We start from the raw sequence: 224,564 nt of genomic DNA, 5'->3' as shown, positions 1-224,564 counted from the left end.
CCCAGAAGAGCAACGGCCTGATCATCGTGGTGCCGGACCCGGCGGTCGGGCCGCAGGTCGTCCGGACCGCCCGGGACGCCAAGGCTGCGCTGCTCACCTCCGACGACCAGGTCTGCGCGACCGGACCCTCCCCGACCGAGTGCGCCGCCGGCGACCTGGTGCCCCGGATCGGCTTCTCCGGCCAGCAGATGGGCCAGCAGGTCGGTCAGCGCGCCGCGGAGGAGTTCAAGAAGGCCGGCTGGAACGCGGCCGACACCCGGATCATCTCCGCCTGGAAGCAGGACGTGACCGTCTGCGGCGACCGGGTCAAGGCTGCCAGGGCCGCCTTCGACCAGGCCGCGCCGGGCGTGCAGGACATCGACGTGGCCACCGACAACACGCCGACCGGCGCACAGGACAAGGTCGCCGCCACCATCACCGCCAACGCCGGCGTCAAGCACTGGGTGGTGTGGGGCTGCAACGACGAGAACGTCCAGGGCGCCGTCACCGCCCTGCAGAACGCCGGGGTCAGCCCCGACGACATCGACGGCGTCGGCCTCGGCGCCTACCTGGCGTGCAAGGACTGGACCTCCGGCAAGCCCTCCGGCATGAAGGCCGCCCTGTTCATCAACGGCAAGGACGTCGGCGCCCTGTCGGTGCAGACGATGTACGACAAGCTCAAGAACGGCAAGGACTTCCCCAAGGAGGCCTTCGCCCCGACCAAGATGGTCGACGCCGCGACCTGGCAGTCCGCGGGCGTGTCCTGCAGCTGACGCCACATCGACGTCGTGCCGAGTCGGCGGTGCGGCAGGCCGACCCGGCCCCCGCCGCATCCCCGCCGCGACCTCGGCGCTCCTCCAGACCGTCCGCACCGCACCGCCAACGAGGCCCCGATGACCCCACCCGAATCCCCGCCCCTCCCGCCACCGGACGGCTCGGCCGGCCTGAGCGCCGAGGGCGTGTCCAAGCGCTTCGGTGCCGTCCAGGCGCTCACGGACGTCACCCTCACCTTCCCGCCCGGCCAGGTCACCGCCCTGATGGGTGAGAACGGCGCCGGCAAGTCGACCCTGCTGCGCGTCCTCACCGGCGACCACCGCCCCACCGGGGGGCGCGTCCTGCTGGACGGCCGGCCCCTGGACCTGAACTCCCCGCAGGACGCCCGCCGGGCCGGGATCCGGATCATTCCGCAGGAACCCGAGATCATCCCGCACGTCCCGGTCGCCGAGAACGTCTACGCCGGCGCACTGCCCCGTACCCGCCTGCGCCGACTGGACCGCGCCGGGCTGCACCGGCGGATCGTCGCCGACCTGCGCCGCCTCGGCTTCGACAAGGTCCTCGACCCCACCCTGCTCGGCTCCCAACTCACGGCCGCGCAGCGTCAGCTGGTCGAGATCATGCGCGCGCTGACCGGTGCCGTCCCGCCGCGCGCGATCGCCTTCGACGAGCCCACCTCCTCACTCTCGGAGCACGAGGTCGAGGCCCTGTTCGCACTGATCGCACGCCTGCGCGACGAGGGCATCGCAGTCATCTACGTCTCCCACCGGATGAAGGAGATCTTCCGGCTCGCCGACCGCATCGCCGTGCTGCGCGACGGACGGGTGGCCGGCGTGGTCCGGGCCGACGCCACCGGCGAGGGCGAACTCGTACGGCTCATGGTCGGCCGGGACCTCTCCTCGCTGTTCGTCCGCCAGCAGGTCGCCACCGACCGGGTCGTCCTGGACGTCCAGGGTCTCGACACCGACGACGTGCACGGCATCGACCTGCGGGTCCGGGCCGGCGAGGTCGTCGCGCTGGCCGGCCTGATCGGCGCCGGACGGTCCGAACTCGCCCTCGCGCTGGCGGGCGACGCCCCGATCCGCTCCGGCACGGTGACCCTCAACGGTGAGGTCCTGCGGCTGAGGAACCCCGGCGACGCCATCGCCGCGGGCATCGGTCTGGCCCCCGAGGAGCGCAAGGCCCAGGCACTGTTCCTGCACCGCACCATCCGGGACAACACCTCGCTGGTCAGCCTGGGCCGGCTGAGCCGCTGGCGGTTCGTCAGACGCCGCCAGGAGAAGGACCTCGCCCAGGAGTACGCCGATCGGCTGCGGGTCCGCGCCCCCTCCGTCGAGGCGGAGGTCCGCACCCTGTCCGGCGGCAACCAGCAGAAGGTCGTCCTGGCCCGCTGGCTCGCCCGCAGGCCCGACCTGCTGATCCTCGACGAACCCACCCGCGGCGTCGACATCGGCGCCAAGGCCGAGATCTACCAGATCATCGCCGACCTCGCCCGCGCGGGCACCGCCGTCCTGGTCATCTCCTCCGAACTGCCCGAAGTGCTCGGCCTCGCCGACCGGGTCGTGGTGATGCAGAACGGCCGCACCACCGGCGAGCTCACCCGCGAGCAGGCCACCGAGGAGGCCGTCCTCGCCCTCGCCATGGCCGACGACCTGGCCACCACCGCCCCCGCCCAGACCGGAGAGACCCAGTGAACGAGCGCAGCGAGCGAACCGTCGAAAGGCGCGCGTGGGCAAGTGCCCCTGCCGAGCGCAGCGAGGTGGGCGCATGACCACCGCCACTCCCCCGACCGCCCCGGCGCCGGACGCCGGAGCCGTGAACCCCCGGTCCGGTGGCCCGCGCGCCCTGCTCGCCGCGATCGGTGGCCAGAACCTCAGCCTGATCGGCGCCCTCGTCGCCGTGGTCGCCCTGTTCGGCTGGCTCAACCCCAACTTCGCCGGCTGGGACAACATCCAGGTCATCGCCGAGGCCGTGACCATCTCCGGACTGCTGGCCGTCGTCCAGACCGTGGTGATCATCTGCGGCGGCCTGGACATCTCGGTCGGCTCCCAGGCCGGCCTGGCCTCCGTCACCAGCGCGATGGTCTTCACCTCCACCGGCGCCAACCCGTACCTCGGCATCGGCGCCGCCCTCGCCATCGGCGCCGGCATCGGCCTGTTCAACGGCGTCGTCATCGTCTACGGCCGGGTCAACCCGACCATCGCCACCCTCGCCGGACTGGCCGCCTACAAGGGCGTCGCCCAGCTCGTCTCGGACGGCCGGGCCCAGGGCTACGTGCTCGACGACCCGGTCTTCGTCTTCCTCAGCCGGGGCAGGATCGCCGGCCTGCCGACCATGGTCTGGCTGCTGGTCCTCACCGCCCTCGCCGTGCACGCCCTGCTCACGTACACCGACATCGGCCGCAACATCTACGCCATCGGCGGCAACGACACCGCCGCCCGGCTGGCCGGCATCAACCTCAACAAGTACCTGATCGCCGCCTACGCCCTCTCCGGCACCGTCGCCGCCCTCGCCGGCGTGCTGCTCACCGCCCGCACCGGCAGCGGCCAGCCCGTCTCCGGCAGCGAAGGCCTGGAGCTGCAGTCGATCACCGCAGCCGCCCTCGGCGGCTGCGCCCTCAAGGGCGGCAAGGGCGGCATCGGCGGCACCCTGCTCGCCGTCGCACTGCTCGGCGCACTGCAGAACGGCCTCACCGTGGAGAACATCAACTCCTTCTGGCAGAACGTCGCCCAGGGCGCGCTGCTGGTCGTCGCCGTCGTCATCCAGCAGCGCCGCAACCGCGACCGCGCAATCGGCCTGCCGGCATAGGGCCCGTCCCTCGGGCCGGGAGGCCGACCGACCGGAGACCCGACCAGCCGGAGACCAGCCGGAGGCCGACCGACCCTGGACCGCCGGTACCGCGACCGAACGCGGCGCCGGCGGTCCGCCTCCCGGCCCGGTACCGGGGGCACACCCGGCCTGCGGTGCTGGGATAATGACTCCCGCAGGACCAGGCCGCGTTCCCGGTCGCCGACGAGAACGCCCAAGCCGCACGTGCTCGTTCGATCGAAAGGTCCTCCGTGGCTGACCAGATGTTGCTCGCCGCCCAGCGCCAGGCACTGATCCTGGAGGCGATCCGCCGGGCCGGCGCGGTCCGGGTCGCCGAACTGGTCGAGCAGTTCGGCGTGTCCGACATGACCATCCGCCGGGACCTCGACGCGCTGGTCCGTCAGGGCACCGTGGAGAAGGTCCACGGCGGCGCGGTGGCGACCGGGACGGCGAGCACCTTCGAGCCCGGCTTCGACGCCAAGTCCGGTCTGGAGGAGGGCACCAAGGCCGCACTCGCGGACGCCGCGGTCAAGCTGGTGGAGCCGGGCAGCGTGGTGGCCCTCTCCGCCGGGACCACGACCTACGCGGTCGCCGCCCGGCTTCTGGAGGTCCCGGGGCTGACGGTGGTGACCAACTCGCTGCGGATCGCGGACCTGCTCTGGGCAGCGGGAAGCGACGGGAGGGAGACCGTCCCGTCGCTGCTGCTGACCGGTGGGTCGCCCACCCGCTCGGCGGCCCTGGTCGGGGCACTGGCCGACCAGACGATCCGCTCGCTGCACGTGGACCTGCTGATCCTCGGCGTGCACGGGGTGAGCGAGCAGGCCGGCCTCACCACGCCCAACCTCGCCGAGGCGCAGACCAATCGGGCCCTGATCGCCTCGGCGCGCCGTACGGTCGTGGTCGCGGACCACACCAAGTGGGGTGTGGTCGGGCTGAGCAGCTTCGCGACCCTCGCCGAGGTCGACTGCTTCGTCACCGACGACGCCCTCCCGGCGACCGCCCGCGAGCTGGTCGCCGAGGCGGTCGGCGAGCTGGTCGTCGTCCCGGCCGGCGGCTGATCGTCGTCCCGGCGGGCGGCCGGCCGGCCGGTCCCCGAAGGACCGGCCGCGCCGGCGTCCGGCGGTGCCGGTGTCCGGCCGGGTCAGCCCACCCGCCGGGCGCCCGCCGAGGGCACCGCGGTGAAGGTGACGGGTGCGGTGAAGCCCGCCGAGCGGAAGGCCGACCGCACCGCTTCGGAGACCACCGCCGGGTGCCCGGCCTCGACCAGCGCGATGACGGACCCGCCGAAGCCGCCCCCGGTCATCCGGGCGCCCAGTGCCCCGGCGGCGACGGCGGCCTCCACCGCGAGGTCCGTCTCCGGGCAGGAGACCCGGAAGTCGTCGCGCAGCGAGGCGTGTCCGGCCGTCAGGACGGGCCCCAGCGCCGCGAGGTCGCCGCGGCCCAGGTGGTCGATCGTCTCCAGCACGCGCCCGTTCTCGGTCACCACGTGCCGTACCAGCGGCCGGAGTTCACCGGGCAGTCGGTCCAGGGCCGGGGCCAGGTCGGCGGGCGGGAGGTCGCGCAGCGCGGGCAGCTCCAGCAGGCCCGCGGCGCGCTCGCAGCCGGCCCGCAGGGCCGCGTAGGCGCCGTCGCCGAGGTCGTGCTTGACCCGGGTGTCGATCACCAGCAGCCGCAGCCCCGCCGCCGTCAGGTCGAGCGGCACGTGCCGCTGTTCCAGCGTCCGGGTGTCGAGGAACAGCGCGGTGCCGTCCGTGCAGCAGGCGGAAGCCATCTGGTCCATCACCCCGCAGGGCACCCCGACGAAGGCGTTCTCCGCCCGTTGGGCGATCAGGGCGAGTTCGGGCGCGCTCAGGCCCAGTTCGTACAGGTCGTTCACGGCGGCGGCCGTCGCGCACTCCAGGGCGGCCGAGGAGGAGAGCCCGGCCCCGGTCGGCACGTCGCTGTCGACGAACAGGTCGGCCCCGCCGACGGGGTGGCCCGCCTCGGCGAGCGCCCAGAAGACCCCGGCCGGGTAGCTCGCCCAGCTCGCCACGGCGCCGGGCGCCAGTCCCTCCAGCGCCACGTCGGTGGTCGTGCCGTCGCCCTGGGCGCTGTACAGCCGCAGCCGTCCGTCCGTCCGGCGGCGCGCGCTGACCCGGGTGGTGTGCGGAAGGGCGATCGGCAGGACGAAGCCGTCGTTGTAGTCGGTGTGTTCGCCGATCAGGTTCACCCGGCCGGGAGCGGCCCAGACGCCGCTCGGCCGTGCCGCGTGGACGGCCTCGAAGTCGGTGGCTGCCTCGTCGATCATCGGTTCAGCTCCATGCCTGGTGTGCTGGGTCGGTTCCCACCGGCGGCGATGTCCGCGCGCGGGAGCAAATTCCGACACAATCAAACATGCCTGGCCTCCGAGGTCAACAACCGCGACGGACATGCATGGACATGTTCAGGCCGGTCGGCGGGGACTGCCGGGAATCACCACCGGCAGGCGGCCCCGCTTGTTGACAAGCGATCGTGTTTGTTTGAATCTGTTGAAGCTTGAAAACTGCCGGGGCGACGTCCAACGCGTAAGGAGTACAGCGGTGCACAGAACCGCCACCAAGTTGGCCGACGGCCGCGAACTCGTCTACTTCGACCGGGCGCCGGGAGCCGTTCGCGACGTCCGGGACGAACGCCCCCTGGAGCCCGCGGCGAGCCTCTCCGAGATCCGGCTCGACCCGGTGCTCGGAGAGTGGGTCACGGTGGCCGCCCACCGCCAGCAGCGCACCTACCGCCCGCCGGCCGGCGAGTGCCCGCTGTGCCCCTCCCGGGACGGGCGGCACAGCGAGATCCCGGCGGCCGACTACGAGGTGGCCGTGTTCGAGAACCGCTTCCCCTCGCTCGCCCCGGCGGCAGCCGAGCACGTCGCGTCCCGTGATGAGCCCCTGCACACCCTGCGGCCCGGCGACGGCCGCTGCGAGGTGGTCTGCTTCACCTCCGACCACGACGCCTCCTTCGCGGACCTGGACGAGACCCGGGCGCGCCTGGTGCTGGACGCCTGGACCGACCGCACGGCGGAACTGTCCGCACTGCCCGGCGTGCGGCAGGTGTACTGCTTCGAGAACCGCGGCGAGGAGATCGGCGTCACGCTCGCCCACCCGCACGGCCAGATCTACGCCTTCCCCTTCGTCCCCTCCCGCACCGCCCGGATGATCGCCCGGGCCGAGGCGCACCGCGCCCGCACCGGCCGGAACCTGTTCGAGGACCTGCTCGCCGCCGAGCAGGCCACCCCGGAGCGGCTGGTCCTGCAGGGCGAGCACTGGCTCGCCTTCGTGCCGTTCGCCGCGCGCTGGCCGTACGAGGTCCACCTCTACCCCAGGCGCCGGGTGGCCGACCTCACCGCGCTGACCGAACCCGAACGCGCCGAGTTCCCCGGCCTCTACCTGGACCTGCTGCGCCGCTTCGACGCCCTGTTCCCCGCACCGCCCGGCGCGGGGCCCAACCGGACCCCGTACATCTCCGCCTGGCACCAGGCTCCCCGCACCGACGGCGGGCAACTCGCCCTGCACCTCGAACTGTTCACCGTCCGTCGAGCGCCGGGCAAGCTCAAGTACCTGGCCGGCGTGGAATCGGGGATGGACGCGTTCGTCACCGACGTGAGCCCGGAGCAGGCCGCCGCCCGGCTGCGGGAGGCCGCACTCGGCTGACCCGCGATACGCCCGCGACCCGCCCGCGGCGCCGAAGGAGCCCACCACGCCGTGCTGACCGGCGGCGCCGTGGGCTCCTTCGGCATGCCCTCCCGAGGAGCCCGTGGAGATCCACTCCTCGTTGATATCCGTCTGTTTGCGTTGACTATTGACTCTCTCTGTTGGATTTGGTTCGCTTTCCCCCGCCCTGCGCAGGGTGCCCGTTCCTGCACGACCGTCCGCACCACCCGACCGGACCCAGGAGACACGATGCGCAAGACGTGGGCCGCGTTACTCGCGGCCTCGCTGGCGGCGGCGCCGCTCGCCACCGTCCCCCTCGCCAGCACCCCCGCCGCGGCCGCCGAGTCGGCCGGCGGCGCCACGCTGGTCCCGACCCCGCCGATGGGTTGGAACGACTGGAACGCCTTCGGCTGTGACGTCGACGAGCAGCTCGTCGAGCAGACCGCCGACAGACTGGTCTCGGCCGGCCTGCGGGACGCCGGCTACCAGTACGTCAACATCGACGACTGCTGGATGACCAAGAACCGCGACGCCGAGGGCCGGCTCGTCCCCGACCCGGTCAAGTTCCCGCACGGGATCACCGGCGTGGCCGCCTACGTCCACGCCAAGGGCCTCAAGCTCGGCATCTACGAGAGCGCCGGCACGATGACCTGCGCGGGCTTCCCCGGCAGCCTCGGCCACGAGCAGCAGGACGCGAACGCCTTCGCCTCCTGGGGCGTCGACTACCTCAAGTACGACAACTGCTACAACCAGGGCGTGCCCTCGCAGCAGCGCTACCGCGCCATGGGCGACGCGCTGGCGAAGACCGGCCGCCCGATCGTCTACAGCCTCTGCAACTGGGGCCTGGACAGCGTCTGGACCTGGGGCCGTACGGTCGGCCAACTCTGGCGCACCACCGGGGACATCGACGCCTCGTTCGGCCGGATGCTGGACATCTTCCACGCCAACGCCAAGCTCGCCGACGCCGCGGGGCCGGGTGGCTGGAACGACCCGGACATGCTGGAGGTCGGCAACGGCATGACGGCGACCGAGGACCGCGCCCACTTCTCGCTCTGGGCGGAGATGGCGGCCCCGCTGATCGCCGGCACCGACCTGCGCAAGGCGAGCGCCGACACCCTCGCGATCTACGGCAACACCGAGGTCGTCTCCGTCGACCAGGACCGGCTCGGCAAGCAGGGGCGGCCGGTGAGCATGACCGCCGGCCTGGACGTCCTGGCCAAGCCGCTCGCCGACGGCGGGGTCGCGGTCACCCTGTTCAACGAGAACCCGCAGCCCGCGGTGATCTCGACCACGGCGGCCGCGGCCGGCCTGCCGACGGCCAAGGGTTACCTCCTGCGGGACCTCTGGGCTCACACCACCGGCGAGACCGCCGGCGCGATCAGCGCCACCGTGCCCGGCCACGGAGCCGTGATGTACAAGGTCACCCCGACCGACCACCCGGGCGGGCAGCACCCGGACCTCGTCCTCGACACCGAGGTCCCCGACCTCACCCCCGGCGGCTCGGCCACCGTCACCACGGCCTTCACCGACAACGGCGCGCAGTCCGCGAACGACGTGGTGCTCGGACTGGACGTTCCGGCCGGCTGGGCGGTGGCGCCGCTGTCGGAGACCCGGTTCGGGCACGTGCCGCCCGGCGGCGGCGCGCGTGCCGCGTTCCGCGTGACCGCCCCGGCGCACCTGCCGGCGCCGATCACCCGGGCCACCCTCACCGGCACCGCCACCGCGCACGGGCCGGGCGGCCCGCAGAGCGTCACGGCGCCCGCACCGGTCGTCCTGACCGCACCCGTCCAGGCGCCGTTCCGGACCTTCACCGACACCACCGCCGTCTTCGGCGCACAGGACGGGACGTTCGCCATCGACGGCGCGGGCGCCGACCTCTACTACGACGTCGACGAGTACAGCACCGTCTACCGCCCGGGTGCCGAACACGACGGCTCCACCACGGTCGTCAAGCTCACCGCGCAGGCACCCACCAGCGACTGGGCCAAGGCCGGGATCATGGTCCGCAACGACATCACCCAGCCGGGCCGTTCGGCCGGGTACCTCGTCCTGGCCGAGGCTCCCGGCAAGGGCTACGTGCTGCAGTGGGACAGCGACGGCGACGGCAAGCTGGACTCCAACAGCGCTCCGGCGAACCAGGGTTCGGGCTCGGCGGCCTACCCGAGCTGGCTGAAGCTGGTCCGCGACGGCTCGACGTACACCGGCTACTGCTCCACCAACGGGACCACCTGGACGAAGGTCGGCCAGGCCACCGTCCCGGGAGCGACCGCACGCCAGGACGTCGGCCTGTTCACCACCTCGCACAGCGCGGGCACCAACGGCGAGGCCGACTTCACGGGTTTCACCCAGAGCTAGGACCTGATCCTTGCGGGGTGTGCGGCGTCAGGTGCGGGTACCCTGACGCCGCACCACGGTCCGACGAGACCCGAGCGTCAGGACAGCACGGTCCAACTCTGCCCGGCCGAAGCCGGGTTGGCCGGTTCGGTCATGCCCGTGGAGCCGGCCGCGGTTCCGGCGACGTCCAGCGTCAGCCCGTTGCCGACGTTGGTGACGGTGAGGGCGCCGCTGCCGTTCTGGGTGACCTTCCACTTCTGCCAGGGATTGCCGGGCGTGGCGTTCAGCAGGTAGGCGCTGCCCACACCGTTGCCGCCGGCGAGCACGGTGTGCGACTGGGCCGCGGAGGCGCAGTTGTCACTGATCGTCACGGTGCCGTCGGCATTGGGCGTGAACATCCACTGCTGGGCGGCGCCACTCCGGTAGGCGTTGATGTCGGAGTTGCCGCCGACGGGTGCGGAGCAGCCGCCCTGGACTTCGAGCGCCTGGCCCCCGGTGCCGCCGGCGCTCAGCGCGTGGTACCTGCCGTCGCCGACGACGGCCGGGCCGCCGCCTCCGGTGCCACCGCCCGTGCCGGCGCCCGCGCCGGCGATGCGGTAGAGCGCGACGCCGTGCGCCGGGATCCAGTTGCCGCCGATGGAGCCGGTCGCGGTGCCGGTGGCGCCCGACCACAGCTCCCGGTAGCCGTAGCCCGAACCGGTCAGGCCGAGGTCGGCGAAGCCGGCACTGATCATGGCCCAGTTGTTCGGGTCCTGGTTGATCAGCGCCACGGCCAGGTCCCCGTTGGCGAGTCGGCGCTTGAGGACCACCGGGGCGACCGGGGAGGAGGGCGGGTTGCCGACCAGGGTGGCGGGCTGGGCGAGGCTGTCCTGATCGATGGAGATCATGTCGCGGTTCTTGAGGAGCGCGAGTGCGGAGGAACTGATCCCGGTCGACCAGGTGTAGCCGTTCGCGGTGTGCTGCGAGTCGGCGGCGGTGCGCAGGTCGGCGCCGGAGACGAGCGGGGCCGCCATCATCGAGAGCACGGACAGTTCGGTGCGCGACTCGTCGTCCGTGAAGGGCTTGTGGCCCCGGGAGGTGTCGGTGACTCCCCAGACGCCGTAGGTGTCCTGCCAGCCGGCGAACATCATGTCCAGGTCGTTCCAGCTGCCGGGGTGGACGTTGCCCGGGTACTTCAGCGCGGTCTGGAGCTGGCCGTTGTAGAGCACGCCGTCCAGTTCGCTGTCGCGGTCGCCGCCGATACGGCACATGTTGGCGACCTGGCCGCACCAGATCCCGGTGGGCGAGTAGCCGGGCGCCTGGTGCGGCGGGGTTCCGGCGGCCGTGATCAGGGGATCGGTCCGGGCCGGGTCGTCGGCGCTCAGCAGGGAGGGGATGCCGGTGTGCGCGGGCTGCGCGGACAGGCTCAGCGTGACCTTGGGCCTGCCCGCGGCGGCGGTCGCCGCGTCCAGGGCACGCTGGAAGGTCTGGGTCCGGGCGTAGATGGACCGGGTGAGTTCCTTGCCCTCGCCCTGCGGGTAGTAGGCGTAGCCGTCGGGGCCGTAGACGGTGGGTCCGTACGGGCAGTCGTCGTACTTCACGAAGTCGACGCCCCAGGACACGAAGTCGGTGGCATCGGTGGTCTCGTGGCCGAGGCTGCCGGGGTGGCCCTGGCAGGTGGTGTAGGTGTCGGTGGCGTAGAGGCCGAACTTCATGCCCTTGCCGTGGGCGTACCAGGCGAGGTACTGGATGCCGTTGACGGTCCTGCCGTCAACGGTCTGCGCGGGGAACTGGTCCGGCTCGGGGAGCAGGTGACCGCTGGTGGTGTCGTTCCCGCCTCCGTCGGTTCCGCTGACCGGGCTGCCGTTGGCGTCGTAGAGCTGCATGGCACCGTCGGCGGTCTTGGCGAAGTCCGTGCTCTGGCCGTCGCGGTGGCGCGTCGACCAGCCGTCGTCGACGGTCACGGTGTCGTACCCCGCCTGCACCAGGCCGTTGGCCGCCATGAAGTCGATGGTCTGCTTGACCTGGTTCTCGGTGACGTAGGCACCGATGCTGTTCCACGAGTTCCAACCCATGGGCGGGGTCAGGGAGTTGCCGTTGCCGAGGGCAGCGGCCGGAGTGGCGGTGCCCACTGCCGCGGCGCTGAGGCCGGAGGCCGCGAGGGCGGTGACGGCGAGTATGCCGACGAGCCGGTGTGGCGTTCTGCGCATGTGGGGGCTTCCCGGGTGGGTGAGTGCGCCGGGCCCGGGCCGCCGAGGGGCGCCGGCCGCGGCGCGGGTGGATGGGACCGGTGCCGACGATCTGTACCGGGGCGTGCGGACGCGGCGACGTCGCTCGAACTGCGATGGGGGCGCGACGATCGGGTACGCGGAGCAGCCGGCGAAGCGGCGGCGGTGCCATACGATATTGCACCTACCAGAACCCGACAAGACTCAACACAATGCGACTTCGTTGGCGCCTGCCCCAGGCCGGACGGCGCTCAGCACCCCGCCGCCGAGCGGGTGAACCGGGCGCCGCGCCGCCCACCGCCACGGCCGCCCATCGAGCATGGCGGTGCACAGTGGGACGGCCTCCGGGCACCCGCCCGGCTCCCGGCCCGAACCGATCCCACCCGCCCCTGATCCCGGCCCAACGGAGGTGCCGATGCACATCCTGCTCGTCGCGAGCGCGTTCCACCGCCTGACCCAGCCCGTCCGGGCCGAGCTCCGGGACCGCGGCGCCCGCCGCCACTCACCGCGCCCGCGCCCGACGTCCCTGCGCGTGCGGCCCGCGCCCGCGGGAGCCGCGGCGTGAGCCGGGTGCTGGTGGCCGGCATCGGAAACGTCTTCCTGGCCGACGACGCCTTCGGCCCGGAGGTGGTCGCCGCACTGCGCGAGGACCCGCTGCCACCCGGGGTCGAGCTGTGGGACGCGGGCATCCGCGGCATGGAACTGGCCTACCGCCTGCTGGACGGCTACGACGCGGTCGTCCTGGTGGACGCGGCGCCGCGCGGGGGCGCCCCCGGCACGCTGTACCTGATCGAACCGGACGGGGCGAGCTGGCCGGCCGTCCCGGAAGCGCACGGCATGGATCCGGTGACGGTGCTGGCGCTGGCCCGCGACCTGGCCGTGGACGGCGCCGAGCGGCTGCCCAGGGTGGTCGTCCTCGGCTGCGAGCCGGAGCTGTGCCCGGCCCAGGACGACCCGGACGTCATGGTCGGCCTGAGCGAGGCCGTCCGGCAGGCCGTCCCCGCCGCCGCCGGCCTGGTGCGGCGCGTGGCCGCCCAGCTGCTGCGCGAACCCGGTGCGGAGCTGACGGCCCGCACGGCGTGAAAGGGCGCCCGGCGGTCGAGCACGACCGCCGGGCGCCGCGGGCCGGTCAGTGGCGCCGCAGGCCCACCATCCGCCACATCCTCAGCTCCCGCCGCATGCCGGGGATCTCCCGGACGAGCATCGCCAGGGTGATCGTCCCGACGATCAGGACCTCCGCGATCAGCACCCGTCTGGCCATCGGTTCCTCCTTCGTTCCACGTCCGCCGGGCCCGGCTCAGCCGGGCGGGATGTTCGGCATGATCGGCAGGATCGCGTTGTGCTTCTTCCAGTGGATGCCCGTCGACCGCCGGGCGTCCGCGGTGCCGTCCTTGTGGTGGCCCGGCTGCCGCTTGTAGGGGCCCTCGTTGCCCCGGTGGATGCCGAAGACGGTCGACGCCGTGTAAGGGCGCGCCTGCGGCTTGCCCACGCGGATGTTGCCCATGGCTTCCTCCTCACCGCTGTTCGGTCAGTTCTCCGAAGAACTGCTCGAGCGCCGGCCAGATCCGGCTGCCGCCGGACAGGCCGCGCCACTCCTGCCGCACCACCGCGACCATCCGCAGGCAGTCGGCGAGCGGGACGATCCAGTGCTGCGACTGCCCGCGAACGGTGTTCACCAACAAGGCTTCCACCCCGGCGCGCATCGTGCGCAACTCGGGCCGCAGCTCGCACGCCGTCCGCCACGCCTGGGGATCCACTTCCCAGCGGGCCGCGCCGGCCGGGCTCGGGTAGTGGGCCAGGACGCTGCCGTCCGGCTGCGGCACGAAGAACGCCAGGCCCACCGGGACGCCGAGGCGGTCGGTCGGCACCGGCTCCAGCCGCACCCGCCGCCCCGGCACCAGCCGGTAGCGCCCCTCCTCGGCCTCCGTCTCCCGGCCGAACAGCAAGGTGCACGGGCGGCAGACGCACAGCACGGTCTGCGCTTCGGTGTCCAGCAGGTGCCGGTGGTCCTCCGGCACCTGCTCGCCGCACAGCTCGCACCGTTCGGGAGGCTCGGCGGGCCCGGCCGGCTCGGCGCGGGCCTCGCGGATCAGGCGGTGCAGCGCACCGGCGGTCATGCCGCCCCCCGCGGGAGCAGCAGGCTGTCCACCGGGACGAACGCCCGCTCCGGGGCCCGCCGCACCTCGCTCAGCTCGGGCGCGGCCGCCAGCACCGCCTCCCGGACCGCCGCCTCCACCGCTCCGGCCGAGGAGCCGCAGCCCTTGACGGTCAGCCGCACCTCGGCGACCCCGCCGTCGACCCCGGCCAGCTCGGCCTGCACGCCCCGCTCGCGCAGCGCCTGCAGGGCCCGTGCCGCCCGGCGTTCCGGCGGCTCCGGGTGCAGGTCGTGCAGCACCAGCAGGTGGCCGAGCAGCTCGTCGTCGAGCAGCGGCTCCGGTGGTACCAGGTCCAGCACCCGGGCCAGCGCCTCGCCGTAGACCTCGGTGAGGGTCCGGACCGCCGCGAGCGCCGCCTCGCCGCCCGGTCCGGGCACCGCCTCGACCCGCTCCAGCAGCTCGTCCAGCCGGGCCAGCCGCTGCTCCACCGCCTGGGCGTCCAGCCGTCCCTCAGCCATGGGACGCCCCGTAGGTGGGGGTGTGCATCCGGGTGAGCTCCTTGCCCTTGCCGAGGTACATGTGCACCCCGCACGGCAGACAGGGGTCGAAGCTGCGCACGGTGCGCATGATGTCGATGCCCTTGAAGTCGTCCGGCCCGTTCTCCTCGAAGATCGGCTGCCCCTGCACGGCGTCCTCGTACGGGCCGGGGGTGCCGAAGCTGTCCCGGGGGCTGGCGTTCCACGGGGTCGGCGGGTAGGGGTGGTAGTTGGCGATCTTCTTGTCGCGGATCACCAGGTGGTGCGAGAGCACGCCGCGCACGGCCTCGTGGAAGCCGCAGCCGATCGCCTCGTCCGGCACCTCGAAGTCGGTGAAGACCCTGGTGTCACCGGCCCTGACCATGCCCATCGCCCGCTCCACGAAGAACAGCGCCATCGCCGCCGAGTACGCCACGAAGTACGGCCGGGCCCGGTCGCGCTCGATGGTGTTGCTCCACTGCGGGATCTTCCACTCGAAGGTCATCTCGGGCAGTTCCTCGCCCTTCGGCAGCGAGATCCGCACGCCCTGCCCGGTCGCCTTGACGTACGGGGTGTCCACCAGCCCGCTGAGCGCCGTCGACCAGAGCCGGGCCAGCGGGCCGCCGCCGGTGTCCAGGGCCAGGTGCTCGCCGGTCTGCTGGTGGTACCAGCGCGGGCTCATCACCCAGCTGTACTTGCCGCCGTTCAGGTCGCGCTTCTGCGGCACCGGCACGGTGGTCTGGTTCCAGGGGTGGCGCATGTCGACCGGGTTGCCGAGCGGGTCGTGGGTGACGAACGGGTCCTCGTTGACCCAGTCCTCGTAGTAGGAGCTGCCGAGCAGGATCCGCAGCCCCAGGTTGATGTCGACCAGGTTGTTGGTGACCAGTTTGCCGTCCACCACGATGCCGGGGGTGACGTACATCGCCTTCCCCCACTCGTTCATGTTCGCGTACTTGTAGTCGCAGACCTCGTAGTCCTGCCAGGCGCCCCAGCAGCCGAGCAGGATGCGCCGGCGCCCGACCTCCTCGTAGCCCGGCAGTGCCTCGTAGAAGAAGTCGAAGACGTCGTCGTTCATCGCGACCGACTTCTTGACGAAGTCGATCACCCGGATCAGCCGGGACAGGTAGTCGGTGAACAGGGTGGGCGTCGGCATCGTGCCCACGCCGCCCGGGTAGAGCGTGGAGGGGTGCACGTGCCGGCCCTCCATCAGGCAGAACATCTCGCGGGTGATCCGGCTGATCCGCAGCGCCTGCTTGTAGACCTCGCCCTCGAACGGGTTGAAGGACCGCATCAGGTCGGCGATCGTCCGGTAGCCGTGGATGCCCGCGTTGGGCGCCTCGGTGCGCTCCGCCCGGGCCAGCAGACCGGGGTTGGTCTCCTTGACCATGGCCTCGCAGAAGTCCACGAACACCAGGTTGTCCTGGAAGATCGTGTGGTCGAACAGGTACTCGGCGGCCTCACCGAGGTTGACGATCGACTCGCCGAGCGGCGGGGGTTTCACCCCGTACGCCATCTGCTGGGCGTAGTTGGAGCAGGTGGTGTGGTTGTCACCGCAGATGCCGCAGATGCGGCTGGTGATGAAGCCGGCGTCCCGGGGGTCCTTGCCCTTCATGAACACCGAGTAGCCGCGGAACAGGGAGGAGGTGCTGTGGCACTCCGTCACCTCCCTGTTGGCGAAGTCCACCTTGGTGTAGATGCCGAGGTTGCCGATGATCCGGGTGATCGGGTCCCACGACATCTCCACGATCTGCGGCGGCTTGCGCTGCCCGGTCGCGCGCGGGGGCTCGGTCGTCGTCATGTGCCTTCCTTCGGGGCCGGGGTCGCTCAGGGACGCCAGTGCGGGTCGTAACCGCTGGTCAGCTCGGAACCGCGGTGCCGCCAGCGCGGCTCCCGGTTCACGGCCATGTTGGTGATGCCGCGCAGCCGCCGGATGACCGCTCCGTACGGCTTGATGAGCATCGGGGACAGGCTGCCGCCGGACGGCTCGTCCATGAACGGCATGAAGGTGTCGGGGAAGCCCGGCATGGTGCAGCCGATGCAGATGCCGCCCACGTTCGGGCAGCCGCCGATCCCGGCCATCCAGCCGCGCTTCGGCACGTTGCAGTTGACGACCGGCCCCCAGCAGCCCACCTTCACCTGGCACTTGGGCGAGTTGTACTCGCGGGCGAAGTTGCCCTGCTCGTAGTAGCCGGCCCGGTCGCAGCCCTCGTGGACGGTCCTGCCGAAAAGCCACTGCGGGCGCAGGTTGGCGTCGAGCGGGGGCGGCGGGGCGGCGCCGGCCGCGTGGTAGAGCACCCAGGTGAGGGTCTCCATGAAGTTCTCCGGCTGGATCGGGCAGCCCGGCACGTTGACGATCGGCAGCCCGCCGGTGGACTTGAAGTCCCACCCGAGGTAGTCCGCCAGGCCCATCGCGCCGGTCGGGTTGCCGGCCATCGCGTGGATGCCGCCGTATGTCGCGCAGGTGCCGGCCGCGACCACCGCCCACGCCTTGGGCGCGAGGTGGTCCAGCCACCAGTTGAGGGTGAGCGGCTCGCCGGTCTCCAGGTCATTGCCGAAGGAGGTCCAGTAGCCGTCGCCCTCGATGATGTCCTGGTTGGGGATCGAGCCCTCGATGACCAGGATGAACGGGTTCGGCGACTCGCCCCGGGCGGCGGCCCGGTAGGGGGCGAGGAACTCCTCGCCGCCCAGCGTGGGCGAGAGCACCTTGTTGTACAGGTTGACCTTGGGCAGGCCGGGGATCAGGCCGAGCACCACGTCCTCGATGGCGGGCTGGTCGGCGGCGGTCAGCGACACGGTGTCGCCGTCGCAGCTCAGGCCCTCGGAGATCCACAGGATGTCGATCTCCGGGAAGCCCTGCCGCTGGTCCGCGCGGCTCGGTGTCCCGCTGGTGCTGGTGGTACCGCTTTCGATCGTCATGTCCTCGGCCTTCCTTGCAGCCGGTCACGCAGTCGGTCGTAGGCCGCGGCCACCGGGCCGGCCGGCATCAGGGCGGGCGCGGCCGGGTAGTCGCGGAACAGCTGCTCCACCATGCGGTGGTCATGTTCCAGGAGTTCGATGGTGTCCATCGGACCTCGTCTCGTCGGGGGTGGTGCCGAGCGGTCGCACCTCGTCCGGCCGGAAGTAGCGGTACCGGCCGTACCAGCCGTGCAACTCGGCGCCGGGATCGTCGTCGACCGTGACGGCGAGGTGGACGCTGCCGTCCACGTCGTGGAAGACCGCCGCCACCTCGGCCGTGCGCCCGGCCAGGAACATGTCCTGCGCGTCGCTGCCCCGGCCGTGCGGCCGCAGCTCGACCCGGCTGCCGCGGGCGAGGGAGACGCCGTCGACCAGCACCCGGTCGGTGGCCGGTGCGAGGCCGTCGTCCCCGCCCTCCTCCCACCAGGGCGCCCGGGCGGCGGGCTCGGGGCGCGCGCCGGGCTCCGGGCGCCCGGCGGGCCGAAGGGAGCGGATCGCGCCGTGCAGGCGGGTGAAGACCTCCGGCGGCATGGTGTCCACCCGGTCGAGGATCTCGGCGGCCCGCCGGTCGGTGGCCCGGGCCTCGCGCTTCTCCTCGTCGGTGAGCAGCATGGTGCGCAGCGAGAGGATCTCGTCGATCTCCCCGGCGTCGTGGAGGTCGCCGGGGCTCTCCGGGGCGATCCGCGGCTGGTCGGGCAGGATGATCGGCGAGGAGAGCACCGCCCGGTCGGCGTCGGCCGGCACCGGATAGGTGTGCAGGTTCCGGCAGGCCCGGGCGTGCTCGGCTGCCCGCTCCGGCGGGTCGGTCAGCGAGAGGAAGGACAGGCCGCTGCCGCCGAGGAAGGTGTGGGTGGCGACCAGGGTGTGCCGCAGCGCCTCCTCGCGGGTGGCGCCGGGCCCGACCTGGCGGCCGGTGTTCTCGGTGCGCACCCGCAGCCGGTACAGCCGCCCGTCCAGCGGCTCGGCGTGCACGGTGGTCCGCGCCTCGACCGGGTGGCACCGGCGCACCGCCCGGCCGTCCGCGTCCGGGAGCTCCTCGGTCTGCTCGCCGCCGGGCGCGCCGACCTCGAACGTCCGGTCCCCGGCCAGCAGTTCGGCCAGCGGCAGCACGAGGTCGGTCTCCCGGGGCACGGCCTCCTCGAAGCTGAGGTGGACCGCGTCGGGCGCCTGGAGCGACTCCACCGGTTCGTACCGGCCGTCCGCGGTGCGGCGCTGCACGCTCTTGTGCTGCACCTGGAGGTAGCGGACCCGGACGTGCAGCACCGCACCGGGCGCCGCCTCGGCCAGGCACTCGGTCTGCTGGTACCAGGACTCGGCGGAGCCGGCGACGGTCTCCGCCACCGGCCCGCCCGCCTCGACCCAGGGGCGCGGCGCGAGCACGCCGAACTGCCAGCGCACCCGGTTCTTGGCCGAGGAGCGGCGGTAGGGGTAGAGCAGGTAGCCCTCGTAGAGCACGGCGTCGGCCACCGGCCGCAACCGTTCGAAGACGTTCGGGTCGGCGGGCCGCGCCGGGGCGGCGGCGCCGGGCGCCGGTGTGGTGGTCATCTCGCCTCCGATCGGCCGCAGTGGCCCTGGTCCCCGGGCGTGGGGCGGGGGCCGGCCTCCGGTCGGCCCTCGCACCACGGTCACATCTCGCGGTCGCCCGCGCGCGTTCGGTTCGCCATCGGAGTGGCGTTCAGCAGATCCGGGGCAGCTGCTCGCCGAGCGGGAGGTCGACGATCCGGGTGCCGCCGAGGCCCGTACGGGCGACCACCACGCCGGGGTGGTCGGCGACGCACTCGCCGACGATCACCGTTCCGCGCCCGTCCGGATGGGCGCGCATCGCCGCGAGCACCGCCTCGGCGTGCTCGCGCGGCACGAAGGCGACCAGCCGGCCCTCGTTGGCGACGTACAGCGGGTCGAGGCCGAGGAAGGCGCAGGCGTTGGCGACCGCCTCCGGGACCGGCACCGCCCGGTCCTCCAGGACCACGCCGGTGCCGGAGGCGGCGGCAATCTCGTTGAGCGAGGCGGCCAGGCCGCCGCGGGTGGGGTCGCGCAGCACGTGCAGCTCGGGGGTGACGGCCAGCATGGCCTGGACCAGCGAGCCGAGGGCCGCGGTGTCGCTGGTCACCTCGGCGCCGAACTCCAGCCCCTCGCGCACGCTCATGATGGCGATGCCGTGCTGCCCGATCGGCCCGCTGACCATGATCACGTCGCCGGGGCGGGCCCGCTGCGGGCGGATGTCCACGCCGTCCGGGATCAGGCCGATGCCCGCGGTGGTGAGGTAGACGCCGTCGCCGTGCCCGGCGTCGACCACCTTGGTGTCCCCGGTCGCGACGGTGACGCCGGCCGCCCGGGCGGCCGCGCCGACCGCCTGCGCGACGGCGCCGACGGTGGCCAGCTCGGTGCCCTCCTCCAGCACGAACGCGCAGGACAGGTACGCCGGAACCGCGCCGCTCATCGCCAGGTCGTTGACCGTCCCGTTGACCGCGAGGTCGCCGATGCTGCCGCCGGGGAAGAACAGCGGCCGCACCACGTACGAGTCCGTGGAGAAGGCCAACCGGGCACCGCCGAGCGTCAGTTGCGCCGAGTCGCCGAGCCCCTCGAGCTGTTCGCCGCCGTACGCGGGCAGGAACAGGTGGCGGACCAGCTCGGCCGAGAGCGCGCCGCCCCCGCCGTGCCCCATCACCACCACGGGGTGGTCGCGCAGCGGGAGCGGGCAGGACCAGCCGGAGAAGTCCGGTGCGGTCTGCAGCGTGTCAGCCAACGGGCTCGGCCTCCTCGGCGCGTCGGACGGCCGGGTCGAGCCGCCGGTAGAGGTAGTACGCGGCGCAGGCGCCCTCGCTGGAGACCATGGTGGCGCCGAGCGGGGTGCGCGGGGTGCAGGCGGTGCCGAACGCCTCGCACTCGTGCGGCTTGATCAGGCCCTGGAGCACCTCGCCACTGCGGCACCGGGCGGACTCGCGGGTGGTGACCCCGGTGACGTCGAAGCGGTGCTCGGCGTCGAAGTCGCGGTACGCGTCGGAGAGCCGCCAGCCGCTGCCCGGGATGGTGCCGATGCCGCGCCAGGCGCGGTCGGTGACGGTGAAGACCTCCTGGAGCATGCGGAGCGCGGCCGGGTTGCCGGTGTCCTGGACGGCGCGCGGGTAGGCGTTCTCCACCCGGTGCTCGCCGCGCTCCAGCTGGCGGACGGCCCGGCGGATGCCCTCCAGCAGGTCCAGCGGCTCGAAGCCGGTGACCACGATCGGTACCCGGTGGCGCTCGGCGAGCTCCGGGTACTCGGTGGTGCCCATCACGCTGCACACGTGGCCGGCGGCGAGGAAGCCCTGCACCCGGCAGTCCGCGGAGCTCATGATGGCCTCGATCGCCGGTGGCACCCGCACGTGCGAGACCAGCAGGCTGAAGTTGCGCACGCCGAGGCGGCGGGCCTGGTGGACGGCCATCGCGTTGGCGGGCGCGGTGGTCTCGAAGCCGATGCCGAAGAACACCACCTCGCGCTGCGGGTTCTCCTGGGCGATCCGCAGCGCGTCGAGCGGCGAGTACACCACCCGGACGTCCCCGCCGGCGCCCTTGACCCGGTACAGGTCCCGGTCGGTGCCGGGCACCCGCAGCATGTCGCCGAAGGAGCAGAAGGTGACCTCCGGCCGGGCGGCGATGGCCAGCGCCCGGTCGATCGCCTCCAGCGGCGTGACGCACACCGGGCAGCCCGGGCCGTGGATCAGTTCGACGTCTTCCGGCAGGAGCTGGTCGATGCCGTGCCGGATGATGGAGTGCGTCTGTCCGCCGCAGACCTCCATCAGCGCCCACGGGCGGGTCACGGTGGCCCGGATGTCCTCCAGCAGCCGGCGCGCCAGGCCGGGATCGTTGAACTCCTCGATGTACTTCACGAAGCCTCCTCGGGCTGAGCCTCCGCCCGGGCCCGGGCCCAGGCGTCGCCGAACTCCTCTTCCAGCGCGCCGATCTCCTCGAACAGCCGCAGGGTCGCCAGCGCCGACTCCTCGTCCAGCCGCTGGAGGGCGAAGCCGACGTGGACGATGGCGTAGTCACCGACGGCGATCTCCGGCAGGTACTCCAGGCAGACCTCCTTCAGCACTCCGCCGAAGTCCACCCGGGCCATCCGGGTGCCGTCGCGTTCGTAGACTTCGGCCACCCGGCCGGGTACTGCCAGACACATCGGCGCACTCCTCATTTCCTCGGGGTGGTTCAGGCGCGTACGGGTTGTTCAGGCGGTCCGGGCCGCCACCAGGGCCTGCCCGAGGGCCAGCCCTCCGTCGCCGGGCGGGACGGCCCGGTGGCGCAGCACGGTGAAGCCGTCGCCGGCCAGCAGTTCGGCGGTCCAGTGGTCCAGCAGGGCATTGGTGAACACGCCGCCGGTGAGCGCCACGGTGCCGGTCCGGGTGCGTCGGCGCGCCTCCCGGCAGACCGTCAGGACCACCGCCGCGACGGCCCGGTGGAACCGGGCGGCGACCACCGGGGCGCCCGCGCCGGCCCGGACGTCCTCGGCGCAGGCGCGCAGCACGGGCGCGGGGTCGAGCAGCAGGCCGTCCGGCCCCGGCCGCAGTGCGAAGGCGTACCCGCCGGCGTCCACGGCCCGTACGGCCGCCGCCTCCAGCTCGATCGCGGCCTGCGCCTCGAACCCCGCGTCGTGGCAGACGCCGGCCAGCGAGGAGACCGCGTCGAACAGGCGGCCCATGCTGGAGGTAGGCGGGCAGTTGAGGCCTCGTTCCAGCTGACGGGCCAGCAGCCGGCGCAGCTCGGGCGGGCGGGCGGCGGTGCACGGAAGGTGCTCGGCCCAGGGCAGGCCGGCCGCGCGCAGGTGGGCGAGCGCCATCCGCCAGGGCTCGCGGACCGCGGTGTCGCCGCCGGGCAGCGGGACGTACGCCAGGTGGGCGAAGCGCCGGTGGCCGGCGTAGTCGGCGAGCAGCACCTCACCGCCCCACACCGCGCCGTCCTCGCCGTATCCGGTCCCGTCGAAGGCGACGCCGATCACCGGCGCGCTGCCGTCCAGGCCGTGCTCGGCCATCGCGGCGGCGACGTGCGCGTGGTGGTGCTGAACCCGGGCGACGGGGCGCTCGCCGGCGTTGCGCCGCGCCCAGCGCGCGGAGGCGTAGCCGGGGTGCCGGTCGGCGGCCAGCAGCTGGGGTTCGACGCCGGTCAGCGTGCGCAGGTGCCGTTCCGCGCGTTCGAAGGAGCGCTGGGTGGAGAGCTCGCCGAGGTCGCCGATGTGGCCGGACAGCCAGGCGGAGCGGCCCTCGGCCAGGCAGAGGGCGTTCTTGAGGTCGCCGCCGACCGCCAGCACCGGGCGCAGGTCGAGCGGCAACTCGATCCGGGCGGGTGCGAAACCCCTCGAGCGCCGTAGGATCATCGGCTCGCCGTCCGGGCGGGCCCGGACCACCGAGTCGTCGCACGGAACGGCGATCGGCCGGTCGTGCCACAGCCAGGCGTCGGCCAGGCCGGCCAGCCTCTCGAACGCCTCGCCGTCATCGGTGACCAGCGGCTCGCCGGAGCGGTTCGCGCTGGTCACCACCAGCACACCCGGGCCGGGCGGGTCTCCGGGCAGGCCGAACAGCAGCCGGTGCACCGGCGTGTACGGCAGCAGCACGCCCACGTCCGGGCTGCCCGGGCAGACCTCCGGCGCCAGCGCGCCGCCCGGGTCCGTGCGGCGCAGCAGCACGATCGGCCGGGCCCGGCCGGTCAGCAGCGCCTCCTCCGCCGGGCCGACCCGGCCCAGCCGGGCGGCCGTCGCCACGTCCGGCGCCATCACGGCGAACGGCTTGTCGCCCCGGGCCTTGCGGCGGCGCAGTTCCCGGACGGCCTCCCGGTGCGCGGCCGCGCACACCAGGTGGTAGCCGCCGACGCCCTTGACGGCGACGATCGCCCCGGCGGCGAGCATCCGCCGGGCCGTGGCCAGGGCGGGCGAGCCCTCGGTCGAGGTGCCGTCACCGGTCAGTCGCAGCACCGGCCCGCAGGCCCAGCAGGCCACCGGCTGGGCGTGGAACCGACGGTCCGCCGGGTCGCGGTACTCGCGCTCGCACTCGCGGCACAGCGGGAAGCCCGCCATCGTGGTGGCGGGCCGGTCGTACGGCAGGGCCGTGGTGACGGTGAACCGCGGGCCGCAGTGGGTGCAGCTGATGAACGGGTGCCGGTGGCGGCGGTCGGTGGGGTCGGCGAGTTCGGCCAGGCAGGCGGCGCAGGTCGCGGCGTCGGGCGGGACCATGGTGCGGCCCGCACCGGGCTGGGACGGGCGGATGGTGAACCCGCGGGTGCCGGCCGGCGGGGCGCTCGCGCACCGGACGGTGGCGATCTCGGCGAGCGGCGGGGCCTCGGAGCGCAGCAGGCGGACGAACTCCGCCACCGTGCGGTCCGGCCCCTCGACGTCGATCACCACTCCGGCCGAGGTGTTGGCCACCTCTCCCGCCAGGCCCAGCCGGCTCGCCAGCGCGTGCACGAACGGCCGGAAGCCGACGCCCTGGACCACGCCGGTGACGGTGAGCACGCGGCGGACCGGGCCCTGGGGCGGGGCCGCCGGGTCCGTGCCGACGGGGCGGCCGGTGGCGTCAGTGGTGTGCGGCGGCATGGTGGTGCTGCCCGTCTGCCGCGGCGCGGGCCAGAACAGGCTGGTGGACGGCCGCTCCCCCGTTCACCGTCTCCCACAGCCGACCGATGCCCTGCTCCGTGCGCGCCGAGGTCTCCAGCAGGGGCACGCCGGGATTCACCCGGTCGACGTGCCCGCGGAAGGCCGGCTCGTCGAAGCCCGCGGCCTGCGCCAGGTCGGACTTGGTGAGCACGACCAGGTTCGCCGAACCGAAGGCGTTCGGGTACTTGACGGGCTTGTCCTCGCCCTCGGTCACCGACATCAGGACGACCCGCAGCTCCTCCCCGAGGTCGTACGAGGACGGGCACACCAGGTTGCCGATGTTCTCCACGAACAGCAGCCGGGTGCCGTCCGGCAGCCAGCCGTCCAGGTGGCCGCGCAACTGGGCCGCCTCCAGGTGGCACAGGCCGCCGGTGAGGACCTGCTTGACCGGGGCGCCGGAGCGGGCCAGGCGGCGGGCGTCGTTCTCGGTGGCGAGGTCGGCGGTGATCGCGGCGACCGGTACGCCGTCCTCGACGGCCCGCGTCAGGAGCCGTTCCAGCAGGGCGGTCTTGCCGCTGCCCGGACTGGACAGCAGGTTCACCAGGACGACGTCCCGTTCCCGGAGGTCCGCGCGCAGCGCCGCCGCCAGGGCGTCGTTCTTCGCGAGGACCGCGTGCTGCACCTCATGGACTCGGCACATCGCCGGCCACCTCCCGCTCGTCGGCGCCCTCCGCCGTCCCCAGGACGACGGCGGCGATCTCCAGTTCCCGTCCGGACGCGCACTCCACGGACCCGCCGCCGCACGCCGGGCACCGCAGGTCGAGCGGCGGCCGGACGGCGAACTCCCGCTCGCACGGCCGGCACCGCACCACCGCGGGCACGTGCTCGATCGCCAGGCGGGCACCCGCGAGGGCCGTCCCCTCGCAGACCACCGCGAACGAGAAGTCCAGTGCCTCGGCCTCCACTCCGGCCAGCGCACCGACCCGCAGCCGGACCTCCTCGACCCGCTCGCCGGGGTACCCGGCCGCGAACTCCTCCACCGCCTCCACCACGGACAGCGCGATCGACAGCTCGTGCACCTGCGCTCCGGGGACTCGTACGGCCGACAGTGGAAACCATGCCCGCCCACGCTAGGAACCCGTCCGGGTCCGCCCCCGGCGCTGCGGCGGCGGACCGGCACCGAGTCCACCCGCATGGCCCCATTTCGGACCGGCCGCCCTGATCCCCGTCGGTGGACCGGCCGTGCGCACGCCGTCGATCCCGGCCGCGCCTCGGGCGCCGGGCGGGTTGCCTTGGGACGCGCTCGTTCAGGGACCGTGCACGCGGTAGCGCTCCGCGTCCGCCCACCTGACGTCCAGCCCGAAGCCCGGGCGGTCCCGGTCGGGGCGCAGCGCGCCGCCCTCCGGCCGGAGCGTGCCGTCGAGCAGCATGCCCTCCAGCCGGACGTGGTCGTGGAAGTACTCCAGGTGGCGCAGCCGGTCGACCGCGCAGAAGCCGTGGGCGGAGAGCGCGGGCGCGCAGTGCCCGGACAGGTCGATGTCGTGGGCGGCGGCGAGTCCGGCGACCTGGAGCAGGCCGGTGATGCCGCCGCAGCGGGTGATGTCGGCCTGGAGGCAGTCGACGGCGTCGGCTTCCAGGAGGGTGGCGAAGTCGGTGAGGAGGTAGCCGTACTCGCCGGCGGTGATCTCGGGGCGGCCGGCCGTGTGTTCCCGCACGGTCCGCAGGCCGCGCGGGTTCAGGGAGCTGACGGGCTCCTCGAACCAGCGGACGTCCCACTCCTCGGCGAAGCGCCGCGCCCAGTGCACGGCCTCGGTGCGGTTCAGGGCGCCGTTGGCGTCGGCGAACAGCTCGGTGTCGTCCCCGACGGCCCGGCGGACGGCGCGCAGTCGTTCGGGGTCCTGGTCGGGGTGGCGGGAGGTCTTGAGTTTGACCCGGGGGATGCCCTGGGCGGCCCATCCGGACAGCTGGTCCGCGAGCCGGTCCAGGGGGTAGTTGGTGAAGCCACCGCTGCCGTAGACGGGCACCCGGTCGTGGAAGGAGGGCAGCAGGTCCACGACCGGGAGCTCCAGCAGGCGCGCCTTGAGGTCCCACAGCGCGTGGTCGACGGCCGAGACGGCCATCGCACCGGCGCCCGGTTGCCCGGCGTTGCGGGTGGCACGCCGCATCCGCTGCCAGACGGCGGGCGGGGCGAGCGCGTCGGCACCGACGGCGAGGGGCACCAGCTTGGACTCGGCGAAGACCGCGGTGGAGACGTCGGCGTAGGTGTAGCCGATGCCGGTGCGGCCTCCGCCACGGGCCTCGACCAGGACCATGGTGGTCGAGTCCCACTCCAGGGTGCCGTCCTGTTCGGTGCCGTCCGGTCCGTCGGTGGGGACGGTGAAGGCGTGCACGGCGAGGTGGTCCACCTGGACGGGATCGGTCATCGCAGGACTCCTGGGACGGCGGCCGTCAGTGGGCGCTGCAGCACGAAATCCGCGACCTGTGGCATCGTCCCGTCCCTCTCTTCCGTCCGTGTCCCCGCTCCCGTTCGCGCCTGCCCGGAGCGCCCTCGGCGAAACGGCCGGCCTCGGGCTCGGCCTCGGCGGAGGGTGGCGTCGAAGGCCCGAACCACCCGCCCATGCCTGCTCTTCTGGACGAACGCGCCTGGAACCGCGTTCCGGCTGGACGATCGTCAGGTCTGGCGGGGCGAGCGGGTGGGCATACAAGGGGCAACCGGCGACGGGCCCGACCGCGACTCCCCCACGAGTGCGATCGGGCCCCTGCCGGCAACCGGGCCTGGGCGTGACTCCCCCCACGGAGTGGCGGCCAGGCCCGCTGATTTCTCAACCAGCGACACGCAGCGTACATGCCATCTCTACTCAACGCTACCTGGCGGTCGAGGATGGCCGACCGGCACTCCGTCCGCTGCCCTGGAGCGCGGGCGGGCCCGCTTGCTCGGTGGCCGCGATGGCCCGCCGCAGGGTGTCCCGGGCCTGGTCCAACTCCTCGGCGCGCCGGTCGAGTTCGGCGAGCTGGGTGCGCAGTTTGGTGAGCACGCCCGGGCAGGCGAGCAGCGGGCCGTCCGGCTGGCCGCAGGGCAGGACCTGGCCGATCAGCCGGGTGGGCAGGCCCGCGGCGAGCAGGGCGCGGATCTGGCGGACGGTCTGCTCGGCCGAGGGCTCGTAGTCGCGGTAGCCGTTGGGCAGTCGGGCCGAGCTGAGCAGCCCGGCCGACTCGTAGTACCGGATCAGGCGCTCGCTGGTGCCGGTGCGCTGGGACAGCTGCCCGATCCGCATGGTCGTTCGCTCCTCGTTCGGCTTGACCTTGTCACGGTGTCAGGGTTGAAGACTAGGCCACGGCGACGGGAGGTCGCCCCCGAGGGACGGCACTTGACCAGGAGAAACCGTTGATCATCGACGCGCACAGCCACGTTCACGACCCGCTGGACAGCCACCTCGCGCTGCTCGACGAGGCGGGGGTCGACCGCGCGGTGCTCTTCGGTACCCGGCCGCATCCGGAGCGGGCCGTCGATCTGGCCTCGTTCAAGCGGGAGATGGACGTGCTGCACGCGACGGTCAGCGGGCGGTCCGCCGGTGCCGAGGCGCACGAGGCGGCGGTGCGGGAGCTGGCGGCGGCCTGCGCGGCGCACCCGGACCGGTTCATCGGCTTCGGCAAGGTGCGGCTGGACGTACCGGCCGAACGGATCGCCGCGGAGGTGGAGCGGGACGTGGTCGCCCGGGGCTTCCGGGGCATCGGCGAGCTGACCCCACCGCCGGACGGCGCGGGCCTGATCGAGCCGGTCCTGCGCGCATCGGCCGACCACGGCGGACTGCCGGTCGTGGTGCACGGGTTCGCGCCGACCACCGCCGGCGACCTGGCGACGCTGGCCGGCCTCGCCCGCCGCCACCCGAGCGTGCCGGTGGTGATCAGCCAGCTCGGCGGCCTCAACTGGCTGACGGCCATCGAGCTGGCCCGGGAGACCCCGAACCTCTACCTGGAACTGTCCACCACCAACGTCGTGTTCGCACTCCGGCTGGCCCTCCGGGAGGTGCCCGACCGGACGGTCTTCGGCTCGGACGCCCCGTACGGGGACCCGGTCCTGACCCGCGCCCTCGTCGAGCGCGTCACCTCGCCCGGCGAACTGCGCGACCGCGTCCTCGGCGGCACCTTCGCCGAACTCATCGGCCTCTGAGCCGGGTTGGGTCACCCCGCAGGATTTCCGCTCGCCCCTCACGGGGGTGGGGGCGAGCGGTTCTGCCCCGTTCAGAGGCACCGGCCCGGGCGGGCGACGACGGCCGTGCGTCAGACTGTTCGCCGTTGGGAGTGCGCGGCGCGGGAGGGGCAACGGTGGACGGGGACCTCGTCGGACGGTTGGGGGCGGCACTGGGCTGCGGTGAGACGGCGGCCCTGCCCCTCGGGCCCGGTCACCACCGCCTGGTCGTGCCGGACGGGTCGGCGGGGCGGTTCGCCGTCGACGTCCTCGGCGACGGCGGGACGGCCCACCGGGTGGTCCACCTGCTGCCGGGCGGCGGCCTCAACGTCGCCGCCAACTACGGGACCGCGCAGGGCAGGAGCCTCGCCCGCTTCCTCGCCGACCACGGGTACCTGGTCATCGGCACCACCCCGCGCGAGGACGCGCTGGCGGCCGACCGGATCGGCCCGCAGTGCGCCGGCTGGGGCCTGGACGGGCACCGGCGGACCTCGAACGGGTCGTCGCCGCCGTCCGAGCCGTCACCGGCCTGCCGTACGAGCTGCTCGGCCACTCGGCCGGGGCCGCGCTCGCCCTCGCCACCGCCGCCGCCCGGAACAGCGACCGCGCCCTGCGGCGGGTGCTCGTCCTCGACACCACCGGCCCGTACGACCCGGGGACGGAACCGGAGCTGGTCGCGCGGGCCGGGGCACTGACCGACCTGTTCCAGCGGCAGCTGGCGGCGGGCGTCCTGACCGTCGACCCCGGCCTGAAGGGCCTGTTCGCCCGCGCGGCCGCCGCCCCCGACGCCCCGAGCGGACTGCCGCGACCGCAATCGGCGCCCGGGGCGGGGCAGTTCAGCAACCTCGGGCTGCTGCACTACGCCCTGACCCACACCCGGGAGCTGCCCGGCCCCGCGAACTGGATCCACCACCGGGGGCACAGCGGCGGCAGCTACGCCTTCGGCGCCACCCCCGAGGAGGACCGCTTCGCCCTCACCCACACCCCGCTCGCGGTCTGGCAGGAGGCGGTCGCCCGCCTCGGCAGCGGCCTCCAGCCGACCGCGCTGCTGCGCGACCTGGCGGCGGTCTGGGCCGGCCGCACGGACGTCCACCGGATCGACTGGGCGGCGATCCGGGCGGACGTGGTCTGGGTGAACGCCGAGTTCGGTCGCGGCGACCACGACCTCGGCGCCCGCCTCGTCCGCCGGGGCGGCGCCCGGGTCGACTACCGGGTGGTGCCGGGCTACGGCCACGGCGACGTGGCCTGGTCGGCCACGGCTGAGCGGGACGTGTGGGAGCCGCTGCTGCCCCGCCCTTGAGGGCCGCTACCCGGTCAGGTCCCCGGTCGGCGCCGCGTCCGCCGGGTCGTCCCGCACCGGCTGCCAGTACGAGTGCTCCCGCTCGGCCCAACTCCGTTCGACCAGGCCGGTCCGCATCCCGAGCCGCGACTCCCGGTCCCGCCAGGCCATCCGGACGTGCCCGGCGACCACGACGGCGATGGCGGCGGCCAGCCAGTCGTGCACGAAGGTCGCGCCGGTGCGCCAGGAGGGCGGGGCGAGGTGGGTGAGCCACATCAGCAGCCCGGTGCCGAGGATCACCAGCATCGAGCCGAGCGTCCACTGCGCGTACAGCTTCTGTCCGGCGTTGAACTTGCCCGCCGGCCGGTGCGCGGCCATGGGGCGTGTCTGGCACGCCCGGGTGCGGACGGCCCGCAGCCACTGCCAGTCCGCCGGGGTGAACCGGCTCAGCCGGGCGGCGTCCGTGCGCACCGCCCGGGAGCCGAGGCCGAGCAGCAGCGGCACGGGCAGGGCCAGGCCGCACCACACGTGCAGGGTGACCACCAGCGGGCGGTTGCCGACCAGTTCGGCGAGCGGCGCGAGGTAGAGGCAGCCGGCCGTGGCCAGGCAGACGCCCATCACGTGCGCGGTGGCGCGGTGCACCCAGCGCTCGGCGCGGGTGAAGCGCAGGACCAGCTCAGCTCGTCGGCGCATCGACCCGCCCGTTCGACCGGCCGACCCAGGCGTCGACGTCGTAACCGTTGCCCTCCCAGTAACCGGGCTGAACCTCGTCCGTCACGGTGATGCCCGAGAGCCACTTCGCGGACTTGTAGAAGTACATCGGCGCGACGTAGAGCCGCACCGGCCCGCCGTGGTCGTGGGTGATCGGTTTGTCCTGGAGGCTCAGCGCGACCAGCACGTCGTCCCGCCGGGCCTGGTCGAGGGTGAGGCTCTCGGTGTACGCGCCGTCGAAGCAGCTGAAGCGCACGGCCTTGGCGCCCGGCTGCACCCCGGCGGTGTCGAGCAGATGGGCCAGCGGCACTCCCTCGAAGGGGGTGTCCGGCACTCGCCAGCCGGTGACGCACTGGACGTCCTTGACCAGCCGGCGCTGCGGCATGGCCTGGAGGTCGGCCAGCCGGTGGGTGGCGGGGCGCTCCACCAGGCCGTCCACGGTGAGGGTGTAGTTCGTCGCGTCCCGCTCGGGGACGGAGGTCACCACCGAGTAGTACCGGAAGCCGTTGTTGCCGGGCAGCAGCCCGGTCAGGCCGCTCGGGTCCCGTTCCGCCAGCCCGGATTCCAGCCGTTGCAGGAACGGTCCGGCGGCCACGCCGGCCGCCCCGAGTCCGAGCAGCCCGAGCACCACCCGGCGGCCGACCGGGGTGCCCCGGTCCTCTTCGTGCGTTGTGTCCACGGGACGATTCGACCAGTTCGACCCGGTCCGGGGCTAGTGGCGGTGGTGTCGGCCGCTGTCGGAGCGGCGGGGAGCGGCGGCCCGCGGTCGGATCGCGGGCCGCGTCGGGGCTAGATCGCCGCAGTTCGAATACGGGTAGGGGTATATTTGGCGGGTCAACCCATTCACCGGGGGGCCTTGAGAAGGGAGCGCGGCATGTGCCGCCGAATCGCCTGCCGTACCTGCGGGAAGCCGACCTACTCCGGGTGCGGGATGCACGTCGAACAGGTGCTGGCCGGGATCCCCCGGTCCCAGCGGTGCTCCTGCCCGCCGAAGGAGCAGGCGTCCGGGAGCTGGCTCGGACGACTGTTCGGGCGCCGCTGACGCCCGCGGCCCCTCCGACGTGAAGAACGCCACGGTCGACCCGGCTCCCGCCGGGTCGACCGGCATGTCATCATCTGAAGACATCACTCGATGACATCGCTTGATGACATCCCTCGGCCACTGCGCCCCGGGGTGGCCGGGCTGGGCGTTCCCTCCCCGGTTCGGACTCTCGAACTGTGACCACAAAGGGGGGCGCGTCCATGGAGACCCCAACGGGCCTGTCGACGCGGCGTGAGCGGGCGCTGGTGCCCGTACTGGTCTTCCTCAGCGCCGTGGTGGCGGTGATCAGCAGCCTCGGCGCACCGATGATCCCGACCATCGCCACCGTCGACCACGTCTCGCTCGCCGAGGCCCAGTGGTCGCTGACCATCACGATGCTGGTCGGTGCGGTCGCCACCCCGGTGCTGGGCCGCCTCGGCGACGGGCCCGACCGCCGTAGGGTCACCCTGGCCGCCGCCGCCCTGGTGGTGCTCGGCAGTGTGCTGGCCGCACTGCCGCTCGGCTTCTGGTGGCTGATCGCCGGCCGGGCGCTCCAGGGCGTCGGGGTGGGCCTGACCCCGCTGGCCATCGCCACCGCGCGGGAGGCGCTTCCGGCCGCGGCCTCCCGCTCGGCGGTCGCGCTGCTCTCCATCACCACCGTGGCCGGCGTCGGCCTCGGCTACCCGATCACCGGGCTGATCTCCCAGTCCTTCGGCCTCCACGCGGGCTTCTGGTTCGGCGCCGTGATCAGCGGCCTGGCGCTGCTACTGGCCGCGCTCGTACTGCCCGAGGCCGAGGACCGCGAGCGGCGGCCGCTGGACGTTCCCGGCACCGCGCTGCTGAGCCTCGCCCTGATCGGACTGCTGCTGGCGCTCAGCGAGGGCGAGAGCTGGGGCTGGGGCAGCGGGCGGCTGTGGGCCGTGGCGGCCGTCTCGCTGCTGCTGCTCGCCGGCTGGGTGCGGCACGAACTGCGCACCGCCCACCCGCTGATCGACCTGCGCAGCCTCAGGAACCCCGTGGTGCTGACCGCCGACGTGGCCGGCCTGGTCGCGGGCGTCGGGATGTACCTGCTGATCTCACTGGTCATCCGCTACGTCCAGACCCCGACCAGCACCGGCTACGGCCTGGGCGCCTCCGTCGTGGTCGCCGGGCTGGTACTGCTGCCCTTCTCGGGAGCCAGCCTGCTGTCCAGCAAGCTCGTCCCGGTCCTCACCCGGCGCACCTCCTCCGCCCTGGTCCTGCCGATCGGCTGCGCCGTCTCGCTCGGCTCGGTGCTGTTCTTCCTCCTCTCCCGTGACCACCTGTGGGGGCACCTGGTGGTGATGGGCATCGCCGGACTCGGCGTCGGCTGCACCTTCGCCGTGATGCCCGGACTGATCGTCGCCGCGGTGCCCGCGAACGAGGTCGGCAGCGCCGTCAGCTTCAACCAACTGCTGCGCACCATCGGCTACTCCACCGGCAGCGCGCTGTGCGGTGCCGTCCTCCAGGCGCACACCGCCCCGGGGCGGCTGCTGCCCACCGACAGCGGCTACCGGGACGCGGCGCTGATCTCCTGCGCGGTGTGGGTGGCGGTCGGCCTGATTACGATCGTCCTGCCGCGGTTCAGTGCCGCGGCCGCCGCCCGGGAGGGTGCGCGGGTCGACGAGGAGCTGATGGTGGAAGAGAGCATCGCCGACGGCGTGGCCGGCGAGAGCGAGGTCCCCGTGGTGCGGGCGGGGACGGACCGGTGACCGCCGCGACCGCCGGGGCCGACGGGTCCCCCGCCGGAACCGACGACTGCGCGGATCCCGCGGCGCCCCGGCGCCGGGACGCCGCCCGCAGCCGGGAACTGCTGATCCGGGCGGCGGTGGAACTCTTCGCCGAGCGCGGCTTCGCCCGCACCACCACCCGCGAGATCGGCGAACGCGCCGGCGTGGACGCATCGTTGATCGCCCGCTACTTCGGCGGCAAGACCCAGCTCTACCTGGCCACCCTCCAGGTCGAGCTGGGCGACGAGGTGCCGGCCGACCTGCTGGAGGAGGAGCGGCTTCGCAGCCTGCTGGTACGGCTCGCCCGGCGCGGCCCCGGCCCGTCCTTCCAGGCCGCGGTGCTGCCCGAGGACAACACCGAGGTGCAGCAGGCCGGCCGCGCCTACCTTCACGAGCGGATGGTGCGACCGCTGCACGACCGCTTCGTGGCCGAGCAGGTGGACCGGCCCGGGCTACGGGCCGAGCTGGCGGTGGCCGCCTTCACCGGGATCGTCCTGGCCCGCTCCAGCGGGGCGTTCGAGGACCTGGCGGCGGCCGACCCCGAGGAACTGCTGCCGCTGCTGCGGTCCCTGCTGGCCGCCACCCGCCCGGCCTGACCCGCTCCAACCGGTGAACCCCGCGCGCCGGACGGCCGGTGCGCGGGCGCGTTCAGCAAGTCGGCGGTCGCGGTGACCGCGGCGAGCAGGACGGCGGTCACCGAGGAACGCCAAACCTCGTTTTCCCCTGGAAGTTGAGCCGACGCTCTTGCGCTGCTCGGGCTACGACCGGTCCGGCACCGGGCCGGGACCGGGCCCCCGGCGGCTACTTGCCGGCCTGCCCGGCGATTGCGGCCAGTTCCCGGTGCCGGTACTCACGGGGCGGGAGCCCGTACGCGGCCCGGAAGGAGCGGCTGAAGTCGTCGGCCCGCGGGATGCCCCAGCGGGCGGCGACCGCGTGGATCGGGGTGGCGCGCTGCGCCGGGTCGGCGAGGTCGCGGCGCGCGCGTTCCAGCCGCTGGCCGCGGATCCAGGCGGCGACCGTCTCCCCCGCCGACTGCCGGGTGAACACCCGGTGCAGATGACTGACGGAGACGTGGTGCGCGGCCGCGATCGTGGCGGGCGACAGCTCGGGGTCGTGCAGGTTGCGCCGGACGAAGGCCCGTACGCCCTCCACCAGGGCCCGCTGCCGGGTGTCGTCCGGCACCGCCCCCTCGGCGTCCAGCTCCCGGGCCAGCCAGGCGGCGACCAGGTCCAGCACGACCGTCCCCAACCGGGCCGCCTCGGCCGGCCCCAGGGCGGCGGCCTGCCGGTCCAGCCCGAGCAGGAACTCCGACAGCAGCGCCGCCGAGCCCGCCCGCGCGGAGAACGCGCGGCCGAGCAGGCCGCGCAGCCGGTGCGGGGGCAGCGGCAGCAGGGCGGCGGGGAAGTCGATGCCCACCCCGGAGACCCGGGGCTCCGCCCGACCGGCGGTGGGGCCGCCAAAGGTCCGCAGGTCGTACGGGGTCGAGCTGTCCACCAGGTGCAGGTCGCCCGGTCGAAGCGTCTCCGTCCGACCGGCGCCGCGGGTCAGCGTCATGGTGCCCTCCTGGAGGAACGACAGGTGGAGGACGCCCTCGTCCGATCGCCGCACCATGCGCTCGGTGCGCCGGAACCGCACCGAGGGGAAGGACGTCCCGAGGAGCACCACCTCCCCCAGCTCGGATCGCCTCAGCTCCGCCCGGAAGTCACCGGCGTGCGCGCTGGTCGCGTCGCAGGCCCGCGTCCGCTCCAGCAACTCCCGCCAGCAGTCGAAGCGTTCCTCCGCGGGCAGTTCCTCGCCGCGGAACACCGTCGCCAATCCTGCAGCCACTTCTGCCCCTTCAGGCCCTTCGGACCTCGTGGTCGACCGGACCGCGGTCGAGCGGCGCCTTGGCGAGCGAGAGCTGCGGCGGTGCGGCCGACGTCCCCGCCTCGTCCGCCGTCTCCGCCTCCTCCGCCTCGTCCGCCGTCTCTGCCGCGTCCGGGTCGCTCCGCTCGATCCGGCTCAGCAGCCGGGCGACGGCGTCGGTGCGCTCGCGCAGCACCGCGACGTGCTCCGCCCGGTCGTCCTCCGCCGCGGCCGCGGCCGGCCGGACCGGGATGCCGCGCTGCCGGGCCGTCGCGATCAGGCTCTCCCGGGCCTGGCCCACGATCACCAGCGTGGCCGCGGCGAAGCAGCCCGCGTCCAGGGTGCGCGGCCGACCGAGCAGACCGCGGTGGACGATCTGGGCCGGTACGGTCAGCTCGTCCAGCCGCTGGTCGACCGAGCCGCGTTCGAGCGCCGCGAGGACCACGGTGGCCAGCGCCTCACCGGCCCTGGTGACGGCCCACTTGCGGCCGGGCAGCGGCGGGAGGAACTCGCGGATCCGGTCCACGTCCTGCTCCAGGGCGCTGGTGGTCAGCACCTCGAAGGCGTTGCGGGTACGGACCTCGACGACCTTGTCCCACTCCACCTCCTCACCGTCGAAACCGACCTTCGACGGCCCCAGGTGCACCGCCCCGTAGCCGTCGAGCAGCCCCAGCAGCTTGTGCACCACCCCCGGCGTCCTGGGGTGACGGCCGATCAGCATGCCCAGCGACAGCTTCCACGGCTCACTGACGGGCACCTGCGGCGGCGCGACGGAGCCGAGCGCCGCGAGCGCCCACCGCCCACCTGCGGCCGACCGCCCGCCCCGCAGCACGGCCTGCCGCCCGGCCTCCCCCAGTTCGGCCGCCGCCCCCACCAGCCGCCCGAGCCCGGCCGCCCACTCGCTCCTGACCACCCCGCCCGCCCTCTCCTCGCCTCGCCTCGGCAAACCCACAGGTCGGCAATGGTACGACTGGTCGATTCGGACTCTCCTCGGAGGTCCCGGGAGCGCGGGTCAGTGCATGCCGCCGTCCGGCGCAGAACTGACGAAGGCCCGGGTCCGTTCGGCCGCCTGCTCCAGCGGCAGGTGCTCGCCGTTCGGTGGGGAGAAGTCGTCGAGGGCATGTTCGACGAGCCCCGCCGCCGGCCCGGAGTCCGCCACCTGTAGCATGTAATGTATGCAAAGCGTCACTGACCCTTACGAACTGCGCCCGGGCGTCCCCGCCGTCGACGTCTTCCGCCGCCTGCGCACCGATGCCGGCCTCTCCGACCGGACGCCCGAGGCGGTCGCCCTCGGCCTCCCCAACACCTGGCACGGAGTGGTACTGCACCACGAGGGCGAGCCGATCGGCATGGGGCGGATCATCGGCGACGGCGGCACCGCGTTCCAGATCGTCGACATCTGCGTGCACCCGGCGCACCAGGGCAAGGGCCTCGGCAAGCGCATCATGGCCGCACTCACCGAGGAACTCGACCGCCGGGCACCCGCGACCGCCTACGTCTCGCTGATCGCGGACGGGCCCGCGCGCGTCCTCTACGAGCGGTTCGGCTTCAGGGACACCGCCCACCACGATTCGATCGGCATGTTCCGCCCGACGGGCGGCAACTGACCGCCCGACCGCGGACGGCGGTGCGGTTGGGTACGGGCCGAACGCCGTGACCCCCCAGTATGGGAGCGGCAATCCGACCGCACCTTCCGAGGAAGGGCACACGCCGTAGTGAGCCACCCACCCAAGGCCCCCGCGTCCGACCGCCCGCACCGGTGGCAGTTGGCGGCCGGCCTCGCACTCGTCCTGTTCGCGGCCCTGGCCGCGCTACTGGCCGAGCAGAGCTGGGCACCGTTCGGCTTCGAGCGGGACGCCGACGACTGGTCCGCCGCCCACCGGCCGTCCGCCGCCCGGACGGTGGCCGTGGTGATCACCTCGCTCGGCTCCGGCACGGTGCCCTACCTGCTGGCCCTGGCCGCGGGCGCCGTCGCGCTCCTGGCCCTGGCCGAACCCCGCCCGCCACGCCGGGCGGTGGTGCTGCTCCTCGCCCCGGTGCTGTGGCTGCTCCTGGGTCAACTCCTGCGTGCAGGGCTGATGCAGCTCTTCGCCCGCCCCCGCCCGCCGCGCCTGGACTGGGCGACCGACGCTTCCGGCTTCTCCTTCCCCTCCGGGCACTCCTTCACCTCGGCGGTCTGCGCCGGCCTGCTCGCCCTGTCCGTCGCCCGGGCCCGTCCGGCAGCGGCCCGGGCCGCCACCGTGATCGCCGTCGTCTTCGCGGCCGCGGTCGGCCTCAGCCGCATCTACCTCGGGGTGCACTGGCCGCTGGACGTCCTCGGCGGCTGGCTGCTCGCCACCGCCTGGCTCGCCCTGGGTACGGCGGCAGCCCGCGGGGTGGCCCGGGCGAGCCGTTCCGCACAATGATCGGCGCCCGGACTGTCACACCACCCCGACCCCACCGCGTTACCTAGGTATGGATCAAGAATCGGCCGAACCGCCCTGGCCGGAGTTCCCGGACTTCGTCGCCTCCCGGGCCCGGCACCTGCTGCGCACCGCCTTCCTGCTCACCGGCGGTGACTCCCACCTCGCCGAGGACCTCGTGCAGGAGGCACTCGGCCGGGTCTATCTCAAGTGGCGGAAGATTTCCCGGCTGGACAACCCCAGCGGCTACGCACAGACCGTGCTGGTCAACACCTTCCTGTCGTACCGGCGCAAGCGCAGTGCCTCCGAGCGCGTCACCGACGAGTTCCCCGAGGTCGGCGTGCACGACCCGGACCCGGCCCTGCGGCTGACGCTGCTGCGCGCCCTCGCCGAACTCCCGGCGCCGGACCGCGCCGTGCTGGTGCTCCGCTTCTGGGAGGACCGCAGCGTCGAGGAGACGGCCGCCGCCCTGCGGCTGAGCGGCACCGCCGTCCGCACCCGCTGCCGCCGGGCCCTCGCCCGGCTGCGCGCGGTGCTGGGCGACGACATCGAAACGGCCTTCGGCGGCTCCCCGGGAACGACCGGGGAAGACGCCACCAGCGGGCCCAACCCCTCCTCCGAGAAGGCGGTGCTGCGCCATGCCCACTGACGACGAGTTCGCCGACGCGTTCACCGACGGCTTCGCCCGCGCCCTGCGCGGCGCCGCCGAGCTGGCCCCCGAACCGGTCCGGCACACCCTCGCCGCCCAGGCCGAGCAGCGCGGCCGCCGGCGACGCCGCCGGCGACGCGCCGTCGTTGCGAGCGCGCTCGCCGTACTGGTGCTGGCCGGGGCCGGCGGCTTCACCGCGCTCGGCGGGCGCCCGCTCGGGCCCACCGGGCCTGCCGCCCAGCCGGATCCGGACCGACCAGAGATGTCGACGCGGGACTTCGTCACCCTGATCACCGGCCTGCTGCCGAAGGGCACGGTGCAGGAGCTCAACACCGACGGCCCGGAGAAGCTCAGCGGGCACACGACCGGCGCCACCCTGCTGTTCGACGACGGGGCCGGGGCGAGCATCGTCGAGTTCTCGGTGGAGCGGACCAACCTGCGGCCCGACGCGGGCGCGGTCTGCACGGACGGGTTCCAGACGCCGCAGGACGCCTGCGACCGGACGGTCCGGCCGGACGGCTCCGTGCTGGTGATCGACAAGCTGCGCAACCAGAACGCCAAGGACGGCCGCGAGTGGCGGGTCACCTGGGCGGCCCCGGACGGCCGCCGGGTCTCGTTCACCGAGTACAACGGGCAACCGGCCACGGCCAACCGGCCGGAGCCGCCGGTGGCCGACTCCACCCGACTGACGGAGCTGGTGACCGACCCCGCCTGGGACCGGGTCTTCGCCGCGCTCGCCCCGGTCAAGGACGCGCCGAGGCCCGGCGACTCCCCGCCCCCCGCGCCCGCGGCCGGCGGCCCGTCCAATGCCGAGCTGCTCGCGAAGCTCGTCCCGCTGCTGCCCGCCGGGGCCGAGGTGGAGAAGCAGGACCCCGGGCACGCCGCGCTCACCGTCACCTACCAGGGCCGCACCAGCATGCTGCAGGTCGGCGCGGACCCGGCGTCCGAGCGGGGCCGGGACGAACTCGCGACCATGGACCGGAACCCCCCGACCCCGCTGGAGGTCCGGCAGAAGGGGGCGGACGGGACGCTCGTCGTCACCAACCGCTTCGGCAACGGGAAGTCCGCGACGAATCCGGTCCTGCACTGGACGGCCGCCGTGCACTACCCGGACGGCAGCCAGCTGTGGCTCTCGGAGTGGAACGGCGAGAACCAGTACACGGCCAGGCCCGGCGATCCGGCCCTCGACGTGGACCAGTTGAAGGCGATCGCGACCGCCCCGGCCTGGCGTTCCTGACCCTCCTTCCCACACCGAAACGGCGCCCCGGCAGGGGGAGTTGGCGCTCCCGTCTGCCGGGCCGCCGTGCACGTGCCCGTATCGACACCCTGCATGCCCGCGCCGGAGGTAAGTTGACGTAACGTCAGACGGGACGCACAACCCCTGACGACGTACGAGGAGAGGTAACGACGATGCCCGGCCCAGCACACATCGCCATGGTGAACATCCCGGCGCACGGCCACGTGAACCCCAGCCTGGAGGTGATCCGGGAGCTGGTCTCCCGCGGCCACCGGGTCAGTTACGTGAACGACCCGTCGTTCGCCGAGCAGATCGAGGCCACCGGCGCCCGGTTCGTGCCCCATGAGACGGGCCTGTCGGTCCTCAAGGGGGCCGTCGAGCCCGGGACCAACGTGCACAGCATGATCTTCGACGAGGCGCAGGCGATGCTGCCGCTGATGCGGGAGGTGTTCGAGGACGACCGCCCGGACCTCGTCCTCTACGACTTCATGGCGTACGCGGGGCGGGTCCTGGCCGACAGCTGGGGCGTGCCGTCCATGCTGATCTCGCCGTCCCGGGTCGCCACCGCCGACCCCGAGGTGGAGCCCTTCCGGACGGTCATGAAGGCGCTGGAGGCGGAGAACGTCCCTGAGCGGTTCACGCAGTGGCTGGCCGACAACGGGGTGCCGCCCCGCGACATCTTCACCTACATGCTGAGGCCGGACCGCGGGATAGCACTCATTCCGCAGGCCCTCCAGACCGGGCTGGCGGAGATCGACCCCGAGGTCTTCTCCTTCGCCGGGCCCTGCCTCGACAACCGCGGGCGCGACGGGAGTTGGACCCGGCCGCAGGACGCGCAGAAGGTGCTGCTGGTCTCGCTCGGCTCCACCTTCACCCACCAGCCCGCCTTCTACCGGGCATGCCTGGAGGCCTTCGGCGACCTGCCCGGCTGGCACGTCGTGCTCCAGATCGGCAGGTCGACCGACCCGGCCGAGCTGGGCCCGATCCCGGCCAACGTCGAAGTGCACCCGTGGGTGCCCCAGTTCGCGGTGCTCCAGCAGGCCGACGCGTTCATCACCCACGCCGGGATGGGCGGGTGCAGCGAGGGCCTGTACTGCGGGCTGCCGATGGTCGCGGTGCCGCAGGCCGCCGACCAGTTCGAGAACGCGGACCGGCTGGTCGAACTCGGCGTCGCCCGACGCCTGGACACCGACCTGGCCACCGCCGACGCGCTTCGCTCGGCCGTACTGGAGCTGACCGAGGACCCGAAGGTGGCGGACCGGCTGGCGGAGCTCAGCGCGGAGGTCCGGGCGGGCGCCAGCGTGGCCAGGGCCGCCGACCTGGTCGAGGCCGCGCTGGCCTGACGGGCCCACCGTCTCGCCGGTCTCCCGTCCGCCACCGCCCGGGAGGGCGGGCGGTGGCGGACGTCGTCCTCTTCTGAGCGGTCGCGCTCAGGACTGCGCGGTGGGGCGCACCACGATCTCGCCGACGTCGACGCCCTCGGGCTGTTCGACGGCGTAGGCGATGGCGGACGCGACCGCGCCGGGCGGCATGGCGATCTCGTCGCGCTGCGCGATCATCGCGGCCGCCAGCTCGGGGCCGGCCCCCTTGCCCACGCCTTCGGTGTCGGTGAAGCCCGGCGAGACGAGCGTGACGCGCAGATCGGGTCCCGCTTCCTGGCGCAGGCCCTCGGTGAGCACCTTCACCGCCGTCTTGGTGGCCGCGTAGACCGCCTGCGGGCTCTTGACCACGTGGGCGGCGGTCGAACCGACGTTGACGAAGTGTCCGGAGCGCTGGCGGCGGAACACCGGCAGCGCCGCACCGATGCCGTTCAGCAGTCCGGTGACGTGGGTGGCGACCATGGCGTCCCAGTCGTCCTGGCGCAGGTCGTCGAACGGTGAGACGGCCATCGTGCCCGCGTTGGACACGAGGACGTCGAGCCGTCCGTAGCGGTCCACGGCCGTGTCCACCAGGCGCCGGAGGTCCTCGCGGCGCGTGACGTCGACCAGGACGCCCGTGGCGGCGCCCCCGTTCGCCGTGATGGCGTCGACGACGGCCCCGAGCCGGTCCTCGCGCCGCGCCCCGAGCACCAGCAGGGCGCCCCGCTCGGCGAGATGGATCGCGGTCGCCGCCCCGATGCCGCTGCTGGCGCCCGTGATCGCGATGACCTTGCCCCGGATACCGGTCATGATCGGCTTCCCTTCACGGAGGTGTCCGCAGGCTGGGGTGGCCTACAGTGAAAGCGGAGGCCCCTCCGCTTATCTAAAGCTAAATGGAGGCGCCTCCACTTAGCAAGTCGGCACAACTCCGGAACGGGACGACGCACACCGATGACCGACGGAACCCCTCGACCGCTGCGGGCCGACGCCCGGCGCAACCGGGAGAAGATCCTCACCGCCGCCGCCCGCGCCTTCACCGCGCACGGACTGGACGCGCACCTGGAGCACATCGCCAAGGACGCGGGCGTGGGCAGCGCGACCCTCTACCGCAACTTCCCCACCCGGGAAGCCCTGATCGAGGCGGTCTACCGCAACGAGGTGGCCCAACTCTGCGACGCCGCCCCCGCGCTGCTGGCCCGCAAGGCCCCCGACCAGGCCCTGCGCGCCTGGGCGCACCTCTTCCTCGACTACGCCGCCGCCAAGTACGGCATGATCGAGGCCCTGCGCACCATCGCCGCGACGGGGAGCAACCCCTACGGCCACAGCCGGGAGAGGATCCAGGCCGCCGTCACCGCCCTCATGGACGCCTGTGCGGCCGCCGGCCTGATCCGCACCGACGTCCGCCCCGACGACATCGCCGCCGCCCTGGAGGGCATCGCCCTCACCTCGGCCGGCCCCGAACACCGACAGCGCGCGGAGCGCCTCCTCGACCTCACCCTGGACGGCCTCGTCATCCGCCACCGAGACCACGGCCGGGACGCCGCCTCCTCGAACCCGGGGCGTACGCCTTCGTCGCCACGATCCTCGCGGGATCGGTGACGTCTCCGCCAAACGGCCGGTTCCCACCTCCACCTCGCGGTGCGCCACTCCCTGGGGTCCTCGGCGGCCGACGGGGGCACAGGGCACCTCAGGACGCTGGTGCGTCCGGGAGGATTCGCCGGACGCTCGCGGCGATCCGGTCGAGGTCGACGTCGGCGGCGAGGGTGGCCTCGTCGGGGCGTTCCGCGATCGGCTCCCGCACGCCGAGCAGTCCCTGCAGCAGGTCGGGGTAGACCGTCCGTCCGACCAGGATTTCGGCCACCTCCCGCGCCTCCTGCTGCGTCAGGTTCCAGGCCCGGCAGGCGTACGCGCCGATCCGCGCCATCGGGGCCTCGAAGACCGCCTCGTAGTAGCCGGACGAGATCTCGGGCACCCTCTCGGCCTCCGCGATCCCCATCCGCAGCGTGCGCAGGGACGAGGACCACAGCAGCAGTTGCAGCAGCCGCCCGCAGTAGCGCACGAGGGCGTCGGCCGGGTCGGCCCGCTCCGCGGTGACGTAGTCCTCCGGAGAGCCCAGGCGGTCGAGGTAGAGCTCGCGCACCAGGGAGACCACCCCGGAGAAGAGGGCGTCCTTGCTGGGGAAGTGGGCGTAGAGCGAGCGCTTGGAGGTCTCGGCCCGCTGGGCGACGACGTCCATCGAGGTGCGCTCGAAGCCGGCCTCGAGGAACACGTCCTTCGCTGTCCACAGGATGTGCTCGCGGAGCTTCTCGCCTCGTCGCGCCGGCATGGTGGCCTCCTCCAGAAGTAAACGGTACGGTTGAGTTGACATATTATCGGCTCACACGGAGGACGCCGTGATCGTCGTCACCGCACCCACCGCCAAGATCGGCCGCCGTGTCGTCGAGCAGTTACTCGACGCCGGCGAGCCCGTCCGGGTCATCGTCCGCGACCCGCAGCGACTCTCTCCCACCGTCCGCGACCGTGTCGAGATCGTGGAGGGCTCCCACCGCCACGCCGCAGCCGTGGACAAGGCCTTCGCCGGCGCCGACGCGGTGTTCTGGCTGATGCCCAGCGACCTCAGCGCCCCTGACGTGATGACCTCCTACGTCGAGAACAGTCGGCCGGGCGTCGAAGCCGTCGCCGCGCACGGCGTCCGCCACGTCGTCGGGGTCTCGGCCCTGGGCCGGGGAACCGCCGTCGCCGACCGGGCCGGTCACGTCACCGCCTCCCTGGCCATGGACGACCTGTTCGCCACGGTCACGAACTACCGCGCACTCGCCAACCCGACCTTCATGGACAACACGCTGCGCGACATCCGCACGATCCTGGGCGCCGGTTTGATCTCCGGGCCCCTCGCGCCCGACCGCAAGCTGCCCCTGGTGGCCACCCGCGACATCGGTGGCGCCGCCGCCCGCCTGCTGCTCGACCGCGACTGGACCGGGTTCGCCGAGGTCCCGGTGCTCGGCCCGGAGGACCTGTCGGGCAACGACATGGCCGCCGTCATCACCGATGTGCTCGGCATCCCGGTGCGCTACGCACAGGTCGAGGCCGCGTCGCTGGAGGCTGCCATGCTCTCCTTCGGCGCGTCCCCCGGCATGGCCCGGGCGATGGCCGACATGGCGACGGCCAAGATCGAGGGCCTCGACGAGGGCGTCGTCCGCACCACCGGGAACAGCACGCCGACCACCTTCCGCCAGTGGTGCACGGAGGTCCTGCGACCCGCCGTCGACGCCGTCCGCCCTTGACCGCGCCGCACGAGAACTTCGGAAGCTGATCGGGCTCGGTGAGCGGTGGGACCAGCCCGTCGGCCTGTGACAGTCGCACGGGCCGGTTGGGGCCGCGATGATGGACCCCGGCCCCAACTGGCAGAACGCGCCAGGGCCGTGGAGCGGTGACCGCGACTTCCTGGGGGCCCGGCGGAGGACTTCTCGAGCCGCCTTCGCCGGGCATTCGGTCCAGGTGCATCCGAGCAGAGCCGCTGGAGCCGCATCGGGCGACGTTCGCCGGGCGGTGATGCGCCGCCCACGCGGCCCGCGCGACCTCAGCCCACGACTCCGGCCGCGCCGCGCACTTCGGCGAGTGCCTGCCGCGCCAGCGGGCCGAAGCCCTCGCTGTTGTCGGTGTCGATCCACCGGTCGTAGGCGATCTCCCAGACGAGGGTGCCCAGTTCGGCGGCCACGCGCGCGGTCAGGCTCGGGACTCCGCGGCGACCGAGGGCCTCGATCATCGAGGCGGTGAGGTCGAGCCTTTTCAGGGCCTCGCGTTCGCGCAGTTCGCTGTTGGCGTTCAGCACGGCCTGGCGTCGGCCGCTGAACTCGCGGCGGTCGGCAGTGAAGAACGTCCGGCCGAGCTCGTCCAGGGCGTCCGCCACCGCGTCGAGCGGCCCGGCAGCCGGTGGTGCCGAGGTGATCCCTTCGACGAGCACGCCGGTCAGCGTCCCCTTGTCGAAGAGCACCTCGCGCTTGTCCGGGAAGTACCGGAAGAACGTGCTCTTGGTGAGCCCCGCGCGTTCCGCGATCTCGATCACGGTCGTGTTCTCGTAGCCGTGCTCCTCGAAGAGGTCGAGGGCAGCGGCGGCGAGACGTCCTGGTGCGTCGGGTTGCCAGCGAGCCATGGGAGCAGTGTACGGGACCTCGTCCCATCACTGGTGTAGGGTCGATGAGACCAAGTCCCATCACTGGCCAGGAGAGGTCACCGATGAGCAAAGCTGTCCGTTATCAGCGATTCGGCGGTCCCGAAGTACTCGAACTGCAGGAGATACCCGAGCCGCACGCCGCACCGGACCAGGTTCGCGTCCGGGTCACGGCCGCCGGCCTGAATCCGATGGACTGGCAGATCACCACCAAGCCCGACATGGCGGCGCGGTTCGGCATCACCCTGCCGGCCGGGTTCGGCAGCGACTTCGCCGGAGTGGTGGACGAGGTGGGTGCCGGAGCCACCGGATTCGCGGTCGGCGACCGGGTGTATGGGGCTGCGATCGGCCGGTCCGTCGCCGATTTCGTGCTGGTCGAGACGCCTGCGGCAACGCTGTGGCACACCCCGGCGGGCGTCGGCGACGAGGTGGCGAGCGTGCTTCCGGTGTCCGGCCTGACGGCCTCCGCCGCGCTCGCCGCGATCGGGCTCCGCGCCGGGGACACCGTCCTGATCGGTGGCGCCGCGGGTGGCGTGGGCGTCTTCGCCGTGCAGCTGGCCAAGCTTGCGGGTGCCCGGGTGCTCGGCACCGCCTCCGAGGGCACGTTCGGATTCCTGCGCGGGCTCGGCGCCGAACCCGTAACGTACGGCCCCGGCCTGGCGGACCGGGTGCGGGCCCTGGCGCCCGAGGGGATCACCGCCGCGACCGACCTGTTCGGCAGGGAGGCGGCCGAGACCGCGCTCGAGCTCGGCGTGGCACCCGAGCGGATCTCCGTCGTGGCCGACGGCCCCGCCCCGCCGCCCGGCGTACGCAAGGTGGGCGCCCTCGATGCGACCCCTGGCGGCCTGGAACGGATCGCCGCCGCGATCCATTCCGGCGAGATCACCGTCCCGATCGCGGCGACCTTCCCGGTCGAGCGGATTCGCGAAGCCGTGACGACGCAGGCCGGCAGTCACGTTCACGGCAAGATCGTGATCGCACTGTGAAAGGGCACGGGGCGGACTGGAGCTGACAGTCACGCGCCGCAGCTCGCGCGGGCGGCGTCCGGTGCCCGGTCGGGGCGGCGGGTGTCGTAGTCGGCGAGCCGGCGGAGGGTGTCGTCCTCCGAGGCGTCCCAGCTCGTGGCCAGACCGAGGGCGTCCGCCAGGGCGTGCTGGAGGCCCGAGGCCTCCAGCGGGCGGGGCGGCTCGGCGCCCTCGGCCACCAGGGCGACCCGGCCGCGTGCCCGGCGGCGCGCGCCGGCCGTCCGGCCGGGGAGCGTCCAGGCCCGCCAGTGGCTGCCCGTGGTCAGCACGTTGCGGGCGGCGTAGCCGATCTCCGGGAAGGCCGCGAGGACGTTTTCCAGGTCGACCCGGGCGCCGTCGAGCTCGGCCCCGGTGTGGCGGCGGCGGGTGACGGAGAGGCTCAGGTACCGGGAGTCGGGCAACGGGTAGTGCGACAGGTGCCATCCGGGGCCCACCCAGCTGGTGGCCGGACCGTCCTGCCAGTGGTCCGCCATCAGCTCCATCGGGATGACGGTGTGGTAGACGGCGAGCAGCTCCGGTGGCGCGTCGTCGGCCCACCGGGCGTCGCCACGGACGACCGAGCGGGCCGCGCCGGTCAGGACCAGGGCGTCGCCGGTGACGCTGCGCCCGTCGGCGAGTGCGGCCACCACCGATTCGCCGTGCTCCGCGTAGCCGACCACCCGGCTGTCGGGGCAGAGCCGGACGGCGTCCAGCTCCCAGCAGGCTTCGAGCAGCGGCTCGTGGACGTCCAGCCGGTGAGCCGTGGCGTGCGCCGCCCGACCGTCGCCGTGCCGGACGGGCAGGGCGACCGTGCCGACCGGCTCCTCGGTGGTGCCGTCCATGGTGCGGAACTCGTCGATGGTCAGCGACCGTTCGCGGACGGCGTCGCCGACGCCGAGCCGGTCCAGGAGCCGGAAGTCCTCCGGCGCCAGCCGGATGCCCGCGCCGCCCTCGGTGAGCACCGGCCGCTGCTCCAGGACGAGCACGTGATGACCTCTCGCCCCCAGCGCGACCGCCGTGGCCAGACCGCTGACACCACCGCCGGCAACCAGAATTCGCATGCTTCCGATGATGGCGGCCGGGGGACGGAACGGGCGATGCGGTCGTGTTGCCTGTGTCAGAACCTCCCGCCGAGGTGACACAGAACGAAGTTGGATGCTTGAACGGCGCCGTGTCCGTTTCGCGGCATTCGGAATTCAGTAGTCATCGGTGTTCAGCACTCATCGGCGTTCAGCGCTCAGAGGGAACGGCCCGTCTGCTCCATGGACGCCATGCAGTGGATCCACGGGCGCACCCGGGCCCGGGCGGCGGCGATCACCGGGGCCGGTACGACGTCGTCGTCGTGGCCCCCACCGTCGCCACCACCGAACTCCTGGAAGCCGGCGCCGATCTGGCCGCCGACGGCGCCGTGCTGCTCGTCTACGGCGGCACCCGCAAGGGCTACACCTTCCCGCTGGAGAAGCTGACCTCCTGGCGGATCGGGCTGGACGACTTCCCCCGCCAGGTCATGGACCTCGCGGCGGAACTGGTGGACTTCCCCGGCAAGGTGGTCATCGACCTGGCGCCGGCGGCCCCGCGTCGTCCCTGACCCAGGCACCGACCCCGAGGCGCCCGGTGGTCCCCAGGTCGAGCTCCGGCGTCACCGTCACCGGAGCCGCGCCCGGCGTGGCACGCACCCGCACGTACGGGGCGTTCACCGGAGCGCCGCCCTCGGTGGTGTTGCGCCACACCAACGTGGAGCCGGCGGCCTCCCCCGGCTTCAGCGTGAACGCCCTCGGCGGGTCGTCCGCGCCGGTGCCGCTCGCGATCCGCGCGCCCCCGTGCACGACCTGGACACCGTCGACCGGCCTTCGCTCCACGTCGAGCACCTGGAGTTCCGGATAGCCGTTCAGGGCCACCTCGGCCGTCCCGCAGTTCCGCAGGCGGAGCCCGACCACCCGCAGCCCCATCGCCGCGTCCCCCTCGTCCGCACTCACCAGCACCCCGGACGCCGGGCACGGGCCGTTCGGCCGCGACGCCTCGGCACTCGGGACACTCCGCACCCGGAGGACCTTCACCCCCGAGGCCGTCCCGCCCAGCTCGACCCGCCCCTTCTCGACGGCCCCCGGCGCAAGCCCCTCGACGGTCTTCGTCACGTTGTCCACCGCACCCCCGGACGCTCCCGTCCTGCTGAACAGCACCGTCACATCGGCCGCTTCGCCCGTCCCGTTGGTCACCTCGTAGTCCGCGCAGACCGCGCTCACCGCCGTGATCCGCACCCCGTCCTTCGCCCGCGCCGACGGCGAAGCCGACGCCACACCGCACGCCCCGGCACCACTCGTCGGCCGCCGGGCCCCCGCCGTACCGCCCGCCTGCGACCCACACCCCGCCAGCAGAACGACCGCAACCCCTACGGCCACCACCGGGCCGGCCTTCTCGAACTGATGCATCCGACCATGCGATCACGAACCACTCCCGGCGAACCGTGATCCGCATCACTCCCCGTGCAACAGCCCTGCAACGTCCGATCGCGAACGACCGGCCACCGATCACTCCGGCGAGGCCGACTCGACGACGGCCCGTTGGGCGCGGAGGACCTCGTCAGACGAGCTGCTCGGCCCAGATGATCTTGCCGCCGGGGGTGTAGCGGACGCCCCAGCGCTCGGTGAGCTGGGCGACGAGGAACAGGCCCCGGCCGCCCTCGTCCTCCGCCACCGCGTAGCGCAGGTGCGGAGCGGTGCTGCTGCCGTCGGAGACCTCGCAGATCAGCGTCCGGTCGTACAGGAGGCGCACCCTGATCGGTGCGGCCGCGTAGCGGACGGCATTGGTGACCAGCTCGCTGAGCACCAGTTCGGTGACGAAGGCCGCCTCGTCGAGGCCCCATTCGGCGAGCTGTCGGGTGGCCGCGGCGCGGACCCTGGCCACCTCCTCCGGAGCCCGGGCCACCTCCCACTCCGCGGTCCGGTCGGGCTCCAGCACCCGGGTACGGGCGACCAGGAGGGCGATGTCATCACTCTGGCGGGCGGGCAGCAGGGCGTCGAGCACGGCCTCGCAGATCTCCTGGGGCGACCGGCCGGGGCGGCTCAGGACGCTCGTCAGGACGTCCAGTCCGGCACCGATGTCGCGGGTGCGGTCCTCGACCAGGCCGTCGGTGTAGAGGACCAGGTCGCTCCCCGGTGGCAGGCGCACCTCCGCGGCTTCGAAGGGCATCCCGCCCAGGCCGAGCGGCGGACCGCTGGGCAGGTCGAGGAGCTCGGCCGTGCCGTCCGGGTGGACGACGGCGGGCGGGGGGTGGCCCGCCCGGGCCAGCGCACAGGTGGCGGTGCTGGGGTCGTAGATCGCGTAGAGGCAGGTGGCGCCGGTGATCGCGAGCCCGCCTGCGGCCGCGGCCGTCTCCTGGTCCAGGTGGGCGACCAGTTCGTCCAGGTGCCCGAGCAGTTCGTCCGGCGGCAGGTCGAGGGTGGAGAAGTTCTGGACGGCGGTGCGCAGCCGGCCCATGGTGGCGGCAGCGTGCACACCGTGGCCGACCACGTCACCGACGACGAGCGCGACCCGGAGGCCCGGCAAGGGGATGACGTCGAACCAGTCGCCGCCGACCCCGGCCTGGGCGGGCAGGTAGCGGTGGGCGACGTCGAGGGCGCTCTGCTCGGGCAACTCGCGCGGCAACAGGCTGTGCTGGAGGGTGACGGCCATCGTGTGCTCGCGGGTGAAGCGGCGGGCGTTGTCGATGGAGACGGCGGCCCGGGCGGCCAGTTCCTCGGCCAGGGACAGTTCGTCGTCCTCGAACGGACCCCGGTCCCGTCCGCGCCAGAAACAGGCGACGCCCATCAGCACACCCCGCGCCGTCAGCGGAACGGCGATCAGCGACGCCAGGCCGAAGTCCAGCACCGCCTGCGTCCGCTCGACGTCCTGCCCGCGCCACCCGGCGTCGGTCGACACCTCGGAGATCAGCGCCGACCGCCCGCTCACGAATCCCGCCGCCTGCGGGGTGCTCCCCGCCCAGCGGACCAGCGTGTCCTGGGGGTACAGCGGCGAATCGTCCCGGACGCCCGCGAGGGCCACCCGCAGCAGCCTCACCTCGGCACCGGCCGTCAGGGTCGGCGGCTCCTCGCCGCGCAGGACATCCTCGGCGAGGTCGACGGTGGCGTAGTCGCAGAACTCCCCGCAGGCCGTCCGGGCGAGTTCCTCCGCGGTGCGCCGGACGTCCAGGGTGCTGCCGATGGCCAGGCTCGCGTCGTACAGCAACCTGAGCCGGCCGCGGGCGACCTCGGCCTTCCCCGCCAGGGCGCGCAGCTCGGTGGAGTCGCGCAGGGTGGCGACGCTGCCGGAAGGGCCTCCCCCGCTGGCGGTCGGACGGTTGTTGACGGCCAGCAGGCGGTCGCCCACCGGGAGCACCTCGTCGGTGATCGCGCGGGAGGACAGCAACAGCTCGGTCGCGCGGGGCGCGAGGCCGAGGTCGGCGACGGCGCGTCCCTCCGGTTCGGGGGGCAGGTCCAGGAGCCGGCGCGCCTCGTCGTTGGCGAGCAGGACCCGGCCGTCGCCGCCGACGATGACCACGCCCTCGCGCACCGCGTGCAGCACCGCGTCGTGGTGCTCGTACATCCTGGTCATCTCCTCCGGGCCCAGGCCACGGGTCTGCCGCAGCAGACGCCTGCCCACCAGCGCCGTCCCGGCCGTGGCCAGACCCAGCCCGACGGCGCCGGCGCCCAGGACGACCGGCAGCTGGCGGTCGATCGCGCTGCTCACGTTGGCGACCTTCATCCCGGCGGACACGATCCCCACGACTCCGCCCCGGTTGTCCTCCACCGGGACCACCACCTGGTACTCCAGGCCGAGCGGACCGTGCACCTGCTCGACGGTGATCTTGCCCTCCAGCGACGGCCCGATGGTGCCGACGAACTTCTTGCCGATCTGCGCCGGCTCGGGATGGGTGTAGCGGATGCCGTTGCGGTCCGTCACCACGATGAAGTCGACCTGGGCGCCCTTGCGGGCCGCTTCGGTCAGCGGCTGCAGCACCGCGCTGGGGTGGGGGCCCTGCATCGTCGCCACCAGGCCGGGGCCGTGGGCGAACGCCTCGGCGGCGGCGAGCGAACGGTCGCGCGCCGCCGCGTAGCGGTCGCTGCGGGACTGGATCAGGAGCGCGACGACCGCCGCGACCACGAGCAGCAGCACGATCGACACCTGCAGGAGGAACATCTGCCCCGCGACGCTGCGGATGCTCAGCACCGACCGCAGCCCGCGCGCCGGAGGATGCCCCGGAACGGGCTGCGGACGCAGCCGGGCACGACGCCCGCCCGCTCGGCCGGGAGCCCGGGGATCCGGGCCCGTCTCTCTCGCCATACACCTATGGTCTCGCCCCGGCGCGAACGGGCCACGTTCAGCGTGGGACGGATCCGGCCGGGCTTCGCCGACATTCCGCCGCCGTCCGCCGTAGTGGGCCGCCCTCCCGCCGCCCTCCCGCCGCCGTCCCGCCGCCGTTCGCCGTCGTACAAACGTGAGCCCCGTTACGTCACTCGGAGTAGCCACTACGTCCGGCCGTAGCCTGGAGCCCGGTGCCGACCCGCGCGGAGACGCCCCGGCCCGGGCGCTCCTACTGCCCGGCGTCGTAAACGGGGACCTTCGTCCCGCGTCCGACGCCGCTAAGAATGGGGCGGTCCAACCGTGCCACCGGCCTCGCGGCCGGGGTGCGCCCTCCGATGTGGCTTCGAGGTGGTCCAGCCGAGCGGTACCGCTGTCGCCCCACGCCCCGCCGGTCGGCCAGAACCCACGGAAGCAGGTTCCCAGATGCCCGCGTCGGTCCTTCTCGCAGGTGCCGCGGTCCACGGCGCGTCGGCCGTGGGCCGCGACGTCGTCGCCTTCCTGGACTACTTCGCCGGGGTCTTCACCCTGCTCTCGCTGACCGCCGCCGTGGTGTCCGGGCTGGCCGCCACCGACCGCCTCTTCCTGACGCCGCGGCTGCGGGTTGCCGTCCAGTCCGTGCACCGGGCGACCGCCGTCGCGGCGCTCGGGTTCCTGGCCGTCCACATCGCGGTCAAGGTCGCCGAGCGCCACTGCGACCCGCTGAGCACGGTCCTGCCCTTCACCGGCGGCACCGCCCTCGCGGTGAGCCTGGGCACCGTCTCGGCCGACCTGCTCGTCCTGGTCGCGGCCACGGGCGCGTTCCGCGGACGTTTCGCGGGCAGCCGGCACGCCTGGCTCTGGCGGGTGCTGCACGCCGGCGCGTACGCCTGCTGGCCGATCGCGCTGGTCCACGGCCTGGCCGCCGGGCGCGCGGCGCACGCCTGGGTCCTGTGGGGCTACGGCCTCTGCGCGGCCGTGGTCGCGCTCGCCCTGCTGGTGCGGACCCTCTCCTGGGTGGGCCACCGCCGTACCGTCACCCGGCACCGGCGCCGCTCGAAGGCGCAGCCGGCCGGCGCACCGCTCCCGGCGACGGCACACGGGGCGACGGTGCTCCCGACGACGGCACACGCGGTGACGACGCCCGTGCTCCCGACGACGGCGCAGGCAGCGACGGCGCACGCGACAGCCCGCACCGGCGCGGTGCGGCGGCGACCACTGCACCCCGTACCGGTCCCGCCCTCCCGCCCGGGCCTGATCCAGCCCGGCGGTGGCCTGTGAGCGCCCGGCCCGGGTCGCCGCAGGTGCGCCACCTGGGGCCGGCCCGGCTGACCGCCGGACTGGACCGCTTCCAGCGCCTCGACCTCGCCGCCCACCTGCGTGTCCACCCTCCGCTGCCCCGGCTCACCCGTGACGACCTGCTGGAGCTGGCCGAGCGCATCGACCTGCGCGGCCGTGGGGGCGCCGGATTCCCCTTCGCCCGCAAGGCCAGGGCCGCGGTGGCCGCCGCCACCCGCACCGGGGCGGCCCCGGTCATCGTGGTCAACGGGTCGGAGGGCGAGCCCCCGAGCGCCAAGGACAGGATGCTGCTCGCCCGCGCGCCGCACCTCGTGCTCGACGGCGCCCTCCTCGCGGCGGCCGCCTTCGGGGCCGAGGAGATCGTCGTCGGCGTCGCCGCCGGCAGCCCCGGCGAGGCCTCGGTCCCGGCCGCCCTCGACGAGCGCGAGCTGCCGTGCCCGGCCCGGACCGTGTGCGTTCCCGAGCGCTTCGTCTCCGGTGAGTCCAGCGCCCTGATCCGCGGGGCCAACGGGCTCCCGGTGCAGCCGGCCGCGGTGAAGGCCCGCGCGGCCGAGGGCGGAGCGGGCGGCGTCCGGCGGCGTCCGACCCTGCTGTCCAACGCCGAGACCTGGGCGCAGCTCGCCGTGGCCGCCAGGCTCGGCCCCGGACCGTACGCCGCCGTCGGCACCGACGCGGAACCGGGCACGGTCCTGCTGACGGTCAACCGTCCCGGGGCGGATCCGCTGGTGGTCGAGACACCCTTCGGCACGCCGCTGGGAGACGTCCTGGACGCGTGCCGGCTGCGGCCGGGCGACGGCGTGCTGGTGGGCGGCTACCACGGTGCCTGGCTGGACCCGGCGAGCGCCGTCGGCGCGCCGCTCTCGCGTACCGGGCTCGCCGAGCTCGGCGGCACCCTCGGCGCCGGTGCGATCGTCGCGCTGCCCGCCGGCACCTGCCCGCTGGGCGAGGTCGCCCGGGTCGCGACCTGGCTGGCCGGCGAGTCGGCCGGGCAGTGCGGGCCGTGCCGGCGCGGCCTGCCCGACGCGGCCGAGGCGCTCGGTGCGCTGGCGGCGGGCACGGGCGGGCAGACCGCCCTGGAGGACGCCCGACGGGCGCTCGGCGGCGCGCAGGGCGGTGGTGCATGTTCACACCCGGACGGCACGGCCCGCTTCGTGCTGAGCGCCCTCGACGTGTTCGCCCGGGACGTCGAGGCCCACCTCTTCGGCCCGGGGTGCGGCCGGCCGGTCCTCGACGTCCTGCCGCTGCCTCCTGCCCAGGGCGCCCACCTGGAGGTGGACTGGTCCCGGTGCACCGGGCACGGACTGTGCGCTGTCCTGGCTCCCGGCCTCGTCCGGCTCGGCCCGCACGGCTATCCCGCGTCGACCACGATCCCGGTGGCCCCCTGGCAGGAGCACGGCGCCCGCCGGGCCGTGAACCAGTGCCCGGCACTGGCTCTGCGCATGCGCCACCCCGAGCGGTCCACGGATCGCCGACGGCGGCGGAGCAACGGCTGAGCAGGAAGCCGTGGAAGGCATTCGGCAACCGGCCCCGGCGTGGCCGGTCACCGATCGGGCGGCGAACCCGCCCTCACCGGAGCGGTGCCGCGCGGTCGGGCAGGGGCACGGCGTACAGGCACGGGTGCCGCCGTGAGCCGATGGGCGCGGTCAGGACGGTGGCCACCTCGCCGGTGATCTCCACCCTGAAGTCCCCGTCCGTGTTCTCCCAGACGGGCCCGCCGCCGGGCCCCAGGATCTCGGTGGCGTGCACCACGATGACGGCCGGCGGCGCGTGCCCGCCGATCGGTCCGGGCAGGGTCACCGCGTAGCGGCGTTCAAGGCTCCTCATGGCCGGCCTCCTCGTCGAACTCCCGCCCCGCCCCGTAAATTCTCCTCCGCCCTCGGGAACATGTATACGAATGGTTTCACCCTGGGACCGGCCGGTCGGCTCAGGCGTTCCAGCGCAGTACGGCGCCGAGCCCGCCGGGCGGTCCGGGTACGGCCTCCGGCACCAGCAGGGCCTCGGCCCCGACCGCGGCGGCGCTGCGCAGAAGGGCGTCGGCGGCCGGGGCCTGCTGCGGTCGGGCCACGCCCATGGACCGCAGGTCGGCACGCTGGACGCCGATGTGCTCCGGCTCCGGGCCGGTCCACACCGGCCGCTCCGCATCGTGCCCGCCCGGCTGGATGAGCAGCGCGGCGAGCTGGTGCTGCCGGGCGGCGGTCACCACGGCGGGCACACCCTGGGCGGCCGCGCCGGGTGCGGTCTCCGTCCCGGCGGCGTCGGTGGCGTGTTCGCCGGGGCGGCCGACTCCGGTGCGGAAGGCGTCCAGCACGGTGGTCAGGTGCCGGCTCCGGTGCTCCTCCCAGGCCTCGGCGACCCGGCGCTCGAAGCTGTCCCGGGCGATGCCGTCGGCCCGGCCGCCACCGTCGACCTCGACGGTGTCCGACTGCAGCTGCGGGGGCAGCTTCGCGCGGACGGCCCGGCGCTCGCGGACGTCGCCGGTGAGCACCAGCAGGCCGGCGCCGCTGCCGGGCCACATCCTGGTCAGCTGGTCGGCGACGATCGTGGCGGTGCGCTCCCAGGCGTCCTCGACGCGGTGCCGGTAGTGCCACTCGTAGCGGTCCGCGGGCGGGGCGCGGTGGCCGCGGCCCTGCCACTGCCGGCCCTCGACGGTGCCGATCGGCGCGGAGCGGCCGAGTTCGTGCTGTTCCAGCGCGGCCCCGGTGCGGTCCACGGCCACCACCAGGCAGCGCGGCGCGGCGTCGTCCAGCAGGCCGAGCAGCGGGGCGGTGTGCGGCAGCGGCGCCCAGGTCGCGGCGACGTCGGGCGGCGAGTCCGTCAGCGGTACGTCCAGCGCGACCTCGCCGTCGGCGGCGAACAGCGCCCGCCCCGGTGGGGAGGCGGCCGTCGGTTCCCCGGCCAGGTGGTCGCGGACGGCGGCGCAGGTGGCGTCGTCGGCGCCGAGCCCGGCGAGCCGGTGGACGGCGGCCCGGTCGATCAGGGCCCGGCGCGGGGCGGCGTCCTCGGTGGCGCGTGAGGTGTCCAGGTACAGCGAGGCCCAGGGTCCGGGCCGGTCGAGCAACGGAGTGAGGAAGGCGAGGTCCATGGTGGCCTCCCGGTGTCGGTGGCTACGCGAACGCCTACCCGGCTCCGCCCGTCGGACACCCTGCCCGGCTCCGCCCGTCGGAGGCCTCCCGAACTCCGGACACCGGTGCCCCCGACCTGCCCCGCGACCAGAGCGGCAAACTGATCAAGCGGGACCTCCGGGCCCGCCTCTCCGCCTAGGAGTTGCTCGCCAGCAGGGCGGTCTGGAAGGCGAACCGGTTCCACGGGGTGCGCGGGTCGCGGCCGGTGGCGGCAGCGAGGCGGCGCAGCCGGTAGCGGACGGTCTGGGGGTGGACGTGGAGGCGGGCGGCCGCGGCGGGGGCACCGTCGGAGTAGATGGCGGCGTCGAGCGTCCTCCGGGTGTCGGCGTCGCGGGCGAGGGGGCCGAGTACGGCTTCGGCGACCCGTCCGGGGTCCGCGTCCGGGTGCCCGGTGACCAGGGCGACCACCTCCAGGTCGCCGCGGTCGAGCACCCGGCGCTCGGTCCACACCAGCGGCGAGGCGTGCCGCAGGCCGTGGACGGCGATCCGGTGGTCGCGGGGCGCGGTGGCGGCGGTGACGCCGGTGAGCAGGGCGCCGGTGAGGTCGTGTCCGGTCACCAGGCGGTCCAGCAGGGTCACGTCGACCGCCTTGACCAGGGCGACTCCGACGCCGTCCATGACGGTGTGCAGGGAGGTGAGTTCGAGCTCCGCCGCCTCGCCCGCGGCCCTGGCGTCCAGGGCCGCGGTGACCAGCGCCGCCGCCCGCTCGGCCTGGTCGGGCCCGGTGGCCGCCGGGGACGCGGGAGCCACCGGGGACGCCGGGGACGCCGGGGAGACCACCATCAGGTCGAAGGAGGACGGCAGTTCCGCGTCGAGTTCGCGCAGCCGGGCCCGGAGGGTGCCGGCGTGGCTCTGCCGGCCGAGCAGCAGGTCGGTGAGGAGTCCGCGCAGGGAGCGCTCGCGGTCCTCGCTGAGGACGCGCCCGGTGGATTCGTAGCCGTCGAAGATCGCCTCGGAGGACTGGTCGAGCACGGTCAGCCACACCCGGGCGAGCGCGCTGAGGTCGCGCACCGAGACGGCGTCGGCGAAACGTTCACCGATCCGGTCGAAGAAGGCCAGCGCGGCGACCCGGTAGGCGCGCAGCACGGCGGCCAGCGGACGGGCGTCGCGCGCCCTGACCGCGCCGACACCGCGGAACATCCGGATGTCCTCGGGGCCCAACGCGCCGTCCACCGACCAGAGTTCGAGGACCCTGCGGAGCGTCCAGACGATGATGGAGCGGACCTCCTCCAGCTGGCGGGCGTCGAGATTGGCGTAGGCGGGGATCTCCCGGGCGATGGCGGCCATGAAGGCGTCGACCATCCCGGTCTCGTCCGCCAGGATCCGCGCCACGGCGCCGCGCCGGTCGGCGGCCGGAGGGGACGCGCCTTGCGCCGGTGGCACAGTCTTGTTTGTCACCACCTGACAAGCCTAGTGCCGACCGGCCCGGCCCGGCCGGACCATGGGAGCGCGCAGCCGTCGCGACGGGGCGACGGTGATTCCCCGAGGGAGAGCTGAATGCCGTTCCAGCCTGAGGTGATCGTGGTCGGGGCCGGCCTGGCCGGACTGGTGGCGACGCACGAGCTGGCGAAGGCCGGCCTGCGGGTGCTGGTCGTCGAGCAGGAGAACCGGCGGAACCTGGGCGGCCAGGCGTTCTGGTCGCTCGGCGGCCTCTTCTTCGTGGACAGCCCGGAGCAGCGTCGGGCCGGGATCAAGGACTCGCTGGAGCTGGCCCGGCAGGACTGGTTCGGCTCGGCGGGCTTCGACCGGCCCGATGACGAGGACCTCTGGGGGCGGCGCTGGGCCGAGGCGTACCTGGCGTGGGCGGCCGGCGGCAAGCGCCGCTACCTGCGCGAGCTGGGGCACCGGGTGGTGCCGCTGGTGGGGTGGGCGGAGCGGGGCGCCGGTTCGGCCACCGGGCACGGCAACTCGGTGCCGCGCTTCCACATCACCTGGGGCACCGGGCCCGGCGTGGTGGACGCGTTCCTGCGCCCGGTGCTGCGGGCGGAGCGCGCCGGGCTGGTGCGCTTCGCGTTCCGGCAGCGGGTGGACGAGCTGTTGACCGGGAACGGCGCCGTGGTCGGCGTCCGGGGCGCGGTGCTGGCGCCGGACGACTCCGACCGCGGCGTCAAGTCCTCGCGCGAGGTGGCCGGTTCGTTCGAGGAGCGGGCGGCGGCGGTCGTGGTGACCTCCGGCGGCATCGGACACAACCACGCGCTGATGCGGGCGAACTGGCCGGTGGAACGGATCGGTCCGGCCCCCGAGCACCTGATCTCCGGCGTCCCCGCCCACGTCGACGGCCGGATGCTGGCGATCACCGAGCGGGCCGGCGGCCGGGTGGTCAACCGCGACCGGATGTGGGCGTACACGGAGGGCGTCCACAACTGGGATCCGGTCTGGCCGGACCACGCCATCCGGATCCTGCCCGGCCCGTCCTCCATGTGGTTCGACGCCGACGGGCGCCGACTGACCGGGATGTCCGGCGTGCCGGGCGCCGACTCGATCGGCGCGATGAAGCAGATCCTGGCCACCGGACACGACTACTCGTGGTTCGTGCTGACCCAGTCGATCATCGAGAAGGAGTTCGCCCTCTCCGGTTCGGAGCAGAACCCCGATCTGACCGGCCGGGACCTGAAGTTCGCGGTGAGGAGCAGGCTGGCCAAGGGCGCCCCCGGCCCGGTCGAGCGGTTCAAGCGGCACGGCGAGGACTTCGTCGTCGCCCGGACCCTGCCCGAGCTGGTCGCCGCCATGAACGGGATCGCCCGCGGCCCGAAGCTCGACGCCGCCGACATCGAGCGGCAGATCGTCGCCCGCGACCGCGAACTGGCCAACCCGTTCAGCAAGGACGCCCAGGTGATGGCGATCCACAACGCCCGCCGCTCGCTGACCGACCGGATCGCCCGGGTCGCCAGGCCGCACCGGATCCTCGACCCGGCGCACGGACCGCTGATCGGCGTACGGCTCAACATCCTCTCCCGGAAGACCCTCGGCGGCCTGCAGACCGACCTGGACTCCCGGGTGATCGGCGGTGACGGCGCCCCGGTGCCCGGCCTCTACGCGGCCGGGGAGGTGGCCGGCTTCGGCGGCGGGGGCGTGCACGGGTACAACGCGCTGGAGGGCACCTTCCTGGGCGGCTGCATCTTCTCGGGGCGGGCGGCCGGTCTGGCGATCGCCCGCGGCCGCTGAGCCGACCTCACCCCGCGTCGGCCGCTGCGCCCGGATGACCGGCCGTCAGCCGGTGAGCGCCGTCGCCGGTGAGCGCCGTCAGCCGGTGAGCCAGGGTGCTTCGGGGAGCTTGGCGTCGGCGTTGCGGCCGGAGAAGTCCACGATGGTCGGCGTGCCCAGGCCCGCGATCCGCATGGTGACCCGGCGCAGGTTGGCGTCGCCGTCCACCCAGTACGTCAGCGGCGAGGTCTTTCCGTCCGGTGCGGCGCCCTGGGCGCGCGGGCCGGCGAAGCGGTCGTAGCCGCGGCCGTCGATCCGGTCCCGGCCGAGCCAGCGGGCGCCGGACTGGGCGAGCAGCAGCGGGTTGTCGGGGCGGTCCGCGCCGACCTGGGTGAGCAGTTGGAGGCCCGCGTCCAGCGGGTCGGCGGTGTACGAGCGCGGCGACCAGCCGGAGCGGGGGATGTGTTCGGCCTGCTGCCAGGGCGGCCCCTGGTCGCCCGCGGGTTCGGGGGCCAGACCCAGGCCGTCGGTGTCCCAGACCACCAGGCCGTGGTCGAGCGGGCCGCTCGCGCCGGTGCTCCGGTAGCGGCCCACACCGCGGTGGGTGCGGTAGTCCACGACGCCCTCGACCCGGATCCGCACTCCCCCGCCCTCGTCGGCGGTGAGCACCACCCCCACCGGGCTGGCCTGGTAGAGGTTGAGCCGGGACAGCGCCAGCCGGCCCGCCTCCTCGGTGGTGACCGGCCGTTCGGAGGCGTCGTCGGAGACGCTCCGGTACGCGGCGACGCCGCCCGCCACGGCGGCGCACACCGCGGTCGCGATCAGCGCCGTGAGCCAGCGGGTCCGCCGGCGCCTGGGCGGCCGGGGGCTGGTCCTCGTCTTCCGGGCCATCCGGTTGTCCACTCCGATCTCTTCTTCACGTCGTACACAGGAGTCGGGCGGGTTCGCGGACCACGAAGGACCGCGAACCCGCCCGATCCGGGTGTCACCCCGCCGGAGCGGGGGGACCGACTACCGGTGCTGGGCCCGGCGTCGGCGCACCAGCACGAACAGTGCCACGCCGAGGGCGATCAGCGCCGCGGCGCCGGTCGCGATCAGCGGCAGCCCGCTGCTCGCACCGGTGTGCGGCAGTTCGCCGCCGGGAGCGGGCGCCGGTGGGGCCGGCGTGCTCGGCGGTGACGTCGGCGGAGTCGTCGGCGTCGGGGTGGGCGTCGACGACGCGGTCGGCGTCGGGGTGGGGATCAGCTTGTTGACGGCCGTGACGCTGACCCCGTCCTCCAGGTTGTCGGCGGTGAGCACCAGCGGTCCGAAGACCGTGGTGTCCGGCGCCGAGTAGCCGTCGGGCGGGCTCAACTCCTGCCAGTAGTACGTGCCGGGCACGCCGTTGCCCCGGCAGATGCCGTCGTCGCCGGTCGTGCAGGGGTCACCGACGGGCGTGTCCGGCTTCGTCCCCGTGGTCTGCAGACCGTCGGTGCCGTTGGTCTCGTGCCACAGCTGGAACTTGGCACCGGCCAGCGGCTTGCCGTCCTGGTCGTGCTTGACCAGCTTCAGCGCGCCCTCCTGCTGGCGGTAGCCGAAGTCGAAGGTGTGGTCGTTCTCGCCCGGTCCGCCGGTGGTCAGCGCCCGTTCGGGGAACTTGGTGCCGGCCGGGACGATGCCCTTGGAGTCGATGAAGCGGTTGTCGCCGACGTCGTGGTCCGTGGGCACCCAGTGGTACAGCGGGCCGCCCTTGGCGTAGTCGGCGGGGTTGTCGATGCGGATGGTGTACTTGGTGTGCGGCTTGAGGCCGCCGGTGACGTTGCTGTCGTCGAAGTAGTACTCGCCGCGCGCCGTCGTCTTCGTGGTGCCGACCACCTTGCCCGACTCGTCGTACAGGTTGACGGTGGCGCCCTTCACCGGGAGCTGGCCCGGGTTCTGGATGCCCTTGCGCTCGGGGTCGTACCAGACCCGGTTGCCGATCTGCAGCGGTGCCTGGTCGCAGAGCACTTCCAGGTCACCCATCGCGGCGCCCTTGCCGAACGGCGAGCCGGTGTTGGCCGGGGTGAGCCGCAGGCCGAACTTCGGGTCGTGCGCGCCGTCCTTGCGCTCCATGAACGACGTGCCGTAGCCGACCGCGGTGTGGTCCGGGTCGAAGGCGGAGGCCGCGACGGTGCTCTCGACCTTGGAGAGCGCGATGCCCGCGAACACCGTGTTGTGGTGGCCGACCTCGTCCCAGCCGGTGGAGAAGAACCGGGCGCCGCGGACGGTCTTGCCGCAGCCGAGGTTGACGTCCATCACGTACATGCCGTTCGACGGGCAGGCCTTGTTCAGGTCGCCGCCGGACATCACCGTGGCCGAGTTGGGCGCCGGGGCGCCCGGTCCGCGGTCCGCGAAGCGGTCCTTGAAGGCCAGCAGCATCGAGCCGTCGGTCTCGAACAGGATCTCGCCGAGCTCCGGTTCGGGGAACGCGATGGTGGAGTTGCCGCACGGCCGGCCGTTCTGCGAGCCCGGGAAGGTGCTGGTCCAGGGGAACCAGCCCGCCCCGTCGCACGGGCCGCCGCCGACGGTGGACTGCCGCGGGTAGTCCAGCGGCTGGTCCAGCACCGGCTTGCCGAACGCCCCGGTACCGAGGTCGAACGGCATGACCACGGCGCGCACGTCCGTGAGCTTGCCGGTGGACTCGCCGGAGCAGACCCCGCCGAGGAAGCCGGAGCCGTCCTGCATGCCGAGCCCGTACGGCCGCCAGTCCGCGGTCGACGGGCAGCCCGGGTCCGGGATCGGGTAGGACGCCTTGGCCGCCGAGGCCGTCGGCTGGGTGGCGTCGTAGCGGTAGAGCTTGCGGTCGTTCAGGTTGACGACGAACAGGTCCTTGCCGTCGTCGGTGACCTTGATGCCGCCGAGGCTCTGCTTCCCGGGCACGTCGAGGAAGGCGTCGTCCGTCCCCGGCCCGTGCGCGGTGCTGCCCGCGTCCGGGACGGTGGTGAAGACGGTCGTCTTCCTCTTCGCCGGGTCGCTCAGGTCGGTGACGTAGATCCCGCCGGAGCCGCCGGGGCCGTAGTCGGTGGTGCGCTTGGCCGTCGCCGCGGAGAACAGCCGCTTGTCCGCCTTGTTCCAGGCGAGGCCGAAGATCGTGCCGGTCTCGGCGTCGGTGGCGATGTTCGTCGCCGCGTTGCCGGGGCCCTCCTGGCCGCGCTTGTCGTACGGGAAGGTGACCAGCGTGCGCTGGTTCCCGCCCTGGTAGGTGGGCGTCTGACAGGCGGTCGCCAGCGGCGCGTTCTTCTGGCAGTAGTCCGCCGGGTTCCACAGCCCGGTGGTGTAGGAGACGTTCTTGCCTCCGCCGAGGTCGACGAACTCCTCGTTGGAGCTGAGCTGGTTGGGCGCGCCGTCCAGGCCCTGGCGGGAGGCGAAGGCCGGGAAGAGCACGCCCGGCTTCGGGTTCACCACCTGGACCCGGTACTTGCCGCCGCTCGTCTTCCCGGTCGCGGGCGACAGCGTCACCGTGCCGTCCGCCGCCGTGGTCCCGTCGATCGAGACACCGGCGTCGTCGGTGAGCGTCACCTTGACGCCCGCCATGCCCGGTTCCAGCGCCGGCGTGTACGTGCCGGTGTTGTCCACGGCCCGGATCACCTTGACGGTGACCGTCCCGTCGCCGGTCTGCGAGACCGCCGTCGGGACAGCCGCCAGCGAACTGCCGCCGACGGCGATGGCGAGCGCGGCGACGCGGGCGACGGCCCGGCGGCCGGGCCGGCCCGGCCGTGACCGGGACGGCCCGCGCGCGGCGCCGTTCATCAGTTCATTCGTTGTCTTCATCCCTGCTCTCATCGTCTGAATGGCCTCATGGCCCGACTATCCGAAGAGTCCTCAGCGTGGCCTGAAACCGCCATGATTAACGTGAGCTTAAAGGGAATTCATCCAACCGAGTGGCAAAACATGGAACTTTGATGATCCGTCAGACGTCTCCATGACGCCGCCCCTCCACGACGGCTCACGGCGCGACCGGCCCCACCAGCGCGGATCCGGCCCTTGGCGCCTTTCCCGAGACGGAACAAGCACCTTGTCGACAAGGACACCCGACCGCGGAGAGTGACGCGACCTCGAACACCACTACGAAGGTCCCAGATTTTCGACACGGCTCGCACAGAACCGTCCACGATTCATTCCAACCTCCGGCCCCGGCGGCACCCTTCGTCCGGGGGCGGAGGACGCCCCGGCCCGCCGCTCCCGAGAATCCGCCGGCCGACCCCTGTCATCCGTCAACGCCGTTGACATAGCCTGCCGGCCATGAGCGAACGCGTAGTCCCCGAGCCCCGGCGCCGCCGCCGTAGACCCACCAAGCAGGGCGTGGTGCTCTCCCAGGAGCTGATCATCGACACCGCGCTGCGGCTGATCGAACAGCACGGCGCCGAGGCCCTCACCGTCCGCCGGCTCGGCGCCGCGCTCGGGGCCGACCCCAGCGCCGTCTACCGCTACTTCCACAGCACGGACGACCTGCTGCTGGCCATCGCCGACGAGCTCATCGGCCTCGCCCAGGCCGACTGGCGGGCCACCGGCGACTGGCGCGCCGACCTGCGCGCCATCGGCCTGAGGATCCACTCCGCCTACCTGGCCCACCCCCAGGCCGCCGTGCTCGCGGCCCACCGCACCACCGGCCGCACCCACGAGACCGCCGCCGTCGAGGCGATCCTCTCGGTGCTGCGCACGGCCGGCTTCCCGGACCAGGAGGCGGTGCGGATCTACCACGCCTTCGTCGACCAGAGCCTCGGCTTCGCGGCCCTCGACGCCGCGGCCCTCGCCCTCCCGGCCGCCGCCGCCACCGCCGACCTGCGGGTCTGGCAGTCCTCCTACGCCCGGCTCGACGCCACCACCCACCCCCACATCGCCGCCACCGCGCACCTGCTCACCGCCGACATGCGGAGCAGCGGGTACCCGTACGCGCTCGACCTGCTGATCGACGCCGCCGGGGCCCGGCTCGCGGCACTGCGCTGAGCCGGGCCGTGCGGGATCACTCCGCCACGTACACCAGTTCACCCCCGACGTAGGTCCGCTCCACCCGGGCGTCGGCGATCTCCGTCGGGGGGCCGGTGAGAATGTCCCGGTCGAGCACCACCAGGTCGGCGAGCTGTCCGACCGCCAGGGTGCCGGCGTCGTCGTGGCCGTTCACATGGGCCGAGCCGGCCGTGTAGGCGGCGAGGGCGGAGGCCAGGTCGAGGCGCTGCTCGGGCAGGAAGACCCGGCCGTCGACGGCTCCCGGCTCCATCCGGTTGACCGCCACGTGCAGACCGGCCAGTGGGTCCGGGCTGCTCACCGGCCAGTCGCTGCCGGCCGCCAGGGTGGCGCCCGCCCGCTGGAGCGCGCCGAACGGGTACTGCCGGGCGGCGCGCTCGGGGCCGAGGAAGGGGATGGTCAGCTCGTCCATCTGCGGCTCGTGCGCGGCCCACAGCGGCTGGATGTTGGCGACCGCGCCGAGCCGGGCGAAGCGGTGGAGGTCGTCGGGGTGGACCACCTGGAGGTGGGCGAGGTGGTGCCGCGTGGCGCGCCGGCCGTTCTTCGCCCGGGCGGCCTCGACGGCGTCCAGTGCCTCGCGGACGGCCCGGTCGCCGAGGGCGTGGAAGTGCACCTGGAAGTCGAGCGCGTCGAGTTCGGTGACGTAGCCGCACAGTGCGGCCGGATCCACGAAGCTGAGGCCGGAGTTGGCCGTCAGGCAGCCGCAGCCGTCCAGGTACGGGCTGGTCATCGCGGCGGTGAAGTTCTCCGCGATGCCGTCCTGCATGATCTTCACCGAGCCGGCCCGGAACCGTCCGTGGCTCAACTCCGCCCTCCGCTCGACGAGTTCGGGGATCTGTTCGGCGCCCCGGTCGCGGTCCCACCAGAGCGCGCCGGTCACCCGGGCGGTCAGCGCCCCGGATCGGGCGGCGGCCAGGTAGGCGTCGGACGGGTCCGGCTGGCCGTTGAACTCCCCGAGCAGCGCGTCCTGCCAGCCGGTGATGCCGAGCGAGTGGAGCAGCCGCTGGGCGCGCAGCAGGCCCGTCAGCCGCTCGGCGGCGGTGGCCGGCGGCACCAGCCGGGCGACCAGCGCGGTGGCTCCCTCCTGGAGCATGCCGGCCGGGGTGCCGTCGGCCTCGCGTTCGATCCTGCCGTCGGCCGGGTCCGGGGTGTCGCGGGTGAGGCCGGCCAGTTCCAGGGCCCGGGTGTTGGCCCAGGCGCCGTGGTGGTCGCGGTTGGTCAGGTGGACCGGGCGGTCCGGGACGACGGAGTCGAGCAACTGCCGGGTCGGCAGGCCGCCTTCGAAGCTCTCCAGGGACCAGCCGCTGCCGGTGATCCACTCCCGGTCCGGGTGGGCCTCGGCGTAGGCGCGGATCCGCTCCAGGTACTCCGCGACCCCGACGGTGCCGGTGAGGTCACAGGCGGCGGACTCGACGCCGCCGAAGACCGCGTGGATGTGGGCGTCCTGGAAGCCCGGCAGCAGCAGCTTGCCGGCGAGGTCCACGACCTCGGTGCTCGGCCCGATCAGCTCCCGGACCTCGTCGTGCCCGACGGCGGTGATCCGCCCGCCGGTCACGGCCAGGCTGCTCGCCCGGGTGCGGGCGGCGTCGCCGGTGTGGACGGGGCCGCGGGTGAGGACCAGATCGGCCTTGGCCATGGGTGGTGCTCCGTTCTCGGTGGTACTCGTGGCGGGTGGTGGGCCAGGGCCTGTCCGGCGGATCCTGTCGGATCAGCGCGCGGCAAGATCCGCCGGACAGGCCCTAGGAGGTCGGGTCGAGGAAGTACGGCGAGCGGCGCCGCCAGCGGGCCCAGGCCGCCGAGGGGAGGCCGGTGACGATCATCAGCACCACCACGGTCAGCTCGAACCAGCCGTTGTCGGCTGACAGTTCGAAGTGGTCGGTGGAGTCGTAGAAGGTCCAGGCCAGGTAGCCGCCGACGGCGAGCAGCACCGCCGCGCCGAGCAGCGGGCCGAGCACGGCGCGCAGGCCCTCCAGCGGCGCGGTGCGCAGCAGGTGGCGGAAGCGGACGGCGGACGCGACGGCGGTGAGGGCGTAGTAGAGGGCGACGATGACGCCGATCGCGTTGACGGCGGCCGAGATCAGGTCGTTGACGGTGGGGATGACCACGGAGACCAGCGCGAGGGCGACGGCGATGCCGGTGATCAGCAGGGTGCCGACGGCGGGGGTGGCGTGCCGGGGGTGCAGCCTGGTCCAGACGCCGCCGAGCACCCCGTCGCGGCCCATCGCGTACATCCCGCGCGCCGTCGGTATCACCGAGGACTGCAGCGAGGCCACGGCGGAGAAGGTCAGCGCGATCAGCGGCAGTGCGGCCAGCGGCTGGTGGGCCAGCTTCTCGCCGAAGTAGGTCAGGCCGTGGGCGCCGTTGTCGGCCAGCTCGTCGAGTGGCAGCACCCGTTGGAAGGCGGTGCCGGCCAGCAGGAAGAGCAGCATCATCACCACCAGGGCGAGGAAGCCGGCCCGGGAGGCGTCGCGCGGTTCGCGCACCTCCTCGCCGACGCTGAAGACCGATTCGAAGCCCCAGTAGCAGAACACCGCCAGCACCATGCCCTGGGCGACGGCGTCGAAGGAGGGGAGGTCGAACGGGTTGAACCACTGGAGCGAGAACTGCTGGTCGCCCGCGAACAGGCCGTAGCCGCAGAAGCCCAGCAGCACGGCGTACTCGAAGACCAGCAGCGCCTTCTGCAGCCGGGCGGCGAGGTCGAGTCCGCGGACGGCGACCAGGGCGGCGGCGATCAGGACGACGAGGCCGAGCAGGGTGCACTGGACGGTCGAGTCAGGGTCGAGCCGCAGGCCGGCGACGCTGCGCAGGTGCGCCTGGTCGAGGAGTTGGATGACCGCCGAGCCGGTGACGGTGGTGGTGTAGGCCATGAAGACCACCGTGCCGACGGTGTTCACCCAGCCGGTGAGGAAGCCCAGCCAGGGACTGAGCGTACGGCCGACCCAGCGGTAGCTGCTGCCGGCGTCCGGTTCGACGGCGTTCAGCCGCCCGTAGCCGCCGGCGATGGCGAGCACGGGGAGGAAGGCCAGCAGCATGATCGCGGGCAGGTGGAGGCCGACGACGCCGGCCATCAGGCCCAGGCCGATGCCGATGCTGCTGGTGGCGGCCGTGCTGGAGGCGGCGATCGCCGCGCCGTCCAGCAGGCCGATGGACTTGTGCATGGCGTCGTGGCCGGCGCCCGTTCTCGGACCGCTGCCCGTGTCGTCCTTGACCGTCGGTGCCAACGGATCACCGCCTTGCTCGTGGGGGTGTGGGGGTGGGGTGGGGAAGTGCGAGCCATGAAACCGGCGGCGCCGTTGCACGTCAATGCTGTTGTCATAAGGGGTTCGGACGGTGGAAGGTCTCGTCCTGAACAGTGTCTTTGACGTACCGTCGACAACCCCTGCCCCGTGACTCCCGTCCTGGAGAGATCCGTGATATCCATCCGCCCGGCTCGCCGAGCCGTGCTCGCGGTGGCGGCCCTGCTGGCCGCCCTCATCAGCACCGCCCCGCCCGCACAGGCCGCACAGGCCGCACCGAGCGCCGCACCCGCCGCGCCTGCCTCGCCCGTGCAGAGCGGCGACCGGCTCGCCGCCTCCTGGACCGGTCCGCTGAGCACCCGGGGGCGGTACGTGGTCGACGCCAACGGCGACCGGTTCAAGCTCAGGGCCGGCAACTGGGCAGGCGCCCAGGGCACTTGGGAGGGCAGCGGCTCGACCACCGACCCGGCGCACAACCAGGCCGGCCAGGTCTCCTACGACATCCCGCTCGGCCTGGACCGGGCGCCGATCGACCAGATCCTGGCGGGCTTCCACGGCCTGGGCCTGAACGCCGTCCGGCTGCCGTTCGCCAACGCGCTGATCCACGACACCGCCGCCGTCCCGGACGCCGCCGTCGCCGCCAATCCGCAGCTCAGGGGCAAGACCCCGCTGCAGGTCTACGACGCCGTCGTGGCCGCGCTCACCGCCGACGGGTTCGCGGTCGTCCTCAACAACCACACCACCAGCTACCGCTTCTGCTGCGGCCTCGACGGCAACGAGCGCTGGAACAGCGGCCAGAGCACCCAACAGTGGGAGGACGACTGGGTGTTCATGGTGAACCGCTACAAGGCCGACAAGCGGGTCGTCGGCGCGGACCTGCGCAACGAGGTGCGCCGGGACACCTGGGACGACCCCAACTGGGGCCTGGGCGACGGCCACGACGAGTACGCGGCCTTCGAGGAGGCCGGAAACCGGATCCTCCAGGCCGACCCCGACCTGCTGGTCATCATGGAGGGCATCAACTGGTACGGCATCCCCGCCGCCGGGTTCTCCCACGGCCGTCCGATGCTCACCCCGGTGGCCACCCTGTCCAACACCCTGATCCGGTCCGACAAACTGGTCTACGCCGCCCACTTCTACGCCTACACCGGCCCGGCCAACACCGGCGCGGGCAGCGGCCCCGGCTCCACCAGCGACCCGCGCTACGAGGACTTCACCCCCGAGCAGCTCGCCCAGGTGGTGAACCAGGAGGCCCTGTTCGTCACCCGGTCCGGGCAGCACTTCACCGCCCCGGTCTGGGTCAGTGAGTTCGGCGCCGCCGGCCGCGGCTCGACCGACGCCAAGGAGCAGGCCTGGTTCGACCGCTTCACCGACATCCTGGCCGCCAACGACACCGACTTCGCCGTCTGGCCGCTGGTCGGCTGGCAGAACAACGGTGTCCCCAACGACAACTGGGCGCTGCTCTCCTACGACACCGCCGGCCGCCGGCTCGGCCTGAACGACCCCGGCGACTGGCGCGCCGCCGACTGGAACAAGCTGGTCAACGCCCCCTCGTACACCGGACAGGTCGCACCGGTCGCCCGCTGGAACATGCTCGACCTCGACCACGCGGACCAGAACGTCTCCAGCCGCATGCTGGCCCGGCCCGACTGGAGCCCCGGCAACCGCAAGGGCGACTGCCCGGACGGCCAGCGCCTGGCCGGCCTCGGCCGCAGCAGCAGCCGCGGCCTGTGCACCGACACCGCCGGGCCCGCCGTGGGCGCCGGCGACTGGGTGACCGTCACCGACCAGCGCTACGTCACCGGCGGCGACTGGGCGTCCGGCTACGACAAGCTCCAGTGCCCCGACAACACCTTCGCCGTGGGCTACAGCGTGCACAACAACGCGATGTCCGCGCTGCTCTGCGCCCCGGCCGCCACCGCCCTGCCCGCCGGCGGCCGCACGGTCTGGTTCGACCACGGCGACAACCGGCCCGCCGCCGGCGGCTCCGTCGCGAGCGACTGGGCGCCCGGTACCTACAAGGGCCAGTGCGCGGACGACGAGTACGTGGCCGGGGTGGCCGACACCTGGCGCTGGCTGGAGTACGGCGTGCCCGACGCGCTGCTCTGCCGTCCGCTGCGCTGACGCACGGGTTCGGTCACCCGGTGTGACCGTCGCCCGGGGCGACGCGCCCGGCGGATGCGCCATCCGCCGGGCGCGTGCAGGGTGGAGGGGTACGAACCGCCCGGCCGGCGACCGTCCTGACCCGGCGGGCACCGTCCGGCAGGCGGCCGCTCCTCGGAGCTGCCGCCCCTCGACCCAAGGAGGCGCCATGCCGCTCAGGACGATCCCCCGTCGGGCTCTGGTGCTGACCGTCGCCGTCCTCACCGCCCTGCCGATCGCGGTGCTGACGGCGCCCGCGCAGGCGGCCTCCGCGCCCCCGACCGCTTCGGCGGCCGCCGCGGCGCCGGTGCGCTTCGTGGACCTGCCCGACACCGCGCTGCCAACCGACCGAGCACCGCACCGGATCACCTTCATGTACCGCAACGACACACCGGCGGACCAGACGATCGCCCCGCAGATCCTGGTCGAGTCGCCACAGCAGGGCCCGTTCCTCAGCCCCTCGGACGTCCGGCTCGAACAGCTGGGGCGCGACGGCCGCTGGCACACCCTGCCGCTCGGCAGCCAGACCGGCACGCTCTACACCCAGCTGATCCCGGCGAAGATCGTCCTGCACAGCCACCACACGCTCACCGAGAACTACCGGCTGACCGTGCTCCACGCGCCCGCCCGGGGCACGATCGAGCCCCGGATCGCGATCTACGCCTGAGCCGCGAGCCGCCGGGGCCGCTACGCTGTTGCGCCGTCGCGCCGGTTACGCCTGGGCGGCCACGGCTCGCAGGCGGGCCGCCGCCTCGACGAGTTCGGCGGGTTCGGCCGCGGCGGCGAAGCCGAGCCGCAGGTGGGCGGCCGGCGGCTCAGCCGGGAAGTGGTGGTGGCCGAGGTTGACGGCCACCCGGTGCGCCCGGGCCGCCTCCGCGACGGCCTCCTCGGTGCACCCGGCCGGCAGCCTGACCCACAGGTGCAGGCCGCCCGCCGGCACCCGGTGCAGCGTCCAGTCCGGCACCTCCCGCGCCAGGGCGTCGGCCAGCACGGCGCAGCGCTGATGCAGGGCGGCGGACAGGGCGCGCAGGTGCCGGTCCCAGGCCGGGGTGCTGAGCAGTTCGACCGCGGCCTCCTGGAGCGGGCGGGCGATGAAGAAGTCGTCCACCCGCCGCATCCCGAGCAGCCGCCGCATCACCGGGCCGCGGGCGATCAGCGCGCCGATCCGCAGGCTGGGCGAGGCGGGCTTGGTCAGCGAGGTGAGGTGGACGACGGTGCCGTCCCGGTCGTCGGCGACCAGCGGCCGGGGCACCGGCCGGCCGTGGCCGAGGTGGCGGGCGAAGTCGTCCTCGATCAGGAACGCCCCCGCGGCGCGGGCCACGTCGACGATCTGGCGGCGCCGTTCGCCGGAGAGGACCGTCCCGGTCGGGTTGTGGAAGGTGGGCTGGCAGTAGAGCAGGCGCGCGCCGGTCATGGCGAAGGCCTCGGCGAGCAGGTCGGGGCGCAGACCCTGGTCGTCCATCGGCACGGGCACCGGGTGCAGTCCGGCGGAGCGCGCGGCGGCGAGCGCGCCGCCGTAGGTGGGTGACTCGACCAGGATCGGGCTGCCGGGCGCCGCGACGGCGCGGAACAGCAGTGACAGCGCGCCCTGCCCTCCCCCGGTGACCAGCACGTCGTCGGGACCGACCTCACCGCCCGCCTGCCGGGCGAAGATCGTCCGCAGCGTGGTCAGACCTGCCGCCGGGGCGCGGTGCCAGGCGTCCGGGCGGCGGGCGGCCCTGGCCAGGGCGCCGCCGAGCAGCCGGGTGGGCTGGAGGCTCTCGTGCGGGTAGCCCCCGGACAGCGGGATGGTGCCGACCGGCACCGTGCCGGACTGCTCGTCGGGCGCCTCGGGGGCGAACGGGCGCCCGGCCAGCGCCACCGCCTGCCAGGAGGTGTCCGGTTCGCCGCCGCCGGCGGGCGGGCGGCGGGCCGCGACGTAGGTGCCGCTCCCGGGCCGGGTCACCACCGCGCCCTCGGCGGCGAGCAGGGCGATCGCCCGGGAGACGGTGACCGGCCCGACGCCGTGACGGGTGATCAGGTCCCGACTGCTGGGCAGGCGGTCGCCCGGGGAGAGGCGGGCGATCTCCGTCCGGAGGATCGCCACCAGGGTCTCGATACTGCTACCGTCAGACATGAAGAACAAGAATAGCGCTTTCGTCTCCAGTCCGGAACCGCTCCTGAACGCCGGCCAGGAACGGGTTCTGGATCTCAGCCGGGAACCGCTCCTGGACCTCGCCGCCCTCCGGGCCGACACCCCCGGCTGCGAGGCGGTGATCCACTTCAACAACGCCGGCGCCGGACTGATGGCCCGCCCGGTCCTGGAGACGGTGCTCGACCACCTGCGCCTGGAGGCGGGCATCGGCGGCTACGAGGCCGCCGCCGCCCGCGCCGCCGAGGTCGCCGACTTCTACGCCGCGCTCGCCGAGCTCCTCGGTACCCGCCCCGGCAACCTCGCCTTCGCCGCGAGCGCGACCCACGCCTACGCCAAGGCCCTGTCCGCGATCGACTTCCGGCCCGGGGACGTCGTCCTGACCACCCGCAACGACTTCGTGTCCAACCAGATCGCCTTCCTGTCCCTGCGCCGGCGCCACGGCGTCCGGATCGTGCACGCCCCCGACCACCCCGACGGCAGCGGCGTCGACGTCGAGGCCATGGCCGCGCTGATGCGCGCCCACCGGCCGCGCCTGGTGGCCGTGACCCACGTGCCCACCAACTCCGGGCTGGTCCAGCCGGTCGCCGAGATCGGCCGGCACTGCCGGGAACTCGACCTGCTGTACCTGGTCGACGCCTGCCAGTCGGTCGGCCAGTACCCGATCGACGTCGAGACGATCGGCTGCGACCTGCTCACCGCGACCTGCCGCAAGTTCCTCCGCGGCCCGCGCGGTTCGGGCTTCCTCTACGTCTCCGACCGGGTGCTGGCGGCCGGGTACGAGCCGCTCCACATCGACATGCACGGCGCGCGCTGGGTCGCCCCCGGCTACTACCGGCCGGTCGGCACGGCGGCCCGGTTCGAGGAGTGGGAGTTCCCCTACGCCACCGTCCTCGGCTGCGCCGCCGCCGTCCGCTACGCGCTGCGGGTCGGCCTGGAACCGGTGGCTCGGCGCACCCCCGCGCTGGCCGGCCGGCTGCGCGAGCGGCTGGCCGCCGTCCCCCGCGTCCGCACGCTCGACGGCGGGCCCGCGCCGGCCGCCCTGGTCACCTTCACCATCGAGGGCTGGCAGGCCGCGCCGTTCAAGGCGGCGATGGACGCGCGCGGCATCAACTCCGCCCTCAGTTACCGGGAGTTCGCGCAGTTCGACTTCGCCGACAAGGAGGTGGAGTGGTGCCTGCGGCTGTCGCCGCACTACTACAACACCGAGGACGAGGTCGACGCGGCGGCCGGCACGGTGGCCGAGCTGGCGAGGAGCGCCCGATGACCGGGACGACCCAGGTCTCCGCCCCGCCGAACACCGAACCCGCGCGGCAGAGCCTGTGGCACAACCACGACTTCCTCCGGTTCTGGGTCGGCGAGACGGTCTCGCTGCTCGGCACCCAGGTCACCAACCTCGCCCTTCCGCTCACCGCCATCGGCGCCTTCGGCGCGACCGACGAACAGGTCGGGCTGCTGCGCTTCCTCCAGCTCGTCCCCTACCTCGGGCTCGCCCTGGTCATCGGCGTGTGGGCGGACCGGCACCGGCGGCGGCCGGTCATGCTCGGCGCCAACCTGGTCCGGCTGATCCTGCTGGCCATGGTGCCGCTGCTCTACTGGTGGCACGCGCTCGACCTGCCCGTGCTGATGGTGATCGCCTGCACGGTCGGCATCGCCTCGGTGGTGTTCGACGTCAGCTGGATGTCCTACGTGCCGGTGCTGGTGAAGAGCCCCGAGCACTACGTCGAGGCCAGTGCCAGGATGGGCACCAGTTCCTCCGCCGCCGACGTCGCCGGGCCCGGGTTGGGCGGCGTCCTGGTGTCGGCGGTCGGCGCGCCGGTGGCCGTGCTCGTCGACGCCTGCTCCTACGCGGTGTCCTTGCTCTCGCTGCTGTCGATCCGCACCACGGAGCCCGCCCCGGCACCGGCCGCCGAGCGGCGCCTGTGGCGCGAACTCAAGGACGGCATGGGCTGGGTGATGCGGGACCGGGTGTTGCGCTCGCTCGCGCTGATCGGCTTCTGCTGCAACTTCTCGATGATCACCGTGTGGACGATGTTCCTGCTCTACGGCCACCACGACCTCCGCCTCGGCGACGGGACGATCGGCGCGGTCTTCTCGACGGCCTCCGTCGGCGGACTGATCGGCGCGCTGATCGCACGGCGGGTGATCGCCCGCTTCCCGCTCGGCCGGGTCTACCTGGTCGGCCAGTCGGCGCTGCTGCTCGGCCCGGGCCTGATCCCCGCCGCCGCGGGGCCGCGGCCGGTGATGATCGGGATGTTCGTGCTGTCCTTCTTCACCACCTACCTCGGCCTCGGCGTGGCGGGGGTGATCATCGTCAGCCTGCGCCAGGCCGTGACGCCCCAGTCGATGATGGGGCGGATGACGGCGGCCTTCCGGACCCTGCTGTTCGGCGGCGGATCGCTGGGCGGCCTCGCCGCCGGGCTGCTCACCGGTCGACTCGGCGGCCGGGGTGCGCTGGTCGTCGCGGCGGTCGGCTCCGCCGCCGTGGTGGTCGGGCTGCTCGTCTCCCCGGTCAGCCGGCTGCGGGCGCTGCCCGCCGCGCCGTCGCGGTGACCGGGCCCCGACGCCCCCGCGTGCCCGTCCACGACGGGCACACGGGGGCGTCGGGCGTGCGCCCCAACTCGCCCCCCGTGCTCCCAAGTCCGGTTTTGCGAACCATCGCCGACGCTTATGCCAAAGCCACCCGATCGAGGGAGTTTGGCAACCTCGCACCCCGAATTCGCGCAGGGTCTGTCCGCTGTCCGGCGACCTGAAACCTGGTCACACCGGCCGCCGTCCACCGGCAACATTCTCCGGGTCGATCTGACGACACGTCGGTTGTCAGTACCGGAGAGGGGACCAGTCGTGACCACCGAGACCGTTCCGCAGAACCAGCAGGGCCGGCAGAGCCTCAGCACCTCCGCCGCCCGGAACCTCGCCACCACCACCAAGACCGTCCCGCAGATGCTCGGGATCACCCCCCGGTACCTGCTGCGGGCGCTGCCCTGGGTGGACCTGGAGGCGGGCGTCTACCGGGTCAACCGCCGCCGGGGCTTCATCCTCGGCGACGGGCTGGTCAGCACGTACGTCGACGGCGGCGGCGCCACCCGGGTCATCGCCGAGGACCTGCGCGAACTGGCCTTCCTCAGCCAGGTCGACGGCCCGGTGCTCTCCGCGCTCGCGGCCGGGTTCACCGAGCGCGAGGTCGCGCCCGGCGAGCTGATCGTCGACGCCGACGCCCCGGCCGACCAGCTGCACATCATCGCCTTCGGCCGGGCCGAGAAGCGTGCCACCGGCACCTACGGCGACGACGCCCTGCTGGCCGTGCTCGGCGAGGGCGACTTCTTCGACGCCCCCGCCTGGGCCTCCGGCACCGCCATGCCGTACCGGGTGAAGGCCGTCTCCGCCTGCACCGTGCTCTCGCTGGACCGCGGGATGCTGGCCGAACTCGCCGACCGGGAGCCCTCGTTGCGCGCCCGGCTGGACGAGTTCACGGCCGGGCCGGCCCCGACCGACCCCGAGCACCCGATCGATCTCCAATCGGGCCACACCGGCGAGCCGTACCTGCCGGAGACCTTCGTCGACTACGACGAGCGCCCGCGCGAGTACGAGCTGAGCATCGCCCAGACCGTCCTCAAGGTGCACACCCGCGTCGCGGACATCTACAACTCCGACATCGACCAGGTCGACGCCCAACTCCAGCTGACCGTCGAGGCGTTGCGCGAGCGCCAGGAGTGGGAGATGCTCAACCACGCCGAGTACGGCCTGCTCAACAACGTCGTGCCGACCCAGCGGGTGCGCACCCGCGGCGGCGCGCCCACCCCGGACGACCTGGACGAACTGCTCACCCGGGTCTGGAAGCAGCCCGCCTTCTTCCTGGCCCACCCCCGGGCGATCGCCGCGTTCGGCCGCGAGTGCACCCGGCGCGGGGTACCGCCGCAGGTCGTCGAGCTGTTCGGCAGCCCGTTCATCACCTGGCGCGGCGTGCCGCTGCTGCCCTCCGACAAGCTGGACCTCAACGGCTCGGCGAATTCGGCGCCCGGCACCACCAACATCCTGCTGATGCGCGTCGGCGAGGAGCGGCAGGGCGTCGTCGGCCTGCGGCCGTCCAAGGTCCCGGACGAGGTCGAGCCCGGCCTGGCGGTGCGCGCGATGGGCGTCGACCGGCAGGCCATCACCTCCTACCTGGTGACCAGCTACTTCTCGACCGCCGCCCTCGTGGACGACGCCATCGCGGTGCTCCAGAACGTCGAGGTGTCCAACTACCATGACTACTCCTGACGGATTCGGGCGCGGCACCGGGATCAGCGGCGCCCCGGGCGGCCTCTCGACCGCGACCACCCTCCCGGGCCGCGGCGCCGCCACTCCCCCGAACCCCCTGCCCGAGGCCCTCGCCCACGCCGCCGGCGGCGGCCGCTACTGGCTGCCGGCCCAGGCCGACCGCAGGCCCACGCCCACCGCCGCACCCACCGCCGCACCCACCGGCTGCTTCGACGTCGAGGCCGTCCGCCGCGACTTCCCCCAGCTGCACCGCGAGGTCAACGGCCGCCCGCTGGTCTGGCTGGACAACGGCGCCACCACCCTCAAGCCCCGCCAGGTGGTCGAGGCGGTCGGCGAGCACTACGCCTCGGGCACCTCCAACGTCCACCGCGGCGCGCACGCCCTCGCCAAGCAGGCCACCCAGATCTACGAGGAGGGCCGCGCCGAGGCCGCCAAGGTGCTCGGCGCCCCGGACCCGGACGAGATCGTCTTCGTCCGGGGCACCACCGAGGCCGTCAACCTGGTCGCCCAGACCTGGGGGCGGGCCAACCTCGGCGTCGGCGACGAGATCCTGGTCTCCGCCGCCGAACACCACTCCAACCTGGTGCCCTGGCAGCTGATCGCCAAGGAGCGCCGGGCCCGGATCGTCCCCGTCCCGCTGCTCCCGGACGGGCAGTTGGACCAGGACGCCTACCGGGACCTGCTCGGCTTCCGGACCAAGCTGGTGGCGCTCACCCATGCGTCCAACGTGCTGGGAACCGTCCCGCCGGTGGCCGAGATGACCGCGCTCGCCCACCGCTACGGCGCCAAAGTGCTGGTCGACGGCGCCCAGGCGGTCGCCCACTTCCCGGTGGACGTCACCGCCCTGGACGCCGACTTCTACGCCTTCTCCGGGCACAAGGTCTTCGGCCCGACCGGAATCGGCGCGCTGTACGGCAAGCGGGAACTGCTGGAGGCCATGCCCCCGTGGCAGGGCGGCGGCAACATGATCGACTCGGTGAGCTTCGACGAGACCAGCTACGCCCCCGTCCCGCACCGCCTGGAGGCCGGTACCGGCCACATCGGCGGGGTGGCCGGGCTGCGGGCGGCCCTGCGGTACCTGTCCGGGCTGGACCGCCGGGCCGCCACCGCGCACGAGGAGCAGCTCACCGCGTACGCCACCGCCGCGCTGCGGACCGTACCCGGGCTCCGGCTGATCGGCGAGGCGCCGGGCAAGATCGGGGTGCTCACCTTCCTGCTCGCCGGGACGGACCCGATCGCCCTGGCCGGGGCGCTCGACCAGCAGGGCATCGCCATCCGGGCCGGCCACCACTGCGCCCAACCCGCCCTCGCCGCCTACGGGTTGCAGGCGGCGGCCCGGGCCTCGCTGGCCCTGTACAACACCGTGCAGGACGTCGACTCCCTGGTGGCCGCCCTCCAGGGCATCCAGGCGGAGGCCGCCGCGTCCTGACCGGCCCCGGCGCCGGGGGCGGGGGCGGGCACCGAACGGGGTGCCCGCCCCCGGCTGTTCGCGGCCGGCCAGGTGAGATGTTCCGTGACTTCGACCACGGTTTCGAGCGGGGCCGATGGCGGTCCCGGCCGGGATGTAAGCGACATTCCTGGCCGGAAAGCGCCGAAACCTGTCCCGTATTCATCGGATTCGAGAGACATTCATCAGACTTGTCTGCCGAGTGGAAGCCCTGACGCAGGGTTCCGCACTTCGTCGATTTACCTCGCGTTCACATGGACCCGTCAACCGTGTTCACCGCTACGCTCTAGCGTCTAGCCGCCGCGCCGCGAAAGCTACGCGCGTCACGGCCCCCACTTCTGACACACCTGATGATGACGTCCGAGGAACCGACCATGCACGCAGTCCCCACCCGTAACAGGTGGCTCCGCTACGGTGCCGGCCTGATCGGCGCGGCCTCGCTGACCGCCTTCGGCGGCGCTCCCGCAGCCTTCGCGGCCGACGGTCCGCAGACCGCCACCCCGATCAAGCACCTGGTGGTGATATTCCAGGAGAACGTCTCCTTCGACCACTACTTCGGCACCTACCCGAACGCGGCCAACACCGCCGACGACAAGGTGAAGTTCACCGCCAAGCCGGGCACCCCGAAGGTGGACGGCCTCAGCGACGACCTGCTGCACAAGAACCCGAACCGCAACAACCCGCAGCGTCTGGGCCCGGCGCAGGCCGTCACCTGCGACCAGGACCACACCTACAAGGACGAGCAGCTCGCCTTCGACGGCGGCAAGATGGACAAGTTCGTCGAGCACACCGACATCGAGAGCTGCAAGGCCCCGATGTACACCGCGCCCGGCCTGGTGATGGACTACTACGACGGCAACACCGTCACCGGCTACTGGAACTACGCCCAGCGCTTCGCGATGAGCGACAACTCCTTCGGCACCAACTACGGTCCCTCCACCCCCGGCGCGATCAACCTGGTCTCCGGCCAGCTGCACGGCGGCTACCCGATCGACCCGAAGACCGGTCAGCAGACCACCGACGCCTACGTGGTCGCCTCCCCGGACGCCAAGGGCATCGGCACCGTCATCAACGACCCCGACCCGGGCTACGACGACTGCTCCGACCCCAAGCACAACCACCTGGTCATGACCGGCAAGAACGTCGGCGACCTGCTCAACGACAAGGGCGTCAGCTGGGGCTGGTTCCAGGGCGGCTTCAAGCCGACCGGTACCAAGGACGGCAAGGCGGTCTGCGAGTCCGCCCACAAGAACATCGTCGGCGCCACCCAGACCGACTACAACCCGCACCACGAGCCGTTCCAGTACTACAAGTCCACGGCGAACCCGCAGCACCTCGCGCCCAAGACCGTGGACGAGATCGGCCACGACGGCCAGGCCAACCACCAGTACGACCTGACCGACTTCGACGCCGCCCTCCAGCACGGCAACCTGCCGGCCGTCAGCTACCTCAAGGCCGCCAACTACCAGGACGGCCACGCCGGTTACTCCGACCCGCTGGACGAGCAGCACTTCGTCGTCGACACCCTGAACAAGCTGCAGAAGTCCAAGGACTGGGCCTCCACCGCCGTCGTCATCGCCTACGACGACTCGGACGGCTGGTACGACCACAAGTTCGCCGAGCCGGTCAACGGCTCCAAGGACGCGGCCAACGACAGCCTGAGCGGCCCCGGCCAGTGCGGCAAGGACGCCGGCTCGGGCGGCTACGCCGACCGCTGCGGCTTCGGCCCGCGCCTGCCGCTGCTGGTCGCCTCGCCGTACGCCAAGGCCAACTTCGTCGACCACACCCAGACCGACCAGACCTCGATCCTGCGCTTCGTCGAGGACAACTGGAAGACCGGCCGGATCGGCGACTACTCCTTCGACGAGCACGCCGGCTCCATCGAGGGCATGTTCGACTTCAAGAACCCGCAGTCGGCCACGCTGATCCTCGACCCGACCACCGGCCAGCCGGTCGGCGGTGACACCCCGAGCGGCCAGCCCACCGGCCAGCCCACCGGCGGCTCCTCCACCACCCCGGCCGGCTCGGCGACCTCTACCGACGGAAGCACCACCGTCGCCGGGGCCACCAGCAGCGTCTCCGGCCCGCCGCTGGCCGAGACCGGCGCCAACTCCAACACCGGGCCGATCGCGGCCGCGGCCGTCGCGCTGCTGGCGCTCGGCGGCGGTGCGGTCCTCCTCGCCCGCCGCAAGCGCGGCCGCCGCGCCTGACGCGCTGGCGGTCAGCTCACCGACACCGCCGGGTCCTCCCTCCGAGAACCCGGCGGTGTCCGCGTTCAACCGAGGCCCCGGGGCGGGCTACCCTCCCACCATGCCCGCCACCACCGCCCCGCGCCGCCGTACCGTGCTGGCCGCGGCCCTGGCGGCCGCCGTCACCGCCGGGTGCTCGGCCGGCTGCTCGGCCGGTGAAGGGCCCGCCCGCGCGCTGCGGCTGGCGACCGGGCCCGAGGGCGGTCCGTACAACGCCTTCGGGCGCTCCTTCACCGAGACCGTGACGGCGAGCGGGCGGCTGACCCTCACCCCGGTGAGCAGCGCGGCCAGCGTGGACAACCTCCAGCAACTCGCCGACGGCTCGGTGGACCTCGCCCTCACCACGGCGGACGTCGCCGAGGACGCGGTGCTGGGCCACGACACCTTCGACCACTCGCTCGGCGTGACGGCGCTGGCCCGGGTGTACGTCAACTACCTGCACCTGCTGGCCCCGGCCGACGGCCCGGTGCGCGAACTCGCCGACCTGGCGGGCCGTCGGGTGGCGACCGGCGCGGTGGGCTCCGGGCTCCAGGTGACCGCCGCACGGCTGCTGCGACAGGCGGGGATCGGCGTGCGGCAGCATTCGCTCGGACTGGCCGACTCGCTGGCCGCGCTGCGGTCCGGTGCGCTGGACGCGGTGTTCTGGTCCGGTGGGGTGCCGACGTCAGCCGTGTCCGCGCTCGCCCGGGAACTGCCACTGCGGTTCGTACCGCTGGACGCCGTCGCCGCGCAGCTGCGCGAGCGCTACGGGCCGGTCTACACCGGGGTCACCCTGCCCGCCGGCGCGTACGGCCTCGCCGGCCCGGTCGCCACCCTCGGCGTCGGCAACTACCTGACCGCCCGGCCGGGCGTGCCCGAGGACGCCGTCCGGCAGCTGCTCGGCATCCTCTTCGACCGGTGGGCCACCCTGCTGCGGTCCGTGACGGCGGGCGCCCGGCTGGAGCCCCGGTTCGCCGTCTCCACCGGAGCCGTGCCGCTCCACCCGGGGGCGGCGGCCTACTACCGCTCGGTCTACGGGTGAATCGGTGTGCACACCGCGCCGGCGCGCACCGGCAAGGGGTCCAGGAGCCAGGCCCTCGCGGACGGCAGCAAGGTCGAGATCCAGCAGCTCGGTGACCAGCACCACGTCGCCAAGCTCGTCCACGACGGCCAGATCCTCGGCACGGTCGAGGCGAACGGCCAGAACGACGGCCTCGACGCCAACGGCGTCCACATCGTGTTCGGCGCCGGCGGCGAGATCAGCGCCCACGAGTAGGACGTCAGGGCAGCCGGAACTCCACGGTCAGTCCGTGCGGGCTGGTCGCGCCCACGGTCAGCGATCCACCGCAGGCGCGGGCCAGTTCGTCCGCGATGGCCAGACCGAGGCCGGTGCCGGGGACGTTCTGGTGCTCCGGCGCCCGGGCGAACCGGCCCACCAGCAGGGGCAGTCGGCTCGCCGGGACGCCGGGTCCGGTGTCGGTGACCCGGACCACTGCACCGCCCTCGGGCGCGGCCGTGGCCGCCACCCGAACGCGCTCCCCCTCCGGGACGAACTTGCTCGCGTTGTCCAGCAGCGCGTCCAGGATCCGCCCGGTGGCGTCCGGGAGTCCGAGAGCCCGCAGTCCGGGCGCGACGTCGGCCGTCAGCTCCAGGCCGCCCGCCTCGAACACCGGCTCCCAGGCGGCCACCCGCCCGGCCACGGCCGCCGAGACGTCCTGCTCCTCGATCGGCGCGGTGGCCGCCTCGAGCCGGGCCAACGCCAGCAGGCCGTCGAGCAGTTCACCCAACCGGTCCGCCTCGTCCAGGGCCAGCGCGTGCGCCTGCCGCCCGGGGCCCGGCCCGATGTGCGGCTCGGCGTTCTCCAGTTGCAGCACCAGGGTGGCCAGCGGGTTGCGCAGCTGGTGGGAGGCGTCCGCGACGAAGTCCCGCCGGCGGCGCAGCGATTCGGCGACGGCCTGCGCCATACCGTCGAAGTTCCTTCGCAGCCGCCGCAGTTCGGGCGGTCCGGTGTCGGAGGCGACGCGCAGTTCGAAGCGCCCCCCGGCCACCGTGGCGACGGCGCGGTCGAGTTCGTGGACGGGCCGCAGCAGCCAGCGGGCGATCCCGGCCGCGACCAGCGCCGCCGCGCCGAAGGAGGTGACGGCCCCGGCGGCGATCAGCGCCCAGCGGACCAGCACGTCGTGGCGCGCGGCACCGGTGGGGACGGTCAACAGGACCGCACCGCCCACCCGTTCGTCCTGGCCGACGGGTTCGGCCAGCACCACGGTGTCCGGCCCCCAGGGGCGGACGGTGGGCAGTTCCTCGGTGGAGCGACCGGTGAGAGCGCGGTCCCGGGCCCGTTGGGCGGCCGTCCCGCTCGGGGCCGGGCCGGCCAGGCCGACGGTGCGGCCGGCGGTGTCGACCACGGTCACGGCGGCGCCGTAGAGCTCGGCGTAGCGGGAGAGTTCGGCGTCGAGCTCACGGCGGTCGGCGTCGGTGCGGATCCGGTCGGCGAGTTCGGCGAACCGGACGCCGTCGGCCCGGCGCTGCAGCAGCAGGTGTTCGGTGCGGCCGCGGGCGTAGGAGTCGGCCAGCGGCAGGGCGAGCAGCAGCACGGCGGCGCCGATGAGCGCGGTGAGCACGGCCAGCAGGCGGCGCCTCACGGGCCGTCCAGGGCGCCGAGCTGGTAGCCGTACCCGCGGATGGTGCGGACCAGGGCGGGCCGGCCGGTCTTCGCACGGATGCCGGCCACGTGCACGTCCAGCGAGCGCGAGGAGGCGAGGAAGGCGTCGCCCCAGATCCGGTCGAGGATCTCCTCGCGGGAGCGGACGTCGCCGGGCTGCTCGGCGAGCAGCGCGAGGACGTCGAACTCCCGGCGGGTGAGCCGGACGGGCGAGCCGTCGACGGTCACCGTGCGGGCGGCCGGGTCGATCGCCACGTCGCCGGTGCGCACCTGCCGCTCGCCGCCGCCCGGTTCGGGGGCGGAGCCGGTGCGGCGGCGCACCGTGTCGATCCGCGCGATGAGTTCGGCCATCCGGAACGGCTTGACCACGTAGTCGTCGGCCCCGGCCCGCAGCGCCTGGAGGACGTCCCGCTCCTCGCTGCGCGCGGTGACCACGATCAGCGGCAGAGCGCACACGGTGCGGAGCTTGCGCAGCAGGTCGAGGCCGTCGAGGTCCGGGAGCCCGAGGTCGAGCAGGACGAACTCGGCCTCCCGGGCGTGCCGCAGCGCCTCCGCGGCGCGGATCACCCGGCGCACGGTGTGGCCGCGCCGGGCGAGCGCGGTGGCGAGGGCCTGGGCCATGCGGTCGTCGTCCTCGACGAGCAGCATGTGCACGGAACCCTCCCCACCTCTGAGGGGACTACCGTACGGCCCCGGCCGCGGCGGCCTCCGTCCGGGCCTCCTCGGGGCTGAGCACCGCGTTCCTGGTGTCCGGCATCAGCACGTAGACGACCAGGGAGACCAGGGCGCAGCCGGAGACGTACCAGAAGAAGCCGGACTCGTGCCCGCTGTTCTTGAACCAGAGCGCGATGTACTCGGCGGTGCCGCCGAACAGCGCGTTGGCGAGGGCGTACGGGAGGGCGACGCCGAGGGCGCGGATGCGGGTGGGGAACAGTTCGGCCTTCACCGCCGCGTTGATCGAGGTGTAGCCGGTGACGATGACCAGGGCGACCAGCGAGAGCCCCAGAGCGGACCAGTAGCCGGAGGCCGAGCCGAGCGCGGTCATCAGCGGGTAGGTGCCCACGGTGCAGCCGAGCGCGAAGGTGATCAGCAGCGGGCGGCGGCCGATCCGGTCGGAGAGCAGGCCGGCCAGCGGCTGGATCGCGGCGAAGAGGGCGAGCGCGGTGAAGCTGACCAGGGTGGCGGTGTTCTTGGCGAGCCCGGCGCTGCCGATCAGGTACTTGGTCAAGTAGGTGGTGTACGTGTAGTACGCGACGGTGCCGCCGAGGGTGAGGGCCATCACCAGCAGGGCCTGGCGCCGGTGCTCCCACAGGCTGCGCAGGGTGCCCCGGGCGCCGTCCTGCTTCCGGCCGCCGGCCTCGGCGGTGCGGGCATCGGCGGTGAAGGCCTCGGTCTCCGGCAGCCGGCGGCGCAGCCACAGCACCACGCCCGCGAGGACGGCGCCGAGCAGGAACGGCACCCGCCAGCCCCAGGAGTGCAGTTGGGCGCTGCTGAGGGTGTGCTGCATGACGATGAGGATGCCGAGGCCGAGGAGCTGGCCGCAGGTCATCGACACGTACTGGAAGGAGGAGCCGAGGCCGCGCCGGTTCGGCGCGGAGGCCTCGGTCAGATAGGTGGCGCTCGCCGCGTACTCGCCGCCGATGCTCATGCCCTGGAGCAGCCGGGCGAGCAGCAGCACTCCGGCGCCGAGGTACCCGGCCCGCGCGTAGGTCGGGGCGACGGCGATCAGGACGGCGGCCGCGGACATCATGGTGACGGTCAGGGTCAGGGCGCTCTTGCGGCCGTGCCGGTCGGCGGCCCGGCCGAGCAGCCAGCCGCCCACCGGGCGCATCAGGAAGCCGACCGCGAAGATGCCCGCGGTGTTCATCAGCTTCGCGGTGGAGTCGCTGCCGGGGAAGAAGTCGTCGGCGAAGTAGACGGCGAAGCTGGCGTAGACGAACCAGTCGTACCACTCCACGAGATTGCCCAGCGACCCGCCGACCAGGGCTAGCCGCCGCCCGGCGCGCTCCCCGCCGGGCGGCTGCGGACGGGCGGCGGGGACGGCGGACGGGGACATGGCGGCTCCCGGGAATCGGTGCGGTGGGGTGGGTGCCCCAGAGCGTGCCGCCGGACGGCGCACGGCGGCAAGGAACGCCGCGCAGATCTAACGTTCCGCTAAGGAAGCCGGCCACCGGGCCACCCCCTCCCGCCTGCCGGGGCCCGTGCGGCGACACGCGTTACATTGGGGCGGAAAGGGACGCGTGAAGGGGCCCGATCACCGACGGGGTGTGGCCGATGCACACGATCACCGACTGGCTGCGTGGCCTGTCCGGCCCGGTCGAGTACGCGGCCGTCGGCGGCATGGTCTTCGCCGAGGACGCCCTGTTCTTCAGCTTCTTCATCCCCGGCGAGACCGCCGCCGTCCTCGGCGGCTTCCTCGCCCACCAGGGCGAGGTCTCCCTCGGCTGGATGGTCCTGGTGGTGGTCTGCGCGGCGATCCTCGGGGACTCCGCCGGCTACGAGATCGGCCGCCACCTCGGTCCGCCGATCCTGCGCACCCGCCCGCTGCGCCGCCACGCCAAGCAGGTCGACACGGTGCAGGACCTGATCCGCCGGCGCGGACCGGCCGCCGTCTTCATCGGCCGGTTCATCGCCTTCGTCCGCCCGCTGGTGCCCTCGCTGGCCGGGGTGTCCCGGATGCCGTACGGCCGGTTCCTGTTCTACAACGCCCTGGGCGGGATCGCCTGGGGCGTCGGATTCACCCTTCTGGGCTACTTCGCCGGAGCCGCCTACACCAGGGTGGAGGGCACCGTCGGCCGGGTCACCACCATCGTGATCGCCGTGATCGTGGCCGTCGCCCTACTGGCCTGGTTCCTGCGACGCCACCACTCCCGGGGGCGTGGGCCCTCCGGCGACCGCTCCGACGGGAACTCTGACGAGACCTCCGACGAGCCGCCCGGCGAACGCTCCGCCCCTCCCTCCGGGGCGCCGTCCGACGAGACCTCCCAAAGGCCCGCCCATGAGACCTCCGACGCGCCGTCCGACGAGACCTCCGACGAGCCGTCCGACGACCGCAGCGGACCCGAGCACTGAACCGGCCGGCACCCGACCGGCGACGGGATTCCCGCCCCGGGCCGGGTGCCACCGGGTCGCCGCCCGCTACTGGAACGGCCGCTGGTCCGGCGCGCAGACCTGGCCGCGCGGCGGCAGTTCGCCGTCCACCAGGTAGCGCTCCTCGTAGCCGGACGCGCAGCCGCTCGGGTTGCCGAGCACGGTGTGTCCGTCACCGTCGACGGTCAGCAGCCGGCCGCGGGCGAGGGTGTCGGCCAGGGCGCGGGAGCCCTCGTAGGGCCAGGCCGGGTCATCGGTGTTGGCGACGACCAGGACGGGCGCGGCGGTGCGCCGGTTCCACGGTCCGGTGTAGCGGTCCCGGGCGGCCTCGGCCGGCCAGGCGGCGCATCGCTGGGTCGGCCAGACCCAGGACGGGCCGAGGTCGCCGGAGCGCGCCCCGGCGAGGTCGGCGAGCGCCGAGTAGTCCGCGCCCGCGGGCGGGTTGGCGGTGTCGGCGCACAGCACTCCGAGGACCTGGGTCTGCTTGGCCGGTCCGCCGGTCGGCAGCGGCGCCGCCGGGGTGGCGGGGGCGGTCCACAGGCTCTGCAGTTTCAGGCCCAGGGCGGCCCAGCCGGTGGTGCCGAACTGCGGCACCGGCTGGGCCGTGTACAGCAGTACCGAGATGTCCGAGAGAGCGGTCGCCCGGTCGTAGGTGCCGGTCTGCGATCCGGTGCCGACGGTGACCGGCCCGTGGTCCAGGCGGTTCATCAGTTCGGCGAACTTGGCCCGGGTCGCCTCCGGGCTGCCCGCCGAGAAGGCGCAGTTCGCGGGATCGGCGGCGCCGCAGCGGTCGAGGAAGGTGTGGAGGGCGCGGGCCGAGCCGAGGTCGCTGCCGGTGCGCAGGAAGGGTGGCAGCGCTGTGTCCTGCGGGGTGCGGCCGGTGGACCAGGCGACCGGGTCGACGGCGCTGTCCAGGACCATGGCGCGCACCCGGTCCGGGAACAGGTTGGCGTAGGTGGCGCCGAGGTACGTCCCGTACGAGGTGGCGAGGTAGTTCAGCCGCCGGTCGCCGACGGCCTGGCGCAGCAGGTCCAGGTCGCGGGCGACGTCCGCGGTGGACAGGTGGGCGAGCAGGCCGGTCCGGTCGTTCTCGGCGCAGCGGCGGCCCAGTCGGGCGTAGGTGTCGGCCCACCGCGACTCCTGCTCCGCGCCGATCGGGTAGCCGGCCGGGAGGCCGCTGAGCAGGGCCTGCTCGGCGGCCTGGTCGGGGAAGCACTGCAGCGTGGTCGAGTCACCGACGCCGCGCGGGTCGAAGCTGACGAGGTCGAAGCGCTTGCGCACCTGCTCTGGGAGGAGCGGGACGACGGCGGGCAGGGCCGCCGTGCCGGGGAGCGCCGGGCCGCCCGGGTTGTAGAACAGCGTGCCGATCCGGTGCGCCCGGTCGTCGGCGGGACGGCGGATGAGCGCCAGCTCGATGGAGCGACCGTGCGGGTCCCGGTGGTCCAGCGGCACCTGGGCGGTGTCGCACTGGAAGCCAGGGGTGCACCTCTTCGTCCAGGTCAGCTTCGGCACCGGCGGGGCGGGCGCGGCGGCCGAGACCGCGGCCGGGGTGAGGCCGGCCAGCAGCAGGCCGGCGGCCGTGGCGGCAGCGGCGCGAAGGCTGACGGTGAGGCGGGGTCGGGGCACGGGCGGTTCCCTCTCGTCGGTCGCAGGGGTCGGATGGATCACAGGAATCACCGCAGTTACGTGGCTCGTGGGAATCTCAGGGATCTTCCGGCCGGTCGCCACGGAGTCTTCCGCCCGCCGCTGTCAGGACACCGTCGGATCGCTTTCGGCCGCTGTCGGATCACTGTCACGCCGCTGGCACCGTGATCGGATGCCATGCTCTCGGGGGCAGGCTTGTTGACGAAAAGTCAGCAAGTTCTCCGCAGCGCCTTGACGGCACACCGACACAGTCCTAGAACGTAGTCAGCTCCCCGATCCCCCGCCCCCGGAGCAGCGAAAGGTCGTCTTCTCGCCCCCTCGCCGAGGAAGAGGCTCTGCCATGCGCGCACTCCCCCGCTGGACCGTTCCCGCCGCCCTCGCCGCCCTCGCCCTGGCCGCGGCGGCTCCCGCCTCCGCCGCCCCCGCCCCCGCCTCCGCCCTCCCGGCCGACGCCGCCGGGCCCGTGCTGACCGCCGGCGGCGCTGCCGTCGCGGCGGGCGACACCCTCGCCGCGCCGCTCGCCGCCGGCACCAGCGCCACCTTCTACTCGACCGCGACCAGCACCACCGGTGTCACCTGCGCCACCTCCCAGTACTCCGCCGGAGTGCTCACCAACCCGGCTGCCCCCGGCGTCGCGACCGAGTCGCTGACCGGGCTCACCTTCGACTCCTGCACCGCCAACGTCACCGGCGTCACCTCGGTGGAGAGCCTCACCGTCGACACGCTCCCCTACGGCGTCTCCGTCGACGACTCCACCGGCCTGCCGGTCACCCTCACCGGCGGCAGCGCCGGACCGATCCAGGCCACCGCCGTCCTCGACACCTGGTTCGGCACCATCACCTGCACCTACCAGCTCAGCGGCGCCTTCACCGGCACCGCCGACAACGGCGGCAACAGCCTGACCTTCAGCAACGAGCACTTCGCCAAGAGCGGCGGCTCCGGCCTCTGCCCCGCCGACGGCTACTTCTCGGCCGGCTACGGCCCGCTCACCGACACCAGCCGGTCCGGCGCTCCGGCGGTCACCGTGAACTGACCGGCGGCCCCGGTGTCGATCGCCACCCTGATCGGCTCGTGATCAGCCGGATCCCCGCGCCCCGCCCCGGCCCTGCCCCAGCTGCGGGCCTGACCGGCGCCAGCGCGTCCGGGGGCGCCGGTCGCCGGCGCCCCCGATACTGGGCGGGATCCCGGACCCTACGGAGGAACCATGGACTACGGACTCGGCGTCCGGCTCGACCGGCCGTTCCAGCAGGCGGTGGCCGACGTCACCGCCGCGCTGAAGGAGCAGGGCTTCGGCGTACTGACCACCGTCGACGTGCGGGCGACCCTGCACGAGAAGCTCGGCGAGGAGCTGGAGGACTACCTGATCCTCGGCGCCTGCAACCCGTCCCTCGCCCACCGCGCGCTCCTGGCCGACCGCCGGATCGGCCTGCTGCTGCCCTGCAACGTGGTGGTCCGCCGGGACGGCGGGGCCACCGTGGTCGAGGCCGTCGACCCGCAGACCCTGGTGACCCTGGCGGGGTCCGGCGGCGGCCTGGCCGAGGTCGCCGACGAGGCGGCCCGGCGGCTCTCCGCGGCCCTCGCCTCCCTGTCCGCCTGACGGCGCACCCCCGACTACCCGCCGCACCTCCCCGGCTCGGCCGGCAGCCGTACGGGGCTGTGCCGCACGGCGAGCAGGGCGGTGTCGTCCGTGCGGCGGCCGCCGGTGTGCCGGACGACGGCGGCGGCGACCACCGGCACCAGGGCCAGCCAGCTGACGGACGCGAACGAACTGGGCGTGAGCGCGTCCACGACCACCACCGCCACCAGCAGCACCGCGGGGATGAGCCAGGAGCGGTGCCCGTACCGGACCAGCACCGGCAGCTGAGTGCCCGGCACCGACGGCGGCTGCGGCAGCCGGTTCACCTCCGCGGAACGCACCCGCACCCCGCCCCTCCGCTCCTCCGGTGTTCCGCCGACGTCCCGCCCGGCCCGCCGTGCGCAGTGGGACGGAGCCGTCCCGCCAGCGTTAGGCGGCCGGGCCGGTCGGGGCAGCCGGAGCGGCGCCGAGGGCTCCGGCCATCGCCCGGTCGGCCCAGCCCAGCGGCCCGGGCGACCGGGTCGGCCCACCGGGTCAGCCGACCGGGTCGGCCGCATCCACCGGGAGCTAACCTGGCCCCGCACCGAAAGCCCCTACGGGCTTCGCGAACGAAAGGCCTCCGCCATGAGCACCCCCAGCACCCCCGTCGTCGAGCGGTCGGACGCCCTGCACCGGTACGAGGTCCGGGTCGACGGCGAACTCGCCGGCTTCACCGAGTACCTGGACCACGACGGGCAGCGCGTCTTCTACCACACCCTGGTGGAGGACGCCTTCGCCGGCCGCGGCCTGGCCGGGCAGCTCGTCCGGGCGGCGCTGACGGACGTGCGCGCCGCCGGGAAGCGGATCGTCCCGGTCTGCCCGTACGTGGCCAAGTTCCTGGTCAAGCACGAGGAGTTCTCCGACATCGCCGACGAGGTCACCCCCGAGGTCAAGGGCTGGCTGCGCAGCCAGCTTGGCTAGGAAGGGTGCTGTGTCCGGTCCGGGGCCGGGGTCGGCGGGCGTTCGCCGCCCGCCGGGGCCCTGTCCTCGCACCGGACGGGTCGTCACATGTTGATCATGTGACCGGCGAGGCCGTGGATGGCCTCCTTGACCGCCTCGCCCAGGGTCGGGTGGGCGTGCACGTTGCGGGCGACCTCGTGGACGGTGAGGTCCCACTGCTGGGCCAGCGTCAGCTCGGGCAGCAGCTCGGTGACCTCGGGGCCGATCAGGTGGGCGCCGAGCAGCTCGCCGTACTTGTTGTCGCTGATGACCTTGACGAAGCCGATCGGGTGGCCGAGGCCGTGCGCCTTGCCGTTCGCGGTGAACGGGAACTTGGCGACCTTGACGTCGTAGCCCTGCTCCCGGGCCTGTGCCTCGGTGTAGCCGAAGGAGGCGATCTGCGGCTGGCAGTAGGTGGCGCGCGGGATCATCACGAAGTCCACCTCCTGGGTCTCCACCCCGCCGATCGTCTCGGCGGCGATCACGGCCATCGTCTCGGCGGCGTGGGCGAGCATCAGCTTGGCGGTCACGTCACCGATCGCGAAGATGTGGTCGACGTTGGTGCGGCCGCGGCCGTCCACCGCGATGGCGTTGCGGTCGGTGAGCTTGACCCCGGCGTTCTCCAGGCCGTAGCCGTTGACCCGCGGCGCGAAGCCGATCGCCTGGAGCACCTTGTCGGTCTCCAGCACCTGCTGCTGGCCGTTCTTGGTGACGGTGACCTTGACCTTGCTGTTCGGGTCGCTGTCGTCGATCGACTCCACCCGGGTGGAGGTGAGCACCTCGATGCCCAGCTTGCGGTACTGCTTGGCGAGTTCGGTGGAGACCTCGACGTCCTCCAGCGGCACCATGCGGTCCAGGAACTCGACGATGGTGACCTTCACACCGTAGTTGTGCAGCACGTAGGCGAACTCGACGCCGATCGCGCCGGCGCCCGCGATGATGATGCTCTCCGGCAGCTCCTCGGTGAGGATCTGCTCCTCGTAGGTGACCACGCGCTCGCTTAGGCTGGTGCCCGGCAGCAGACGGGTGGTGGCACCGGCGGCGATGATGCAGTGGTCGAAGGTGACCACGTCGAAGCCGCCGCCACTGAGCGCGACCTGGAGGGTGTGGTCGTCGACGAAGGTGCCCCAGCCGTCGTACTCGGTGATGCCGTTCTTCTTCATCAGGTAGTGGACACCCTTGACCCGGCCGTCGGCCACCGTGCGGCTGCGGCGGAAGGCCTCGCCGAAGTCGAAGGTCACCTGGCCCTCGACCTTGATGCCGAAGGTCTTGGCCTCCTTGGTGAAGATGTGGGCGAGCTCGGCGTTGCGCAGCAGGGCCTTGGAGGGGATGCAGCCGACGTTGAGGCAGACGCCGCCCCAGTACTTGGCCTCGATGACCGCGACCTTCAGGCCCAGCTGCGCCGAGCGGACGGCGGCGGTGTAGCCGCCGGGGCCCGCGCCGAGGACGACGACGTCGTAGTGCGTGCTCATGTTGCTGACTCCTCCGAGGGTGTCACGGTGACGATCTCGGTCCCATGGTGTCAGGACCGGACCCGGCGCACCCACCGGGTCTCGGCGGATGGGCTCCGCGCGGCACCGTACAGGGCTCGGGGCCGGATTGTCAGTCAGTGGCAGAGCCACGACCACCGGGACCTGAGTATCAGCATCAATGTCAGTGGCGTCGGCTACGGTGGCTCGCCCCCGGCCCCACCTGGGTCGATGACGGAGGGAGGGCGCGGGTGGCAGGCAGGTGCACGGCGGGCGGGCCCGCCGCCCGAGGACGGCAGCGGGCCCCCCGGGCGTCAGGCCGCCGCCTCGTGGGCGTCGGCTCCGCCCGTACCGGTGCTGCCGGGGGTGCTCGTACCCGCGCCGGAGGCCGCCCGACCGGCGGGGCGCTGAGCCGGTACGGGCTGCCGCAGCGAGGAGAGGTCCCAGGCGTAGGTGCCGGCGGCGTGGGCGATCACGTCGATGTTGACGTCGAAGGCCGCCATGTCGATGTTGTCCAGGTCGTCGCAGGCCTTGTGGTAGCAGGCGTCGAGGGCGGTGCCCGCCGTGCCGCCGTACCGGACCTGCTGCTCGGGGGACTTGACCGCCTCGGCGCCGGTGTCGGTGCCGCCGGCCGGGATGCCCGCGTCGATGAACGGTCCGTAGTCGGAACGGCCGTTGAAGGCGGACGGGTCGTGCGGCAGGCCGCGGCCGTCCAGGTACCCGGTGAGGTCCCGCTCGATCTGGGCCGAACCCTCCGGGCCTGAGCCGCCGCCCGCGCTGCCGGAGCCGTTGTAGACGAACTGCGCGTAGTTGGGGGATGCGATCATGTCGAAGTTGAGGTAGAGCCGGACCTTCTTCCGGTCCGCCTCGGAGAGCGACTTCACGTACGCCTCGGAGCCCTTGAGGCCGAACTCCTCGGCGGACCACCAGGCGAACCTGACCTTGTTCCTCACCGGGCGGACGCCGAGGTTCTTCGCGACCTCCAGGATTCCGGCCGAGCCGGAGCCGTTGTCGTTGATGCCGGGCCCGGCGGGCACGGAGTCCAGGTGCGCGCCGATCATCACGGTGTTGGCGGGGTCCCCGCCGCGGGTCTCGGCGATGACGTTCCAGGTCTTGCGCGGCTCCATGAAGGTCCGGATGTCCAGCCTCACCCGGACCGGCCCGGCGGCGGCCTCCGCGGCCAGTGCCTCACCGGCCGCCCTGGTGACCCCGCCGGTCGGGACCTTCCCGGCCGTGGGCTCGCCCAGGGTCCCGGCGAGCTCGCCGTCGGTGTTGTTGTAGATCAGCGCACCGAGGGCGCCGGCGCCCGCCGCGGCCGCCTGCTTCTCCGCGAAACTGCACCCGCCGCGCCGGATCAGCGCGATCCGGCCGGTGACGGAGCCCGCCGGGTAGTCGGCGGGCGTGCAGCCGGTGGTGGCGCCCACCGGGACGACGCCCAACTCGGCGTTCAGGCCTGCCTCCGGGCCGCTCGCCGAGTAGGTCATGGCGATCACCGGCACCGGTTCGGCCTGCGGTGACACCACGTCCAGCCGCTGGGCGCGGGCCTCGAAGAAGGTGTACTCGAACTCCTGCCGGGACACCTTGAGCCCGGCCCACCGCGCCTGCTCGTACACGTAGTTCGCCGACTCGTCGTGGCCCTTGGAACCGGCGGCTCTGGTACCGCCGTTGCGGTCGGCGATCCGCTGCAGCGCGGCCAGGGTGTCGTGCGCGTCCTCCGCGCTGCTGGCCTCGACCAGCCGCTCGGCCAACCTGGCGCCGCGGCGGGCCGGGTCCGGATCCGCGTTGGCACTGCCCGCGCCGACCAACAGCACCGGGGTGGCCAGGGTGACGACGGCCAGCGCGGCGCCCGTGCGGTTCCAGGTGTGCGGCTTCAAAGCGACTCCCTCCGACGAACCGTGAACTCACGATTTGACATGACCGGGATCGCCTTGCCAAGGCCGCCACGCGGCCGCGAAGTGCGCGGGACGGCCCGCGCTGTGATCCTGGAGGGGTGGGGGCGTCTCATCCAGGAGGGTGACCACATGTCCATGCTGGATAAGCTCAAGAACATGCTGAAGGGCCATGAGGACCAGGCGGAGAAGGGCGTCGACAAGGCGGGTGACACCTTCGACGAACGCACTCAGGGCAAGTACAGCAGCCAAACCGACGTGGCCCAGGACAAGCTGAAGGACCAGTTCCGCGACCAGCCGCCGCAGTAGCGGCGGCGGAGGTCGGGTCGCCCCGTCGTGCCGGGCGGCGGCATTCAGCCGTCGCCCCGGTCCGGTTCCCGCTCCGCCCCCTGCCCCGTTTGCCCGCGGGTCTCCCCGTCCGCGTCCGCGCCGCAGGTCTCGCAAGGCCCTGGGCCCGGCCGCTCACGCAGCCGTCCGCACTCCGGGCACACCCGGTCCAGCCAGCAGGCCGACTCGCCGCCTTCGTCCATGTTTCCGATTCTGCCCGGCGGGCCACCGTCCAGCCGAGTAGACAGTGTCTACGATGATCGGGTAGACAGTGGCCATGACCGAGACGACGGCCGGGACGACGGCCGGGACGGCGATCGCCCCCCTGACCGCGCCCCCGTCCGAACAGGACGGCGACCTGCGCGCCCGGCTGGTGGCCGCAGGCGTCGAGCTGGTGACCAGGGAGGGCGTCCACGCCCTCGGGCTGCGCGAGATCGCCCGGCACGCCGGGGTCTCCCACGGGGCACCCCGCCGCCACTTCCCCACCCACCGGGAGCTGCTCGCCGCCGTCGCCCGGCAGGGCTTCGGCAGGCTCACCGACTTGCTCGCCGGCGCCGACGCCCTCGCCGTCACCACGGGCGGCGACGCACGCACCCGGATCGAGGCGCTCGCCCGCGCCTACCTCGGCTTCGCGGCGGCCAACCCCCGCATGTTCGAGCTGATGTTCCGCCACGACCTGCTGGAGGGCAGCGGCTCCGAGCTGCGCCGCACCACCCTGCCGCTGTTCCTGACCTTCGTCGGCCTGGTCGCCGAGGTCCACCCCTGGTGCGACGACCCGACCGCCGCCACCGCCGCCCTCTGGGCCAACCTGCACGGCCTCGCCCAACTGCGCGCCTCGGGCAGCCTGCGACTGGCCACCGGCAGCGACGGCCTGGATTCCCTGCTGCGCACCAGCCTGGACGCCCACCTCGGCCCGTCCGCCCGGTAAACGGCCGGTACGGCCTCCGGGCGGAGGGCGCGCACGCCGTTCACCCGATCGGTGCAACCAATGGTCCGTATACGAGGTCATGTCAGGTGTGAACACCGATGCACCGCAGAACGAGCCCGTCCTGCACCGGATCAACCGCAGGAGGCTGCTGCTGAGCGCGGCGGGAGGCGTGGGCGCCCTCGCCGTCTCGGCAGGGGCCGGTTGGTGGGCCCGCCGGGACCCGGCGCGCGGCCCCCGGCTCTGGAGCAGCTCGGCTCCCGGAGGCCGGATCGCCCTGCCAGTGGAGTCCGTGGGCAGCCTCTGCGTCTCCGGGTACGACGGCCGGGTGAGTGCCCTCGATCCGCGCACCGGAGCCGTCCGCTGGAGCAAGGCGGTCGTCGCACCCGGGGTCGCCGACACCCCGTCCGGGCTGCCGCTCGCCGTGGGGGACGGCGTGGTCTGCGTGACCGCCCCAAACCGGGTGCACGTCTTCGACGCGGCGTCGGGCGAGGCGCGCTGGGAGGTGCCGGTGCCCGACTGGCGCGACGTCCCGTGGTCGCAGTCTCCCGCCGTCGGCGGTGGCGGGGTGTTCGCGCCGTACGGGACCGCGCTCCGCTCCTACGACGTGGCCGACGGCAGCCTGCGCTGGAGCGGCCCGCCGAACAGCTCGGGCCGGCTGGTCGTCGCCGGGGGCACCCTGTACACCCCCGGCGGGCCCGCCGGGCTGCGCGCGTTCGACACCCGCAGCGGCGAACTGCGCTGGGAGCAGAACTCCGTCCGTACGGTGCAGGTGGCGGGCGGGCCCTCGGTCCACCAGGGCGCCGCCTATCTCGCCGACTGCGACCCGGACATGGGGAACCCGGCCGTCCTCGCACTGGACGCGGGCACCGGCCGGGTGCGCTGGCGGCGCACGCAGCCCAAGGTGCTGAGCTGTCCCCCGTCGGTCGCCGACGGAACGCTGTGCCTGTTCAGCGGGGACCGGCTCACCGCGCTCGACGCGGACACCGGCGAGACCCGTTGGGCCGTCACCACTCCCATCGGCCTCGGCCGCGGAGAGAGTTCCATGACCGCCGCCGACGGCATCGCCTACGTCGGGACGAACGACGACCGGCTGTACGCGTTCGACCTGGCGACGGGTCGGCTCCGCTGGCAGGACGAACCGGAACACCTGGGCACCGGGGGCGAGTTCACCGTGGTCTCGCTGGCCGCCGCAGGGGCGGCGGTCTACCGCGGCAGCCGCACCGGCGTCCACGCCCTCGGCGCGCTTCCGTCGGCCTGAGCCGCCCCCGATGTCACGTTCCCGAGCGCTGCCCGGTCGACCCTGTGGGCGCGGACGTTCCGCACCCCCCGCGATCGCGGAGCGAAGGGAGCATCACCATGAAGGCCGTCATCGTGTGCGTCTCGGTGTCCCACGGCAACACCCGGCGGATCGCCGAGGCCATGGCCCAGCCGCTGGCCGCCCCGGTGGTCGAACCCGAGGAGCTGGACCCGGCCGAACTCGCCGACCACGACCTGGTCGGCTTCGGCTCCGGCGTCTTCACCGGCCGGCTGCACCCGCGCCTGCGCGAGTTCGTGCGCGCCCTCCCGCCGGCCCAACAGCCGTGCCGGGCGTTCGTCTTCGCCACCAGCGGCCTACCCGAGCCCGGCTTCCGCCCCTTCACCCGGCCGCTGACCCGACTTCTGCAGCCGAAGGGCTTCGAGGTGGCCGGCAGCTTCACGGCCCGCGGCCACGACACCTGGCTCCCCTTCAAACTGGTCGGCGGCATCAACAAGCACCGCCCGGACGCCCGGGACCTGGCGGCCGCCCGAGCCTTCGCCACCGGACTGCTCGCCCGGCCCGGCAGCGGCTCCTGAACCGCCGTCGGCACCGGCTCCACGCCGGGTCAGCAGCGACAGCAACCCCAACTGCACCACCGCGCCGACGACCTGCCCCCACCACACCCCGGCCACTCCCAGTGCCCCCGACAGCGCCACCGCGGCCCCGAGTTGGGCACCGAGCCCGAACACCGCCGACAGCACCAGCGCCCGCCCGGCGCCGGTCGCCTGGTGGAAGCCGCCGAGGGCGACCGCCGGGGCGTACGGGAGGAGGTAGAGGGCCGTCAGGTGCAGGAAGCCCACGGACTGGGCGGACACCGCCGGGTCGTCGGTGAACCGGGCGGTCAGCGGACCGGCGCAAGCGGCCGCCAGCAGCGCCGCGCCCGCGCCCAGTCCGACGGCGAGGCGGGCGGTGGCGCGGTGAAGGATCCGCAGGTCGGCGGCCGCTCCGGCACCGGTGAGGCCGGCGGCCCGGATGGCGGTGGCCTGGCGCAGCGCGTAGAAGGCCATGGTGAGCAGGAGCAGGAGTCGGTAACCGATGCCGTACCCGGCGACGGCCGCGACGCCGAAGCCCGCGACCAGGGCCAGTTGGGCGGTGCCGACGGCCATCCGGGCGGTGAAGTCCAGGCCGAACGGCGCACCGGCCCGCAGGATGCGGACGGCTGCCGCTCCGACGCCCCGGACCACCCCGTCGGTCCGGGGCCGCAGCCGCAGGGTGACGGCGAGGGCGACCGCCCGGGAGGTGGCGAGGGCGAGCGCCGCACCGATGACGCCGAGGGCGGGCAGCGGGCCGGGCCCGAGGATCAGCAGCGGATCCAGGACCAGCAGCAGGGAGTTGGAGAGCAGGGCGATCCGCATCGGGGTGCGGGTGTCGCCCGCGCCCTTGAAGAGCTCGTCGGCGACGCGCTGGGCGAAGAACAGGACGAACACCGGGAAGGCGACGGTGAAGTACTCGGCCGCCCGGGTGGCGGCCTCGCCGTCGAGGAAGGCGGCCGCCAGGCGGTCCCGGAGCAGGAAGCCGGGGGCGGCGAGGGCGAGGCTGCCGAGCGCGCACAGGCGCCAGGCGGCGCGGGTGGTGCGCGCGGCCTCGTCCCGGTCGCCGGCGCCGAGGGCCCGGGCGAGCCGGACGCTGACGCCGGAGGCGACCACCAGGACGAGTCCGAGCAGCAGGTTCTCGACGGTTCCGGCCAGGGTGACGGCGGCGACGGCGGATCCGCCGAGGCCCGCCACCCAGTACGTGCCGATCACCGTGGCGATCACACCGGACAGCAGTTCGGCGTAGACCGGTCCGGCCAGAGCGGCCAGCCGGTACAGCTGCTCGCGCATGGTCCCCCCTCGTTCCACCGGGCCCACCGGCGCCGGCGTCCACCTCGATTGGATTTACCTCGAAGGGATATACATCGATTAGAGGCACATCGGCAAGAGGTATCATGGCCGCGCCACGGGGCGCACTCCGACGAAAGGGCTTCGACCGTGCTGACCCTCGCGATCCTCGGCTTCCTGTACGACCAGCCGCTGCACGGCTACGAACTCAAGTCCCGGATCACCGGGTTGACCGGTCACGTCCGGCCGGTCAGCGACGGCGCGCTCTACCCCGCGATCACCCGGCTGGAGAAGGCCGGCCTGCTGCACCGCCGTACCGAGCCCGGCACGGGGGCCGCGCCGCGCCAGACCCTGGAGCTGACCGAGGAGGGCCGGGCGGAGCTGCTGCGCCGACTGGCCGACCCCGAGCAGGCCGAGATCACCGACCAGATCCGCTTCTTCACCCTCGCCGCCTTCCTCCACCACCTGGCCGACCCGCTCCAGCAGGCCGAGGTGCTGCGCCGCCGACTGGCCTTCCTGGAGGCGCCGAGCAGCTTCTTCTACGACGGGGACGGCCGCCCGGTCACCGCCGAGCGGGAGCCGAACCCGTTCCGGCGCGGCATGCTGCTGGTCGCCCGGGCCTCCACCGCCGCCGAGCGGGCCTGGCTGGCCGAGACCGTCACCGGGCTGACGGGCGCGGACGGTCCGAAAGGTCCGTGAAGGGGCCTCCCCGGCGGCCCGGGCATCGCTATGATGATCGGCCTCACGACCACGGCGCCCTTGCCCTCCGCGGCGTGATCCACCGCGCTCCGCCCGTCCCCTGGAGGCAGCCGTGCCCAGTGAAGCGATCGTCGCCACCCGTCCCGTTCCGCAGAAGCGGGACGACATCCCCGGCTGGTTCTTCGGACTGGACCGGGCCGCCTTCTCGCACCTGCTGTCCGCCCAGACGGCGGCCGGCATCACCGGGGACGTCCTGGAGCTCGGCAGCTACCTTGGCCGCAGCGCCGTACTGCTCGGGGACCACCTGCAGCCCGGTGAGCGGCTGACGGTCTGCGACCTGTTCGACTCGGAGGCGGGCGACGCCGAGAACGCCGCCGAGATGACGATGTCCTACCGCAGGACGCTCACCCGCAGCGCCTTCGAGTCCAACTACCTCGCCTTCCACAGCGAGTTGCCCGAGATCGTCCAGGCGCCCACCTCGGTGCTGGCCGACGGCCGGATCCCGGCGGACAGCTGCCGGTTCGTCCACGTCGACGCCTCGCACCTGTACGAGCACGTCAGCGGGGACATCCTGGTCGCCCGGTCCGCCCTCGCCGAGGACGGGTTGGTCGCGCTCGACGACTACCGCTCCGAGCACACCCCGGGCGTGTCCGCGGCCGTGTGGGAGGCGGTGTTCACCGGCGGCCTGCGGCCGGTGCTGCTCACCCCGATGAAGTTCTACGGCACCTGGGGCGACGCCGCGGCCGCCCGCCGGACCCTGCTGGCACGCGACTGGCGGGCCGAGGGCTACACCGTCGACGAGGACACCATCGCCGGCCACCACGTGCTGCGGCTCAACTACCAGGTCAAGACACCCGCGCAGATCCAGCGCTCCACCCCGCGCCGCCTGGCCCTGGACCTCCTCCCGCCGGTCGCCACCCGCGCCACCCGCCGCGTGCTGCGCACCCTGCGCGAGCGCCGCGCCGTCCCCCCGACGCCCGGGGCCTGAACCCCGCCGCCGGCGCCCGGCCGATCCCCCTGCGGAGACGGGCCGACAGCGGGACCGGGCCGTCCAACTCCTCACCCCTCACGGCGGGGTGGGCGGCAACCAGGTCACCGGACGTAGTAGGCGCGGTTGCGGGCGGCCACCGGTGCGGACTGGTAGGTCCAGACTCCGGCCGCCGGGGCGTCGCCGACCAGCTGGGCGAGGTCGCGGGCGGGCTCCTCGGCCGGGTTGCCGAGGTCGAGCCGGACGCGGTCGGCGCTGCGGTCGTCCAGCGCGTAGTAGCGGTAGGGCTGGTGCGCGTTGAGCGGTCCGGCGAGCAGCTTGCCCTCGTCGTCGGTGCCGTAGCCGGTGATCGGGGTGCTGTTGACCGACTCGGGGGTGAGGCCCACCAGGTCGACGTCCAGCGCGATGACCTCCTCCTGGTGCCGGCGCAGCCCCTCCGTTCCCAGGACGGCCCGGCGGCAGGAGACGGCCCACCGTTCGCGCACGGCGGGTGCGTTGAGCGAGGGCACGGTGGTCTCGAACCAGCCGGGGTGCTTGGGCTCGGCGTACAGTCGGCGCCCGGCGTCGATGGCGAGCGGGTTGTCGCAGAGCACGTGCAGCCGGGCGCTGCCGAGCAGCTTGGACTGGTCGTAACCCCGGGCGTACTGACCGTAGTTGACCGCCGGGATGCGGTCCTCGGCGAACACCGGGTGGGCGATCAGGTTGATCTCCAACTCCTGGGTGATGCCGCCGCCGTTCGGGTACTGGGCGAAGTACAGCTGGTAGTTGAGTGACACGCAGGCCCCGCCGTCGAAGGCGGCGACGCTCAGCCCGGGGTGGCGCTTGGCGAGCAGCCGGCGGGCCCGCTCGGGTTCCACCAGGTAGTCGACGCCGATGGTGTGCAGCGCGCCGTAGTGGAAGGGCAGGTGGTACGGCTCCGGTACGGGCGGCAGCGGCAGGCCGGTCATGAGCGCTCCGAGGACGAGGGGGAAGAGGAGGGCGAGGAGAGGGCCGCCGGACGCCGTTCACCCGTCCGGGGGCGGGCCTCGGCCCGGCTGCCGTGGCCGGGGGCGGCGGTGCCGGGCGGGTCGGCCGGTCCGGTCGTACGCCCGCCCTGCTCAGCGCGATCCTGCCGCCCGGGCGGGCCACCGCGAACCGCTTGCCCGAATGTGCCCGGTCTTGACCGTGTCCTGACCGATCGGAACTGATCCGTGGCGGCTGCCGGACCGCTTCAGCCCAGTGCGCGCACCGCCGCCAGCACGTCCAGGCCGAGCACCTGGTCCGCGTCCTCGGGCAGGTGGACGGACAGCCGGGTGACCAGCCCCGCGTACCGGCGGTGGATCTCCCGCGCGGCCTCCTCGACCGTGCCGGACACCGCGAAGGCGTCGAACACCTCGTCGGAGATCAGCGCCGTCATCTCCGCCCAGCGCCCGCGCACCGAGTGGGTGTGCAGTTCCTCCTGCAGGTCCTCCCACCCGTGCTGCGCCAGCACCGGCCGGTAGGCCGGGGTGGAGGCGTAGAACGCGAGCCGTTCCCGCACCCCGGCCCGGTTGGCCGCCAGTTCCTCCTCGGTGCGGCCGACGGCGGTGAGCACGTTGCCGACGGTCTCGAACGGCCGCCCGGTCCACCCGGCCCCCTCGGCCTCCGCCTGCCGCCGTGCCTCCGTCAGCCCGGGCAGCACCTGCTCGGCCAGGTAGGCGGTGGAGGAGAACGGATGGGCGAGGAAGCCGTCGGCCACCGCCCCGGCGGTGCGGGTCATCAGCGGACCGACACCCGCCAGCAGGATCCGGGGCACCCCGGCCGGGACCGGGTCGGGCGAGAAGACCGGCGTCATCACCGTGTGGGTGTAGAACTCGCCCCGGAAGCGCAGCCGTTCACCGGTCTGCCAGCTGTGCCAGATCGCCCGCACCGCGTGCACGTACTCGCGCATCCGGGCGGCCGGGCGGTCCCAGGGCATCCCGAAGCGCTTCTCGATGTGCGGCTTGACCTGCGAGCCCAGCCCGATGACGGCCCGACCGCCGGAGGCCGCGTGCAACCCCCAGGCCTGGTAGGCCAGGGTCATCGGGGTACGGGCGAAGGCCACCGCGATGCCGGTGGCCAGCTCGATCGACTCGGTGCGGTCGGCGGCCCGGGCGAGTTGGAGGAACGGGTCGTACGCGGTCTCGGCGACCACCAGCCGGTCCATGCCCCGGCGTTCGGCCTGCTCGGCGGCGTCGAGGATGCCCGCCGGATGCCCGGAGGCGTTGGCGTCGAGGCGGAGGGCGGCGGGTCGGTCCATGCGGGTGCTCCTGGTTACGGGTGCGGCGTCGTGCGGGTGCGGCGTCGTGCGGGTGCGGCGTCCTGCGGGTCCGGCGTCGCACCGGGCGGTACCCGCCCAGCCTGCCACGCCGTCACGGGCCGTCCGCCCCGCCCTCCCCCGCGAACAGCCCGTCCAGGTGCCGGTCGACGGCGGTGAGCACGGCGGCCGGCTCGACCATCCCCGGTTCCAGCAACCGGGACCCGGCCGGACCCGTCCCCGCGACCCGGGTCGCGGGGACGGGTCCGGAGCGGTTGGGTGGGAGGTGGGGCGGCGGGTCCGCTTCCCTCCACGGAAGGAGAGCGGCTGTGGCGCAGCGACCGGAGCAGCCGCCGAGGGTCGGGTTCTTCACCGTTCACCGTCCGGGGCCACGGCACCGTCGTCACCGGCACGCTCGCGGCCGGGTCGATCGCCGTCGGCGACCGCCTGCTCGCCGTCGGCCGGATGTGCGGAGGCCGGTCCGTCCGCGGCCTGGTCGGGGGCGGGCAGCCGGGCGGTCAGCCGGACCAGGGCCTCGCGCAGCTCCGGCAGCCCCACGCCGGTCACCGAGCTGACGGCCACGGCCTCCACCCGGCCCAGCGAGCTGCGCGCCAGCCGGGCGAGCGTCTCCTCCCGGGTCGGGGCCGGGTCGGCCAGGTCGCTGCGGGTGACGGCGAGCACGCCGTGGCGCACCCGCAGCGCGTCGAGCACGGCGAGGTGCTCCTCCGACTGCGCCTGCCAGCCCTGGTCCGCCGCCACCACGAACAGCACGGCGGGGACGGGCCCGACGCCGGCCAGCATGGTGGTCACCAGCCGCTCGTGGCCGGGGACGTCGACGAAGGCGACGTCCCCGGCGCCGGGGAGCGCGGTCCAGACGAAGCCGAGGTCGATCGTCATCCCCCGGCGCCGCTCCTCGGCCGCCGGTCCGGCTCCATTCCGGTGAGCGCCCGTACCGGGGCCGACTTCCCGGGGTCCACGTGCCCGGCGGTGGCGATCACGTGCATGCGGGCTCCGGGCGGGGTGGTCGGGTGCGGGGCGGGGGCGTGCTCACCATCGGGCTCACGGTCGGGCGAGCCCCTCGGCGGCCAGGCGGACGGCCGCGGCGAGTTCGGCGTCGGCCGGCGCGGGCACCGTGCGCAGGTCGAGCAGGCAGGAGCCGTCGGCGGTCCTCCCGACCACCGGCGTCGGCCCCTGCCGCAGTGGAGCGGCGAACGCCTCCGGCAGGGCCACGACGGCGCTGGGCAGGACCATCCCGGGGGCACCGCCGCCGCCGACCACCGCCGGGCTGTCCACCACCCGGGCCGGCACGCCCTCGGCCGCCAGCGTCGCGGCCAGTCGCCCGGCCCGCTCGCGCAGCTCCCGCAGCTCGGCGTGCAGGGCGGAACGCGTCGGCTTGGCGGGCGAGTTGAGGGTGGCCTCCAGGGCGGCCAGGGTCAGCTTGTCGACCCGAAGGGCCCGGGCCAGCGGGTGCCGGGCGAGGGTGCGGACGAGTTCGGCGCGGCCCAGGAGCAGGCCGCACTGCGGGCCGCCGAGCAGCTTGAAACGCCACTGGCGGTGACCAGGTCCGCCCCGGCCCGCAGCCAGCCCTCGGCGTCCGGCTCGTCGGGCAGCAGGGGCTCGCGCCGGAGCAGGCCCGAGCCGATGTCCGCGACCAACGGCGGCCCGAGGAAGGCGAGTTCGGCGATGCCTGGAGTGCCGGTGAAGCCGGTGATGCGGAAGTTGGACGGATGGACCCTGAGGATGAAGCCGGTGGCGTCCCCGACGGCGGCGGCGTAGTCGGCGGTGGTCGTCCGGTTGGTCGTGCCGACCTCGCGCAGCCGCGCGCCCGTCGAGGCGAGCAGGTCGGGCAGGCGGAAGCCGTCGCCGATCTCGACCAGCTCGCCCCGGCCGACGATGATCACGCGCCCCTGGGCGAGCGCCGTGGCGGCCAGGACCAGGGCGGCGGCGCCGTTGTTCACCACGTGCGCGGCCTGCGCGGCGGGGACGCGGTCGAGCAGGGCCCGTACGGTCGACCGGCCGCGCGGGGCCCGGTCGCCGGAGGCGAGGTCGAACTCGACGTCCGTGGCACCGGCGGCGGCCAGTACCGCCTGCCGGGCCGCCTCGGACAGGGCGGCCCGGCCGAGGTTGGTGTGCAGCAGCACCCCGATGGCGTTGAGCACCGGACGCAGCGCGCAGGCCGTCGGCGGAAGCGCGAGGAGGGCCTCGTCGGCGACGTCGGCCGGTGCGATCTGCCCGCGTCTGGCCCGCTCCTGCGCGTCGAAGACGGCGGTCTTGACGAGCGGGCGCCCGAGACGCCGGGCGGCCTCGGCGAGGCGGGGGTCGGCCAGCACGGCGTCGGTGCGCGGCGGCCTCCGGCGGGAATCGGGCCGCTCGCCCGGCGGGGCGGCTCCGGGCGCCTGGTCACGGTGCATCGCGGTGCCTCGGTCTTCGGGCGGGCGGTCAGGTCCCGCCCACCGTGGCCCGACCCCCCGGGAGTTGTCGCCCGACACGCGGAGGAACGGCGAAACCGGCCCAGCCCTCCCAGCAAGGGCTCGACCGGGAAAGCGGTGCTCACGGAGTGGAAGCGCAGGTCCTCCGGCCTGACCGGCCCGGGCACCGACTCGCTCCTCGCGCTCGTTCGCTTACCCGTTCACCCGCTCATCCCTTCTCATCCCTTGCAGACCCCCAGCGGGACCAGCCGGGCGACCTGCCGGGCCAGGCCGGCGGCCTCGGTGACGGCGGCCACCGCGTCCACGTCCTTGTACGCCTCGGGCGTCTCCTCGGCCAGGGCCCGCATCAAGGCGGGCCGGACCGCGATGCCGCGCGCCTCCAGTTCGCCCTTCAGGTGCTCGCCGCGCACCGTGCGCAGCGCCTGGTGGCGGCTCCACACGCGCCCGGCGCCGTGGCAGGCGGAACGGAAGGCCTCGTTGCCGGGCAGGCCGACCATGACGTACGAGGCGGTGCCCATCGTTCCCGGCACCAGCACCGGCTGCCCGGCCCCGGTCAGGTCGGCGGGCAGGTCCGGGTCGCCGGGCGGCAGGGCGCGGGTGGCGCCCTTGCGGTGGACGCACAGTTTCCGCGGCACGCCGTCCACCTCGTGGGTCTCCAGCTTGGCGAGGTTGTGCGAGACGTCGTAGACCAGCTCCAGCCCGACGCCGAGCGCGGTGGCGAAGGCTCGCCGGGCGGCCTCGGAGAGCAGCTGCCGGTTGGCCCGTCCGTAGTTCGCCGCGGCGGTCATGGCGCCGAGGTAGGCGCGGCCGCGCGGGGAGTCGACCGGGGTGCACGCGAGTTGGCGGTCCGGGAGTTCGATCCGGTAGTGGTGGAGTTCGCGGTCCATGGCGCGGACGTGGTCGGTGCAGATCTGGTGGCCGAGGCCGCGCGAGCCGCAGTGGATCATCACGCAGACCTGGCCCGTCCGCAGCCCGAAGGCGGCGGCCGTCTCCGGGTCGTGCACCCGGTCGACGGCCTGCACCTCCAGGAAGTGGTTGGCCGAGCCGAGGCTGCCGACCTGCTGCAGGCCCCGTTCGACGGCCCGGTTGCTCACCTCGCCGGGAGCCGCGCCGGCCAGCACCCCGCGGTCCTCGCAGCGCTCCAGGTCGCGCGGCACGCCGTGGCCGTGCTCGACGGCGTAGCGGGCACCGCCGAGCAGCAGTTCGTCCAGTTCCTCCGGCCCGGACAGGTGCCACAGCCCGCCGCGGCCGAGCCCGCGCGGGACGGTGCGGTCCAGGAGGTCCATCAGGCGGCGGATGCGTTCGGCGTCGAGCTCGTCCCGGTCCACCCCGGCGGCCAGCAGCCGGACCCCGCAGGAGATGTCGAAGCCGACCCCGCCCGGCGACACCACCCCGCCCTGCCCGACGTCGGTGGCGGCGACGCCGCCGATCGGGAAGCCGTAGCCCCAGTGCACGTCGGGCATCGCGTAGGAGGCGCGGACGATCCCGGGCAGCGTCGCCACGTTCGCGACCTGTTCCAGCGCGTGGTCCCCGGCGGCCTGCGGCAGCAGCGCGCCGTTCGCGAAGACCACGCCCGGCACCCGCATCGGCGGGCGCTGCTCGATCCGCCAGCGGTAGCGGCCCGCCTCGACCAGTACGATCTCCACCTCGCTCACCCCGCTCGCTCACCCGGTCGGTCGGCACGCCTCAGACGTCCACGGTGGCGGCGCAGGTCCAGCCGCCCGGCCCCTCGCCCAGCTCCAGGCCGTGCAGCGAGACGGCCTTCGGCACGGCGCCGACCAGGGCGGCGGTCGCGGTGTCGGCCATCCTGAAGCGCACTTCGACGCTGCGGGCGCCGTCCAGGCCGCCGATCGGCCCGAGGGCGAGGGCGGCCGGCAGTTCGCCGTCGACGTCCATCCGGTAGATGACCTCCTCCAGGACGCCCGCGAGCAGGTCCGGGTCGCTCACCGCGAGCACCGTGCAGGCGCGCTCACCGACGATCCGGGCGCCGGACAGGTCGGCGAAGCTGCCGACGAGGGCGTGCACCAGCTCGCCGATGCAGCCCTCGGCCGTCGGCGCCCATGCCTCCACCCGCAGGTCCGCCGTGTGCGGCACGCTCCGGTGGCCGCGGTCGGACCGCGCCGCGGGCTCACGACCGTCCACGAGCGACGCCTCCCGCACCAGTTGCCGTCCCCCTTCCAGCGTCGTCCCGGGGGCGGGCCGGGGGCAAGTGGGACCCCGGCCGCGTGCGGCCGGAGGCCGTCGGGCGGCACGCGGGACGACGCGGGACGACGCGGGACGACGCGGCTCGACGCTGGACGACAGGGCTCGACGCGAGTCAGGGGCGGACCCTACTTCCCGATGGAGGAGAGGTAGGCGGTGGTCAGCTCGGGCGTGGCCAGCCAGGCGGCGTGGTCGCTCGGTTCGGCGTAGGTGTTGGCCAGTCGGCGGGCGACCGCCGGGTACTCGGCGGCGGCCGCGAAGACGCCCTGCAGGTGGTCCGGCATCGTCAGCATGGCGGCCGTGAACTCCACCGTGTGGCGGGCGTGCTGCTGCCAGAACCGCTCGGCGGTGCGGCACATCCAGTCCGCCGTGAACGGGGCGTCGCCGTGCTCGCGGATCGCCTGCCGGTAGGCGTCCGCCGCGCGGGCGGCGCCGTTGGCGCCCTGTCCGGTGATCGGATCGTTGACCACCACCGCGTCGCCCAGGCCCAGGACGTGCACGGCGTCGACGCCCGAGCCCAGTTCCGCCACCGGGCGGCGGACCGTCGGGGTCACCGCGCCCCAGAGCCCGGCCCCGGCGTCGGTCGGCTCGGCGTCCCGCCAGTGCTCCGCCTCCCAGGGCAGGTACTCGGCCAACAGGGTGCGGATCCGGTCGAGTTGGACGCCGACCTCGGGGCCGTCGCCGAACGCGTCCAGCGGGCTGCCGGGCAGCGCCTCCCAGAGCAGGATGTCGCAGGGGCCGGAACGGGTCAGGGCGGGCTGGAGGTAGAGCTCGCCGAGGCCGGGCAGGGCGTGCATCCGGGCCCGGGGTCCGGCGGCCGGGTCGGGCGAGCCGACGCCGTGCGCGTAGAGGCAGGACAGCGCGCGCTGCGGCCGGTCGAAGGGCGAGCGGGCGGCGTTCCGTTCGAAGATCCCGGCCAGCTCGCCGCGCCCGGCCGCGACCACGGTCAGCTCGTGCCGGCGGGCCAGCGCGTGCAGCCCGGCCCGGTCCAGCGAGCGGTACTCGACCCGGCCGCCGCGCTCGGCGAGCAGCTCCAGCCAGCGGGCCAGCTTGATCCGCTGGTCCACCGAACGGGCGGGCTCGTCCAGGGGCATGGTGAACTCCAGGACGCGGGTGGCCGGCGGCGCCACGAGCGCCGCGTCGACCGAGGCCACCGACGGGGCTTCGTCCGTCCACAGGTCCAGGCCGGCCGCCGCCTCGATCCGCAGGGCCGGGCCGAACATCGCCTGGGTGGACAGCACCCGCCCGCCCCGCACCTGCTCCGGCGTGCGCTCGGCGACCAGCGTCACCTCGCACCCGTCGGCCACCAGCCCGAGCGCGAGCTGCAGGCCTGCCTGGCCCGCTCCGACGACGGCGATTCGGCGCATGCGGTGGCCTCCCGGTGGTCTGCTGACGGTCCGTCGGCTGCTCGGACACGGTGCGTCAACCAGGCACAGTAGCCCAGCCTCCGGGGCACGGGCAGGGGCCGGGCGGGACGAATCCGGCGGGCGTCGCCCGGGCGGCCGCAGTCGCCGCCCGCTCCGGGCTCCGCATAGTCATGCACGTCTGCCGGTGCGAGGAGGTCACCCATGGCCATCTCCGGCCCGATGTGGAGCGCTGTTTGGAATCGGCGTTGACCCTGCCGCAATGAGTGATGTATTCAGATCTACGCAAACTCATTCACTACTCCGCGGTTCGGTTCGCCCTGCGCGACCCGGACCTCGACCCGTTCGGAGAGGGATCGATCGACATGCAGCCTGCTGTGCCCCGGGGTTTCCGGGCCGTCACCACCAACATGGGCCTCAAGGACGTGGAGGACGACTTCGCGGCGGTCATCTCCGAAGTCCCGTGCCGGTCCGCGGCGGTCTTCACCCGCTCGCGCTTCGCTGGCCCCAGCGTCGTGCTCAGCCGCGAGGCGGCCGCGCTCCAGCACAGCCGCGGGATGGTCGTGCTGTCGCGCAACGCCAACGTGGCCACCGGGCGCACCGGTGCGGAGAACGCCGCGGAGGTGCGCCGCCGGGTCGCCGAGATCGCCGGCATCTCCCCGGACGAGCTGGTCATCGGCTCCACCGGCGTGATCGGGCGCCCCTACCCCATGGACGGCATCCGGGCCGGGCTCGACGCCATGACCTGGCCGTTCCCGGAGGCCGACTACGCGGCCGTGGCCAGGGCGATCATGACCACGGACACCCGCCCGAAGTACCTCCACGTGCGCTGCGGCGACGCCGTACTCGTCGGCATCGCCAAGGGCGTGGGCATGATCGAGCCCAACATGGCGACGCTGCTGACCTTCTTCTTCACCGACGCGGACGTCCCCGCCGCCGAACTCGACGCCCTGTTCCGCCGGGTGATGGACCGCACGTTCAACGCGCTGAGCATCGACACCGACACCTCCACCAGCGACACCGCCGCGATCTTCGCCAACGGGCTCGCCGGAGCGGTCGACCTCCCCGCCTTCGAGCAGGCGCTGTACGAGTGCGCGCTGCACCTCGTGCGGGACATCGCCTCGGACGGCGAGGGCGCCTCCAAACTGATCGAGGTCCGGGTCACCGGGGCCCGGGACACTGCCCAGGCCAAGCGCGTCGGCAAGAGCGTGGTCAACTCCCCGCTGGTCAAGGCTGCCGTGCACGGCGCCGACCCGAACTGGGGCCGCGTCACCATGGCCATCGGCAAGCTCGACGACGAGACCGACATCGACCCGGCGGCCGTCCGGATCCGGTTCGACGACCTCCCGATGTACCCCGAGGAGCCGAGCGACGCCCTGCTCGAACAGGCCCGCACGTACCTGAGTGGCGACGAGGTGGTCATCCGGATCGACCTGGGCGTCGCCGACGGCGCGTTCACGGTGTACGGCTGCGACCTCACCGAGGAGTACGTCAAGCTCAACGCCGACTACACGACCTGACGGCCTCTCGGTGCTGGTGGCCGGGCGCCTCCGCCCGGCCGGGGGTGGGCGGGTGCGCCCGGCGGGCGGCTCAGCCGCGCAGGTGCGCGGTGAGCAGCCGCACCACGGCGTCGATCTGCTCCGCCACGTAGAAGTGCCCGCCCGGGAAGACCCGCAGGCTGAAGCCGCCGCTGGTGTGCCGCTCCCACTGGGCGGCCTCCTCGACCGTGGCGTTGGCGTCGTTCTCCCCCACCAGGGCGGTGATCGGCTGGGGGACGACGGCGTCCGGCGCGGCCTGGTAGGTCTCGATGGCGGTGTAGTCGGCGCGCAGCGCCGGAATGATCAGCTCGCGCAGGGCCGGCACGTCGAGGATCTGCTCGTCCGTCCCGCCGAGCCGGATGAGCTCCTTCATCAGGCCGTCGTCCGGCAGCTTGTGGACCTCGGTGTCCCGGGGCAGCGAGGGCGCCCGACCGGCGGACACGAACAGCCGCTCCGGCCCCGCCAGACCGTCGCGGGTGAAGCACCGGGCGACCTCGAAGGCGACGGCCGAGCCCATGCTGTGCCCGAAGAAGACGATCGGACGGTCCACCCACGCCCTCAGCTCCCGGTAGACCTGCTCGGCGAGTTCCGGGACCGAGTCGATCGTGGGCTCCGCGAAGCGGTTCTGGCGGCCCGGGTACTGAACCGCCAGCACGTCGGCGTACGGCGCGAGTGCCTTGGCGTACTCCATGTAGTAACTGGCCGATCCGCCGGCGTGCGGGAAGATCACGATCCGGGCGGGAGCGAAGTCGGACGGGTTGAACCTGCGGAACCACGGGTTGTCGACGGCAGCGCTGCTGGGCATGCGGGGTGTGACCTCTCTCCCTGACGGATTCTGCTCATCCCAGTCTCGCAGTGCGCGTGCGCCACCGGGCGCGATTACGGTGCGCTACCCGGATTCCGCCGCTCCGACCGCCCGGCCGTGACGCCGGGTCGGTCCTCCTCCGGCTCGTCCGGCGCGGCACCCCACGGGTCAGCGCCGTCATGGCCGCGGACGGGCCAGGTAGTCGGCGCGGGTCAGTTCGTGGACGCGGACGGCGGTGCCGTTGCCGGGGACGGTGGTCTCCCGCTCGGGTCGCAGGCCGAGCTTGGCCATCACGCGCTCGGAGGCGGTGTTGCCGATCCGGGCGATGCTGATGATCCGGTCCCGACCGCAGGCCTCGAAGCCGAACCTCAGTGCCGCCGTCGCCGCCTCGGTGGCGATGCCCCGGCCCCAGAAGGACCGGCCGAGCCGCCAGCCGATCTCGACCGCGGGCAGCACCTCGGGGAGGAAGAGGGGCACGGCCAGGCCGGTGAACCCGGCGAGCTCACCGGTCTCCCGCAGCTCCACCGCGAACAGGCCGAAGCCCTCGGTGTCCCAGGTCCGTTCGATCCGCTCGACGGCCCGGCGGGTCTCCTCCGGGGTCTGGACCCGCCCGTCGCCGATCCACCGCATCACATCGGGGTCGGCGTTGACGGCCGCCATCGCCGGTACGTCCTCCTGGCGCCAGCGCCGCAGCACCAGGCGGGGAGTCTCGATCGTCACCATCCGCTCATGCCTTCCGCACGGCAAGGACGGCCGAACCGCCCGGTGCGGCCAGCACCTCGGTGGCCTCCAACGCGGGGTGCGTCAGGTAGTGCAGGCGCAGCCCGTCGACCTCGCCGCCGAAGCGCGGAGGCCAGTGCGGCGAGGGCGTGAAGTCGTCCATGAGCAACAGACCGCCGGGGGCGAGCAGTTCGACCACCCGGTCCGGGTCGTCGCGCTTGCCGCCGCCGTCGCAGAAGAACACGTCGAACGGTGCGTGCTCCTCCAGCAGCCGCCAGTCCCCGTGCAGGACCCGCACACGGGCGTCATCGGCGAACAACCCGGCCGACCTCCGGGCCAGTTCGCCGTCCCGCTCGACCGTGACCAGCCGGGCGCCCGGACCGAGCCCACTGCGCAGCCAGGCCGTACCGACCCCTGCGCCGGTGCCGCTCTCCGCGACCGTCCCGCCCGGCTTGGCCGCAGCGGCGAGCGCCAGCAGCCGCCCGACCTCCCGGGTGCAGCTCTTGCCGAAGCCCAGCCGGGCGGCGAGCCGCTCGGCCGCCAACACCTCGGCTGGCACTCCGCGTTGTTCGTTGACCGTCATCCGCTCGAAAACCCCCTTCGACTCCGTACGGCTCCGTGCCATCATGGCCGTCATGACCGAGTGGATCACCATCGCCGCCTACCGGAACCGGACCGGCCGCCCGACGCCCATGGCCACTCTCCGCGGTTGACTGCGTGACCGGGGCATCGACTGGATGCCCTTCCCGTCGGAGGCCGTCCGGTTCGACGCGCCCTGCGGCATCGGTCCGGACGGCCACTGGCAGTGCTGGTTCGCCCTGCGGGTCGACGCCGAGGTGCTGCGCCCCCTCGGACTCCACCCCGACCAGCCGACCTCCGCCGCCAACCCGACCGGCCCGCCCGGGTGGTGGCACGCGGAGGTGGAGCGCCTGGCCCGTCGCCGGTGAGCTCAGTTCGCCCCGCCGAACCGGACCGCCTCCGCCCGGGACCGGGAGACCGTGTCGAGCAGCAGCACGGAGGCCGCCTCCGGGATCGGCACCGGCCCGCCGGACCGCGCGTACCGGGTGAACTCCGCCAACAGCCGGCCCAGGCCCCGGCGGTGGCGGGCGAAGACCCTGGCGGAGGTGTGCCGTCCGCGTGCCCGCTGGCCGTCAAGGGCGGTGGCGGCACCGACGTCGAGCAGCACCAGGTGCAGTTCGCGCCCCTGGCGACCGGCCTCCCGGGCGAGCCGGCGGCGCATCCAGGCGCGGCTGCCGCAGTCGTGCACCAGCAGCGGGCCGCCTCGCCGCACCGAGGTGCGCAGCAACCGGAAGTGCTCCAGCCGCGCCCACGGCCGGTACACCGCGTACGGCAGGCACGCGGGCATCACCGCCTCACAGGCCTCGTGCACCGTGCGCGGGTCCACCGCCAACACGGCCCCGCCCGCCGCCCAGCGCCGTAGCAGCGTGCTCTTGCCCGCCCCCGGCAGGCCCGACACCACCACGACGGCGTCGGCCGGGTACGCCACCACGAGCCCGGCCCCGGCCTCACCCCGCAGGTCGACCACCCCACACGGTGCCAGGACCAACGCCTCCGTTTCGCCGCCCACCGCTCCCCCGTCCGTGTCCGACCGAAGACCCTAACAAGTCCGGCAGTCCCGACCGCCCCGGTGGGTACGCCGGCCGGTCGATGCGTGCTGTGACCGCTGCCCCGACGGACCGTTCGCAGCGCGGCGCCGCTACTCGGCCGGCGTCACTGGCCCGGAACTGCCGGATCGGCGGAGCGTCCGGGCCCGGATCGGAGCGTCGAACCGCGGGCCCGCCACCCACTGGGCTGACGCCTCGTCAGCCGCGGGAAGGATGGGCATGCCAGAGCCTGGTGGGACGTACACCGAGCTGGTGCTGGAGGGGCTGGCGCGGGACCCGGGGCGGGTGGCGCTGCACCACGGGGGCGTGCCGATGACGGCCCAGGAGTGCCTGGACACGGTGTACCGGATGGCCCGCGCGCTGGATCGGGCCGGGCCGGGCTCGGGCGCGGGGACGACGGGGACGGGGTCACCGTGCTCGCCGGGAACACCCCCGAGGCGCTGCTGGTGCGGCTGGCCGCCAACCTGCTGGGCGGCCGGGTGGCGATGCCGTACCCGGAGACCCCGATCGCCGATCTGGTGGCGCCGGCGGAGTTCGCGCAGACCTCGGCCCTCGTCTACGACCCGCTCCGCTGCGGACTGGCGGCCGGGGCCGTGGCCCGAGCCCTGCCGGCCGCGGGCGTCCTCGCCCGCAGGGCCGGCGGTGCCCGGCGGGGCGTCCCCCGGCGCGGACCTGCTGGAGCTCGCCGGGGCGTGCTCCACCGCCCCGCTGGAGCCGCGGTACCGGCCCGAGGACGTGATGGCCGTACGGTTCACCGGCGGCACCGGCGGGCGCCCGAAGGGCGTGCTGCGGCGCTTCGCCCGTCCGCCCCGGCCCGCCGTGCTGTCGGGGCCTGCTTCCTGCTCTGCACCCCCCTGTGCCACGGCGGGAGGCACCACCGCCGACTTCTCCCTGGCGGCGGGCGGCGCCGTGGTGCTGCAGGACGGCTTCGCAGCGGAGGAGGTGCTCGGGGCCGTCGAGCGGCACCGGGTCTCCCGGGCGTACCTGCCGCCGCACCTGCTCCACCGCCTGCTGGACCACCCGCTGCTGGCCGCGACCGACACCGGCAGTCTGCGCCGGGTCGGCTACACGGGCTGCGCACCCTCGCCGCGCCGGCTGGCCGAGGCGACCCGGCGCCTCGGCCGGGTGCCTCACCAGACCTACAGCCTCACCGAGACCGGGCCGATCTCCCGGCTGAGCCCCGACGAGCACCTGGACCCGCGGCTGCTGACCACCGCCGGGCGCCCGTACCCGGACACCGAGGTGCGGATCCTGGACGAGGAGGGCGTGCCGCTGCCGCCGGGCCGGACCGGGGAGATCTGCGTCCGCACCCCGACCGCGATGGCCGGCTACTGGCGCGACCCGGAGCTGACCGCGCGGGTGCTGCGGGAGGGCTGGCTGCACACCGGCGACCTGGGAGCCATGTGGCGGGTTATCTGACGGTGGCCGGACGACGGGACCAGATGGCGATCGTCGAGGGGCACAATGTGTTCCCCCACGAGGTCGAGGAGTCGTTGCGCAGCCACCCGGACGTCCGCGAGGCGGTGATGTCCACGAGCTCCGACCCGGACCGGCTGGAGCGTGTGCACGTCGCGGTCGCCGTCGGGCCGGGCGCGTGGCCGACGGAGCAGCAGCTGCGCTGCTGGGCCCGGGAGCACGGGGACGCCCGGTGCGCCCCCGGCACCGTGCCGATCCTCCCGGCGATCCCGTTGAACGGGCTCGGCAAGCCCGACCTGCCGGCGCTGCGCGCCCTGGCCGGGGAGCGGAGCGGGCGGGCCGTCACCGTGCTGGGGGCGCGCAGGGTGGTGTGACGCGCCCCGTCGGTGCATCGAGCGCCCGCGCGAGCCACCTGTTGCGCGGCGGACGACGGGAAGAGACCGACCGTGGGCACTCGACCGTGCGGGCCGAGCTGCCGATACACCCCGGCGGCGCTCCCTCGTACCGCCCCCAGGAGGCACTACCTTGACCTGGCTACGCGTCCTGACCGCACTGGGCATCCTCACCCTCGCGGCCGCCGCCCTGCTCGTCTTCGCCCGCTGCACCGCCCCCTCCCGGGGCGAGCACGCCGCCGGGGCCGCGCCGCCCGACGTCCGCGAGGACGCCGAGGGCAGCGGCCTCTTCCCGCGGATGGGCGGCGACGGCTGAGGTCCGGTCAGCCGCCCACGAGGTCGTCGGGGCGGATCTCGATGTGGTCGGTCGCGAGGTCGACGGCGACGCGGTGTTCCATGCCGAGTGCCTCGAGGAACTTGACGGGTAGCTGGACACGGCCGGTGCGGTCGAGCATGACGTACTCGCGTTCGTTCACGGATTCCTCGCCGTGTTCGTCGGTGACGGTGCGGCGCAGGACCTCGCTGCTGGTCCGTCCGTCGCGGACGGCGACGGTGCGGCGGACTTCGGCGGCGACCATGGGGTCATGGGTGACGATGACGACGGTGGTGCCGAGTTCGCGGTTGACGGTGCGGAAGGACTCGAAGATGACGCCCGCGGTCTCGGAGTCGAGCTCACCGGTCGGTTCGTCGGCGAGCAGGACGGGCGGGTTGTTGGCCATCGCCACGGCGATGGCGACGCGTTGCTGCTGGCCGCCGGAGAGTTCGTTGGGGCGGCGGTGGGCGAGGTGGCCGATCTCCAGGGCGTCCATGAGTTCGGCCACCCGGGCGGCCTGCCCCTTCGATCCTGCCGTGGTGGCACGGCGGCCGCGCAGCTGCATGGGCAGGGCGATGTTCTCGGCGGCGGTGAGGAAGGGCAGGAGGTTGCGGGCGGTCTGCTGCCAGATGAAGCCGACGACCTCGCGCCGGTAGCGCAGGCGCTCCTTGGCGGACATCTCCAGCAGGTCGCAGCCGGCGACGGTGGCGGTGCCGGCGGTGGGCACGTCCAGTCCGGCCAGGATGGTGAGCAGGGTCGACTTGCCGCTGCCGGAGGCACCGACCAGAGCCACCAGGTCGCCCTGCTGGATGGTCAGCTCCAGGCCCTGGAGCGCCTGGACCTCGATGCCCTCGGCACTGAAGATCCTCACCAGCCGGTCGCAGACGATCGCCGCGCCCGCTCCGTAGGCCTTGGGGGAGGCTGCGGCCAGGGCCCGCTGCCGCAACTCCTGGAGGCTGGGGGCCTCCACGGTCGGCCGCTCCTGGGGCGTGCTCTTCACCGCTGCTCTCCTGTCTCGTAGGTTGCGACTGGTGCCGTTGCCGCGGGTGTCATGCCTGTTCTCCGGCCCGTAGTTCGGTGGCGATCTGGCGGCGCCCGGCGATCAGTGTCTCCGCGGCCACGGCGAGGGCGACCAGCAGGGCCAGGCCGGCGGTGGGCAGCAGGACCGGTACGAGAGTGGGGGTGATGACGTCGCCGACCCTGGCACCGACCAGGGTGGAGATGTCGAACGCACCGCCGAGGAGGGTGACGGCCGCCAGTGCGGTCAGGCCGCCGCCCAGGACCGCGGCAAGGGTCTGGGGCAGTGCTTCGGTCAGGATCAGCGCCAGGCCCTGGCGGGGTCGCAGGCCCATGGTGCGCAGTCGGGCGAGGACGGCCGTGCGCTCGGGCGCGGCCCGGAAGAGCGTCAGCAGGACGGCGAGCAGGGCGAACCCGGCACCGGCGGCGGCCGCGTACCAGAACAGCCGCCCGGCGGCGTGCTGCAGCGGGTCGTCGGCGAGAGCGGCCGCGGCCTCCCGACTGCTGTGCACCGTGTAACCCGCGGGCATCCCGTGGGTGGCCTTGCCCGCGGCCGCGGCATCCTCGGCGATCAGCCTGGCGATGCCGCTCGGCTGGCCCCCACCGTTGTCCCGCAGGGTGGACCTGACCTGCTCCGGGTCGACGTCACCGACGGCGAACCACTTGTTGATCCGCTTGACGTCCGGCAGGCGCTCCCAGGCGGGGTCGGCGGCCACCACGACGAACGGCTTGCCGGGGTCCGGCAGGGCAGGGGTCGCGGAGATGATCCCGGCGACCGTGGTCCGCAGACCGTTCCCGTTGGGCGTGCGGACCTCGGCCGGGCCCGCGGCCAGGCGCTTGGCCAGGTCACGGCTGAACAGCGCGGGCACCGGGGTGTCCCGGCCTCCGGGGGCGGCGAGCTTCGCCGGGTCGAACTCGCCGACCCCGACGGTGCGGGCGATCTCGGCGTACGCGGCCGGATCGACCACCACGAGATAGGCATCGGTGTAGTCCTGGTCGACGCCGACGAAACGGGCCTTGGGCTCGACCCAGGCCCCGGTCGAGGCCCGGACGCCCGGTAGTGCGGCGGCCGCCGTGGCGAACGACTCGGGCAGGGTGGCGTAGTCCGGGAGCGAGACGCCGATGTCCCCGCCGGTGGCGATGCGCGCGGCGCGGGTCCGCACGTGGTCGACGGTGTCGAGGACGGTGGCGCCGAAGCCCGTCGTGGTGACGGCGATCAGCAGGGCGAGCAACGGAAGCACGGAGGGCTTGCGCCGGCCGGAGCTGTCGCGGGCGGCCCGGGCCAGGCCGAGGAAGCCGATCAGACCACGGCCCCGCCCGGCGAGCCTGGCCAGCCAACCGACGGCGACCGGCTCGATCCGGGCCAGCAGCAGCCCGCCGGTCACGGCGAGCAGCAACGGAGCGGCCACCAGCAGTGGATCCAGCCCACCGCCGGTGCCGACGCCGCGGCGCCGGACCTCCGCCACGGCCGCGGCGGTGACCACCAGGACGGCGAGTTCCCCGACCAGTCGGCGCCGGCCGCCGACCGCCTTGCGGCGTGACCACAGCAGGGCGGCGCGGGCGGGGAAGGCCAGCAGGGCGAGCAACGCCGCGGCCAGCGCCGCCAGCACCGATTGGCCCCAACGCGGGGTGGGCAGCAGCACCACGGCGAGGGCGGTGGCGAGGGCGGCGGCCGGCAGCACCGTGGCCGCACCCTCCCCGATCAGCCGCAGCAGCACCCCGGTGCGGGAGCCGCCACGGGCGCGCAGCAGCCGGATCTCGCCGGCGCGCCGGTCGGTGGTGAGCGCGGCGGCCAGGCAGAGCACCACGGTGGCGACGCCCGCGACCCCGGCCGGGCCGATGGTGCTCAGCGGCAGCGCGGCCTGGTAGCGCTCGTCCGCCCGGGTCAGGATGTCGGCCAGGCCTGAGACGCTGTGCAGGTCCGCGCGCCCGGTCGCGCCGATCAGTTCGGTGGCGCCCGGCCCGGTCAGGAACGAGCTGATGGCGTTGCGGGTGCGGTCGAGCCGGTCGGCCCGCAGCGAGGCGGGGTCGACGGGAAGTCGCCAGAAGTTCTCGGCGTTCGAGCCCCAGCGCGCCATCGCCGCCAGGCTGTCACCATCGACGAAACCGCTGGTCATCCAGTGCTCGTGCTGGGGAGCGGCGTTCAGGCAGGCGCGGGCCGGGCAGCCGAGGTCCTCCCAGAACGGGTCCTGGGGGTCGTTGATCCGGTAGAGGCCGACCACCACGGTGTTCCGCTGGGCGCCCGAGCCCTCCACGCCGTTGTCGATGACGTCACCGAGCTTGATGTGGATGGTCTGGGCCGCCTGCTTGCTGATCACGATCGGCAGCGGGCCGCCCACGGTGCCGGGGGTCGGCCAGGTGCCGTCGGTGAGGGTGGCCCGGGAGGCCAGGTCGTGCAGGTAGAGCAGGCTGAGCATGGGGGCGTTCGCGTCGGAGATCCGGGCGTACCCCGGGTTGCCCATGCCGCGGTCGCCCAGGGCACGGGTGCCGTGGGCCAGGCCCGGCCGGGACAGCGTCAGCTGCTGCCCGACCTTCTCGGTGACCTGTTGCTGCACCCGGTCGAGCTCGGCCGCGTTGTCGTAGTCCCGGGTCTTGGAAGTGGTCTGCAGGCTGGTCGGGTTGAGGCCCTTCTGGCTGACGAAGTCCCGCAGCGCCGCGTCCGCGCCCCGGTCCGCGACGCGGGGGAAGGCCGCGGCGAGGAAGACCGTGACGAAGGCGAGCGCCGCCATCAGCACCGCGGCCAGCGGGCTGGCCCGCAGTCTGGTGCGGACCCAGGGCGCCGGGCGGTGAACGGTCTCGGGAGTGGGCACGCGGTTGCTCTCGGGGGTGGGCACGCTGGTGCCGGCGCGGGTGGTCACATCTCCTCCACGTGGCGCAGCCGGTTGGCGACGTCTCGACGGCGGCGTCCGATGAGGAAGGCCGACAACAGCGGGGCGACGGCGATCGCGGCCGCGAACAGCAGGGCCTGGCCGAGGGGCAGGTCGATCACAGCCTGGGGCACGGGTTGGCGGGCGGCGGGTGTGAGGACGACGAAGGGCACGATCAGGTGGACCAGCAGGGCGCCCAGGGCCAGGCCGACCGCCCCGCCGAGTCCGACCAGTAGTGCCTGTTCGGCGGCGACGGTGCGGCTGACCTGCTTGCGGGGCGCGCCCAGGGCGAGCAGCAGGGCGGAGTCGCGGGCGCGTTCGTGGGCGGAGCCGGCCACGGCGGCGACGAAGCCGATCGCGGCGAGCAGGGCGGTGACGACCGCGATGGCCATCAGCGCGTTCTGCGGGGCGGCGCCCACCGGGTCGCTGAGCATGCCCTCGGCGACCTCGTCGTAGAACTGGACGTCCTGGGAGCCGGGGGCGGAGCGCAGTGCGGCGGCGGCCTCGGCCGGGGTGGGGTCACCCGGGCCGGTCGCGGGCAGCCACCACTCGACATGGCTGGGCAGGGAACGGCCCTGTGCCGCCAACAGTCGTGCCACCGTGCCCAGGTCGACGACCAGCGCGGTACGGCCCGCCACCGGCACGGCCCGCACCACCCCGGTGATCTTGACCGGCAGGACGGTCCCGGCGAACGGCACCTGCACGGTTTCGCCGACCGAGCCGCCCGTGAGCTTCAGGTAGTCCTGGGTGGCGACGCCGGACACGGCCGTCGGGGCGCTCGCCCCCGCCGGGCTGAGAACAGCACGGAAGGTGTCCCCGGTGCCGTTCGCGGCGCTGTAGCCGACGGTGAACAGCCGCTCGGCGTCGGCCGGTTCGGAGCGGAGGGTGGCCGGTGGGCCGGACTGGCCCCGACCGGCCGTCCAGGAGAGGCCGGCCGGCACCGGAACATCGGTCGCGGGCCCGTCCGCGCTGTCCGACACCGCCAGCCGGCGCACGGTGACCTCGCCGTCGGCGCGGTCGCTGTAGGACACGGTGGCCCCGACCAGGGCCAGCGGTGCGGCGGCGGAGCCCATCGGGGCGTCGACCAGCGTGCTCAGCGGGGCCGAGGCGCGGAGGTCACCGGTGACCGGCAGGCTCGCGAACGGCACCTTGTGGACGTAGCCGAAGCGGTCCCGCAGCAGCAGCGCCACCTCCGGAGGAGCGTCGGCCACCATGTGCACGGTGTTGGGCAGCCGGACCTGCCCGCGGAAGGTCTGGCGGATGGTGACGTCGGCGTCGATCCGCAGCGGTCGGCCGGGCAGGGTGATGCCTGCTGCGGCCCCGGGGGGCGTGGGTTGGGCGAGCGGGTGGAACAGGTCTCCGGCGGAGTGCCCGTCGAGCAGATCGGTGCGGACCGGGACGCGGTCGGCGAGGGCGGCGGCGTCCAGGGCGAGGAGTTGCCCGGTGCCGTTGGGCAGGGCCTGCTCCCCGCGGGCGACGGGGACCAGCCGGTCCCCACCGGGCAGGGCGCCGTAGCGGCCGCCCTGACCCATCAATGCGCTGTGCGAGCCGGAGATCCGCAGGCCTCCGGCCGTGTCGAACTCTGCCTGGTCGCGCTGCGAGGCGGTCCAGGTGGCGTGCTGGCCCAGCGCGAGCACTCCGGTGGCCACCGCCATGACCAGCAGCAGCACCGGCCCGGTGGCCCGGGCGGGCTGACGGGCCAGCTGCCAGCCCACCATCGCCGGGCCCAGGCCGCTGCCCCGGGCGGCAACCCGGGCACCGAGGCGGGCGACCAGCGGCAGCAGGCGCAGCACCACCAGGGTCCCCGCACACAGCGCCAGGGTCGGAGTGGCGACCAGCAGCAGGTCGACACCGAGCTTGCCGGAGGCGTCGGTGGACAGGCCACCGCCGTACTGGTCGAGCTGCTGGTAGGCCAGGGCCGCGAACGCCAGGACGGCGAGGTCGCCGCCGTTGCGGGCGATGCCCGACACCACGGCCTGGCGGCGCCCGGCCCTGCGCCGCAGGGCGGCTCCCGCGCCGCGCAGCAGGCTGGGCACGGTGGCCAGCAGGATGCACACCAGCGCGCACAGCACGGCCACCGGCCACAGCGTCCACCGCGGTCCGGCCTCCAGCGCGACCTGGTGGGAGCGGCCGAGGCCGGCCAGGACGCGAACCAGGAACGGCGTGAGCAGCGGGGCCAGCACCGCGGCCGGCAGGGCGAGCAGCACCGATTCCAGGGCGGTGAAGGCGCCCAGGCGGGCACCGGAGGCGCCGCGGGCGGCGAGCAGCTCGTTCTCGCGCTCCTGGCGGGTCGAGATCAGCCGCACGACCAGCAGCAGGGCCGCCGTGGCGAGGACGGCCAGCTGCAGGGCGCCGATCAGCAGGGTGGAGCGGGCTACCAGCAGACTGGCGGACAGCTCCCCCACCACGGCGGGAAGTTCGGTCGTGGCGCTGAGGGAGGAAGTCTTGCGCAGGTCGTCGTTCAGGCCCTGGGTGCGCTCGCCGACGGCCTCGGCCGCGGCCTGGTCGACGCCCGCGAAGTCGGCCTCCAGCAGCCAGCCCCGGCTGCTCTGCGCAAGACCGCCCGCGGTGAACGCGCTCGGGTCGACCATCATCGGGCCGAAGGTGGTGAACCCGCCCACCTCGATCTCGTGACCGCTCACCGGATCGATCCGCCAGTACGGTGCGGACGGGTCCACCGCCCGGTAGGTGCCGGTGACGCGGACGGTCAGCGGCTTGCCGTCGAGCCGGTCCGCCAGCTGGACGTCCGCCGGCAGCGCCTGCGCGGACAGGCCCAGGCGCGCCAACAGCGCCTGTGGCACAGCGACCTGCGGGGCCGCGGACTGCACGGAGCCGGTCACCGCACCCGGCCAGGCACCGGCAGTCAACCGCACCCGCTCACGGTCGAGGTCGGCGAGCACCGTCAGATCGATCTTGGCCGTGCTGGACTGACCGCCCGCCGGGGCCCCGGCCGACGCCGCGGCGTCGCCACCGGGCAGGCCGTAGGAGCGGCTGCGCAGCAGGCTGTCGGTGTGGACGGGCAGATCACCGAAGAGCTTGCTCCGGTAGGAGGCCAGCGCCTCCTCGTCCTTGTGCCGCTGGTCCAGGCCGTGTTCGGCGGTCACCACCACCGTGGTCCGGGCATGGCCCGGGCCCTGGAGCGCCTGCCGCAGACCCGCCTGCCCGACACCGCCGTTGAACGTCACCAAGGCGGTCAGCACCGCCGTGGTGATCAGCACCGTCAACAGGACGGCAGCAGCCAGCGGCAGTCGCCCGCGCAGCCTGCGCACGACGAAGCCGAGCATCAAGTTCCTCCCCCGGTCGCGTCCCCGGTCGCACCCCAGCCCCACCCGTCGATCCGACCCCGTCCGGACGCATCTTGGCCACAGACGGACACTTCACGGGCACACCGGCGCAGTGATCACCGGCAAGCGGTCGCCGGATAGCGGACGATGCTGTCAGATTCGATCCGGGAACGGAAGGGACTTGCGCGAATCATGTAAGTAATGAGCAAATTCCTTGCATTGATAGGATCCCCGCCAGCAACGAGCCGTTGAAATGCCATGCACACTTCATAACTCCGGCTCCACTACGCACTCTTGACCAGGGACTTTTTTTCGCGAATTCTCCGCTCGGGGCGGTGAACCCGCGAGGCCAACTCAACCGTTGACCCGGTCGGAACCGGGTATCCACCGCCCACAGGGGGACGCCGCATGACACGACACCAGGCCGCCGACAGCACCCCGACGACCACCGGCGCGACGGCCACCAGCGCGACGGCCACCGGTCCGATGGTGGCCGTGACCGATCTCCGGCGCAGCTTCGGCACCGGCGAGCGGACCGTCCACGCCCTGCGCGGCATCAGCTTCTCGGTCGGACGCGGTGAACTCACCGCGCTCAAGGGCCGGTCCGGCTCCGGCAAGACCACCCTGCTCAACCTGGTCGGCGGCCTGGACGCACCGACCGGCGGCAGCATCGCCCTGGACGGCATCGACCTCGGCGGGCTGGACGAGGACGGCCGACTCGCCCTGCGCCGGGAGCGGATCGGTTTCGTGTTCCAGTCCTTCGGACTGATCCCGATGCTCACCGCCGCCGAGAACGTCGGCGTGCCGATGCGACTGCGCAAGGTGCTGCCGGCCGAGCGAGAGGAGCGCGCCCACACCCTGCTGGCGCTGGTCGGCCTGGCCGACCACGCCAACCAGCGGCCCGGTGAACTCTCCGGCGGCCAGCAGCAGCGCGTCGCGATCGCCCGCGCGCTCGCGAACGGCCCCGGCCTGATCATCGCCGACGAACCCACCGGTCAGCTCGACTCCGAGACCGGCCGCTCGATCATGGAACTGCTGCGCGCGGTGGTCCGCAGCGAGGGCGTCACCGTCCTCGTCGCCACCCACGACCCGACGCTGATGGAGCTCGCCGACCGGGTCATCGAGCTCCACGACGGCCGGATCGTCGAGGAGGACGTGGAGCAGGCCGCATAGCGACGGCGGGGCCTGAGCCGCGGAGACCATGTGGAGCCGGACCAGGCGGAGCCGGACCAGGCTGCGCGGGCGACGGAGCGGGAGCGGCGGAACGGGCGGTGAGGCGGGAGCGGCGGGGCGGCCGACGAGAACGCCGCCCCGCTCAACGCATCGCGGGACGCGGCTCAGGCCCGGAGCGGCCGGATCGACTGGGCATGATGGAACACCTCCTCCCCGTCCCAGTAGGCCTTCGTGCGTTGCAGTCGTGGGTAGTTCTCCTTGTAGTAGAGCCTCGGGTACGCCGGATCGGGCTGGTCGACCGTGCCCAGATCCACGTCCGGGTAGTTGACGTAGGCGCCGTCCGTCGCCGTGTCGACCTCCGGAACGCCTCCCGTCTCCCGGTACATCTCCTGGTAGAGCCCGCTCAGGTACGCCAGGTGGCCGGCGTCCTCGGTCGGGTCGGTCCAATAGGTCTGGTACTGCAGCTTCATGATCGAGTCCCGCTGTGGCACGGCGGTCTCATCGGGCCGGCGGGCGTTGATCCGGCAGCCGTAGGAGTCGATCTGCACCAGCGTCCTGCTGAGGTCCACCCCGTCCACGTCCCGCGTCAGCCAGTCCCAGAGGGTGGCGATCCGGGCCCGGTCGAACGGCTCCCGGTGGTACGCCGACTTGTACTTGCCGCGCTGGTTGTCGCCTGAGGGATTGAGCGTCATGGTCGCCTGGAACCAGGGTAGTTGGCGCCGACGCTCCGGGTAGGGCAGGAACAGTCCGGCGACGCTGTGGGTCTGGACCACCGACCGGGTCGCCATCCCGCGTTCGACCGCCGCCACGAACTCGTCCAGCGGCGCCGGGTCGTCGCCGTCCCACTGGCTGAACAGCACGACGTTCCCGTTGGAGTGGTGGGTCAGCTTGAGGATCGCGAACAGCCCGTCGTAGACCCGCTCCCGCCGGCCGCTGTGCTCGGCCAGGAAGGCGCCGAAGTTGGCCAGCAGCGTCTCGAAGTCGCCGGGGCGGTCGACCAGTTCGCCCCAGGGCCAGGCCACGCTGCTGATCCAGACCCGCGGCGGTGGCTCGGGCACGTCGGTCGCGAAGTGGTAGCGCAGCACCACCCCGAAGTTCCCGCCGCCGCCACCGGTGTGGGCCCAGAAGAGGTCCTGCTCCGGCGAGCCGCTCGCGTCCTCCCGGTTCGCCCTCGTCACCGCGGCGCGACCGCCGCGGACGGTGACCACGTCGACCTGGACGAGGTGGTCCACCGTGAGCCCGTGCCGACGGGAGAGGAGCCCGAACCCTCCGCCGCAGATGTGCCCGCCCGCCCCCACCGAGTAGCAGGACCCGGCGGGCAGGGTGACGGCGTACTCCCGGAACAGCGTGGTGTAGACGTCCCAGTTGGTGGCACCGCCCTCGACGCAGTAGGTGGGCCGGCCGAACTTGTCCACCGCGGCGGCCACCCCGCGCATCGTACTGAGGTCGAGGATCACGCCCCCGTCGTTGTCGACGAAGCCCTCGTAGCAGTGCCCGCCACCGCGCACGGTCGGGCGCAGCCCGCGGTCCAGCGCCCGGTTCAGCTCGGCCACCGCGTCCGCGTCGTCCGCCACCAGCCGGATGTAGGCGGGACTGCTGTGCCAGCGCTGGTTGAAGCCCTGACTGAGCGTCCGGTAGCGGGGATCGCCCGGCAGGACCGTCCGCCCTGAGAATTCGTGTCGCATGCCCTTCCCCACTTCCTCATTCCGAGAGAGTCTGGCGGGCCGCACGCTAACACCCCTATTCAGCTTTGTGAATTCATTTACGAATTAATGTGACTGTACGTCATTTCCAAGCCTCATCGAAAGCTCGTCCCGACCGCCACCCGGATCCCGATTGTCAGTGGCGTCGGCTACGGTCCACGACAACTCCGCAGAATCCGTTCCACGGGAGGTTCGATGACGATCTTCTTCCGCATTCTCCGCACGCTACGCCGCGGAACACGGCTGGGGGCGCGGGTGGGGGCACGGCCGGGAACACGGCTGTGGTGGCCGGCGGAACCGCCGGCCACCACAGCCCCGGCCTCAACGGCCGGGCGTTCGGGGCGAGAGCCCTCAGACCGCCGGGAAGATCTCGGCGTCCGGCTTGAGCAGCTGGCCCGGCTTCGGCGCGGTGCCGTCCACCAGGTAGCGGGTGACCATCGTGTTCAGCGCGGTGCTGCGACCGACGGCGCAGTGCTCGATCGAGTCGACGCTGACCAGCACGGCGTTGCCCAGCTCCTGCTGCATCCGCTGGGCGAACTTGTACTGGGTGGCCGGGTCGTAGAGGTTGCCGATGACCATCACGGTGTTGGAGGTCTTCTTGTTCCACGGGCCGCTGAAGCGCTCGGCGTCCCGGGCCGGGGCGGGCCAGCTCGCGCAGGCCGGGGCGTCGAAGGCCTGGTAGCGACCGAAGGTCGGCGACTCCTTCTCCCAGGCCCGGGCGACGTTGGCGAACACCCGGTCGTTCGACGGGTACGGCTTGTCCTGGCAGTTGACGCCCATGTAGGAGTCGTCACCGGTGTACTCGGAGTCGGCCGGGGCCTCGCGCAGTGCGCGCGGGACGTTCACCGTGAGCTGGTTGGCCGCGTCGTCCGGGACGGTCGCCTTCGGCGCCAGCAGGGCGGCCGCGGCCGGCTTCTGCATCACCTGGTAGGTGGCCTGCAGCGACTTCGCCAGCGGAGCCAGCTTGGCCTGCGAGTACAGGGCGCTGGCCACCTCGCTGGTGAAGCTGCTCAGCGTCACCCGGGAGCCGTTCGACAGCGTGATCGGGCTGGTCCGAAGGTGGTCGCGGAGCTCGTCGAACTTGGCCCGGGTGTCACCGTCGCCGAAGGCGCAGCGCGGGGCACCGGCGGTCTGGCAGCGCTTCAGGAACTCGTCCAGGGCCAGTTCGAAACCGCCCGCCCGCTGGCGGTCGTACTCCAGGCCGTTGTGCAGGCGCAGGTTGGGGTCGACGTTGCCGTCGATGATGATCGCGCGCACCTTGTTCGGGTACATGTTCGCGTACGTCGAACCGATCAGGGTGCCGTAGGAGAAGCCGGCGAAGGTGAGCTGGGAGTCACCGACGGCACGGCGCATCCGGTCGAGGTCGCGCACCACGTTGATGGTCGACATGTGCTCGATCAGCGGGCCGGCGTTCTTGCTGCAGGCGTCGGTGTAGTCCTGGTCGGCGTCCAGCGTGTCGTCGACCTCCGCCTTGGTGACGGGCACGCCCACCATGCGGTTGTTGACCGCGTCGGCGTCTTCCTGGGTCTTGAAGCACTTGAGCGGGTTGCTCCGGGCCACCCCGCGGGGATCGAAGCCGACCAGGTCGAACTTGGCCTGCACCTCGGCGCCGAAACGGGTGGTGGTCGCCCACATGTAGCCACTGCCGCCGGGGCCGCCGGGGTTGAGGAACAGCGAGCCGATCCGCTTCGACGGGTCGCTCGCGCGCCGCCGCAGCATGGCGATGCCGACCTTCTCACCGGACGGGTTGTCGTAGTCCAGCGGCACGGGGTAGACGGCGCAGTCGTAGATGCCCGGGTCCGGCTTGCTCGGGTCGGGGTTGCACGGCTTCCAGTCGACGGGGTCGACCTTCGCCTCGGCGGCCGCCGCACCCGGGGCCTGGTCGAACGGCGCGGCCGACGCGGCCGCGGCGGTTCCGGTGACAAGGGCGAGCGCGCAGGTGACCGCTCCGGCCAACGTGGATATGCGGGACAAGGAACCTCCTCCGTACTGAAAGGGCGGCCCCAGCCTGTCAGTCTGAGAACTCCGTGTGAAGACCTCGAAGCAGCGGAAATCCTTCGAGTTCCACTCCACACCCAGCCGGAACATTCTGTGAATGCACCAACTTGACGGTTAATTGACCTGATGGTAATTCAACCACGGCGGTTGTGGAGCGGGATGCGCCGACCCGGCCCGTGGGCTCGCTCACGCCCCAGGACGGGCCTGACCCGAGAGAAGATCATCGACGCCGCCCTCGACTTCGTCGACGAGCACGGCCTCGCCGCGCTCTCCAACCGCAAGCTCGGCGCGGCGCTCGGTTGCGAGGGCATGACGCTCTACCACTACGTCCCCAGCAGGGCCGCCCTGCTCGACGGGACGGTCGAACGCCTCCTGGAGTCCTCCGCGGGGACCTCTTCGCCGAACCGAACGGCCCCTGGACCGAGGTCGTCCGGGAATTCGCCGTCTCACTGCGCCGGATGCTGCTGGACCACCCCGCCGTGCTCACCGTCCTGGCCACCCGGCCGGCCGCCGCACCCGCCACGCTCACCCTGATCGAACGCGGCATCACCGTGCTCCGCGAGGACGGCGTCCCGCTGGCCGACGCACTCGCCGTACTGAACCCGGTGGTCATGTGGACCCTGGGCCGCACCCTCAGCGAGGTCGGCGAAACACCCCACCACGAGGGCACCGAGCCCCGGCCCGAGCAGCTCTCGGCGCTGGACCGGACCACCTGTCCTCACCTCGCCCGGGCCTTCGGCACCGGCGAGGGCCTGGATTCCGAGCGGCGCTTCCACCGCACGCTCCGCAACCTGCTCGCCGGCTACGCCGCCGAGTCGGACGTCACCGAGGGAGCCGGCAACCGACCGGCCAACGCACCCGGCTGACGATTCCCGCTTCCCGCCGGGTGCCGGCCGAACCCCGATTCCCACGGCTCCGAGCTCGCTCGTGGCCGCGAGCATCGCCGATCCGGACCACGGACGACCGGCCCGCGGGTGGGCAGAAGCCAAGGCAGGCCCTAAGGTCCGGTCGCGCCGCGCAGGGCGGCCGCCACCAGGCCCTGGAGCTCGTCGACACCGGTCTCGCCCCCGCCGACCAGGCGGTCGAAGACCAGTCCGTCGATGCAGGCCAGGAGCGTGGCGGTCCGACCGTCCGGGTCGGCGACCCCCTGGTCGGCGAGGAAGGCCCGGACGACGGCCCGGCCGGCGTTCTCGCGCGGCACGAGAATCTCCCGCAGCTCGGGGTCACGGACGCTCTCCACCGCGCAGGCGTACCGCGCCAGCGACCGCCGCCGCCCTTCGCCGGTCAGCCGATGACTCATCAACTCGGCTATCCCTTGGACCAGTTCGTCCGACGAGCGGATCACCACCCGCTCTCCCATCGCCTGCAGCTCCCCCTGGTCCAACTCGACCAGGCGCCGCACCAGCGCGGTCAGCAGCGCCCGCCTGGTGCGCAGATAGGCCGAGGTGGTACCGGGCGGCAGCCCGGCCGCCGCATCGACCGCCCGATGGGTCAACCCTCGCACCCCCGCGTCCGCCAGCACGCCGATCGCCGCATCCGCCAGCACGGTCCGCCGGTCCGGCCTCCCCGCCTCACCCGCCCCGCCCGTGCCGCCTTGCTTCTGGTCCTGGTCTCGCCGCATCCCCCCTTTCTACCGGGCCGGGCTCCCCCCACGCCCGTCCGGCCGCCGTCGGGCCGGCCTCCCCCGCAGCACCGGGACCCCGCCCCTCCCCTCCGACCGCCTCCGTAAGCCCGTAGTACGCTCCTTCTACAGATGTAGAAAACAACGCGGCGGCACGGGAGGACCGGGCATGAGCAACAACAGCGCGGTGGTGGTCGGGGGCGGCATCGGCGGACTGGCGACCGCGATCGGGCTCCGGCTGGCGGGGTGGGACGTCACCGTGATCGAGCGGGCGGCCGTACTGGACGACGCCGGAGCCGGGATCTCGCTCCACGCCAACGGCATGCGGTCGCTCGGAATCCTCGGGGTCGGCGACGCCGTTGAGGCGGCCTCCCGGCGGCAGTACACCGGCGGGACACGGACGCCGGACGGCCGCCGGCTCGCCCTGATGGACGGCAGGGCACTGGAGCGGGAGCTGGGGGCGCCGATCGTCGGCATACCCCGCGCCGACCTGCACCGCATCCTGCGCGACGCGCTGCCCGCCGAGTCCCTGGTGATCGGCGCCGAGGTGACGGAGATCGACGCCACCGACCCCGCCCGGGTCGCGGTGGGCTACGACGGCACCACCCTGAAGGCCGACCTCGTCGTCGCGGCCGACGGCGTCAACAGCCGGATCCGCCACCGCCTCTTCCCCGCCCACCCCGGACCGGTCTACAGCGGCTCGACGGTGCTGCGGGCGATCACCGAGCGCCCGGTCGACGGGCTGACCGCCGACTTCGAGCTGACCTGGGGCCACGGCGCCGAGTTCGGGCACATCGCCTTCCCGGACGGCCGGGCCGAGTGGCACGCCGTGCTCAACGCCCCGGCCGGGGTGCGCTACCGGGACCCGCTGACCGAGGTCCGTCGCCGGTTCGCGCGCTGGCACGACCCGATCCCCGCGCTGCTGGCCGCGACCAACCCGGAGGCGGTGCTGCACCACGACGTCAACGAGCTGGTCACCCCCCTCCCCTCGTACGTCTCGGGCCGGATCGCGCTGCTCGGCGACGCGGCCCACGCCATGACGCCCCACCTCGGCCAGGGCGCCTGCCAGGCCCTGGAGGACGCCGCGACCCTCGCGGCGGCGGTCGCCGGCAGCCCGACGGTCGAGGCCGCGCTCGCCCGCTACGACGCCGCTCGCCGCCCGCGCAGCCAGACCGTGGCCCGCGACGCCCGCCGGGCCGGCCGGATGGGCCAGCAGCTGGCCAACCCGCTGGCGGTCGGCCTGCGCAACGCCGCGATCCGCCTCACCCCGCCCGGTGCGATGATGCGGACCGTCCTGAAGCACGCCGACTGGACGCCGCCCCGGATCGCCCCCCGAGCCGCCTAGGCACGGACCGTGGCAGCGCCGCGAGGCCGGGCGGGCCAGGGAGGACACCGCCGAATTCCCGGCCCGCCCGGCCCGCCACCCGAAGGGAGCAGCATTTCCTGTGGCATGGATCACGATCACGCAGCAGAACTGACGACACGTCACTTCGACTGACGGTTCGTCACTCTGCCTCCACTTGGCACCAGTTGTTGACTGACGTTGAGTCAGATTCGGTCACTCCCGCTCGAGTTGGGCTGAGTGTCAGCTCCTGCCGGCCCGGAAAGCCGGGGCTACCATCGGTCGGGTTGTCCGCTCCGGCCCCGGAGTGGGGTCTCCCGTCAGGCGAGTGCTCCCACCGCCCCAAGGGCCGGACATCGGTCGGAACGGGGCGAGGACGAGGAGCGCACGGGCTGCCATGACCGCTGAACCGAGCCACCCGAAGCAGTACGCCACGCCACCGCGGCCCGCGCCGGAAAAGGCCTCCCCGGAACGAGCCGCACCCCTACGGACCGCGACGCCGCAGGCCCTGTTCCCCGGCCGCCCCGCCGCCGCCCCGCGCACCCTGGTCGACGTGCTGGACGCCACCGTGCGCGCCCACCCCGACGAGCCCGCCCTGGACGACGGCCGCACGGTGCTCAGCTACCGCGCCCTGGCCGCCGAGGTCGAGCAGCTGCGCCGCCGGCTGACCGCCGCCGGGATCGGCCCGGGCGACCGGGTCGGGGTCCGGGTCCCGTCGGGCACCAACGACCTGTACGTCTCGATCCTCGCCGTGCTCGCCGCCGGCGCCGCCTACGTGCCGGTGGACGCCGAGGACCCGGACGAGCGGGCCCAGCTGGTCTTCGGCGAGGCCGCCGTGGCCGCCGTGCTCGGCGCCGGGCGCGCCCTGAGCACCACCACCACGCGCCCGCCCCTGAGCGGGCGCCGCCCCACCCCGGCCGACGACGCCTGGATCATCTTCACCTCCGGCTCGACCGGCAAGCCCAAGGGCGTCGCCGTCACCCACCGCAACGCCGCCGCCTTCGTCGACGCCGAGGCCGCGCTCTTCCTCCAGGAGGAGCCGATCGGCCCCGGCGACCGGGTGATGGCCGGACTGTCGGTCGCCTTCGACGCCTCCTGCGAGGAGATGTGGCTGGCCTGGCGGCACGGCGCCTGCCTGGTGCCCGTCCCCCGTTCCCAGGTGCGCAGCGGCGCCGACCTCGGCCCCTGGCTGGCCGAGCAGGAGATCACCGTGGTCTCCACCGTCCCGACCCTGGCCGCGCTGTGGCCGGCCGAGGCGCTGAACGAGGTCCGGCTGCTGGTCTTCGGCGGCGAGGCCTGCCCGCCCGAGCTGGTGCAGCGCCTGGTCACCGAGGGCCGCGAGCTGTGGAACACCTACGGCCCGACCGAGGCCACCGTGGTGGCCTGCGCCGCCCTCTTGACCGGCGAGGGCCCGGTCCGGATCGGCCTGCCGCTGGACGGCTGGGACCTCGCCGTGGTGGACGGGGCCGGGCAGCCGGTCACCCCCGGCGGCACCGGGCAGCTGGTGATCGGCGGGGTCGGTCTGGCCCGTTACCTCGACCCGGAGAAGGACGCCGAGAAGTACGCGCCGTTGCCCTCGCTGGGCTGGGAGCGCGCCTACCGCAGTGGCGACCTGGTCCAGGCCGACCCGGCCGGCCTGCTGTTCCTCGGCCGCACCGACGAGCAGATCAAGCTCGGCGGACGCCGGATCGAACTCGGCGAGGTGGACGCCGCCCTGCAGGCGCTGCCCGGGGTGACGGGCGCGGCCGCCGCGGTGCGGACCGCGCGCGGCGGCAACCAGCTGCTGGTCGGCTACCTGGTGGTCCAGGACGGCTTCGACCGCGAGCAGGCCGTCGAACGGCTGCGCGCCGAACTGCCCGCCGCCCTGGTGCCGCTGCTCGCCCCGGTCGACACCCTGCCCACCCGCACCTCCGGCAAGGTCGACCGCAACGCCCTGCCCTGGCCGCTGCCCGAACTGGAGGCCGCCGGGCCGGGCGAGCAGCTGTACGGCACCGAGGCCTGGCTCGCCGAGCAGTGGGCCGAGATCCTCGGCGTGCAGGTGAGCGGCGCACGCGACGACTTCTTCGCGATCGGCGGCAGCAGTCTGGCCGCAGCCCGGCTGACCACCTTGCTGCGCACCCGCTACCCGAGCGCGGCCGTACTGGACGTCTACCAACACCCGACGCTGCGCAAGCTCGCCCGCCACCTGGAACGCGGCGCCGCCGAGGGTGGCGAGGCCCGTACCGTCGCCCTGGTGCCGACCCGGGCCAAGCTGCTCCAACTGCTCCTGCTGTTCCCGCTGTTCACCGTGGTCGGCCTGCGCTGGACGGTCGCCCTGCTGGCCGCCGGGAACCTGCTCTCCCACGTCGGCGACTACCCGTGGGCGCCCACCGCCTCCTGGTGGGCGGTCGGCGCGGGCGCGCTCCTGCTGTACAGCTCGCCGGGCCGGCTCGCGATCGGCGCCGGTGGTGCCCGGCTGCTGCTGCGCGGCCTGCGCCCGGGCAGCTACCCGCGCGGCGGGGCCGTGCACCTGCGGCTGTGGGCGGCCGAGCGGCTCGCCGAGCTGAGCGGCGCGACCGGGCTGTCCGGCGCCTGGCTGGTCCCCTACGCCCGGGTGCTGGGCGTCAAGGTCGCCCGCGAGGTGGACCTGCACTCGCTGCCCCCGGTCACCGGGATGCTCAGGCTGGGCCGGGGCTGCGCCGTCGAGGCCGAGGTCGACCTGTCCGGCTACTGGCTGGATGGCGACCGGCTGGAGGTCGGCCAGATCAGGGTCGGTGCCGACGCGGTGGTCGGCACCCGTTCGACGCTGCTGCCCGGTGCCCGGGTCGGCAAGCGCGCGCAGGTGCTGCCCGGCTCCAGCGTCACCGGCCAGGTGCCCACCGGCCAGCGCTGGGGCGGCGCGCCCGCCGTCAAGCTGGGCCGGGCCGAGTGGTCCTGGCCCAAGGAGCCGCCGGTCCGCCGGCCCGTCTGGGCCGCGCTGTACGGCGTCGGTGACACCCTGGTAGGCCTGCTGCCGGTGCTGCCCGCCGCGGCCGCCCTCGCCGTGCTCTCCCGGTTCGTCGACCGGGGCGCGGAACTCGGTCCGGCCCTCGGCGGCGCCCTGCTCGGGCTGCTGCCCGCCACCCTGGCGTACGGCGCACTGTACGCGGCGCAGCTGGTGGTGCTGGTCCGGCTGCTGAGCACCGGCCTGGTGCCCGGCGTGCACCCGCTGCACGGCCGGGTCAGCTGGCAGGCGTGGACGGTCAGCCAGCTGATGGACCGGGCCCGCGAGGTGCTGTTCCCGCTGTACGCCGGGCTGGTCACCCCGCTGTGGCTGCGGGCGCTGGGGATGCGGGTCGGCCGGGGCGCCGAGGTGTCCACGGTGCTGGCGCTGCCCAGCCTGACCACCGTCGGGGACGGCGCGTTCCTGGCCGACGACACCCTGATCGCACCCTACGAGCTGGGCGGCGGCTGGATGCGCCTGGGCGAGGCGAAGGTCGGCGACCGGGCGTTCCTCGGCAACTCGGGGATGACCGCGCCGGGCCGTTCGGTGCCCAAACGGGGCCTGGTGGGCGTGCTCTCGGCGACGCCGGCGAAGGCGAAGAAGGGCGGGTCGTACCTGGGCATGCCGCCGGTGCGGTTGCCGCGCGCGGCGGACCGGGCGGACCAGAGCCTGACCTACGAGCCGCCGGCCCGGCTGCGGTGGGCGCGCGGGCTGGTCGAACTGGCGCGGCTGCTGCCGGTGCTGGCCTCGGGGGCGCTGGGACTGGCGACGGTGGCGGCGCTGTCCTGGCTGGCGGCGGGCTCCACCGTGCTGGCCGCGCTGCTCTCCGGACCGGTGCTGCTGGCCGCGGGCGGCGTGGCCTGCCTGGTCGCGGTGGCCGCGAAGTGGCTGCTGGTCGGGCGCTTCCGGGCGGTGGAGCACCCGCTGTGGAGCGGTTTCGTGTGGCGCAACGAGCTCGCCGACACCTTCGTGGAGGTGCTGGCGGTGCCCTGGCTGGTCGGTGCGGTGCCGGGCACCCCGCTGCTGAACCTGTGGCTGCGGGCGCTCGGAGCCAAGGTCGGGCACGGCGTGTGGTGCGAGAGCTACTGGCTGCCGGAGGCGGACCTGGTCACCCTCGGGGACGGGGTCAGCGTCAACCGGGGCTGCGTGGTGCAGACGCACCTCTTCCACGACCGGATCATGCGGATGGATACTGTGGTCCTCCGTGAGGGCGCCACCCTGGGCCCGGGCGGGATCGTGCTGCCCGGCAGCACGGTGGGCGCGCGCAGCACGCTGGGCCCGGCCTCGCTGGTGATGGGCGCCGAGTCCGTCCCGGCGGACACCCGGTGGCTGGGCAACCCCATCGAGGCCTGGCAGACCACGTCGTGACCACTCCTCCCCCGGCCGCCCCTCCGACCGACCTCCCCGACAGGAACGCGGACATCCGTTCGGATACGACCACCCACCCGCCCACGACTCCCCGTCCCGGCCCTCAGGAAGCGCCCGCCCCCGTGAAGCCCCACCACGCCCCGCCGGCCGCCGGCGGTCCGGACCCGTACTTCCCGAACAGCGGTGACCACCGCTACCGGGTGCACCGCTACGAAATCGCCCTGGACTACCGGCCCGGGCCCAACCGGCTGGCCGCCTCGGCCCGGCTGAGCGCGGTGGCGAACGCGGCGCTGGCCGAGTTCGCGCTCGACCTGGCCGAGTTCCGGATCGGGCGGATGCTGGTCGACGGCAGAGCCGCCCGCTACACCCACCGCGGCGGCAAGCTTCGGGTCCGCCCGGCGAAGGCGCTCGCGGCGGGTGCGGCCTTCACCGTCGAGGTGCACTACACCGGCAACCCCCGGCCGGTGCGCAGCCCGTGGGGCGGGCTGGGCTGGGAGGAACTGACCGAGGGCGCGCTGGTGGCCAGTCAGCCGGTCGGCGCGCCGTCCTGGTACCCGTGCAACGACCGGCCCGCGGACAAGGCGACGTACCAGGTGGCGGTGACCACGCCGTCCCCGTTCACGGTGCTGTCCGGCGGGCGGCTGCTCACCCGGACCACCCGCGCCTCCAGCACCACCTGGGTGTACGAGCAGAGCGCGCCGACCTCGTCGTACCTGGTGACGGTCTCGATCGGACACTACCGGCCGGTGCCGCTGACCGCCTGTCCCACCACGCCCCGGGCCGGTTCCGTACCGCAGACCGGGTACGTCCCGCAGCGGCTGGCCGATGCCTTCGCCCGGGACTTCGCCCGTCAGCCGGAGATGATGGCGTACTTCACCGAGGCCTTCGGGCCGTACCCGTTCGGCGAGTACGCGGTGGTGGTCGCGGACGAGGAACTGGACGTCCCGGTGGAGGCGCAGGGCGTGGCCACCTTCGGCACCAACCACCTCGGCGGCGGCTGGGAGCGCGAACGGCTGATCGCGCACGAGCTGGCCCACCAGTGGTTCGGCAACAGCGTCACCATCGCCGACTGGCGGCACATCTGGCTCAACGAGGGCTTCGCCAAGTACGCGGAGTGGCTCTGGTCCGAGCACACCGGCGGCCCCGGCGCGGCCGTGCACGCCGCCGCCGCGCACCGGCTGCTGGCCGGTCTGCCGCAGGACCTCCGGCTCGGCGACCCGGGCCGCAAGCTGATGTTCGACGACCGGCTGTACCAGCGCGGCGGCCTCACGGTGCACGCGCTGCGACGGGCACTCGGCGAGGACGCGTTCTTCGCGATGCTGCGGGACTGGGCGGGCGTCCACCAGCACGGCGTGGTCGCCACCTCCGATCTGCTCGCGCATGCCTCCCGGTACACCGCCACCCCGCTCGGCCCGCTGTTCGAGGCGTGGCTGGAGCGGCCGGAGCTGCCGCCGCTGACGGGCTGACCGGTAGGTTCGCGCCGGTCCGCGGCGCGGCTGGACTACTGTCCGTCCATGCCGATGAGTTCAGACGACCAGATGACCGAGCAGCCCGACCACCTGCTGCCCACCACCCGCCGTGCCCTGCTGCACCGCGTCGCCGTCGCCCAGGCCGAGGGCCGTACCCCCTCGCTGGTGGCCGGGGTGGTACGGGAGGGCCGGCTGGTCTGGAGCGGCGCCCGCAGCATGATCGACGGGCACGCGCCGGATGCGGACGTCCAGTACCGAATCGGCTCGCTCACCAAGACCTTCGTCGCGGTGCTGGTGCTCCGGCTGCGCGACGAGGGCCTGCTCGACCTCGCCGACCCGCTGGGCCGCCACCTGCCCGGCACCCCCGCCGACGACGTCACCGTCGCCCAACTGCTCGCCCACTCCGGCGGGCTCGCCGCCGAGACGCCCGCGCCCTGGTGGGAGCGGACGGACGGCGCCCTGCGGCCCGAACTTGGCGACCTGCTGGAGGAGGAGAGCCCGCTCAAGCACCCGGCCGGCCGGTGCCACCACTACTCCAACCCCGGCTACGCGCTGCTCGGAGCGCTGGTCGAGAAGGTGCGCGGCGAACCCTGGGGCGAGGTGCTGCGCCGCGAGGTGCTGGCCCCGCTCGGCCTGGACCGCACCACCCTGCTGCCCGAGCACCCGCACGCCGGGGGCTTCGCCGTCCACCCCTGGGCCGACGTCATGCTGCCCGAACCCCTCACCGACACCGGCCTGATGGCCCCAGCCGGTCAACTCTGGTCCACCGGCGCCGACCTGGCCCGCTGGGCGGCCTTCCTGGCCGCCGGCGACGACAAGGTGCTGAGCGCCGACACCCTCGCCGAGATGAGCCGCCCGGCCATCGGCCCGGCGGACGCCGACTGGACCTCCGGCTACGGCCTCGGCCTCCAACTGCGCCGACACGAGGGCCGGCTGCTGTACGGCCACACCGGCTCGATGCCCGGCTTCACCGCCGGGCTGTGGGTCAGCGCCGAGGACGGCCTGGCCGCCTTCGCCCTCTCCAACGCCACCAGCGGCGCCAACACCCCCCTCCTGGCGGCCCAGTTGATCGGCATCACGGCCGCCCACGAGCCCCGGCTGCCCGCCCCCTGGCGCCCGCTCACCGAGGTCGACCAGGAGCTCCTCGCGCTCACCGGCCCCTGGTACTGGGGCGCCGCGCCCAACGTCCTGCGGCTGCACGCCGACGGCGTCCTGGAGTTGACCCCGGACGCCGGCGGCCACCGGGGCTCCCGTTTCCGGCCCCAGCCGGACGGCAGCTGGCTCGGCCTGGACAACTACTACGCGGGCGAGACTCTGCGGGTGGTGCGGCACGCCGACGGGACGGTCAGCCACCTGGACGTCGGCTCCTTCGTCTACACCCGCGAGCCGTACGGACCGGCCGGCGCCGTTCCCGGGGGTTTCGACCCGCAGGGCTGGCAGGCGTTCTGAGCCCTGCGCCGCGGTGACGGCGGGGGCGCGTGAGGCAGGTGTGCGCCCCCGTTGTCCACCCCGGTCGAACGACCGCCCGGTGCCGGGCAGATGACCACCAGGCTGCGCCAGGTCCCATTCAACAGGTGCACATCTGCGCTCCGCCGGGCCGCAACGTGAATGCCAACCGGCTTGGAGACACATACGGGGACCGGTTCGCATCCATGCCCGACTCCTGCGGACCGGGACGGTGCCCTGGCGATCCACGGCACCGCCGATCGTGCTGCCCTGGAGGGTCCGCCATGACCACCGTCCCCACGTACGCTCCGTCCGCAGTCGCCCCCACCCACGACGCCCCGGCGGTCCCCGCCCGTCGCCACCAGCCGGCCGCGGCCGCCGCCTACACCATCTCCCTCGCGCACGACGAGGACGACGTGCGCGCCGCGCAGCGGCTGCGCCACCAGGTCTTCGCCGCCGAACTCGGCGCCGATCTGCACAGCCCGGTCGCCGGACTCGACATCGACCCGTTCGACGAGCACTGCGACCACCTGCTGGTCCGGGAGGGCGAGGGCGGCACCGTCGTCGGCACCTACCGGCTGCTGCGCCCCGAGGCCGCCCGCCGGGCCGGACGGCTGTACTCCGACGGCGAGTTCGACCTGTCCGCGCTGTCGCCGGTCCGGGCCGGCCTGGTCGAACTCGGCCGCTCCTGCATCCACCCCGACCACCGGGGCAACGGCGCGGTCATCAACCTGATGTGGGGCGGCATCGCCCGCTACCTCGCCGACACCGGCAACACCTGGGTCGGCGGCTGCTGCTCGATCGGCCTGGAGGACGGCGGCGGCACCGCCGCCCGGGTCTGGGACACCGTCAGCGCCCAGTACCTGGCCCCCGAGCAGTACCGGGTCACCCCGCACCGCCGCTGGGACGCCACCGGCGTGCCGCGTGCCGAGCGCGGCGCCCTGCCCGCCCTGCTCCGCGGCTACCTGCGGCTCGGCGCCTGGGTCTGCGGCGAGCCCGCGTACGACCCCGACTTCGACTGCGCCGACCTGTACGTGCTGCTGTCACTGGAGCGCACCGACCCGCGCTACCTGCGGCACTTCCTGTCCGGAGCACCCACCCTGGGCGCCTCGTCATGAGCGTCTGGCTCCCGACCGCACCCTGCCGACCGGACACCTGCCTGGGCGAGCGCACGCCGGAGGTCTCGCAGCCCCGGCGGGCGCTGCGGCTGACCGCCTGCCTGGTCGCGGTGCTCGTGGGTGTGCTGCTCAGCCTGCCGGTGCGGCTACTGCCGTACGGCACCCGGGACCGGCTGATCCGGCTCTGGGCCCGGGTGCTGCTGCGCACCCTCGGGGTGACCGTCAACCTCGGGACGACCGGGACGACCGGGACTGCCGGGACGGCCCGAGCGGGCGGAGCCAGTGACGGCGGCGCGGCGGTCGGCGGCTCGGCGGTCGGCGCCGGGGCGGTCGGCGCCGACGGGGCACTGGTGGTGGCCAACCACGTGTCCTGGCTGGACATCCCGCTGCTCGCCGCCGGGCGGCCGGGGCGCTCGCTGGCCAAGACCGAGGTCCGCAAGTGGCCGGTACTCGGGCCCCTGGTCGCCTGGGGCGGCACCGTGTTCCTGGACCGCGACCGGCTGCGCACGCTCCCGGACACCGTGGCGGCCGTGACCGAGGTGCTGCGCTCCGGGCACCCGGTGATCGTCTTCCCGGAGGGGTCGACCTGGTGCGGGCGGGAGAGCGGCCGGTTCCGGCCCGCACTGTTCCAGGCGGCGGTGGAGGCGGGCGCCTTCGTCCAGCCGGTGACGATCCGCTACCGGCTGGCGGACGGACGGCCGACCAGCGCGCCCGCCTTCATCGGCGACGACGGGCTGCTCACCTCGCTCGCCCGGGTGGTCGCGGTGCGCGGGCTGGTCGCGGACGTCACCTTCCTGCCGCCGATCCCGCCACCCGGGCCGCAGCCCACCCGGGCGGGCGCCCGGCGGGAGCTGGCGCGGGCGGCACAGGCGGCGGTGGAGGGGATCCGCTGAGGCGGTCGTGTCCGTTCCACTCGCGCCGCCCGCCCGGCTCGGCTCGGCTCCGTTCAGGCGGAACGGGCCCCGTCCTCCGGCCGCGCGTCGCCAGGCCGGCCGCGGCGAGCGGACGGCCCCGGCCGAGCAGGACGGCGACCAGCACGGCGGTGACGGCGAGCGCCACCGAACCGCAGCGCAGCGCGAGGTGGATGCCGTCGACGAAGGCGCCGTCCACCGCCTGCCGGACCGGCCCGGGCAGCGTGTGGGCGTGCTCGCCGTACATCGACAGCCCGCCGAGGCCGACGGCGCAGAGCAGGAGGCCGAGCACCATCAGCGGCCGGGGGCCGGTCCTCTGCGTCCTCTACGCCTCCTTCGGCACCGCCTTCGGGCTGGACATCGGGATCTGATCGACAACCGACGGCCGCGCGGCCCCGGAGGCGGGTAGGCTCACCCGGCAGCCCGCCCGAACGTTCACGGAGGAGTGTCCGATGCCCGAACCGTACCGCCACGACGAGCCGTACGCCCAGGGCCTGTTGGACGTCGGTGACGGGCAGCGGATCCACTGGAACACCTCCGGCGACCCGGCCGGGAAGCCGGCCGTGGTGGTGCACGGCGGCCCCGGCTCGGGCCACAACCCTGGCTCCCGGCGCTACTTCGACCCGCGGCGCTACCGCATCGTGCAGTACGACCAGCGCGGCTGCGGGCGCAGCCTGCCGCACGCCGCCGACCCGTCGACCGGGCTGGAGCACAACACCACCGCACACCTGGTCGCCGACCTGGAGCGGCTGCGCGAGCACCTGGGCATCGACAAGTGGCTGCTCTACGGCGGCTCCTGGGGATCCACGCTGATCCTGGCGTACGCCGAGGCCCACCCGGAGCGGGTCTCCGGGATCGTGGTCTGCGGGGTCACCATGACGCGCCCGGAGGAACTCGAGTGGCTGTACCAGGGCGTCGGCCGCTTCCTGCCCGGCCCCTGGGAGGAGTTCCGCGACTTCCTGCCCGCCGCCGACCGGGACGGCGACGTGTTCGACCTGCTCGCCGCCTACAGTCGACAGCTCAACAGCCCCGAGGAGAGCGTCCGTCGGGCCGCCGCCCGAGCCTGGGCCACCTGGGAGGACGCGGTCATCTCGCACGAGGTGCTGGGCAAGCCGAACGCCTACTCCGACCGCCCCTCCGACGCCCTGATGGCCTTCACCCGGATCACGGCGCACTACTTCTCGCACCGGGCCTTCCTGGCGGACGGCCAACTGCTGAGCAACGCCGGACGACTGGCCGGGATCCCGGGCGAGCTGATCCACGGCCGGCTCGACCTCGGCGGGCCGCTGCACACCCCATGGCAACTGGCCAAAGCCTGGCCGGACGCACGGCTGACGGTGATCGACGAGGCCGGACACACCGGCAGTCCGCGGATGGCGGAGGCCCTGCTCGCCGCCGTTGAACGCTTCGCCTGAGGAACGGAACGCCCTGGGGCTACCGGGCCGTTCGTGAAGATGATCTACAAGTCTTCTCCCCCTACGATACGACTCATGCTCGCTTATGCCCCAGCCGCCCTGTTCTTCCTGCTGTGCGGAATCGGGGTACTGCGCGACCGCCGCCGGTTCAGCAACGCCGTCCTGCTCGGCATCGCCGTCTCGCTCCTCGCCCTCGCCCTGCTCACCGAACTCCGCAGGGCGCCCACGCTGGTGGCGGAGCTCGCGGCGGTGGCGATCATCCTGTTGCCGACCATCGGAACGGTGGCCCTGGTCTGGTTCCTGCTCGCCAACGGCGTGACGATGATCCGCAAGGAGGGGCGACGCCCGGCCAATCTGCTCTCCCTACTCGCCGGACTGGGCATCATCGCCGTCATCGCGTTGCTCGTCGCCGCCATCGCCACCCGCTCACCGCGGCTCGGCATCCTGGCGGGCACCGCCGTGCTCGTGGTCGGCTACGTCTCCTTCCTGTTCGTCTGCTTCGTCGGTTACGCCTTCCTGTACGGTCGCCACCGGCCGCGAGGGGACGTGGACTTCGTCGTCGTCCTCGGCTCCGGCCTGATCGGCGGCGAGCGCGTCCCGCCGCTGCTGGCCAGCCGGCTCATCCGGGGCCGCGAGGTGTACGAGCGGCAGGCCGCGCGCGGCAACCCGCCGGTGCTGATCACCTCGGGCGGCCAGGGTCCGGACGAGAAGCTGCCGGAGTCCGACGCCATGGCCGCCTACCTGATCGAGCGCGGCTTCCCGGCCCAGCACATCGAGCGCGAGGACCGCTCGCGCACCACCGAGGAGAACCTGCTCTTCAGCAGGGCCATCATGGAGCGGGCCAAGCCCGACTACCGCTGCGTCGTGGTGACCAACAACTTCCACGCCTTCCGGGCCGCGTTGACCGCCCGCAAGACCGGGGTCAACGGGCACGTCTTCGGCTCGCCCACTGCCCGCTACTACTGGCCGAGCGCGACGATCCGCGAGTTCGCGGCGATCTTCCTCTCACACAAGCTGGTCAACTTCGGGATCTGCGGCCTCCTTGCGCTCTGTGGGGTGCTGGCGGCGCTCTGAGCGCCCCCACCCCCGCTGGTTCTCGGGGTGTCCGGGGCGGCAGGCTGAGGGTTCGTCATGAGATCAACCTGCCCTGTTCGAACATCTCGCTCAAGCCCCTTCCGCCGCCCTCACCCCCGCGAACAGATCGTTCTCGACCGCACCGACTGCACCGGCTGTCGGGACCGGGTTACCGGGCCCGGACACGAAGCTCCGCGCCAGGTGGTAGTCCTCGGTCGGCCAGACCTCGCGCTCGATGTCCCGTGGGTGGGCCATGAAAGCCACTCCGGGCTGGACCTGGGTGGCGTGCGCCAGCATCGCCGCGTCGCGTACGGCGAACTGCTCGGCGCACTCGATCCGGGTGGTGGTCGCGAGGGCGGGCGGGGTATCGGGCCAGCCGGCGAGCAGTTCGCCCATCTCCGAAGCGACTCCGCGCTCCGTCATGGCGTCGTGCAGCGTCTGGAACCAGGCCCGGGAGAGCGCCAGGTGATAGTAGAGCTTGGCCACCTGCCACGGCTCACCCGCCCCGGGGTGGCGCTTCGGGTCGGCAGCCGCCTCGAAGGCCTCGACGGCGACCTTGTGGGTCATCACGTGGTCCGGGTGCGGGTATCCACCCGTCTCGTCGTAGGTGATCACGACGTGGGGACGGAACTCCCTGATCAGCGCGACCAGTGGTGCCGCCGCGACCTCCAACGGCTGGGCTGCGAAGCAGCCTTCCGGCAGCGGCTCGTCCGGACCCGGCATCCCTGAGTCGACGAAGCCGAGGAACTGCTGCCGTACACCGAGGATTTCACGTGCGGCGTCCATCTCCTCGCGCCGGATCCGGGTGAGGTCGGCCCGGACCTCGGGCCGGTCCAGTGCCGGGTTGAGCACCGAGCCGCGCTCGCCACCCGTGCAGGTCGCGACCAGGACGTCCACGCCCTCGGCCGCGTACCGGGCGAGGGTGGCCGCGCCCTTGCTGGATTCGTCGTCGGGGTGGGCGTGCACGGTGAGCAGCCGCAGACCGCCGGAGCGCTTGGTGAACACGGGTACCTCCAGAGTGGAACAGGCCGAAAAGGTCGAATGGGAATGGGGGGTGAGCAAGGACCGGCGGCCGGTCAGTCCGCCGTACGGGCGGAGCCCGGGTAGAGCATGGCCGGTGCGATCGAGAGCGCCGACAGTGCCAGCACCCACCAGAAGGTCGCGCCGAAGGCCGCCCCGGGATGGTCCGGGTGCCCCGCCTGGACCTGTCCGAGGACCAAGGTCAGCACCGCCGTACCGAGCGCCCCGCCGAGCCGGTTGAGAACGTTGACCGCACCTGCGGCCGCGGGCACCTGGGCCTTCTCGACGCTCGCGTACACGGCCGCCATCCCGGGGATCACGGTGATCCCCATGCCCACTCCGCGCAGCGCCAGCGAGCCGACGACCAGCCAGTCGGCCGGGCCGGACCCGTCACCGAGCTGGGTGAAGGCGAGGGTGCCGAGCAGCGAGCAGCCGATGCCGATCAGGATCAGCGGGCGCGGCGCGAAGCGGTCGGCTATTCGGCCGGACAGCAGCGAGGTGACCGCCGTTCCGAGCGCCTGGGGCGCCAGCAGCAGCCCGGCCGCCACCGCTCCGGTGTGCTCCACCTGCTGGTAGTAGAGCGGCACCAGGAACATCGAGCTGTACAACACGGCTCCCTGCAGGAAGCTGTTCGCCGTCGCCACCGCGAAGCCCCGCCGTGCGAACAACCGCAGGTCGATCAGCGGAGCCCGCTCGCCACAGCGCCCGACCCGCAGAGCGTGCGGCCCGTAGGCCGCCAGCAGCACCGTGCCCGCGGCGACCGCCACCGGGCTGGCCGCGCCGCCCCCGCCGACCGTGGACAGTCCGTAGACCAGTGCCGTCAGGCCGGGCGACAACAACAGCAGACCGGTCACGTCCAGCCGCGGCCGCGGGAGCTCGGACCGGGCTCCGGTCGGGAGCCAGCGGGCCGCCAGCAGCACGGTGAGCAGCCCCACCGGAACGTTCAGCAGGAACATCCAGCGCCAGCCCAGGTGCTCCAGCACCACCCCGCCGAGGATCGGCCCCAGCACCGGGGCCAGGCTGATCGGGAGCAGGAGGGTGCCCATCACCCGGCCGATCCGGATCGGGCCGGCCGCCTGCACCATGATCGTCTGCCCGAGCGGCTGGATCATGCCGCCACCGACGCCCTGGAGCACCCGGAAGGCGACCAGGCTGCCTGTCGACCAGGCCAGGCCGCACAGCGCGGATCCGAGCACGAACAGGACGACCGAGCCGAGCCAGGCCCGCCTGGCCCCCAACCGACCGGCCGCCCAGCCCGAGAGCGGCATGGTGAGTGATATCGCCAACAGGTACCCCGTGGCCACCCACTGCACCCCCACCATCGAGCTGCGCAGGTCGCGGGCGACCGAATCGATGCCGACGTTGACGATCGTGGTGTCCAGCAGGGCCAGGATCGGGCCCAGCGCGAGCACCACACCCATCTTCCACAGGCCCGGCGGCAAGGGCTCGGACCGCACCGGCCGCACCTTGCCCGACCTGCCCTTCGTGGTGACCGACGTGGTCATGCACCCTCCCCTGGGTCGCTCCTCCGGCGGCCGCACCGACCACCCGGGAAGAACTTAGGACCGACCCATTGATTAGGTCAAGCACAATTTCTGTGCTCGGCCCAGCGAGCTGCGCTAGGCTCGGGTCATGACCGACACCGGCACCGCCCCGAACCTGCGCGAACTCAACAAACGCCGCACCCGCGAGGCGATCTCGCACGCCGCGACCAGGCTCTTCATCGAGCGCGGCTTCGACCGCACGACCATCGCCGAGGTGGCGGCAGCCGCCGGGGTCGCCAAGATGACCGTCACCAACCACTTTCCGCGCAAGGAGGACCTCTTCTTCGACCTGCACGAGGAGATCGTCGACCGGCTCCCCCACGCCGTCGCCCAGCGCGCCCCCGGCGAGTCCGCCCTCGCCGCACTGCGCCGCGACTGCCTGGCCGGCCTGGACCGGCGCGACCCGCGACTCGGCTTCTCCGGCCCCGACTTCGCCCGCACCATCGCCGAGAGCCCCGGCCTCGGCGCCCGGCTGCGCGAGCTGAACGAGCAGAGCGAGGCCGCACTCGCCGAGGCGCTGGCCGAGGCCGTGCACCCGGCTCCCGACGGACCCCGGGGCGTCGACTTCGAGAGCCGAGTCGCCGCCGCCCTGCTCGCCGCCGTCGACCGGGCCGTGCTCTCCGAGGTCTTCCGCCGCACCCTGGCCGGAGAGGAGCAGGGCGCCATCGCCGACGCCGTCCGCCCCTCCGCCGCCCGGGCCTTCGACCGACTGGAGGGCGCGCTCGGCTCCTACGCCGTCCGCGAGGGCTGACCGGACGGCCCGGCCGGGCCGGCAGACGCCCGCGAAGCCGTCCGGAGCGGGCACGCCGAAGGACCGGTCGGCGCCGCCCAACCGGCGCCGGACGGGCTGCTACAGCCCCGAGAGCTGGGACAACGCCCACTGCTGGGCACTGCTGGCGCCGATCAACCGGCCGAACTTCTGCTATGTCTCCGCGCTCCAGCCCGCCGTCACCGCGGTCCCGCTGCTGATCGGCGTGTTCGTCGGTGCGCCGCCGCCGGCCCAGGAGCACCTGGGCTTCCTCGTCGGCCAGTTGACGCGCCGGACGCTGCCCGCGATGTTCCTCACCGGCGCCCTGGTCGCGACGGTCCACGGCCTGGTCCACTGGGCCCGCCCGTCCTTCTACCCCACCGTCGACGAGACCGCGCCGCGGAACACCGCGCAGCCCACCGACGCCTGGCTGATCAACCGCGGGGCCGTCATGCCGGACGGCAGCCGCATCAGCTCCGACGCGTGCCCCGGCACCCACAGGTGCGACGGTCCACCGGCACCTGGCTCAAGTACCCCCCTCCGCGCACTCCGTCCCGATCCAACTCGTCGAGGCCGGGATCCTGTTGGCGCGCACCCTCCTCGTCCTCGCGAAGCTCTTCCTCCGCATCCCTCGACGAGGGCCCCGGGACCCGCTCCCGCCTGCGCATCCCTTGACGAAAGGTTGACCTGTTCACGGCAGATAGTTGACGCGGGGCGCCCCTATGGTCGGCCCATGCCCTCACAGCCCATCAGGTCCACCGCACTGCCGGTCCTGCCCTACCGCAAGCCCACCCGCGGCCGGGACTACTGGGTCCTGGACAACGTCCTGCCCGACCCCGACGCGGTCCGCGAACGCGTCCTGGCACGCGGCGACTGGACCGAGGGCTACCCGTACCGCCCCGAGACCTGGCCCGGCCTGCGCACCATGCCCGGCCTGGAGCCGGACGAGCTGGCGCGGGTCGAGGCCCAGGTCCGCAAGGCCACCGGTGCCTCCCGGCTCTGGGTGCAGAGCACTCCGGGCGGCGGCACGCTCAACCACAACTGCGTCCAGGTCGTCGGCGCCGGCGAGTCGGAGTCCCGCCCCCACACCGACTCCCGCGCGCTCTGCCGCTACGCCGCCGTGCTCTACCTGAGCCCGGGCGCACCCAAGGACGCCGGCACCAGCTTCTACCGGCAGCAGTTCCCCGGCGGCCGCCTCGGCGGCAACCTGGTCAACGCCCCGCACAACAACCTGGTCGAGGCCCTCGGCACCCGCCATGTCCCCGCCGACCACTTCACCGAGGACGTCCGCGTCCCCAACCGCTACAACCAACTGCTCCTCTACCACGCCAACCTGATCCACAGCGCCACGAACTACTACGGCACCGACCTGGCGGACCGCCGGATGACGGCCGTCTTCTTCTGGATGGCCTGACGAACGAACCGGCGGCCCCGCACAGGAGCGGCAGCCCACAGGACTGACAGCGCCCGTAGGATCGCAGAGACCAGCCATTGGCACCCCTGGACACCCCCGAGGCCGCGATGACCCAGGACGCCGTACCCGCCACCGAGACGGTCCGCGCCGACTGGGCCGGGATCGACCGGCTGCCCACGCTCGACCTGCTCCACCTGATGAACGCCGAGGACCGCACCGTCCCCGCCGCCGTCGCCGGGCAGTTGGCGGCGATCGCCGCCGTGGTGGACGCCGCAGCCGCCCGGATGGCGCGCGGCGGGCGGCTGGTCTACGCCGGTGCGGGCACGGCCGGGCGGCTCGGGGTCCTGGACGCCGCCGAGTGCCCGCCGACCTTCGGCACCGATCCCGGCCTGGTGGTCGGCCTGATCGCGGGTGGCCGGACGGCCGTGACGGAGGCCGTCGAGGGCGCCGAGGACCGCACCGATCTCGCCGAGGCGGACGTCGCGGCGCTCGGCCTCACCCCGGCCGACACCCTGGTGGGCGTCTCCGCCTCGGGCCGCACCCCGTACCCGCTGGCCGCCGTCCGCGCGGCGCGGGCGGCCGGTGCGCTGACCGTCGGGCTGGCCTGCAACCGGGGTTCGGCGCTGGCGGCGGCGGCGGACCTCGGGATCGAGGTGGAGGTCGGACCGGAGGTGCTCGCCGGGTCCACCCGGCTGAAGGCGGGCACCGCGCAGAAGCTGGTGCTCAACCTGCTCTCCACGGCTGTGATGGTCCGCCTCGGCCGGACGTACGGAAATCTGATGGTCGACCTGCGGGCCACCAACGCCAAGCTCCGCGACCGCGCCCGCCGGATCGTCGCCGAGGCCACCGGCGCCGACGAGGAGGCCGTCCGCCGCGCCCTCGCCGCCACCGACGGCCGGGCGAAGGACGCCGTCCTGGTCCTGCTCGCGGACGTGGACGCACCCACCGCCGCCCGCCTCCTCGCCGCCACCGCCGGACGCCTGCGCGACGCCCTGGAACTGCCGAGGGAGTAGGACCCGCCCGGGCGTCCGGCCGCCGCAACTGAGAGCCCTGAAGTCATCGCCAGTCAATCACTGCCATTCGAGCAGCGAATTCCGACCGCCTGAGCACCCCCGCCAGGATGCGCCGGACAGGTCCTAACCCAGCCGCAGGTCCGCCGAGGCCACGACCTCTCCCAGCCGCGGGAAGTTCAGGTCCACCGAGGCCCGGTGCTCCGCCTCGGTCAGCCCGGTCATCGCGTCCTCGACGAAGACCAGCCGGTAGCCGCGGTCGGCGGCCGCGCGGGCGCTGGACTCCACGCCGAGGTTGGTGGCGATCCCGGTGAAGACCAGGGTCTCCACGCCGCGGGCCTGGAGCAGTTCGTGCAGCCCGGTGTCCTCGAAGGCGCCGATGGTGCGCTTCACCACGACCTCGTCGGCCGCCGCCTCCACCTCGGCCGTCAGCTCGCTGCCGGGCGGCTGCTCGGCGACACCCGGCCGCTCGACCCGCACCGCGACGACGGGCGCGCCGGCGGCGCGGAAGTCCTCGGCGAGCTTCAACGAGGCCGTCACGACCTCCGAGCCGGTGTGCGGAGCGAGCTGGCGGGCGACGATCCGGTCCATCAGGTCGATCAGCACCAGGGCCGTGGTGCGGGCATCAAGGGTGGTCATGGCGCACACGCTAGCCCATCCCCCTCACCCCGGGCCCGGCCCCGCCTCCCGCGCGACCTCCGCCCGAAACCCCTCGGTCAGCACCCGCAGCCCGTAGCCTGCAGCCCGTAGTCGAAGTCGGCGTCGTGGTCGGTCATCCGCAGTACGTCGGCGGCCTCGCTGAGCAGTGGCAGGTCGCGCAGGGCCTCGTCCGGGAACGGCGGCCGGGCGCGCTCCGCGGCGTCCCGTCGCCAGGCCTGCTCCTCGGTGACCCAGCCCATGATGGACCGGTCGACGGTCAGCAGCAGCCGCAGCGCGGTGCGCGGCCGCGGCCCGGCCCGGCCCGGCCGAGCGCGCTCAACTGGGCTTCGATGGCCGGGAGTTCGTCTTCGGTGGGCAGGGTTCCGGCGCGCACCCGGGCGCCGTCGCGGTAGGCGAGCAGGGCGGTGCGCTTGGCACGGGCGTCGGCGGCGGTCCACTCGGGCCAGTGCTCCGGATCCGGCTCGCGGTCGGGCGGGAGCGCCTCGGCGAGCATCGCCTCGGTCTTCACCATGACGGCGATCCCGCTGCAGATCGCCGACCTCACCGGCTCGCCGCCCGCCGCGGGCGCCGTCGGCGCGGTCGAACTCGTGCCCACCGTCCTCTTCGGCCTCTACGGCGGAGTGCTCGCCGACCGCGCCGACCGCCGTACCGTCGCCCTGGCCACCGAGGTCGCGCTCACCGTGCTCAGTACCCTGCTGCTGGCCAACGCCCTGATCGGCACGCCCGCCGTCTGACCGCTCTACCTCGCCACGGCCCTGGCCGCCGCCGTTCAGGGCCTCCAACAGCCCTCACTGGAGGCGATGGTCCCGCGACTGGTACCACCGGATCAGCTGGTGGCGGCCGGAGCACTGCTCTCGCTGCGCCGGAGCATCGGCGGGGTGGCCGCGCCCGCGGCCGCCGTACTGCTGATCGCGACCGCCGGCGCACCGGCCGCGTACCTGGTCGGCCTCGGCACCTTCCTGCTGTCGATCGCCCTGCTCGCCCACGTCCGCCCCGTCCCCTCGGCGCGGGACGCCGGGGCGCCGCCGCTGCGCGAGTTCGCCGGGGCCCCGGACGTGGCACGCCGGCCCGACCTGCTGGGCACCTGCCTGGCCGACCTCGCCGCCACCGTTTCGCCCTGCCCACCGCCCTGTTCCCGTTCCCGGCCGAGGAGTTGGCCGCCCCCTGGGCGCTCGGCCTGCTATAATCCGCGTCCGCGGCCGGCAGCCTGGTCGCGGCCGCCACCGGCGGCTGGACCGGGCGAGTGCACCGGCACGGACGGCTTGTCCTGCTCTCCGCCGCCCTGGTCGGCACTGCCCACCGCCGCGGCCGCCTTCGCCCCCGACCTGTGGGCCGCACTGATCTGCCTGGCCGTTGCGGGCGGCAGCCACTGGACCGGCGACACCTTTCGCAGCGCGATCTGGAACCGGTCCGTTCCGGACGAACTCCGCGGCCCCGCCGCCGGTCTGGAGCTGTTGACCGGCTCCGCCGGGCCCGCCCTCGGCGACCTGCGGGCCGGCGGCCTCGCCGCCCGCCAGGGCATCCGGGCCGCGCTGCGCACCGGCGGCCTGCCCTGCCTGGGCGGCAGCACCGTCCTGGCCGCCGCACTCCCCGCGCTCTGGCGCTACGACCAGCGGGCGCACCGAGCGGAGGTGGTCCCGGGGTCCGCCTCTGCCCCCGCCCCGGAGCCCGCCCCGTGATCGCCCGCTCAGCCCTTCCGAGGCGCTTTCGGAGACGCCTTCGGAAATGCCGTCGGAAATGCCGTCGGTAGCTCCTGCGGAAGCGCCGAGGAATGCCGGGCGATCAGCTCGCCGAGGCGGCCGGAATCGTCCGTGCCGCGCTTGGGCAGCACGGTCAGCGTGGGCGTCCGCTCGTTCCCGCCGAGCAGCACGAACAGCTCGGGCGTCTCCAGGTGGTAGGGCAGCTCCCGCCAGCCGAGCACGGTGCTGGACACCGCATTGGTGACGGTCATCCCCGCCGCGTCCACCAGGACCCGGAACTCACCCTTGCCCGCCGCGAGCCGCCGCGCCTGCCACCCCCGCAGCCAGGGCATTCCCAGTACCAGCAGGGCAAGCACGAGCATCACCACGGCCGGTGGCCGGACCACGCCGTTGGCCGCCGCGGTCAGCACCGCGCCGGTCCCGGTGAACGCGGCGCACCCGGCGAGCAGGTTCGTCGTCCTCCGGGCGGCGCGCCCGGCCACCGTGCCCCGGGCGCGGGCCGCGAAGGCCGCCCGGAAGTCTCCGGCCGTCGGTGTGAAGCGGAGCTCCACCGTCTCCGTCCGCCCGCCCGAATCCATCCCGCACGACCTCTCATCAAGCATGTGTCGCGGGATGCTAGCAAGCCCGGGCCCTGTCCGGCGGGGCGCCCTCGCGCGCACGCCCGGCCCGTTGACGTGAATACGTCGTTCCGTACGAACCACCGTTGACCACCAGCACCACCCGACGGTTGGCTCACCCACGAGCCGGCCGCCGGGGAGCCCGACGTCACCGGAACGGACGCCACCAGACGCCATCGTCGACGCGGCCCGGCCGTTCCCAGGGGAGGGGATCAGATGACCCACGCACGCACCACACCGACCCGCACCACATCCACCCGCACCACACCGACACACCGGCGCCTGCTGCGCGCCGCCTGTGCACTCGGCGCGGCCGCCGCCCTCGCGCTGACCGGCACCCAGGCCGCCCAGGCCGACCCCGGCCGTCACCGAACGCCGGGCACCGAGCGGGTCTCCGTCGGCCTCGGCCAGGCGCAGCCCGACAGCGCCTCGCACGCCGCCGGCCTGAGCGCCGACGGCCGCTACGCCGCCTTCACCTCGACGGCCGCCAACCTCGTCCCCGGCGACACCAACGGCAAGAGCGACGTCTTCGTCCGCGACCTGCGGACCGGCCGCACCGAGCGGGTCGACACCGGCCCGGACGGCGTCCAGGCCGACGGAGCCTCCTTCGAGGCCGCCATCAGCGCCGACGGCCGCTATGTCGCGTTCAGTTCCTCCGCCACCAACCTGGTGGCCGGCGCCAACCTCGGGTCCGACGACGTCTACGTCCACGACCGCCGGACCGGCGAGACCACCCTCGTCTCCGTCGGAGAGGAGCCCGGCCAACCGCAGAAGGACAAGTTCTCCGGCCACCCCTCGATCAGCCGGGACGGCCGCTACATCGCCTTCCAGTCCAACCGCTCCGACCTGGCCCCCGGCACGGTCACCTGGCAGGGCGCCAACATCTACGTCCACGACCTGAGGACCGGGGAGAACCGCCTGGTCAGCACCGGCGCGGACGGCAAGGAGGCGAACGGCTCCTCCGCATCCCCGGTGATCAGCGCCGACGGCGGGACCGTCGCCTTCATCTCCAAGGCGACCAACATCATCGCCCCCGACCGGCCCGGGGCGCTCTCGCCGGACGCCGCCACCCGGCTCGGCGCCGAGTCCGACCAGGAGTCCGACGAGCAGTTCGTCCGTGACTCCCTCCGGAGCCCCGGGTCGCCCCGCTCCGCCGACCGCCCGCAGCTGCTCAAGCCGCACCTCTACCCGCTGTACGTCCGCGACCTGCGCTCCGAGGAGACCACCCTGGCCAGCCCGGACGGCAAGAACGGCTGGCGCGGAGCGGACTACCCCTCGCTCAGCGCGGACGGCCGCTACGCCGTCTACTCGGCCTGGGTGCAGCACGGCGACAACTGGCCGGACCACCACTTCGAGGTGTACGTGCGGGACTTGGCGAAGGGCACCGAGACCCTGGTCAGCGCCGGCCTGCCCGGGACGACGACCACCGGCGACTCCCTCAACGGCCGGATGACGGCCGACGGCCGCTGGACCTACTTCGACTCCACGGCCGCCAACCTGGTGCCCGGCGACACCAACGGCGCCGGCGACGTCTTCCGGCGCGACCTGTGCAGCGGCCGCACCGAGCGGGTCAGCCTCGCGGCCGACGGCTCGCAGTCCGCCGGCGCCTCGTACGACCCGTACGTCGACGACCGCGGCACCACGGTGGTGTTCACCTCGGAGGACGGCACCCTCGTCCCGGGCGACACCAACCAGGCCCCGGACGTGTTCGCCCTGCGTCCGCCCCGCTGAGCTCGCAGTCCCGCACCACCGACACCACATCCACAACCAGAACCAGAACCAGAACCAGAACCACCCGCCCGCTACCCGAAGGTCGGCAACAGGTAGCCCAACTGGGATATCACCGACCACAGTTGGTCCGCGAGCCGGGCCGCCGCGGCGAGCGCCCCGACGAACAGCTCGGGCGCGTTCGCCGCGGCGACCAGGCCGCCCTTGGCCACCACCCCCAGCCCGGTCACCACGCCCGTGCCCAGCGCCGCCCACACCCCGAGGGCCAGCAGCCCGACCGCGCCGAGCCCGGCCAGGAACAGCTCGCCCTCGGGGGTGAACAGCCGCCGGTCGCGCTCGATCGTCACCGCCAGCTCGGGGACCAACGTGGGCCCGAGCGGGGCCGGCCGCAGCCGGGCCCGTACCAGGTTGAGCATCGCCTCCCGGATCCTGTCGGGCAGTTGCACCGCCCGCAGCGGCACCCGGTGGATGTGGTACAGCACCAGCCCGTCGTATCCCGGACGCCCGTTGGCCGGCCGCGGGTACTCGCGGAACTCGGCCCGGTCGGTGGGCCAGTAGCAGATCCAGTCGACGTACGTCTCGCCGTTCTGTTCGGTGACGTTGACCGGCATCGGCAGGATCTTCAGCCCGGCCCCGAGCCGCCAGTCGGTGCCGGCGGCGACCACCGAGTACGGCAGCTGCTGGAGCGCGGTGCGCTGCATGGCGACCAGCCGGTTCTCGATCACCCGGCCGCACGGGTCACGCAACACCGCTACCTTCCCCTGGAGTTCGCGGTAGGTGTCGAGGGCGCCGCCCTCCGTCCCGACCTCCAGTGCCTCCATCCGCAGTTCGGGGACGTGGTCCTGCAGGCCGAGCAGGTCCGGCTTGAGCGCACCGCCCGGGGTGAGTTCGCGGACGGCCTTGACCAGCTTGACCGCCGGGGTGCTGCGGTCCTTCAGCATCCGCTTGATCGCGTCGACCTTGGCCGTAGGGAAGGTGTTGCGCAGGTCCTCCGACAGCACCTGGAGCACCATCCGCAGCACCGGGTCCTGCGGCTGGGCGGTGAGCCGCCCGTACGGCAGCGCCTCCCCGGGGCCGAGCCGTTCCCGGCCGGGCGTGCCCCACCACTCCGCGATCCGGTCGAGCTGGAAGGTCACCCAGGTCGCGCCGGGCCGGGCGTCGAACTCCACCCCGAAGTGGTGGCGCACCCACAGCTCGGCGGCCAGGTACTCGAAGACCGTCGGCGGCTCCTCGCGCGCCTTGCCCAGCAGCAGGCAGGTGTCCTGGTCCCTCAGGAAACTCATGCGATGTCCTTCAACGGGCTGCTCACCGCGATGTCCGTGCCCGAGGTCGGCGTGTACTCGTTCCACTTCGCGATCAGCGTGCCCCGGTGGCCGGGGCGGCGGACCGGGAACGGCGTCAAACTGCCGTCGTGCCGGTGGGCCAGCCCGGACAGCAGCAGGTGGCCGTCGTCCGGCACCCGTACGACCGTGGCGTTCTCCTGGATCCGCCGGTCGTCGTACTCGTCCACGACCACCACGGTGCCCGGGTCGAAACCCTCGCTGGAGGCGACCGGCACCAGCACCGGCGCTCCCCCGGCCGCCGGCTGGACCACGGCCGCACAGGTGGTCACCACCTCGTCCTCCAAGAGCAGGGAGCTGCTGCCCGGGTTGGCCGGCGGGATGCCCGGATAGTTGCGGTCGTCGTAGGCGGCGATCTCCCGGGCGATCGTCAGGTACGGGTGGTCGGCGGGCAGCGGGGCACCGCGGAAGCCTCCCTCGGCGAACCGCACCCAGGCCTCCTCCCACCCCTTGCGCACGGTGAGCACCACCCGGGCGCTGCCCGCCCGCAGGAATGCCTGCCGGTTGGCGTCGGGGTGGCTGATCCGGCTGACGAAGGGCCAGGCGGCGGGCGCGTCCCAGAAGTAGGAGTAGAGGAAGGTGACCACGTTCTCCCACTCGATGGCCTGGTTGACGAAGGCCACCTCCGCCTCGTGCCCGAGCACCGCCGCCCAGGCCGCGGAGCTCGTCCCGAGCGAGCCGGTGTCGTCACCGGGGAAGCCCGCGCCGCGGCCCAACCGGTCGGGGTCGTTGCCGACCGAGGCCTTGAAGGCGTCCACCACCTCGGACGGCATCAGGTGGTAGTCCGCCCCGAGCAGGAAGCGCAGCACGCCCTTCATGATCTCGTCGCTCTCCTCGCGCCGGAGGGTGAGGGTGTCCACTCCGTTGAGGCGTTCGCGCAGCGCGGCGGCGCGGGCGGCGAGGTCCTGCTGTTCGGCGTAGTACTTGGTCTGGGCGGCGTTGAACAGCGCCGCCCAGACGTCGTTCTGCCACTGCCGTCGCGCCTCGTCGGTGGGTTCGACGACGGCGGTCAGGCTGAGCCAGGTCTGCCGGTTGTTGACCAGGTGGAAGCTCACCGTGCAGGGCCCGCTCGCGTGCGCCAGCAGGGCGCCGTTGACCGGGTCGGCGAGGTCGACCGGGCCATGGGTGCCGAACGGCTCGTTCCATTCGGGGATGCTGCTGCCGAGCACCTTGAGGTTGTAGTTGTAGTCGCCGGTGCGGCTCTCCGAGGTGAACCGGAACTGCAGGTTCTTGATCCAGTACCGGTCCGGGACGTTGAGCGGCGGCGCGTCGAAGATGGCGGCGCCATCGTTGTTCGGGGCTGTGACGTTGACGTGGATGTCCGGGTGCGGGCCGGGGGCGAGCGGCACCGCGGCGCCGTACCGCTCGGCGAGCACCAGGTAGTGCGCCTGGTTCTCCCCGGCGCGGACCTTCTCGGTGATGTCGGAGTGCGGAACATCGAACCGGAACGGCCCCAACCGCGCCTCCAGCGACGCTAGTTCGGCGTACGACTGGCGCAGCGCACCGGCCGGTTCGGGGATCGCCAGGTCGTACGTCAGCCGCAGCCCTGAGCGGTAGAGCCGCACCCGCCACTTGCGCATCATGCTGAAGTAGTCGATCCGGACGGCGTCGGTGGGGCTGGCGTTCCTGAGGGTGCGGGTGGTGGTCTCCGAGGAGCCGGTCACGGTGGTGGTCGTGATGGTGACCTTGTGCTCCTGCTTGGTGCGCGCGGAGGCCTTCTGGGTGATCGCGGTGGCGTGCTTGCGGCTGTCCGTGGCGGACTGCGAGTCGGCGCTCTGGCTCGTCATCCCGGAGCTGGCGGAGCCGGAGATCAGCGAGATGCCGCCGGAGACGGTGCCGGTGACGTTGAACTGGTTGCTGTGCTGGAGCTGGTTGGTGGTGGACTGGGCGAGCTCGGTGTTGTCGGTGACGCCGGTCTCGCTGACGTTCTCCAGCGAGTCGGTGACGATCGAGCTGAACTCCTTGGAGGTGACGGACCACTCCTTCTGGGTGACGGCGGTCTCCTCCAGCGGCGCCAGCGGGACGGTGGCGACCAGTTCGCCGCGCTCGATCCCGGCCGGGGCCATCTCCAGGCGCTCCAGGTTCAGCATGCCGATCGGCTCGACGGCCGCGTTGTGGTCGTACGCGGCGTTCGCGGCGGCGGCCCGCCCGGCCCGGGCCCGCCCCTCGGCCGTGGCGTCCGCCCGGCGCAACCCCTCCAGCTCGCCGCCGAGCGCCCGCAGCGCGGGGCCGTGCGCGGCGGCCAGTACGGCGGCCCGCAGCGGTCGGTCGCCGGGGTCGGCGGCGGAGGCGGCGAGCAGCTCCCAGGGCAGCTCGGCCGTCAACCGCCCGCGCAGCGCGGCCACTTCGTCCGGCCGGAGACCGAGCCTGCGCAGGTAGGCGTGTTCGACGAAGCCGGAGCTGCGCGGCGGGCCGTCCACTTTCACCGGGACGAGGGTGGCTTTCGGGATGCTGCGGGCCGCGTGCCCCAGCACCGGCGGCTGAGCACCGCCCGACCACGGCGGCACGGGCGGTACCGGCAGGCACGCCACGGCCGTCGGCGCCGACGTCGACATGAACGTCGGCGTGGACGCGACGGTGGACGCCGGCGTGGACGCGACCGTGGACGCCGGTGGCTGCGCGGGCACCCCGGGAAGTCGGTCGGTCATGGCGGCCCCCTCCGTCGTCTGCTGCCCGGCACCTACCCCTGGTCGCGACGGGCACCCGACGCGGGCGACGGCTCGTGGCGCACCGCGGGTCGCGCGGAGGTGCGCACCGGCGGGCGGCCCCACCACACGCCTCTTCACCACGCACACGCCTGCCCGCCCGCCCGCTCACTCGCCCGTCTCCCGCGTCCGCGTCCGCGTCCGCGTCAAGCGAAATCTTCCTGCGAGAACGTTGACTGACACTTTGTGAGATATTCACCGCCCCCTGTCTACTCGCATAGACCCGCAGATGGTGACATGGACACACACCGCCCGGCACCCCGCGCCGGGCCCGTGACAGGGAGCTCCCCACATGCTTCGTGCCCACCGCATCGCCCCCGCCGTCGCCACCGTGGTGCTCGCCGCGGCCGCCCTCGCGACCGCCGGTACCGCGCACGCCGCCCCCACCGCCGCCGCGCACACCCGCGCCGCCCTCGACGCGACCTGCTCCCAGGCCTACCTGCCGCTGCCCGACCCGTCCTGCACCCCCGGCGCCACCAACCCGGACGTCACCCAGGACACCATCGACTCCACCATCTGCGTCGCGGGCTACAGCACCTCGATCCGCCCGTCCACCACGTACACCAACCGCCTGAAGGTCCAGCAGATCGCCCAGTACGGCTACGACGACACCAGCACGGCGGACTACGAGGAGGACCACTTCATCCCGCTGTCGCTCGGCGGCAACCCGACCGACCCGAACAACCTCTGGCCCGAGCCGCGCTACGCCACCGGCACGAGCGGCCTGTCCTCCACCGACAAGGACACCGTGGAGTACAAGCTCTACCGCGCCGTCTGCAACCACCAGGTGAACCTGGTGCCCGCCCAGCAGGCCATCGCCACCGACTGGACCACCGCCCTCTCGGTCCTCGGCCTCGGCTGAGCCCCGGCCTCAGCTGGCCCCAGGTCCCAGCCGACCCGGCCTCAACTGAGCCCAGGCCCCGGCCGACCCACTGCCTCAACTGACGTACGCCTCGGCTGACCCCGGACCGCCCGGCGCGGGCGCCCCCGCCCTCACGGCGTGAGCGCCCGCGCCGACGCCCCCACCGGCGCCGGGAGTTCGGTCCGTCCGCGCAGGTAGCGGTCCACCGCGGCGGCCGCCGACCGGCCCTCGGCGATCGCCCAGACGATCAGTGACTGGCCCCGCCCGGCGTCCCCGGCGACGAACACCCCCTCGGTGGCGGTGCCGAACCCGTCGTCCCGCTCCAGCACGCCCTCCGGCCCGACGGCCAGGCCGAGTTGGGCGAACAGCGGCTGGTCCGGCTCCGGCCCGCTGAAGCCCAGCGCGAGCAGCGCCAGCTGCGCCGGCAGCACCCGCTCGGTGCCCGCCCGGGCCTCACGCCCGCCCTCCGCGCACGAGGCGAAGCGGACGGCCGCCAGCTGCCCGTCCGGCCCCGGCTCGAACCCGACCGTCACCGCCTGGAACACCCGGCCGTCCTCCGCCGACGGCTCCGGACCTCCCGCCACCGCCCCCGCCTCCTCGTGCGAGGTGGTCACCCGGTACACCTTCGGGTGGACCGGCCAGGGCTGCCCCGGCGCCCGGCGCCGCGGCGGGCGCGGGTTGATGTCGAACTGGGTGACCGCGGCCGCGCCCTGGCGCAGCGCCGTCCCCAGGCAGTCGGCCGCGGTGTCCCCGCCGCCGACGATCACCACCCGCCTGCCCTCCGCGGACAGCGGCGAGTTCGCGAGGTCCCCCTCGTCCACCCGGTTCGCCCAGGTCAGGTACTCCATCGCCGGATGCACCCCGGGCAGCCGGCGCCCGGGCACGGCCGGTTCCCGGTGGGCGGTCGCGCCCACCGCGACCACCACCGCGTCGTACTCGGCCCGCAGCCACTCCCCCGTGACGTCCCGCCCGGCCCACACCCCGGTGCGGAACTCGGTTCCCTCGGACCGCAGTTGGTCGAGCCGCCGGTCCAGCCGGTGCTTCTCCAGCCGGAACGGCGGGATCCCGTAGCGCAGCAGCCCGCCCGCGCGGTCGGCCCGCTCGTAGACCGTGGTCGCGTGCCCGGCCCGGGTCAGCTGCTGGGCGGCGGCCAGCCCGGCCGGGCCCGAGCCGATCACCGCCACCCGCCGGACGGCACCCCGCCGTTCCGGCGGCAACGGCCCGTCCCAGCCCTCTTCCAAGGCCCGGTCGGCGATCGCCAGCTCCACGTTCTTGATCGTCACCGCGGCCCCGTCGATCGCCAGCACGCAGGCGCTCTCGCACGGCGCCGGGCAGAGCCGCCCGGTGAACTCCGGGAAGTTGTTCGTGGCCAGCAGCCGGGCGGCGGCGGCCCGCCAGTCCCCGTCCGCCGCCAGTCGGTTCCACTCCGGCACCAGGTTCCCCAGCGGGCAGGCCGCGTGGCAGAACGGCAGTCCGCAGTCCATGCAGCGCGCCGCCTGCCCGCCCACCACCGGCAGCAGGGCCCCCGGCCGGTACACCTCCCGCCGGTCCCCCAGCCGCTCCCGCGCGTCGCGCCGCTCCCGCTCCGTGCGCGGGGTGGTGAGGAAGGCCATCCGCTCTGCCATCGCGGCCTCCGGCGGGACGTGCCGACACGGACCGGCGGCACACCCGGCGGGACACCACCGTGTGGCCACCGTACGCCCACGAAGCAGAGCGCGAAACCCGCGGCGGGCAGGAACCCCGCGCCCCGCTCTCCACTGCCGTGAGCACGCCAGGGAGAATCTCCCCCATGACCCACACCGTGCTGATCGCCGAGGACGACCGCGCCATCCGCGACTCGCTCACCCGAGCCCTGACGCTCGAGGGCTACCGGGTGCGGATAGCCGCTGACGGCACCCAGACCCTCGCCGTCCTCGCCGAGCAGCGCCCCGACGTCCTGGTGCTCGACGTGATGATGCCGGCCCCGGACGGCCTGGAGGTCTGCCGCCGGCTGCGCGCCGCCGGGGACCGCACCCCGGTGCTGATGCTCACCGCCCGGGTCGAGGTCCCGGACCGGATCGCCGGGCTCGACGCCGGGGCCGACGACTACCTGGTCAAACCCTTCGACGTGGACGAGCTGTTCGCCCGGCTGCGCGCCCTGCTGCGTCGCAACCCCCCGGCCGACACCCCGGAGGACGTGCTGATCGTCGCCGACCTGCGGGTCGAGCCGCCCGCCCGCCGGGCCTGGCGCAGCGGACGCGAACTGGAGCTGTCCCGCACCGAGTTCGACCTGCTGGAGCTGCTCACCCGCAACGCCGGCGCCGTCCTCGACCAGACCACCCTGTACGAGCGGATCTGGGGCTACGACTTCGGCCCCGGCTCGAAGAACCTCGCGGTGTTCATCGGCTACCTGCGGCGCAAGCTCGACCGCCCCGGCCTCGCCCCGCTGATCCACACCGTCCGCGGCGTCGGCTACACGCTGCGCGAGCCGTGACCGGCCCCGCGGTCCGCCGCCCCCGCCTGCCCCGCCCGGGCCTGCGCACCACCCTCTCGCTCGCCTTCGCGGCGATGGCGGCGCTGGTCGCGGTGCTGATCGGCACGCTCGGCTACCGCGCCGCCGCCGCCCTGATCCGGGACGACGAAGCGGACGACTTCAACTCCGCCGTCCACGCGGTGAGCGGCCAGGTCGAGCGCGAGAAGCTGTACCCGGGGGACTTCAACGGCCCGAGCGGGCTGGGTGAGCAGCTGCTGCACCCGATCCGGGTCACCGCGCAGGCCCTCGACTCCAGCGGGGCCGTCCTCCCGGGCACCTCCCGCGTCGTCCTGCCCACCACCCCGGACGAGCGCGCGCTCGCCCACGCCGAGGCCCCCGCCCGGACGGTGACCTACGAGTGCGACCTCCCCGGCGCCACCTGGCGGGTGGGGGTGGTCTCGCTCGGCGGCGGCCGCGGGGCCGTCCAGGTCGTGCAGCGACTCGACGACGTCGAGCTGCTGCTGGCGCGGCTGCGCACCCAGATGGTGGCCGTGGTGGCCGCCGTCGTGCTGGTGGCGGGCGGGGCCGGCTGGCTGGTCGCCGGACGGATCACCGGCCGGCTGGTCCGGCTCACCGATGCCGCCGAACTGGTCGCGTCCAGCGGCCGGTTGGACGTCCCGGTGCCGGCCGCCGGGACGGACGAGGTGGGCCGGCTCGGCCGCGCCTTCGACCGGATGCTGGTCCGCCTCGCCACCGCCAAGGAGAACCAGCGCCGACTCGTCCAGGACGCCGGGCACGAGCTGCGCACCCCGCTGACCAGTCTGCGCACCAACCTCTCGGTGCTGCCCAGCATCGACCGGCTGCCGCCCGCCGAGCGCGCCGCCCTGCTCGCCGACCTCTCCGAGGAGGCCCGGGAGTTGACCGAGCTGGTGGAGGAGCTGGTGGCGCTCGCGGCCGACCGCAAGGCGGACGAGGACCCGGTCGAGGTGGTGCTCGCGGAGGTGGTGCACGAGGCCGCCGCCCAGGCCCGTCGGCGCAGCGACCGGGAGATCACCGTGGACACGGACGGCACGGTCGTCATCGCCCGCCCGGACGCGCTGGCCCGCGCGGTGAACAACCTGCTGGACAACGCGGCCAAGTTCGACCCGGCCGGGACGTCCCCGATCGAGGTGGTGGCGCGCGGCCAGCGGGTCGAGGTCCGCGACCGCGGGCCGGGCGTCGACGCGGCCGACCTCGACCGGATCTTCGACCGCTTCTACCGCGCCACCGCCGCCCGCAGCCTCCCCGGTTCGGGCCTGGGCCTGGCCATCGTCGCCGAGGTGGCCCGCTCCCACGGCGGCACCGCCTTCGCCGCCAACCGCAAGGGCGGCGGCGCCGTGATCGGCTTCACCCTCGGCGACTGACGACCATCGACCGGCCGGGGCGGGCGCGAGGGCGTGTCTTTCGGATCACGCCCTCGTCGGCGGCCGGTTCCGGAGTGCTAGAAATCCCTCGTGCACGATCACCCGGAACCCCCGACCCGGCGCCTCTTCGTGGCCCTGGCTCCGCCCGACGACGCCAAGGACGAACTGGGCCGGGCCCTGCAGCCGGCCTACGCCGGGTACCCGCGGCTGCGGTGGAACCGGATCGAGGACTGGCACATCACCCTGGCCTTCCTCGGCGAGCAGCCGTCCGCCGTGGTTCCGCCGCTGCAGGCGGCCCTGGCCGGTCCGGTCGCGTCGTGTCCCGCCCTGCGGCTGGGCCTGCGGGGCGGCGGCCACTTCGACGAGCGGCTGCTGTGGAGCGGGATCGACGGCGACCTGGAGGGGCTGCACCGGCTCGCCGCCGCCGTCCGGGAGGTGGTGACGTCCTGCGGGATCGGGTTCAGGGACCGACCGCTGCGCCCGCACCTGACGCTGGCCCGGGCCCGCCGGGACGACCCGGACAGCGTGCCGCGGGCCGCAGCCGGGCTGAGCGGGTTCGTGGGCCGGCCGTGGCAGGCCGAACGCCTGCACCTCGTCGGCAGCAACATCGGCCGCGGCCCCGGGCCGATCCGCTACCGCGACATCGCGGCGTGGCGACTCGGCGTCGCCGTCCGGGCCCGGGCCGAGGACGCCCCCACCGGGCCGTAGCAGCCCGAGGACGGCGGCCTGGACCGGGCCGCACGGCACTTCGCCCGCGCCGATGGACTCGGCTGCCCGCACGTGCGCGAGCGGGTCGCCTACCTGGCGGTCCTGCGGTTGGCGGAGCGGGCCGGTCGGGCCCAGGTGCGCGAGGCCCTCGTGACCGTCCGCGAAGTGCACCCGGCCCTGGGGCCGGAGCAGCTGTTCCACCCGGGCTGCCGGGCCGTCCTCGCGGGCCCGGCGATGCCCGACGACCCGGATGCGGGCTTCCTGCCGTCCGTGGCCCGGATCGCCCCGGACCGGCTGTACGAACACCGCCGAACCGGTACCCCGGCCCCTGGCGACGTCACCTCAGGACCTCAGACCTCAGACGGCGGCCAGCAGCCCCCGCCCCAGCCAGTCGGCGTCGTCCTTCACGCCGGGCAGGACGAAGAAGTACCCGCCGCCGGTCGGCGAGATGTAGTCCACCAGTGGCTCGTCGATCAGCCGGGTCTGGGTGGCCTCGAACTGCCGCACCACGTCCTGCTGGTAGCAGCAGAACACCAGGCCCATGTCCAGGTTGCCCGCCTTGTCGACGCCCCGGTCGTAGTTGAAGCCGCGGCGCAGGATGCGCGAGGTGTCGGTGTCGGCGGTGCGCGGGTTGGCCAGGCGGATGTGCGCGTTGAGCGGGATCGCCTTGCCGTCCGGGTCCTTGCCGTAGTCCGGCGCGTCGTTCTCCTGGTGGCCGTCCAGCGGCGCGCCGGTGTCGCGGCGGCGGCCGAACATCTTCTCCTGCTCGCTGAGCTTGACCCGGTCCCAGAACTCGATCAGCATCCGGATGATCCGGATCACCTGGTAGCTGCCGCCGGTCGCCCAGGCGGGCTCGCCCATGCCGTCGTTGACCCAGATCAGCCGGTCCATCTCCCGGGTGGAGGTGGTGTCCGGGTTGACTATGCCGTCCTTGAAGCCGAGCAGGTTGCGCTGGGCGCCGTCCGGGCGGGACTGGTTCTGGAAGCCGTCTATCCGCCAGAGGATCTGCATCCCGCCGCGGGTGTGCCGGGTGATGTCGCGCAGCGCGTGCAGCACGGTGTCCTGCCGGTCGGCGCAGATCTGCAGCGAGAGGTCGCCGTGCAGCTCGTCGGCCCGGAGGTTGTCGTTGGGGAAGGTCTTCATCGGCGTCAGCTTGACCGGCTTGGCCTTGGCGAGGCCGAAGCGGTCGTCGAACAGCGAGGCACCGACGCCGACGGTGACGGTGAGGTTGTCGGTGGGCACGACGGGGCCGAGGATGCCGCTGTCGGACGGCGGGGCGCCGACGCCGAGGTCGGGCGGGGTGCCGCCGGCGGTGAGGAAGCGGATCCGCTCGGTCAGGGTCCTGAACAGGTCCTCCAGGCCCTTGCGGTCCTGGGCGATCACCTGGCAGGAGACGAAGGCGGCGTAGCCGGGGGCCGGGGTGGTGATCCCGGCCTGGTGGTCGCCGTGGAACGGGACGGCGCCGGACTTCGTCTGGTGGGTGTCCCCGGCGGCGGCCGGCTCGGCGCCCAGGCCGAACGCCCCACCGGCGAGGACGGCGGCCCCGGCGCCCGCGCCGAGCGCGGCCCGGACGAAGCTGCGGCGGGCCGGACCGGCCGGGCAGGCGCCCTGCTCGACGACCGGCTCGGCAGCGGCGGCAGCGGCTGCGGCGTGCGGGAACGGGCAGGAGCCGGCGGCTGCGGTGTGGTCGGTCATCAGGCGGCCTTCCGGATCTCGAGCAGGGCGGGGACGGGCGAGAGGTCTTCGAGCAGCTGGCCGGTGGCTCCGTTCAGCTGGCGCCGCGTGTCGGCGGGCAGCTTGTCCAGCGGGGTCCAGCCGTCGGCGGTGCGGGCGGCGGCGACCAGGTCGCCGACCCGCTTCATCCCGGCGTTGACCCGGACCAGCACCTGCGGGTCGCGCTCGTCGAGCAGCGGCTGCAGCAGGGTCAGCAACTCCTGGGTGCCGGCCAGGTTGGCCTGGGTGGTGGCCAGGCTGGTGCCGCTGCCCATGTCGGTGTCGCCGGTCAGCTCGAACTGGAGGGTGTTCTCCAGGATCTCGTGGGCGCGCAGCGGCAGGTCGCCCGGGTCGAAGTCCTGGCCGGGGAAGTCGTGCACCAGCTTGGCGACGTTCTGGGCGAGCTCGTCGGCGACGGGCGTCAGGTCGGCGGCGGACCGGCCGTGCCACAGGCCGTACTCCAGGCGCAGGAAGCCGGTGAAGCCCGGGTCCTGCTCCTTGTCGGCGTAGCCGTCGGGGCGGCCGTCGATCTTCTTGTCGAGGTCTGCGAAGGTGCCGTAGGCGGCGCCGAGCGAGGCGTACTGCAGGTGGGCGGTGAGCCAGTCGGCCTTGGCGGTGGCGAGGTCGCCGGCCCGTACGTCGGCCTGGATCTTCTGGGTCTGCGTCATCAGGGTCGCGAGGCCCTTGTTGACGTAGTCCTTGTAGCTGTCCAGCGGGGCCTTGAGGTCGTCCTCGGAGACCGGCTTGACGGCCTTGACCTCGGCGCCGCCGGTGACGTGCACGGTGGCGGAGGTGACGGACGTTCCGCCGGTGGGCACGCAGCGCCAGGCGTAGTCGCCGGAGCCGATGGTGGCGGTGAGCGCGCGGGTGGTGCCGGGGGCGAGGCCCTCGATCTCGCCGTAGACGGCGCCGCTGCCCGGGTTGACCAGGTAGACCTCGGAGACCTTGTCGCCGGTGTTGTGCATCTGGAACACCTGCTGGCCGGGCTGGGGGCTGCCGAAGCCCTTGCCGCACTCCTTCTCGGAGACCGCGACGGTGGCGGAGCCGTCCTGCTTGCCGTCGCTGACGGCGATCACCGCGCCGGCCACCACGACCGGGACGGCGATCACCGCGGTCGGCAGCACCCAGCGCGGACGGCCGGCGCCCACCGGCTTCACGGCCTCCGGCTTCGCGGCCTCCGACGGCTTCGCCGCGGCGGGAGCGGCCGCCGGGGCCGCCTTGCCGCCGCGCACGCCCTCGACGAAGAGGGTCATCACGATGCTCAGGTAGGCGATGTACCCGACGACCTGGAGGACCGTCATGGTGACGGTCAGGTTGAGGGTCCCCTGGACCAGCGTGGCGTACCAGGAGGAGGCGTCCAGGTGCCCGCTCAGGTCGAAGGCGTACGTGCTGCCGCCGCCGACCAGCCCGGACTCCTGGAGGTCGCGCAGGCCGTAGCCGAGCACGCCCGCGGCGACGACGATCAGGCCCGCGCCGGTGATGGTGAAGAACTTGGTGAGGTTCATCTTCAGGGCCCGCCGGTACAGGCCCCAGCACAGCCCCACCGAGAGCAGCAGGCCGACGGCGGCGCCGATCAGCGGGCCGGTGGACTCCCCGGCGGTGCGCGCGTTGGTCCACAGGAAGAGCGAGGTCTCCAGTCCCTCGCGGGCGACCGCGAGGAAGCTGGTGAACACCAGTGCCCCCGCGCCCATCGTCAGCGAGGCCTGGACCTTCTCCTTCAGGTCGGCGGAGAGGGTGCGCGCCGAGCGGCGCATCCAGAACACCATCGCGGTGACGAAGCCGACGGCGATCAGGCTCAGCACTCCGCCGAACGCCTCCTGGGCGTGGCCGGAGAGGTTGGCGGCGGTGAAGGTGAGCACCGCGCCGAAGCTGAGGCTGAGCGCGACGGCCGCCGCGACGCCCGTCCACACCTGGGGCAGCCGGCCCTTCTGCCCGGCCCGGACCAGCGTGGCGACCAGGATCGACACGATCAGGCCGGCTTCGAGCCCTTCGCGCAGCCCGATCAGGAAGCTGGGAAACGCCTCATCCCACATGCAGCGGGCTCCTCCCCCGGGCCGCCCCGGGTTGTACCTGTCCTCGGCCGCCCCGCCGGGGGGTGCCGGCGGAACGGGCACGGCGAACGCCCCGGACCGGAGGTCCAGGGCGTTTCGCTTAGCTTAGGCAAACCTTAGAGCCACCGCGGTCAACTGCACCCCGCGTTCAGGTAAGGGTTCGGTATGGGAACACCCATGCGACGGTCAACTCCTCGCGCCGGCACCACCCGGGGGAGATCTTCGTCACCCCCACCACTGCTCGGGCGCCGCCTCGGCCTCCGCCTCCGGAGGGACCGTCACCGGTTCGGCGCAGCGCACCAGCAGGCACCCCTCCCCCGTCTCGGTGACCAGGAAGCCCCGTTCCCGAAGGACGAGCGCGGCCGCCCCGGTCACCGCCGCCCGCGCCAGGCCGGACGGCGGTCCGTCCGGCTCTTCACCCGGGGACCAGCCGACCACCACACCCTCGGGGTGGGGGCCGATCGACAGGGGCGAGGCACCCGGAGCGGTGTCGAACCCGGCGCGGGCCAGGGCCTCGGTGACGTCCTCGAAGAGTTCACGGTCATCCGCCATTGGCGCAGCGTAGGCCCACACCCTCGCGGCGCCCGGACGCCGCGCGCACCGACACGCCCCAGCTGCACCCGAGCGCAGCATCGCCCCCGTTGCGCCGGCCGAGGGCCAGCCGATCGGGCGTCGGCGCCCCCGTCCGGCCCGACACGCGCGGCCGGACGGCCCGATGGACGTGCACAGTCGGCCCCCTGCCGACAGCATGACAGAGTAAGCGCCCCATCACCCTGAGCAACGGGTCCAGCGAACCGCCCAGGTCCGTGCGCCGGTCCGCCCGGCGGGCCCGTATCGAGAGGTCCCATGATCACAACACTTCGTCGGCCGGCGTTCCCGCCGGCGGGCCTCCGCCACGGCACGCCGGGAACGCCGGGGAGCCCGTCGTGAGCACCGAACTGCACTCGCAGCCCGGACGGGTGACCAGCAGCCGCAGCAAGCCGGCCAACAAGGCCGAAGCCTTCGCCGACTGGACGGACGGCAGGCTCGGCATCTACGCCCTGGCCAAGTCCAACCTGCGCAAGATCTTCCCGGACCACTGGTCCTTCATGCTGGGCGAGATCGCGCTCTACACCTTCGTCATCATCATCCTGACCGGTGTCTGGCTGACCATGTTCTTCCAGCCGAGCATGGCCGAGGTCGTCTACGACGGGAAGTACGTCCCGCTCAAGGGCATCCAGATGTCGCTGGCGTACGCCTCCACCGTCGACATCAGCTTCGACATCCGCGGCGGCCTGCTGATGCGCCAGATCCACCACTGGGCGGCCGTCGTCTTCATCGCCTCGATGCTGACCCACATGATGCGCGTCTTCTTCACCGGCGCGTTCCGCAAGCCGCGCGAGATCAACTGGGTCTTCGGGGCGCTGCTGCTGTTCCTCGGCATGTTCGACGGTTTCATGGGCTACTCGCTGCCCGACGACCTGCTGTCCGGCACCGGCATCCGCTTCATGGAGGGTGCGATCCTGGCGATCCCGATCGTCGGCAGCTACCTGCAGTTCTTCATCTTCGGCGGACAGTTCCCCGGATTCGTCATCATCCCGCGGCTGTTCACCGTCCACGTGCTGCTGATCCCAGGGATCATGGTCGGTTTGCTCGCGGCGCACCTGATCCTGGTCTTCTACCACAAGCACACCCAGTTCGCCGGGGCCGGCCGCACCAACGACAACGTGGTGGGCATGCCGCTGATGCCGGTCTACATGGCCAAGGCCGGCGGCTTCTTCTTCCTGGTCTTCGGCGTCATCGCGTTCATGTCGGCGATCGCCACGATCAACCCGATCTGGGCCTACGGCCCGTACCGGCCCGACCAGGTGTCGACCGACGCCCAACCCGACTGGTACATGGGCTTCTCCGAGGGCCTGATCCGGGTGATGCCGGGCTGGGAGATCAGCGTCTGGGGCGGCCACACCCTGAACCTCGGAGTGTTCATCCCGCTGGTCGTCTTCCCGACCGTGCTGCTGGCCATCTGGTGCTGGCCGTTCCTGGAGGCCTGGGTCACCGGGGACCGCGGCGAGCACCACATCGCCGACCGTCCGCGCAACCACCCGGTCCGCACCGCCTTCGGCGTGGCCTGGATGGGCCTCTATGCGATCCTGCTGGCCGGCGGCGGCAACGACCTCCTGGCGACCCACTTCCACCTGTCGATCAACGCGATCACCTACGCGGTGCGGGCCGGCTTCTTCGCCGTGCCGGTGGTCCTCTTCGTGATCACCAAGCGGTGGTGCCTGGGCCTGCAGCGCCGCGACAAGGAGAAGGTGCTGCACGGCCGGGAGACCGGCGTCATCAACCGGCTGCAGCACGGCGAGTACGTCGAGGTGCACGCGCCGCTGCCCCAGGGCCGGCTGTACACCCTCACCGCGCACGAGCAGCCCGAGCCGATCGTGCTGGAGCCCGAGGTGGACGAGAACGGCGTGGTCCGCCGGGCCGGTCTGTGGACCCGCACCCGGGCCAAGCTGTCCCGCGGCCTCTACGGCGAGGGCAGCCAGATCGCCAAGCCCACCGCCGAGGAGCACGCGGAGATCAGCAGCGGCCACGGCCACCACTGATCCCCGTCCCGGGACGACGGGGCCCGCTGTGCCGTTGCCGGCGCAGCGGGCCCCGTCGTACCGCGGGCACGTCCTGGTGGCGCTCAGAGCCGCAGGGCCGCCGGGAGGACGGCGAGCAGCGCCGCCACGATGGTGGCGGACAGGCAGAGCGCCGCCCAGCGGGTGCAGATCCGGCGGCACTCGGCGCGGTAGCGCGCGGCCAGTCGGCGGCAGCGCTGGACGGCGCGGTCCACGACCTCCTCTGCGTACCGCAACCGGTCGGCGGTGTAGGCCAGTTCGAGGTTCTCCCGCTCGGCGTCCGGCAGCCAGGGGAACTGCGCCGCGAAGGCCCGGGCGGCCCGTTCGGCCGCCGCGACCTCGGCCTCCCAGGCCAGGTAGCCCTCGATCCGGGCGACCCCCACTCGGGAGTTCACCCGGCCGCCTCCGGCCGGCCTGCCCTGTCGCGGGCTCCGCGCTCGCGGCGGACGCTGTCTGCCACCCATGACCGCTCCTCAAGTCCTGTCGAGTCGTCCCGCCGTCATTCCTGCGGAGCGGCGCCCCACCGGGTGCCGCTCCGCGACCAGGCAACTACTACCAGCGACGAACCGCAGGTGGCAGGCGGCTCGCCACGGCCCCGGAAGGCGGGGAAAACTTGCGCGCCGCGCACTATTGCGCGGCGCGCATCTTTCCCGGCAGAGTGGTGGCCATGACGAACGGGCAGCCCGGTCTGCGGGAACGGAAGAAGGCCGCGACGCGGGAGGCACTGAGCTGGGCGGCGCTGCGCCTGGCCGTGGAACGGGGACTGGAGAACGTCCGGGTGGAGGACATCGCGGCCGCGGCCGGGGTGTCCCCGCGCACCTACAACAACTACTTCTCCAGCAAGGCCGAGGCGATCGTCTTCCGGCACCGCAGCCGGATCCTGCGGGCCGCCGAGGCCCTGCGGGCCCGCCCGGCGGCGGAACCGCTGTGGGAGGCGCTGACCCAGGCACTCGTCGAGCCCTTCGACGGCGCGGAGGAGACGCCCGACCCGGCCTGGGTCACCGCCGTACGGCTGCTGCTGCGCGAGCCCTCGCTCCAGGCCGAGCTGATCCGCGGCGGCGCGCGGACCCGGGCCGAGCTCACCGCGGCGATCGCGGCCCGGACCGGCACCGACGCCGAGCGGGACCTCTACCCGAAGCTGGTCGCCTCCGCCGCGCTCTCCGCAATGCAGGTCTCCAACGAGCACTACCTGAGCGCCGATCCCGTGGTGCCCTTCAAGTCGCTGTTCGCCGAGGCGCTGCGGCAGCTGGCCGCCGGGCTGCCCGAACCTTCGTCTTCATGAACCGTCAGAGGGGGATTTCAGATGACCAACGACGTCGTCATCGTCGGCGCCGGCCCGGTCGGGCTGTTCCTGGCCTGCGAACTGGCGCTCGCCGGGGTCCAGCCGGTGGTGCTGGACCGGCTGCCCGCGCGCTCCGGCGAGCAGAAGGCCAACGGGCTGGTCGGCCAGGTGCTCCGCCTGCTCGACCACCGCGGCCTGTACGAGTCGCTCAGCGGCGCCCCGGGCGCGCCGCGGCCCGTACCACGCTTCGTGTTCGGCGCCTTCCCGCTGGAACTGCACCGGCTCGACGCCAACCCGCTGCACGCCGTGCCGGTGCCCCAGCACCGGATCGAGGAGGTGCTGGAGGAACGCGCCCTCGACCTCGGCGTCACCGTGCGCCGCGGCCACGAGGTCACCGGCCTCACCCAGGACGCCACCGGGGTGACCGTCGACGTCCACGGCCCCGACGGCGCCGAACGGCTACGGACCCGCTACCTGGTCGGCGCCGACGGCGGCCGCAGCACCGTCCGCAAGCTCGCCGGGATCGGCTTCCCCGGCATCACCTCACCCGACCCGGTCTCCCGGATCGCCCACGTACTGCCGCCCGAGGGCATCCGCATCACCGACGACGGTGACGTCCTGCTGCCCGGCTGCCCGACCCCGTTCCGCCCCTACACCCACACCCGCACCGACCACGGCGTGTTCGTCATCGTCCCCTTCAACCCGGACGCCGTCATGATCGCCACCCTGGAGTGGGGCGGCCAGCCGGTGGACCAGCAGGCCCCGCTCACCCTGGACGAGCTGCGCGCCAGCATCCGCCGGGTCACCGGCGCCGACCTGGAACTCGCGCCGGCCCGAACCACCGGCCCGTTCACCCCGCGGCGCACCGTCGGCCACAACACCAGGCTCGCCGAGCGCTACCGCGACGGCCGCGTCCTCCTGGTGGGCGACGCCGCCCACGTCCACGCCGCCACCGGCGGCCCCGGCCTCAACCTCGGACTGCAGGACGCCGCCAACCTCGGCTGGAAGCTGGCCGCCGACGTCCACGGCTGGGCCCCGCCCGGCCTGCTGGACAGCTACCAGCACGAACGCCACCCGGTCGGCGAGCGGGTCTTCATGCACTCCCAGGCGCAGATCGCGCTGATGTCCCCCGGCCCCGGGATCACCGCACTGCGCGCCCTGGTCGGCGAACTGCTCTCCCACGACGACAACCTCGCCCGGATCGCCGCGCTGATGGCGGGCAGCGACGTCCGCCACGACACCGACTGCCCGCACCCGCTGGCCGGGGGCTTCGTCCCGGAGCTCACCCTCGGCACCGCCGGCGGGGCGGTGCGGCTCGCCGAACTCGCCCGCACCGCCCGGCCGTTGCTGATCGACCTGAGCGGCGGCGGGCTCGACCCGGCCGACCGGGCGGCGGGCTGGAAGGACCGGGTCGACGTGGTGACCGCCGACTGCGCGCAGCCGCCCGCCGCCGCACTGCTGCTGCGCCCGGACGGGTACGTCGCCTGGGCCTGTGCCCCCGGGGACTCCGACCCGGAGGGACTGGACCGGGCCCTGCGCCGCTGGTTCGGCGGACCGCGCGACTGAGCGAGCACGGTGAAGTCGCTCAACACGCTGAACTGCGCGCTGCTCGGCGAGTTCGGCCGGCGGCCGGGTGGATCGTCGACCTCGGGAACACCACCGGCGCCCGGGCGACCGGGATGATGACGCCGTTCTGGCTCCGGATGACGTGCCACCTCGGCAGCCCCGAGTTCAACTACTCCTCCAGGCGCCCCGAGTAGGACCCGCCGGGCCCGTCCCTCCCGACCGGGGGACGGGCCCGGCGTGCGGCCGCCGGCCGTGGGGGACAATGGACGGCATGTCCCGACGTCGTTCCGCGCCCCGCCCCGCCGTTCCACGGCTGCTGCCCTCCTCCCCGTGTCCGTGCGGTTCGTCCGCCGCCTACGGCGACTGCTGCGGCCGGCTGCACCGCGGCCAGGCGAAGGCCACCACCGCCGAGTCGCTGATGCGCTCCCGGTTCAGCGCGTTCGCCGCGCAGGACGAGGCCTATCTGCTGCGCACCTGGCACCCGGACACCCGGCCCGCCGAGGTGGACTTCGACCCGGCGCTGCGCTGGACCCGGCTGGAGGTCGTCTCCACCAGCGAGGGCGGCGCCTTCCACGCCCAGGGCACCGTCGCCTTCCGGGCGCACTGGACGGAGGGCGGCGAGGAGGGCGTGCTCACCGAGCACAGCCGGTTCGTCCGGCACGAGGGCGCCTGGGTGTACCTCGACGCCCTCTCGCTCGGCTGAGGCCCTACAGGTAGTCGTCGAGGCGGCCCAGCGAGAAGCCGGCCGCGGTGACGTCGTTGACCACCTTGCGCAGCAGGTCCGGCATGGTGGCCTTCCAGTCGGAGATGCCGCGGAAGTGGGTGAGGATGATGTCGCCCGGGTGAAGGGTGCGGTCGTCGTAGCGCCACTCCATGTGGTCCGGGAAGGCCTCCTCGTTCCACAGCGGCACCGCCTGCACCCCGCAGGAGGCGGCCGCGCGCAGGGTGTCGTCGTTGTACTCGCCGTACGGCGGCCGGAACAGCCGGGGGCGGACGCCGATCTGCCGCTCCAGCTGGTCCTGCTGGTCGCAGATCTCCTGGCGCTGGGTCTCGTAGTCGAGGACCTTGAGGTTGCGGTGGTTGATGGTGTGGTTGTTGATCTCCACGCCCTGCTGGTGCAGGTCCCGGAAGTAGCCGTAGTTGTCGCGGACGAGGTAGTCGGAGAGGAAGGCGCTGACCGGGATGCCCAGTTCCCGGGCCATCCGGGAGAACTCCGGGTCCTTCTCGAAGCCGTCGTCGATGGTCAGGAAGACCACCTTCTCCTGGATCGGCACCCGGAACACCACGGGTGGGCGGCCGTCCTTCAGCTTGACGCCCTGCACCGGGGTGAGCGCCGTCCTGGTCGCCGGGCGGGGCGGGGCCTTCAGCGGTGGGCGGTCGAGGCCCCAGCGCTGTGCGGCCTCCAGGGCGGCGCGGGCCGCGTCCGCCTGGCGGGCGTCCGCCTCACCACTGCCCTCCTCCTCCTGACGGGCCAGCCCGGGGACCTTCAGCGGCACGGCCCCGAGCGCTGCGGAAGCTCCCCCGGTGGGGGAGGGCTCCGGCTGGGCGGCGGGGGCGGCGCAGCCCGCGACCACGGCGGTGAGGCAGACGGCCGCGAGCAGGCCGGTCCGCTTCCGGCTCGTCCTCGAACCCGCACTGTTACGACAAACTGATGGTCCGTTCATAGCTGCTACTGCTCCCCCGCCGTACGCCTCCGCCAATCCCCCCGTCACCCACCCGGGGCAACGACGCGCCGGTCGCCTTGCCGTTCCTTTGCCGACCCTCCGGAACCGGCACGAAAAACCCTTTGCGGTCACGGCCCCGGGAAGCGGATCATGCGCGCATGACCGACACCGCGCCCAGCCGCTCCGATCTCTGGACCGTCACCACGGCCGACGTGACCTCCCCCGAGGCCGAGGCGCTGCTGCGCGAGTACTACTACGACGTGGCCAACCGCTACTACCGCCTCCACCTGGGCCGGGAGGGCACCCCGGAGCAGCTGGAGGCCGGCTTCGCCGACTCCCCCAGCGACGACCTGACCGCCCCCACCGGTCTGTTCCTGCTCGGCCGCTACCACGGCGCCGCCCAGTCCTGCGCCGGCCTGCGGCGCCACGACGCCACCACCGTCGAACTCACCCGCGTCTTCGTCCGCCCAGGCCTGCGCGGCACCGGCGGCGGCGCCCGGCTGCTCGCCGCCGTCGACGAGGCCGCCCGCGCCATGGGCGCCGAGCGGATCGTCCTCGACACCCGCCTCGACCTGGTCGAGGCCCGCGCCCTCTACCTGCGCAACGGCTACCGGGAGATACCGGCGTACGGCGAGACCGGGCCCTACTCCGAGATCTGGTACGGCAAGGAGCTCACCGCGGCGTCCCGGTAGCGGAGTCGAACGGCCGGGTACGGCTCGACACCGCGTCGGCGTCCGCCAAGCGCCCCAGGGCGTCGGCCAGTTCGGCAGCCGAGGGCGGGTTGGCGCCGGGGCGCGAGACGGTCACGGCAGCGGCGGTGACGGCCCGGGTGAGGCAGTCGGCGAGGTCGGCACCGCAGGCACGGGCGTGCAGGAAGGCGGCCATGAAGGAGTCGCCGGCGCCGACCGTGTCCGCGACGGGAACCGGGACGGCCGCCACCCGCTCCCGGCGGCCCTCGGCGGTGAGCGCGACGGCGCCCTCCGCGCCGAGGGTGACGGCGACCACGGCCGGGCCGAGGGTGAGCCAGCGCTCGGCGACGGCCTCGACGGGCTCGCCGGGGTAGAGCCAGCCGAGGTCCTCGTCGCTCGCCTTGACCAGGTCGCTGAGCGCCACGCAGCGCTCGACCCGGCAGACGGCCTCCGCCCGCTCGCCCATCAGCGCGGGGCGCACGTTCGGGTCGTAGCTGACCTGCGTCCGGCCCCGCCAGCGCCGCACCAGGGCCAGCACCGAGGCCGCGCCCGGTTCGGTGACCGCGCCGATCGAGCCGAGGTGGATCGCGGCGGGGGCCTCGGAGAGCTCGGTCGGCGGGAGGGTCCAGCCGATGTCGAAGGTGTACTGCGCCCGCCCCTGACCGTCCAGCCGCACCAGCGCCGAGGGCGTCCGCGCCACCTCGGCGGCGCGGACCTCGACCCCGGCCGACTCCAGGTGGGTGCGGATCAGCCGCCCGTTGGCGTCCGGCCCGAGTTCGGTGACCAACACGGCCGGGCGGCCCAGCCGGGCCAGGCCGTACGCGAGGTTGGCCGGGCTGCCGCCGGGGTGCACCCGGTCGGGGGCGCCGTCGGTGCGGACGATGTCGGCGACGCACTCGCCGATCACCACTACGGCTGAAGCGGGGCTGGTCACGGCGGCTCCTGGCATCCGGATCGCGGGCGTCGTCTCGGGCGCCAGCCTACGGGGTGCGCCCGAGGAGCCGTCAGAGCGCCGAGGAGCAGGAGCCGTCAGCGGGCCGGGCAAGCGTCGGAGCACAGGAGTACGGCCGCCGGACCTGGCCAGGTTCTCCGACGGCCGTGGCCCCGTCCGTCAGGGGACGAAGCACTTCGAACGTTAGCCCCGGCCCCGGGGTGCCGCCAGCACCGTGGTCCGTACGGGGGATGTCCGCGTGTCGTCACGGTTCGGGCGGAGCCGCCCCGCTGGGTCTGACGGACCACTAGGGTCCGTGCCCGGTGTCCGTCGCACGCGTACCGTCGCACGGTCCCGCCCCCTCCTCCGTCGAAGTGTGGTGATCGCCCTGTTCGGGCCCCGTGTCGGTCTCGCCCTGGCGTTGGTGCTCAGTGCGGCGCTGCTGTCCGCGAGCGTCCCGTCGGCCACTGCCGCGGGCAGGCTGGGCGATCCGGTCTTCCCCGCGCTCGGCAACACCGGGTACCGCGCGCTCGACCACGACCTGTCCTTCGAGTACCGGCCCGGCAGCCGGACAGTGGACGCCACCGCGGTGATCACCACCCTGCTCTCCCGCACCCTCGCCCACCTGGAGCTGGACTCGCTCGGGCTGGACGTGCACGCCGTCCGGGTCGACGGGCGCCCGGCGCGGTTCGCCACCCACGGCGAGAAGCTGACCGTCACCCCGGCCCGTCCGCTGCGCCGTGGCGCCACCGCGCGGCTGACCGTCGAGTACACCGCCGACCCGCGCGCCGCGCTGCCGCACACCGGCTGGGTGCCGACCCCCGACGGCTTCGCGGTGGCCGGGCAGCCCGCGAGCGCCCACACCGTCTTCCCCTGCAACGACCACCCGAGCGACAAGGCCCGCTTCACCGTCGCGGTGACCGCCCCGGACGCACTCCTGGGCGTCGCCAACGGGGAGTTGACGCAGACCGAGCGGCTCGGCGACGGCCGGACCACCCGGCACTACGTCTCCCGCGAGCCGATGGCCACCGAACTCGTCCAGGTGTCGGTCGGCGACTACACCGTCCGCGAGCGCACCGGCCCGCGCGGGCTGCCGCTGCGCGACGTCGTCCCCACCGCCCGGCTCGCCGAGCTGACCCCCGCACTCGACCTCACCGCCGACCAACTCCACTGGGCCGAGCAGCACTTGGGTCCGTTCCCGTTCGAGTCCTACGGCATCCTGCCGGCCAACACCGACGACCCGGCGGCCTTCGGCTTCACCGGACTGGAGACCCAGACCCTCACCCTCTACAAGCCGGGCTTCCTGCGCCAGGCCGAGCCGGCGATCGGCTCGCACATGATGCACGAGCTGGTGCACTCCTGGTTCGGCGACAGCGTCTCCCCCGCCACCTGGGCCGACCTGTGGCTCAACGAGGGCCACGCCGACTACTACGGCCTCCTCTACCGCTACGAGCGCGGCTGGCCCGACGCCTGGGGCCACACCACCCTGGTCGACCGGATGCGCATGCTCTACGGCCTCGGCGACCAGTGGCGGCACGACGCCGGGCCGGTCGCCTCCCCCACCGCCGACAACCTCTTCGACAGCCAGCGGTACACCGGCGGCGCGCTGGTGCTGTTCGCGCTGCGGGAGAAGGTCGGAGCGGCGACCTTCGACCGGATCGAACGCACCTTCCTGCGCGAGCACCGCTACGGCAACGCCACCACCCGGGACTACGTGCGCACCGCCTCCGAGGTCTCGGGGCAGGACCTCCGGGGCTTCCTGGACGACTGGTTGTACGGGCGGCGCACCCCGCCGATGCCGGGCCACCCGGACTGGACGGTCGCGCCGGTGGGCGCCGTCCCGGCCGCCGGCGAACGGGCGGCGGGGCCCGGCGCGCAGGAGGCGTCGGGGACGATCTGACACGCTTCGCGGACTCCGGTCGACTTTCGGACGCTCTGCCGCGATTCGCCCGCCCGATCGCGCCGCGTTGCAACCCCGGGCGCCCCCGTGCGCCCCTGGCCGTCCCCGGTCCGGCGGGCCATGGTGGTCCCCACGGCCCGCGTGCCGCCCGGCCTGGCCCCGGCCGGCACGCGGGCCGTCCAACCCCGCCCGTGGCCCTCCCGCGGGGGAGCACGAGCGCGGACCGGATGCGGGACCCGCTGCTCGCTCTGGGCCCGGCCCCGCACCCGGTGGTGATGATGGGCGACGCCGGGACGCAGGACCGCTGAGCAGAAGCGGACGGAACCACCCGTAACCCTTGCGGCGCACGGTCGTTGGACCGGCCATGAAGAAGCGCAGCATGCTCGCCGTCGCCTCGATCGCGGTCGGTTTCGTGGCCTCCCTCACCGCGCCGAGTGCGCACGCCAGTGCCGTCGGCGGCCAGGAGGGAATGCCCGGCCCGGTGACCGGCGCAACGGACGCGGTGCCCGGCCAGGTCGGCGACGCGGGCGGCGTGGTCGGCCGGCCCACCGGGTTCGTGACCGGCACGGTGGACGGCCTGACGCCGGTCACGCCCGCGTAGGGCCGCTCCTTTCCACGAAGGTCCGGCTCCTCCGTGTGGAGCCCTCGAGTGGTGGACGTCTCTCCGTAGACCCAGGCTGGGCTACGCGATCCCCGTGCGAACTGTGCGGTGGCTGCCGGAATCGCGCGGCGCCGCCCTTCCGGGGACTTGAGAGAGACGAGACCTCATGCTGGGACACGGCGACAGCACGGGTGCCCCGTCGTCCGGGCACGGGAACGGCGGGTCCGGACGAATACGGGCGCGGCGGCGGTCCGGACGGCGACCCCGCCGGGGACCGCGGACCGGGGCGGCCCTCGCCGCAGCCGCTCCGGCGCTCCCGGGGGCGGTCGGTCCGGTGCGAGCCGGTCACCGGCGCGCCGCGCGACGACTCCTGACCACCCTGGCCGGGGCCACGGCCGGCATCCTCGTCACCGGCCCCGCCGCGCCGCCCGCCCGAGCCGGGTCCGGCGCCGGGGAGCCCCTCGGCACGGTCGCCCGGACGGTGGGCCACGCCCACTACCAGCCCGGCCACTGCCCGAGGACGGCCGATCCGACCCCCGGGCTGAACGGGGCCCGCTGCGGAACGCTCACCGTGCCCGAGGACCGCAGCCGCCCGGAGGGGCGGAAGATCACCCTCGGGGTCGCGACAGTGCCGGCCGCGCACCGAACGGCGGACGATCCGATCGTGTGGCTCGCCGGCGGTCCGGGCGACGACGCGGTCTCCGAGATCCAGCTCGCGCTCGACGGCAACCTGAACCGCGACCGGGACGTGATCTTCATGTCCCAGCGGGGCACGTACTCCGCCGACCCGGCGCTCACCTGCCCCGGCATCGACGGGTTCAACGCACGCGCCCTCGCCCTCCGCCACGACGCGCGGTCCACGGGGCGCCGGCACGTCGGGGCGACGCGGGCCTGCCACGACGAACTGGAGGCCCGCGGGGTGGACCTCGGCGCGTACAACAGCACCGAGAGCGCCGCCGACTACGCGGACCTGCGCGTCGCGCTGGGCGTCGAGCAGTGGAACGTGTTCGGCATCTCGTACGGCACCGACCTGGCCCTGCTCTACATGCGCCTGCACCCGAAGGGCATCCGGTCGGTCGGCATCGACGGCGTGCTGCCGCCGTCCCTGGCGGGCGGGGCCGTGACCTGGAGGGCCGCCCGCGAGGGCTTCGACGGCCTGTTCGACGCCTGCGCCGAGCAGCCCGCCTGCAACGCCCGTTACCCGGACCTGAAGGGCACCTTCGAGCGGCTCGTCGTCCAGTTGGAGGACGACCCGGTCACCACCACCGTCCCCGTTCCGGGCCGCCCGGAGCCGGCCGAGATCGTGCTGGACGGCGGGGCCCTGGTGAACTGGCTGGTCTCCGCCACCCACGTGGCGGCCGGAGTGCCCCGCTCCATCGACGAGTTGGCCCACGGGAAGCCGCAGCGGATCGCCGAGCAGTGGGCGGGCGGCAAGCTCAGCCCGCAGGCCGTCGGCAGGCTCTCGCACGGGCTCGCGTACGGCGTCTTCTGCGGCGAGTGGACGCCGTTCGAGAGCCGGGCCGAGGTGATCCGGGCGGGGCACCGCGCGTTCCCGTCCTTCCCCCGGTCGGTGGTGGCCAACGCCCCGCTGCTCGCCTTCCTCCACCCGGACTGCCGGGCCTGGGACGTGTCGGCGGCGGACGACTCGGTCCGGGACGTGACGTACAGCGACATACCGACGCTCGTGCTGTCCGGCGGGTTCGACGCCCAGACCGCACCGAGCAGCGGGGCGTACGCCGCCCGCACGCTGAGCCGGTCCACGGCGCTGACGATCCCCTACGTCGCCCATGTGGTCTTCGCGGACTCGCCCTGCGCGCAGTCGATCACGCGGTCGTTCTTCGACACCCCGACCGCTCCGGACAAGGGCTGCCTCGCGGGTCTCAAGCCGCCCCCGTTCGAGATCGCGCCGTGAGATGGGCGTCCTCGCCAGGCTGCGCGGCAACCGCTTCGTCCTCGCCGTCCTGCTCCTGGGCCTCGCCTGCGGCACGGGTGCCACGCTCTACCCCGACGAGCGTGAGACCCGGCAGCAGAGCCGGGCGCTCGCGACGCCGGGCACCCCCGACTGGGTCGAACTGAACGTCGCGTCCCAGGACTTCGACCCCGGCGGGGCGCACCTGGCGCTGTCCGTCGTGGCCGTTCCGCACGGGTCCCTGGCCCAGGGCCCCGGCCCGTCCGCCTTCACCCGCCAGGTGGAGATCACGGTCGGCGGGATCACCAGGACGGTCCTGCGGACGGCGCCCGGGGAGGTGGCGGCGCCGCAGCTCGTGCAGGCCGGCCTCTACGGCGGCACCGCGACCGACTACCCCTTCGACCGCTACCGGTTCACCGTCGGCTTCTCGGCCTCGGACGGCAGCGGCGCCGTACCCGTCGGTCTGGTGTTCGCCGACGCCGACCCGTTCTTCGCCGTCCACCCCCGCGCCGACGGCCCGGCGGCCGGGACGGTGGTCCTGGACGCGAGGGCCGGCCGGGCGCGCAGCACACTGATCCTGGTGTGGTTCATGATCGGCGCGATGTGGGTACTGGCACTGGCCGTCATCTTGTGGTTTATCCAGACCCTGGTTGGTCGACTGGTCTACCAGTCGACTGTTCCGTCCTTCCGGAGCATCGGTCGGTAGGCCGTTCCGCTCCAGTCACGGTCGTCGTAGTGCGCCATCGCCTGGGTGATGCCGTGGAGCCATGCGGCGAGGCTCGGCCAGCCGACGAAGTAGGCGGAGTCGTCGTGCGGAGCCCGGCCGAGGTGGTTGTGCCACAGGCCGGGACCAGCGTGAATGAAGTGTTCGTCGCCGTCGCCGCCGGCGAACGGCACCCACAGCATTCCCCACCATGGATCGTCCTGCTGGTCCGGATCGTCGGCATCCCAGATCCTCATCCGCATGTCGCGGATCTCGACAATCCTCTCGGTGGAGTACATAGGGCCGCACGGGAGGACCCCGACGGACGAACCGTCGCCGTTGTGACAGAGCAACGACTCCCGTAGATCAGCGGGAATCGGGAATCCGAGCCGCTCCTCCGCTCTGCTGATGGCTTCGGGCGATGCGGGCAGCTGGAGCTCGGCCAGGCTTGCCGGCGCGTGCTCCGCCAGCCAGGCGTCAATGAAGGTCCAGGACTCGGTCACTGAAGCGATCACCGGGCTGATGCCGATGCGTGGAGGCTCGATCATGGGTCATAGCCTCGCAGGACGCTGTGACACAACCACCTACCCCGTGCGGCGGGGTTTGGTGCCGACCTTGTGGTGGGTCGGTTTGCGGTAGGACTCGCCGGTGGCCAGGAGCAGGCCCACGTCGTAGCGGGTCGCGGGGCGGCGGTTCTTCGAGCCGGGTGGGCGGCCGGGGCCGGGCCGGGAGGGTTTCGGCACTGTTGCCGGTGTTGAGGCTTTGGCACGCAGGTGTCGGAACCCACGGCGGACCCGGGCGGGAGTGAGCCTGTTCGGTTCGGTTGGCTTCTCCCAGGGGCGTCGTAGGTCGGTCGCCAGGGGCCGGGCGAGGCGTAGTTGGGTGTGGGCGGCGACCATGATCCAGGTCCAGCGGTCCGCTGCCTCGGGGTCGCGGAGTTTCGGTGTGGTCCAGCCGAGCGTTTGCTTGATCATTCTGAAGAAGTGCTCGATGTCGAACCGTCGCAGGAAGGTCTGCCAGGCCAGGTCGGTCTCCGCCGGACCGGCTGTCGGTCGTGACCACCACAGCCACAAGGGCTTGGGGTCGCCGCCGCTGGGCAGGTGGTCGACCTGGAGGCGGATGACGGTGCCCTCGATGACTGGGAGCTTGCCGGGGTGGTCCCGCCAGGCGGCGCGCTGCTGGAGTTCGGGGTGGAGCCGGTCCCAGCTCTGGGCATGGGCGGTGCCGTAGCGGGTGGTCTCCACCTTCGTCTCCGCGTCCGGGGTGCCCCAGGTCCGGGAGTCCTTGAAGATGAACTCGCCGCCGTGCTTGGGCGGCCGGCCCCCGGCCGGGTTGGCCAGCGCGAACTCCGCGCGGGTCGGTGCCGGGCGGCGCATCACCCGGTCCGAGCGCAGGCGTCCCAGAATCTCGACGGGCAGGTCGCGCAGGAGCCAGGACAGGCGCATCACGTCGTAGCCGGCATCGGTCACGATCCACACCGCAGGGTCGCCCGGGCGCCACTGGCCTGCGGCGATCAGGCGCTCGACCAGATCCCGCAGCTGCGAGGCGGTCACCGCGGCGAGGTCGTCGCCCGGCCGCAGCCGGACGGCGTCCAGCGGCGCGACCCACGAGGTCCGGCCCGATTCCAGGGCGACGACCCAGGAGTAGGGCCAGCCCGGGATCATCAGGTGCTTGTTCTCACCACGGCCGTAGGTGTGACAGAACGAGCGGGCGTCGCTGGTGGCGGCGTCCGGCCGCAGCCACGGGGAGACGTCTACCGCCAGGACCAGGCGGCCGTCGGCGGCGCGCGGCAGCGGCAGACTGGCCAGCTCGGTCCGCAGCCGCTCGACGTCCAGGCGGCCGCGGTTCAGCGCGCCGTACAGGGCGCCGTGGCCGCGCCGGTGCTCGGGAGCCAGCGCCAGGCCGACCAGGGTCTTGACCGGGCCGTCGGTGCACAGCACCGCGTCCGCGAGCTCGAACAGCGCGTCGCGCCGTCCGATCAGGCAGTCGTAGAAGACCCCCCGGAAGCGTGACAGTTCCGCGAACGGCTCGCACTGCACGCCCTGTTCCACCACACTCATTACTACGGCCTTCGCGTCAAGTCCTGCACCTCTTGGTCGAGTTCAGGATCACGCGAAGGCCGCTTCCGCGTCCCGTGAACACCCGGACGAGTGATCAGCAGGTCCGCCTGTTCGAGACCGCTGGATAAATCACAAGGTCATGGTCGGTGCGGAGGTGCTGCACCGCGCCGGGCTGGGCCTGGTGCGGCCCGCCCTCGGCTGGATGGCGGCGACCCCGTTCGCGCTGGTCGGTCTGCGCAACGCGGCACCGGGCGCGCCGCCGATCGGCTCGCTCTTCGACCACATCGCGTTCTTCTCGGCCGAGGCGATCATCGCGGCCAGCCTGGCCGCCGCCGTGATCACCGGCATCCGCGTCGAGCGCCGAAAACGGACCCGGGCGGGGCCGGAGGTTCCCTGACCCGGGGCCGGTTCGCCGACGGGGTGCGGGTCAGGGGCCCGGGGAGGGGACGGGTGCGGCCGTCGAGCGGTTCCCCTCCCCGGACCCGGTCCGGGGCGGTCGGGTGAGTCGCGGTCAGCTAAGAAGCAGGTACCAGCCGCCCAGGCCGTTGCAGCCGCTGCCGCTGTAGTTGCCGAGGCGGTAGCCCGGCGGGATCGGCACGTTGGGGCAGACCAGCAGGCCGGGCCTGGCGACCACCTCGAACCAGGAGCCGATGCCGCCGCAGCCGTTGATGTTGTGGCCGGTGGTCACGTAGCCGGGCGGGATCGGCGAGCCCGCGCAGACCCAGAGGCCGTCCCTGGCCCGCTGCATGAACCAGGCGTCGATGTTGGCGCAGCCCATGCCGCTGCCCGCGTGCTGGGTGATCACGTAGCCGGGCGGGATGGGCGAGGTGCCGCAGGTCCACAGGCCGTCGACGGGCAGCCGCATGTACCAGGAGTCGTAGCCGTCGCAGCCGGTGGGGTTGTGGCCGGAGAGCACGTACCCGGCCGGGATCGGGGAGGTGGCGCAGGTCCAGATCCCGTCCCGTACGGGTGTCTGCCACCACATGCCGGCGCCGTTGCAGCCGCTGTTCGTGTGGCTGGTGAGGACGTAGCCCGGGGTGACGGGCGCTCCGTTGCAGATCCACCCGATTCCCGCCGCGGCCTGGGCCGACACGGCGGCGCGGGCGGGCGCGGCGGCGGGCGCGGCGTTCGCCGTTCCGGCGGTGACGCCGGCGAGGACGGCGAGGACGGCGAGGACGGCGAGGACGGCCGCCAGCAGGGCGACCACCCCGGCCAGGGAGGCGAGTCGGCTGCGGATTCGGTGACGCAGTCCGTTCACTTCACACCAGTCCAATCGGCAGGTCCGGAAGGCGCCGCACGGACGGCCGCGCGGCGCCGGATTGGGGAGCTGGTGCGACCCTAACCGTACTTGGAACGATCCAATAGAGCTGGCATGGTTACGTCAAGAAGTTGGCCGGAAACGACCGCGCCGCCGCCCGCCGCCGGCACCGGCACCGGCACCGGCGGTCAGGACGGACGGGGGTGCGTCAGGACATCGGGGCGCCGAGGTCCTGGGTCCACAGGGTGCCCGCCGGACTGGCGGCGACGCCGACGCCGATGTCCTTGAGGCCGCAGTCGAGCATGTTGGACTGGTGGATGCCGCCGTCCATCCACCGGGCGAAGACGGCCGCCGGCGTGGTCGGGCCCCGGTCGAGGTTCTCGCCCCACTGGGACCAGCGGTAGCCCGCCGCGGTGATCCGGGCGTCCGGGCGGACGCCGTCGGGGTTGACGTGGTCGAAGAAGCCGCGGGCGGCCATGTCGTCGGCGTGCTTCTGGGCGGAGCTGTGCAGCCGGGGGTCGATCCGCAGCGGGGCGCAACCCGCCTTGGCGCGTTCGGCGTTGACCAGGTCCACCAGCTGCCGCTCCGGGTTGGGCGGCGGCGCGGCGGTGGCCGACCGGGTCGCGGTCGGCGTGGGCGTGGATGTCGGGGTGTCGCTGGGCGTGGGCGTCGGGGTGGGCGTGGGAGTGGCCGACGGGGTCGCGGGCAGGGCCGCCGGGGTGTCCATCGCGGCGGCCGGGGTGCTGGGTTCGGGTGCCGCCGTGCTCGGCGGCTCGCCGTGGTTCGGCCAGACCAGGGCCAGGGTGGTGACCGCCACCGCGGCGGCCGCGCCGCTCGCCAGGACGGCCTTGCGGGCGGCTGCGCCGGCCCAACCGCCGTGCCCGCCCGAGCCGCTGGCGGTACCGGTGGCCGCACCCGAGCCCGTGCCCGAACCGGCGCCGGCGGTACCCGTTGTGCCCGCAGTACCCGCTGTGCCCGTTGTGCCGGTACCCGCCGCGCCCGGGCCCGTGCCCGCCGCACCTACGGCGGTGGCGGAGTGCCCGGCCGTCGCGGCGGTGGCCGCGGTGTGCTGGAGGTGCAGCAGGGTGGGCGAGGTCGAGGGGATCGGGACCATGGCGAGGCCGGCCAGCAGGCCTTCGGCGGGGAAGAGGTCGCGGCCGAGGCCGTCGCAGCCGGCGCAGCCGCGGATGTGCCGGGCGATCCGCTTGCGCCAGACCGAGTTCGGGGTGCCGTCGAACCCCACGGTGACCTCGGCGAGCTGGGGGCAGCGCGGATAGGCGCCGAGGGCGCGGACCACGACCCGGCCGGCCTCCAGCTGCTTCTTCATCCGCTGGACGCGGACGGCGGCGTGCTGCGGGCTCAGGTCCAGGGCCTCGGCCAGCTCGGCGCGGGAGAGTTCACCGCTCGCCTCCAGCCACCACAGAGCGAGCAGCTCGCGGTCGTCCGGGTCCAGCCAGCGGGTGGCCTCGGCCACTTCGCGCCGCTGGCCGGACAGGCCGAGCCGCAGGATGGTGAGGTCGGTGAAGTCGGCCCGGGGGTCGGCGACTTCCCAGGTCTCGTCCAAGCCGCCGACGGTGGGCTGCTGCTGTCCGGCGGCATGGCGGCGGCGGACCTGGTTCATGGTGATGGCGACCAGCCAGGACCGGAAGGACTCCGGCTCGCGCAGCCCGTCGAGGCCGTCCAGGGCCCGGATCATGGTCTCCTGGGCGACGTCGTCCACATCGGCGTGGCCGCCGAGGGCGCGGCCGGCCACGTTGTAGACGAGCGGCAGCCAGGCGGCGACCAGGGCCTCCTGGGCCTGCCGGTCACCTGCCTGCGCCGCACGTACCAGGGTCGTCCCGGTCCTGTTCTGCACATCAGCGTTCATGGTCCGCACTCCGTCTTGCCGTGTTTCCGTCCGCCGCTGCCTCCTGGGAGACCTGTGGGGAGTGATCAGATAACAACAATGTGAGCGGAATCGGAAAATCGGACTGCGTGTGAGGAGCGGGGCCGGGGCCCGATCGGAACCGTGCCCGGTCCCGGACGGAACCTCTGCCGGGGCCCGGTCAGGCCGGGGCGGCGAACACCTGGGTCCACCACGGGCCGTTGGCGCCGGTCCGCACACCCACCCCGAGCTGCGTGAAGGAGCAGTTCAGGATGTTCGCGCGGTGGCCCGGGCTGTTCATCCAGGCGTCCATCACCGCCGCCGGGTCCTTCTGACCGCGGGCTATGTTCTCGCCCCAGGTGCTCCAGCGGTAGCCGGTGGCCTCGATCCGGTGGTCGGCGTGGTAGCCCTCGGGGCTGGCGTGGTCGAAGTAGTTGCGGTCGGCCATGTCGTCGCTGTGCGACTGGGCCGCGCTCGCCAGCCGGGGCTCGGCGCTGACCGGACCGCAACCGGCCTTGGCGCGCTCGCCGTTGACCAGGTCCACGACCTGCTGCGCGTACGAGGTGTTCGGGCCGCCGCCCGCCGGGGCGGCCGCAGGGGCGGCGGCGGCCCGCTGGGCGGTGGCCCCGGCGCCGTTCGCGCCCGTACGGGTGGCCGTCGGGCTCGCCTTCGCGGTGGCGGTGGGCCGGGCGCTCGCGGTCGCCGTCGCGGTGGGCGCGGCCGTCGGGGAGGCCGAGGCGGTCGCACCGGCGGTCTCGGTGGCGGTCGCGCTCGGGGTGGCCGCCGGGCCGGTCGCCGTCGGGCTGCCGGCCGGCAGCGCGGAGCCCGAGGGGTTGGTTCCCCCGGTGCCCGGCACCTGGATGCCGTCGTGGGTCCCCAGCTCGGCGGCGACCAGCGAGTCGGCCGCGGCCGCCTGCCCGGCGAGGTCCCGGTCCGACTGCTTGCCGTCGAACGCCGCGTACCCCGCCCCGGCCAGCGCGGCGAGCAGCCCGGTCCCGGCCACGGCGGCGACGACCGCCGTCACCGGCACGAAGCCGCCACGCCTGCGCCCCCGACGGCCGCGGCCCTGGTGCCGCTGGGCGGCGGCCCGCCGCGCGGCCCGGCCACCCGGGCGGCCGTGACCGCCGTCCCCGCTGCCGGTCACCGGGCCGATGGTCGTCCTGTCGTCGCTGTTCACGTGGCCACTGCTTTCTGTCCAGGTCGGCTGGTCGGGTGCCGACACCTGGGAGACCCCCCGGCGGAGGGCCGATAACAGAAAGTCCGAACGAATGTCCGGCGACTTGATCACGCGAACCGGTCAGGCGCCCCGGTTGACGACACGTTGACGTTCCAGGGTCCGAGGAACCCTCAGGAGTCCGTGCTCTCCGGGGCCATGTCATAGGTGACGAACATCGTCCGGGTGGCGACCTGGTCGTACTTGCTGCGCGCCCGGTGGTTGTCGTCCGCCGTGATCCACCGGATGGTGCTCCACCCGCGCTCCGCGGCGATCTCCCGCAGCCGGGCCAGCAGTTCGTCCACCGCCCCGCCGCCCCGCACCTCGGGAGCGACGAACAGGTCGTCCAGGAAGCCGCCGACCGCCCCGTGCAGCGGACGGGAGAACGGCCGGAAGTGCGCCAGCCCGACCGGTGTCCCGTCGGCGTCGCGGGCCAGCAGCCCCTCCAGCTCGTGCGCCGGGTCGTTGAGCCAGGACCACACCAGCTCGGCCTTCTCCTCCGGCATCGGCACCCGGTAGAACGCGCAGTACCCGCGGAAGAGCTCGCGCCAGGCCGGATGGTCCCCGGCCTCCGGCGCACTGACGGTCCAGCGCTTCGCGGCGGTGGTGCTCATTTTCGGTCCCCTCGGTCGGCCGGTCGTACTGGCCCGCCCAGCATGACGCCCCGTCGGCCCCCGGCCGATCTCCACCCCGGCCAACACCGCCCGCCCCGCACTCCACTGCGGCGGCTGTCCGCACGCGCCTGCGAGCGGTACCCGGGAGAGTGAAGCGCTTTCCCCCGGTACGGGCCCATCGCCTACGGTGGGTCGACCCGACAGCCACGGAGCGGAGGTTCCCTGCGGTGGACGAGCCGACGACGCAGTACCAGGGCTACAGCTGGCAGGACGAGGACGGGGCGCAGCACATCGCCCTCTACCCGGGCAGCGAGGAGGCCGACGAGGAGGGCCTGGCGCGGCTGCGCGCCATGGGCGCCCGGCAGCTGGCGGAGCTGCGGGCCGAGCGGGCGGGAGAGGCCGGCCCCGGCGCCGCCCGCCCCGGGGCCAGGTGGCGCCGGTCCCTCACCGTGGACCTCCGGAACCCCACACCGCTGCCCGGTCCCCGGCTCGACCCGCAGTGGCTGCGGGCCTGGTGCGCGCGGACCGGCACGGCCCTGACCGGGTTCACCCGGTCCTTCGCCGCGCGGTACGGCTTCCCGCCCGGCGAGAACGCCTTGGCCCCCGCCACGGACGCCAGCCTGCGGGCGGCGGGGGCGCTCGGCGAGCTGCTGCCGGTCCCCCCGGATCTGGCGACGCTCTACGGGGAGCTCGACCGGGCGAGCCTGCCCGACGTCGACAACGGCTACTTCGTCCACTCGCCGGCGGCGGTCACGGGGCACGTCCGCGAGTACGGCACCCCGGCCATCGGGGGCGAACGGCTGGCGCTGGTCTTCGGCAGTGACGGCGGGGGCCACCTGTTCGCGACCGGACACAGCGGACGGGTCTGGAGGTCGACCACGGCCTCCCCGGACGGCGACTTCACGCTCGTCGCCCGCACGCTGGAGGAGTTCCTCGACGGCATCGGCCGGCTGGTCGCCGATCTCTGACCCCGTACGGTGACCGCGTACAGGCGGCCGGGCTGCACGGGCGGCCGGGCGCGTACAGGCGGCCGCCCGGCCGCCGCCGATCGGCTCAGAGCCGCTCGGGCACCGGGTTGCCGACGGCCTCGATGGCGCGGCGCACCGGGACCTTCACCAGCACCGCGAAGCCGATCACGAAGAAGATCAGCAGCGAGATGATCGCCGAGCGGTAGCTGCCGGTGACCTGGTAGGCGAGGCCGAAGACCAGCGGACCCATCCAGCTGGTGCCGCGGTCGCTGACCTTGTAGACGCTGAAGTACTCGGCCTCCCGCCCCGCCGGGATGAGGTGGGAGAACAGCGAGCGGGAGAGCGCCTGGCTGCCCCCGAGCACCAGGCCGATCATGCAGGCCAGCGCGTAGAACCAGACGGGCTGGTGGGCGGGCATGGAGTAGCCCAGGGCCAGGGTGACCACCCAGCCGACCAGCGAGCCGAGGATGGTCTTCTTGGCGCCGTAGCGGTGGGCGATCCGGCCGAGCAGCAGCGCGCCGCCGATCGCCACGATCTGCACCATCAGGACGGCGACGACCAGCGAGGTCTGCTCCATCCCGAGCTCCTCGCTGCCGTACAGCGAGGCCTGCGAGACGACGGTCTGGATGCCGTCGTTGTAGCAGAGGAAGGCGGCCAGGTAGAGCAGCGTCAGCGGGTGCCTGCGCATGCCCTTGAGGGTGCGGCCGAGTTCGCGCAGGCTGCCGGCGGCGGGCCGGTCGGCGGCGGCCGCGGTGCGCTCGCGGACGACGCCGGCCCGGGAGGGCAGCCGCAGCATCGGGACGATCGTGAACAGCGCCCACCACAGGCCGGCCGAGACCAGGCAGATCCGCACGGCGGTGCCGGAGGACAGGCCGAGCGCGTCGTGGCCCTGGAACAGTGCCAGGTTGGCGATCAGCAGCAGTCCGCCGCCCGCGTAGCCGTAGGCCCAGCCCTTGGAGGAGACCGCGTCGCGCTCGTCGGGGGCGGCCAGGCCCGGGAGGTAGGCGTAGGAGAGCGCCACGGACACCGCGTACGCGATGTTGGCGACCACCAGCAGCGCGCCGCCGAGCAGGTAGCGGTCGCCGTGCAGGAGGAACATCCCCATGGTGGCGAGCGCGCCGACGTAGGCGAAGCCGCACATCAGCTCCTTGTGCCGCCCGGTACGGTCGGCGACCGTGCCGGTCAGCAGCATCACCGCGACCGAGATCAGCACCGAGAAGGAGACCGTGTACGGGAAGAACGATCCGGCACGGATCGTCAGGCCCAGCGGATGCACGTTGCCGGACGCGTCGGCGGCGTTCTTCGCCACCTCGGTCAGGTACGGCCCGAGGAACACCGTCAGGACGGTGGCCGAGAAGGCGGCGTTGGCCCAGTCGTTGATGTACCAGCCGAACTGCATCCGGCGCAGGTCCCGGCCTTCGCCGGCGGACGCCGGGGGCGACGAGACGTCGTCCGGCAAGTGGTCCGTGGTGCTCATGGGGCTCCTATTTCACCGTGCTGGAGCCGGTGCTGCCGTCCGTCCAGCAGCCGCGCTCGCCGAGGACGTCCCGCAGGACGTCGATGCGATCCGCCATGATGCCATCCACACCGAGGTCGAGGAGAGCCCTGATCCGTGTGGGATCGTCCACAGTCCACACGTGGACCTGCAGTCCGAGCCGGTGGGCGGCCCGGACGAAGGCCCGGTCGACCACCCGCACCCCCTTGTGCCGCTCCGGCACCTGCGCGCACACCCCGGCGAACGGCGCCCCGCGCCCCGGCAGCAACGGCCCGGCCAGCGAGCGCAGCCGCAGCCGGGCCACCTCGCGCGGGCCCAGCGAGGTGGCCAGCCGGGGACCGGCGGCGGCGCGGACGGCGGCCAGCCGGCTGTCGGAGAAGCCGCCGACGCAGACCCGGTCCCAGGCGTCGGTCCGGCGGATCGCCTCGACCAGCGGCCCGACGGCCGGCGCCGCCTTCACGTCCACGTTGAAGCGGACCCCGGGGAACGCGCCGAGCAGGTCCTCCAGCAGCGGCACCGGCTCCGTACCCCCGATCCGGGCGCGCCTGACCTCCTGCCACGGCAGCTCGGCGAGCGCCCCTCGACGGTCGGTCACCCGGTCGAGCCGGGAGTCGTGGAAAGCCACCAGCACACCGTCCGCGGTGGCGTGCACATCCGTCTCCAGGTACCGGTACCCGAGAGCCACGGCGGCCTCGAAGGCGGCCAGCGAGTTCTCCGGATGCCCGAGTTCACCACCCCGGTGCGCGAAGGCCAGCGGCCCCGGGTGGTCGAGGAAGGGGTGCATGTGGTGCTCCGAGCTGCTGGGCGAGTACGCGGGCGCGGCCCGCTCCGACGGCGCCTCGGACCGCGCGCGTTACAGTATTACGCACCCTGTCAAGCAGTAACGCCGACAGGCGGTACGGCCTTCGGAGACCGACCGTCGGCGCCCCGGCCACGGACGGCCACCGGCGGGTTCTCCTCCTGGGAAGGCACTCCCGTGCCCTGGTGACCGGTTCCCGCCGACCGGCCCGCGACCTAGGATCGCCTCTCTGGGCGTCGCGGCGGGGAGCTGCGAGCGGAACGTTAGGGAGAAGGTCACATGGTCGAGCTTTCCGACGATCCGATGACCTGGGTGATGGCCGGAGACAGCATCACCCAGGCCGTCGAACACACCCACGGCGCGCGCGGCTGGGTCGAGCACGTGCGGGAACGGATCTGCTGGCAGTTGGACCGGCTGACGGACATCGTGATCAACACGGGCGTGTCCGCCTGGCGGGCCACCGACGTGCTCGGGGCGTACGACTTCGTCATCGGCCGGTTCGCACCGGACGTGCTGTCGCTGTCGCTCGGCACCAACGACGCGCACGCCGGGCCGGACGGGCTCCCGGAGTTCCGCGACGCCATGCGCGAGATCATCCGCCGGAGCGCCGGTGCGCAGATCGTGCTGCACACGCCCCTCGTGGTCAGCCAGGCCGGGAACATGCCCCACATCGAGCTGCCCGCGTACTGCCGGGCCGTCCGCGAACTCGCGTCGGAGACCGGCGCGCTGCTCGTCGACCACGAGGCGCACTGGCTCGCCGCCTTCCCCGACGGCGAGGCGATCGCGTGGCTCGACGACCCCGCCCACCCCAACGCCGCCGGGCATCTGCAGCTGGCCGATCACACCCTGCGCACCCTGGGCCTGGGCGAACTCAGCGCGCTCTGACACGGCGGGCACCCGGGCGGCGGCAGACCGTACGCGGGAGGGCGTCACCCACCGGTGCGGCGCAGGTCGTAGAGATACGACCTGCCGGCCTTCCAACTGCGCCAGGGGCCCGGCGGCGGAAACCTGCGGTCGCCCGAACCGCCGTGCAGCGGCCAGCCGTTGGCGGCCCCGTCGGCACCGACGGTGCACCACCCCCGGACCGGCAGCCACCGGCACCACACGTCGAGGTCCACCCGCTTGAACGACGGCCTGCCGTTGAACTCGCCGTCCCGGCGGTAGCGGTAGACCAGGCCGTCCACGCGGCGGACGCACTCGATCGACACAGGGCCCCCTCAGCGGACCGGGTCGCTCTTCGGCCCGACGCTTCCGGCCCTGGCCGCAGTTCCGTCCGGGGCGAACGAGTGGTGGAAGGTGAAGGCGTGCGGCGCGGCGCCGTGGTCGTGGAGGTGCTCCAGCCTGGAGACCCCGTCCCGCCAGGCGGGTATCGCACCCTCGGAGACCCACCAGGTCACGTAGTTCGGGTACTCCGTCCTCTCGACCCAGTCATGACGCCTGGTCAGCGCCCGACGGTGCAGTCCGGTGTAGATGGCGTCGACGGCGGGGCTCAGGCCGGTCCAGAGTGAGAGGGTTGCGGCCAGGGCGGTGGTTTCCCTGGTACGGCCCTTGCTGTACCAGGCCGGTACGGCGAACTCCCCCCAGGCGCCCCAGTCCGCCTCGAAGAACACGCCCCGTTCACCGTCTGCCGCTTCGGCATGCGCGAGGTACCCGGGGTGCCGACTGATCTCCTGGTAGACGGTCGCGCCGACGTCGTAGAACTCCTCCGTGAGAGGCGCGGGATCGACAAGGGGTGACTTCAGGGTGCCGAACGTGTACAGCGCGAGATGGGGCATGCGTATCTCCCTGGTTGGGGGCCCGACGTGGACCCGTTTCGGTGGCCTGGGCACGGGGGGCGAGGAGTGTGGGGCGTGACCGGCGCGCCCCGGCGTGGGCGGGCGGGCTCGGCGGCGAAGGAAACTCCGGTGCGCCGGTGGGCGATCACCGAGGACCAGGTGAAGGTAGCCGCTCCGGCGGGCCCTGTCGACGTTGCGTTTTCCCTGTCCAAGTGGCCTCCCGCGCCGGCCCGGGGGTGGCGGCCGACGCCCGGCCGCCACCCTGGCTCGAACGGCTGGTGGGGCAGGGCACGGCGGCTCCGGGCGTTGTGCGGGCTCTCTGAAGGGGGTGCCCCCGGGTGCGGGGGTGGGCGGGCGCGTCGATGCTGGGTGTTGGAGGTGTGGGCGGATGGGGCTGTGGCGGTTGGCGGTGGTGTCGCGGGAGGTGGCGGCGGAGCCCGGGCGGCGGGCGAAGGTGGGGTTGTTGGCGGGGTGCCTGCGGGAGTTGGGGGCCGAGGAGGGAGCGGCGGCGGTGGTGTTGCTGTCGGGTGAGGCACAGCGGTTGCGGACGGGGGTGGGGTGGGCCGGGCTGCGGGACCTGCCGGGGCCGGCGGCGGAGCCCTCGTTGGGTGTGCGGGAGGTGGAACGGGAGCTGGAGCGGCTCGCGGAGGTGCGCGGGGCGGGGTCGCAGGCGCAGCGGCGGCGGCTGCTGGTGGGGCTGTTCGGCCGGGCGACGGAGGTGGAGCAGGGGTTCCTGCGGGCGGTGCTGGTCGGGGATCTGCGGCAGGGGGCTCTGGACGCGCTGGTCGGGGAGGCGGTGGCGCAGGCGGCCGGGGTGCCGGTGACGGCGGTGCGGCGGGCGTTGATGTTCCGGGGGTCGGCGCGGGCAGTCGCGGAGGCGGCCTTGGGAGGGGGCGCGGCGGCGCTGGCGGCGTTCGGGCTGGAGGTGGGGCGGGCGGTGCGGCCGATGCTGGCGGCTTCGGCGCCGGACGTGGCCTCGGCGCTGGAGCGCACCGGGCCCGCTGGGGTGGAGTGGAAGCTGGACGGCATCCGGGTCCAGGTGCACCGGGACGGTGGAGAGGTGGCGGTGTTCACCCGCAGCCTGGACGACATCACCGCGCGCGTGCCCGAGGTGGCGGAGGCGGCGCTCGCGTTGCCGGTGCGGACGGCGGTGCTGGACGGCGAGGCCGTAGCACTCGGTCCGGACGGGCGGCCGCGCCCGTTCCAGGAGACCGCGGCGCGCTCCGCCTCCCGGCAGGATCCGGACCGGATGCGGGCCGAAGTACCGCTCAGCGTCTACTTCTTCGACCTGTTGCACCGGGACGGCGAGGACCTGGTGGACCGTCCGGGCCGGGAGCGCTGGGCGGCGCTGGCCGAGGCGGTGCCGGAGGGGCTGCGGGTGGCCCGGACCGAGACCGGGGACCGGTCGCAGGCGCTGGCGTTCTTCCGGGAGGCGCTGGCGCTCGGCCACGAGGGCGTGCTGGTGAAGGACCCGGCGGCCGGGTACGCGGCGGGGCGGCGCGGGGCCGGCTGGATCAAGGTGAAGCCCCGGCACACCCTGGACCTGGTGGTGCTGGCCGCCGAGTGGGGCAGCGGACGGCGGCAGGGGTTCCTGAGCAATCTGCACCTGGGGGCCCGGGCGACCGCGGCCGAGCCGGGCCTCGGCCCGTGGGTGATGCTCGGCAAGACCTTCAAGGGGCTGACGGATGCGACCCTCGACTGGCAGACCGCCGAGTTGCTCGCCCGGGAGACCGACCGGGATGCCCGGACGGTGCGGGTCCGGCCGGAACTGGTCGTCGAGATCGCCTTCGACGGCCTCCAGCGCAGCCCCCGCTACCCCGCGGGGCTGGCGCTGCGGTTCGCCCGGGTGGTGCGCTACCGGCCGGACAAGAGCGCCGCCGAGGCGGACACCGTCGCCACCGTACGGGAGCTGGCCGCCGCCGAAGGCCTGTGAACCGCACTCCGCGGAGCAGCGACGTACGCCGCCCTGCGGTATGGCGTCCATTCAAACCTATTGCCCCACAAGCCGGTTGGGACGAGCAACGAATCGGCCAATCTCGCTGATCCGGCCGCCGCGCCCTCCGTGGACGGACGAGCGGCGGTTAGGTTGGCGATGACAACGAGAGGCGGCCGCCGGGCAGCCGGCGGCGCACTGGCGAGAGGTGCCCGACATGCAGGTGAGCGTCGACCGTGACCGTTGCTGCAGCTCCGGGATGTGCGTCATGAACGCCCCCGCGGTCTTCGACCAGGACGACCGGGACAGCTTGGTGATGCTCCGTCAAGCCGTCGTCCAGCCAGAGCAGTTCGAGGACGTCAGACTGGCCGCCGAGCTCTGCCCGAGCGGCGCGATCACCGTCACCGAGGACGGGGCGGCCGGGACCGGGGCCTGACGGGCAGGCCGTCGAACCCACGGCCGCACGGCCCCACGACCGCACGACCTTACGCGGCCCAACGACCACGACCCCACGACCCACGAGGACACCGCGACACCAGCACACCGCGACGCGAGGAGACCCCCACCGTGACCACCACACCCACCGCCCAGGCCGTCCCCCTGCCGGCCCCGCACTCCAGCGGCTGCCCCTTCGCCCCGCCGCCGGCGTACACCGAGGCCGCCGCCACCGGCCCGATGACCCGCGCCGACCTGCCCGACGGCAGCTCGTGCTGGCTGGCGACCGGCTACGCCGAGGTCCGCACCGTCCTGTCCGACCGCCGCTTCAGCGCGGACGTGCGCCACCCGGCCTTCCCGCTGCTGGTCCCCGGCAGCCGGGAGACGCTGGTCACCGACAATCCGAGCTTCCTGCGGCTGGACGACCCCGAGCACGCCCGGCAACGCCGCATGGTCACCGGCGACTTCCTGGTCAAGCGGGTGGCCGCGCTGCGCCCGGACATCCAGCGGATCGTGGACGAGGCGCTGGACCGGATGACCGAGGGCCGCACCGAGGCCGACCTGGTCACCGAGTTCGCGCTCCCGGTGCCCTCGTTGGTGATCTGCCTGCTGCTCGGGGTGCCGTACGAGGACCGCGACCGCTTCCAGTTCCTGAGCCGCACCCTGCTCAGCCGGGAGAGCACCATGGAGCAGCTCAAGGCGGCCCGGGACGAGGTCCTGGAGTACCTGCGCACCCTGGCGGCCCGCAAGCGCGAGCAGCCGGAGGACGACATCCTCAGCAGGCTGGCCGTGCGGGACGACCTGACCCTGGACGAGATCGCCAGCACCGGGGTCCTGCTGCTGATCGCCGGGCACGAGACGACCGCGAACATGATCTCGCTGTCCACCGCCCTGCTGCTGGAGCAGCCCGAGCAGATCGCCAGGCTCGCCGACCCGGCCGCGCTGCCCGGCGCGGTGGAGGAGCTGCTTCGCCTGCTGACCATCGTGCACACCGGGCTGCCCCGGGTGGCGCTGGAGGACGTGGAGCTGGGCGGCGTGACGGTCCGGGCCGGGGAGGGCGTGATCGCGATGGTCTCCACCGCCAACCGGGACGAGGAGGTGTTCGGCGGCCCCGACCGGCGGCCCACCGACGAACTGGACCTGGAGCGCGACGCCCGCCGGCACATGGCGTTCGGCTTCGGCGTGCACCAGTGCCTGGGCCAGCCACTGGCCCGCGCCGAGTTGCAGATCGCCCTGGAGACCCTGTTCCGACGCCTGCCCGGCCTTCGGCTGGCCGTCACGCAGGGCGAGCGGGAGTTCCGTACGGAATCGTTCATCTACGGGATGCGGTCGCTGCCCGTGACCTGGTGAGCGCGACCGGGGCGCTGCTCGGGAGCGGCGGGCGGCGGGCGGCGGGGCGGCAGCGAGCGGCGGCGGTGGTCGCAGTGGCGGAAGTGGCGGGGGCGGGCGGGTCACCCGACTGGCCCCTGCACCGCGCGGGAGGCAGGCTGGAGGGGCGACAGACAGACCCGGTCCAGCCACGCCTCCGGCCCCGGCGTGCCGGGACCGGCCGAGGAGACGGAGCCCGCGATGACCGACATGAGCGAACGCTCCGAAGTGAGCAGCACCGCCCACGAGGAGGACGTCCGCGCCGCAGACCCCGAGGAGGGCATCACCTCGATGCAGAACCTGCACGCACAGGACACCTCCCCGGCAGAGGGCGACTCCACGCCGGACGAACCCGGCGCGAACAACTGACCGTCCGCCACACCGATCCGACCGCCCGGCGCGACCGGGCGGTCCCTGCGACCGCAGGTGTCGCTGCTCGGCGGCCCACCGGCGGGGGAGGATAGGCGCATGACCGAACACGATCAAACCAGCCGACAGGCCCGGCCGGCCGCGGACCCGCGAACCTCGTGGGCGACCTGGACCACCCAGTCGATCATCAGCGGCCCCGGCGGGGTCACCACCGCCGAGGTCGGGCCGATCTCCGGCGACCTCACCGTGCACACCACGTGGGTGGACGGCGAGGCCCGGCTGACCGTCCAGTACACCGGCGCGCTCGACTGGTACACGGTCTCCGGCAGTCCGGTGCCCGCGGCGGACGAGGCCACCGCGCGGGCCGTCCACCAGGCGATGGTGAACGGCGTCAAGGAGGGGCGCGGCGCGGTCGCCCCGCCCCCGGCCGTCTGACCAGGCCCCCGCTCCCGGTGCCCGACCGCTGCGGTCGGGCACCGGGAGCGGGGTGGTACGCCGGGAGCGGGGTGGTACGGGGCGCTATTCGGTGATCTCCACGCCGCGCCAGAAGGCCACCCGGCCCCGGACGTGCTCGGCCTCGGGCTTCGGGTCGGCGTAGTACCAGGCGGCGTCCGGGTTGCTCTGCCCGGCCACCTCCAGCGTGTAGTAGTTGGCGGTGCCCTTCCAGCCGCACACCGTGGTGGTGTCGGACGGTCGCAGGAACTCGGCCCGGACGGAGTCGACCGGGAAGTAGTGGTTGCCCTCGACGACGACGGTGTCCTCGCTCTCGGCGACGACGGTTCCCTGCCAGATCGCTGTGGTCATGGGGCGATTGTGCCCCACGCCCCGCCCCGCGGGCGGGCGTTCGAGGGCAGACCCTAGGGCAGCGGGTGGGCGTGCACCGGCATGTGCGGACTCTGCTGGCCGCCACTGGCGAGCATCCGCACCTCGCCCGCGTCACTGATCTCGGCCCGGACGATGCCGGTGTCGTCCTCGTACACGGGGTGCCCGCCCGGACCCTTGGCATCGGTCCGAGCGACCACGACCACGTCCTGCGGGGCCTGGGTACCCGGCGTACCGGGGAAGGTGAGGGCGTAACGGTTGGCGGGGTTCATCACCGGCTCCTGCTCCCTGTGGGCGGCCCGTACGCGCCGGGCGCTCAGACGGTGGCCTCGGCGGCCCGGGCGTGCGAGCCGCGGATCTCCAGCTCGTCGAGCAGCCTGGCGGTGGCTTCGGCGACCGCGTCCACGGCCCGGTCGAAGGCCTCGCGGTTGTGCGCGGCCGGGGCGCGGAAGCCGGAAACCTTGCGGACGTACTGCAGCGCGGCGGCGCGGAAGTCCTCCTCGTCGGCGTCCGGTGTCACGGGCGGTCGCAGCGTCTTGATGTTGCGGCACATGTCCCCAGTCTCCCGCGCCGCGGCCGCATCGGCGACCTCCTCCGGTCAGCCGACCCCCGTTCGTCACACAGGGCTCACGGGGGTGTCATCCGACCCGATTAGGATGCCCGGTGAACGAATCCCCCGCCGCGTGCCGTCCCGGCGCGGGCATCACCCCGGAGTCACCCCCTTGCCCCTCGCGCTGTTCGCGCTGGCCGTCACCGCTTTCGCCATCGGCACCACCGAGTTCGCCGCCATGGGGCTGCTCCCCCAGGTCGCCGACAGCCTGCACGTGTCCATCCCGCAGGCGGGCTGGCTGATCTCCGCCTACGCGCTGGGGGTGGTGGTCGGCGCGCCGCTGCTCACCGCGCTGGCCGCCGGGAGGCCCCGCAAGGCCGTCCTGGTGGCGCTCGCCGGGCTGTTCGCGACCGGCAACCTGTTGTGCGCGCTGGCCCCCGACTTCTGGACCCTGGCCGCCGCCCGGTTGATCACCGGACTGCCGCACGGCGCCTTCTTCGGGGCCGGCGCGGTGGCCGCCGCCGAGTTGGTGGCGCCGGACCGGCGGGCCCGGGCGGTCGCGGTGATGTTCTCCGGACTGACCGTCGCCAACATCGTCGGCGTCCCGGCCGCCACCCTGCTCGGCCAGCATCTGGGCTGGCGGGCGACCATGCTCGTGGTGGTGCTGATCGCCGCCGCCGGGACGCTCGCCATCGCCCGGCTGGTGCCCGTCCTCCCCTCCCCCGCCCAGTCCGGACTGCGGCACGAACTGCGGGCCTTCCGCAGCGGGCAGCTGTGGCTGGCGCTGGCCACCGTGGTGCTCGGCTGCGGCGGACTGTTCGCCTGCTACAGCTACATCTCGCCGCTGCTCACCGAGGTCTCCGGGTACGCGAGCGGCTCGGTGACCCTGGTGCTGGCACTGTTCGGCGTGGGGATGACGATCGGCAACGTGCTCGGCGGGTTCGCCGCCGACCGGGCGCTGCGTCCGACCGTCTGCGCGGCCTTCGTGCTGCTCTCGGCCGCCCTGGCACTGCTCGCGGTGACCGCGCACGCCCGCTGGTCGGCGGCCGTCACGGTGGTGCTGATCGGCCTGTTCGGCTTCGCGATCGTCCCGGCGGTGCAGACCCTGGTCATGCAGAAGGCGCGCAGCGCGCCCACCCTGGCCTCGGCGACGGTGCAGGGCGCCTTCAACCTGGCCAACGCCCAGGGGGCCTACTTCGGCGGGCTGGCGCTGGACGCCGGGTTCGGCTGGACCTCGCCGACCCTGGTGGGCTCGGGCCTGGCCGCCTCAGGCGCCGTCGTCGCGGTGCTGGCCTGGGCCGCCGACCGGCGCCCGCCGGCCCCCGCGCCGGTGGAACCGGCGGCGGTGGAACCGGCGGACGCGGCCCTGGCCCCGGCGCCGTAGCCCGGCCGCCCGGCGAACTCCGCCGTGGTCCGGCCCTCAGCCCCGGCGGAGTTCGCCGAGCGCCGACGGGGCCGCGCCGAGCCACCAGGAGGGATCGGCCGTGCCGTCGGTGGTGCGCCCGTCGCGGTGGACGTAGTGGCGCACGTCGCGGCCCGGGTCGGCGAACTCGCCGCCGAGGGCGCGCTCCAGCCACTCCGCGCCGAAGCGGAAGGCCTCGGCCGCCACTCCGCCCAGCGGGTGGAACTCGTCCTCGTAGACCCGCAGCTCCTTCGGCGCCCGGATGCGCTCGAAGCTCTCCAGGGCCTGGCCGAGGTCGGTCAGCTCGTCGAACTCGCCGATGCCGTACAGCACCGGGCAGGTGATGTCGGCGACCAGGTCGCCGAGCGGCATCCGGTGGGCGAGGTCCCGGTCGAAGGCCTCCTCGTCGGTGTACCCGGCCATGTACATGTAGTTGTTCTTGAAGGTCGGCTGGGCGCGCTCGAAGATCGTCGCGAAGTCCCCGGTGACAGCCTCGAAGGCGGCGAGCGCGGCCAGCCGGCGGTCGGTGGCGGCGGCCCGGGAGCCCCAGTAGCCGCTCATCGAGATGCCGAACATGCCGATCCGCTCCGCGTCCACCTCCGGGAGCGAGGACAGGTGGTCGAGGTAGCGGCCGATCGCCCGCTCGTAGTTGCCGAGGTCGACGGTCAGTCCGCCGGCCCGGCTCTCACCCTGGCCCGGGCCCTCGATGGACAGCGCGACCATGCCCCGCGAGGTGTAGTACCGCTCGGCCGCCCAGATGTAGTCCTCCTTGATCATGTCCATCCCCGGGCCGAGGATGACGGCGGGCGCGTTCTCGACCGGGCCGGCCGGCAGGTGCAGCAGAGCGAAGATCCGTGAGCCCTCGAAGTCCAGCACCACTCGCCGGACCCGCCCGTCGCGCAGGGCGCCCAGCCGCTCCACGCAGTGGTTGGCGTGGGCGCGCATGGCCGCCTTGCGCGGATCGGCGGCGTCGAAGATCGAGTACTGCGCCCGGCCCCACATCACCGCCGCCCGCAGGTAGAGGTCGGCGGCGGTCTGCGCGAAGCCCCCGCGCTCGTGGTGCGCGGCGCGCTCCTCGGCCTGGCCGGCCACCGTGGCCCACGCCTTGGGCAGCATCGCACCGCTCCTGACCAGCGCGAACACCTTCGCGAAGTCGGTGTGGTCGTGGCCGAGCTGTTCCATGGTCCCGACAGCCTCGGGATGCAGGGCGTCGAAGCCGCCCTGGGCGAGGGCGATGTCCAGGGCCCAGCTCTGGCCGGTCGAACGGATGGTCATGACGGTCTCCTCCCGGAGAGGGATAGATAAGTACTTAGTGATTAAGTACTTATTCATTAAGTACTGAGGCTAGGCTGCTGTCAACCCACCGAGGAGGAACCGCCCATGACCGAGCCGCCGCCCACGCCCGGACGCGCCCAGGCGCTCGACCGCCTGGCCCGCGCCGCCTACCGCCTCAGCGCCGCCGACGCCCGACTGCGCGGCCGCGCCACCCGCACCCCGGGGGCCCTCTCCCTCACCCACGCCCGGGCCCTGCGCACCCTGGCCGACCGGGGGCCGCTCACCATCACCCAGCTCGCCGCCGGCACCGAGACCACCGGCGCCGCCACCACCCAGCTGGTGAACGGCCTGGTCAGTGCCGGTTACGTCACCCGCACCCGGCCACCCGAGGACAAGCGCTCCGTCCTGGTCGCCCTCACCGAAGCGGGCCGCGACCGCCACCGGCAGCGCCAGCAGGCCCTGGCCGAGGCCCTGCACAGCGACCTCGGCGACTACGACGAGGAGGCCCTCGACCGGGCCGCCGAGGTACTGAACCGGCTGTCCGCCGTCTACGACCGGCTGTAGCGGCCGCGGGAAGCGTCGGACCGGCCTCAGATCTGCCGGTGGGCCTCGGCGAGCAGGAGGTAGCCCTCCCCGTTGGCCTTGATGCCGCCCTTCTCCTCCTCGGTCAGCGGGCGCCGGACCTTCGCCGGGACGCCCGCGACCAGGGAGCCCGGCGGCACGTCCATGCCCTGGGTGACCACGGCGCCGGCGGCCACCAGGGATCCCGCGCCGATCCGGGCGCCGTTGAGGACGGTGGCGTTCATCCCGACCAGGACGTCGTCCTCGACGGTGCAACCGTGCAGCACCGCGTTGTGGCCGACCGAGATGCGCTCGCCGACCACCAGCGGGAAGCCGGGGTCGGCGTGCAGGGTGCAGTTGTCCTGGACGTTGCTGCCCGCGCCGACGGTGATCGACTCGGCGTCGCCGCGCAGCACCGCGCCGTACCAGATGCTCGCGCCGGCGGCGACGGTGACGTCACCCACGACGACGGCGTTGGGGGCGAGGAAGGCGCCGGGGTCGACGGCGGGCGCCTTGCCTCCCACGGTGGCGATCAGCGGTTCTGCCATGGCTCTCGTCCTCCTGGCGGCGGTCGACGGTCTGTCGCCGGTCAGCGTAGGGGGCCGGTCACCGCGCGGTGCGGGCGAGGTCGGATGCGGGGCCCGGTACGGCGGAGAGGCCCGGTACGGCGGAGGGTGCGAGCGCCGGGGCCTGGGGGCCGCACAGGGCGATGCCGGTCAGCTTGTCCCAGGCGGCGTTGGCGGCCGTCCCGTCCCTGACGTCGTAGACGGTGATCGAGGCGGCGAACTGACGCCTGCCGTCCGCCGAGCCGAGCATCAGGGTGCTGTAGCCGGGGATGCCGCCGGCGTGGCCCCAGAAGGTGCCGCACGGGGTGTCCACGCGCTGGAGGCCGAGGCCGTAGTTCCGACCGCCGCCGATCCGGCTCGTCCGCTGCATCTCGGCGAGTTGGGCCGGGGGCAGCAGACGGCCGCCGAGCAGGGCGGCGATGAAGGTGGTGAGGTCGGCGGTGGTGGAGATGCCGGCGCCTGCGGAACCGGCCATCGAGGGGTCGAGCAGGGTGACGTCCACCGGGCCGGTGGCCGTTCTGAGGTAGCCGTGGGCGTGCGGGCCCGGCACGAAGGGCGAGTTGCCGGGCATCGTGGTGCCGGTGAGGTGGAGCGGGCGGATGATCCGGCGGGTGACCTCCTCCTGCCAGCTGTGGCCGGTGAGCTTCTCGATGATCATCCCGATCAGCACGAAGTTGGTGTTGGAGTAGGCCCAGTCCTGGCCCGGAGGGAAGGCCGGCGGGTACCTGTTCGCGATGTCGACCAGGTCCTGGAGGGAGTACGGCTGGAAGCGGCGGTCGGTCAGCCAGTCCGGGTCGTTGGGCTCGAAGGCCGGGTCCTGGGTGTAGTTGGCGACGCCGCTGGTGTGGTCGAGCAGCTGCCGGACGGTGATCGCGGTGCTGTTGGGGACGACGCCGGGCAGCAGGCACTCCAGCCGGTCGTCGAGGTCCAGCCGCCGATCGCCGACGAGTTGGAGCAGGGTGGTGGCGACGAAGGTCTTGGTGGCGCTGCCGATCCGGAAGCGGCCGTCGGGGTCGGCGGGCCGGCCGCCGCCGAGGGCGGCGACACCGGAGGCGTTGCGCCAGAGCAGTCGGCCGTCCTCGCGGACCGCGCCGAGGGCCGAGGTCGCGTAGCCGGGGCCGGTGAGGCCGGCCAGGGCAGAGTCCGCGGCGGCCCAGCCGGCGCGGCCCTCGGCGGAGTCCGTCCGGTCGGCGCGGTCCGCGGCGGTGAGGTGGAGGGCGCCGTGGCAGCCGGAGGCCGGTGAACGGTCGGCGGCCTGGGCGACGGCGGCCGGGGCGAGGGTGGCCAGCAGGCCCGCGCCGGCGGCGATCGTGACGGCGGCGCGCAGCACCGGCCGGCGGAACCGGCGGCGGGGGGCGGTCGGATCGGCGGTCATGCCGTTCTCCCTGGTTCGAGGCCACCGGAGTCCCCACAACTCCGACCGTTCAGAAGGCTGTTGACAGCATGGCAGGGCGATCGGCGGCGGTCATCGGCCTGGAGGAGGGCGCGCGCCCCTGACCGCGCCCCGGAGCCGTACCCCGAGATTCCTCGGGGTACGGCTGGACGGCGATCAGCTGAGCGGGGCCTTGGTGCGCAGGACCTCGATGAAGGCCCGCAGCCACGCCGGGTGGTCGGGCCAGGCCCGGGCCGAGACGACCACGCCGTCCACCACCGCCTCGCCCTCCACGAACTCGGCGCCCGCCGCAGTGATGTCCGGGGCGAGCGCCGGGTAGGCGGAGGTGCGGCGGCCGTCGAGCAGCCCGGCGGCGGCGGTGATCAGCGGGCCGTGGCAGATCTGGGCGACCGGTTTGTCCCCCTCGAAGAAGTGCCGGGCGATCCGCTGCACGTCCGGGTCGTTGCGCAGGTACTCGGGAGCGCGGCCGCCAGGGATGACCAGGGCGACGTAGGCGGCCGGGTCGACGTCGGCCAGGGCGAGGTCGGCAGGCCAGGTGTAGCCGGGCTTCTCCGTGTACGTGTCGTAGCCGTCCACGAAGTCGTGCACCACGAACTGCAGGCGCTTCCTCGTCGGGGCCGCGATGTCGACCTGGTAGCCCTCCTCGCGCAACCGCTGGTACGGGTAGAACACCTCCAGCGACTCGGCGGCGTCCCCGGTGACGAGCAGGATCTTCGATGTCATCGCCGACATCCCTCCACGTGATCGAGCGTCAGGCCTGCTACCGGCCCGGGCGGTGGTCGCCGCAGCTCGTGCCCGGTCCAACCTCCCCTACCGGCCCAGCCGTTGGCAACACGGCGCACCGGGCGTACGGCGGCGCGGCACCCGGCTCGCGCGCCGGTCGCGAGCCGTGCGCGCCGGGTGCGGCGGCAGGTGCGGCGCCCGGCTGCGGCGCCGGAGCGGGCGCGGCCTAGACTCTCGTGCCGACCGTCCACCGACCGTCCATCGACCGCCCCCGTCCGCTCACCGGACGTCCATCACCCGCAGCCCGTCCGACCGCCTCCCGGAGGAGCCCATGCCTGACCGGATCACCTACCTCGTCGTCCCCGGCTACCAGAACTCCGGCCCCGCGCACTGGCAGACCCGCTGGGAGGCGGCCGAGCCGGAGGCCTTCCGGCGGGTCGAGCAGGCGGACTGGGACCACCCGGAGCAGCAGGACTGGGCGGCCCGGGTGGACGCGGCGGTGGCGGCGGCCGCCGTCGAGGGGCCGGTGGTGCTGGTCGCGCACAGCCTGGGCTGCATCACGGCGGCCCGCTGGGTGGCGGGGGCGTCCAGCGAGCGGACCGCCGCCGTGCGGGGCGCGCTGCTGGTCGCCCCGGCGGACGTCGACACCGCCGAGGTGCCGGAGCTGCTGGGCTTCCGGCCCGTGGCGCTGGAGCGGTTCCCGTTCCCGACGGTGGTGGTCTCCTCCACCGACGACCCGTGGGTGACTCCGGCCCGGGCCCGGGAGTTCGCGGCGGCCTGGGGCGCCAGCCACGTCGAGGCGGGCGCGTACGGGCACCTCAACTCGGAATCGGGGCTGGGCGACTGGCCGGAGGGCCGGAAGCTTCTCGCGGAGCTGTGACCACATGACCGGGGGGACGATGAACGAATGCCGGACCAGCCGGACACCACGAGCCAGGCGCGCCCTCATCCGGGTGCTGCTGGCCTGCGGGGCGGTGGCCGTCCTGCTGTACACCGAGGGGCAGTGGGAGAGCCGCTCGGGCGGCCTGATGCTGGTCGCCGACCTGTTGAACCGGCCGGAGCTGCTGCTCGGCGGCGCGCTGGCCGCGCTGATCGCCGCCGCCTGGCTGAGCGACCGCCGCACCGCCGTACGGGCGGCCTCCCGGGCGGTCACGGTGACGGCCGGGGTGGTGTTCCTGCTCGGCGCGCTGGCCGCGCACAAGGTGTCGGCGGCCGAGACCCGCAGCCGGGAGGACGCCCCGGCCGGCGCGCAGCGGACCCTGGTGGTGGTGCACCGCTCGTACGGCTCCGGATCGCAGGCCGGCGAGCACTGGCATGTGCTGCTGGAGAGCGGCGAGGGCTGGTCGGCCCGGCGCTGGCTGCTGGCTGACGTCGGCGGCGCACCGGACGGCGCCCGGCTGGTGGAGGCCAGTTGGACCGGGCGGGAGCAGATCACCGTGGTCACCGACTCCTACCGGCGGGTGTTCAACCTCGACCAGGACAGCGGCGAGCCGGTCGAGGCGCGGTAGGACACCGGTTCGGGGCGGTGGCGCCGTCACGGGCGCGGGACGGCGCCGCCCTCAACGCACTGCAACCGGCCGCCCCGCCTGAGCACGGGCGCCCAGGCGGGCGGCGGCCGTCGGGGGGCTCACGGGTCCGAGGGGTCCCCGGGGTCCGGCGGGGTGGTCGGGGTGTAGCGGCCGGACGGGGCGCCGGTGGACGGGTTGGTGCCGTGCGGCCGGCCGGTGCTCCCCGGGCCGGGCGCCCCGGTGCAGGTGGCCTGGCCGGGCGGGGTGCCGGGGGTGGCGCAGCCGGGGTCGTGCTTGACCGGGTCCGGGATGTAGACGGTGGTGAACTCCTTGTCGGCCATGGTGCGGACGGCGTCGCTCATCGCCTTCTGCCAGATCGGCCCCGGGCCGGTCGCTCCGAACACCTCGGCCTGGTACTGGCCGCCGATCCGGATGTTGCGCATCGGCACCTTGGTACCCGGGCTGCCGAGCCAGACCGAGCCGGCCAGGTTGCCGGTGTAGCCGGTGAACCAGGCGGACTTCTTCTCGTCCGTGGTGCCGGTCTTGCCGGCGATCTGGCGGTCGTCGTCCAGCCGGAGGTCGCGGGCGGTGCCGCCCTTCTCGGTCACGCCCAGCAGCACGCTGTTGATCACGTCGGCGGTGTCGGTGGACATCACCTGGTTGCAGCGGGCCGGCGGCACCGGGACGTCCTTGCCGTCCACCGTGGTGATCCGGTTGATCGCCAGCGGCGCGCAGTAGTCGCCCCGGGCGGCGAAGGTCGCGTAGACGTTCGCCATGGTCAGCGGGCTGACCTCCTGGGTGCCGAGGCCGAGGGCCGGCACCTCCTGGAGCGGGTCGCCGCTCGCCTTGCCCGTCACGCCCAGCTTGTTGGCCATCTGCTTGACGGCGCAGAGCCCGATCTCCTGCTCCATCTGCACGAAGTAGGTGTTCACCGAGAGCGCCATCGCCTGCTTGAGCGCGTACGGGCCCTTCTCGCTCGGGCTCTCGTTGGGGATGACCCCGTCCTTCCTGCCCTTGTTGAGGTTCTTCCAGGTGCCGTCGCAGGTCGTCATCGTCGGCCAGTCCATCCGGTTCGGCGAGTCGTACTGCTGGGTGGCCGGCAGCCCGGCCTCGAGGGCGGCGGCGGCCACGATCGGCTTGAAGTTGGAGCCGGGCTGGAAGCCGACGCCCCCGCCCATCGCCGCGTCCACGTTGAGGTTGACGACGGTCTGGTTCCTCTCCTTCGCCAGCCCGTAGGGGCGGGTCTGGGCCATCGCGAGGATCTTGCCGGTGCCGGGCTCGACCATCGTCATCGCCGCCGAGACCGGGTCGGTGACGTACACCTTGGTGGAGACGGCGTTCTGCGCGGCGGCCTGCTTGTCCGGGTCGAGGGTGGTGTAGATGTTCAGCCCGCCGGTGTCCCAGAGCTTCTTGCGGTCGGCGGCGCTCTTGCCGAAGGCCGGGTCCTGCTTGACGACGTGCCGCACGTAGTCGCAGAAGAAGCCCATCCCGGCCTGGGCGGTGATGCAGCCGTTCTGCGGGTCGCGGTAGTCGAGGCCGAGCGGGGCGGCCTTGGCCTCCTTGGCCTGCTCGGCGGTGATGTGCTTGTTCTCGACCATCTTGTCGATGACGGTGTCCCGGCGCTTCTGGGCGGCCACCGGGTGCAGCTTGGGGTCGTACTGGGACGGGTTCTGCACCAGCCCCGCGAGCATCGCCGCCTCGGGGAGGGTGAGGTCCTTGGCGTCCTTGCTGAAGTAGCGCTCGGAGGCGGCCTGGATGCCGTACGCCTGGTGGCCGTAGAAGGTGATGTTCAGGTAGTTGGTGAGGATCTGCTCCTTGGGGAGGTCCTCCTCCAGCTTGATGGCGTACCGGAGTTCCTGGATCTTGCGGCCGAGGGTCTTGCGCTGGGCCTCGCGCACCGCCACCGGATCGTCCCCGGCCATCTCGACGTTGACGTTCTTCACGTACTGCTGGGTGAGGGTGGAGGCGCCCTGCACGGCGGCACCGCTCTCGGCGTTCTTGGTGATCGCCCGCAGGACGCCCTTGAGGTCCACCGCGCCGTGCTCGTAGAAACGCGCGTCCTCGATGTCCACCTGGGCCTTGCGGATCAGCGGCGACATCTGCTCGGCGGTCAGCACGGTGCGGTCGCGCTCGTAGACCTTGGCGATCAGGCCGCCCTTGGCGTCGTAGATCTGGGTGGCCTGGGTGAGCGGCGGGGTCTTGAAGTCGTCGGGGATGCTCTCGAAGCCCTCGGCGCCGTTCTTGGCGCCGAGTCCGACCGCGCCGGCCCCCGGGAGGATCAGGCCCGCCAGGAGGACGCCGCCCAGCACGCTGGAGCCGAGGAAGGTGGCCGCATGGCGCAGGATTCCGAGCGGGGTCTGTCGGCGCCGGGGGCGCGGTACCCAGGTGTCGCCCGGGTCCGGGGCAGGTATGCGGCTCTTCGGTGACATAGTTCGAACATTAAGGCCGTGAATCCCAGTGGCGGGCGGCGTGTTGGCGAACTATTGTCACAAAATCGCGACAGGTTCGACTCATGTGCGGGGGTCGAATGGAGGTCCACGAAGGGACAAGGGCCGTTCGTCCACAGCCCGTTGTCTCCCCCGTGTCAACCTCCCACCCGCCCGGGATCAGCCCGCAGGGCAGAACACGTCCTCGCTCGGGCGGCGGCCCGTCACCAGGAAGTCCGTCACCGCCGCGTCGCCGCAGGCGTTCCCGTTCGCCAGGTAGACGTCGTGGCCGCCGGAGTCCACGGTGACCATCCGGGCCCGGTCGCCGAAGGCGGCACGCAGCTTGAGCGCGCCCCCGTACGGGGTGGCCGGGTCGCGCAGGTTCTGCGCCAGCAGGACGTTCGCCGGGCCCCGGTCGGTCACCCGCACCGGCGGCTCGGCGGCCTTGAACGGCCAGAAGGCGCACGGCATCGCGTTCACCGGCATGCCCGCGGTGAGCGGACGGGCGGCGCGGTCGGCGGCGACGTCCTTGACGTAGCCGGCCGGGTCGGCGGGCCAGCTGACGTCGTTGCAGAGGGTGCCGACGGAGACGGCGGTGGTGTTCTGCACCGCCTGCTCAGGGGGCAGGACCGGGGCCGGCAGTGGCCGGCGGCCGAGACCGGCCAGCATCAGCCGGGCCAGATCGGGGAACTTGGCGTCGGCGTAGAGGCTGGTGAGCATGGTCTCCCGCAGCACGTTGCCGTTCAGCTCGGCCGGGTTGGCGCCCGGCCAGGGCAGCGGTGCCCGGTCCAGCCGGTCGGCGAGGTCGAGGAAGAGCGGACGCACCTGCTCCGGCGTGTCCGCGACCCGGTCCGGATTGCCCGGCGCGGAGGCCCACTTGGCGAAGTCGGGGAAGCGGTCCTCCGCCCCCTGGCCGAAGGCGGCCAGCCAGCCGCGGCCGACCCGCGAGGGGTCCGGATCGTCGTTGCTGTCCAGCACGATCCGGTCGGTGTGCCCGGGGAACATGGTGGCGTAGACGGCTCCCGCGTAGGTGCCGTAGGAGGTGCCCCAGGCGGAGAGCTTGCGCTCGCCGAGGGCCTGGCGGATCCGGTCGATGTCGCGGGCCTCGTTGGCGGTGGAGATGCTGCGCAGCACCGGGCCGCCGTTGCGGGCGCAGGTTTCGGCGATCCGGCGTTCGGTGGCGAGGTTCGCGTCGATCGAGCCGTCCGCGGCGGGCCAGGGCCGCAGCTTGACCATCGCCAGGTCCGGGGTGTCCAGGCCGCAGCTGACCGGGGTGGAGCGGCCGACACCGCGCGGGTCGAAGCCGACCAGGTCGAAGCGGTCCAGAACGGACTGCGGGAGACGCTTGACGGCGCTCGCGGGGATGCCGAGTCCGGAGCCGCCGGGCCCGCCGGGAACGGTCAGCAGCACGCCGCGGCGCAGGCCGGGCTTGGCGGTGGCGATCCGGGAGACGGCGAGCGTGATCTGTTGGCCGCCCGGGTCGTGGTAGTCCAGCGGGACGGTGACGGTGGCGCACTGCTGACGGGGGTCGGCCTGGCCCTGGCAGGCGGACCAGTCGAGGTGGTCCCGGCCGGGGAGCCCCTGGTCCGCCGCGGCGGGCAGGGCGGTGAGCACGGAGACGGCGAGGGCGGCGGCCACGGTGGCCGCGGCGGTACGACGGATGGTGTTCGACATGCACAGGAGTCTGCTGTGACAGTGGACCTGGGACCATGCGGGCAGCTGCCCGGCCGGGGGTGGGGTAATCCCCCCGGCGGGCCGTTCGACGTGACGTGCGCGCCGCGGGCACGCACGGGGGCACGCATGGCGGCGGGCACGCGCGGGGCAGGCACGCAGGTGACGGGCACACGCGGCGGGCCCGTGGAGGCGTCAGAGGCCGAGCAGCGCCGGGTCCGAGGCGAGGGCGCGCAGCGGCTCGCGCGGGTCGGCGACCAGCCGGCGCGCCGCCAGGTCGAGGATGCCGCCCACCCCGGTGATCTCCGCGGCCGGCACGCCGTCCTCGCGGGTCAACCGCTGCACCACCTGGAAGGTCTTGCCCTCCCGCCAGCCGAACGCGCAGCTGATCTCCACCGTGTCCCCGGCGCGCAGCTCCCGCAGGTACTTCACCGTGGTCTCCAGCACCACCGGGCCGACGCCCTCGGCGAGCAGGTCGGCCTGGCGGATCCCGGCCGCCTGGAGGTACTCCCAGCGGGCGTGCTCGGCGTACTGCAGGTAGACGGCCTGGTTGAGGTGGCCCTGGGTGTCGGTCTCGTAGCCGCGCACGGTGACCCGCGTGGTGAAGTCCTGATCGGTCATGCCCCGCACGGTACTCCGGCCGGACGGGGGGCACGCCGTGGCGTCCGTCACCCCGCTACGGCAGCGTGAGGATCTGCGGGCCGTCCTCGGTGACGGCGACGGTGTGCTCGACGTGGGCGGCGCGGGTGCCGTCGGTGGTGCGCAGGGTCCAGCCGTCGGGGTCGGTGTCGTACTCGTCGCGGCCGCCGGCCGTCAGCATCGGCTCGATGGCCAGCACCAGTCCCGGGCGCAGCGGGTAACCCCGGCCCGGGCGGCCCTCGTTGGGGACGTGCGGGTCCTCGTGCATCCGGCGGCCGATGCCGTGGCCGCCGAAGCCGTCGAGCAGCCCGTAGCGCCCGGCGCGGGCGGACCTGCCGATGGCGTGGGCGATGTCACCGATCCGGTTGCCGACCACGGCCGCGGCGATCCCGGCCTCCAGCGAGCGCCGGGCGGCGGCGATCAGTTCGTCGTCCTCGGGGCGGGCGGCGCCGACGGTGAAGCTGACGGCGGAGTCGCCGCACCAGCCGTCCAGCACGGCGCCGCAGTCGATGCTCACCAGGTCGCCGTCGCGCAGCCGGTAGCCGTTCGGGATGCCGTGCACCACCGCGTCGTTGACGGAGGCGCAGATGACGGCCGGGAAGGGCACGGGCGCGAAGGACGGCCGGTAGCCGAGGAACGGCGAGCTCGCCCCGGCGGCGGTGAGGACGCCGCGCGCCACCTCGTCCAGCTCCAGCAGGCTGACGCCCACGGCGGCCTCCCGCTGCACGGCCGCCAGCGCGTTGGCGACGACCCTCCCGGCCTCGCGCATCGCGGCGAGGGCGGTGTCCGACTTGAGTTCGACCATGGTGAATCACTCCCCTGGAACCAATTCTTATACCGGTATTTGTATCACGGTCGAGGGTCGACGAACTCCACCCGGTGGTCCGACCCCCGGGCAGCGAGTACCGGTCGTGCTACGGCATGGGGCCCGAGGTCTTCGGCTCCTGCACCCAGACGCGGGGGGCGACCAGCGTTGTGCCCTGCCTGGCCCTCAACACCGACCGACCGGGCGGCCCCGTGCCGCTCCCCAACCGGCCCGCGGCCTACGAGGTGCCGTGGTCGCACCAGGCATGTCAGGCACGCCGTAGACTCGACGGCATGGTGAGGACTCCGCTGACCCCGTGGGAGCGCGAGCGTGGGGAGCGCTTCGGGGCGCTGCTGCGCGAGGCGCGTGGTGAGCGCAGCATGGTCGAGGTGGCGGCGGTGGCCGGCGTCTCGGCGGAGACGCTGCGGAAGATCGAGACGGGCCGGGCGCCGACGCCGTCGTTCTTCACCATCGCCGCGTTGGCCTTCGCGCTGGACCTTTCGCTGGACGAGCTGGCGGGCGCGTGCGTGCTGCCCGAGGACGGCGAGGCGCTCTCGGCCTGATCGGGCCCGACGGCGTTACGACGCAACGGCGCGGCGGCGTTACGGCGCGGCGGCGTTACGGCGCGAGGGGGGTGACGGCGACGGCCCGCCGGACGCGCGGTGCACGGGGCGGGCCGTCGTACGGGACGGGCAGGGTCAGCCGACCGAGCTGTTGTAGCTCTCGATCGCGGGCTGGAGAGCCTTGGCCGCGTCGGAGAGGGCCTGCTGGGCGGTCTTGCTGCCGGCGATGGTCTGCTCGATCGCCGTCTCCACGCCCTTGCGGGCCTGCGGCATCACGCCGAGCAGGCAACCGGCGGTGGCCGGGGTGGGCTTGGTGGCCTTCAGCTGGTCGATGGCCGTCTGGAACTGCGGGTACTTGGCCACCCACTCCTTGTCCGCGGGGTCGTCCAGGGACTTCTTGTTGACCGGGAAGTAACCGGTGCCGGTGTGCCACGCGGCCTGCTGCTCGGGGCCGGTCAGGAACTTCTCGAACTCCCAGGCGGCGCGCTTCTCGGCGTCCGAGTGGCCGGGGCCGCTGATCCACAGCGATGCGCCGCCGATCGCCGGGCCGCCCTGGTCGGCGGCGGTGACCTTGGGGAACGGGGCGGTGCCGACCCCGAACTTGGCGGCCTCGGTGTAGCCGCGCAGCACGCCGGTGGACTCCAGGTGCATCGCGACCGTGCCGGACTTGAAGGCGGCCTGGGCGTCGTCGGTGACCCGGCCGGTGTTGGCCGCGTAGCCGCCCTTGACCAGGTCCGCCCACCACTGGACGATCTGTGCGCCCTGGGCGGAGTCGAACACGACCTTGCCCGCCTTGTCGCTGCGCCCGTTGTCGTTGTCGCAGTACATGGTGCCGGACTCGGCGATCAGCTCCTCGACGAACCAGCCGTAGACGGCGGCGCCGAAGCCGTAGCGGACGGTCTTGCCGTCGGCGTCCTTCTTGGTGAGCTTCTTCGCCAGGTCCGCCAGCTCGTTGAGGTCCTTGGGCGGCTGGGCCGGGTCGAGGCCGGCCTCCTTGAAGGCGTCCGTGTTCAGGTAGAGCAGCGGCATCGAGGAGTTGAACGGCATCGAGACCAGCTTGCCGTTGGCCGAGTAGTAGTTGCGGATGTTGGGGTCGAGGTCGTCCAGCGAGTAGCCGTCCTCGTCGGCGAAGGCCTGGGCGGGGACGGTCTGCCTGGAGTCGATCATGAACCGGGTGCCGATGTCGTAGACCTGCACCAGGGCGGGGGTGCCCTTCTGCTGCACCGCGGCCTTGTACTTGGTGACCAGCTCGTCGTACTTGCCCTGGAACTGCGCCTTCACCTCGATCCTGCCCTGGTGGGCCGCGTTGAACTGGCTGACCAGCCCGTTCAGCACGTCGGCGTTCTTGCCGGTCATCGAGTGCCAGAACTCGACGGTGGTCACGCCGGAGGCCTGGTCCAGTGCCTGGGCCCCGGGGGCGTCGGCGGAGCCGCCCGAGCCGGCACCGGAGCCGGAGTCGCCGGAGGAGCCGCAGGCGGTCAGGGACAGGCCCGCCACCAGCAGGGCCGCGAGCGCGCGCGCACTCTTCTTCACGAGGGGTTCTCTTTCTTCCGAGGACGGGAGACGGGCGTGAACGGGACGGCGGAGCGGCTCAGCGGACGGCGCCCGCGGTGAGGCCGCGGACGATGAACCGCTGGCCGAAGACCACCAGGGCGAGGGTGGGCAGCAGGGAGAGCACGACGCCGGCCAGGATCAGCCCGGGGTCGGCCATCTCCGAGTCGCGCAGCGAGGTGAGGCCGATCTGCAGGGTCTGCATGTCGGCCGTACGGGTGATGATCAGCGGCCAGAAGTACTGGTTCCAGGCCGACAGGAAGACGTAGATCGACAGCGCGGCCAGGGCCGGCTTGTTCAGCGGGACGACGATCCGCCACAGGAACCGCCAGTGGCCCGCCCCGTCGATCCGCGCCGCGTCGCGCAGTTCGCCGGGCAGCTGCCGGAAGGCCTGGCGCAGCATGAAGGTGCCGAAGCCGGAGGCCAGGAACGGCAGGACCAGGCCGAAGTAGGTGTTGCCGAATCCCCAGTCCGACAGCGTCAGGTAGTTGGGGATGATGATGGCCTCCCAGGGGACCATCAGGGTGGCCAGGAACACCCCGAAGACCACGGCCCTCGCCTTCAGCGGCAGGAAGACGAAGGCGTACGCGGCCAGGATCGAGGTGAACAGCTGGGCGACGGTGATCGCGGTGGCCGTGATCGCCGAGTTGGCGTACTGCCGGAACAGCGGGATGGTGTCCACGGCGCCGGAGAAGTTCCGGCCGGTGACCGAGTGCGGCACCAACGCCGGTGGGTAGGAGGAGAGTTCGGACGGGCCCATGAAGGCGCCGGCGATCGCGTAGTACACCGGGAAGGCCACGGTGACCAGGGCGACGGCCAGCAGCAGGTGGACGGCGGCGCGGCCCAGCAGGTCGCGCGGGGAGCGCCCGGCGAGCAGCCGGGGGCGGGGGCGGGGTGCGTCGGCCTTCTGCGCTTCGGCCTCGGATTCGGTGGCAAGAGTGCTCATGCGTAGTGCACCTTCCGCTCCAGGACGCCGAACTGGACGGCCGTGCAGGCGAGGACGACCACCAGCAGCACCACGGCCTGGGCGCTGGCCGTGCCGAAGTCGCTGGAGTTGTAGGCGAAGGCCTTCTCGTAGACCGAGTAGACGAGGGTCCGGGTGGAGCCGTCCGGCCCGCCCTTGGTGAGGATGTGGATCTGGCCGAAACTCTGCAGTGCGTGGACGGTGGAGACCACCGTCAGGAAGAACAGGTTCGGACCGAGCATCGGGACGGTGATCGAGCGGGACAGCCGCAGACCGGAGGCGCCGTCGATGCGGGCCGCCTCGACGATCTCGCCGGGGATCGAGGCGATGCCCGCCGAGAGCACCAGCACGTTGTAGCCGAGGTTCATCCACACCGTGGTCAGGGCCACCGACACCAGGGCGTAGCGGGAGTCGGTGAGCCACCCGACCGGGCCGAGGCCGACGTGCGAGAGCAGGCCGTTGAGCACCCCGCTGGCGGGGTTGAAGAACACCGCGAAGACCACCGAGGCGCTGGCCACCGAGAAGGCGAAGGGCAGCGCGAAGGCGGAGCGCAGCAGCCGTACGCCCCGGATCCGGTTCTCCAGCAGCAGCACCAGCACCAGCGCGCCGAGCACCCCCGGCACCACGGTGAGCAGGGTGAACAGCCCTGTGGTGACCAGCGTCCGGCCGAAGTCGGCCGAGGAGAGCAGGTCGGTGTAGTGCTTCGCCCCGACGTAGCGGGAGGGCGCGCCGAAGAGGTCGTTGGCGTGCCCGCTCAGGTAGATCGTCCGCCCCAGCGGGTAGCCGATGAACAGGGCGAAGACCACCAGGGAGGGCAGCAGGAAGGCCCAGGCGAGCCCGTGCTCGCCCCAGCGGCTCCTGCGTGCGGTGTGCGGTGCGGTCGGCATCTGGCGCGCGTCCGCCTTTCGTGTGTCGGTTCCGGCCGAAACCGTGTCCTGCCCGAACGACGGCGCGGGAACCCCGTAGTGATCGACCGGTGTCCTCGGGATTACGCGTTCGCGTCAGATTCGGCCGGTCGTGCGCCGACCAGGATTCGGGGCCCCGGGCGATGTCAGCGGGACCTCGTACCGTGCACGGGTGAACGACACGGATTTCGACATAGGCGCCGCGATGGCCGAAACCCTGCGCGGCGGCCGGGGGGACGCCTGGGCCCTCGTCCGGGGCTTCGCCGCGTACTGGGGCGAGCCGCTGACACCCGAGGACGGCTTCACCGACGCCGATCTGGACGCGGCCGAGCAGCGGCTCGGGCTGCGACTGCCGGTGGCGCTGCGGGAGACGTACCGGCTGTTCGGGCGCCGGGCCGACCTCACCAGCTCCCAGGACGTGCTGCTGACGCCGGACGAACTCCACCTGCTGGACGGCGCGCTGGTGTACCGCACGGAGAACCAGGGCTGCGCCCACTGGGGCGTGCTGCTGGACGACCTGGCGCAGGAGGACCCGCCGACGGTGGCCCGGCCGGACCTCGCGGACAAGTCGCAGGAGCGCTGGGAGCCCTGGGAGGAGCGCTTCTCGACGGCGGCGGCGGTGATGGCGATGAGCGAGAAGCTGCTGGAGGACGACGAGTTCGGTGTCTTCTACGAGGCCGGCGACGAAGTCCCGGACGGCCTGGTGGAGCTGCCGGCCCTCGGCCGCGACTTCCGGTGGTTCGCGGGGCCGGACGTGCTGGTGCTGCTGGTCGAGGAGTCCTTGATGGTTGCCCGGGCCCGTACCGAGGACGCCCTGGACGCGCTGTAGTACCGCAAAGTGGCCTCAACCATCCTGGCACACCGGGAGGTTGAGGCCACAGCGGATCACTCAGGCGGTGACGCCGCCGTCCAGCACCAGGTCCGCGCCGACGGTGTAGCCCGCCTCCGGCGAGGCCAGGTACAGCACGGCTGCGGCGATCTCCGCGATCGCGCCGGAACGGCCGACCGGCACCTCGGACTTCATCCGGTCGCTCTTGTCCGCGTCGCTCTCGCCGGGCCGGGACGACATCGGGGTGTCCACCGGTCCCGGACTGACGGTGTTGATCCGCACGCCCTCACCGATGTGGTCGCGGGCGGCGGCGCGGGTGAGCGCGGTGACCGCGGCCTTGCTGACGGCGTAGGCGCCGACGCCCTCCAGTCGCCGGTGGACGCCCAGGTTGGACGAGACGTTGACGATCGCGCCGCCGCCATGCGCCCGCATGTGGCCGATCTGGTGCTTCATCGCCAGCAGGGTACCGGTCACGTTGATCTCGACGACCCGCCGGAACTCGTCCTCGTCGATCTCGGCGACCGGGCCCGCCGCGCCGAACACCCCGGCGTTGTTGACGGCGACGTCCAGTCCGCCGAACCGCTCGACGGTCTCCCGGACCAGCCGGGCCGCGTCGGCACTGTTCGTCACGTCGCCGGTCAGCGCGACGGCCTTGCCACCGGCCGCCTCGATCAGCGCGACGGTCTCGGCCAACGGGCCGGCGCCGCGCCCGGCGACCGCGACCCGGGCTCCCTCCCGGGCGAAGGCGAGCGCGATGCCCCGCCCGATGCCGCTGCCGCCGCCGGTGACCAGGACGGACTTGTCGGCGAAACGCGTGCTCATGAGCTGAACTCCTTGATTCGAGTGGTGTGTTCAGGGGTGGTGGTCGGGTTGGTCCGGGGCAGGGCGCCGACCGCGACCGCGGTCAGTGCCAGGCCCGCGGCGGCGGCCGCGAAGGCCGTGGCATAGCCGCCGACGGTGGTCGGCCGGGTGGCGGCGAGCGCCATCAGGGCGGCCAGTCCGGCGGTGGGGCCGAGCTCCATGGCGGTGTTGAGGACGCCCGCGGCCAGGCCGGTCCGTTCGGGTGCCACGCCGCCGGTGGCCAGGACGGCCGCTCCGGCGAAGGAGGCGGCGGCTCCGGCGGGCAGCAGGAGCAGTCCGGGCAGCAGCCCGGTGGGGTAGGAGCCGGCGGGGTCGAGCCCGGCCAGCAGGGCGAGTCCGACGCCTTCCAGCGCGAGGCCGGCGGCCGTGACCGGCACCGGCCCGAACCGGGCGGTCAGCGGGCCGGCCAGGCGGCCGGAGAGCAGCAGGGCGGCCGCGTACGGCAGGAAGGCGGCGGAGGTCTCGGCCGCGCTCCAGCCGCGCAGTTGCTGGAGGTAGAGCGAGAGCAGGACGAAGGCCAGAGCGGTGCCGGCGGAGGTCGCCATCACGGCGACCAGCGCGGTGGCCCTGGTCCGGTCCGCGAGGAAGCCGGGCGGCAGCAGCGGGTCGGCGGTGCGGCGTTCGGCGGCGGCGAAGGCGAGCAGCAGGAGCAGTCCGGCGCCCAGCGGCGCGAGCACCTCGGCGGTCCGCCAGCCGTGGTCGGTGGACGCCACCAAGGCGTAACTCGCCGCGCAGAGACCGGCGGTGGCGAGGGCCGCGCCGCGCAGGTCGAGCGCCGGACGGCGGCCGGACGGGGCGGGGGCAGCGGCGGGCAGCGAGCCGGAGCGGCCGAGGCCGGCCAGGGCGACCAGGACGGGCACCGCGAACAGCCAGCGCCACGACACCGCGGCGGCGACCGCGCCCGACACCACGCTGCCGGTCGTCGCGCCGATCACCGAGAGGCCGCCCCAGGTGGCCATCGCCCTTCGGTAGTCGGCGGGTCGGGGGTACAGTCGGCGGACCACCGCGACCGCGGCCGGGGCGGCGAGCGCCGCACCGGCGCCCTGGACGAAGCGGCCGGCCAGCAGGACGGGGTAGCCGGGCGCGAGGGCGCAGGCCACCGAGGCAGCGGCGAGCAGCGCCAGGCCCCACCGCAGCATCGGGCGGCCGCCGTGACGGTCCGTCAGTCGTCCGCCGAGCAGCAGCAGCGCGGCGAAGGAGAGCCCGTACGCGGCGCTGAGCAGCAGCACCTCGGACGGGCCGAGCCCGAGCTCCCGGGCGACCAGGGGAAGTGGCACGGTGAGGATCATGATGGCGAAGATCAGCACGGCCTGGACGACACCGAGCAGTGCGAAACTCGCCCGGGCCGGAGGCACGGCGATGCTCATGGAACTCCCCCCAATGTCAAACTTTTAAGACCGTTCGGTCCAGAATAAGGACAGCAGACGGCTCCGGCCGGGCCGGCCGGAGCTCAGTCCAGCAGTGTCAGCGCCTGCTCGGCGGCATCCCGCACCCGGGGCCCGCCCTCGGCGGTCTTGCCCACCACCCGGATTCCCTGCAGCAGCACCACCAGCATCCGGGCCAGTGCCCGCGGCTCCCGCACGGCGGGCAGTTCGCCCTGGGCCTCGGCACGCAGCAGGGCTGCGGTCAGCGCCGTCTCCAGGTGGTCGTAGCTGACCTCCACCCGGCGGGCCGCCGCCTCGTCGTGCGGGGCGAGTTCGACGGCGGTGTTGGTGATGAAGCAGCCGCGCTTGCGGTCGTCGTCCCCCATGCCCGCGTACCGGCGCACCAGGGCGCGGACGGCCGGGAGCACCGGGCCGGGCTGGGACAGCTCGGCCAGCAGGCCCGGGTCGTGCTGCTCGTTGTAGCGCTCCAGGGCGCGCAGGTAGAGCTCGTGCTTGCTGCCGAAGGTGGCATAGATGCTGGCCCGGGCAATGCCGAGACCCTCGACCAGGTCGGCCATCGAGGTGGCCTCGTAGCCGCGGCGCCAGAACAGTTCGAGGGCTGCCTGGAGCGCCGCGTCGGGATCGAATTCCTTCGTTCGCGCCATGGTGTGAACGCTAGCCTTTCGAGACCGACCGGTCAAGAAAGGATGGCGACCGGTCCCGACCGCTATCTGACGGAGCATTGCCAAGTGGACTAGACCAAGGCTACCCTTACCGCCCCGCCCCTCCTCCCTCACAGGAGGTTCCCCGGTATGCCCGCACGCATCCACGCAACCCCCGCACAGGCCGTCGAGGCCGCCCGTCCCATCGTGCTGACGGCCTTTCGGGTCGTCGTCGGCCTGCTCTTCGCCTGCCACGGCGTCGCCTCGGTCTTCGGCGTCCTCGGCGGCACCAAGGGCGGCGGCAGCCTCCCGCTCGGCCAGTGGCCGGGCTGGTGGGCCGCCCTGATCCAACTGGTCGGCGGCGCCCTGGTGCTCCTCGGGGTCGGCACCAGGTACGCCGCCCTGCTGTGCTCCGGCTCGATGGCCTACGCCTACTTCACCGTCCACCAGGAGCACGCGCTGCTGCCGCTGCAGAACGGGGGCGAACCCTCGGTGATGTTCTGCTGGGCCTTCCTGGCCATCGCGGTCCTCGGCTCCGGACCCTACTCGCTGGACCGGCTGCTGAGGACCCGTCAGCCACAGGCGGCGCCCGACCCGGTCGAGGCGACCGCCGCACAGTCCACCACTGGCTGAGGCCCTCAGCCGTTCGCGAGGTGCCGCTCGACCGAGGCGACCTTGGCGGTGAGGCCGTCGGTGACCCCGGCCCGGTCGTCGATCTTGATGACCGTGCTCACCCGGTTGCTGTGCGCCTTCACCGCCTCGATCGCCGCCCTGATCACCGGCATCACCTCGTCCCATTCCCCCTCGATGCTGGTGAACATCGCGTCCGTGCGGTTCGGCAGCCCGCTGGCCCGGACCACCCGGACGGCCGCCGCCACCGCCTCCCCCACGTCCTCGCCGATCCCCAGCGGGGTCACCGAAAAAGCTGCGATCACGGTTCTGCGCTCCTTGTCACCCGACGGCACTGGTCGCGGCCCGGACCACTCCGGGCCGCGACCAGGTTAGGGTCCGCGCCGAGGATCGCGGCGCACGCCGTTGAGTACACGTACTCATGCGGCGGCCGGACGGCACCGGGCAGGTGCGATCCAGGTGCGCTGCGGTCGGGTCTTCCTGGACGGGCCCTCCGACGGTGTCCCCGCCCCGCCCGCCGGGCCGACCTCGGGCACCGTCGCTCCACGGGCACTGCGCGGCGAATGCGCTTTCCGGCCCGGCGGCTCCGCTCCCCCGGGTGCACCGGCGCGAACGCGGTTCCGGTGTGCGGGTCCGGCCACGCAGCGCACTATCCGGCCTTCCACATTCTGTTGAAGTGCCCCTTGACTCCTCACTGGACCCGACCCTACCGTGCTTTCCACATACAGAAACCGCTCTTCCGTATGGTGGAAATCAGGAGATGAGCCCTCCGACCCACTGCGGGCCGACGCAGGAGAGAACCGATGCCCCGTATGACAGCCGCCCGCGCGGCCGTGGAGATCCTCAAGCTCGAAGGTGTCGACGTCGCCTTCGGCGTGCCGGGCGCCGCGATCAACCCCTTCTACGCCGCCCTCAAGGCCTCCGGCGGAATCAGGCACACCCTGGCCCGGCACGTCGAGGGGGCTTCCCACATGGCCGAGGGCTACACCCGCGCCAAGGCCGGCAACATCGGCGTGTGCATCGGCACCTCGGGCCCGGCCGGCACGGACATGATCACCGGCCTGTACTCGGCGATCGCCGACTCCATCCCGATCCTGTGCATCACCGGCCAGGCCCCGGTCGCCCGCCTCCACAAGGAGGACTTCCAGGCCGTCGACATCGCCTCGATCGCCAAGCCGGTCACCAAGGCCGCCACCACCGTCCTGGAGGCCGCGCAGGTCCCCGGCGTGTTCCAGCAGGCCTTCCACCTGATGCGCTCGGGCCGTCCCGGCCCGGTCCTGATCGACCTGCCGATCGACGTCCAGCTGACCGAGATCGACTTCGACCCGGAGGCCTACCAGCCACTGCCGGTCTACAAGCCGACCGCCAACCGGATCCAGATCGAGAAGGCCGTCGCGCTGCTCCAGGAGTCGGAGCGCCCGCTGATCGTGGCGGGCGGCGGCGTCATCAACGCCGACGCCTCCGAACTCCTGCTGGAGTTCGCCGAGCTGACCGGCGTCCCGGTGATCCCGACCCTGATGGGCTGGGGCATCGTCCCGGACGACCACGAGCTGAACGCCGGCATGGTCGGCCTGCAGACCTCGCACCGCTACGGCAACGAGAACTTCCTCGCCTCCGACTTCGTCCTCGGCATCGGCAACCGCTGGGCCAACCGCCACACCGGCGGGCTGGACGTCTACACGGCGGGCCGCAAGTTCGTCCACGTGGACGTCGAGCCGACCCAGATCGGCAAGATCTTCGCCCCCGAGCTGGGCATCGCCTCCGACGCCAAGGCCGCCCTGGAGCTGTTCGTCCAGGTCGCCCGGGAGCTCACGGCGGCGGGCACCCTCAAGGACCGCAGCGAGTGGGCCGCCTCCACCCAGGCGCGCAAGGCGCAGCTCCAGCGCCGCACCCACTTCGACAACGTGCCGCTCAAGCCGCAGCGCGTGTACGAGGAGATGAACAGGGCCTTCGGCCCGGAGACCCGGTACGTCACCACCATCGGCCTGTCGCAGATCGCGGGCGCGCAGATGCTGCACGTCTACAAGCCGCGGCACTGGATCAACTGCGGCCAGGCCGGCCCGCTGGGCTGGACCATCCCGGCCGCGCTGGGCGTCGCCACCGCCGACCCGGAGGGCCAGATCGTCGCCCTCTCCGGCGACTACGACTTCCAGTTCATGATCGAGGAGCTGGCGGTCGGCGCCCAGCACCGGATCCCGTACGTCCACGTGCTGGTCAACAACTCCTACCTGGGCCTGATCCGCCAGGCGCAGCGCAACTTCGACATCGACTTCCAGGTCAAGCTGGAGTTCGAGAACATCAACGCGCCGGAGCTGGGCGTCTACGGCGTGGACCACGTCAGGGTCGCCGAGGGCCTGGGCTGCAAGGCGATCCGGGTCACCGAGCCCGAGGGCCTGCTGCCGGCCTTCGAGGAGGCCAAGAAGCTGGCCGCCGAGTTCCGCGTCCCGGTCGTGGTCGAGGCGATCCTGGAGCGGGTCACCAACATCTCGATGGCCGCCGCCGACATCGACAAGGTCAACGAGTGGGAGGAGCTGGCCACCCTCCCCGAGCACGCGCCGACCGCCGTCAAGCCGCTGGCCGTCTGAGCCGGCCGAGGAGTGGGGGCGTGCGAGCCGCTCCGTACGCCCCCGCGCCCGCGGCACACCGGCGGCACCGGACGGAACACCGGCGGGCCCGGCGCGGTTGAGCCGCCCGGGGCCGCTACCGTGTGCCCGGGCGAGACCCGCTGCCCAACCTGCCGAAAGGACCCACCACCGTGAGCCTGTACGACATTCCGCTGCGCACCCTGGCGGGCGAGGCCACCTCGCTGGCCGAGCACAAGGGCAAGGCGCTGCTGATCGTCAACGTCGCCTCCAAGTGCGGCCTGACCCCGCAGTACACCGGCCTGGAGAACCTCCAGAAGCGCTACGCCGGGCGGGGGTTCACCGTGCTGGGCTTCCCCTGCAACCAGTTCGCCGGGCAGGAGCCGGGCAGCGCCGAGGAGATCCAGAGCTTCTGCTCGACCACCTACGGGGTGACCTTCCCGCTGTTCGAGAAGATCGACGTCAACGGTGACGACCGGCACCCGCTGTACCAGCAGCTGACCGAGGTCGCCGACGCCGAGGGCCAGGCCGGGGACGTCAGCTGGAACTTCGAGAAGTTCCTGATCTCCCCGGACGGCACCGTCGCCGCGCGCCTGCGTCCGCGCGTCGAGCCGGAGTCGGCCGAGGCGATCGCCGCGATCGAGGCCGTACTGCCGGCCTGACACCCGCCGGTCAGCGCTGGGGGCCGCCTTCGGGCGGCCCTCCGCCGCTACAGCAACAGCCGGGTTCCGGGCGGGAGTTCACCCTCACGGGCGGCGTCGCGCAGATGCGCCAGCAGGGTGTCGTGCAGCGCCTCGGCGGCGCGGGTGAGCGGCACCTCGTGGCCGTGCGCGACCGCGATGGTGCGGCCCAGACCGGGCCCGGCGAACGGGGTGACGGACAGGCCCGAGCGGGCCGCCACCATGCCCGGCACCACCGCCGGCCCGAGCCCGGCCCGCACGAAGCCCAGCACCGCGTCCATCTCGCCGCCCTCGACGGCGAACTCGGGCTCGAAGCCGGCCGCCCGGCAGGCCGCCAGCGCCGCCTCGCGCACGTCGTAGCCCTCCCGGAACATCACCAGCGGCCGCCCCCTCAGCTCCGCCACCCGCACCGGGCGCCGGGCGGGCCCGGCGGCCGAGACCAGCACCAGTTCCTCGTGCAGCAGTTCGGTGACGGCGAGGGCGGGCGCGGCCTCCCCGCTGGGCGGGGTGATGACCAGCGCGAGGTCCAGCTCGCCCGCCGCCAGCCAGCGCACCAGGTCCCGCGAGCCGCCCTCGCGCACGCCAAGCGCGACACCCGGGTAGTGGTCCCGGAACACCCGCAGCACGTCCGGCACCAGGCTGGTGCACAGACTCGGCGGCGCGCCCAGCCGGACCCGGCCGCGGCGCAGCTGCACCGTCTCCTGGACGGCCAGACGGGCGCTCTCGGTGTCCGCGAGGATGCGCCGGGCCAGCGGCAGCAGGGCGTCCCCGGCGTCGGTCAGGGCGATGTTGCCCCGGGTGCGGTGGAACAGTTCGGCCCCCAACTCCCTTTCCAGCGACCGGATCTGCTGGGAGAGCGAGGGCTGGGCGACGTGCTCGGTCTCGGCCGCCCGGGTGAAGTGCCGGGTCTCGGCGACGGCCAGGAAGTAGCGGAGTTGCTGGAGCTGCACACGACCAGGCTACGCCGCGTCGATAGGCTCCAGCTATCGTCACCAGCCGCAGCATGTCTTGGACGCACCCTTGCCGCCCTCCCTACCGTTGCTGCCATGACAACCGCGACTCGGACGGCCCGGCATCCGTCCACCCTGGCGACCCTGTGGCGGTCGACCGTCGGCAAGAAGGCGGTCATGGCCGTCACCGGACTGGTCATGCTGCTGTACCTGGTCGCGCACATGCTGGGGAACCTCAAGGTGTTCTTCGGCCCCGACGACATCAACGGCTACGCCGCCTGGCTGCGCACCATCGGCCAGCCGTTCCTTGGCCACGAGTGGTTCCTGTGGATCGCCCGCCTCGCCCTGCTGGCCTCCGTCGTCCTGCACGGGGTGTCCGCGTACCAGCTCAGCCGCCGGGACCTCGCCGCCCGCCCGAGCAAGTACGTGCACCAGCGCCGCCGCGCCAGCTACGCGACCCGGACCATGCGCTGGGGCGGGGTGATCCTGGGCCTGTTCGTCGTCTGGCACATCCTCGACCTCACCACGCTCACCGTGAACCCGGTCGCCGAGCACGGCCACGTCTACCAGAACATCGTGGGCACCTTCGGCCGCTGGTACAGCGACGTGATCTACATCGTCGCGATGCTGGCCCTGGGCTTCCACATCCGGCACGGCTTCTGGAGCGCCGCGCAGACCCTCGGCGCCAACAACGCCCGCCGCGACCGGGCGCTGAAGCTGACCGCCAACGGGCTGGCGCTGCTGCTGACGGCCGGCTTCCTGTCCGTCCCCGTCGCCGTGATGACCGGAGTGGTGAAGTGAGCTACCAGGACTACACCCTCGGCGAGCCGATCGCCGACACCAAGGCCCCCGCCGGGCCGATCGAACAGCGGTGGGACCAGCGCCGGTTCGACGCCAAGCTGGTCAACCCGGCCAACCGGCGCAAGCACACCGTGATCGTGGTCGGCACCGGCCTGGCCGGCGGCGCGGCCGGCGCCACCCTCGCCGAACAGGGCTACCACGTCGTCCAGTTCTGCTTCCAGGACTCCCCGCGGCGCGCCCACTCGATCGCCGCCCAGGGCGGCATCAACGCGGCCAAGAACTACCGCAACGACGGTGACTCGATCCGCCGGCTGTTCTACGACACCGTCAAGGGCGGCGACTTCCGCGCCCGCGAGTCCAACGTGCACCGGCTCGCCCAGGTGTCGGTGGAGATCATCGACCAGTGCGTCGCCCAGGGCGTGCCCTTCGCCCGCGAGTACGGCGGTCTGCTGGACACCCGCTCGTTCGGCGGCGTTCAGGTCTCCCGCACCTTCTACGCCCGCGGCCAGACCGGCCAGCAGCTGCTGCTCGGCGCCTACCAGGCGCTCTCCCGGCAGATCGCCGCCGGGAACGTGGAGATCCACCCGCGCACCGAGATGCTCGACCTGCTGGTGGTCGACGGCCGGGCCCGCGGCATCGTCGCCCGCGACCTGGTCACCGGGAGGATCACCAGCTACACGGCGGACGCCGTCGTCCTCGCCACCGGCGGCTACGGCAACGTCTTCTACCTCTCCACCAACGCCAAGAACTCCAACGCCACCGCGATCTGGCGGGCCCACCGGCGCGGCGCCTACTTCGCCAACCCGTGCTTCACCCAGATCCACCCCACCTGCATCCCGCGCTCCGGCGAGCACCAGTCCAAGCTCACCCTGATGAGCGAGTCGCTGCGCAACGACGGCCGGATCTGGGTGCCCAAGGCCCAGGGCGACACCCGCCCGCCCGCGCAGATCCCCGAGGAGGAGCGCGACTACTATCTGGAGCGGATCTACCCGTCCTTCGGCAACCTGGTGCCCCGCGACATCGCCTCCCGGGCCGCCAAGAACGTCTGCGACGAGGGCCGCGGCGTCGGCCCCGGCGGCCAGGGCGTGTACCTGGACTTCGCCGACGCGATCCGCCGGATGGGCCGGGACGCGGTCGAGGCCAAGTACGGCAACCTCTTCGAGATGTACGAACGGATCACCGCCGAGGACCCGTACCAGGTGCCGATGCGGATCTACCCGGCGATCCACTACACGATGGGCGGCCTCTGGGTCGACTACGACCTGCAGACCAGCGTCCCCGGCCTGTTCGCGATCGGCGAGGCCAACTTCTCCGACCACGGCGCCAACCGGCTGGGCGCCAGCGCCCTGATGCAGGGCCTCGCCGACGGATACTTCGTGCTGCCGCCCACCATCAACGACTACCTGGCCCGCAACCCGGTCGACGCGGTGCCCGCCGACCACCCGGTGCTCACCGAGGTCGAGGCCGAGGTCGAGGACCGGCTCAACCTGATCCTCTCCGTCGACGGCGACCGCACCCCGGACTCCTTCCACCGCGAACTCGGCGAACTGCTGTGGGACGAGTGCGGGATGGCCCGCGACGAGGCCGGGCTCAAGCGGGCGCTGGAGCGGATCCCGCAGCTGCGCGAGGAGTTCTGGCGCCGGATCAAGGTGCCCGGCACCGGACAGGAGCTCAACCAGTCGCTGGAGAAGGCCAACCGGCTGGTCGACTACTTCGAACTGGCCGAACTCATGTGCCTGGACGCGCTGCACCGCGCCGAGTCCTGCGGCGGCCACTTCCGCACCGAGAGCCAGACCCCCGACGGCGAGGCCGCCCGGCGGGACGAGGAGTTCTCCTACGCCGCCGCCTGGGAGTTCACCGCCACCGGCGAGCCCCCCGTCCTCCACCGCGAGGACCTCGAGTTCGAGCACGTCCACCCCACCCAGCGGAGTTACGCATGAACCTCACCCTGCGCATCTGGCGCCAGGCGGGCCCGGACGCGCCCGGCTCGATGACCACCTACCAGGTCAGCGGCATCAGCCCGGACATGTCCTTCCTGGAGATGCTGGACACCCTCAACGAGGAGCTGATCACCCGCGGCGACCAGCCCGTCGCGTTCGACCACGACTGCCGGGAGGGCATCTGCGGCGCCTGCGGCATGGTCATCAACGGCCAGGCGCACGGGCCCGAACGCACCACCACCTGCCAGCTGCACATGCGGCACTTCCGCGACGGCGACACCATCGACGTCGAACCGTGGCGGGCTGCCGCCTTCCCGGTGGTCAAGGACCTGGTGGTGGACCGATCGGCCTTCGACCGGATCATCGGCTCCGGCGGCTACATCACCGCCCCGACCGGCAGCGCCCCCGAGGCGCACGCCACGCCCGTCCCCAAGGAGGCCGCGGACACCGCCTTCGAGCACGCCGAGTGCATCGGCTGCGGCGCCTGCGTGGCCGCCTGTCCGAACGGCTCGGCGATGCTGTTCACCTCCGCCAAGGTGGTGCACCTCAACGTGCTGCCGCAGGGCGCGCCCGAACGTGCCGCCCGGGTGCGGAACATGGTCTCGGCGATGGACGCCGAGGGCTTCGGCGGCTGCACCAACACCGGCGAGTGCGCCACCGCCTGCCCCAAGGGCATCCCGCTGCCCAGCATCGCGGCGATGAACCGGGAGTTCCTGCGGGCCGCCCGCGGCTGAGACTCCCCCTGATCGGTCGGCCCCTCGCTCTGGTGCTCAGGCGAGGGGCCGACACTGTTCCACGGGGCGTGCGACGGCAGTTCGCGCTCCCCGAACGGGTGGTGGATGGCCGCGAGCGGTGCTTCCCGACGGAGAATCGCGCTACGGTGGTGCTCCGCTACGGAAGGACGGCATATGCCCGAGGTTCAGTCCTGCTCCGGCTGCGGCGGGTCCGGGGGGACCCAGAAGACCGAGGCAACAGTCGAGCTGGACGAGGAAGGGAGCATAGTGCCCAGGGTTCACGACTACTGGTCGCCCTGCGGTCGGTGCCACGGATCCGGGACGGTGATCGTCGGATGAGACTGGTCTTCGAGTGCGTCGAGTGCGGTGGGCACTACCTGCCGCCCGAGGGCATGGTGTATCCGGACGGGCCGGCCTCGCCGGTCTGGTGCTCGCGCTGCCAGACGTCCAAGCGCACGGCGGGCCTGAGGGAGGACCCGGTGCTCGCCCGCGTCGCCCTGGCCGCCGCCCGGGCCGCCCTGGCCCGGCGCGCCGC

The 224,564-nt window shown here is 73.5% G+C and carries 204 protein-coding genes and 5 pseudogenes (1 of these 209 running past the window's edge); 102 read left to right on the top strand and 107 right to left on the bottom strand.

Going from position 1 to position 224,564, the window contains the following annotated elements:
- From HS99_RS01005 to HS99_RS00990, 4 genes are all read left to right on the top strand, one after another.
- On the top strand, positions 1-752 hold the 3' portion of the coding sequence (locus HS99_RS01005) for a substrate-binding domain-containing protein (RefSeq protein ID WP_046387468.1). Its footprint begins 298 nt before the window's first position; only the last 752 of its 1,050 coding nucleotides appear in the window; its start codon lies off the left edge, out of view; the stop codon is at positions 750-752.
- 120 nt (positions 753-872) lie between these two features.
- On the top strand, positions 873-2,447 hold the full coding sequence (locus tag HS99_RS01000) for a sugar ABC transporter ATP-binding protein (RefSeq protein ID WP_030284860.1): 1,575 nt from the start codon (positions 873-875) through the stop codon (positions 2,445-2,447).
- A gap of 73 nt (positions 2,448-2,520) precedes the next feature.
- Positions 2,521-3,561, top strand: a complete 1,041-nt coding sequence (locus HS99_RS00995) for an ABC transporter permease (RefSeq protein ID WP_030284862.1) — start codon at positions 2,521-2,523, stop codon at positions 3,559-3,561.
- Between the two features lie 263 nt (positions 3,562-3,824).
- Entirely contained in the window at positions 3,825-4,619 is a 795-nt protein-coding gene (locus tag HS99_RS00990; RefSeq protein ID WP_030550268.1) for a DeoR/GlpR family DNA-binding transcription regulator, read from the top strand.
- A gap of 83 nt (positions 4,620-4,702) precedes the next feature.
- Here HS99_RS00990 and galK read toward each other — a convergent pair whose 3' ends face one another.
- A complete protein-coding gene (gene galK / locus HS99_RS00985; protein ID WP_030284872.1) occupies positions 4,703-5,848 on the bottom strand; it encodes a galactokinase in 1,146 nt (381 codons plus the stop codon).
- 271 nt (positions 5,849-6,119) lie between these two features.
- On the opposite strand from galK, the gene galT reads away from it, so the two are divergent.
- Positions 6,120-7,223, top strand: a complete 1,104-nt coding sequence (galT, locus tag HS99_RS00980; RefSeq protein WP_030284874.1) for a galactose-1-phosphate uridylyltransferase — start codon at positions 6,120-6,122, stop codon at positions 7,221-7,223.
- 249 nt (positions 7,224-7,472) lie between these two features.
- Positions 7,473-9,578, top strand: coding sequence for an NEW3 domain-containing protein (locus tag HS99_RS47570; protein ID WP_078938565.1), 2,106 nt, complete (start codon positions 7,473-7,475; stop codon positions 9,576-9,578).
- A gap of 77 nt (positions 9,579-9,655) precedes the next feature.
- On the opposite strand, the gene HS99_RS00970 is transcribed toward HS99_RS47570, so the two are convergent.
- On the bottom strand, positions 9,656-11,746 hold the full coding sequence (locus HS99_RS00970; RefSeq protein ID WP_030550266.1) for an alpha-galactosidase: 2,091 nt from the start codon (positions 11,744-11,746) through the stop codon (positions 9,656-9,658).
- 433 nt (positions 11,747-12,179) lie between these two features.
- Between HS99_RS00970 and HS99_RS44435 the strand changes: the two genes are divergently transcribed.
- Together HS99_RS44435 and HS99_RS00965 are read left to right on the top strand one after the other, a co-directional pair.
- Positions 12,180-12,329 carry a hypothetical protein gene (locus HS99_RS44435; RefSeq protein ID WP_157881904.1) on the top strand — a complete coding sequence of 50 codons (150 nt, stop codon included), beginning with the start codon at positions 12,180-12,182 and terminating at the stop codon, positions 12,327-12,329.
- A complete protein-coding gene (locus HS99_RS00965) occupies positions 12,326-12,847 on the top strand; it encodes a hydrogenase maturation protease (RefSeq protein WP_030550265.1) in 522 nt (173 codons plus the stop codon). Before HS99_RS44435 ends, HS99_RS00965 begins: the two co-directional genes overlap by 4 nt.
- 46 nt (positions 12,848-12,893) lie before the next feature.
- Here HS99_RS00965 and HS99_RS47565 read toward each other — a convergent pair whose 3' ends face one another.
- From HS99_RS47565 to HS99_RS00895, 16 genes are all read right to left on the bottom strand, one after another.
- Positions 12,894-13,025, bottom strand: coding sequence for a hypothetical protein (locus HS99_RS47565; protein WP_267885505.1), 132 nt, complete (start codon positions 13,023-13,025; stop codon positions 12,894-12,896).
- A gap of 36 nt (positions 13,026-13,061) precedes the next feature.
- Positions 13,062-13,268 (bottom strand): hypothetical protein, encoded by a 207-nt coding sequence (locus HS99_RS00960; RefSeq protein ID WP_030284883.1) that lies wholly within the window; start codon positions 13,266-13,268, stop codon positions 13,062-13,064.
- Between the two features lie 10 nt (positions 13,269-13,278).
- Positions 13,279-13,881 (bottom strand): DUF5947 family protein, encoded by a 603-nt coding sequence (locus tag HS99_RS00955; RefSeq protein WP_030284885.1) that lies wholly within the window; start codon positions 13,879-13,881, stop codon positions 13,279-13,281.
- Positions 13,878-14,378, bottom strand: coding sequence for a NifU-related iron-sulfur-binding protein (locus HS99_RS00950; RefSeq protein ID WP_030550264.1), 501 nt, complete (start codon positions 14,376-14,378; stop codon positions 13,878-13,880). The genes HS99_RS00955 and HS99_RS00950 overlap by 4 nt, the downstream gene beginning before the upstream one ends.
- On the bottom strand, positions 14,371-16,173 hold the full coding sequence (locus HS99_RS00945) for a nickel-dependent hydrogenase large subunit (RefSeq protein WP_030284889.1): 1,803 nt from the start codon (positions 16,171-16,173) through the stop codon (positions 14,371-14,373). Before HS99_RS00945 ends, HS99_RS00950 begins: the two co-directional genes overlap by 8 nt.
- 26 nt (positions 16,174-16,199) lie before the next feature.
- The gene (locus HS99_RS00940; protein ID WP_030284891.1) at positions 16,200-17,291 is read right to left on the bottom strand and encodes an NADH-quinone oxidoreductase subunit B family protein; all 1,092 of its coding nucleotides are present in this window, start codon (positions 17,289-17,291) and stop codon (positions 16,200-16,202) included.
- A complete protein-coding gene (locus HS99_RS44430; protein WP_158876460.1) occupies positions 17,288-17,440 on the bottom strand; it encodes a hypothetical protein in 153 nt (50 codons plus the stop codon). The genes HS99_RS00940 and HS99_RS44430 overlap by 4 nt, the downstream gene beginning before the upstream one ends.
- Entirely contained in the window at positions 17,412-18,875 is a 1,464-nt protein-coding gene (locus HS99_RS00935; protein WP_030550263.1) for a hypothetical protein, read from the bottom strand. The genes HS99_RS44430 and HS99_RS00935 overlap by 29 nt, the downstream gene beginning before the upstream one ends.
- A gap of 130 nt (positions 18,876-19,005) precedes the next feature.
- Positions 19,006-20,076, bottom strand: coding sequence for a hydrogenase expression/formation protein HypE (gene hypE, locus HS99_RS00930; RefSeq protein WP_030284896.1), 1,071 nt, complete (start codon positions 20,074-20,076; stop codon positions 19,006-19,008).
- Entirely contained in the window at positions 20,069-21,196 is a 1,128-nt protein-coding gene (gene hypD, locus HS99_RS00925) for a hydrogenase formation protein HypD (RefSeq protein WP_030284898.1), read from the bottom strand. The genes hypE and hypD overlap by 8 nt, the downstream gene beginning before the upstream one ends.
- Positions 21,193-21,483 (bottom strand): HypC/HybG/HupF family hydrogenase formation chaperone, encoded by a 291-nt coding sequence (locus HS99_RS00920; RefSeq protein WP_030284900.1) that lies wholly within the window; start codon positions 21,481-21,483, stop codon positions 21,193-21,195. Before HS99_RS00920 ends, hypD begins: the two co-directional genes overlap by 4 nt.
- A 48-nt stretch (positions 21,484-21,531) precedes the next feature.
- Positions 21,532-23,886, bottom strand: a complete 2,355-nt coding sequence (gene hypF / locus HS99_RS00915; RefSeq protein WP_046387043.1) for a carbamoyltransferase HypF — start codon at positions 23,884-23,886, stop codon at positions 21,532-21,534.
- Positions 23,867-24,586: a hydrogenase nickel incorporation protein HypB gene (gene hypB / locus HS99_RS00910; RefSeq protein WP_030550261.1), complete on the bottom strand. Its 720-nt coding sequence runs from the start codon at positions 24,584-24,586 to the stop codon at positions 23,867-23,869. The genes hypF and hypB overlap by 20 nt, the downstream gene beginning before the upstream one ends.
- Positions 24,570-24,965, bottom strand: coding sequence for a hydrogenase maturation nickel metallochaperone HypA (gene hypA, locus HS99_RS00905; RefSeq protein WP_063737758.1), 396 nt, complete (start codon positions 24,963-24,965; stop codon positions 24,570-24,572). Before hypA ends, hypB begins: the two co-directional genes overlap by 17 nt.
- Positions 24,966-25,193: 228 nt before the next feature.
- Positions 25,194-26,309, bottom strand: coding sequence for an enolase C-terminal domain-like protein (locus HS99_RS00900; protein ID WP_030550260.1), 1,116 nt, complete (start codon positions 26,307-26,309; stop codon positions 25,194-25,196).
- A gap of 441 nt (positions 26,310-26,750) precedes the next feature.
- Positions 26,751-27,161 (bottom strand): MerR family transcriptional regulator, encoded by a 411-nt coding sequence (locus HS99_RS00895; RefSeq protein WP_030284907.1) that lies wholly within the window; start codon positions 27,159-27,161, stop codon positions 26,751-26,753.
- Between the two features lie 110 nt (positions 27,162-27,271).
- Between HS99_RS00895 and HS99_RS00890 the strand changes: the two genes are divergently transcribed.
- Entirely contained in the window at positions 27,272-28,057 is a 786-nt protein-coding gene (locus HS99_RS00890; RefSeq protein ID WP_030550258.1) for an amidohydrolase family protein, read from the top strand.
- A gap of 110 nt (positions 28,058-28,167) precedes the next feature.
- Here the strand turns inward: HS99_RS00890 and HS99_RS43870 are convergent, their stop codons facing one another.
- On the bottom strand, positions 28,168-28,464 hold the full coding sequence (locus HS99_RS43870; protein WP_141763629.1) for a hypothetical protein: 297 nt from the start codon (positions 28,462-28,464) through the stop codon (positions 28,168-28,170).
- Between the two features lie 65 nt (positions 28,465-28,529).
- Between HS99_RS43870 and HS99_RS00885 the strand changes: the two genes are divergently transcribed.
- The gene (locus HS99_RS00885) at positions 28,530-29,375 is read left to right on the top strand and encodes a thioesterase domain-containing protein (protein WP_063737757.1); all 846 of its coding nucleotides are present in this window, start codon (positions 28,530-28,532) and stop codon (positions 29,373-29,375) included.
- A 6-nt stretch (positions 29,376-29,381) separates the two neighbouring features.
- Here HS99_RS00885 and HS99_RS00880 read toward each other — a convergent pair whose 3' ends face one another.
- A complete protein-coding gene (locus HS99_RS00880) occupies positions 29,382-30,047 on the bottom strand; it encodes a cytochrome b/b6 domain-containing protein (RefSeq protein ID WP_046387042.1) in 666 nt (221 codons plus the stop codon).
- A complete protein-coding gene (locus HS99_RS00875) occupies positions 30,031-30,744 on the bottom strand; it encodes a molybdopterin-dependent oxidoreductase (RefSeq protein WP_030550256.1) in 714 nt (237 codons plus the stop codon). The genes HS99_RS00880 and HS99_RS00875 overlap by 17 nt, the downstream gene beginning before the upstream one ends.
- Positions 30,745-30,939: 195 nt before the next feature.
- Between HS99_RS00875 and HS99_RS44425 the strand changes: the two genes are divergently transcribed.
- The 3 genes from HS99_RS44425 to HS99_RS00865 all read left to right on the top strand — a co-directional run bounded on the left by HS99_RS44425 (position 30,940) and on the right by HS99_RS00865 (position 33,430).
- Positions 30,940-31,107: a DUF8730 family Cys-rich protein gene (locus HS99_RS44425; RefSeq protein ID WP_170066656.1), complete on the top strand. Its 168-nt coding sequence runs from the start codon at positions 30,940-30,942 to the stop codon at positions 31,105-31,107.
- 200 nt (positions 31,108-31,307) lie between these two features.
- Entirely contained in the window at positions 31,308-32,816 is a 1,509-nt protein-coding gene (locus HS99_RS00870; RefSeq protein WP_078939010.1) for an MFS transporter, read from the top strand.
- Positions 32,813-33,430 carry a TetR/AcrR family transcriptional regulator gene (locus HS99_RS00865; RefSeq protein ID WP_078939009.1) on the top strand — a complete coding sequence of 206 codons (618 nt, stop codon included), beginning with the start codon at positions 32,813-32,815 and terminating at the stop codon, positions 33,428-33,430. The genes HS99_RS00870 and HS99_RS00865 overlap by 4 nt, the downstream gene beginning before the upstream one ends.
- Positions 33,431-33,635: 205 nt before the next feature.
- Here the strand turns inward: HS99_RS00865 and HS99_RS00860 are convergent, their stop codons facing one another.
- The 3 genes from HS99_RS00860 to HS99_RS44420 form a co-directional block, all read right to left on the bottom strand.
- Positions 33,636-34,661: a helix-turn-helix domain-containing protein gene (locus HS99_RS00860; protein WP_094742840.1), complete on the bottom strand. Its 1,026-nt coding sequence runs from the start codon at positions 34,659-34,661 to the stop codon at positions 33,636-33,638.
- A gap of 10 nt (positions 34,662-34,671) precedes the next feature.
- On the bottom strand, positions 34,672-35,592 hold the full coding sequence (locus tag HS99_RS00855) for a hypothetical protein (RefSeq protein ID WP_030550250.1): 921 nt from the start codon (positions 35,590-35,592) through the stop codon (positions 34,672-34,674).
- A gap of 99 nt (positions 35,593-35,691) precedes the next feature.
- Complete coding sequence (locus tag HS99_RS44420) at positions 35,692-35,847, bottom strand: hypothetical protein (RefSeq protein ID WP_157881883.1); 156 nt, start codon at positions 35,845-35,847, stop codon at positions 35,692-35,694.
- A gap of 7 nt (positions 35,848-35,854) precedes the next feature.
- On the opposite strand from HS99_RS44420, the gene HS99_RS00850 reads away from it, so the two are divergent.
- The 5 genes from HS99_RS00850 (at position 35,855) to HS99_RS00830 (ending at position 40,310) form a co-directional block, all read left to right on the top strand.
- Positions 35,855-36,286: a GNAT family N-acetyltransferase gene (locus HS99_RS00850; protein WP_030550248.1), complete on the top strand. Its 432-nt coding sequence runs from the start codon at positions 35,855-35,857 to the stop codon at positions 36,284-36,286.
- Positions 36,287-36,394: 108 nt separating this feature from the next.
- Entirely contained in the window at positions 36,395-37,084 is a 690-nt protein-coding gene (locus HS99_RS00845; protein ID WP_046386753.1) for a phosphatase PAP2 family protein, read from the top strand.
- Between the two features lie 49 nt (positions 37,085-37,133).
- Positions 37,134-37,730, top strand: coding sequence for a SigE family RNA polymerase sigma factor (locus HS99_RS00840; RefSeq protein WP_078867355.1), 597 nt, complete (start codon positions 37,134-37,136; stop codon positions 37,728-37,730).
- Positions 37,720-38,967: a hypothetical protein gene (locus HS99_RS00835; protein ID WP_030284930.1), complete on the top strand. Its 1,248-nt coding sequence runs from the start codon at positions 37,720-37,722 to the stop codon at positions 38,965-38,967. The genes HS99_RS00840 and HS99_RS00835 overlap by 11 nt, the downstream gene beginning before the upstream one ends.
- Positions 38,968-39,140: 173 nt before the next feature.
- Entirely contained in the window at positions 39,141-40,310 is a 1,170-nt protein-coding gene (locus tag HS99_RS00830) for a macrolide family glycosyltransferase (protein ID WP_030550244.1), read from the top strand.
- An 87-nt stretch (positions 40,311-40,397) separates the two neighbouring features.
- Here the strand turns inward: HS99_RS00830 and HS99_RS00825 are convergent, their stop codons facing one another.
- Complete coding sequence (locus HS99_RS00825) at positions 40,398-41,135, bottom strand: SDR family oxidoreductase (protein ID WP_030550242.1); 738 nt, start codon at positions 41,133-41,135, stop codon at positions 40,398-40,400.
- A 141-nt stretch (positions 41,136-41,276) separates the two neighbouring features.
- Here HS99_RS00825 and HS99_RS00820 point away from each other — a divergent pair, with 141 nt between their 5' ends.
- The gene (locus HS99_RS00820; RefSeq protein WP_078867356.1) at positions 41,277-41,924 is read left to right on the top strand and encodes a TetR/AcrR family transcriptional regulator; all 648 of its coding nucleotides are present in this window, start codon (positions 41,277-41,279) and stop codon (positions 41,922-41,924) included.
- Between the two features lie 88 nt (positions 41,925-42,012).
- Here the strand turns inward: HS99_RS00820 and HS99_RS00815 are convergent, their stop codons facing one another.
- Positions 42,013-42,651, bottom strand: a complete 639-nt coding sequence (locus HS99_RS00815; protein WP_030284941.1) for a TetR/AcrR family transcriptional regulator — start codon at positions 42,649-42,651, stop codon at positions 42,013-42,015.
- A gap of 67 nt (positions 42,652-42,718) precedes the next feature.
- Between HS99_RS00815 and HS99_RS00810 the strand changes: the two genes are divergently transcribed.
- Entirely contained in the window at positions 42,719-43,609 is an 891-nt protein-coding gene (locus HS99_RS00810; RefSeq protein ID WP_030550238.1) for an NAD(P)H-binding protein, read from the top strand.
- Between the two features lie 296 nt (positions 43,610-43,905).
- On the opposite strand, the gene HS99_RS00805 is transcribed toward HS99_RS00810, so the two are convergent.
- Positions 43,906-44,478, bottom strand: coding sequence for a TetR/AcrR family transcriptional regulator (locus tag HS99_RS00805; RefSeq protein ID WP_030550237.1), 573 nt, complete (start codon positions 44,476-44,478; stop codon positions 43,906-43,908).
- Between the two features lie 83 nt (positions 44,479-44,561).
- Between HS99_RS00805 and HS99_RS00800 the strand changes: the two genes are divergently transcribed.
- Positions 44,562-45,482: an NADP-dependent oxidoreductase gene (locus tag HS99_RS00800; protein WP_030550235.1), complete on the top strand. Its 921-nt coding sequence runs from the start codon at positions 44,562-44,564 to the stop codon at positions 45,480-45,482.
- A gap of 29 nt (positions 45,483-45,511) precedes the next feature.
- Here HS99_RS00800 and HS99_RS00795 read toward each other — a convergent pair whose 3' ends face one another.
- Positions 45,512-46,561 carry an FAD-dependent monooxygenase gene (locus HS99_RS00795; RefSeq protein WP_107048765.1) on the bottom strand — a complete coding sequence of 350 codons (1,050 nt, stop codon included), beginning with the start codon at positions 46,559-46,561 and terminating at the stop codon, positions 45,512-45,514.
- Between the two features lie 215 nt (positions 46,562-46,776).
- On the opposite strand from HS99_RS00795, the gene HS99_RS00790 reads away from it, so the two are divergent.
- Positions 46,777-47,088, top strand: a complete 312-nt coding sequence (locus HS99_RS00790; protein ID WP_030550231.1) for a hypothetical protein — start codon at positions 46,777-46,779, stop codon at positions 47,086-47,088.
- Here HS99_RS00790 and HS99_RS00785 read toward each other — a convergent pair.
- A complete protein-coding gene (locus HS99_RS00785; protein WP_223886170.1) occupies positions 47,051-47,797 on the bottom strand; it encodes a DUF4232 domain-containing protein in 747 nt (248 codons plus the stop codon). The genes HS99_RS00790 and HS99_RS00785 overlap by 38 nt on opposite strands.
- 283 nt (positions 47,798-48,080) lie before the next feature.
- A complete protein-coding gene (locus tag HS99_RS00780) occupies positions 48,081-50,819 on the bottom strand; it encodes a SpoIIE family protein phosphatase (RefSeq protein ID WP_370863204.1) in 2,739 nt (912 codons plus the stop codon).
- Between the two features lie 444 nt (positions 50,820-51,263).
- Between HS99_RS00780 and HS99_RS45680 the strand changes: the two genes are divergently transcribed.
- Both HS99_RS45680 and HS99_RS45675 read left to right on the top strand, forming a co-directional pair.
- Positions 51,264-52,097, top strand: coding sequence for a hypothetical protein (locus tag HS99_RS45680; RefSeq protein WP_050367007.1), 834 nt, complete (start codon positions 51,264-51,266; stop codon positions 52,095-52,097).
- Positions 52,094-53,608, top strand: a complete 1,515-nt coding sequence (locus HS99_RS45675) for an NADH-quinone oxidoreductase subunit NuoF family protein (protein ID WP_030550225.1) — start codon at positions 52,094-52,096, stop codon at positions 53,606-53,608. Before HS99_RS45680 ends, HS99_RS45675 begins: the two co-directional genes overlap by 4 nt.
- Positions 53,609-53,681: 73 nt before the next feature.
- On the opposite strand, the gene HS99_RS00765 is transcribed toward HS99_RS45675, so the two are convergent.
- From HS99_RS00765 to HS99_RS00755, 3 genes are all read right to left on the bottom strand, one after another.
- Positions 53,682-53,939: a DUF6296 family protein gene (locus HS99_RS00765; RefSeq protein WP_030284965.1), complete on the bottom strand. Its 258-nt coding sequence runs from the start codon at positions 53,937-53,939 to the stop codon at positions 53,682-53,684.
- Positions 53,940-54,039: 100 nt separating this feature from the next.
- Positions 54,040-55,197 (bottom strand): baeRF2 domain-containing protein, encoded by a 1,158-nt coding sequence (locus HS99_RS00760; RefSeq protein WP_030284967.1) that lies wholly within the window; start codon positions 55,195-55,197, stop codon positions 54,040-54,042.
- 175 nt (positions 55,198-55,372) lie between these two features.
- Positions 55,373-56,635, bottom strand: a complete 1,263-nt coding sequence (locus tag HS99_RS00755) for an RsbRD N-terminal domain-containing protein (RefSeq protein WP_141763628.1) — start codon at positions 56,633-56,635, stop codon at positions 55,373-55,375.
- 99 nt (positions 56,636-56,734) lie between these two features.
- On the opposite strand from HS99_RS00755, the gene HS99_RS00750 reads away from it, so the two are divergent.
- Positions 56,735-58,402 carry an FAD-binding dehydrogenase gene (locus tag HS99_RS00750; protein WP_030284972.1) on the top strand — a complete coding sequence of 556 codons (1,668 nt, stop codon included), beginning with the start codon at positions 56,735-56,737 and terminating at the stop codon, positions 58,400-58,402.
- 78 nt (positions 58,403-58,480) lie between these two features.
- Here the strand turns inward: HS99_RS00750 and HS99_RS00745 are convergent, their stop codons facing one another.
- Together HS99_RS00745 and HS99_RS00740 are read right to left on the bottom strand one after the other, a co-directional pair.
- A complete protein-coding gene (locus HS99_RS00745) occupies positions 58,481-59,272 on the bottom strand; it encodes a hypothetical protein (RefSeq protein WP_030284974.1) in 792 nt (263 codons plus the stop codon).
- 120 nt (positions 59,273-59,392) lie between these two features.
- On the bottom strand, positions 59,393-62,170 hold the full coding sequence (locus HS99_RS00740; protein WP_050367006.1) for an SdrD B-like domain-containing protein: 2,778 nt from the start codon (positions 62,168-62,170) through the stop codon (positions 59,393-59,395).
- A gap of 471 nt (positions 62,171-62,641) precedes the next feature.
- On the opposite strand from HS99_RS00740, the gene HS99_RS00735 reads away from it, so the two are divergent.
- Positions 62,642-63,346, top strand: coding sequence for a TetR/AcrR family transcriptional regulator (locus HS99_RS00735; RefSeq protein ID WP_030550219.1), 705 nt, complete (start codon positions 62,642-62,644; stop codon positions 63,344-63,346).
- 16 nt (positions 63,347-63,362) lie between these two features.
- Here HS99_RS00735 and HS99_RS00730 read toward each other — a convergent pair whose 3' ends face one another.
- Together HS99_RS00730 and HS99_RS00725 are read right to left on the bottom strand one after the other, a co-directional pair.
- On the bottom strand, positions 63,363-65,000 hold the full coding sequence (locus HS99_RS00730) for an amidohydrolase (protein WP_030284981.1): 1,638 nt from the start codon (positions 64,998-65,000) through the stop codon (positions 63,363-63,365).
- A gap of 103 nt (positions 65,001-65,103) precedes the next feature.
- Positions 65,104-66,522, bottom strand: coding sequence for an APC family permease (locus HS99_RS00725; RefSeq protein WP_046386527.1), 1,419 nt, complete (start codon positions 66,520-66,522; stop codon positions 65,104-65,106).
- Positions 66,523-66,774: 252 nt separating this feature from the next.
- Here HS99_RS00725 and HS99_RS00720 point away from each other — a divergent pair, with 252 nt between their 5' ends.
- Together HS99_RS00720 and HS99_RS00715 are read left to right on the top strand one after the other, a co-directional pair.
- Complete coding sequence (locus HS99_RS00720) at positions 66,775-68,724, top strand: glycoside hydrolase family 5 protein (protein WP_046385829.1); 1,950 nt, start codon at positions 66,775-66,777, stop codon at positions 68,722-68,724.
- A gap of 187 nt (positions 68,725-68,911) precedes the next feature.
- The gene (locus tag HS99_RS00715) at positions 68,912-69,409 is read left to right on the top strand and encodes a hypothetical protein (protein WP_030550214.1); all 498 of its coding nucleotides are present in this window, start codon (positions 68,912-68,914) and stop codon (positions 69,407-69,409) included.
- Between the two features lie 45 nt (positions 69,410-69,454).
- Here the strand turns inward: HS99_RS00715 and HS99_RS00710 are convergent, their stop codons facing one another.
- The gene (locus HS99_RS00710) at positions 69,455-70,858 is read right to left on the bottom strand and encodes an aminotransferase-like domain-containing protein (RefSeq protein WP_030284989.1); all 1,404 of its coding nucleotides are present in this window, start codon (positions 70,856-70,858) and stop codon (positions 69,455-69,457) included.
- Between HS99_RS00710 and HS99_RS00705 the strand changes: the two genes are divergently transcribed.
- From HS99_RS00705 to HS99_RS00675, 7 genes are all read left to right on the top strand, one after another.
- A complete protein-coding gene (locus HS99_RS00705; RefSeq protein WP_078938634.1) occupies positions 70,857-72,140 on the top strand; it encodes an aminotransferase class V-fold PLP-dependent enzyme in 1,284 nt (427 codons plus the stop codon). The genes HS99_RS00710 and HS99_RS00705 overlap by 2 nt on opposite strands.
- Positions 72,137-73,426, top strand: a complete 1,290-nt coding sequence (locus tag HS99_RS00700) for an MFS transporter (protein WP_030284994.1) — start codon at positions 72,137-72,139, stop codon at positions 73,424-73,426. The genes HS99_RS00705 and HS99_RS00700 overlap by 4 nt, the downstream gene beginning before the upstream one ends.
- A 291-nt stretch (positions 73,427-73,717) precedes the next feature.
- Positions 73,718-75,133 carry a family 2B encapsulin nanocompartment shell protein gene (locus tag HS99_RS00695; RefSeq protein ID WP_030550210.1) on the top strand — a complete coding sequence of 472 codons (1,416 nt, stop codon included), beginning with the start codon at positions 73,718-73,720 and terminating at the stop codon, positions 75,131-75,133.
- Positions 75,120-76,562 (top strand): SufS family cysteine desulfurase, encoded by a 1,443-nt coding sequence (locus HS99_RS00690; RefSeq protein WP_030550208.1) that lies wholly within the window; start codon positions 75,120-75,122, stop codon positions 76,560-76,562. The genes HS99_RS00695 and HS99_RS00690 overlap by 14 nt, the downstream gene beginning before the upstream one ends.
- 392 nt (positions 76,563-76,954) lie before the next feature.
- Positions 76,955-78,790, top strand: coding sequence for a phospholipase C (locus tag HS99_RS00685; RefSeq protein ID WP_046385830.1), 1,836 nt, complete (start codon positions 76,955-76,957; stop codon positions 78,788-78,790).
- Positions 78,791-78,890: 100 nt separating this feature from the next.
- Positions 78,891-79,850: a TAXI family TRAP transporter solute-binding subunit gene (locus HS99_RS00680; protein ID WP_030550206.1), complete on the top strand. Its 960-nt coding sequence runs from the start codon at positions 78,891-78,893 to the stop codon at positions 79,848-79,850.
- Between the two features lie 6 nt (positions 79,851-79,856).
- Complete coding sequence (locus HS99_RS00675) at positions 79,857-80,084, top strand: hypothetical protein (RefSeq protein WP_030285003.1); 228 nt, start codon at positions 79,857-79,859, stop codon at positions 80,082-80,084.
- 4 nt (positions 80,085-80,088) lie between these two features.
- On the opposite strand, the gene HS99_RS00670 is transcribed toward HS99_RS00675, so the two are convergent.
- The 3 genes from HS99_RS00670 to HS99_RS00660 are packed head-to-tail and all read right to left on the bottom strand — an operon-like array spanning position 80,089 to position 83,526.
- Positions 80,089-81,450 carry a HAMP domain-containing sensor histidine kinase gene (locus tag HS99_RS00670; protein ID WP_030285004.1) on the bottom strand — a complete coding sequence of 454 codons (1,362 nt, stop codon included), beginning with the start codon at positions 81,448-81,450 and terminating at the stop codon, positions 80,089-80,091.
- The gene (locus HS99_RS00665) at positions 81,447-82,124 is read right to left on the bottom strand and encodes a response regulator transcription factor (RefSeq protein WP_030550205.1); all 678 of its coding nucleotides are present in this window, start codon (positions 82,122-82,124) and stop codon (positions 81,447-81,449) included. Before HS99_RS00665 ends, HS99_RS00670 begins: the two co-directional genes overlap by 4 nt.
- A 25-nt stretch (positions 82,125-82,149) precedes the next feature.
- Positions 82,150-83,526, bottom strand: coding sequence for an MFS transporter (locus tag HS99_RS00660; RefSeq protein ID WP_030285006.1), 1,377 nt, complete (start codon positions 83,524-83,526; stop codon positions 82,150-82,152).
- Between the two features lie 218 nt (positions 83,527-83,744).
- Here HS99_RS00660 and HS99_RS00655 point away from each other — a divergent pair, with 218 nt between their 5' ends.
- Complete coding sequence (locus HS99_RS00655; protein ID WP_078938534.1) at positions 83,745-84,542, top strand: VTT domain-containing protein; 798 nt, start codon at positions 83,745-83,747, stop codon at positions 84,540-84,542.
- A gap of 66 nt (positions 84,543-84,608) precedes the next feature.
- On the opposite strand, the gene HS99_RS00650 is transcribed toward HS99_RS00655, so the two are convergent.
- Positions 84,609-86,186, bottom strand: a complete 1,578-nt coding sequence (locus tag HS99_RS00650) for an alpha/beta hydrolase (RefSeq protein WP_050367005.1) — start codon at positions 86,184-86,186, stop codon at positions 84,609-84,611.
- A gap of 358 nt (positions 86,187-86,544) precedes the next feature.
- Here HS99_RS00650 and HS99_RS00645 point away from each other — a divergent pair, with 358 nt between their 5' ends.
- Both HS99_RS00645 and HS99_RS00640 read left to right on the top strand, forming a co-directional pair.
- Positions 86,545-87,237, top strand: coding sequence for a hypothetical protein (locus HS99_RS00645; protein WP_030550202.1), 693 nt, complete (start codon positions 86,545-86,547; stop codon positions 87,235-87,237).
- A 171-nt stretch (positions 87,238-87,408) separates the two neighbouring features.
- A complete protein-coding gene (locus tag HS99_RS00640; RefSeq protein WP_030285013.1) occupies positions 87,409-87,801 on the top strand; it encodes a DUF302 domain-containing protein in 393 nt (130 codons plus the stop codon).
- Positions 87,802-87,815: 14 nt separating this feature from the next.
- On the opposite strand, the gene HS99_RS00635 is transcribed toward HS99_RS00640, so the two are convergent.
- Positions 87,816-88,127, bottom strand: a complete 312-nt coding sequence (locus HS99_RS00635; protein ID WP_030550200.1) for a hypothetical protein — start codon at positions 88,125-88,127, stop codon at positions 87,816-87,818.
- A 277-nt stretch (positions 88,128-88,404) separates the two neighbouring features.
- Here HS99_RS00635 and HS99_RS00630 point away from each other — a divergent pair, with 277 nt between their 5' ends.
- A complete protein-coding gene (locus HS99_RS00630) occupies positions 88,405-88,740 on the top strand; it encodes a GNAT family N-acetyltransferase (RefSeq protein ID WP_030285017.1) in 336 nt (111 codons plus the stop codon).
- 83 nt (positions 88,741-88,823) lie between these two features.
- On the opposite strand, the gene lpdA is transcribed toward HS99_RS00630, so the two are convergent.
- Complete coding sequence (lpdA, locus tag HS99_RS00625; protein WP_030285019.1) at positions 88,824-90,230, bottom strand: dihydrolipoyl dehydrogenase; 1,407 nt, start codon at positions 90,228-90,230, stop codon at positions 88,824-88,826.
- A gap of 311 nt (positions 90,231-90,541) precedes the next feature.
- Positions 90,542-92,101: a M28 family peptidase gene (locus HS99_RS00620; RefSeq protein WP_043388237.1), complete on the bottom strand. Its 1,560-nt coding sequence runs from the start codon at positions 92,099-92,101 to the stop codon at positions 90,542-90,544.
- Positions 92,102-92,248: 147 nt separating this feature from the next.
- On the opposite strand from HS99_RS00620, the gene HS99_RS00615 reads away from it, so the two are divergent.
- From HS99_RS00615 to HS99_RS46060, 4 genes are all read left to right on the top strand, one after another.
- Complete coding sequence (locus HS99_RS00615; RefSeq protein ID WP_030285024.1) at positions 92,249-92,425, top strand: antitoxin; 177 nt, start codon at positions 92,249-92,251, stop codon at positions 92,423-92,425.
- A 295-nt stretch (positions 92,426-92,720) separates the two neighbouring features.
- Positions 92,721-93,371: a TetR/AcrR family transcriptional regulator gene (locus tag HS99_RS00610; RefSeq protein WP_078938688.1), complete on the top strand. Its 651-nt coding sequence runs from the start codon at positions 92,721-92,723 to the stop codon at positions 93,369-93,371.
- Positions 93,372-93,459: 88 nt separating this feature from the next.
- On the top strand, positions 93,460-94,629 hold the full coding sequence (locus HS99_RS00605) for an outer membrane protein assembly factor BamB family protein (RefSeq protein ID WP_030550193.1): 1,170 nt from the start codon (positions 93,460-93,462) through the stop codon (positions 94,627-94,629).
- 98 nt (positions 94,630-94,727) lie between these two features.
- Positions 94,728-95,204, top strand: a complete 477-nt coding sequence (locus tag HS99_RS46060; RefSeq protein WP_030285031.1) for a flavodoxin family protein — start codon at positions 94,728-94,730, stop codon at positions 95,202-95,204.
- A 150-nt stretch (positions 95,205-95,354) separates the two neighbouring features.
- Here HS99_RS46060 and HS99_RS00595 read toward each other — a convergent pair.
- A pseudogene (locus HS99_RS00595) lies at positions 95,355-96,491 on the bottom strand (MATE family efflux transporter); the annotation flags it as partial.
- Positions 96,492-96,638: 147 nt separating this feature from the next.
- Here HS99_RS00595 and HS99_RS00590 point away from each other — a divergent pair.
- Positions 96,639-97,187 carry a PadR family transcriptional regulator gene (locus HS99_RS00590; protein WP_030285035.1) on the top strand — a complete coding sequence of 183 codons (549 nt, stop codon included), beginning with the start codon at positions 96,639-96,641 and terminating at the stop codon, positions 97,185-97,187.
- A 112-nt stretch (positions 97,188-97,299) separates the two neighbouring features.
- Positions 97,300-98,175, top strand: coding sequence for a class I SAM-dependent methyltransferase (locus HS99_RS00585; RefSeq protein ID WP_051746926.1), 876 nt, complete (start codon positions 97,300-97,302; stop codon positions 98,173-98,175).
- A 104-nt stretch (positions 98,176-98,279) separates the two neighbouring features.
- Here the strand turns inward: HS99_RS00585 and HS99_RS00580 are convergent, their stop codons facing one another.
- The 7 genes and pseudogenes from HS99_RS00580 to HS99_RS00550 all read right to left on the bottom strand — a co-directional run bounded on the left by HS99_RS00580 (position 98,280) and on the right by HS99_RS00550 (position 106,427).
- Positions 98,280-99,122 carry a hypothetical protein gene (locus HS99_RS00580; RefSeq protein WP_030550188.1) on the bottom strand — a complete coding sequence of 281 codons (843 nt, stop codon included), beginning with the start codon at positions 99,120-99,122 and terminating at the stop codon, positions 98,280-98,282.
- 263 nt (positions 99,123-99,385) lie between these two features.
- Complete coding sequence (locus tag HS99_RS00575; RefSeq protein WP_030285040.1) at positions 99,386-100,432, bottom strand: TIGR03617 family F420-dependent LLM class oxidoreductase; 1,047 nt, start codon at positions 100,430-100,432, stop codon at positions 99,386-99,388.
- A gap of 480 nt (positions 100,433-100,912) precedes the next feature.
- A pseudogene (locus tag HS99_RS00570) lies at positions 100,913-101,433 on the bottom strand (GTP-binding protein); the annotation flags it as partial.
- A gap of 55 nt (positions 101,434-101,488) precedes the next feature.
- Positions 101,489-102,840, bottom strand: a pseudogene (gene selA, locus HS99_RS00565) (L-seryl-tRNA(Sec) selenium transferase).
- 236 nt (positions 102,841-103,076) lie between these two features.
- The gene (locus HS99_RS00560) at positions 103,077-104,504 is read right to left on the bottom strand and encodes an RtcB family protein (RefSeq protein ID WP_050367189.1); all 1,428 of its coding nucleotides are present in this window, start codon (positions 104,502-104,504) and stop codon (positions 103,077-103,079) included.
- 40 nt (positions 104,505-104,544) lie between these two features.
- Positions 104,545-105,000, bottom strand: a complete 456-nt coding sequence (locus HS99_RS00555; protein WP_030285049.1) for an archease — start codon at positions 104,998-105,000, stop codon at positions 104,545-104,547.
- 188 nt (positions 105,001-105,188) lie between these two features.
- Positions 105,189-106,427, bottom strand: a complete 1,239-nt coding sequence (locus tag HS99_RS00550) for a styrene monooxygenase/indole monooxygenase family protein (RefSeq protein ID WP_030550184.1) — start codon at positions 106,425-106,427, stop codon at positions 105,189-105,191.
- Positions 106,428-106,789: 362 nt separating this feature from the next.
- On the opposite strand from HS99_RS00550, the gene argJ reads away from it, so the two are divergent.
- A complete protein-coding gene (gene argJ / locus HS99_RS00545; protein WP_030550183.1) occupies positions 106,790-107,944 on the top strand; it encodes a bifunctional glutamate N-acetyltransferase/amino-acid acetyltransferase ArgJ in 1,155 nt (384 codons plus the stop codon).
- Between the two features lie 70 nt (positions 107,945-108,014).
- On the opposite strand, the gene HS99_RS00540 is transcribed toward argJ, so the two are convergent.
- From HS99_RS00540 to HS99_RS00530, 3 genes are all read right to left on the bottom strand, one after another.
- Positions 108,015-108,767 (bottom strand): thioesterase II family protein, encoded by a 753-nt coding sequence (locus tag HS99_RS00540; RefSeq protein WP_030285275.1) that lies wholly within the window; start codon positions 108,765-108,767, stop codon positions 108,015-108,017.
- Between the two features lie 177 nt (positions 108,768-108,944).
- Positions 108,945-109,490, bottom strand: coding sequence for a GNAT family N-acetyltransferase (locus tag HS99_RS00535; RefSeq protein WP_030285274.1), 546 nt, complete (start codon positions 109,488-109,490; stop codon positions 108,945-108,947).
- A gap of 4 nt (positions 109,491-109,494) precedes the next feature.
- Positions 109,495-110,070, bottom strand: coding sequence for an O-methyltransferase (locus tag HS99_RS00530; RefSeq protein ID WP_030285272.1), 576 nt, complete (start codon positions 110,068-110,070; stop codon positions 109,495-109,497).
- A 154-nt stretch (positions 110,071-110,224) separates the two neighbouring features.
- Here HS99_RS00530 and HS99_RS00525 point away from each other — a divergent pair, with 154 nt between their 5' ends.
- Complete coding sequence (locus HS99_RS00525; protein ID WP_030285270.1) at positions 110,225-110,434, top strand: hypothetical protein; 210 nt, start codon at positions 110,225-110,227, stop codon at positions 110,432-110,434.
- Between the two features lie 2 nt (positions 110,435-110,436).
- On the opposite strand, the gene HS99_RS00520 is transcribed toward HS99_RS00525, so the two are convergent.
- Positions 110,437-111,075: an AAA family ATPase gene (locus tag HS99_RS00520; protein WP_078867378.1), complete on the bottom strand. Its 639-nt coding sequence runs from the start codon at positions 111,073-111,075 to the stop codon at positions 110,437-110,439.
- Between the two features lie 679 nt (positions 111,076-111,754).
- Here HS99_RS00520 and HS99_RS44415 point away from each other — a divergent pair.
- From HS99_RS44415 to HS99_RS00505, 3 genes are all read left to right on the top strand, one after another.
- Positions 111,755-112,531, top strand: coding sequence for an AMP-binding protein (locus tag HS99_RS44415; RefSeq protein WP_050367000.1), 777 nt, complete (start codon positions 111,755-111,757; stop codon positions 112,529-112,531).
- Positions 112,532-112,554: 23 nt separating this feature from the next.
- Positions 112,555-112,902 (top strand): AMP-binding enzyme, encoded by a 348-nt coding sequence (locus HS99_RS42160; protein WP_050366999.1) that lies wholly within the window; start codon positions 112,555-112,557, stop codon positions 112,900-112,902.
- Positions 112,903-113,053: 151 nt separating this feature from the next.
- On the top strand, positions 113,054-113,236 hold the full coding sequence (locus tag HS99_RS00505) for a hypothetical protein (protein WP_030285265.1): 183 nt from the start codon (positions 113,054-113,056) through the stop codon (positions 113,234-113,236).
- 7 nt (positions 113,237-113,243) lie between these two features.
- Here the strand turns inward: HS99_RS00505 and HS99_RS00500 are convergent, their stop codons facing one another.
- Genes HS99_RS00500 through HS99_RS00490 form a run of 3 tightly spaced genes read right to left on the bottom strand, consistent with a single transcriptional unit; the run spans position 113,244 to position 120,401 of the window.
- Positions 113,244-114,233, bottom strand: coding sequence for an ABC transporter ATP-binding protein (locus HS99_RS00500; RefSeq protein WP_191898855.1), 990 nt, complete (start codon positions 114,231-114,233; stop codon positions 113,244-113,246).
- 49 nt (positions 114,234-114,282) lie between these two features.
- The gene (locus HS99_RS00495) at positions 114,283-117,108 is read right to left on the bottom strand and encodes a hypothetical protein (RefSeq protein ID WP_030550182.1); all 2,826 of its coding nucleotides are present in this window, start codon (positions 117,106-117,108) and stop codon (positions 114,283-114,285) included.
- Positions 117,105-120,401, bottom strand: a complete 3,297-nt coding sequence (locus HS99_RS00490; protein WP_050366998.1) for an ABC transporter permease — start codon at positions 120,399-120,401, stop codon at positions 117,105-117,107. The genes HS99_RS00495 and HS99_RS00490 overlap by 4 nt, the downstream gene beginning before the upstream one ends.
- 486 nt (positions 120,402-120,887) lie before the next feature.
- On the opposite strand from HS99_RS00490, the gene HS99_RS00485 reads away from it, so the two are divergent.
- Positions 120,888-121,574: an ABC transporter ATP-binding protein gene (locus HS99_RS00485; protein WP_232543175.1), complete on the top strand. Its 687-nt coding sequence runs from the start codon at positions 120,888-120,890 to the stop codon at positions 121,572-121,574.
- A 164-nt stretch (positions 121,575-121,738) separates the two neighbouring features.
- Here HS99_RS00485 and HS99_RS00480 read toward each other — a convergent pair whose 3' ends face one another.
- Both HS99_RS00480 and HS99_RS00475 read right to left on the bottom strand, forming a co-directional pair.
- Positions 121,739-123,259: an FAD-binding oxidoreductase gene (locus HS99_RS00480; protein WP_030550176.1), complete on the bottom strand. Its 1,521-nt coding sequence runs from the start codon at positions 123,257-123,259 to the stop codon at positions 121,739-121,741.
- Positions 123,260-123,628: 369 nt separating this feature from the next.
- Entirely contained in the window at positions 123,629-125,251 is a 1,623-nt protein-coding gene (locus HS99_RS00475) for an alpha/beta hydrolase (protein ID WP_030285253.1), read from the bottom strand.
- A 150-nt stretch (positions 125,252-125,401) separates the two neighbouring features.
- On the opposite strand from HS99_RS00475, the pseudogene HS99_RS48265 reads away from it, so the two are divergent.
- Together HS99_RS48265 and HS99_RS47560 are read left to right on the top strand one after the other, a co-directional pair.
- Positions 125,402-125,617, top strand: a pseudogene (locus HS99_RS48265) (TetR/AcrR family transcriptional regulator); the annotation flags it as partial.
- Positions 125,575-126,141, top strand: a complete 567-nt coding sequence (locus HS99_RS47560) for a TetR/AcrR family transcriptional regulator C-terminal domain-containing protein (protein ID WP_078867375.1) — start codon at positions 125,575-125,577, stop codon at positions 126,139-126,141. The pseudogene HS99_RS48265 and the gene HS99_RS47560, both read left to right, overlap by 43 nt.
- 131 nt (positions 126,142-126,272) lie before the next feature.
- Here the strand turns inward: HS99_RS47560 and HS99_RS00465 are convergent, their stop codons facing one another.
- Complete coding sequence (locus tag HS99_RS00465; protein ID WP_078867374.1) at positions 126,273-126,896, bottom strand: TetR/AcrR family transcriptional regulator; 624 nt, start codon at positions 126,894-126,896, stop codon at positions 126,273-126,275.
- A gap of 169 nt (positions 126,897-127,065) precedes the next feature.
- On the opposite strand from HS99_RS00465, the gene HS99_RS00460 reads away from it, so the two are divergent.
- The 9 genes from HS99_RS00460 (at position 127,066) to HS99_RS00420 (ending at position 140,001) form a co-directional block, all read left to right on the top strand.
- The gene (locus HS99_RS00460) at positions 127,066-128,241 is read left to right on the top strand and encodes an FAD-dependent monooxygenase (RefSeq protein WP_030285248.1); all 1,176 of its coding nucleotides are present in this window, start codon (positions 127,066-127,068) and stop codon (positions 128,239-128,241) included.
- Positions 128,242-128,635: 394 nt separating this feature from the next.
- Entirely contained in the window at positions 128,636-132,568 is a 3,933-nt protein-coding gene (locus HS99_RS00455; RefSeq protein WP_050366995.1) for a Pls/PosA family non-ribosomal peptide synthetase, read from the top strand.
- A gap of 122 nt (positions 132,569-132,690) precedes the next feature.
- Positions 132,691-134,034: a M1 family metallopeptidase gene (locus HS99_RS00450; protein WP_030285244.1), complete on the top strand. Its 1,344-nt coding sequence runs from the start codon at positions 132,691-132,693 to the stop codon at positions 134,032-134,034.
- 72 nt (positions 134,035-134,106) lie between these two features.
- Positions 134,107-135,486 carry a serine hydrolase domain-containing protein gene (locus HS99_RS00445; protein WP_030285242.1) on the top strand — a complete coding sequence of 460 codons (1,380 nt, stop codon included), beginning with the start codon at positions 134,107-134,109 and terminating at the stop codon, positions 135,484-135,486.
- Positions 135,487-135,767: 281 nt separating this feature from the next.
- Positions 135,768-136,601, top strand: coding sequence for a GNAT family N-acetyltransferase (locus HS99_RS00440; protein ID WP_030285240.1), 834 nt, complete (start codon positions 135,768-135,770; stop codon positions 136,599-136,601).
- Positions 136,598-137,494, top strand: coding sequence for a lysophospholipid acyltransferase family protein (locus HS99_RS00435; RefSeq protein ID WP_043480293.1), 897 nt, complete (start codon positions 136,598-136,600; stop codon positions 137,492-137,494). The genes HS99_RS00440 and HS99_RS00435 overlap by 4 nt, the downstream gene beginning before the upstream one ends.
- 191 nt (positions 137,495-137,685) lie before the next feature.
- Positions 137,686-137,883: a hypothetical protein gene (locus HS99_RS42995; protein WP_141763626.1), complete on the top strand. Its 198-nt coding sequence runs from the start codon at positions 137,686-137,688 to the stop codon at positions 137,881-137,883.
- A gap of 81 nt (positions 137,884-137,964) precedes the next feature.
- Positions 137,965-138,927 (top strand): prolyl aminopeptidase, encoded by a 963-nt coding sequence (gene pip / locus HS99_RS00425; RefSeq protein WP_030550170.1) that lies wholly within the window; start codon positions 137,965-137,967, stop codon positions 138,925-138,927.
- 75 nt (positions 138,928-139,002) lie between these two features.
- Positions 139,003-140,001: a YdcF family protein gene (locus HS99_RS00420; RefSeq protein ID WP_030285232.1), complete on the top strand. Its 999-nt coding sequence runs from the start codon at positions 139,003-139,005 to the stop codon at positions 139,999-140,001.
- A 90-nt stretch (positions 140,002-140,091) separates the two neighbouring features.
- Here HS99_RS00420 and mca read toward each other — a convergent pair whose 3' ends face one another.
- Both mca and HS99_RS00410 read right to left on the bottom strand, forming a co-directional pair.
- On the bottom strand, positions 140,092-141,006 hold the full coding sequence (mca, locus tag HS99_RS00415; protein ID WP_170066654.1) for a mycothiol conjugate amidase Mca: 915 nt from the start codon (positions 141,004-141,006) through the stop codon (positions 140,092-140,094).
- A gap of 71 nt (positions 141,007-141,077) precedes the next feature.
- On the bottom strand, positions 141,078-142,526 hold the full coding sequence (locus HS99_RS00410; protein ID WP_094742839.1) for an MDR family MFS transporter: 1,449 nt from the start codon (positions 142,524-142,526) through the stop codon (positions 141,078-141,080).
- 127 nt (positions 142,527-142,653) lie between these two features.
- Between HS99_RS00410 and HS99_RS00405 the strand changes: the two genes are divergently transcribed.
- The 3 genes from HS99_RS00405 to murQ all read left to right on the top strand — a co-directional run bounded on the left by HS99_RS00405 (position 142,654) and on the right by murQ (position 145,740).
- Positions 142,654-143,316, top strand: coding sequence for a TetR/AcrR family transcriptional regulator (locus tag HS99_RS00405; RefSeq protein ID WP_030285226.1), 663 nt, complete (start codon positions 142,654-142,656; stop codon positions 143,314-143,316).
- 730 nt (positions 143,317-144,046) lie between these two features.
- The gene (locus HS99_RS00400; protein WP_030285219.1) at positions 144,047-144,727 is read left to right on the top strand and encodes a DUF6445 family protein; all 681 of its coding nucleotides are present in this window, start codon (positions 144,047-144,049) and stop codon (positions 144,725-144,727) included.
- Positions 144,728-144,834: 107 nt separating this feature from the next.
- Positions 144,835-145,740 carry an N-acetylmuramic acid 6-phosphate etherase gene (gene murQ / locus HS99_RS00395; RefSeq protein WP_030550164.1) on the top strand — a complete coding sequence of 302 codons (906 nt, stop codon included), beginning with the start codon at positions 144,835-144,837 and terminating at the stop codon, positions 145,738-145,740.
- Between the two features lie 123 nt (positions 145,741-145,863).
- On the opposite strand, the gene HS99_RS00390 is transcribed toward murQ, so the two are convergent.
- From HS99_RS00390 to HS99_RS47550, 3 genes are all read right to left on the bottom strand, one after another.
- Positions 145,864-146,376 carry an isochorismatase family protein gene (locus HS99_RS00390; RefSeq protein ID WP_030285216.1) on the bottom strand — a complete coding sequence of 171 codons (513 nt, stop codon included), beginning with the start codon at positions 146,374-146,376 and terminating at the stop codon, positions 145,864-145,866.
- 77 nt (positions 146,377-146,453) lie between these two features.
- On the bottom strand, positions 146,454-146,636 hold the full coding sequence (locus tag HS99_RS47555) for a TetR/AcrR family transcriptional regulator C-terminal domain-containing protein (RefSeq protein WP_050366994.1): 183 nt from the start codon (positions 146,634-146,636) through the stop codon (positions 146,454-146,456).
- Positions 146,637-146,653: 17 nt separating this feature from the next.
- The gene (locus HS99_RS47550) at positions 146,654-146,908 is read right to left on the bottom strand and encodes a TetR/AcrR family transcriptional regulator C-terminal domain-containing protein (protein ID WP_050366993.1); all 255 of its coding nucleotides are present in this window, start codon (positions 146,906-146,908) and stop codon (positions 146,654-146,656) included.
- On the opposite strand from HS99_RS47550, the gene HS99_RS48255 reads away from it, so the two are divergent.
- Together HS99_RS48255 and HS99_RS00370 are read left to right on the top strand one after the other, a co-directional pair.
- Positions 146,907-147,131, top strand: a complete 225-nt coding sequence (locus tag HS99_RS48255; RefSeq protein ID WP_063737754.1) for an MFS transporter — start codon at positions 146,907-146,909, stop codon at positions 147,129-147,131. The two genes, HS99_RS47550 and HS99_RS48255, sit on opposite strands and share 2 nt — an antisense overlap.
- A 15-nt stretch (positions 147,132-147,146) precedes the next feature.
- Positions 147,147-148,076: pseudogene (locus tag HS99_RS00370) on the top strand (MFS transporter); the annotation flags it as partial.
- An 8-nt stretch (positions 148,077-148,084) separates the two neighbouring features.
- On the opposite strand, the gene HS99_RS00365 reads toward HS99_RS00370, so the two are convergent.
- Positions 148,085-148,699: a hypothetical protein gene (locus HS99_RS00365; RefSeq protein WP_141763625.1), complete on the bottom strand. Its 615-nt coding sequence runs from the start codon at positions 148,697-148,699 to the stop codon at positions 148,085-148,087.
- Positions 148,700-148,930: 231 nt separating this feature from the next.
- On the opposite strand from HS99_RS00365, the gene HS99_RS00360 reads away from it, so the two are divergent.
- Positions 148,931-150,445: a TolB-like translocation protein gene (locus HS99_RS00360; protein ID WP_043480290.1), complete on the top strand. Its 1,515-nt coding sequence runs from the start codon at positions 148,931-148,933 to the stop codon at positions 150,443-150,445.
- A 71-nt stretch (positions 150,446-150,516) separates the two neighbouring features.
- On the opposite strand, the gene HS99_RS00355 is transcribed toward HS99_RS00360, so the two are convergent.
- Complete coding sequence (locus HS99_RS00355; protein ID WP_030285213.1) at positions 150,517-151,725, bottom strand: hypothetical protein; 1,209 nt, start codon at positions 151,723-151,725, stop codon at positions 150,517-150,519.
- Complete coding sequence (locus HS99_RS00350; RefSeq protein WP_141763624.1) at positions 151,722-154,430, bottom strand: hypothetical protein; 2,709 nt, start codon at positions 154,428-154,430, stop codon at positions 151,722-151,724. The genes HS99_RS00355 and HS99_RS00350 overlap by 4 nt, the downstream gene beginning before the upstream one ends.
- A gap of 349 nt (positions 154,431-154,779) precedes the next feature.
- Here HS99_RS00350 and HS99_RS00345 point away from each other — a divergent pair, with 349 nt between their 5' ends.
- On the top strand, positions 154,780-155,349 hold the full coding sequence (locus tag HS99_RS00345; RefSeq protein WP_030550156.1) for a hypothetical protein: 570 nt from the start codon (positions 154,780-154,782) through the stop codon (positions 155,347-155,349).
- Between the two features lie 131 nt (positions 155,350-155,480).
- Here the strand turns inward: HS99_RS00345 and HS99_RS00340 are convergent, their stop codons facing one another.
- Complete coding sequence (locus HS99_RS00340) at positions 155,481-156,974, bottom strand: glutamate synthase subunit beta (RefSeq protein ID WP_030550154.1); 1,494 nt, start codon at positions 156,972-156,974, stop codon at positions 155,481-155,483.
- A gap of 164 nt (positions 156,975-157,138) precedes the next feature.
- Here HS99_RS00340 and HS99_RS00335 point away from each other — a divergent pair, with 164 nt between their 5' ends.
- From HS99_RS00335 to thpR, 3 genes are all read left to right on the top strand, one after another.
- Complete coding sequence (locus HS99_RS00335) at positions 157,139-157,822, top strand: response regulator transcription factor (RefSeq protein WP_030550152.1); 684 nt, start codon at positions 157,139-157,141, stop codon at positions 157,820-157,822.
- Positions 157,819-159,204, top strand: a complete 1,386-nt coding sequence (locus HS99_RS00330; RefSeq protein ID WP_030550150.1) for a HAMP domain-containing sensor histidine kinase — start codon at positions 157,819-157,821, stop codon at positions 159,202-159,204. The genes HS99_RS00335 and HS99_RS00330 overlap by 4 nt, the downstream gene beginning before the upstream one ends.
- Positions 159,205-159,294: 90 nt before the next feature.
- Entirely contained in the window at positions 159,295-159,912 is a 618-nt protein-coding gene (thpR, locus tag HS99_RS00325) for an RNA 2',3'-cyclic phosphodiesterase (protein ID WP_030550148.1), read from the top strand.
- Between the two features lie 357 nt (positions 159,913-160,269).
- Here thpR and efeB read toward each other — a convergent pair whose 3' ends face one another.
- The 3 genes from efeB to HS99_RS00310 all read right to left on the bottom strand — a co-directional run bounded on the left by efeB (position 160,270) and on the right by HS99_RS00310 (position 164,228).
- On the bottom strand, positions 160,270-161,607 hold the full coding sequence (gene efeB, locus HS99_RS00320) for an iron uptake transporter deferrochelatase/peroxidase subunit (RefSeq protein ID WP_030550146.1): 1,338 nt from the start codon (positions 161,605-161,607) through the stop codon (positions 160,270-160,272).
- Positions 161,607-163,658, bottom strand: a complete 2,052-nt coding sequence (efeU, locus tag HS99_RS00315; RefSeq protein WP_030550144.1) for an iron uptake transporter permease EfeU — start codon at positions 163,656-163,658, stop codon at positions 161,607-161,609. The genes efeB and efeU overlap by 1 nt, the downstream gene beginning before the upstream one ends.
- Positions 163,659-163,901: 243 nt before the next feature.
- Complete coding sequence (locus tag HS99_RS00310) at positions 163,902-164,228, bottom strand: hypothetical protein (RefSeq protein ID WP_030285197.1); 327 nt, start codon at positions 164,226-164,228, stop codon at positions 163,902-163,904.
- A gap of 407 nt (positions 164,229-164,635) precedes the next feature.
- Here HS99_RS00310 and qcrB point away from each other — a divergent pair, with 407 nt between their 5' ends.
- Entirely contained in the window at positions 164,636-166,258 is a 1,623-nt protein-coding gene (gene qcrB, locus HS99_RS00305; RefSeq protein WP_030285194.1) for a cytochrome bc1 complex cytochrome b subunit, read from the top strand.
- Between the two features lie 83 nt (positions 166,259-166,341).
- On the opposite strand, the gene HS99_RS00300 is transcribed toward qcrB, so the two are convergent.
- On the bottom strand, positions 166,342-166,671 hold the full coding sequence (locus HS99_RS00300) for a hypothetical protein (RefSeq protein ID WP_037829890.1): 330 nt from the start codon (positions 166,669-166,671) through the stop codon (positions 166,342-166,344).
- Between the two features lie 272 nt (positions 166,672-166,943).
- Between HS99_RS00300 and HS99_RS00295 the strand changes: the two genes are divergently transcribed.
- The 3 genes from HS99_RS00295 to HS99_RS00285 all read left to right on the top strand — a co-directional run bounded on the left by HS99_RS00295 (position 166,944) and on the right by HS99_RS00285 (position 169,827).
- On the top strand, positions 166,944-167,558 hold the full coding sequence (locus HS99_RS00295; RefSeq protein ID WP_030285190.1) for an acyl-CoA-like ligand-binding transcription factor: 615 nt from the start codon (positions 166,944-166,946) through the stop codon (positions 167,556-167,558).
- Positions 167,559-167,579: 21 nt separating this feature from the next.
- On the top strand, positions 167,580-169,124 hold the full coding sequence (locus tag HS99_RS00290) for an FAD-dependent monooxygenase (RefSeq protein WP_030285188.1): 1,545 nt from the start codon (positions 167,580-167,582) through the stop codon (positions 169,122-169,124).
- 271 nt (positions 169,125-169,395) lie between these two features.
- Entirely contained in the window at positions 169,396-169,827 is a 432-nt protein-coding gene (locus tag HS99_RS00285) for a YchJ family protein (protein WP_030285186.1), read from the top strand.
- A gap of 4 nt (positions 169,828-169,831) precedes the next feature.
- Here HS99_RS00285 and HS99_RS00280 read toward each other — a convergent pair whose 3' ends face one another.
- Entirely contained in the window at positions 169,832-170,788 is a 957-nt protein-coding gene (locus HS99_RS00280) for a polysaccharide deacetylase family protein (RefSeq protein WP_191093627.1), read from the bottom strand.
- Between the two features lie 158 nt (positions 170,789-170,946).
- On the opposite strand from HS99_RS00280, the gene HS99_RS00275 reads away from it, so the two are divergent.
- Positions 170,947-171,480 carry a GNAT family N-acetyltransferase gene (locus HS99_RS00275; RefSeq protein ID WP_030285182.1) on the top strand — a complete coding sequence of 178 codons (534 nt, stop codon included), beginning with the start codon at positions 170,947-170,949 and terminating at the stop codon, positions 171,478-171,480.
- Here the strand turns inward: HS99_RS00275 and HS99_RS00270 are convergent.
- On the bottom strand, positions 171,461-172,411 hold the full coding sequence (locus HS99_RS00270; protein WP_232543168.1) for a carbohydrate kinase family protein: 951 nt from the start codon (positions 172,409-172,411) through the stop codon (positions 171,461-171,463). The genes HS99_RS00275 and HS99_RS00270 overlap by 20 nt on opposite strands.
- A gap of 373 nt (positions 172,412-172,784) precedes the next feature.
- Here HS99_RS00270 and HS99_RS00265 point away from each other — a divergent pair, with 373 nt between their 5' ends.
- From HS99_RS00265 to HS99_RS00250, 4 genes are all read left to right on the top strand, one after another.
- Entirely contained in the window at positions 172,785-174,308 is a 1,524-nt protein-coding gene (locus tag HS99_RS00265) for a M1 family metallopeptidase (protein ID WP_070043269.1), read from the top strand.
- Between the two features lie 364 nt (positions 174,309-174,672).
- On the top strand, positions 174,673-174,909 hold the full coding sequence (locus HS99_RS00260; RefSeq protein WP_030285176.1) for a hypothetical protein: 237 nt from the start codon (positions 174,673-174,675) through the stop codon (positions 174,907-174,909).
- Between the two features lie 334 nt (positions 174,910-175,243).
- Complete coding sequence (locus HS99_RS00255) at positions 175,244-176,821, top strand: alpha/beta fold hydrolase (protein WP_030550137.1); 1,578 nt, start codon at positions 175,244-175,246, stop codon at positions 176,819-176,821.
- Position 176,822: 1 nt separating this feature from the next.
- Entirely contained in the window at positions 176,823-177,524 is a 702-nt protein-coding gene (locus tag HS99_RS00250; RefSeq protein WP_030550135.1) for a DUF4436 family protein, read from the top strand.
- Here the strand turns inward: HS99_RS00250 and HS99_RS00245 are convergent.
- Complete coding sequence (locus HS99_RS00245) at positions 177,482-178,069, bottom strand: SMI1/KNR4 family protein (RefSeq protein WP_050366990.1); 588 nt, start codon at positions 178,067-178,069, stop codon at positions 177,482-177,484. The genes HS99_RS00250 and HS99_RS00245 overlap by 43 nt on opposite strands.
- Positions 178,070-178,105: 36 nt before the next feature.
- Positions 178,106-179,581, bottom strand: a complete 1,476-nt coding sequence (locus HS99_RS00240; protein WP_030550132.1) for an NF041680 family putative transposase — start codon at positions 179,579-179,581, stop codon at positions 178,106-178,108.
- Between the two features lie 139 nt (positions 179,582-179,720).
- Here HS99_RS00240 and HS99_RS00235 point away from each other — a divergent pair, with 139 nt between their 5' ends.
- Positions 179,721-179,978, top strand: a complete 258-nt coding sequence (locus tag HS99_RS00235) for a DUF8686 domain-containing protein (protein WP_030550130.1) — start codon at positions 179,721-179,723, stop codon at positions 179,976-179,978.
- A 114-nt stretch (positions 179,979-180,092) separates the two neighbouring features.
- Here HS99_RS00235 and HS99_RS00230 read toward each other — a convergent pair whose 3' ends face one another.
- From HS99_RS00230 to HS99_RS00215, 4 genes are all read right to left on the bottom strand, one after another.
- Positions 180,093-180,839, bottom strand: coding sequence for a hypothetical protein (locus tag HS99_RS00230; RefSeq protein WP_050366989.1), 747 nt, complete (start codon positions 180,837-180,839; stop codon positions 180,093-180,095).
- Between the two features lie 208 nt (positions 180,840-181,047).
- Positions 181,048-182,706, bottom strand: a complete 1,659-nt coding sequence (locus HS99_RS00225; protein WP_030550126.1) for a sigma-70 family RNA polymerase sigma factor — start codon at positions 182,704-182,706, stop codon at positions 181,048-181,050.
- 178 nt (positions 182,707-182,884) lie between these two features.
- Entirely contained in the window at positions 182,885-183,880 is a 996-nt protein-coding gene (locus HS99_RS00220; protein WP_051746938.1) for a CAP domain-containing protein, read from the bottom strand.
- 170 nt (positions 183,881-184,050) lie between these two features.
- On the bottom strand, positions 184,051-184,530 hold the full coding sequence (locus HS99_RS00215; RefSeq protein WP_030285162.1) for a GNAT family N-acetyltransferase: 480 nt from the start codon (positions 184,528-184,530) through the stop codon (positions 184,051-184,053).
- 227 nt (positions 184,531-184,757) lie between these two features.
- On the opposite strand from HS99_RS00215, the gene HS99_RS00210 reads away from it, so the two are divergent.
- Positions 184,758-185,498 (top strand): hypothetical protein, encoded by a 741-nt coding sequence (locus HS99_RS00210; RefSeq protein ID WP_232543169.1) that lies wholly within the window; start codon positions 184,758-184,760, stop codon positions 185,496-185,498.
- A gap of 85 nt (positions 185,499-185,583) precedes the next feature.
- Here the strand turns inward: HS99_RS00210 and HS99_RS00205 are convergent, their stop codons facing one another.
- A complete protein-coding gene (locus HS99_RS00205) occupies positions 185,584-186,975 on the bottom strand; it encodes an MFS transporter (protein WP_030285158.1) in 1,392 nt (463 codons plus the stop codon).
- Positions 186,976-186,982: 7 nt separating this feature from the next.
- Positions 186,983-187,777, bottom strand: a complete 795-nt coding sequence (locus HS99_RS00200) for a glycerophosphodiester phosphodiesterase family protein (RefSeq protein WP_033350072.1) — start codon at positions 187,775-187,777, stop codon at positions 186,983-186,985.
- A gap of 294 nt (positions 187,778-188,071) precedes the next feature.
- Here HS99_RS00200 and HS99_RS00195 point away from each other — a divergent pair, with 294 nt between their 5' ends.
- Positions 188,072-188,677 carry an SGNH/GDSL hydrolase family protein gene (locus HS99_RS00195; protein ID WP_046386760.1) on the top strand — a complete coding sequence of 202 codons (606 nt, stop codon included), beginning with the start codon at positions 188,072-188,074 and terminating at the stop codon, positions 188,675-188,677.
- Positions 188,678-188,721: 44 nt separating this feature from the next.
- Here HS99_RS00195 and HS99_RS00190 read toward each other — a convergent pair whose 3' ends face one another.
- Together HS99_RS00190 and HS99_RS00185 are read right to left on the bottom strand one after the other, a co-directional pair.
- Positions 188,722-189,000, bottom strand: coding sequence for a hypothetical protein (locus HS99_RS00190; protein WP_030550113.1), 279 nt, complete (start codon positions 188,998-189,000; stop codon positions 188,722-188,724).
- Positions 189,001-189,009: 9 nt separating this feature from the next.
- Positions 189,010-189,567 carry a DUF3291 domain-containing protein gene (locus tag HS99_RS00185; protein WP_030285148.1) on the bottom strand — a complete coding sequence of 186 codons (558 nt, stop codon included), beginning with the start codon at positions 189,565-189,567 and terminating at the stop codon, positions 189,010-189,012.
- Between the two features lie 388 nt (positions 189,568-189,955).
- Between HS99_RS00185 and HS99_RS00180 the strand changes: the two genes are divergently transcribed.
- From HS99_RS00180 to HS99_RS00165, 5 genes are all read left to right on the top strand, one after another.
- Positions 189,956-191,500 (top strand): ATP-dependent DNA ligase, encoded by a 1,545-nt coding sequence (locus HS99_RS00180; RefSeq protein ID WP_030285147.1) that lies wholly within the window; start codon positions 189,956-189,958, stop codon positions 191,498-191,500.
- Between the two features lie 217 nt (positions 191,501-191,717).
- Positions 191,718-191,936: a ferredoxin gene (locus tag HS99_RS00175; RefSeq protein ID WP_030285145.1), complete on the top strand. Its 219-nt coding sequence runs from the start codon at positions 191,718-191,720 to the stop codon at positions 191,934-191,936.
- 131 nt (positions 191,937-192,067) lie between these two features.
- Complete coding sequence (locus HS99_RS00170; RefSeq protein WP_030285142.1) at positions 192,068-193,285, top strand: cytochrome P450; 1,218 nt, start codon at positions 192,068-192,070, stop codon at positions 193,283-193,285.
- A 219-nt stretch (positions 193,286-193,504) separates the two neighbouring features.
- Positions 193,505-193,672, top strand: coding sequence for a hypothetical protein (locus HS99_RS44410; protein WP_157881785.1), 168 nt, complete (start codon positions 193,505-193,507; stop codon positions 193,670-193,672).
- 99 nt (positions 193,673-193,771) lie between these two features.
- Positions 193,772-194,107: a hypothetical protein gene (locus tag HS99_RS00165; RefSeq protein ID WP_046385760.1), complete on the top strand. Its 336-nt coding sequence runs from the start codon at positions 193,772-193,774 to the stop codon at positions 194,105-194,107.
- An 84-nt stretch (positions 194,108-194,191) separates the two neighbouring features.
- On the opposite strand, the gene HS99_RS00160 is transcribed toward HS99_RS00165, so the two are convergent.
- The 3 genes from HS99_RS00160 to HS99_RS00150 are packed head-to-tail and all read right to left on the bottom strand — an operon-like array spanning position 194,192 to position 195,047.
- Positions 194,192-194,476, bottom strand: a complete 285-nt coding sequence (locus HS99_RS00160; RefSeq protein ID WP_030285137.1) for a DUF427 domain-containing protein — start codon at positions 194,474-194,476, stop codon at positions 194,192-194,194.
- A 53-nt stretch (positions 194,477-194,529) separates the two neighbouring features.
- Positions 194,530-194,766: a DUF6296 family protein gene (locus HS99_RS00155; protein WP_030285135.1), complete on the bottom strand. Its 237-nt coding sequence runs from the start codon at positions 194,764-194,766 to the stop codon at positions 194,530-194,532.
- 44 nt (positions 194,767-194,810) lie between these two features.
- Complete coding sequence (locus HS99_RS00150) at positions 194,811-195,047, bottom strand: DUF2277 domain-containing protein (RefSeq protein WP_030285134.1); 237 nt, start codon at positions 195,045-195,047, stop codon at positions 194,811-194,813.
- Positions 195,048-195,216: 169 nt separating this feature from the next.
- Between HS99_RS00150 and HS99_RS00145 the strand changes: the two genes are divergently transcribed.
- Entirely contained in the window at positions 195,217-196,428 is a 1,212-nt protein-coding gene (locus HS99_RS00145; RefSeq protein WP_030550112.1) for an MFS transporter, read from the top strand.
- 36 nt (positions 196,429-196,464) lie between these two features.
- On the opposite strand, the gene HS99_RS00140 is transcribed toward HS99_RS00145, so the two are convergent.
- Positions 196,465-197,721, bottom strand: a complete 1,257-nt coding sequence (locus HS99_RS00140) for an alpha/beta hydrolase (RefSeq protein ID WP_030285130.1) — start codon at positions 197,719-197,721, stop codon at positions 196,465-196,467.
- Between the two features lie 105 nt (positions 197,722-197,826).
- Here HS99_RS00140 and HS99_RS00135 point away from each other — a divergent pair, with 105 nt between their 5' ends.
- The gene (locus HS99_RS00135) at positions 197,827-198,285 is read left to right on the top strand and encodes a MarR family winged helix-turn-helix transcriptional regulator (protein WP_030550111.1); all 459 of its coding nucleotides are present in this window, start codon (positions 197,827-197,829) and stop codon (positions 198,283-198,285) included.
- Positions 198,286-198,311: 26 nt separating this feature from the next.
- Here the strand turns inward: HS99_RS00135 and HS99_RS00130 are convergent, their stop codons facing one another.
- From HS99_RS00130 to HS99_RS00120, 3 genes are all read right to left on the bottom strand, one after another.
- Positions 198,312-198,830 carry a gamma carbonic anhydrase family protein gene (locus HS99_RS00130; RefSeq protein WP_030285121.1) on the bottom strand — a complete coding sequence of 173 codons (519 nt, stop codon included), beginning with the start codon at positions 198,828-198,830 and terminating at the stop codon, positions 198,312-198,314.
- A 58-nt stretch (positions 198,831-198,888) separates the two neighbouring features.
- Complete coding sequence (locus HS99_RS00125) at positions 198,889-200,223, bottom strand: serine hydrolase domain-containing protein (RefSeq protein WP_051835455.1); 1,335 nt, start codon at positions 200,221-200,223, stop codon at positions 198,889-198,891.
- 174 nt (positions 200,224-200,397) lie between these two features.
- Positions 200,398-200,964: a DJ-1/PfpI family protein gene (locus HS99_RS00120; RefSeq protein ID WP_030285115.1), complete on the bottom strand. Its 567-nt coding sequence runs from the start codon at positions 200,962-200,964 to the stop codon at positions 200,398-200,400.
- Between the two features lie 331 nt (positions 200,965-201,295).
- Between HS99_RS00120 and HS99_RS00115 the strand changes: the two genes are divergently transcribed.
- Both HS99_RS00115 and HS99_RS00110 read left to right on the top strand, forming a co-directional pair.
- Positions 201,296-201,844 (top strand): RBBP9/YdeN family alpha/beta hydrolase, encoded by a 549-nt coding sequence (locus HS99_RS00115; RefSeq protein WP_030550109.1) that lies wholly within the window; start codon positions 201,296-201,298, stop codon positions 201,842-201,844.
- A 4-nt stretch (positions 201,845-201,848) separates the two neighbouring features.
- Positions 201,849-202,472, top strand: coding sequence for a hypothetical protein (locus HS99_RS00110; protein WP_141763623.1), 624 nt, complete (start codon positions 201,849-201,851; stop codon positions 202,470-202,472).
- A gap of 119 nt (positions 202,473-202,591) precedes the next feature.
- Here the strand turns inward: HS99_RS00110 and HS99_RS00105 are convergent, their stop codons facing one another.
- From HS99_RS00105 to map, 4 genes are all read right to left on the bottom strand, one after another.
- Positions 202,592-204,901: a transglycosylase domain-containing protein gene (locus tag HS99_RS00105; protein ID WP_050366987.1), complete on the bottom strand. Its 2,310-nt coding sequence runs from the start codon at positions 204,899-204,901 to the stop codon at positions 202,592-202,594.
- A gap of 177 nt (positions 204,902-205,078) precedes the next feature.
- Positions 205,079-206,572 carry an alpha/beta hydrolase gene (locus HS99_RS00100; protein ID WP_030285107.1) on the bottom strand — a complete coding sequence of 498 codons (1,494 nt, stop codon included), beginning with the start codon at positions 206,570-206,572 and terminating at the stop codon, positions 205,079-205,081.
- 192 nt (positions 206,573-206,764) lie between these two features.
- Positions 206,765-207,190, bottom strand: a complete 426-nt coding sequence (locus HS99_RS00095; protein WP_030285105.1) for an acyl-CoA thioesterase — start codon at positions 207,188-207,190, stop codon at positions 206,765-206,767.
- 55 nt (positions 207,191-207,245) lie between these two features.
- Positions 207,246-208,013 (bottom strand): type I methionyl aminopeptidase, encoded by a 768-nt coding sequence (gene map, locus HS99_RS00090; RefSeq protein WP_030550105.1) that lies wholly within the window; start codon positions 208,011-208,013, stop codon positions 207,246-207,248.
- Positions 208,014-208,306: 293 nt separating this feature from the next.
- On the opposite strand from map, the gene HS99_RS00085 reads away from it, so the two are divergent.
- Positions 208,307-208,576 (top strand): helix-turn-helix domain-containing protein, encoded by a 270-nt coding sequence (locus HS99_RS00085; protein ID WP_030285102.1) that lies wholly within the window; start codon positions 208,307-208,309, stop codon positions 208,574-208,576.
- Between the two features lie 135 nt (positions 208,577-208,711).
- Here the strand turns inward: HS99_RS00085 and HS99_RS00080 are convergent, their stop codons facing one another.
- Genes HS99_RS00080 through HS99_RS00070 form a run of 3 tightly spaced genes read right to left on the bottom strand, consistent with a single transcriptional unit; the run spans position 208,712 to position 211,978 of the window.
- Entirely contained in the window at positions 208,712-210,109 is a 1,398-nt protein-coding gene (locus HS99_RS00080; protein WP_030550103.1) for an ABC transporter substrate-binding protein, read from the bottom strand.
- 58 nt (positions 210,110-210,167) lie between these two features.
- The gene (locus tag HS99_RS00075; protein ID WP_078867370.1) at positions 210,168-211,073 is read right to left on the bottom strand and encodes a carbohydrate ABC transporter permease; all 906 of its coding nucleotides are present in this window, start codon (positions 211,071-211,073) and stop codon (positions 210,168-210,170) included.
- On the bottom strand, positions 211,070-211,978 hold the full coding sequence (locus HS99_RS00070) for a carbohydrate ABC transporter permease (RefSeq protein WP_030285095.1): 909 nt from the start codon (positions 211,976-211,978) through the stop codon (positions 211,070-211,072). Before HS99_RS00070 ends, HS99_RS00075 begins: the two co-directional genes overlap by 4 nt.
- Positions 211,979-212,168: 190 nt before the next feature.
- Between HS99_RS00070 and HS99_RS00065 the strand changes: the two genes are divergently transcribed.
- Positions 212,169-212,825 carry a hypothetical protein gene (locus HS99_RS00065; RefSeq protein ID WP_030550101.1) on the top strand — a complete coding sequence of 219 codons (657 nt, stop codon included), beginning with the start codon at positions 212,169-212,171 and terminating at the stop codon, positions 212,823-212,825.
- A gap of 60 nt (positions 212,826-212,885) precedes the next feature.
- On the opposite strand, the gene HS99_RS00060 is transcribed toward HS99_RS00065, so the two are convergent.
- From HS99_RS00060 to HS99_RS00050, 3 genes are all read right to left on the bottom strand, one after another.
- Complete coding sequence (locus HS99_RS00060) at positions 212,886-213,647, bottom strand: SDR family NAD(P)-dependent oxidoreductase (RefSeq protein ID WP_030285091.1); 762 nt, start codon at positions 213,645-213,647, stop codon at positions 212,886-212,888.
- Positions 213,644-215,053, bottom strand: coding sequence for an MFS transporter (locus HS99_RS00055; RefSeq protein WP_046385762.1), 1,410 nt, complete (start codon positions 215,051-215,053; stop codon positions 213,644-213,646). The genes HS99_RS00060 and HS99_RS00055 overlap by 4 nt, the downstream gene beginning before the upstream one ends.
- A gap of 83 nt (positions 215,054-215,136) precedes the next feature.
- The gene (locus HS99_RS00050) at positions 215,137-215,715 is read right to left on the bottom strand and encodes a TetR/AcrR family transcriptional regulator (RefSeq protein ID WP_030285087.1); all 579 of its coding nucleotides are present in this window, start codon (positions 215,713-215,715) and stop codon (positions 215,137-215,139) included.
- Between the two features lie 147 nt (positions 215,716-215,862).
- Here HS99_RS00050 and HS99_RS00045 point away from each other — a divergent pair, with 147 nt between their 5' ends.
- Complete coding sequence (locus HS99_RS00045) at positions 215,863-216,345, top strand: DoxX family protein (protein WP_046385763.1); 483 nt, start codon at positions 215,863-215,865, stop codon at positions 216,343-216,345.
- Between the two features lie 5 nt (positions 216,346-216,350).
- On the opposite strand, the gene HS99_RS00040 is transcribed toward HS99_RS00045, so the two are convergent.
- Positions 216,351-216,647 (bottom strand): MTH1187 family thiamine-binding protein, encoded by a 297-nt coding sequence (locus HS99_RS00040; RefSeq protein ID WP_030285083.1) that lies wholly within the window; start codon positions 216,645-216,647, stop codon positions 216,351-216,353.
- A gap of 498 nt (positions 216,648-217,145) precedes the next feature.
- On the opposite strand from HS99_RS00040, the gene gcl reads away from it, so the two are divergent.
- Both gcl and HS99_RS00030 read left to right on the top strand, forming a co-directional pair.
- The gene (gcl, locus tag HS99_RS00035; RefSeq protein ID WP_078938596.1) at positions 217,146-218,927 is read left to right on the top strand and encodes a glyoxylate carboligase; all 1,782 of its coding nucleotides are present in this window, start codon (positions 217,146-217,148) and stop codon (positions 218,925-218,927) included.
- Positions 218,928-219,097: 170 nt separating this feature from the next.
- A complete protein-coding gene (locus HS99_RS00030) occupies positions 219,098-219,586 on the top strand; it encodes a glutathione peroxidase (protein WP_030285078.1) in 489 nt (162 codons plus the stop codon).
- A 47-nt stretch (positions 219,587-219,633) separates the two neighbouring features.
- Here the strand turns inward: HS99_RS00030 and HS99_RS00025 are convergent, their stop codons facing one another.
- Positions 219,634-220,554 (bottom strand): LysR family transcriptional regulator, encoded by a 921-nt coding sequence (locus tag HS99_RS00025; RefSeq protein ID WP_030285076.1) that lies wholly within the window; start codon positions 220,552-220,554, stop codon positions 219,634-219,636.
- A gap of 96 nt (positions 220,555-220,650) precedes the next feature.
- Here HS99_RS00025 and HS99_RS00020 point away from each other — a divergent pair, with 96 nt between their 5' ends.
- From HS99_RS00020 to HS99_RS00005, 4 genes are all read left to right on the top strand, one after another.
- A complete protein-coding gene (locus HS99_RS00020; RefSeq protein WP_030285074.1) occupies positions 220,651-221,355 on the top strand; it encodes a succinate dehydrogenase cytochrome b subunit in 705 nt (234 codons plus the stop codon).
- Complete coding sequence (locus tag HS99_RS00015) at positions 221,352-223,295, top strand: fumarate reductase/succinate dehydrogenase flavoprotein subunit (protein WP_030285072.1); 1,944 nt, start codon at positions 221,352-221,354, stop codon at positions 223,293-223,295. The genes HS99_RS00020 and HS99_RS00015 overlap by 4 nt, the downstream gene beginning before the upstream one ends.
- Entirely contained in the window at positions 223,292-224,029 is a 738-nt protein-coding gene (locus HS99_RS00010) for a succinate dehydrogenase/fumarate reductase iron-sulfur subunit (protein ID WP_030285070.1), read from the top strand. Before HS99_RS00015 ends, HS99_RS00010 begins: the two co-directional genes overlap by 4 nt.
- A gap of 335 nt (positions 224,030-224,364) precedes the next feature.
- Positions 224,365-224,564, top strand: a 200-nt coding sequence (locus HS99_RS00005; protein WP_141763622.1) for a hypothetical protein, incomplete at its 3' end; no start/stop codon positions are given.

The organism is Kitasatospora aureofaciens, from assembly GCF_001188955.3.
In the GTDB taxonomy this organism is placed as follows: Bacteria; Actinomycetota; Actinomycetes; order Streptomycetales; family Streptomycetaceae; genus Kitasatospora; species Kitasatospora aureofaciens.
This window is presented reverse-complemented; position numbering and strand designations above follow the sequence as displayed.

What these genes read in the sequence shown, in the direction of transcription:
- HS99_RS01000 (WP_030284860.1), top strand. Translation starts at nt 873, where the DNA reads ATGACCCCACCCGAATCCCCGCCCCTCCCGCCACCGGACGGCTCGGCC.
- HS99_RS00995 (WP_030284862.1), top strand. Translation starts at nt 2,521, where the DNA reads ATGACCACCGCCACTCCCCCGACCGCCCCGGCGCCGGACGCCGGAGCC.
- HS99_RS00990 (WP_030550268.1), top strand. Translation starts at nt 3,825, where the DNA reads ATGTTGCTCGCCGCCCAGCGCCAGGCACTGATCCTGGAGGCGATCCGC.
- galK (WP_030284872.1), bottom strand. Translation starts at nt 5,848, where the DNA reads ATGATCGACGAGGCAGCCACCGACTTCGAGGCCGTCCACGCGGCACGG.
- HS99_RS47570 (WP_078938565.1), top strand. Translation starts at nt 7,473, where the DNA reads ATGCGCAAGACGTGGGCCGCGTTACTCGCGGCCTCGCTGGCGGCGGCG.
- HS99_RS00970 (WP_030550266.1), bottom strand. Translation starts at nt 11,746, where the DNA reads ATGCGCAGAACGCCACACCGGCTCGTCGGCATACTCGCCGTCACCGCC.
- HS99_RS44435 (WP_157881904.1), top strand. Translation starts at nt 12,180, where the DNA reads ATGCACATCCTGCTCGTCGCGAGCGCGTTCCACCGCCTGACCCAGCCC.
- HS99_RS47565 (WP_267885505.1), bottom strand. Translation starts at nt 13,025, where the DNA reads ATGGCCAGACGGGTGCTGATCGCGGAGGTCCTGATCGTCGGGACGATC.
- HS99_RS00960 (WP_030284883.1), bottom strand. Translation starts at nt 13,268, where the DNA reads ATGGGCAACATCCGCGTGGGCAAGCCGCAGGCGCGCCCTTACACGGCG.
- HS99_RS00955 (WP_030284885.1), bottom strand. Translation starts at nt 13,881, where the DNA reads ATGACCGCCGGTGCGCTGCACCGCCTGATCCGCGAGGCCCGCGCCGAG.
- HS99_RS00950 (WP_030550264.1), bottom strand. Translation starts at nt 14,378, where the DNA reads ATGGCTGAGGGACGGCTGGACGCCCAGGCGGTGGAGCAGCGGCTGGCC.
- HS99_RS00945 (WP_030284889.1), bottom strand. Translation starts at nt 16,173, where the DNA reads ATGACGACGACCGAGCCCCCGCGCGCGACCGGGCAGCGCAAGCCGCCG.
- HS99_RS00940 (WP_030284891.1), bottom strand. Translation starts at nt 17,291, where the DNA reads ATGACGATCGAAAGCGGTACCACCAGCACCAGCGGGACACCGAGCCGC.
- HS99_RS44430 (WP_158876460.1), bottom strand. Translation starts at nt 17,440, where the DNA reads ATGGACACCATCGAACTCCTGGAACATGACCACCGCATGGTGGAGCAG.
- HS99_RS00935 (WP_030550263.1), bottom strand. Translation starts at nt 18,875, where the DNA reads ATGACCACCACACCGGCGCCCGGCGCCGCCGCCCCGGCGCGGCCCGCC.
- HS99_RS00920 (WP_030284900.1), bottom strand. Translation starts at nt 21,483, where the DNA reads ATGTGTCTGGCAGTACCCGGCCGGGTGGCCGAAGTCTACGAACGCGAC.
- hypF (WP_046387043.1), bottom strand. Translation starts at nt 23,886, where the DNA reads ATGCCGCCGCACACCACTGACGCCACCGGCCGCCCCGTCGGCACGGAC.
- hypB (WP_030550261.1), bottom strand. Translation starts at nt 24,586, where the DNA reads ATGTGCCGAGTCCATGAGGTGCAGCACGCGGTCCTCGCGAAGAACGAC.
- HS99_RS00900 (WP_030550260.1), bottom strand. Translation starts at nt 26,309, where the DNA reads ATGACCGATCCCGTCCAGGTGGACCACCTCGCCGTGCACGCCTTCACC.
- HS99_RS00895 (WP_030284907.1), bottom strand. Translation starts at nt 27,161, where the DNA reads ATGCGGATCGGGCAGCTGTCCCAGCGCACCGGCACCAGCGAGCGCCTG.
- HS99_RS00880 (WP_046387042.1), bottom strand. Translation starts at nt 30,047, where the DNA reads ATGCGCCGACGAGCTGAGCTGGTCCTGCGCTTCACCCGCGCCGAGCGC.
- HS99_RS44425 (WP_170066656.1), top strand. Translation starts at nt 30,940, where the DNA reads ATGTGCCGCCGAATCGCCTGCCGTACCTGCGGGAAGCCGACCTACTCC.
- HS99_RS00870 (WP_078939010.1), top strand. Translation starts at nt 31,308, where the DNA reads ATGGAGACCCCAACGGGCCTGTCGACGCGGCGTGAGCGGGCGCTGGTG.
- HS99_RS44420 (WP_157881883.1), bottom strand. Translation starts at nt 35,847, where the DNA reads ATGCTACAGGTGGCGGACTCCGGGCCGGCGGCGGGGCTCGTCGAACAT.
- HS99_RS00850 (WP_030550248.1), top strand. Translation starts at nt 35,855, where the DNA reads ATGCAAAGCGTCACTGACCCTTACGAACTGCGCCCGGGCGTCCCCGCC.
- HS99_RS00840 (WP_078867355.1), top strand. Translation starts at nt 37,134, where the DNA reads ATGGATCAAGAATCGGCCGAACCGCCCTGGCCGGAGTTCCCGGACTTC.
- HS99_RS00835 (WP_030284930.1), top strand. Translation starts at nt 37,720, where the DNA reads ATGCCCACTGACGACGAGTTCGCCGACGCGTTCACCGACGGCTTCGCC.
- HS99_RS00830 (WP_030550244.1), top strand. Translation starts at nt 39,141, where the DNA reads ATGCCCGGCCCAGCACACATCGCCATGGTGAACATCCCGGCGCACGGC.
- HS99_RS00825 (WP_030550242.1), bottom strand. Translation starts at nt 41,135, where the DNA reads ATGACCGGTATCCGGGGCAAGGTCATCGCGATCACGGGCGCCAGCAGC.
- HS99_RS00820 (WP_078867356.1), top strand. Translation starts at nt 41,277, where the DNA reads ATGACCGACGGAACCCCTCGACCGCTGCGGGCCGACGCCCGGCGCAAC.
- HS99_RS00815 (WP_030284941.1), bottom strand. Translation starts at nt 42,651, where the DNA reads ATGCCGGCGCGACGAGGCGAGAAGCTCCGCGAGCACATCCTGTGGACA.
- HS99_RS00805 (WP_030550237.1), bottom strand. Translation starts at nt 44,478, where the DNA reads ATGGCTCGCTGGCAACCCGACGCACCAGGACGTCTCGCCGCCGCTGCC.
- HS99_RS00800 (WP_030550235.1), top strand. Translation starts at nt 44,562, where the DNA reads ATGAGCAAAGCTGTCCGTTATCAGCGATTCGGCGGTCCCGAAGTACTC.
- HS99_RS00795 (WP_107048765.1), bottom strand. Translation starts at nt 46,561, where the DNA reads ATGCGAATTCTGGTTGCCGGCGGTGGTGTCAGCGGTCTGGCCACGGCG.
- HS99_RS00780 (WP_370863204.1), bottom strand. Translation starts at nt 50,819, where the DNA reads ATGGCGAGAGAGACGGGCCCGGATCCCCGGGCTCCCGGCCGAGCGGGC.
- HS99_RS45680 (WP_050367007.1), top strand. Translation starts at nt 51,264, where the DNA reads ATGCCCGCGTCGGTCCTTCTCGCAGGTGCCGCGGTCCACGGCGCGTCG.
- HS99_RS00765 (WP_030284965.1), bottom strand. Translation starts at nt 53,939, where the DNA reads ATGAGGAGCCTTGAACGCCGCTACGCGGTGACCCTGCCCGGACCGATC.
- HS99_RS00760 (WP_030284967.1), bottom strand. Translation starts at nt 55,197, where the DNA reads ATGGACCTCGCCTTCCTCACTCCGTTGCTCGACCGGCCCGGACCCTGG.
- HS99_RS00750 (WP_030284972.1), top strand. Translation starts at nt 56,735, where the DNA reads ATGCCGTTCCAGCCTGAGGTGATCGTGGTCGGGGCCGGCCTGGCCGGA.
- HS99_RS00745 (WP_030284974.1), bottom strand. Translation starts at nt 59,272, where the DNA reads ATGGCCCGGAAGACGAGGACCAGCCCCCGGCCGCCCAGGCGCCGGCGG.
- HS99_RS00740 (WP_050367006.1), bottom strand. Translation starts at nt 62,170, where the DNA reads ATGAAGACAACGAATGAACTGATGAACGGCGCCGCGCGCGGGCCGTCC.
- HS99_RS00735 (WP_030550219.1), top strand. Translation starts at nt 62,642, where the DNA reads ATGAGCGAACGCGTAGTCCCCGAGCCCCGGCGCCGCCGCCGTAGACCC.
- HS99_RS00730 (WP_030284981.1), bottom strand. Translation starts at nt 65,000, where the DNA reads ATGGCCAAGGCCGATCTGGTCCTCACCCGCGGCCCCGTCCACACCGGC.
- HS99_RS00725 (WP_046386527.1), bottom strand. Translation starts at nt 66,522, where the DNA reads ATGCACAAGTCCATCGGCCTGCTGGACGGCGCGGCGATCGCCGCCTCC.
- HS99_RS00715 (WP_030550214.1), top strand. Translation starts at nt 68,912, where the DNA reads ATGCCGCTCAGGACGATCCCCCGTCGGGCTCTGGTGCTGACCGTCGCC.
- HS99_RS00705 (WP_078938634.1), top strand. Translation starts at nt 70,857, where the DNA reads ATGAAGAACAAGAATAGCGCTTTCGTCTCCAGTCCGGAACCGCTCCTG.
- HS99_RS00710 (WP_030284989.1), bottom strand. Translation starts at nt 70,858, where the DNA reads ATGTCTGACGGTAGCAGTATCGAGACCCTGGTGGCGATCCTCCGGACG.
- HS99_RS00700 (WP_030284994.1), top strand. Translation starts at nt 72,137, where the DNA reads ATGACCGGGACGACCCAGGTCTCCGCCCCGCCGAACACCGAACCCGCG.
- HS99_RS00690 (WP_030550208.1), top strand. Translation starts at nt 75,120, where the DNA reads ATGACTACTCCTGACGGATTCGGGCGCGGCACCGGGATCAGCGGCGCC.
- HS99_RS00685 (WP_046385830.1), top strand. Translation starts at nt 76,955, where the DNA reads ATGCACGCAGTCCCCACCCGTAACAGGTGGCTCCGCTACGGTGCCGGC.
- HS99_RS00680 (WP_030550206.1), top strand. Translation starts at nt 78,891, where the DNA reads ATGCCCGCCACCACCGCCCCGCGCCGCCGTACCGTGCTGGCCGCGGCC.
- HS99_RS00660 (WP_030285006.1), bottom strand. Translation starts at nt 83,526, where the DNA reads ATGTCCCCGTCCGCCGTCCCCGCCGCCCGTCCGCAGCCGCCCGGCGGG.
- HS99_RS00655 (WP_078938534.1), top strand. Translation starts at nt 83,745, where the DNA reads ATGCACACGATCACCGACTGGCTGCGTGGCCTGTCCGGCCCGGTCGAG.
- HS99_RS00645 (WP_030550202.1), top strand. Translation starts at nt 86,545, where the DNA reads ATGCGCGCACTCCCCCGCTGGACCGTTCCCGCCGCCCTCGCCGCCCTC.
- HS99_RS00640 (WP_030285013.1), top strand. Translation starts at nt 87,409, where the DNA reads ATGGACTACGGACTCGGCGTCCGGCTCGACCGGCCGTTCCAGCAGGCG.
- HS99_RS00630 (WP_030285017.1), top strand. Translation starts at nt 88,405, where the DNA reads ATGAGCACCCCCAGCACCCCCGTCGTCGAGCGGTCGGACGCCCTGCAC.
- lpdA (WP_030285019.1), bottom strand. Translation starts at nt 90,230, where the DNA reads ATGAGCACGCACTACGACGTCGTCGTCCTCGGCGCGGGCCCCGGCGGC.
- HS99_RS00615 (WP_030285024.1), top strand. Translation starts at nt 92,249, where the DNA reads ATGTCCATGCTGGATAAGCTCAAGAACATGCTGAAGGGCCATGAGGAC.
- HS99_RS00610 (WP_078938688.1), top strand. Translation starts at nt 92,721, where the DNA reads ATGACCGAGACGACGGCCGGGACGACGGCCGGGACGGCGATCGCCCCC.
- HS99_RS46060 (WP_030285031.1), top strand. Translation starts at nt 94,728, where the DNA reads ATGAAGGCCGTCATCGTGTGCGTCTCGGTGTCCCACGGCAACACCCGG.
- HS99_RS00580 (WP_030550188.1), bottom strand. Translation starts at nt 99,122, where the DNA reads ATGACCGGCCTGCCGCTGCCGCCCGTACCGGAGCCGTACCACCTGCCC.
- HS99_RS00575 (WP_030285040.1), bottom strand. Translation starts at nt 100,432, where the DNA reads ATGGACCGACCCGCCGCCCTCCGCCTCGACGCCAACGCCTCCGGGCAT.
- HS99_RS00550 (WP_030550184.1), bottom strand. Translation starts at nt 106,427, where the DNA reads ATGCGCCGAATCGCCGTCGTCGGAGCGGGCCAGGCAGGCCTGCAGCTC.
- argJ (WP_030550183.1), top strand. Translation starts at nt 106,790, where the DNA reads ATGCAGCCTGCTGTGCCCCGGGGTTTCCGGGCCGTCACCACCAACATG.
- HS99_RS00540 (WP_030285275.1), bottom strand. Translation starts at nt 108,767, where the DNA reads ATGCCCAGCAGCGCTGCCGTCGACAACCCGTGGTTCCGCAGGTTCAAC.
- HS99_RS00535 (WP_030285274.1), bottom strand. Translation starts at nt 109,490, where the DNA reads ATGGTGACGATCGAGACTCCCCGCCTGGTGCTGCGGCGCTGGCGCCAG.
- HS99_RS00530 (WP_030285272.1), bottom strand. Translation starts at nt 110,070, where the DNA reads ATGACGGTCAACGAACAACGCGGAGTGCCAGCCGAGGTGTTGGCGGCC.
- HS99_RS00525 (WP_030285270.1), top strand. Translation starts at nt 110,225, where the DNA reads ATGCCCTTCCCGTCGGAGGCCGTCCGGTTCGACGCGCCCTGCGGCATC.
- HS99_RS42160 (WP_050366999.1), top strand. Translation starts at nt 112,555, where the DNA reads ATGGCGATCGTCGAGGGGCACAATGTGTTCCCCCACGAGGTCGAGGAG.
- HS99_RS00490 (WP_050366998.1), bottom strand. Translation starts at nt 120,401, where the DNA reads ATGCTCGGCTTCGTCGTGCGCAGGCTGCGCGGGCGACTGCCGCTGGCT.
- HS99_RS00485 (WP_232543175.1), top strand. Translation starts at nt 120,888, where the DNA reads ATGGTGGCCGTGACCGATCTCCGGCGCAGCTTCGGCACCGGCGAGCGG.
- HS99_RS00480 (WP_030550176.1), bottom strand. Translation starts at nt 123,259, where the DNA reads ATGCGACACGAATTCTCAGGGCGGACGGTCCTGCCGGGCGATCCCCGC.
- HS99_RS00465 (WP_078867374.1), bottom strand. Translation starts at nt 126,896, where the DNA reads ATGCGGCGAGACCAGGACCAGAAGCAAGGCGGCACGGGCGGGGCGGGT.
- HS99_RS00460 (WP_030285248.1), top strand. Translation starts at nt 127,066, where the DNA reads ATGAGCAACAACAGCGCGGTGGTGGTCGGGGGCGGCATCGGCGGACTG.
- HS99_RS00455 (WP_050366995.1), top strand. Translation starts at nt 128,636, where the DNA reads ATGACCGCTGAACCGAGCCACCCGAAGCAGTACGCCACGCCACCGCGG.
- HS99_RS00445 (WP_030285242.1), top strand. Translation starts at nt 134,107, where the DNA reads ATGACCGAGCAGCCCGACCACCTGCTGCCCACCACCCGCCGTGCCCTG.
- HS99_RS00440 (WP_030285240.1), top strand. Translation starts at nt 135,768, where the DNA reads ATGACCACCGTCCCCACGTACGCTCCGTCCGCAGTCGCCCCCACCCAC.
- HS99_RS00435 (WP_043480293.1), top strand. Translation starts at nt 136,598, where the DNA reads ATGAGCGTCTGGCTCCCGACCGCACCCTGCCGACCGGACACCTGCCTG.
- HS99_RS42995 (WP_141763626.1), top strand. Translation starts at nt 137,686, where the DNA reads ATGCCGTCGACGAAGGCGCCGTCCACCGCCTGCCGGACCGGCCCGGGC.
- pip (WP_030550170.1), top strand. Translation starts at nt 137,965, where the DNA reads ATGCCCGAACCGTACCGCCACGACGAGCCGTACGCCCAGGGCCTGTTG.
- HS99_RS00420 (WP_030285232.1), top strand. Translation starts at nt 139,003, where the DNA reads ATGCTCGCTTATGCCCCAGCCGCCCTGTTCTTCCTGCTGTGCGGAATC.
- HS99_RS00410 (WP_094742839.1), bottom strand. Translation starts at nt 142,526, where the DNA reads ATGACCACGTCGGTCACCACGAAGGGCAGGTCGGGCAAGGTGCGGCCG.
- HS99_RS00405 (WP_030285226.1), top strand. Translation starts at nt 142,654, where the DNA reads ATGACCGACACCGGCACCGCCCCGAACCTGCGCGAACTCAACAAACGC.
- HS99_RS00400 (WP_030285219.1), top strand. Translation starts at nt 144,047, where the DNA reads ATGCCCTCACAGCCCATCAGGTCCACCGCACTGCCGGTCCTGCCCTAC.
- murQ (WP_030550164.1), top strand. Translation starts at nt 144,835, where the DNA reads ATGACCCAGGACGCCGTACCCGCCACCGAGACGGTCCGCGCCGACTGG.
- HS99_RS00390 (WP_030285216.1), bottom strand. Translation starts at nt 146,376, where the DNA reads ATGACCACCCTTGATGCCCGCACCACGGCCCTGGTGCTGATCGACCTG.
- HS99_RS47555 (WP_050366994.1), bottom strand. Translation starts at nt 146,636, where the DNA reads ATGGGCTGGGTCACCGAGGAGCAGGCCTGGCGACGGGACGCCGCGGAG.
- HS99_RS48255 (WP_063737754.1), top strand. Translation starts at nt 146,907, where the DNA reads ATGACGGCGATCCCGCTGCAGATCGCCGACCTCACCGGCTCGCCGCCC.
- HS99_RS47550 (WP_050366993.1), bottom strand. Translation starts at nt 146,908, where the DNA reads ATGGTGAAGACCGAGGCGATGCTCGCCGAGGCGCTCCCGCCCGACCGC.
- HS99_RS00365 (WP_141763625.1), bottom strand. Translation starts at nt 148,699, where the DNA reads ATGCTTGATGAGAGGTCGTGCGGGATGGATTCGGGCGGGCGGACGGAG.
- HS99_RS00360 (WP_043480290.1), top strand. Translation starts at nt 148,931, where the DNA reads ATGACCCACGCACGCACCACACCGACCCGCACCACATCCACCCGCACC.
- HS99_RS00355 (WP_030285213.1), bottom strand. Translation starts at nt 151,725, where the DNA reads ATGAGTTTCCTGAGGGACCAGGACACCTGCCTGCTGCTGGGCAAGGCG.
- HS99_RS00350 (WP_141763624.1), bottom strand. Translation starts at nt 154,430, where the DNA reads ATGACCGACCGACTTCCCGGGGTGCCCGCGCAGCCACCGGCGTCCACG.
- HS99_RS00345 (WP_030550156.1), top strand. Translation starts at nt 154,780, where the DNA reads ATGCTTCGTGCCCACCGCATCGCCCCCGCCGTCGCCACCGTGGTGCTC.
- HS99_RS00340 (WP_030550154.1), bottom strand. Translation starts at nt 156,974, where the DNA reads ATGGCAGAGCGGATGGCCTTCCTCACCACCCCGCGCACGGAGCGGGAG.
- HS99_RS00335 (WP_030550152.1), top strand. Translation starts at nt 157,139, where the DNA reads ATGACCCACACCGTGCTGATCGCCGAGGACGACCGCGCCATCCGCGAC.
- efeB (WP_030550146.1), bottom strand. Translation starts at nt 161,607, where the DNA reads ATGACCGACCACACCGCAGCCGCCGGCTCCTGCCCGTTCCCGCACGCC.
- efeU (WP_030550144.1), bottom strand. Translation starts at nt 163,658, where the DNA reads ATGTGGGATGAGGCGTTTCCCAGCTTCCTGATCGGGCTGCGCGAAGGG.
- HS99_RS00310 (WP_030285197.1), bottom strand. Translation starts at nt 164,228, where the DNA reads ATGGCGGATGACCGTGAACTCTTCGAGGACGTCACCGAGGCCCTGGCC.
- HS99_RS00295 (WP_030285190.1), top strand. Translation starts at nt 166,944, where the DNA reads ATGACGAACGGGCAGCCCGGTCTGCGGGAACGGAAGAAGGCCGCGACG.
- HS99_RS00290 (WP_030285188.1), top strand. Translation starts at nt 167,580, where the DNA reads ATGACCAACGACGTCGTCATCGTCGGCGCCGGCCCGGTCGGGCTGTTC.
- HS99_RS00285 (WP_030285186.1), top strand. Translation starts at nt 169,396, where the DNA reads ATGTCCCGACGTCGTTCCGCGCCCCGCCCCGCCGTTCCACGGCTGCTG.
- HS99_RS00280 (WP_191093627.1), bottom strand. Translation starts at nt 170,788, where the DNA reads ATGAACGGACCATCAGTTTGTCGTAACAGTGCGGGTTCGAGGACGAGC.
- HS99_RS00275 (WP_030285182.1), top strand. Translation starts at nt 170,947, where the DNA reads ATGACCGACACCGCGCCCAGCCGCTCCGATCTCTGGACCGTCACCACG.
- HS99_RS00260 (WP_030285176.1), top strand. Translation starts at nt 174,673, where the DNA reads ATGAAGAAGCGCAGCATGCTCGCCGTCGCCTCGATCGCGGTCGGTTTC.
- HS99_RS00250 (WP_030550135.1), top strand. Translation starts at nt 176,823, where the DNA reads ATGGGCGTCCTCGCCAGGCTGCGCGGCAACCGCTTCGTCCTCGCCGTC.
- HS99_RS00245 (WP_050366990.1), bottom strand. Translation starts at nt 178,069, where the DNA reads ATGATCGAGCCTCCACGCATCGGCATCAGCCCGGTGATCGCTTCAGTG.
- HS99_RS00240 (WP_030550132.1), bottom strand. Translation starts at nt 179,581, where the DNA reads ATGAGTGTGGTGGAACAGGGCGTGCAGTGCGAGCCGTTCGCGGAACTG.
- HS99_RS00235 (WP_030550130.1), top strand. Translation starts at nt 179,721, where the DNA reads ATGGTCGGTGCGGAGGTGCTGCACCGCGCCGGGCTGGGCCTGGTGCGG.
- HS99_RS00225 (WP_030550126.1), bottom strand. Translation starts at nt 182,706, where the DNA reads ATGAACGCTGATGTGCAGAACAGGACCGGGACGACCCTGGTACGTGCG.
- HS99_RS00215 (WP_030285162.1), bottom strand. Translation starts at nt 184,530, where the DNA reads ATGAGCACCACCGCCGCGAAGCGCTGGACCGTCAGTGCGCCGGAGGCC.
- HS99_RS00205 (WP_030285158.1), bottom strand. Translation starts at nt 186,975, where the DNA reads ATGAGCACCACGGACCACTTGCCGGACGACGTCTCGTCGCCCCCGGCG.
- HS99_RS00200 (WP_033350072.1), bottom strand. Translation starts at nt 187,777, where the DNA reads ATGCACCCCTTCCTCGACCACCCGGGGCCGCTGGCCTTCGCGCACCGG.
- HS99_RS00195 (WP_046386760.1), top strand. Translation starts at nt 188,072, where the DNA reads ATGGTCGAGCTTTCCGACGATCCGATGACCTGGGTGATGGCCGGAGAC.
- HS99_RS00185 (WP_030285148.1), bottom strand. Translation starts at nt 189,567, where the DNA reads ATGCCCCATCTCGCGCTGTACACGTTCGGCACCCTGAAGTCACCCCTT.
- HS99_RS00180 (WP_030285147.1), top strand. Translation starts at nt 189,956, where the DNA reads ATGGGGCTGTGGCGGTTGGCGGTGGTGTCGCGGGAGGTGGCGGCGGAG.
- HS99_RS00175 (WP_030285145.1), top strand. Translation starts at nt 191,718, where the DNA reads ATGCAGGTGAGCGTCGACCGTGACCGTTGCTGCAGCTCCGGGATGTGC.
- HS99_RS44410 (WP_157881785.1), top strand. Translation starts at nt 193,505, where the DNA reads ATGACCGACATGAGCGAACGCTCCGAAGTGAGCAGCACCGCCCACGAG.
- HS99_RS00165 (WP_046385760.1), top strand. Translation starts at nt 193,772, where the DNA reads ATGACCGAACACGATCAAACCAGCCGACAGGCCCGGCCGGCCGCGGAC.
- HS99_RS00160 (WP_030285137.1), bottom strand. Translation starts at nt 194,476, where the DNA reads ATGACCACAGCGATCTGGCAGGGAACCGTCGTCGCCGAGAGCGAGGAC.
- HS99_RS00155 (WP_030285135.1), bottom strand. Translation starts at nt 194,766, where the DNA reads ATGAACCCCGCCAACCGTTACGCCCTCACCTTCCCCGGTACGCCGGGT.
- HS99_RS00150 (WP_030285134.1), bottom strand. Translation starts at nt 195,047, where the DNA reads ATGTGCCGCAACATCAAGACGCTGCGACCGCCCGTGACACCGGACGCC.
- HS99_RS00140 (WP_030285130.1), bottom strand. Translation starts at nt 197,721, where the DNA reads ATGACCATCCGTTCGACCGGCCAGAGCTGGGCCCTGGACATCGCCCTC.
- HS99_RS00135 (WP_030550111.1), top strand. Translation starts at nt 197,827, where the DNA reads ATGACCGAGCCGCCGCCCACGCCCGGACGCGCCCAGGCGCTCGACCGC.
- HS99_RS00130 (WP_030285121.1), bottom strand. Translation starts at nt 198,830, where the DNA reads ATGGCAGAACCGCTGATCGCCACCGTGGGAGGCAAGGCGCCCGCCGTC.
- HS99_RS00125 (WP_051835455.1), bottom strand. Translation starts at nt 200,223, where the DNA reads ATGACCGCCGATCCGACCGCCCCCCGCCGCCGGTTCCGCCGGCCGGTG.
- HS99_RS00120 (WP_030285115.1), bottom strand. Translation starts at nt 200,964, where the DNA reads ATGACATCGAAGATCCTGCTCGTCACCGGGGACGCCGCCGAGTCGCTG.
- HS99_RS00115 (WP_030550109.1), top strand. Translation starts at nt 201,296, where the DNA reads ATGCCTGACCGGATCACCTACCTCGTCGTCCCCGGCTACCAGAACTCC.
- HS99_RS00110 (WP_141763623.1), top strand. Translation starts at nt 201,849, where the DNA reads ATGACCGGGGGGACGATGAACGAATGCCGGACCAGCCGGACACCACGA.
- HS99_RS00105 (WP_050366987.1), bottom strand. Translation starts at nt 204,901, where the DNA reads ATGTCACCGAAGAGCCGCATACCTGCCCCGGACCCGGGCGACACCTGG.
- HS99_RS00100 (WP_030285107.1), bottom strand. Translation starts at nt 206,572, where the DNA reads ATGTCGAACACCATCCGTCGTACCGCCGCGGCCACCGTGGCCGCCGCC.
- HS99_RS00095 (WP_030285105.1), bottom strand. Translation starts at nt 207,190, where the DNA reads ATGACCGATCAGGACTTCACCACGCGGGTCACCGTGCGCGGCTACGAG.
- map (WP_030550105.1), bottom strand. Translation starts at nt 208,013, where the DNA reads ATGGTCGAACTCAAGTCGGACACCGCCCTCGCCGCGATGCGCGAGGCC.
- HS99_RS00085 (WP_030285102.1), top strand. Translation starts at nt 208,307, where the DNA reads ATGGTGAGGACTCCGCTGACCCCGTGGGAGCGCGAGCGTGGGGAGCGC.
- HS99_RS00075 (WP_078867370.1), bottom strand. Translation starts at nt 211,073, where the DNA reads ATGAGCACTCTTGCCACCGAATCCGAGGCCGAAGCGCAGAAGGCCGAC.
- HS99_RS00070 (WP_030285095.1), bottom strand. Translation starts at nt 211,978, where the DNA reads ATGCCGACCGCACCGCACACCGCACGCAGGAGCCGCTGGGGCGAGCAC.
- HS99_RS00060 (WP_030285091.1), bottom strand. Translation starts at nt 213,647, where the DNA reads ATGAGCACGCGTTTCGCCGACAAGTCCGTCCTGGTCACCGGCGGCGGC.
- HS99_RS00055 (WP_046385762.1), bottom strand. Translation starts at nt 215,053, where the DNA reads ATGAGCATCGCCGTGCCTCCGGCCCGGGCGAGTTTCGCACTGCTCGGT.
- HS99_RS00050 (WP_030285087.1), bottom strand. Translation starts at nt 215,715, where the DNA reads ATGGCGCGAACGAAGGAATTCGATCCCGACGCGGCGCTCCAGGCAGCC.
- HS99_RS00045 (WP_046385763.1), top strand. Translation starts at nt 215,863, where the DNA reads ATGCCCGCACGCATCCACGCAACCCCCGCACAGGCCGTCGAGGCCGCC.
- gcl (WP_078938596.1), top strand. Translation starts at nt 217,146, where the DNA reads ATGCCCCGTATGACAGCCGCCCGCGCGGCCGTGGAGATCCTCAAGCTC.
- HS99_RS00020 (WP_030285074.1), top strand. Translation starts at nt 220,651, where the DNA reads ATGACAACCGCGACTCGGACGGCCCGGCATCCGTCCACCCTGGCGACC.
- HS99_RS00010 (WP_030285070.1), top strand. Translation starts at nt 223,292, where the DNA reads ATGAACCTCACCCTGCGCATCTGGCGCCAGGCGGGCCCGGACGCGCCC.